Below are 230,686 nucleotides of genomic sequence, written 5' to 3'. Positions count from 1 at the left end.
CATTCTTTTTCTTAAGTCTTTCATACTAATTTTCTAACAATTTGTAATTGAATAGTAACAATCTTTAATCATCATAGCACAACATTTTACAAAATCAAACAATAAATTTAAAAATATACAATCCATTCCGTACCTTTTTCTATATAAAACAGGATACAAAATCCCGTAAAATTCCTCATGGATAAATAGCCGTACAGGAAAACCGGTACGGCCACTTTTTCTTAACCGCCTATCATAAAAATGATAAGCATTTGATTCATCGCTTGTCCCTCCCTTCTGACTTTCAAAATACAGCGGTTATATTTAAGAAAAGCACATCCTGATTTATGAATTAACATACATGCATACAAATATTGTTTTAGAATTGAATTCAATTTTGGCAAATTGGAAATATTCGTAGAGAAATCTACTTGATTTATGATCTTTGACTGCCCTGTGGGCAGGTGATTCGTGGTGTAGGATATGGTTTCTTTCCGCTTGCAGCTTATTATATCACATATTTTTCATAATTGCAATAGTTTTATTTTTATATATCTCATATTGCATATTTATTGTTTGTTCTGCGGTATGTTGCTTTAAGCAGACATATATCCGATAAATAACCATACAACAAAAAGTGGCAGACATTTACTGCGCAGCTTCATCGTATTTTTTCTTCATTTTACTGGCTTTATCTGCCGGAAAAGTCAAGATATTTTATTGACTTTTATAACTGTACATGGTAAAATTTTGTCATAATTGAATATCGACAGGTGCTGCTTTATAAGCAGAGAATAGGAAAGTCGGGTGAAATGCCCGCACGGTCGCGCCGCTGTATAGGAATAGTATTCGTTCATAATGTCACTGTTAGAGAATGGGAAGACGAACTGATATGTTAACGCCTGAGTCAGAAGACCTGCCTGCGATAAGAGATTTACACATAGTTACGAACGATGGCTAGGTGTGCCCAGATTATTTTGTCGATGTCCATAGATATCTATGCCCGTCTTCAAGATTTTCTGACCATACGCCTATCTTCTAAACTAATTTGAAGATCAGGCGATTTTTTTATGTAGGAGGAAAGAAGAATGAGTTTGAAACAAAGAAAACTGGTTGTTTTAGCCGGCGCATTTGCATTAGCTTTTGGTATTGCTCCTGTTGCTAATGCAATGCACATTATGGAGGGGTACCTCGCACCTACATACTGTATTATCTGGGGTGTGTTATGTGTTCCTTTTTTAGTAGCAGGATTTTTTTCCATTAAAAAAACCCTTGCTGAACACCGCAAAGTGTTAGTAATCCTTGCGATTGCAGGCGCATTTGCATTTGTATTATCATCTTTAAAGATTCCATCCGTAACAGGAAGCAGTTCTCATCCAACCGGAACAGGACTGGGAGCTATCTTATTTGGACCAAGCGCTATGAGTATCATTGGTATCATCGTCTTATTATTCCAGGCGATTCTGCTGGCACATGGCGGCCTTACCACATTAGGCGCCAATACTTTTTCTATGGCAATCGCAGGTCCTTTCCTGGCATTTGGTATCTACAAACTGTGCCGGAAGTTTAACGTAAATAAATTGGTATCCGTATTCCTGGCAGCATGCCTTGGAGATTTATTTACTTATATGATTACATCCTTCCAGCTGGCAATTGCGTACCCTTCGGAGGTTGGCGGATTTATGGCTTCCCTTACGAAGTTCATGGGTATTTTCGCTGTTACTCAGGTTCCACTTGCTATTATCGAAGGTATTATTACAGCTGTCGTTATGATTGGTCTGGAATCTTATGCCAAATCTGAATTAACAGATCTTGGTTATTTCAAAGGAGGTGTGGTTAATGGGCGGTAAAGGAAAAACAGTCATTATCCTGCTTTTAATCTGTGTATTGATCGCCGTAGTACCTCTGGCATTAAATAAGGACTCAGAATTCGGCGGTGCTGATGGCGCTGCTGAAGAAGCAATCACTCAGATTGACCCTAATTATCAGCCTTGGGCATCTCCTCTTTTAGAGCCACCGGGCGGAGAAACAGAAAGTCTTCTCTTCTGTCTGCAGGCTGCTCTTGGCGCAGGTGTATTCGGTTATTGCATCGGTATGCTGCGTGAACGCACAAAGCATGCCAAAAAAGAAGAAGAGAGCAAAGGAACTTTGAGTAAAGCAAAAAAGGCCAAAGCTTAAATTACTGGGTTCTCCTAAATACTACATATTGGGAAGGTTAATAAAATGATTATCATCGATAAGCTATGTTATACTTCAAAATTAAGGTACACAAATGCTTCAGTTAAAACAGCTCTTGCAATAATTACACTTCTGTTTTGTGTAATAGATCGTTCGATTGCACTTTCTGTCTGCATTTTATTTGCAATGGGATATCTCACCATACACGTTGGCGGGATATCCCCTTCCCATTATATCAGGCTGATGCGAATACCGCTTATCTTTTTATTTTTAAGCACCATCGCCATTATTATCAACTTTTCAAAAACCCCACTCTCAGCATTTGCTATTCCGGTGGGGAATATCTTTATCACAAGCAGCCGGTCTTCCCTGCTATTTGCGACACAGTTGATTCTTACTGCTTTGGCAAGTGTTTCCTGTTTGTATTTTTTATCCCTTTCCACACCCATTACAGACATTCTGACGGTTTTTCGTAAAATCCATTGTCCTGAACTATTAATAGAGCTGATGCTGCTCATTTACCGGTTTATTTTCGTATTATTAGATATCGCCGACTCCCTGACCTGTGCACAGCGCTCCCGTCTTGGAAATGTAAATTTAAAAACATCCTGCAGATCTATGGGCAACCTGATCTCAGCATTATTTATCCGTGCTTTCAAAAAATCTTCCTTTTTATTTGATGCAATGGAGTCCCGCTGTTATGACGGTACAATCCATGTACTGGAAGAAAATTATCCTGCAAAGAAAAAACATATTATTTATTTGATCGTATTTGAACTGACTTTGATTATCATATCCGTGATACTGCGTATCTGCGGATTACATATATAGAGGAGAAAACTTATGAATGATATTATCCTTAAAGCTGAAAACGTATGTTATGCCTATGAAGATGGCAATCAGGCATTGAAAGGAATCAACCTAGAAATTCGAAAAGGAAGAAAAATCGCATTTATGGGGGCAAATGGTTCCGGTAAATCCACTTTTTTTCTGTGTCTGAACGGCATACACCGCCCGCAAAGCGGAACAATGTACTTCTATGGATCGCCCTATGACTACAGCCGCAAAGGTCTGTTAAGTCTTCGAAGTAAGGTAGGCATCGTATTTCAGGATCCGGATAATCAGCTGTTCTCCGCCAGCGTATACCAGGAAATTTCTTTTGGCATCCTTAATCTAGGTGTTGATGAGCAAACCGCTAAAAAAGAAGTGGAAGAAGTTATTGACCACCTTGAGATCACCCCTTTTCGCAGCAAGCCTACCCATGCGTTAAGTGGCGGACAGAAAAAACAGGTTTCGATTGCAGACATTCTGGTTATGCACCCGGATGTTATTATATTTGACGAACCGGCTGCTGCACTTGACCCCAAACATACGACTCTGGTTAACCAGATCATCGATAAATTAACCAATCAGGGAATTACGGTCATTATTTCCACCCACGATGTGGATTTTGCACTAAAATGGGCTGATGACGTGGTGTTGTTTAAAGATGGTACTGTTTATATGGAAGGCGCTCCGGAAGAAGTCTTCGTCAATAAATCCATCCTTCACCAGACGAATCTGGAACAGCCGGCTGCAATTCAGCTATTTGAAAGCCTATGTAAGAAGGGAGTTCTTCTCCCCTCTCTCCCACTGCCAAAAAGCCTATCCACACTGGAAGGCTATATTGAAAAAATAAGTACAAAACCACACTATGGAGGAACGAAATTGGAAGACACGAACAAAAAACAGGCAATTCTGGTAGTTAGCTTCGGAACCAGCTATGATGAAACCAGGAAAGTAACCATTGATGCTATTGAAAATTCTATCCAGGCTGCTTTTCCGGAATTTAAAATTTACCGTGCCTGGACAAGTAAAATGATTTTAGCGAAGATTAAAAAAAGGGATGGCATCCACATCAACAATGTAAAAGAAGCCATGGAACAGATGAAAGCAGACGGGATTACCGATGTTGTCGTTCAGCCCACTCATGTAATCAACGGAATTGAAAATGATCTGATGCAGGAAGATGCTCTGTCTTACCAGGAATCATTTCATTCCATACGGTTTGGGAATCCGCTTCTTACTACGGAAGAAGATAATCAGACTGTGATACAGGCGATTGCAGGTGAATTCTCTTCTCTTTCCGAAGATGAAGTACTGGTTATGATGGGACACGGAACAACACATTATGCCAATGCTATCTATGCCGCTCTGGATTATGCATTTAAGGATTATGGACATCAAAATATATACCTGGGTACTGTGGAAGCCTATCCTTCCATGTCTTCTATCTTAAAAATGATTGCGGCAAAGAGACCGAAAAAAGTTGTTTTGGCACCATTCATGATCGTGGCAGGTGATCATGCAAGAAATGATATGGCAGGAGATGATCCTGAATCCTGGTACTGCCAGTTAAAAGAAGCCGGCTATACCGTTGAATGTGTATTAAAAGGCCTGGGCGAATATGCAAGTATCCGGGATTTATTTATCAATCATATTATGATGACTTTAAATGAAAAATAGACAAGGTACAATTTGGGTTTAGCTAGGAAAGGGACGCTTTGTAAATGATGGGTAGTGTACAGAAAGATGGGTGTGGGAAACTGGCATGCCACAACCCCGGGGTCCCATCATACTGAGAAAACCAGCTTTGTATCAACGAATGCTATCTCGGAAAGAGAAGGGGGCGGACCAGGACATTGGTTTGGGAGGCGTATAGCAGAGCTGAGCATTTACTTACCTTCCCGGTGTGCTTTTTGGCGGATACAATCCGATGGGAGAAGTACTGCATTGCAAAATGCAGTACTTCTCCCATCGGATTGTAAGCGGGCAGTGAGCTGCAAAATGCATCAGGATTTCGGAGCGAATGCCCGCGTGCCGCCAAAAAGTGCTCCGGGAAGGTTAGGAAATGCCAGTTCTGCGGTAAGCCTTCCAAACCAATGTCCTGGTCCGTCCCCTTCTCTTTCCGTACACTACCTACATCTACAAAGCGTCCCCTTCTCAGCTAAACCCCAACATTGCTTTCTTATCTAAAGGATGTTTTAATTCCCCAGAATTCAGGAGAATTAAAACATCCTTTGTTTATCATTTAGATAGGTACAAATAACAGGGCGGATGCTAAAATTTATATTCCAGACCCTTGTATTCATTGTGCTGCGGTGCTATAATATACATATCCCCCCATAGGGGATATGTATAGAAAGGATGTGCCGATTATGAAAAAAAAAAAATTAAAAAACATATTGCTGTATTAAGCGCAATTGCTGCGGCTGTTCTTTATTCCATAAGTTCTCCGATTTCTAAACTTCTGTTATCAGAAATACCGCCTGCACTCATGGCATCCCTGCTCTATCTGGGCGCCGGGATTGGTATGGCATCCATTAACCTGATTCAGAAAAAGGTTGTTCCCATATCGAAAGACACGCCCTTTATAAAACGGGATTTTCCTTATATTGCAGGTATGATTTTATTAGATATTGCGGCTCCATTTTTATTAATGACGGGGTTGTCGAAAGCCTCCGCCGCCAATGTATCTCTTTTAAATAATTTTGAGATTGTAGCCACTTCCCTGATCGCTTTTACCTTATTCCGGGAAAAAATCACAGGTCGCCTCTGGTTCGGTATCGGATTGATTACTCTCTCCAGCCTGATTTTATCTCTTCCTGAACCGGGAAGCCTTTCTTTCTCCTATAGCTCTCTTTTTGTACTGGGAGCGTGTGTATGCTGGGGATTTGAAAATAATTGTACCCGTATGCTTTCGAAAAACAGCCCACTGAAAGTTGTAATCCTCAAAGGTTTTGGTTCCGGTACAGGTTCGTTACTGCTTTCTTTTCTGCTTCATGAAAATGGTATCCCTGCCCTTTATATTTTCTTCACCCTAATTTTAGGTTTTGTGTCATATGGCTTAAGTATATTCTGCTATGTATATGCCCAAAGAAGCCTGGGAGCGGCAAAAACCAGCGCATATTACTCTATTTCGCCATTTATCGGAGTATTCCTTTCATTGATCATTTTCCGGGAAGTTCCCCATCTGAGCTTTGTATTGGCTTTCCTGGTTATGGCTGCCGGTACATACTATACTTCTACCGATGCAAAAGAAAGCCGTTTCCGGAAGTTCTCGCTCCACAGCATTTCTGTGAAGTAAGAACTTCGATCTGTTTTTATTCCTGTTTACCTAATACTTTATCTACTATTCCATCTAACATCAGATCCTGTCCCCTGGTATCTAAGACGTAGCTTGCCAGGTACTGGTTGTCGGTTATAATACCATCCACTCCCATATCTACATATTTTCGAATAGATTTTTCGTTATTTAGCGTCCATACATAGATTGGCTTTCCAGAGTCTTTTAAACGGTTGATCAGACTTCTTGTTACAAACGTTGCTTCCAGACTGAATACATCTGCTTCCTTTATATTTTCAATTTTTCCATAAGCAACTGCAGATATGGAACCTGTTTTTATTTCCGGTGCAATCTCTTTTACTTTTTTCAGTATTTTTCGGTCCATGGAGACTATCATACATTGCTCCTGATACTGGTATTGCCGGATGAGGTTAACCGTACTCTGTTCCAGATTTTGTTCATGTCCCGAACTTTTCAGTTCAATCATTAACTTAATTTTGGTTCCCGCTTCCTGTATCATTTCTTCTAGAGTGGGGATTTTTTCTCCTTTATAGCGGTAGGCAGTACGGATTCCTGCATCATACTGCCTGACTTCATCCAGATTGACTTCCCATACATTTTTCTTAACGCCGGTTGTACGTTCAAAATTAGAATCATGCATAATTACTAACTCTCCGTCTTTCGTTTCCTGGACATCAATCTCAGCATAATCTGCCTTACTATCGATGGATTCTCTCAGCGCAGCAAGGGTATTTTCCGGAGCAAACATAGCCCCCCCACGATGGGCAACTATGTCAACATGTGCCTTATCATCCCGGAGCATGGCAACGCTTACCGCATATGGTGTGTTATCAATGTACATTCCCAGAATCAGAAATACCATGACAAGAATGACTACCTTTTTTAACAGCCTCTGTAAAATATGTTTGTCATCTTTACTGCGCTCAACAGGCTCGCACTCACTTAGCTCATAATAATACACGGATATAAAGCCCAGATTACAGACAGCCAGGCCAATGGTGCTAAGAACAATTCCAAGTCCGCTCCAAACTGTTAAATTAAACCAGAAATAATCTCTTGCTTCTAACCCGGTGTGGAAGAACCTGGCAGCCGCCAAAAGGATTGCAATTACAGCTGCCGCTACAATAATTTCGAAGGCAATGTAAAGTATATTCCAAATAATAAACGAAAAGATTGGGCGTATAAATTTTTTCCTTGTTTTTCGAACGCTTTCTTTGCATCCGCCAAAGAAACTTTTATTTTCAAGTACAACCTCGTGCAGGCTGAATATCAGCCTAAATACAATTATCACCACAACCAGCATGACGATCAGAAATACAACATTTAATACTTTATTTTCCAAAATGAAATCCAGAATAAACCCCGGTATCTCAAATCCCTGAAAAGGCCCCGATGTAAAAGGGATTCCCGCAAGGGGCATAAACAATATTACAAATACCAGCAATGGAAGGTTGAAAGGTTTAAAGACTACAAACGCCTTTTTCATTGACTGAAAAAGCAGTCCCCGCACTTTGACCGGATCATCTCTTCTGCTGTGTTCAAAATAAATGATAATTCCTGTTATTTCCATATATATAAAGAATGCAAGTAAAAACAGCAAAAACAGAAGTCCTAATATAAGGATTGGAGCTGAAAACAGACGTCCTACATTATCCATGGTAATATAATATAAATTCGCCCGGGACATGAGTTCTTCTAACCCATCCTGGAGAATAACCAGCCCTGTCATCCAAATCATTTTATAAATCGCCTCAAATAGCAGCAATGTTGTCCAATCCCAGCGTATTAGTTGTATTATTTTTTTAAACTTTTGAATCATAAGAGCTCCTATCCACCAGAACATTTTAAAATATGTTTCCCATAATATCATAATTTGTCATTTTCGCAAAGGACATAAAAATAACTGGCATACCCGATAATCAAAGTACACCAGTTAGTATTCCATTTTTATGGACATAAACACCTGCTAAATGAAAGTTATTATATATTTTTACGCTTCACCTGATCTGTTAAACTGTATTGCATTTACTAATACTGCACCTAAGATTAAACCGCCTCTTACAATATACTGGATATATTCACTTACGTTCATAAGAGTCATTCCATTTAATAAGATTCCAAGAAAAATGATACCCACAAAGGTTCCTCTTACCTTGCCGATTCCTCCATTCATGCTGGCTCCGCCAATGATTACGGATGCAATGACATCCATCTCCCATCCTTTTCCAAAGTTATGTGCCGCTGACATTACCTGGGAAGAACACATAATTCCGCCCAGCGCCGCCAATACCTGTACTCCGACCATTACGAGAATTTTCACTTTTTTTACATTGATGCCTGAAAGTCTTGCTGATTCCGGATTCCCGCCAACCGCATATACAGACCTACCAAATGTGGTATAAGACATAATGATATGTACAACAATAAATATGAAAATCAAAATGATTGCCGGTACCGGCACAGGACCTATTGATCCGGCTCCTAAAACATTATACCACGCCGGAAGAGACGTTAATGGAAAACCTTTTGACAGAAGCGCTGCAACTCCGTACAGGACGTTCATCATCGCCAGCGTAATGATGAATGTAGGTATGTTAAATCTGGTTCTCAAATAGCCATTAAACACCCCTACCAGAGCAGCTATAATAATTGCCAGAATCATCCCTGCGATGACTCCATATGCCAGCGGCATGATCCCGAGTGCTTCCAATTTTCCTGCAGTCAGTGCCGTTATAATTCCCGACAGCGCCACCGTAGATGAAATGGACAGATCTATTTCCCCGCAGATTATAACCATCGTCATTCCAAATGCAATTACACCTTTTAAAGCTGAACTTCTCAGAATTCCAAGTAAGTTAGAACTGGTAAAAAAGCCTGTCGCTGTGAATGCAATGATGATCGTAATAATTAACAGTACTACTTCCATCACATTGGACTTTAAGATTTTTTTAATATCAACACTTTTTGTTTTCATATTGACCTCCTAGCCCATACACAACGCATATAATTCTTCCGCAGTCACGTTTTCTGGGTATACTTCATTTATGATTTTTCCCTCATACATAATTAAAATTCTGTGACAGACCTCCAGTAGTTCTTCCAGTTCTGAAGATACCATAATACTGGATACACCTTTTCGTGACTGTTCCCAGATAATCTGGAAGATCTGCTGTTTTGCATTTACGTCAATTCCTCTGGAGGGCTCATCGAAAAACATAATCTTAGGATTTGTATTCAGCCAGTTTCCCACAACAACTTTTTGCTGGTTTCCTCCGGACAGAGACAATACCGGAAGCTGTACATCGGGAACTTTAATCTGTAATCCTTCAATCTGCCTGCTGACATATTCCTTTTCTTTGTTTCTCTGGATAAATTTGTGTTTGCCCAGATAATCAATGCTGGCTACACACAGATTTCCATAAACGGACATGATCTGAACCAGTCCTTCCTTTTTCCTGTCTTCCGGAGTTAATGCAAATCCTTTATTTCTCATCTTTACCGGATTTGGATTTTTGATTTCTTCTCCATAAAACTCAATTCTGCCGGAGTCAAAAGGATCTGCCCCAAAGATTGATTTTAACAGTTCTGTCCTGCCTGCTCCCAACATCCCGGCTATTCCCAGAATTTCATTTTCTTTGACGGAAAAGGATATATCGGAAAACACATTCTTTCTTGTTAGTCCCTGGATTTTCAGAATATCTTTTTTCCCCGCTACCAGATCCTGCGGCCTTGTCTTGATTTCTACATTTCCGAACATCATCTTTACCAGTTCTTTATGGCTGGTATCTTTCATGACTGTTTTTCCGATAAATATACCATCCCGCAGAACGGTACAGGTGTCGGCTATCTGCCACAGCTCCTGGAGTCTGTGCGATATGTAAATGATAATGACATCTTTCTCTTTGAGTCTCCGTATCATATCAAATAACAGCGTGATTTCATGATTTGCCAGTGATGATGTAGGCTCGTCCAACATTAGCACTTTGGGACTCGAGCTCATTGCTTTTACAATTTCAACCATCTGGCACTGCCACAAACTCAGGTTTGCCACCATTTCTTTTGGGGATATATCTACTTTTAAATCTTCCAAAACTGCCTGGGCACGCTTATACGTTTCTTTCCAGTCGATAAACTTCCCTTTCATAGGAAGCCTTCCCATTAAAATATTTTCGGCTACCGAGAGCCCCGGGATCAGACTTAATTCCTGATAAACAGTCGCAATTCCCTTGCTGAAGGCTTCCTGCGGAGAACTGAGCTTTAGCTTCTCATCATCTAAATAAAAATTTCCCTTTGTGGGTTCTACCGCTCCTGAGAAAACTTTTACTAACGTAGACTTTCCGGATCCGTTTTTACCTATAAATGCATGAACCTTTCCGCTTTCAAAAGATACTGTCACATCGTTAAGTGCCACTGTTCCAGGGTAAACCTTTGTTATATTTTCTGCTTTCAAAACACTCATGGTTTCACCTCTCATTTTCCAGGGCTGCCATAGAGCATATCTTACAATATGCTCCAACGGCAGCCCCAAAGCCTATTTACCTGTCTTCTCAGCCAGATCTTTTTCAAAAGCCTGTACAGCAGGAATATCATCCCTGGTTAAAACAATACCCGGTACTACAACTTCTTTTCCGTAAGAAGCCTCTTCGCCCATAATGGCCTTAATCAAAACCTCCATTGTATTATATCCGATAGTATACGGATCCTGACCCGTAACACACTGCAGAATGTTATCGTCAGACTGAATAAATGCTGCCTGCTGTTCTGCCGCATCGGTACCAAAGACAACGGTAGTTCCTGCTTTTCCAGCATTTTTCACAGCCATAGTGGCCCCGATTGTGCCTCCGTCATTTGCAGCCCAGATCATATCAATTCCGCCTTTTGATTCGTTTGCAGTCAGAATATCCCCCACTACCTGGATTGCCGTGTCCTGAAGCCATGCATCCTGATCCGCTACAATTTCCACATCCAGTCCTTCTAACTGGTCAACAAATCCGGTTCTTCTAGCCGTGGACTGTTCCGGAAGTAATGATTTGTATTCTACGATGGCAATCTTGGCTTTTCCGCCCAGTTTTTCTTCAATATATTTTCTTGCTTCTTTTCCCGTTAATTCTCCTAAGTTATAATTATCCGATGTAAACCCGCCGCATACAAAGGGAGCATCTTTAAGCTGAGTATTTCCTACTGCAATTTCCAGACCTTTTTCATTTGCCATTTTAAGAGTCTGAATGGATGAAGTTTCATTCAGCGGCGAGATTGCAATACCGTCAATTCCCTGGGTTACATAGGTATTAATTAATTCTGCCTCTTTTGCCTGGTCGTTATTGGTATTACTAAGCATACAGGTTACTCCATAATGATCTGCCGCTGCCTGATACCCCATTTGCATCAGCATCATAAACTGGTCTTCCTGAAATACAACCCCCGCTACTTTAATATCTTTTGGATCTTTCTTTGCTTCTTTTGCTGCTGACTGGTCTGTTTCTTTTGCCGCTGTTTCAGCATCATTCGCTTCTGTCCCGTCTGCCTTTGATTCTGTTTTTGTTTCTGTTTTTGTTTCTGTTTTCGCTTCTGTTTCCTTAACGGATTCCTTTTGAGTTGCTGTGGTTTCAGCTGCCCCGCTTCCACATGCTGCTAATGATAATGTCATCCCCAATGCCATCATAACTGCTAATAATTTTTTTACCTTCATCCCGTATTCCTCCGCAATTTAATTTTTAATTGAATACATTTCCGTGTTCTTTCCGGTATTTCTGTGCCGCATCATATATTGCAAGTATTTTTTCAGGCGGTACATTTGCCTGCAGATTGTGCACCTGGTTAAAAACGTAGCCGTTCTTTCTTGAAAATATCTGTATTAACTTTTTCACTTCTGCCTGTATCTCTTCCACCGTTCCATAATTACACGTTACCTGGGTATTCGCTCCTCCGCCCCAAAATACCAGATCGTCGCCAAACCGGTCCACCAGAGTCTCGGGATCCATTCCTTTTGCCGCAATCTGAATAGGATTGAGTATCTGCACACCAGCATCGATTAAGTCCGGTATCAATTCTAAAATTGCACCGCAGCTATGTAGAAATACCTTAACTTCAGGATAATTCTCTCTGATATAACTAAATATTTTCTTGTGATAAGGTTTAATCATTTCCCTATAAACTTCTTTGGAAATCAAAGTGGATTCCTGTGAACCGAGATCATCCCCAAACTGTATGATCTGAATATATTTATGAACTCTGGGCATGAGTTTCTTCAGGCTCTCAATGTAAGAGTCAGATAACCTCTCTAAGTAGGTATGTACTAATTCCGGTTCTGCTAAGAGATTCATAAAGAAATTTTCAAATCCAAAATCTGTTTCTCCGGCCTCTAAGATATTTCCTCCGAATTCCATTAAAACGGCTCTGTCCGTATTCTCGAAAGCTTCTTTTGCCTTTTGTTCCATATAGCAGATCTCTTCTTCCGTAATGACTGGAAATGTATAATTTTCCAAATCTTCTACATCTTCAGCAGACTCTAACGGATGACAGGTCTGATCGAAATAAAATCCTTCTCTTGGCATTTTTGCCAATACTTTTCCTTCCCTTTGTATCGTTAGTTCTCCGTTTTCCATTGGTATCGGATGATAGTCTTCCGGTACCATACATTTGATCCCCCTTCCATTATCTCCTTCTTTCCACCTGTCAATTTTCACCCCAAATGCTGAAGCCAGGCGGTGTACCTGAACCACATCTGCTCCCAGCCTGTCCAGGATCTCTTTCTCCGGTTCTGCCAACTGTTGAAAGACATCATATAATTTTGTAGTGGTTGTATCCAGGCCCAGATGCTCTTTTAGACTTTGATATGCCCATATACTGATACCGGTAGATCTCATGGCACCAAAATCAATTGGAATAACATCTGCTTTTTGGTGGTTCAGTGCCGCAATTATTCTTTCCCGCGAATTCATTATTTTAACCTCCCTGCTTTTTCTTAATAGTATCACCGTTGTATTAATTAATCAAGTCATTTTTCTTTTATGTAATCATTTTGTATGTATTTTACAATATTATAAATCATATTATATGCAATTATCACAATTATAATTTCATGATAATATATTGGTTTTACATATATTCGAATATCTGTTAAACTCATTTTATATTAAAACAATTTTTATAGATTATGATTATTGTGAAATTTGAAAAGATTGAGGATAAACTGATGAAATTCACCATGCTTCATTGTGAATTCTATCTTTATGGACTACGAGAGCGTGTTTTAAAATTTCTTTCTGACAGCTGCGCTCACACTTTGCGGGAGATTCGTTCCAAAGGAAGAGCTCATAGGCGGGCTATTGAATTTGAAGCTAATATACCGGGAAGTGGGGCGTAGAAATGACAGGAATGAATTTTAAAACAGGCACTAATAAAAGGTATATACTGATTTACATCTTTCAGTTATAATTAGATTTATATAAATTGATTATGACCATATTAATTTTTAAGAAGGAGAATTTTATGGATACCATAGGATCTAATGCACAAGATTTGAAAGCAAGTAACCGTATGTTGGTTTTAAAAATAATAGCGACTCATTATGGACTCTCCAGAACCCAGCTTGCTTCTATCACTGGACTGTCCAAAATGTCCATCAGCAATATCGTATCGGAATTAATCTCTTCAGATTATATATCAGAATTTGAAAATCAAAAAGAGGCTACCTCTTCCGGCCGAAAACCTCTTTCCCTGAAGCTGTCCGAGCATTCCCCATGTATCTGCGGAATGCTGATCGAGCGGGATTTTCTTCAGATCGCACTGGGGGATTTAAGCGGAACCCTTATCCTGCCTCCTGTTAATGTCCCTCTGGACAGTAATGTCCTTAGCAGCGATGAGGTTATCCAATATCTCTATCAGGCATTTGTAACGTTAAAAGACAGTACCAGTCGCAATATCATTGCTATTGGCATCTCCTCTATCGGCCCTCTGGATAGTAAAAATGGCTTAATTCTAAGACCGCCGTTTTTTCACAATATTGAGATTATGCCGATTATCTCTGAGATGACTAAATTAACAGAGATCCCGACTTATCTGATGAATGAATCCAATGCAGGTGCCCTGGCTGAAAAATTATATGGAGATGCCTCCTCCGTTGCCAATTTTTTATACCTGCATATTACCAATGGAATTGGGGCGGGAGTTGTTCTGGACAATAAATTATATGATGGAGAATTTGGGCAGAATGGGGGGCTTGGACATACTTCCATTAACTTTGCAGGCCCCAGATGTGAATGCGGAAATGCCGGCTGCTTAGAGCTTTATGCTAATATAAAGCAGCTTCGTTATCGAATACAGGAGTTAAAATACTTATATCCCGGATCTCCCCTTACACCTTTAAGTGCTCCCTCCTGGATACAAATACTGGATGCAGCGAACACGAAAGATACACTTGCCATCCTGGCATTAGATCAATTCAGCACCTACATTGCCCAGGCAATCACCAATACCTTGAATATTTTAGATCTTTCTACCATTATCATCGACTATCCGTTTAACGTACCCGGCAGTATAATGGAAAACCTGTTAGCACAAAAGCTTGCTATTTTAAGACCCCAGCCTTTTTATCACAGCATAAAGGTACAAAAATCAACTTTTATTGGAAAAGCGTCTCTGATTGGGTCTATCTCAATCGTAGCAGATAAAATTTTTCATTTTGAACTGCCTCTCTGCTTTTCCTAGAACTACAGCGAACAGATTCATCTTAAATTGGGGGTTAGCTGATTATGACGCTTTATAAATGATAGGTAGTGTACAGAAAGATGGGGGTGGGAAACTGGCATGGGCTCCGTCAGCTGGCCGCAGAACTGGTATTTTCTAACCTTTCCGAAGCGCTTTTTGGCGGCACGCGGGCATTCGCTCCGAAATCCTGATGCATTTCGCAGCTCACTGCCCGCTTAGTATCCGATGGGAGAAGTACTGCATTGTGCTATGCAGTACTAGTCGAATACTATCCGCCAAAAAACACTTCGAAATTCCGTTCTCAAGTTACCTTCCCCTTTCGGCAGCACGATCATCTAACCCATTAAAAGGGGCTGTCCTGAAAACGTAACTCCTGACAGTTCCATAACAAGCATTACAATAAAGCCTACCGATTCTGGTGGGCTTTTACCTTTGTAGAGTCAAATACCTTATTCAATTACGACCTTTACTCCCAGCCGCTCTAACGAACGGACATTTCTTTGTATTATTTTCTCATGATTACAAGTGTCATAATAACCGCATCCAAGTTCCCTGTAAGGCTGTAAGTCTTTTAATATATGATAGATTGCAACGAGCATAGAATGGGCAATTGCAATTAGAGCTCTTTTTCCTCCTCGACGTGAGGCAATTCGTTGATAACGTGAGTAGAAATAACTCTTTTTATTTCGAATTGCAGATCGTGCGCATTCAACAAGTACTGATTTTACATGTTGGTTCCCCTTACGTATCCGAGTGCTCATCTTTTTTCCTGCACTTTCTTTACATTCAGGCACTAAACCCGCCCAAGAACTAAAGTTGGATTGACTTTTAAACTGATTCATTTCGATTCCTGTTTCCGCAAGCAACCGTTCCGCACTTTTTTTGCCTACTCCAGGTATCTCATCTAATAATTGAATCTGCTTATTCATTGGTTTTGTTTTTTCCTCTATGTCAGAATCTATATCTTCAATTATTTTAGACAAAGTTTCTATATGCTCTAACTGGTGTTTCAGCATCAACTGCTGGTGTGAATGGATGCTGCCACGTAGTGCCCGTTGTAGTTCTGTACATTTGTTGCGTGCCTTTCCTTCTGCTAACTGACTTAGGACATAAGGATCTGTCTCCCCAGAAACAATAGCTTTTAAGATAGCAATGCTACTTTTTCCACTGACATCCGTAAGTACAGAGCTTAACTTTAAATTACATCCTTCTAAAACGGTTTGGATTCGGTTCAGTTCTCGTGCACGCTCTTCAATCAATTCTTGACGATAGCGTGTTATTTCACGGAGTTCTCGTTGCTCCCGGTTTGGAATGAAACTTGCTTTCACTAAACCATGACGGACTAAATCAGCAATCCATTCAGCATCTTTCACATCTGTCTTGCGACCTGGAACGCCTTTTATATGCTGGGCATTCACAACAATAACTGGAATGTGCTCCTCTTCAAAGATGTTATATACAGGCTTCCAGTAACTACCTGTACTTTCCATAGCAGCCATTTCACAATCAACTTCTTTTAACCACTGCGTTAACTGTAAAATATCATCAGTCATTGTACCAAACTGACGAATTTCTTTTTTTCTGACACTTATAAAAACACAGGCTACTAACATATTTTTATGAATGTCAATTCCACAACACCGCTTATACAGTACTTCCATAAATATACCTCCTCGATATAGTATAAGCCGATGCAACCTCTTCCATAAATGTTGGCTGTCCTGCGTCCTCATCAAAAAACGATGGAAACAATAAGTGGTACACTAAGAGGTTGAAGATCAGTCTGTCGCACGGGCTTGATAGCACCAGTCCCCTTACAACTTTATCGGCACCTTTAGTATACCACGATATAGAGCAAAGCCAATATCCAGTTTTCATTTATTGTGGTGAGATTCTCTCATGATTGTCTGTCGGTTAATACTGATTTTTAAAGCCCCTACACCAAAACAAGCATATCCCGCAGATTTCCTTGCTTTTCAGCAAAGGACGTTCTGCGGGATATGCTTGTTTTTCTTTACTTCTCCTATTTTAGGGCGCAAAATCCCCTTTTACATATTTGTAGCTCCGCTCTGGCAGCTAAGCTGTCTTTTGATCAGATTTTCCTGCGTATTTCTCGATTTCATGGTAAAGAAACCGATGATATTTATTTATATTCCGGCCAATTGCATACAGCATGAATTCTTTATACACTTTTTCTGAATTGCGGTAATTGAACCGACGGAAGTTTTCGTTTTCCTTGATGTCCCCGAAGTGCCCTTCGGTCTGGATGGAACGGATCTGGCGCTTCAGGATCCCCTTCTCGCTCTGGATGTTGGCATTGGATGCTTCTTTCAGTTCCTCCCACTGCTCATTGATCTTCATGACTTTATTTCGGTCACTGTTTTTTTCCGCATTGTACTTATACAGACAACGGGATTTATGTTCACAGCCGCTGCAATCTGCACATCCATAGACTTCCCATGTCTGGCTATACCCGTCCTGCTCCTTACTTTCTGTCCGGATATGACGAAGCTCTCTTCCGTCATGACAGATATAGTAGCGCTCATCTTCAAAGATATGGGTTGTCATGTTGTAATATTTGCTGATATCTTCTTTATAGGCACGGGTTTTCCGTTTTTCGTGATCCTGGAGTTTGATATAACTGGCAATCCCATTGTGTTTCAGATACAAGAGGTTTTTCTCGCTGCAGTATCCGCTGTCTGCGGTCACTTCATCCAATACTTTACCAAAGGCTTTCTGATGCTTCTCCAAAACCGGGATCAGGGTGTTATAATCTGTACGGTCATTGCTCACGTATCCGTGAACGATGAAATAGTTCTCCACCGCGATCTGAACGTTGTAAGCTGGTTTTAACTGACCGTTGAGCATGTGGTCTTCCTTCATCCGCATAAACGTTGCTTCCAGATCCGTTTTGGAATAACTGTTGCGGTCTTTCCCCATGATTTTAAAGCATTCTTTATATCCCATCAGGCGGTTTCCGCATTCCTCCAGTTCCTCATACAGTTTTTGAAGCTCGGACTTCGTTTTTCCCTTACTGTGGACGATTGATATCCCCTCACCTTCTGTAATCTGCATCAGATTCTTCTGAAGCTTCAAAATCTCAAGAGGGGAGCAGTTATCTATTTCGATGATTGTATTGTTTGAGAGCTTCTTATGCTTTGTCAGTTTTCGTTTCCGGTTTTCATCAATCACACGTCTGACTTTTTCCATGCCTTCGATGATGAACATCTTTGCATCCCCAAGGTCATATTTCGCTGCATACTCATTTTCATGCAGAAGTGTATTGTACTTTTCATAAAGTGCATCTATCTTATCCAAGAGACCTGCAAGATGGTAATTGATGCTCCCTCTCCAGACAAAAGTATAGCGGTTTGCATTGGCTTCCAGCTTCGTACCATCAATAAAGAGTTCTTTGAGCGTGATCAGGCCCTCTTTTTTCAATCGGCGCATGAATTGGTAATTCAGCTCATCCAGAAGATTACCCGTCAGTTTTTTATTCTTGAATTCATAGAAAGCATCCCGCTTCGGTTTCTGCCCTTTTGTCAGCCAGATAAAAGCAAGGTCCCTTTCGCATAATTCAACAATACGGTCAACAGAACGCACTCCGCGCATGTTTGCGTAGGTAACGACAGCATACATCATGATTGGATTGTACCCGGTTCTTCCCTTATCTGAACAACAGGCAAGCAGGCCTGAAAAATCTAATTCCTCCATCACTTTTTTTAGGGTATAGACTGGATCGTCATCGGGTAAATGCAATTCGAAGAAACTGAAGTTAATTTTCTGTTGCCCTAAATCAAAAAATTCGTTATAATAATCTTGTTTAAGCATAGTTCTATTATAACATGGAACGGAGGAAAAGATGGTTGTCGTTAGCCATCTTTTTTTCTTTTTTAGGATATAGTTCAAGGGGAGGATGTGACCGATGATGGCCAAATCCTCCCCTGTTTTAGGCTATCTATTTCCCGACAGACAATCATGAGAGAATCTCACCACAATAAATGAAAACTGGATATTGGCTTTGCTCTATATCGTGGTATACTAAAGGTGCCGATAAAGTTGTAAGGGGACTGGTGCTATCAAGCCCGTGCGACAGACTGATCTTCAACCTCTTAGTGTACCACTTATTGTTTCCATCGTTTTTTGATGAGGACGCAGGACAGCCAACATTTATGGAAGAGGTTGCATCGGCTTATACTATATCGAGGAGGTATATTTATGGAAGTACTGTATAAGCGGTGTTGTGGAATTGACATTCATAAAAATATGTTAGTAGCCTGTGTTTTTATAAGTGTCAGAAAAAAAGAAATTCGTCAGTTTGGTACAATGACTGATGATATTTTACAGTTAACGCAGTGGTTAAAAGAAGTTGATTGTGAAATGGCTGCTATGGAAAGTACAGGTAGTTACTGGAAGCCTGTATATAACATCTTTGAAGAGGAGCACATTCCAGTTATTGTTGTGAATGCCCAGCATATAAAAGGCGTTCCAGGTCGCAAGACAGATGTGAAAGATGCTGAATGGATTGCTGATTTAGTCCGTCATGGTTTAGTGAAAGCAAGTTTCATTCCAAACCGGGAGCAACGAGAACTCCGTGAAATAACACGCTATCGTCAAGAATTGATTGAAGAGCGTGCACGAGAACTGAACCGAATCCAAACCGTTTTAGAAGGATGTAATTTAAAGTTAAGCTCTGTACTTACGGATGTCAGTGGAAAAAGTAGCATTGCTATCTTAAAAGCTATTGTTTCTGGGGAGACAGATCCTTATGTCCTAAGTCAGTTAGCAGAAGGAAAGGCACGCAACAAATGTACAGAACTACAACGGGCACTACGTGGCAGCATCCATTCACACCAGCAGTTGATGCTGAAACACCAGTTAGAGCATATAGAAACTTTGTCTAAAATAATTGAAGATATAGATTCTGACATAGAGGAAAAAACAAAACCAATGAATAAGCAGATTCAATTATTAGATGAGATACCTGGAGTAGGCAAAAAAAGTGCGGAACGGTTGCTTGCGGAAACAGGAATCGAAATGAATCAGTTTAAAAGTCAATCCAACTTTAGTTCTTGGGCGGGTTTAGTGCCTGAATGTAAAGAAAGTGCAGGAAAAAAGATGAGCACTCGGATACGTAAGGGGAACCAACATGTAAAATCAGTACTTGTTGAATGCGCACGATCTGCAATTCGAAATAAAAAGAGTTATTTCTACTCACGTTATCAACGAATTGCCTCACGTCGAGGAGGAAAAAGAGCTCTAATTGCAATTGCCCATTCTATGCTCGTTGCAATCTATCATATATTAAAAGACTTACAGCCTTACAGGGAACTTGGATGCGGTTATTATGACACTTGTAATCATGAGAAAATAATACAAAGAAATGTCCGTTCGTTAGAGCGGCTGGGAGTAAAGGTCGTAATTGAATAAGGTATTTGACTCTACAAAGGTAAAAGCCCACCAGAATCGGTAGGCTTTATTGTAATGCTTGTTATGGAACTGTCAGGAGTTACGTTTTCAGGACAGCCCCCTTTCCTTTTCTATCGAAATTTGACCTTTTCAACTTATTCTATCCTATTGCGACTTATTCTTTCTCATGCTGGCATAAGCATTGTTAATCCCGGTTATCATCAATCATGTACAACAGCGCATTACAGATACAGGCTGCTATATTGCTTCCGCCTTTTCTTCCCCGGGCAACAATATAAGGGACTTCTGTCTGCATAATCAATTCTTTGGACTGTACTACATTGACAAATCCAACCGGAACACCGATGATTAATTCGGGATCTAACTTTTTCTCTTCGATCAGTTCATAGATCCGTACTAATGCCGTAGGTGCATTTCCAATGGCAAAGATCAGCTTTTTTCCCATTGCAGCTGCTTTGTCCATGCTTGCGGTGGCCCTGGTACTTCCGTTGTCTCTGGCAGTCTGTGCCACATCTTCATCCGCCATAAAGCAGTATACCTCTCCGCCATATTTAGACAGGGCCTTTTTATTAATGCCTGCTTTTACCATCTGGGTATCGGTTACGATACATGCACCCTCTTTAATAGCCTCAATTGCCTTGGTAACTGCCCCTGTACTGAAACACAGATTGTCGGCATATTCAAAATCTGCACTGGTATGGATGCAGCGTTTGATGATCAGCTCCTGTTCTTTAGGAAGCTGTCTTGTTCCCAGCTCTTCTGTAATTATCTCAAAACTTCTTTTTTCTATATCCCTGGGTTTTACATTTTCTAATTCTACTTTCATGATGTCCTCCCATTACGCGGTCTGCGGTTTTCCAACGAGTTTCATGCTTAAATGTCTGCTGATACAGGCGATCAAAAATATTTAAATACCTGCTTCTAAAATGCGGTATATTTCCTTCATATCAAAATGCTTTCTCAGTTCGGAAGCCAGAATATCATACTGGGTCTCTTTAAATTCCTGGAAGTCTACACTGGTAATCTCTGTTGCATCAATACCTTTCATTCTTCCAAGAGACATAATTACTTCCTTAGCAACCTCTTCTTTATCGAATATGCCGTGTACATAGGAGCCATATACATGATCTCTGTACGCTCCGTCCGGTTTCTCCTTTGAATGGGTTACTCCATCGGATATGGATGTTAAAGGTACACAGCCTTCTTTTAAAGTACTGCTTCCCATATGAATCTCATAGCCTTCCAGTCTTACACCGGACAGGCTGCTTAGTGCTCCGTCTATCTCGCCAAAGGTACCGGATACCCTGGTTCTTGTCTTTTCTTTTTCAAATACAGTATCCATAGGCAAAAGTCCCATACCTTTGATCTCTCCGCCTGCTTCTACTCCACTTGGATCTGACAGCGTCTCACCCAGCATCTGGTATCCGCCGCAGACCCCAAAAATAATCTTTCCTGCAGCTGCCTGCTTAAGCACCGCTGCCTCCAGACCATTCTGACGCGTCCACAGCAGATCTTCCATGGTATTTTTAGTGCCCGGTAAGATAATCATATCCGGATTCTTCAGCTCGGAAACTGAATGTACATAGCGCAGCGAAACACCCTCCATGCTTTCGAACGGATTAAAATCTGTAAAATTGGATATTCTCGGCAAGCGGATCACTGCTATGTCAATTAATCCGACTTCCTGATTCCCGGAGAAACGCTCCGTCAGGCTGTCTTCATCTTCCACTTCAATATGCAGATAGGGCGCTACTCCTACTACAGGAATACCTGCCCTTTCTTCCAGCATTGCAACTCCCGGTTCCAGAATTGTCTTGTCTCCCCGGAATTTATTGATAATCAGGCCCTTTATCATTGCCTTTTCATCTTCTTCCAAAAGCATCACTGTACCAACCAGCTGTGCAAATACACCGCCTCTGTCAATATCTCCTACAAGAAGAACAGGCGCTTTTGCCATTTTCGCCATGCCCATATTTACAATATCTTCCTGCTTCAGATTAATTTCAGCAGGACTTCCTGCACCTTCGATTACAATAATATCGTAATCTTCTTCCAGTTTATGATATGCGCGCAGCACATCCGGAACCAGATTCTTTTTATATGCAAAATACTCTCTTGCGCTCATATTCCCCACAACTTCCCCATTTACAATCACCTGAGAACCAATATCGTTTGTGGGTTTTAAGAGAATGGGATTCATGTATACAGATGGCTTGATACCGGCAGCTTCTGCCTGCATCACCTGGGCACGGCCCATCTCAAGGCCTTCCTCCGTTATAAATGAATTTAAAGCCATATTCTGTGATTTAAAAGGTGCTACTTTGTATCCATCCTGCTTAAAAATTCTGCAAAGCCCCGCCGCTAACAGACTCTTGCCTGCATTAGACATGGTCCCTTGCACCATAATTGCTTTTGCCATATTTATACCCATTGCATATTGCAGTCCTGCCTGCAATACTGCCACAATAAAACAGGTTGAAAGAATCACACTGTGGCTTCCTTTCTATATCATAATTTTCTTTCAACCTTATCCTCCCGCATATCGCAGATCGAGCCTGCAATACTGCATTAATTTTGTGTATTTACAATCTCCTGCATGATCCCGATTAACTCTTCATTTTCCTTATGCGTTCTAACGGCAATGCGGAAATAACCCGCTTTCAGACCATAATAATTACTGCAGTCCCGAATTAAAATACCCAGCTTTTTACATTCCTGTGCCAGATTCTCCTGACCATAGAAAAACAGGAAATTGGCGCTTGAATCATAAACCTTAAATCCCAGCTCCTTCAATTTCAATGATAAATACTGACGTTCCTCCCGGATCAGCGCCTTGCTGTTTTCTACAAAACCAACTTCACGAAGTGCTGCTGTCCCCGCCATCTGTGCCGGTATGGATACATTCCAGGGCTGTACCGTTTCCGTCATTTTCTCTAATAAAGCCTGATTGCTGCAGAATCCATACCCCAGGCGTAATCCCGCCATAGCGTAGAGTTTTGTAAATGCCTTTAATATAAACAAATGATCATTGGAAGCAATTTCCTTCTTCATGGTATAAGCCGCAGCATCATCTAAAAAGTCATTAAAACATTCATCTACAATCATCCAGACTCCGCATATCCGGCATTTTTCCAGGATCTGATCCAAAAAATTCTTAGGGCAGGTCAGACCTGTGGGGTTATTTGGAACACATAAGAATAACAAATCCAAATCCGGTGTAATGGCTTCCAGGTAATCCTCCTGAAGTTCAAATCCCTGCTCCTCACTTAACAGATAATAAACCACCTCACAGCCATTGACACGAAGTGCCTGCTCATACTCAGCAAATCCCGGTGCTGCCAGTAATGCTTTTTTCGGTTTGATTGCTGCCGACAGGGAAAAAATCAACTCCGCCGCACCATTTCCACAGATGATATGATCCTTCTCAATTCCTTCCTGTGAAGACAATGCCTCCCGAAGCTTGCCACAGTGGATATCCGGATAATTTGCCGAATTTAAAATTCCTTCGTATGCCGCCTGAACCACTGCTTTTGGCATTCCCAGGGGATTGATATTCGCAGAATAATCCATTTTTACTTCCTGAGAATAGATGTCTCCACCATGTTTGTGTTTATTGATAACCATTTCCGAGGAATAGATGTCTTCACCATGTTTGTGTTTATTGATAACCATTTCCTTGTCCTCTCGGGAGCCTGTACACGCTCCACTCTTCCTGATTCTTTTCTTTATCTGATTACATAAAGATAAATCCCCATACTGCCAGTTTTACCACAGCGAATGCAAATAAAGATAGTATAGCAGTAGCATAAAGCAAAACGTTTGCACGTTTAATATCTTCAGGCTCTACCGCCCGGATCGGATCTCCAATCGTTGGCTTTTTATACAATTTTCCAAAATAACAGGCATCACCTGCCAGCTGTATCTGCAGTGCTCCTGCCATTACCGCCTCTGTCTGTGCGGAATTGGGACTTGCGTGATTATAACGGTCCCGTTTATAGATCCGGAAGGCATCTTTACTCGAAAGCCCCGCAAGAAAGGATGCCCCTATCATGAGATATGCACAAAGCCTTGCCGGAATATAATTGACCACATCATCTAACTTTGCCGCAAATCTGCCAAAGTAAAGATATTTATCATTTTTATATCCTACCATAGAATCCATAGTATTGACCGCTTTATAAAAATATCCAAATACAGCACCGCCAATTGCCATAAAAAGCATTGGGGCGATGATTCCATCTGAAGTGTTCTCTGCAACTGTTTCTACCGCTGCTTTCGTTACTCCGGTTTCATCCAGACTTTTGGTATCACGTCCCACGATCATAGACACAGCATACCGGCCGCCTTCCAGATCTTTCTCTTTTAGCTTGTCATAGACCTTCATACTCTCTGATTTTAAAGATTTCGTTGCCAAAAGCTGATAGCACATAATTGTTTGTAAAATAAAAACCAATGTACTGTTTACCAAACCTGCCAGATACAAGATCAGCCATGGTACCGCTGTCGTTACTCCTGCAACGATCACAACCAGTACAACGCCTGCTGTAAGTTCTCCTTTTTCTGTTTTCGGAAAAAGTTTTCTAAGCCCTTTTTCCGTAACTGAAATAAGATTTCCCACCAGCCGGATGGGATGATAGATAAAATGCGGATCTCCAATAAGCAGATCCAGCAGAAAACCTAATATTAATGCTAATATGGATGATAGCATCCTTCTCTTCCTCCACTCTCGCTTCGTTACTTACCCGCTGTTTACCGGCTTATGATACAACCGGTGGATCATAACGGATCTTCCTGTAATGCTCTGTACGATACACACTCTTTCAAGAACCGGTATGGCACCCCGGGATTGGAATAATAATACAAATGTGGAAAACCTGCAATCATATGATCTGTTTTGCAGATACATTCCCACTCCCGTTTGCCCACAGGTTTTCTGGCGTAAAAACTGCCGCCCGTATTTGTACTGTCAAAATAATGGAACTCATGCGCCTTTATAGTACCGATATCCATCCCCAGTAATTGATCCTCCCGTGGTGTTAAATCGATATATCCAAACCTTCCAAGCTTTTCGGTACGGTATGCCCTGCCGGAAATCACCCCTGCCATTTCATAGGTATTCCCATTCATATCTTCCATCTCTTCATGCAGATACATATATCCGCCGCATTCCGCCATACAGGGAAGTCCGGACTCTATTTTCTCCTTAATATCCTGCCGCATAATTTTATTTTGATACAGCTCATTTGCATACAGCTCCGGATAACCTCCATATAACAGCAATCCATCTGCCTGATCCGGAATCTTCGAGTCTGCCAGCGGAGAGAAATATACCAGTTTAGCTCCCATTTCTTCCAGAATACGAAGGTTGTCCTGATATATAAAACAAAAAGCTTCATCTAAAGCTACTGCAATAACCGGATTTCCCTCCACCTTTTCCATTTTCGGTGGATTGCCGCTGATGGACGGTGCCGTACCTGCCAGCTCAATCAGACCGTCTATATCCAGGCTCTTTTCCAACACGGAAGCAAGGTTTTTCAGCTTGGCTTCCAGATCTTTGACTTCATCCGGCAAAACCAGCCCCAAATGCCTGCTTTCAATGAGACAATCTGTTATCTTAGGTACATAACCGTACACCCGGATTCCAATCTCTTCCTCAATGGCTGCCTTTATTTTTGGATAGAGCATTGGCGACATCTGGTTCAGGATCACTCCTTTTAGATGGCTGTCCGGTTTGTATTCCACAAATCCTTTTATCTGTGCAAGAACCGATATACTCATTCCGCGGCAATTTACAACCATTACCGATGGAGTATCCGTCGCCACTGCAAGTTCATAAGTACTGGCGGTCACAGAAGTTCCTCCCAGTCCGTCATAGAACCCCATTACTCCTTCCATCACAGAAATATCGGTATCTTTTGCCGTTCTGGTAAACAGATATCTGGTCACCTCCGGATTGGTAAAGAACAGATCCAGATTCGCAGATTTTGCTTTAATTACTTTGCTATGAAACATGGGATCTATATAATCAGGACCGCTTTTAAAGGATGAAACTTCCATTCCCCGTTCACGCAATGCCTGCAGAATGCCGCAGGTAATCAGAGTTTTTCCACTGCCGCTTGCACCTGCGGTGATTAAAATTCTCGGTTGATGCATATTGCCTCCTTTCGAAGCAGGCTCCAGCGCATTTGAAAATTCATTCCCGCTCTATTGCCTCCCGGCATAAATACACCGGAAGGCACTAGTGATTCCCTGTACAGGAAATAATATAAACCGGATTCTGCCCCATCATCATATGATAATGTCCTACTTCTTTTGATTTCCCTACTGACACTGCAGCAATATCCGTTTCTTTAACCGGAAGTTCTTTCAGGCAGTGCAGCGCTTCTGCCACCGTCTCCAGGGCAATGGCATTGATTACAATTCTTGCTGCAGGATTCTTATCCAGAATCAATTCCATAATCTGTTTCAGATTTCCTGAGGAACCTCCAATAAACGCATGGGTCGGAGCCGGGAGATCTTCTAATGCCTCCGGTGCCAGCCCTTCTATCACTTTCAGATTTGGAACAGCAAATTTTTTCCTGTTTTCACCGATCAGATTTACTGCTTCTTTCTTCTTTTCAATCGCATAAACAAAGCCATTACATGACTGCAGCGCCATTTCAACAGAAACAGAACCTGTCCCTGCACCTACGTCATAGATCACGGAATCCTCTTTTAAACGAAGTTTTGATAATGAAATACTGCGCACTTCACTCTTTGTCATCGGCACCTTATCTCTTAAAAATGCTTCATCTTCGATACCATGAGTGACCACCATGGAAGCATCCTGATTTTCTATCAATACTACGGAAAGTTTTTCAAAGGATTCTTGTGCCATAGACTTCGCCGTACCACTTAGAATACGTTCATTGGAATAGGATAGGTTTTCTCCGGCATACACCATCACATCAGAGAACCCATAACTGCACAGGTTCCTGCACAGCTGATTTACACCATCCTGCTGCCCGATTAGTGCAAATACCTTTTTATAACGCTTCACTGCTGCAATTGCATTTGCCTCTCTGCCGTGAAGACTTATCAGATGAACATCCTCCCAGGCCGTATGCAGTTTACCGCAGAAATAGACAACGGAAGATATCCCGGAATAAACCTCCGTCCTGAAATCCTCAAATAAATCCAGCATTTTTTTTGCCCCGCTGTAGAATCCAATATCGCCCGACAACAAGACTGCGATCTTTTTATATTCGGGATGCTGTTCCACAAAGTCTTTGATTTCATTATCCCTGTAGGCTGCAAAAACGGGTTTGCCAAGCTCTACCACTGTATCCAGGATTCTCTTTGCCCCAATCAGAACATCTGCTTCCACACAGGCGCCAAATGCTTCTCTTGTCATATTTTCCGGCGTACCCATACCAATACCAATCAGAGATACCAGACGTTGTTCTTTCTTTTCTTTCTGATTTAATATACCGAATCTCCGGTTTAACAGTTCCAGTATTTCTCCCATGGAATATCCGGTTTCCTCTACCGGTCTGCCAATCAGAACCACTTGTGCTCCCGCTCGTCTGGCAGCCGTTATTTTTTCTTCAAATCCCCCTGATTTTCCGGAATCCTTTGTAACCAGATAAGAAGCTTTTATCTGCTTTAACATGGCAATATTTAATTCTTCTGAAAATGGACCCTGCATACAGATCAGGTTTTTACCCTGAAAACCTAACTTTGCACATGCTTCTGCAACTTCTGGTGTAGACAGCACCCTGGCAAAAATGCGGTTCTGGTAATCCGGGATTGCCGTATATTTTGCAAGTTCCTTACTTCCGGTTGTAACAAGCACATTCCCCTCTGTATTTTTAAGAAATTCCACTGCCTCATCTATGGAAGAAACGACAGTAATATCTTTATTCTCCCGGATATTGCTATTTCCTCTTAAAAGGCGTAAATACTCAGTGCCGCACTGTTTACAGGCATTTTGGATATTTTCGGAAACAGCTACTGCATAAGGATGGGTGGCATCGATTACCAGAGTAATCTGTTCCACTTTCATCAAATCTTCCATCTGTCCTGTGGTTAACCGCCCGGTATGCACTTTCATTCCGGGAGCTGCTTCTTTATCTGCATCAGACACAACATTTGAAGAAATCAGCTGCCCGCCATACTCTGTGGCTGTACATACATGAATTTCCACATCCTTATCCACTGTCCCGGTGCACAAATGCCCTGCAAGTTCACGGCCTTCTGTTGTCCCTGCAAATATAAGGATCTTATCCATGTCTGTATCCTCTCGGCGTAACCATTTTCCCATCTATTTCCTTTGTCTGGGAATTACCGATAAATACGGTGGTAAACATATCGACTTTTGTATCACGCAGTTCTTTTAAAGTCATTACCTGCATGGTTTCTCCTTCTCTGCCAATATTCATTACAATACCGCAGACTGTTTCCGCTGCCTTTGCCTGCATCATAAGATCACAGGCCTTTTGCAGATAATCATGACGTTTTTTACTGGACGGATTATACAAGCAAATAACAAAATCGGCTTCCGAAGCAAGGACAAGCCTTTTTTCAATTTTTTCCCAGGGTGTTAAAAGATCACTTAAGCTGATTAATGCAAAATCGTGGATCAAAGGTGCGCCAAGTACAGCCGCTCCGCCGGTAGCAGCAGTGACACCCGGGATTACTTCTACCTCAATCTCAGGATACCCGGAACCGATCTCCAGCATCAGACCGGACATACCATATACGCCGGCATCTCCGCTGCAGATCATCGCTACATTTTTTCCTTTTTTTGCTTCCTCAAATGCGAGTACACAGCGATCCACCTCTTTGGTCATAGGTGTGGTAAGGAATTCTTTTCCTGCAAAATGTTCTTTAACCAGGTCTACATAAACAGTATATCCGATAATGGTATCGCAGCTGTTCAGTGCATTAGCCGCACGCATAGTCATCTGTTCATATTCTCCCGGTCCAATTCCAACTACATATATTTTATTCAAATTCAACACTCCATTCTCTTAGGGCAATGGCTGTTGTAATGCCATGTGCCGCTTTCTTTTTTTGTATTAATCTGCCGCCTAAACTGCCAAGTTGTGCACTTCTTTCGCAGACATTAGATACCCCTGTAATTTCTTTCACAAATTCGGATTCCGTAAAAACTCCTTCTGCCTTTAAAAGTTCATCTTTGCTGTAAGTAATAAAGGGAATATTATATTTTTCGCAGAAACCCAGGATCCCCGGTTCTTCAGCCTTCAGATCGATACTTGCAATCTGTTCAATTCCATGTATGGACACCCCTGCTTCGCTAAGGGAGTCAAGCACGGCTTTCTCAATCTCTGATTCATCCGTTCCTCTCCTGCAGCCGATTCCAATGGTTACAATTTGGGGTATCAGATGCAGGGTCTGTTTAAATGGCTGGTTTTCGGTATGCAGAGACACTGATATCCCATTTGTCCCTTCGAATACCTGCTCTTTGGTTACCGGAATGATTTCATCCGGTATCTGATCCAGCACCGGGAAATCACTGTAAAATCCCACTGGCTTTTCATCCAGCACATCTGCAGAAATTTCCTTTGCATAAGTCATATTTTCAATATACAATCTGTTTTTCTTCGCAAATACATCTACGGCAAACCTGCCATTTACATCCGTAGCAGTTGTAATAACAGGAATAGCACCTGTCAGATTGGCAAGCACTCCCACCAGATCATTAGCACCGCCCAGATGCCCTGATAACAGAGAAATTGCAAAAATGCCTTTCTCATCCATGACAACTACGGCAGGGTCTTTTGTCTTATCCCTTACAAAAGGAGCAATGCTGCGAACTGCTATCCCCGACGCCCCAATAAAGCAAATGGCATCACAACTGGCAAACATCTCTCCCGTCCATTCCTGAAGCGGTTTTGTCAAAGGCATTAACTGATGCGACCCGGCGTATTTTTTAATTGCAAACGCTTCACAGCAGTACCCCTGCATTGCCAAAGCTTCCGACAGATTGCGGCAGAGCCTGCTCCCCCGTTGGGTAAAGCTTATCATTGCTAATTTCATATTAACTCCGTGGCTTCCCGAAACTCTGTTGTAAATGCCGGGTTGTATAATTCTGATCGGTCATAATGGCTGTGGCTTACCACATCGCCAATGATCATAAGCGCTGTTTTCGTAATATTATTCTCTGCTGCCGTTTTCGCCAGTGTTCCCACTGTGCAGACAAATGCTTTTTCGTCTTCCCAGGTAGCTTTGTATACGATGGCAGCAGGTGTATCTGCGGTATATCCACCGGCAATCAAACGCTCTGACAATTTTTCCAGCATCCCGGTACTTAAGAAAACAACCATGGTTGCCTGATGTGCTGCAAAAGAGGCGATTTCTTCTTTTTCCGGTACCGGTGTACGGCCTGCCATTCTGGTAATAATAACACTTTGTGATACATTTGGCAGCGTATATTCCAGATTTAGTGCAGATGCCGCACCGCTGAAGGAACTCACTCCGGGACAGTAATCATACTGGATCTTCTTTTCATCCAGGACATCCATCTGCTCACGAATTGCTCCATACAGACACGGATCACCCGTATGCAGCCTTACCGTAGTAAGACCTTTTTCCTCAGACTCAAAGAAAACGTCCAATACCTCTTCCAAAGTCATCTTCGCACTGTTATAAACTGTACAGTCCTCCTTTTTATAATCCAGAAGCTGCGGATTCACAAGAGAACCTGCATAAATGATAACATCTGCCTCTTCCAATAATTTCTTCCCGCGGACTGTAATTAAATCTGCCGCTCCCGAACCTGCTCCTACAAAATGTACCATTTTAGTTCTCCTTTACAATAATTAATGAGTAATATCCGGCATCTTCCGGTATTTCTTCCACCGTTCGGTAGATCTTTTCATTTTCCATGCCGCAGTTTTCTATCATAACTGCACTTTCATTTCTATTTCGCAGTTCTTCTTTTACCCTGGCCATCTTTTTACCTGCTTTCATCAGTACCTTCGTACCGGGAAGCTGTAAAGCATCTTCAATCTGATAAGATGCCGGTATGACGTGCAACGGCTCTGCCTTTTCTACCAGCCCCATATTTAAGCGGGCGGCAACTGCGCAAAACGAAGTAATACCGCTCACGATCTCTACTTCATATCCACGGTCCTGAATTCTTTTATGTATATATAAATAAGTGGAATACACCGTTGGATCACCCAGCGTTAAAAAGGCAACATTTTTTCCTTCTTTCAGATATTTTTCAACCTGGTCTGCACCTTCGTTATGACTGGCTTCCAGCTTTTCATGATCTTTTGTCATAGGCATATGTACGGCTATAATCTCTTTTTCATCCAGTTCCTTCACAGCCTGCTTTGTGATCTGATATGCCACACTTTCTTCTTTCACTTTTCCCGGCACTGCAATCACATCACTCTCCTGAATGATACGGACTGCTTTTAATGTCAGTAATTCCGGATCTCCCGGTCCGATTCCCAAACCAAATAATTTTCCTGTCATTTTGTCATCCTTTGCCACATGCATACCGCCGCTCTGTGGCTTCCTTTCTCCTACATAATTTTTTATGTCTGATCTCTTTTTACTGAAAATATATAATGTGGCATATCCATGCCGTAATAATGTTTAACAAACTGTCCTTTTTGTGTCATTCCATTTCTTCTGGCGACATTTTGGGAAGAAATATTTGTATCACGTATGATCGAATATACTTCTTTCACCCCTAATACTTCAAATGCATATTTTTTACATGCAGCGGCTGCTTCCGATGCATAACCCTGATGCCAGTAAGCCTTTTGAAACAGATACCCCACTTCATGAACCTCCACACCATCTATATCCTGCATGGTAATGCCGCACTGCCCAATCATTTCATTACTTTCTTTTAAGATAACGGCCCACAAACCAAACCCATACTGCCGATATCTCATGATCTGACGATCCAGCCATTCATGCGCTTCCTGATCCTCAAAGGCATGTTCATAAGCGCGCATAACTTCCTGATCTTTTAACATTTTGCAAAGAGCCGGAAAATCTTCCTGTTCCATCTCCCGCAAATATAATCTCTCTGTCTCCAATATCATTTTACTGCGGCTTCCTTTCTATTTAAAATTTACTTAACTTCCTTCTTTCATCTCAAAATGGCCCATTAATTCCGGTACACTGCCCGTTATACCCAGGGTTCCGTATTCATTGGAAAAAAGAATAACGCCTGTTTTCAGACTTCCATAAGAACGGTTATTTAAATAAAAATCAATCTTTTCCAGTACATGACTCATAGTCTCTTCCATGCAGCCATAGTCCTTTAATATGCCTAATGCTTCTTCCGTTGTAATCGTCCGCAGAATTTTCTGAACTGCTTCTATTGGCGCACCCGCCCGGACAGCATTGGCTGCCATAATCTCAGCCCTGGAATCTGCACACCTGGAGTGGGTGTTCATAATTCCGCCTGCAACCTTTATAAATTTTCCAACATGTGCTATGAACAATATGCCTTTCATTCCAAGCTCTACCGCCATATCAATTGTATCACCCACATAATTGCTGCATTTCATGGAATTGGTAAGATCAATATTCAGGTGGTCTTTGGAAAAAGCTTCTCCATAATTCCCGGGAGTAATCACCAGATATTTTGCTCCATTTGCTTTCTTCATCTCCATTTCAAGACGGATACTGGCAATTAACGCCGCTTCACTCATCGGTACTACAATGCCGCTGGTACCTAAAACGGAAATGCCTCCTTCTATGCCAAGCCTTGGATTAAATGTTTTTTTTGCAATTTCTTCCCCTTCCGGTATGGATATTTCCACTGCAATTCCCCCCGGATAATCCTGTTCTTCGCAGATTTCGGTGACGGCTTCCCGGATCATCTGGCGGGGCACTCTGTTAATGGCTGCTGCACCTACCGGCTGCTCCAGGCCTTTCTTCGTAACCCTTCCAACTCCTTTGCCACCATCAATAGTGACCCCCTTCTCTGCTGTTTTCCATACTTTTGCATAGACAAGAGCTCCTGTTGTAGCGTCCGGATCATCGCCCCCATCCTTACGCACTGCACAGGTAACCTCACCATCTCCCCGGTTAATCTCTTCCAGCGTTAAATGGAGCAAAATACCTTTTGGCGTCATTAAATCAACTTTAGCCACATCTTTTTTCATCAAAAGCATCATAACTGCCGCCTTTGCTGCTGCTGCTGCACAGGAGCCGGTGGTATATCCATATTTCAGCTTTTTATTATTTTTAATAATATAATAATCCTGTAATCCATTATCCTGATCCATAAATGATCCTTTCCATTTTGTTACAAATAAGAAGCCAGAAAATGATTGTACAACAAAAAATCCGTTGTCAAATACACTATCAGACAACGGTTTCCATACAAAAAATATACTCCCCGGTTGCCGCAGGGAAATACAATACAAACAACATAAGCAGGTATCTGACTATACAGTAACGGACTTGTGCGGGACTTTCACCCGTCTTCCCTATTATCCTGCCGGGGCAGGAACTTATATTGACTCTATTTTTCTACAAATTATTATATTATTTACGGTGGATTCTGTCAACTGAAACTGTAGGATTTACCGGGCAATTGTTTTCTCAATATAAAAAGCCTGACATTCACCCAATCCCAAAGTACATTTCACAAATGCACCTCAAAAAAGGTATGTAAACACCAAGCTTTCATTCCCTATATACCATATCACTATTCATTTTCTTCTTCATCTGCGAATTTTGTTGAAAGAACTTTCCTGGGCTTTTCCGCCTCATCTTTATCCCATGGCAGGACATCTCCGGGATCTCTTAAATAATCCAGAATCTGCCAGATTCCTTCTCCGGTATAAGAACTTACACGAAACACCGTCTCACATCCGGAAAGTCTGAGCCAGCGTTCGGCACGGTCAGGATCACCGGTCGGGGAATCAATCTGTGTTACAATTCCAATTACCGGCCTGGTCGAACACGCAGTGACACAGGGAGGAAACAAAGAATATGGTTCATCTGCATTAATTAAAAGTCCCACCACGTCTGCTTCATAGGCATAAAGTGCCAGGGCACGTCCCAGGCGGTTTGTCTCTGCGTACTCTCCGGGCGTGTCTATGACAACATCAAAGTGATTTATGTATTGTGTTTTATGGTAATGGATGGTATCACCTTTGAGTGCCTGACGAAGCGTCGTCTTACCACACTCGCTTCTTCCCATTAATATAATTTTTTTCATATTTATTCCCCTGAATAGTGCAATCTGGCTTGTGCCATTCCCAAATCAGCAGTGTGAAAACGATTTACTTTCACCTGCAAAGTTCCATCAGGTTCTGGTAATTTCACAAATCGTAAATTTTAACTTATCTTCCAGATATTTATTAATTGCCTGCATTGCAGCTTCTACTTCCGAAATTCTGCCGGTGAAAATTAGTGTTCCGCTGAATCTGTCAATAAATCCAAGATCAATATTGGCTGTCTTCACTGCCATGTCCCCAGCTATAACTGAAATCTCTGCCGGGCTCATACTTAAAATTCCAATTGCTGCACGCTGATAATCCAGCTGTGGGTCTAATCCCAGCTTGCGGTAAACAATCGGATCCGGGCTGGCGATCACGTGTGCCAGTGTTACCTGTTTGCCAGGTACCAATTCCTGTACGATACGCATTTTATGCTCACCAGGTGTATTAAAACCATCTAAATTCATCCTGTACCCCTTCTTTGCTATTTATTTTCGCACCATTTAATATCTTAATAATACAACAAAATCCCACATAATACAAGACAATTTTAAAGTTTTTCCTTTTGTTTTTAATTGTTTTTAGAATACATTTTTTGTTGCTACGATATCTGTCTGCGTACCTGCCACATTACTCAAAATCACGTCTCCAATATGCACAGGAGCCTGAACTTCGATGCCCTTAAGCGCCTTCATGCAGCTGAAAATTTTATCTTTGCTGATATCTGTTTTTGTTTTCACGGATACCCTGGCAATGCTGCCTCCCTTTACTGCTACCGTTGAAGTTACAATTCTGGTGGGATGGGTGCATTCTTTCCTGCCATATGCCTCGCCCCTCCTGCATGAATTTCCCTCCACCTGCTGCACCTGATTTCCTTCCAGTGTTACCGTCAGAGCGCATCCCAGCGGACAGCCAATACAGGTTAATTCTCTTTTTTCCATGCTCTATGCCTCCTCTATCTTCACTGTAATACACTGCAGGGCTGGAAATCTGTCCAAATCAGACTTTTTCAGCTTTAGTTCTTCCATCTCTCCCGGTACCATTATTTTTTTCTTTCTGTGAAGTATCCGTTCCTCATCAAAATACATGCTGATATAATTATTTTGATACACATTACCCACACGAAATCGCAAAATTATTTCTTCCTCAATATTAACCGGATGTATGAATCCGGGAACAGTATAGCGCACACCCTGTGTTCCGGTTACTTCTATCCCCTTCTCTTCCTGCAGTCCTCCGGCAATATACTTAGCCGCAGCCTTTCCGGCACAGGCAGCCTCCTGTGATACAAAATCCACCAGATCATGTACATGCAGGACATTTCCGCATGCAAATATTCCACTGACACTTGTCTGCATGCTTTCATCCACCTGCGGTCCGTTTGTCGCCGGAACCATATCAAGCCCCAGATTTACAGACAGTTCATTCTCCGGTATTAATCCTACCGACAATAACAGCGTATCACAGGACACATATTCTTCGGTCCCTGCAATGGGCTTTTTGTTATCTCCCACCTTTGCTGTTGTTACCCCTCTCAGGCGGTCTTTCCCATGAATTTTTACGACCGTAGTGCTCAGACGAAGGGGAATCCCAAAATCATCCAGGCACTGTACAATGTTACGTTTCAAACCTCCGGAATAAGGCATTAGTTCTGCCACGAGTTTCACCTTAGCCCCTTCAAGGGTCATTCTTCTTGCCATAATCAGACCAATATCACCGGAACCCAGAATAACTACTTCTTTTCCGGGCATCCGCCCTTCTATATTGACCAGCCGCTGGGCAGTTCCCGCTGAAAAAATTCCCGCCGGACGAAATCCCGGGATATTTAAGGCACCTCTTGGACGCTCCCTGCATCCCATTGCCAAAACGACCGCTTTCGCGCGTAACTGAAGGATACCGTCTTTCGGATTGACGGCTGTCACCTCTTTATCCTCAGAGATGCTAAGCACCATGGTTTCCAATTTATACGAAATATTATAATCCGCTGCTTTTTCGATGTATCTGGCTGCATATTCCGGTCCAGTCAATTCTTCCTGAAAAGTGTGCAGTCCAAAACCATTATGGATACATTGATTCAGAATTCCACCAAGCTCATTTTCCCGCTCCAGAATTAAAATATGCTCTATTCCATTTTCTTTTGCTGCTATTGCCGCCGCCAGTCCGGCAGGACCTCCGCCAACTACAATGATATCATATTCCATTTTACTCCTCCCTTTTGCTGTCAGCAATTACATTGGAACCTCTCCCGGACTTGCATATCTCTTCCTGAGGTATATCAAGCTCCCTTGACAGAATTTCCAATACTCTGGGAGAACAAAATCCCGCCTGGCATCTTCCCATACCTGCTCTTGTCCGGCGTTTGACTCCGTCTAAGGTTTTCGCTCCCAGCGGCCTGCGTACCGCATCCAGAATTTCTCCTTCTGTGATGGTTTCACAACGGCAGACCACTCTTCCGTAAGCTGGGTTTTCTGCAATCAGAACATTAGCCGCTTCTGCTTCCATATCCCTTAGGAAATGTATCCCTTTTCTTTTAGCCTGAAAGTCTGTCTTTTTAACTGCTTTCATTTTTTTTGCTGCTATTTCTGCAACCATAACACCAATGGCCGGCGCACTGGTAAGCCCTGGTGAATCTATTCCTGCAGCATTGATAAACCCGGGTGCATCCTCTGCCTCTCCAATGACAAAATCCCTTCCCTTTTCATGTGCCCGCAGTCCGGCAAAAGATGTAATCACCTGACGGACAGGCACTTTTTCGGAACTTTTTAACGCTTTGTCAATTACCTGGGCAATACCTTCTGCCGTTGTAGCGGTATCTTCCCGATCGGTAATATTTTCTGCTGTAGGTCCTATCATTAAATTTCCATGTACGGTAGGTGTGATTAAAACACCTTTTCCCAAATTTGTGGGAAGTTGAAACACCGTAGTATTTACAAAATTTCCTGCCTTCTTATCCAACAGGCAATACTCCCCTTTTCTCGGTACAATCGAAAGCTTTCTGCTGCTCACCATATTGTTGAACACATCTGCATTTACACCGGCAGCATTAATAACTACCTTTCCCTCAAAATCTCCTTTACTTGTTGCCACCCTATACCCGGCATCGGATTTTTCAATGCCCCTTACCTCGGTATCAAAGTAAAATGCAGTTCCATTTACAAATGCATTTTCAGCCATGGCAGCCGTTAATTCAAACGGGCAGATAATCCCGCCTGAAGGCGCATATAATAATGCCTGTACCTCATCTGATATATTTGGCTCGATTTCTTTCATTTCCGTTCCTGTTATAATGCGAAGCCCTTTTACCCCATTTTGCTCGCCTTGTGCCTTAAGCAGCTCAAGCCTGCCCGTTTCACTTTTTGAGAAACACAGCACAACAGAACCATTTCTTTTAAATGGAATATCCAATTCTCTGGCTGTATCCTCCATCATCTCATTACCCAGAACATTTAACCTGGCTTTTAGCGTGCCCGGTTTGGCATCATGTCCCGCATGGACAATTCCACTGTTTGCTTTTGATGTTCCACAGCAAACATCCGGTTCTTTTTCTAACACACAGATATCAAGCTGATATCTGGATAACTCTCTGGCAATGGACGAGCCGATTACCCCTGCCCCGATTATAATTACATCCATCATGCTTATACCCTCTGCGTATTACAGGCCCCCTGCAATACCGCCACTATTAAAATAAGTTGAAAGAATGATTATGTGGCTTCCTTTCTATTTTTTTCTTTCAGCCCTGTCTCCATACTCTTCGCTGCCCCGCTTCGTCCTCTAAATAATTATGCAGTAAAAGAAAAGACTTCTCCTGTCTGTCAGACGTCTAAAAATCTGACAACGCTCTTCGAATCACTTCTAATATCTGCTCTTTCGTTCCATTTACAGACCCCTGAACCATCACAGGCTTTCCGCCGCCTTTCCCTTCCAAATCGCGGTTCATCTGTGCGGAGATTTTCCTTACATCCAGTTTCTCACTGCCCAGTACATAGCGGTATCCATTCTGGTCATTGCCAACAAAGCATCCGCAGATCCCATCTGTTTTAGCAGAGGCAAGATTTACATATTTCCGCATCATATTGTTGTCCAGATCTTCTTCAAACAAAAGCATCCCTGCCTTCTCTTCCTCCCCGGCTGGTGCTCTGTCTACTTTATCTTCTATGTATTTACCCTGAAAATAAATCAGCCTGTCTTTTAAAAGCTGCAGTTCTTCTTTCTGCCGTACTACTGCCTCTGCTGCCAGTTCCGGTTTTGCAGACAGGAATACGGATATTTGATTTATATTCCGCTCTTTGGTCCGATAGTCGTTTAAAGCACGGAATCCACATAGCATACTGACTCTGGTCCCGCCTTTGTATTTTTGCGCGTCCACAATTTTAATGATGCCAATCTCGCCTGTATATTTCACATGAGGTGCGCAGCAGGCGCATACATCCACACCGGGAATCGTTACAATCCGAACCTGTCCTTCAATCTCAATTTTACTGCGGTATTCCATCTTTATAAGATCCGCTTTCACCGGGTAGGATATCTCCACTTTTCTGTTAGATGAAGCAATTTCATTCGCCTGAAATTCTATTTCTGATAATTCGTCCTCATTTAATCCCCCGTCAAAATCCATTGTTACAACTTCGCTTCCAAGATGAAATCCCACATTGTTATATCCAAAGCGCCTGCACACAATACCGGAAATAATATGTTCCCCTGTATGCTGCTGCATCTTGGAAAAACGCTCCTTAAAGTCAATCTCACCCGATACACGGGTTCCAGGACTGATGGGTTGATTTATGATGTGATATACGATTCCATCTCTTTCCCAGGTATCCGATACTGCAATCCCATTCAGGAAACCACGGTCTCCGCTTTGTCCGCCGCCTTCCGGGAAAAATGCCGTTTTATCTAATTCCACCTTATAATTATCATCAAAACGTTCACAAGCTAAAACATCCGCTTCAAATGTTTGCATATAGCTGTCTTCATAAAATAATTTTTCTGTCATCTTCCTATTCTCCTGCCTGCATAATCATGTCTCAAGTATAACGCAATTGAATTTCTTTTGCCAGTATGATTGTATGAAAACATTATAAATCTGCACGGGATTTATTGTCATTATAAAATAGCTTGATTTATTTGACATTACCCGATAATCCGACTATACTATTTATATTACAACTGTAGTATCTAAGGAGGATCCATGAATGAAAAAATTACCGCAAATATCCGAAGCTGAATATGAAGTGATGAAAATTGTTTGGAAATATGCACCGATCAGCACAAATGAAGTGACGGATAAACTGACTAAGACTACTACCTGGAGTCCTAAAACAATTCAGACTTTATTAAAGCGGCTGGTTCAAAAAGAAGCTTTGACCTATGAAAAAGAAAGCCGCGTTTTTGTTTATACACCATTAGTTCAGGAGGATGAATATCTGGATCATGAAAATGATTCTTTCCTGAAACGGTTTTATAATGGGAATTTAACTTCGATGATGACAAACTTCCTGGAAAAAGATAATTTATCCGATGCGGAAATCCGGGATTTGCAAAATCTGCTTTCGAAAAAATCCCAGAATGGAGGTATTCATGATTGATGCTCTTGTCATCCGTTTCTTAATTATCAGCGCAGCCATCTCGGTTTTTGTATCCGTAATCCTGCTGGTTAAGAAATTATGCAAAAAACATCTGTCCCTGCGGGTACAGTACAATATCTGGTTTTTACTGCTTATTATGCTGGCTTTGCCTTTTCTCCCTGTCAAATCAGACGGGTTCAGCGGCCTCTGGCATTGGTTCCTGCAGTTGGGTTCTTCCGGAAGCACAGCTGGAAATACAGCTATAAATGCCGGTACCGCTGCCACTGCTTCAACTGCTGCTAACTGGATGCAGGATTTTACGGTGTCGGTAAAGCATGAGACTCCTGCCATGCTGAATTACCTGCTTTGTCTTATCTGGGGAACAGGCATTTTAATCATGGCTATATTGACACTGCGCTCCCAGCTCAGGATCAGGCAGGTCATCAAATCCGCTCTTCCGGTACAGAACCCGCAGGTCAAGATTATTTATAACGAATGCAGAGGTACCATTGGAATCTCTAAAAATATTCGTCTGTACAGCAGTGCTTTTATCCAATCACCAATTTCAGTCGGATTATTAAAACCTTGTATTGTAATCCCGATCCATATGATAACCGGATCTCAGGATAAGGATATCCGTTTTATTCTGTTACACGAATTACAGCATTACAAGCACCGTGATGTTACCGTAAATTATCTGATGTGCCTAGCCCGGATTATATACTGGTTTCATCCTCTGGTCTGGCTGGCACTTAAGGAAATGCGTAATGACAGGGAAGTTGCATGCGACGCTGCGGTTCTACGAACAATTGATGAAAACAGTTACGCTGACTATGGGTATACTTTGCTAAATTTTGCCGAAAAGCTGTCTCACTCTTCTTTTTCTTCCGCAGCCGGAATGGGTGGCACCAAAAAGCAGATAAAAAAGCGTATCATTCATATTGCATCTTTTCATCCCGAAAGTAAGTGGTTAAAATTAAAAAGCTGCCTAATATTTACCATGGCTCTTTCTATTGTAATAGGAAGTGCACCACTGTTGGCGTTGGGTACATCTGCCGGCAATGCATATCATTTTAACAACACAAATGTTGAATATGAAGATCTTGGCTCCTATTTCCAGGGATATGACGGCAGTTTCGTACTATATGACCAAAATGCAGACTATTGGAGTATATATAACAAAGATGCAAGTTCTAAAAGAGTATCCCCTGATTCTACTTACAAAATATACAGCGCTTTATTTGGATTGGAATCCGGCAGCATTAATCCTGAAGATTCCTCTATCGCCTGGGATCAGACTGAATATCCTTTTGAATCATGGAATCAAAACCACGACCTGGACTCTGCTATGTCAAACTCCGTCAATTGGTACTTCCAGGCTGTCGATCAAAAAACGGGTTTGCCGGCACTGCAAAACTATATTCACGAAGTCGGTTATGGAAACCAGGATCTCTCCGGAGGTATTTCCCGTTATTGGATGGAATCTTCCCTAAAAATTTCTCCAATAGAACAAGTGGAACAATTATCCGCAATGTACCGTAATGATTTGCAATTTAAAGCCAATAATATACAGGCTGTAAAAAATGCCCTTCATATATCCGACTCCTTTGGAACCTCTTTATACGGAAAAACAGGAACCGGGGATGTGGAAGGCAAAAATGTAAATGGATGGTTTATCGGTTTTCTTGAAAAAGACGGCAATACCTTCTTCTTTGCCACAAATATCCAGGGAGCGGATTTTGCTAATGGTAGTATGGCAAGCAAAATCTCACTGGAGATCCTGCAGGCTAAGAACCTTTATATTGGGAAATAATTTTAAAAACAGGTCTGTCCCGATGTTATCAGGACAGACCTGTTTCCTCTTTTGGCAGCTTAAATTTTTCGGTAAGTTTATCTTGAGCTTCTTCTTTTGTGTCTTCTGCTACCTTCCATCCAACGGCTGACACTTTGGGCAAAAATATATATTTCCTCCCAGATATGCCTGTCTGGAAATCCAGCCGCCGCACTTTGGACATGGCTCTTCCAGTGTCTTCTTTGAGAGATAAGTCTGATAACCGCCGTAAATTCCAAAAAGATTCTTTTCCGTATCCCTGCCTCCCTTTTCTTTCATTTCCAACAAAGTCTTCTTCAGACTTTTAAAAAGAATATCCCGTTTTGTTTCATCGATATTTTCAATTTTTACCTTTGGATGAATTCCTGCATGAAAAAGAATATCCTGCAATACTCCGTTCCCCAAACCGGGGATGCGCTGTTCAGTTGCCAGGAATGCTTTCACGCTTATATTTTGCTTTACACTTTCATATAAGGTTTCAAAATATGCCCGGTTAAATTCTTCCATATAGGGAGTCGGTTTTTCTTTTGCCACCAGATAATAGGGATTATCATTCTGACCTTCCAGGAATACATGGATACCTCCATACATCTGCACTGTAGTGACCAGCGCTGTACCATCTGTAAATTCAGAATAGAACTGATGCTTCACAGGCGGTTTCTCCCCCTCTTTTAAATAGCGGATATTTGCTCCGTCTGTAAACAGCAGTCTGGCATCACCAAGTGCTATTTCCACCTGCCCCGCCAGCGCATAAGCTTCTCCCACCTGCCTGCCGGAAAGCAGGCTGTCATATTTCTGGGGATCTCCAAAATAAAAGGTGAATTTATGTGGTGATTGATTTGCAGTAACGCTTTTTATTGTTTTTCCTTTTATGGTTCTGTTTAGCTGATCTGCCATTACCTGGCTTTCCGGTAATTCCAACATTGGCCGCACACCATCCTTTCTAAAATGCATATTTACATTTATTATAAAGCATCCAATGATAAATAGCTACCATTTCATTGCTGTTTTAGCACTACAGCGAACAGTTTCATGCAAATATGAATCCATACACGATCATTATCACTGCCCATTTTAAGCGTTACACCCAGCACTTTCCTTTATCTTTTTGCCATGTGTTTCTCCAGCCTGCTTAATCCTGCATTTACAATAATTGCCAGCCCTGCCGACAGAATACTTCCCCATAAAATCTTGTTTACATTCAAGGTCCGCAGTCCGTCAAGCAGAATACTGCCCAGTCCTCCTGCATTGATCGTTGCTGCGATCGTAGCGATTCCAATGGTTGAAACAACAGCGAGATGTATCCCCGTAAACAAAGGGCGCAGGGACAGCGGTATCCGAACCTTAACCAGAATCTGCATCCGGCTCATTCCCATTCCTGTTGCAGCTTCAATTACGGATGCATCCACCTGATTCAGCCCATCTATAAAATTGCGCAGCAGCAGATACTGATTGTACATGACCAGTACTATAATTGCAGTATTCCTGCCCAGTCCCGTTACCGGTATTAAAATTGCAAACAGGGCAAGGCTTGGTATGGAATAAATCATAGAAAAAAATCCGATTAAGATTTTTGATATCCACTGGAAATACATCGATAATATTGTTAACACTGATGCCAGTATCACAGATAAAAGCAGCGTGATTATAACGATTTCAATATGTTCTGCCAATGCCTTTAATAACTTATCATGGTATTTTACCAGATATGTGATCATGTAAATGCCTCCCAGAATTGTTCCTGTTTACGTGTGGAATCGATCAGGGATTTTACAAATTCATCTGATGGATTCCTGACGATATTCTCTGGCTTATCAAACTGTCTGATCTTTCCTTCGTTCATAATAATTACCCGGCTGCCAAGTTTAAATGCCTCATTAATGTCATGTGTTACAAAGAGAAACGTCTTTTTGGATTCCCTGTGAATTTTTTGCAGTTCCTCCTGAAGATTCATACGGTTAATAGCGTCGATGGCTCCAAAAGGTTCATCCATCAGCATGATCCTTGGATCTGCGCACAGGGCTCTTGCAAGTCCTGCTCTTTGCTGCTGTCCACCCGAGAGCTGAGAAGGGTATCTTTTACCATATTCCGAATAAGACAATCCCACCATTTCCAGCAATTCCTGAACCCTTTCATTTATCTTTTCCTCCGGCCATTTCAGAAGCCTTGGAACCGTGGCAATATTTTCCCCAATGTTCATGTGTGGGAAAAGGCCAACCTGCTGGATGACATAACCGATCTCTCTTCTAAGAAGAACCGGATCTTTGGAGCTGATATCCTCTCCAAAGATTTTGACAGAACCTTTATCCGGTTCATAAAGACGGTTGACCATCTTTAATAAAGTCGTTTTCCCACAACCGGAAGAGCCCAATATCGTTATGAACTCACCCTGTCCGATTTCACAGCTTACATCATTCACTGCAAAATATCCGGTATTGTCAAATTTTTTACTTACATTTATAAATTCGATTGCTTTCTTCACTCAAATGCCTCCGCTGACTGCATTATTTTATACTGTCGTAATATTCCTTTGCCACTTCTTCATATTCCCGTTTTTCCACATCTGCTTCCGCATTTAATTTTGTAACGGTCTTCGTATCCAGAGTAGCACTGATCTTATTTAAGATGTCCGCTATTTCCGGATAAGTGTTCAACACCGTTTCCCGTACAACCGGAGCTAAGTTATATGGAGGCCAGAGCTTCTTATCATCTTCCAGAAGGGTAAATTCATCTTTTACCAGCTGGCCTTCTGTTGTATATGCCGGTGCTGCATCTGCCTCATCATTTTCCAGTACAGAATACTTCAGTCCTCCGTCATACACTTTTGATGATTTCCAATCAAATGGCCCATAGAGCTTTTCCAGGCCCAGCATCCCGTCTTCTCTCTGATCAAATTCACCCTGGGATGCAAACCGAAGCTCAGATGCATTTTTCTGAAGATCTGATATGGTTTTAATTCCATATTTTTCTGCTATATCTGTTCGGATAACCAGACCCTGTCCGTCATTTGCCTGGGAATAATCCAGCCAAATCAATTTATATTGCTTTTCGTATTCTTCTTTAACCGTGTCATACACCTGCTGTGCATCTGTCATAGGATCCATTTTTAAGATAGAGATCAAACCGGTACCTGTATATTCCGGATACAAATCAATTTCTCCATTCATGATAGATGTATGAACAACAGAACCCGCTATATCCATGACTCTCTCTACCGAAAAACCGGCATCTTCTAATGCCAGGGCATAAACTTCAGCTACGATCAGGTTCTCCGTAAGATCTTTTGACCCCACTTTAATGCTCTTTTCCTCACTTTTACTATTGCCACAGCCGGCAATCCCAACCATAAGGGATGCAGCTATAAAAATTGCTAATGCTTTCTTCAAAACTTTATTACCTTTTTTCATTTTCATTCTCCTTGACTATTCTGTTTCTGTATTGTTATTCTGTTTCTGTATTGTTATTTTGTTTCTGTATTGTTATTTTGTTTCTGTATTGTTATTTTGTTATCGTATTTAATCTGGTGATATCCACCCTTTTAGCGGTATCTGACAATCCACTTTTCTGCTGCTGACACCAGAAAACCGGAAAAAAGGGATAACAGCGCTACCGAAATTCCACCAATCAATAATAAATCAGTCCTGTTTAATCCAAGACCGGTAAAAATAATTGTCCCCAATCCGCCACCGCCAATATATGCAGCCAGTGTTGCACTGGCAATAATTTCTACTAATGCTGTCTTTGTTCCAATCAGGATATACGGCAGTGCAAGAGGTATCCGTACTTTTTTAAAAATCTGCTTGTCTGTCATGCCAAGACCCCTGGCTGTTTCCAGCATAAATTCGGGTGTGCTTTCAAATCCTGCATTGGTATTCATAAGTATAGGCGGAATTGCCAGTATTACCAGCGCCGTCATAGCAGGACGCATTCCGGTTCCCATAATGGGGATTAATAATATTAAAACGGCAAAGCTTGGTACTATACGGAGCACATTAAAAAACGCGGTAATCCACTTGCGAAATCTCTTCGTATGTGCACAATATATGCCTGCAGGTATGCCCACTGCCAGCGCGATTGACAGTGAAAGCAGGCTGATTAATACATGTTCCCCTACTGCCGTCAGATAAGTATCCATGTTATTTGTAAAATAATCTATGATTTGCTGCCACATAACAGGTGTCCCTTCTTTTTAGTCTTCAGTGCAATTTACAAACATGCTCTTAAGCATGTCTCCATTTTACCGCAGATTTCTGCATACGGCAATGACAAGAATCCCATTTATTTTCAAAAAAAGATCAATATTTACATAAAATACCGAAATCTGTGGTATGCTATATGACATTTTATTATTCATTATTTGCAATAACTTCACAAAATATTAAATTATACCCTATGTAAAGTGTTGTAGTTTTACTGGAATATAATTTATTATCTAAACTCCGGCTTGTTCTTTTGTATTTCTTAGGATAGAATAAAAGTATAATATTACAGGTTCTATTCACTATCTGCTTAATAGATTTTTAATTTTATTACAGGAAGGATTTTAAAAATGGAAATAAGAAAAAGTACACCCGGTGATTTAGATACATTACTGCAGTTATATGCAGATGCCAGAGACTTTATGGCGAAAAACGGCAACCCCTCCCAATGGGAAAATAACTATCCATCCATTGAACTTGTCAGTTCAGACATTGCAGATGGCAGCAGTTATGTGTGCATAGAAAACGGCAAAATCGCGGGAACCTTTTATTTTAAAGTAGGAGAAGATCTTTCTTACCGGGAAATCTTTGACGGCCGCTGGTTAAACGAGAAGCCTTATGGCGTTATTCACCGCATTACATCCGCAGCAGGCACAAAAGGAGTCGCTTCTTTTTGCTTTCAGTGGTGTTTTCAGCAGTGCGGCAACCTTAAAATTGATACCCACGACGATAATCTTCCCATGCAGAAAGCTTTAAAGAAAAACGGTTTTGTCCGCTGCGGGGTCATTTTTCTGGAGGACGGCTCAAAACGTATTGCTTTCCAGCGTGAGATTTAGATTGTAAAGGAGTTAATATGGAACATTTGGAACAGAATTTCATGCTTTTAGAAAAATACCTGCCCTTTTGGAATCATTTAAGCACACCACAGAAGACAACTCTTGCTCAAAATGTATTCTCTGCCAGCTATTCCAGAGACAGCCATATACACCTTGGAGAAAATGACTGTATCGGCATGCTCATCATTAAAAGCGGTGAAATGAGAACTTATTTACTTTCGGAAACCGGAAAAGAAGTGACACTATACCGGCTGGGTGCAGGTGAAGTCTGTATCTTATCCGCTTCCTGCGTTCTTCATACCATTACCTTTGATGTATATATTGACGCTGCCAGGGACTGTGAAATACTCCAGATTAACTCTTCTGCTGTCTCCAGGCTTATGGAAGAAAATATACATGTGGAAGCCTACGCATATAAACTGGCAACCGAACGTTTCTCTGATGTTATGTGGGCGATGCAGCAGATCTTATTTATGAGTTTTGACAAGCGTCTGGCAATCTTCCTGCTGGACGAATGCAGCCGTACAAAGTCAGATATAATCAAAATGACTCACGAGCAAATTGCAAAATATACAGGAAGTGCCAGAGAAGTCGTTTCCCGTATGCTAAAGTACTTTTCCTCAGAAGGATTTGTGGAATTATCAAGAGGCGGTATCCGGCTGCTGGATAAGAAAAGATTAAAAGAACTTCTGTAATTCATCTAAAAACAGGTGGACCCAAAACATTTACGTTTTGGGTCCACCTGTTTTTTACAGTGCGAATGATGCACTCAGTTCTTCATTAATTGTATAATATACCATTTTTTCTTCCGGCTTAACATATACATCCATAGTCTTCAAATCCGCAATACGATTGCCGGCATCCTTCCAGATCTTTTTCACCTGGGCAATGATATCCTGTTCATTATATTCTGCATCACGAAACTGCACGTAAAAATTCGTTTTCTTCGATGCCCGTTTTTTAGCTGCCGTGCCCGTTGTCATAGAATCAGTTTCTGCTGTTTTCTGAACAGATATTACACTTTCTTCATTTTGAACCACTTCAGCCTGCGCTGTTTGCACTGATGCTGCCTCTGGAATTACTTCTTTTGTAACTTCTTTCGCATCTTCTCTTGTTTCATTTTCAATGACATTAGCTGTCATCATCTTATTTTTCTTCTTTAAATGTCTTTTTTTAGCCATATGTTCCTCCTGTTGAATTTCCGACAGTTATTATAGTATTATTTTCGGAAAATGTCAAAATTTTTTAAAATTGCAGGAGAAACATGGAACATCATGATTACTTTAAAAGGTTATCTCTCCACATAATGCCTATATAAACAAATTCACATTAGCCTCTTCCGCGTCCCCAAGATACGACGCCACACCTGCCAGTTCCACACCGTCTATCAGCTCTTCTCTGGTTATTCCCATAACATCCATTGACATGGTGCATGCCACCAGTTTAATCCCGCTTGCCATGGCATGCTGCATTAATTCTTCCAGTGATTCTACATTTTTATCCTTCATTACTTTCTTCATCATTTTCGTTCCCATACCAGCCATATTCATCCTGGACAGTTTTAATCTCCTGGTTCCTCTTGGCATCATAGCACCGAACATTTTTTCAATGAATGGTTTCCTGACAGACTGTTTTTCTGTTTTACGCAGTGCATTCAATCCCCAGAAGGTAAAGAACATGGTCACCGGCCTGCCCATTGCTGCTGCTCCATTTGCAATGATAAAGGAAGCCAGCACTTTATCCAGATCTCCGCTGAATACAATTAAAGTCTTACCCTGTGGAAGGCTTACAGCATCTGCCTGGGAAACTCCCTGGCACACATTGGTTCCTTTTTTGATATAGACAAGGTTCTCTCTGTCTTTTCGCTCCGAATTAACAAATGTATTTCCTGTTCTTTTACACCATGCTTCAATATCTCTGACAAATCCCATATCCGTTGCAGAAACCTGCAGGATCTGATTCTCTTCCATTTCTCCCAGGGTTTCATTTACTTTCATAATAGGCCCCGGACACTGAAGCCCGCAGCAATCCAGAATTTTCATTTCTTTTTGTGCTGGAACGGATTCTGCTTTTACCTGCGCTGCTTTTATATCATCCTTTACCATTTCTTCTGAATCCTCCTCGTCTTCCCTGTCCTCATAATGCATTGATTTATAGAAACCAGTACCTCCGGACAATACCTTTACGTTTTCAAATCCATTTTGCATCAGTATCCTGGCTCCGTTGTAAGACCTGACTCCTACGGCACAGTATACGATGATCATCCGGGTTTTCTCCAGTTCTCCCATTCTTCCCCGGAGTTCTCCAAGCGGAATATGATAAGACCCGGGAATCTGATATACCAGACGTTCCATCTCCTCGGTGACATCCAGGATTGTAAAAGCCGTATTTTCTTCCCCCGGCTCCTGAAGTTCATCCATTTCATCCCATCCGATAAAGGAAACCATGTGATCCAGTACATTGTGGGCTGTAAATCCCAGCATATTAACCGGATCTTTTGCTGAGGAATAAGGCGGAGCATAAGAAAGTTCCAACTCTTCCAGATCATATATGGTTCCATTTAAACGCATGGTGACTGCTAATGTATCGATTCTTTTATCTACACCGTCCTGACCCACAATCTGCGCCCCTAAAATTTTACCTTCCATGTCAAACAGCATTTTTAATGTAAGAGGGACTGCACCGGGATAATAACCGGCATGGGACTTCTGGTTAATCAAGACCGTTTCATAATCTTCGCCCTTTACCCTGCCCATTTTCTTCAGGGTCTTTTCATTTACTCCCACTGCTGCAGCAGTCAGGTCAAAGACCTGTGCTACGGAGGTTCCCTGGGAACCATGATATTTCTTTTTATCCCCGGCTATATTATCAGCACAGATCCTTGCCTGCTTATTTGCAGGTCCTGCAAGAGGAACCATTGCAGGATTCTTTAATACGAAATTTTCAACCTGAATCACATCTCCTACCGCATAGATATCCGGATTTGAGGTTCTTAAGTATTCATCTACCACAATGCCGCCCCGTTCATTTAACTGAAGCCCGGCTTCCTTAGCCAGGATACTGTTTGGGCGTACTCCAATGGATAAAATTACAAGATCTGCCGTTACTACTTTCCCGCTTCCCAAGGTAATCTGTGTTGTACCTAACCGGTCTTCAAAGCTGGAAACCCCATCACCCAATATCACTTCCACACCATTCATCTGCATGTTTTCATGGAGCAGATGCGCCATTTCTTTGTCAATTGGCGCCATCACCTGATCCTGCATCTCAATAATGGTTACCTCAATTCCTGCCCGGTGCAAGTTTTCAGCCATCTCAAGACCGATGAATCCTCCGCCGATGACTGCTGCTCTTTGGGGATGTTTTTCCTCTGCAAATGCCTTTATTTTATCGGTATCCGGTACGGTCCACAGTGTATAGATTCCTTCTCCGTCAATCCCTTTAATCGGCGGCTTTAGCGGGGATGACCCTGTTGCTATAACCAGATTATCATATACTTCTTCATAGGTTTCGTTTGTCTCAAGATTCTGAACCGTAACACATTTGCGGTCCGGTTGTATTTTTATTACTTCGCTGTAAATACGGACATCTATATTGAATTTCTTTTTCATTCCCTGGGGTGTCTGTAAAAGCAGTGCATCGCGGCTTTTAATTACATCTCCGATATAATAAGGCAGACCGCAGTTTGCATAAGAAATATAGCCCCCTTTTTCAAATACAACTATTTCCATTGATTCGTCGCGTCTTCTAAGGCGTGCCGCAGTGGTGGCTCCACCTGCAACCCCGCCAATAATCACTGTTTTTTTACCCATATTATCATTACCTCTATTCTGATCATTTTTGACTCCGGCAAAAACTGGTTTCCATCGGTTTCGCCGCAAGATCATTATCTTAATATCATTATAATGGTTCTAATTCTCATTTACCGTGACCAAGTCACAAAACAAAAAAATGGAAGATTTTTATCTCTTCCATTTCCTGCTTATCGTATCCCGTATCCGTTTGTTTTTAAAGTCGCAACTGTTTTTTTCCAATTTTCTTCTTTTACAAAAACGTAGTCTGTATTAAAGGTGGATATTACAAAAATCCCCACTTCATGTTCCGCCAGCAGTTTCGATAGCTTGGCAATAACTCCAATCATGGAGAAATCCAGCACCCCTTCTATCCGAAATCCCCTCCATCCGTCTTCCCGCTCTAAAAATTGGTCCGGAACCATATTTTCCGGGCAGACCAGGGACAATTCTTCGTCCGTTTTCCCTGTAAATACAAATTCTTCGTCATATGGGATCTTTGCCCCTGCCTTAAGCTTGCACACACTAAATTTTGGTTCTAATAATCTTATATACATATTATTTTATCCTTCCTGAAATCAAATATTCCAATTATATGCATTTATTTTACAATGCTGCTTCATTCTTTACAAGACTTTCATAAAAAAATGAATGCCTTTTCAATGTCCAAGCTGCATTTTATATAAATTACCATATAATAAAAAAGCGATATTTAAAAAGGAGACTTCCCATGCCACATCACTATCAATACGGTTCTCAGCCTAACCGATGCAATATGGGTCAGAACCGATGCACCCAGGATTCCCATTCCCCTTCCCAAAAATGCCGGAATCATAACATGGTTGAACACGCTCAGACAGTTGGTCCAGGCGGCCCCGTACTTTTACAGGACACCATTTTGCATGAAACTCTTGAGACCTTTGTCCATGAAAAAATCATAGAAAGAGCTGTACATACGAAAGGCTATGGAGCATTTGGATACTTTACGGCCTATCAGTCTATGCGCCCTTATACCAAAGCATCCTTTTTACAGAAACCAGGTCAGGTAACCTACACCTTTTCACGGTTTTCTTTTGCCGTGAGTACAAAAGGAACCCCGGACACCGCCCGGAATGTAAGGGGATTTTCCACCAAATTCTATACAGACTGCGGCGTTTTTGATCTTCTCTGCAACCATATTCCTGTATTCTTAGTAAGAGATGCCATGAAGTTCCCGGCTGCCATCAAATCCCTGTCACCATCACCGGTAAACAACATTCCAAATGCACAGGCATTTTGGAATTTCGTGGCGGAAACTCCGGAAGCGACTCATTTTGTAACCCTTCTGTATTCAGATCTGGGGACGCTGGCAAGTTTTCGTTGTATGCGTACATACGGCGTCAATACTTACGTCTGGGAGAATGAAAAAGGAGTTCGGCGTTATGTAAAATACCATTGGATACCATCCTGTCAGGAATGTACTTTAACCCGGGAAGAAGCAGCAAAACTGGCTGGCGAAAATCCCAATATTGCCGGGGAGGAATTATACAATACCCTGGCCGGGGGTGAAACCTACCAGTATGAACTCTGCGTTCAGTTCATGAATGTGGACGAAGCCTGCAGCCTCACATTTGATCCTTTAGATGACACAAAAGTCTGGAATCAGGAACAATTTCCTCTTACAAGGGTAGGATGCCTCACCTTAGACCGCAATGTGGATAATTATCAGCAGCAGGTAGAAAAAGCTGCCTTTTCCCCTTCTAACCTGATTGATGGAATCCAGCTTTCTGCAGATAAGATGCTGCAGGGACGTTCCTTTATCTACTGGGATGCACAGCGAAGAAGAATTGGTCCGGATTTCAGGGATATTCCGGTCAATCATGAAGAAAAATGGACACCAGGACAATTGGTTTCCAGCGGCACCGGGGAATGTATCTCCGGCTCCATTGAACGCTCTGAAATTCTAAAAGAAGACAATTTCACCCAGGCTGGGGAACGTTATCTTTCTCTTTGTCAGGAAGCACGTGACCATCTGGTTGACAACATTGCTTCCGAATTGTATACCACTTCTGAAAATATCCAGAAATGCGTGCTCAGCTACCTGTTCGCAGCGAATCAGGAATATGGAACCCGAGTTCAGGAATGTATGTGCTGGTATCAAAGACAGCATTAATTCTCATAATAAGAAAGGAAACAAACTTATGTATTTTGAAGGTTTACTGATTGGTTTATTTGCATTTTTGACCATTGGCGTGTTTCATCCCATCGTCATCAAAGGAGAATACTACTTCTCCAGTAAAATCTGGCCACTCTTCCTGCTTGCCGGAGTTCTTTGCTTAGTCCTTACCGTTAATATTGAAAACACCATGTTCTCTTCCCTGTTCAGTATCTTAAGCTTCACCTGTTTTTGGAGCATCGTAGAATTAAAAGAACAGGAAGAGCGGGTTGCCAAAGGCTGGTTTCCAAAGAATCCAGACCGCCCGGAAAAATTAAAATTAAAATTTAAAATGAAAAAGCCCTGTAAGAAGTCTTCCAAAAGTGTTTCATAATAACTAATTCCCTATTTCCCCATGAAAATACCTCCTAAGTAGATTTTGGTTATTACCTTGTCTGCTTAAGAGGTATCATATCAGATAATGGGACCGCCTTTCTTAATTATTCTGTTATTTCCACCCACCTGGAAGATAACCCATCGTTGCAGCAATCATATCATTGACTAAAGAGCGAATATCATCTTCACTGCAGTTTTTACCTGTAAATGCCGGATCATTGAGAAATGCTTTTACAACAGCTTCTTTACTACAGTTCATGGCTGCCTCCATGATATATTCATGATTTTCAATATGCGGCATAATCAGGGTTTTTACGGAATCCGGTATCCCGCCTGCTACAACCGGGCGGATGGCATCCCGTTCAAACACTGCATTTGTTTCTACCACTGCACCCAGCGGAAGATTGGGAATCTGTCCAAAGCTGTTTGGAATATTCACATTACTGATAACCCGTTCAAGCCCGCATAATGCTTTTATCAAAAGAATCCCTTCTTCTCCGGTAGGCCTTAATTCTACTTCTTCTTCCTGTGTCAGCAGTTTTTTACTTTTGTCCAGACGATTTTTCAGGTCTTCTTTTCTCCACTCAACTGTTGTCAGTCCGAATTTCCATTCTTCTACTGAATCTGGATCTTTCAGGTACTCATTTCCCGGCATAAACTCTGCCAGATGACGGTCTCCTGCTGCTGCAATCAGACCATACCTTCGAAACAGGTCAAACTTCACACGGTGTGAGCATGCAAAACATACATTTGCCCAATTGGTATCTCTTTCCTCATACCCTTCTTCAAAGTGCTTCTCTATATAATCCCGATACACCGGGAACAAGTCCATTCCTTTATAAGATGCATAGTCAAACCACGTAAAATGGTTAATACCCAGAACATTCACCTGTATATCTCTGCGGTTGACCTCTTCCAATCCATAAGTATCTTCTAAAATGCCTTTTAATACTTTCTGGGTGCCAAATACTTCATGACAGCATCCAAAAGCCTTTATCCCGGGGAAGACCTTGTACAGGGTTTTTACACACAGAGACATTGGATTGGTATAGTTTATTACCCAGGCATTTGGCGCATGGTCACGGATTGCTTTTGCGATTTCAACAAACATGGGAATCGTCCGCAGTGCACGGATCATTCCTCCCGGACCTGCCGTATCACCTACTGACTGGTAAATTCCAAGCCTTTCGGGCAAATGCACATCTGCTGCCATTTCTTCAAAAGTCCCCGGTAAAATGGAAATCACAATAAAATCTGCACCTGACAGTGCTGCCTGCAGGCTGTCATAAGTTTTATATTCCCATTTTCCCACCGCTTCGCTGCGTTCACTTACATGATTTCCAATGACTTCATTTGCTTTTGCAGCCTCTTTGTCGATATCATATAAGCGGATGGTACCACTCATGCGGGGTTCCATAGCCAGATCCGTCATAAATGTCCATGCCCATCCTCTGGAACCTCCCCCGATATAAGTTATTTGTACATCTGATGCTTTGTCGTGATTATACTTCATGCGATTACCTGCTTTCTTTAAATTAATTACTGTTTTCAATGCGTACCCGATACCTGCAGCTTTATGAACTACTGGACATTACGACAAAATATAATATAATGTTTTATATATTCTATATCTAGTACATCCGGACAGTAACGATAGAGTACTAGATTATTCATACAAAGGAGACAAATATGCGCAAAGTCCTGTATAGTGAAAGTATCGACGGTATTATGATTGACCGGGTCGTACGAGATTACGAATTTACCATGCCATCCAAACACACCCATGATGAATATGAGATCTATTATCTGGTGGAAGGTGAGCGCTACTATTTTATAGAAAAACAAACTTACCACATTAAAAAGGGAAGCCTGGTCTTCATAAACCGCAACCAGATCCACAAGACCGGTCAGTACGGCGACTCCTACCATGAACGTATTGTGATCGAATTTCTGGATGAGCCTTTTTCTACATTTCTTGCTTCTACAGGGGAACTTTCTCTGGCTGAGTTTTTCCGAAAAAACCAGGGGGTACTGCAGCTGGATGTTCCCCGGCAGAAATATGTCCTATCCCTCCTGGATGGAATCGCAGACGAAATGTATACCTGTGATCCCGGATACCGGATGATGACGATGACAAAGCTTGCCAGACTTTTGTTCTTTGCCATGCGCCATTGGTCAAACAGTGTTTCATCTGCTCCAACCACTGCACTTTCCACTTCAGCTACTCATCAGAAGGTGTCGGAAGTGGCCTCCTTTATTACCGCAAATTATGATTCCGCCTGTTCACTTGCCCATATAGCCGATCATTTTTATATGAGCAAAAGCTATTTAAGCAGAATTTTCAAGGAAATAACCGGCTATACGGTCAATGAATATATCAATGTAAACCGCATACAGCAGGCGCGGATTCTGCTCGCGGAAACGGATTTAAGTATCACGGAGATTGCAGAACGGCTGGGCTATGATAGCATCACCTATTTTGAAAAGATCTTTCGTAAGCATACCGAAACTTCACCCCTGAAATACCGGAAGCAATTCAATAAAAGCATTGCACTGACCCGTCCAAAATCCTTTGGTGCGGAAATTATGGAATCCTGATACAATTTATTCCATGATTTCCCTGTTAGAACAAAAAAATTAATACGGAAAGGGATGTATATTTTCGTATTCCACTTCCCACATTCCATTCTCTGGAAATCCGGGCAATGTTTTCCTGCATCCTGCATAACCGGCAGTCATCATAGCTGCAGCCAGCAGAAGGGAACCATTTCCCGGCAGATACAGAGGAAGATCCGTCCGTCCCGCCTGATAGTTGTTTCCGCTAATTACATATGAATTCTTGGGAGAGTCTTTCAGCAGAATATCAATTGCAGTTTCCGGATCATTCAGCCTTATGGCAGTCATTGCCATCATAGCAAAGTCCCAGCCCCACATTGTGGTAAAGTCCCAGCAGTCAAAGACTTTCTTTAAAGTTTCTTTCATCCGGTTCTTAAGAATACGGTCTCCGGGAATCAGACCATATGCTCCGGTCATGGACGGATGGTCACGCCCCCACTCTTCAAAGGTGGCAGGACAGGTCTCACATGCCAGATAAGCCCCCGCTTTCACTGATGACGGTGCCATACGTTCTGCAGTATAGATCCAGTTTTCCGACTCTTTCCCCAGACGTTCTGCCCACCTGGCAGCAATATGCAGGGTAAAATGCCAGTATTCTAATTCAAAGGTGGGATTTTTCGTTGTCCCGGGATCATGTTCCTCCTGGGCAGGAATCAGCGGTGACGGCAGGTCATAATATCCGGTCATCTCGTTCCAAATGGTAAAGTCACACATAAAGTCTGCTGTTTCTTTCACCACCTCCCAGTACTCCTCCAGCAGTTTCTGCCCGCCGCCATTTTGATAAACCAGTTCCAGCATATAGATAATATGGGGCTGCTGCCAGATCAGCAGCACTGCTATAAAAGAAGGACTGTCTACCCCATCATAAGCTACCATCTTCGGCCACCTTGCCCCCCGGTAACCATTCCCAGCTGCATTCTCTTTTGCTATCTGCAGATGCTTCCGGTACCAGTCCAGGCTCTTTTCTAAACGATCTCCCTGATTCCAAAGCGGTAACCAGGCGCAATGCCAGGGGTACATTTCCAGATGGAACTTTCCGTACCAGCTGTTGCAGGTCAGCCCCGTTTCCTGGGGAGGCATGGACCCACAGGATTGCAGCTTCAGCAGATATTGGGAAAGAATGATCCTGCGCTCCAGTTCAAGGGCTCTCTTATCCTTTGACCGGTGGAGATCGATCATTCCACAAATATCCCAGAACTTCTTCCATTCCCTGCGGCTGCTGCTTTTCACCTGTTCATAAGCCGGTATCTGCACCTGTTTACCAGCCGAAAATCCTATGGTAAAAGTCAGTATCCTGCCATAATTTCTAAGGTTTATGCAATGACTGTTATCCGTTGTCAGTGCAGACTCACTCTCCCTGTTTAACATCACATGATACTGATCTCTGTCCAGGATCCGGTGAATATGTACCATTCCTTTTAAATCCGTACAATCCCCATCCGCTATCCTGGTTTGATGCCACTGCCCATGTTCCCAGTCGGATGCCGTAATATCACTGCTGCCATAAGGAAACATGATCCCCACGGTGAGCTCCCCTGTCTTCAATGCTTCTGAATCCACTTGAATTCCAAGTACATCCCATTCTCCGGCACAGATAGTCTTCACCTCTGCCGGGTATCCGCAGATGGTAAATCTGCTTGTTATAATTCCTTCATACAAGGACAAAGTCTGATCCACATTTGTAATATCCGATGAAGGTATCTCTTCCCCATTCCACAGAAACGTCAGCCTGCATAAATTAAGTCGATGGGGATTTTCACGCAGCCAATGATAGATTTCTTCATTTCCCGGCTGACAGTCAGATGCATAGCTGACTATCCTGTCTCCATTTTTGTATTTTGTTTTTACTACCTGGGAGGGCTTAAAATAAATGTCTCTGTTTTCTCCTGCCGGTGCGGTATGCCATCCCCATTGGCTCATAGTGCAAAGTGGTACATGGGCTTCCTTTTGCTCCCCGTAAAAAGTCTGCAGCCCGGTTACATCCACGGTAAACGCAAATTCTCCGTTTCCCACCGTTAACGGTGACTCTATACTGGCACAAACAAGATGGGGATTGTGCCTGCTCAGCAGCAACTGTCTGTCAATCATAGCATTCTATCCTTTCAATCCGCTGGTACTGATTCCTTCCACCAGATATTTGTTAAAAACCAGGAAAATGAAAAATACAGGAATCAGGGAACAGGTGGACATTGCGAACATCGCACCGTAATCCGTTGTAGAGGAAGCATCTGCAAACTGTTTAATTGCGATGGATGCCGTATACATCTTAGGTTTATTCAGATAAATCATAGGTGCCATAAAGTCATCCCATTTCCAGTAAAACTGAATGATTACCGTTGTTACAATAGATGGCTTTAGCAGCGGGAAAATGATCCTGGTAAAAATGGAATATTTGCTGCATCCGTCTATGGTTGCTGCTTCATCCAGTTCTCTTGGAATCCCTTTTGCAAACTGCATCATCTGATAGATGAAGAATGCCTGTCCGAAGAAATGGGGCAGAATCAGAGGTAAAAAAGTTCCCACCCAGCCAAGCCTGTTGTATATAATATACTGCGGCACCAGAATAATCTGAGCAGGCAGCATCATAGTACAAATCATGGCAGTAAACCAGATCTTGCTTCCCTTGAATTTGATTCTGGCAAATGCATAAGCGACACATGCCGAACTAAATACGGTCGCCGCCGTAGAGATACCAGCTACAATAAACGAATTTGCAAAAAATCTCCCAAAAGATATTCCTCCAAACCCGGACCATCCATTTGTAAAATTCTCAAATCTCCAGTTAGGGGGCAAAAGTTTCAGCCCGCCATTTAAAATTTCCATGTTATTCTTAAAAGCACCACTGATCATCCAGAGTACCGGATAAATCATAATCAGCCCAAATCCGCATACAAACAGATGGTAGAAGAAAGTGCCAAAGCGATGTTTTGTTTTCATTCCCATGTCAGCTTATCCTCCTTCATCCTATTGGTCTGATTCCGAGAATACCCAGAATTTTGACGATTTAAATATCACAAGTGTAACGACACTGATCAGAACCAGCATAATCCAGGACATAGCGCTGGCATAACCCATATTGGAATACTGGAACGCATGTTTATATACATATAACGCGTAGAAATTCGTTGCATCGTTTGGTCCGCCCTGGGTAATTACAAATGCCTGGGTAAAAGACATAAATGCTGATATTGTCTGCATTACCAGATTATATAAAATAATAGGGGACAGACATGGCAGGGTGATCTTGAAGAACCTCTGAAATTTATTTGCTCCGTCAATATCTGCCGCTTCGTAATAACTTCCGGGAATTTCTTTTAGCCCTGCTGCAAAAATAATCATAGAGGAACCAAACTGCCATGCAGCCATAGCAATAAGAATTCCCATTGCCGCATTTGGATCTCCAAGCCAGGAAATCTTCTTCATGCCTATTCCGGTGAGAATAGCATTGGCAAGGCCTCTGGTAGAGAAGATTGTCTTCCATACCAGGGCTACTGCAATACTGCCGCCGATCAATGAGGGAACATAATATAAAGATCGGTAAAAAGTAACGCCTTTTCTCTTCTTTGTCAACAGATATGCAACCAGAAGGGCAAATGCCAATTTTACGGGAACGGAAATCACAACGTAAATAACGGTCACTTTCATCGAATTCATAAATCGCTCGTCCGTCAGCAGACTTAAATAATTCTGCATACCAATAAAAGAAGCATCCTGCCCTAATTTGTAATCTGTTACCGAATAGTACATGGATACTAATATTGGAATCAGGGTAAATCCCAGGAATCCAACGATAAATGGCAGTGAAAACAGATAACCTGCCGTATTATTGTTATGTATAAACTTCTGGAATTTACTGCTTTGTTTCTTTTCCATATCCATTCTCCTTTTCTTCCATGGATGTCAGCAATTTTAATTAAATTTGCTTTGGGCAAATTCTACTAATTTCTGTGCCGCTTCCTCCGGTGTTAATTCTCCATACTGCACTTTTTCTACTAACAGCTTATCCTGGTCTTCAATTTCTGTCTTGGGTTCCGGACTGATTACATTACTGTCCTCCAAAGGGATTTTACCAATTTTATCAACAAAGTCATAAATCACCTTATTTGCGTCATCCGCCTGCGCTTTTACTTCCTCTCTTACCTTAGACATGATAGGAACACCGCGCTCTCCGTTTAACACTTTATTTGCCTCTAAATCATTTACAAAGTAATTTACAAATTTTGCTGCTTCTTCTTTCTGTTTGGAGTTTTTTGAAATAGAAAGCATCTGTGAGGATTGAACAATCATGCCGTAAGCGCCGTCTTTTGTAATACGGGGAACCGGTGCAATCTTGATTTCTCTTCCCGCAGCATTGATAATGGAATTGATCTGGTTGGACGCAACCCAGGTCATACCTGCATCTCCCGTAACCAGATAATCATTTTCAATATCCTTTATTTCTTTAATTGCTCCTGCATCGGGATATGATCCTGCATCGGTCAGTTCTTTTATCATAGAGAGATAATCTGCCATCGGCTTTGCGTCTGACCAGGCAAGCCCATTGCCTTCTTTATTGAAGAAATTGGCATCTTTTTCTGTCTGAGACACTCTCTGGGTCACCCCGGCAATAAAGTTATCCATTTTGGAAGTACCAAAAATCCCCAGCTTTTCTGTGATTGTAAGACAGTCCTGCTTCCACTCCTCCCAGGTCCAGTCATCGGATGGTTCTGTCAATCCGGCCTCTTCAAAAACAGCAGGATCATATGCGATTCCATATGTATTTGTTCCAATAGAGATACCTACCTGATCCCCGTTATTATTCTGGGTTGTTTTCAAAAATGACTCCGTGGTATCCTTTACATCAATTGTCCCATTATCGATATAACTGCCAAGCATCTCTATGTTATTTTCATATTTGGGGAAATTGCCTCCCAGCTGGAAAATATCCCATACATCATCAGCAGCCACTAAAGTATCCAGCTTTGTAAAATAGCTGTCAAAATCATAGAATTCCGCTTCAATTTTTACATTTGGATTCTGTTCCTCATACATTTCAATTACCTTATTGGTGGCATCATGTCGGCTTTGTGATCCCCACCATGCCATACGTAAGGTAATCTGGTCTCCGGAAGCTTCCCCGGAACCCGCCTGTGTTTCTTCCCGGGTGCCATCTTTTGACACCTCCGTACTTTTGCTGTTTGAACTGCCTCCGCACCCCGTCAAACCAGCAACCATAGTCCCCGCCAATAACCATGCTAAAGCTCTTTTCATTTTCATAATTAACCTCTCCATTTCTTCTTATTTTCTTTCGTTTGTCCTGATATGTTGACATTCTATACGAAACTTTCTTTTAAGTCAATATACATATAAAAAGTGCATAAATAAAATTGATTTTCCATCATTTTCAAACTATATTTACTTTTTTATTTGTGCAAATTGGACAAAACAAACCCTGAAATTTCTGGCATTTTTTTTGATTGACCAAGAGTTGACACACTCCCCTGCCCGCTTTATAATGGATTGTACGAACTTTTACACAAGAGAGTATTTGAAAAATGCATGAAACGTATTGGAATAATACTCCGGAAAAGGAGCCATCGAATATGATAAAAAATCTCACAAAAAATGCCCGCCGCCCGGAAGGGACATGGGGCAGTCTGATGATTCATAAAATGAATTTAGGATATGCCCGCCTGACAAAATGGGCACTTTACCAGTTGGATCCAGAGCCGGACTGCAAAGCGCTGGATATTGGATGCGGAGGCGGAAAAGCAGTACGTCGCCTTTTGAAGTTAATTCCCCAGGGAAAAGTCTACGGTGTAGACTACTCTCCTCTTTGTATCGAACGTGCACTAAAAGAAAACAGCCATTTTATTGCAAATGGAAGGGCAGATATTTTAAAAGCCAGTGTCTCCAACCTGCCATTTCGGGATCATGTTTTCGACCTGGTAACCGCTATTGAAACCATTTATTTCTGGCCGGACATTCATTCTGACTTAAAAGAAGTACTCCGGGTTTTAAAGCCCGGCGGCAGATTGGCAATTATATGTGAAATGGTACAGTCTGTAGACGATGATCCTGACAAATATTCGGAAGTGACAAAGCTTTTGAAAATGCATATTCCTTCTGCACTTGGTTTGAAAAAAGCGATGCTGGAAGCTGGTTTTTCAAAAATTCGCGTCCGTAAACATCCCAAACATGGGTGGTTATGTGTCATTGGAGAAAAATAATCAGCACTTGCCAAACTTTTAACTTTTCAACAATTCCCTCTTTAAAACAACTGGCCAAAACGTTCACGGCACCCCGGTGCAAAGGAAATATGACCGGTTTCTTCTTTTACTTCCCGGATGGCACACCCCTCTATGGATTCATGAGGCTCCACGTGCCCTCCCCAAGGAGTAAACCCACACCAGTCATACAATACCGGTAAAATTCCAGGTATTCCTTTTCAAAAATACTATCTTTTAGATATACAAAGTTAAATTCACGTGCCGCCTGGAAGTTTTGTATCGTTACCTTTTTTAATTTTCCTTCTCTGATTTCTCTTCTCACCACATATTCGTAGGCAAATGTCAATCCCAGCTTTTCCTGTACCAGATGTTTGATGACTGCAAAATTCCCCATTTCACTCAGCTTTTCAAACTGCCCGATGCTCAGATTGTGTTCAGCCAGTATATCCTCCAGAATCCATCTCGTTCCCGAACCTTTTTCCCTTATAATCAGCGGATACTTCGTGATATCATCCATCAGCATTTCTTCCTGTATGGGAAAATCAGCGGCACACACTGCAATAAATTTTTCGTTTGCCAGAAGCACGTGACTGTAGGCATTCTTGTCAAACCGTCCTTCTACAACTGCAAAATCTATTTCACCTCCATCCAGTTTTTTCAGCAGTGCCGCTGTATTTTCAACCAGCATGGACAATCTGTTTTGGGGATACTCTTTTAGATACGCGGCTAAAATAGGCGGCATCAGATACTCCCCAATACTCAGGGTAGCTCCAAACCTGAAATACCTGGCGGCTGCAACAGGCTGCTGCATTAATTCATGAATTTTCCGGCTGTTCGCCTCCATTGTCAGTGCCGACCAGTAGAATATCTGTCCTTTTGGCGTAAGTGTAAGTTCTCTTGCTTCATGGTCAAAAAAATTCATCCCGTATTCCCGTTCCAGATATTGAATATGCTGGGTAACTGCCGGCTGGGTAATATGCAGGGAATGTGCCGTCTTTGTATAATTTTTTAATCTGCATAATTCAAGAAAAGTTTTTATTCTAAAATCTAACATACGTCTCCTTAATATAAATATATATTATAGTTTTATAAAATTTAATAATTTTATTTTATAACCAAATGATGGTAAAATCAACAGGAATTGAAAAATAGTATAAAGGAGTGAATGTTTTGAAAAAATTTACGGAACCACTGAAAAATTTGATTCCAGGATTCATCGTCTGCCTGATTATCTCATGTATCGCTCAGATAATCAGTTCATTTGTACCTGCTGTGGGCTCTGCCCTGTTTGCCATCGGCATCGGCATTCTTTGCGGCAATACCTTTTTAAACAGGGAATCCCTGAATAAAGGATGTAAATTCTCTGAATCTATGCTTTTGGAGTATTCCATTGTACTCACCGGGCTGACACTTCATCTGTCCGATATCCTTGGTGTAGGTATCTCCGGCATAATTTTTATTGCACTGCAAATGTCCCTTACCATTACCGGGACCTACCTCATCGGCAAACGGCTGGGCTTTCGCAAAAAATTCTGTCTGTTGATGTGCGCCGGAAATGCAGTCTGCGGTTCCTCCGCCATTGGAACAATTTCTCCGGTGATTGACGCAGATGCCAAAGATAAAGGGATTTCCATTACGATTGTAAATATTACCGGCACTTTTCTGATGGTAATTCTTCCGGTCATCACAGGCATTTTATACCATAATGAGACAATTCATGCTTCCGGTATGATTGGCGGAGTGCTGCAATCCATTGGCCAGGTTATTGCATCCGCTAAATTTATCAATGATGACGTGGTACAGATGGCAACCATATTTAAGATTATCAGAATTGTATTCCTGGTTGTGGTGGCGTTGGTTTTTTCCAAAATGAACACTGCTGATGGGGAAAAGCTCTTTATAAAGAAACCCTGGAAGAGCACGCAAAGTACAAGAATTTCCTGTGGGATTCCCTGGTTTATCATTGGATTTTTCATTTTCAGTATTATAAGCAGTATAGGCATAGTACCCCTTCCGATGATAAAAGCTGCAAAATTGATAAGCGGACAGTTTGAAATCATAGCCCTGGCAGCTATTGGTATGCGGGTGAAATTCCAGGATCTTTTGGATGAAGGCCCAAAATCAATGCTGTATGGGGGACTGGTTGGCACCATGCAGACTGTATTGGCAATTGTCCTGCTCTTCCTGGTTTAAGTGCGCTATACTTTTTTAAGCAAATATACTCCATTTCATAAAAATACCGCACCCGGGCGGCTGCTTTCGCAATCCCCTGATGCGGTAACGGGCTTTCATTTTTCCGGAAATCCCGGATTTCTATTCCGAATATTCCACCGGAATGATGATCTCTGTGACATATTTATTTGGATTTCCCTTAAAGATCATTCCAGGTCCCTTATGATACACTTCTCTGGAAGGCGTAATACAAGTATAACCCTTCTCCCTGGCATAGTCGAGCAATGCCTTGTATGCTCTGTGAAGTCCTTCATAACTACCTGTGTGCATGGTACAGATTGCCTTATTTACAGCCGGCAGCTGTTTGGATCTGATATTCTTTCCCTCTGTCAGACCTTTTGCAGGCACACAGATCTCAATATCTGCTTCTTCTTTAAAATCATCGTCATGGTAACAGCAAAATGGTTCGCCGGCTCCTTTTCCCTTGATTTCCCTGTAAATCTCAGCCATATACTTGCCCATATCCTGATACCTTCCCTTAAATCTTATCGATGCCGCTGTGACAGCAGGGAAACTTTTGATCTCAATTTTATATTCCATAGATTCCACCTCCGCGTCTTTGGGTTTCAAATAGCGGTCCATCCGGCGGATAAGTTCCTTTTCTTTTTGAATCTGCCTGCGGATCATATCCTGCTTTTCTTCCAGATAATAGGATATATCTTCTGTACTTCTGCAATTTTCCATAATATCCTTCACTTCCGCAATACCAAAACTCAAATTTCGCAGAAACTGAATCAGTTCTGCTTTCTTAAAATCTACCTCACTGTAATAACGGTAACCGTTTTCGGCTCTGTGGGATGGTTTTAAGATACCCGCTTCGTCATAATAACGAAGCGCTTTCACCGTTAACCGGGTGATTTTAGAAAATTCACTTATCTTATACATGTTCCGCCTCCCTGTTACACTCATTGTAAACCTTCCTGCGCGGTGGAATGTCAATCCTTTTAATTCAATGAATCTTCAAATTTCTGTACATTATCTTTTTTCCCTACTACAACAATAATGTCTCCCTCCGAAAAACGGTAATTGGGGTTTATCTCAATGTCTGTTTTATTCTCTCTCTCAATTGCAATGATATTTAGCCCATATTTCTGGCGAAGATCTGCTTCAAGGATACTTTTGTCCACCAGGGAGCCGGATAATTTAATTTCTGTAATTTCCACATTATTATTTAAAGAAATGTAATCTAAAACACTGTTTGCCAGGAGCCTGTTTGCCAGACGCACAGCCATATCACTTTCCGGATATACTACCTGTGCCCCTATTTTTTCAAGGACAGCTCCCTGATCCGGGCTGATCGCCTTTGCAATGACTCTGGGTACTCCCAGGCTTACCACATTCAGGGTCGTCAGAATACTGGTATCAATTTTCTCACCTATGCAGACTACCACCGTATCACAATTTTGTATTCCGATTTCTTCCAGAACTTCTTTGGTAAGCGTCTCCGCCACAAAGGCATTTTCCGTAAATTGTCTCAGCTCTTTTACTTTACTTTCCGTATTATCAATTACGATAACCTCTTCTCCTGCCTCTGCAAGTGTTTTTGCAAGTGCCGTCCCAAATCTTCCAAGCCCAATAATACCATAGGAATATGTTTCTCTATTTTTTCTCATAATGTTAACCTTTCTGTTTTATATTGCTAACCTATAATAATTGTTTCTTCCGTATAACTTACATTCGAAGTTGCCTTAAATGCCCATAAAGATGCAATGGTCAGCGGTCCAAGCCTCCCGATAAACATGGTAATAATCAGTACCACTTTACTTGCCACACAAAGATCCGGTGTAATTCCCGTAGACAATCCCACTGTACCAAATGCAGACGTCACTTCAAAAAACAACTGAATAAAAGAACAGTCCGGCTCTAATATACATAGTGCAAATGTACCGGTACATACTACAAGCAGCGCCAGGAACGTAATGATAAAAGCCTTTGTGATTACCTCTGTGGGAATCTTACGGCGAAATGCTGCACTGTGCTGATTCGTAGCCGAGCTTTTGGTAGCCTGCATCAATGCAAAAAAAGTACTGGTTTTAATACCGCCTCCGGTAGATCCCGGTGAAGCTCCGATAAACATTAAAATAGTCAGAACAAACAACCCGGCATTTGTAAAGCTGCCGATTGGATATGTACTAAATCCTGCTGTACGTGCGGAAACACTCTGGAAAAATGCTCCCAGCCAGGTGATATCTTCTGTCAGCTTCAATAGAATCGTACCAATAGCCAGCAGGAAAATACTCATGGTAATAACTACTTTAGAATGAAGCCTTAGTTTCTTAAAAGAACGTGTCTTAATTATATCTAAAATAACCAGAAATCCCAAACCGCCAAAAATAATCAGCCCGCAGGTAGTCAGGTTTAAAAGTACGTTATTCTGATATGGTATCAGGTTTTGTAATCCTCCCAGAATATCAAATCCGGAGTTATTAAATGCTGCCACCGAATGGAATAAACTGATGCCAAGTGCATCAAGGGGTGGAAAATCCTGCACAAATACAATAAAACTTAAAATTACTCCGGCTCCTTCAAAACACAGGGTCATAAGTAACACAGCCTTAACCAGACGCACAACGCCTTTAAAACTGTTCAGGTTCATGGCTTCTTTTACTAAAAGCCTCCCCTTAATTCCCACACGTTTTCCGGCTGCAAGAATAAAAGTAACACCGACAGCCGTAACTCCTAAACCGCCTATCTGAATCAGAAGTGCCACCACCGTTCTTCCAAACACTGTAAAATGCTCTGCCGTGTCAATGGCAATTAAGCCCGTTACACAGACTGCACTGGTGGATGTAAATAAGGCATTGATAAAACTTACTTCAGCCCCATCATTTACCGATATGGGCAGCATCAAAATCAAAGCACCTGCAAAAATAACCAATGCAAATCCCAACGCAATCAACCTTCCCGGTGACTGCTTTTTAAAAAATTTCATTTCATTCCTCCTGTGATTTCATTATGCAAATACCGAACTCAAAAAACTTAAAATGCACAAAAAGACATAATCTGCGTAAAAATCAGATTATGCCTCTTTCCATTATTTTCTAAGGTTTTTGCCCTAAACGTCCCCTGCATATATCACAAATGCCATCATTATCTTCTGAACTGTCCATATTGCAAAAATCCTTTCTCTAACTTATCAGTAAATTTATTTGACTCTATTATATTTAACTGTATAGAAAACGTCAAGGTATTTTTTAATATACAATAACCGGTGTTCCAATCTCTACTGCTTCATAAATTTTTTCTGCATTATCATAGGGCGTGTTCACACATCCATGAGAACCATCTGTCTTATAGATCTCTCCGCCAAATGCAGGACGGTTCAGGTCATGGATACCCACGTCCCCATTGAATGGCAGCCAGTAATCTACGGGTGATGCATAACCTTCTCCCTTTAGAATCGCGTTACGCTTCTTGGCATCTATTGCCCAGCATCCACCCTTCGGCGTATCCCATCCTTTGGAAGAGTTTCCGGTTACAATCGGAGTGTCTACAATCAGGTCTCCGTCTTTATAACACCACATCCGCTGTTCTTCAATGCTTACCTCTACGTAAGTATCACCAATATCATTTGTGGACCGGTCCATAGCGGTATAGACATATTCCGGTTCCAGAGTCTCCACCTTGCCTGCTTTTAAAGCCTCTAATAAAATCTCGGTTGTAGCATCCACATCCGTCGCCCAGCCATAGTCTCCGCCCTCCAAAGTGATCGTATCTCCTTTTGAAGTCTTAAATTCCCTGCTGAGTCCGAACGTATCCGTTTCCGCCGCCATTTTATTGACCCACTGCCTTACTTTATCTTCATCAATGGAGTATTCTCCATTATCCCCTTCAACCAGCCATTCTCTGATCTGGCCCCTGTCTGCTACCAACTTACGGTCAACAAAATCGAAAGTAATCTCTGCCTGGGTTAAGCGGTTGAGTTCTTCCACCTGATTAACCATTTTTTCATTGTTGCTGTAGACTACAGGATTCTTGTAAAGTCCTGCTTCTTCAAAAGATAGTTCTGTTTTATGTTTGTCTACCGCATCAATAATTGCCTGTTTCACCTGCTCCTGATCCATGGTATTTCCCGCCACTTCCGGGACGATCTCAAAGCCGGTGGCCGTCTCTTCTATGTAAGCATCTTTCGGTTCCACGATATTTCCATCCTTAAAACACTTTAAATTCTTAACCAGTGAAGACACCAGCTCTTTATCATAGGAAGTATTAACCGATGTTTCGTAATTCTCTTGTTTTCCCATATGTAAAAACCATAAAAATGGCTCCTGGGCTTTTAAGAGCTTCTCTACTTCCTGTTCTTCATCTGTGTACTGAAAACCCAGCTGTTCCGCCGTAATCACTTCTTCAAAGTTATCACGTCCTTTTAAAGTAAGATTGTATACAAGGATACTCTCCTGTATCTTATCCTCTACCTGGGCAACGGTTGCATTACTGCAATCCAGACCGTTTATAACCGTGCCGCCGTAGAAATGCTTCGTAAAATAAACTGCAATTCCCAGGTAAACACCAATTATAATCACGAAAAATCCAATTACTACCCCTAAAATTATTTTTTTCTTCTTAGTATTTCCCTTCATTTTTTCACCCCTTATGTCGTACTTTTTCAGCTCACGATACACTGATTTTCTTTAGCCTGAACATGTTTGATAACTGCCTGCTGCATGATCGTTACATGACAGGCTCTCATACAGTATATCATACCAGATTAATATATAAAAGTCATGTATGAAAACTTAAGCAAAAGTTCATATTATAGATGTTGCTAATGCTTTTTTCCTTGTGTATAATGGGTTACATCTATGAATAAAATATTAACAGCAAGTGAAGGATTGAATCATGCATAAGAAATTCCAAAAATTGTGTCTCGTTTTGCTGGTACTTACCACATTCTTTTCCCTTAATATGAATGTCTCCGCAGGCAGGTTTTCCAAAGTTCCTCCTGTCTCTATCAAATTAAAGCGTCCTGCTCTTTCCGTAAAAGAAGGCCAGACAGTAAAATGTATTGCACATGTGGTACCGCAGAATGCCACCAGAAAAAAGATAAAATACCGCTCTCTTAATATGAAAGTAGCTAAAATATCTTCCAAAGGACTGATTACCGGTATAAAACCTGGCAAAGCAGTCATCGTCTGCTCCGTAAAAGGAGCTGCATCAGTGAAAACAAGATGTACGGTAATTGTGTCCCCTAAAAAATCAGAAATTACCTTTGAAAAATATGTACAGAACCTCTTTGCAGGTGAGTCAAATAAGATCACTCCTTATAAAAACGGGAAAATAATGGCAGCTGACCGGGTAACATTTGTTTCCAGCGCCCCCGCAACAGTGTCGGTTGACAGCGCCGGCAATATAAAAGCTTTGCAGTCCGGAACAGCTGTTATAACAGCTTCATCTGTGAAAAATCCGTCATCAGCCTCCTGTACCATACGTGTAAGTAATCGATCTGCACAGGGAAAAAGCTCAACTGTCTTTGTTGGAGCTTCCAGGACAAAAGGTAAAGAACAGATCCTGGATGACCATACGAAAAACATTCAATTTATTACAAAAAGCGGTGCAAGGCTTCCGTGGTTTCAAAACACCGCATTTGTAGAATTAAAAAAGTTCCTGGATAAAGATCCCGGACGAACTGCCGTCATCTGTATGGGGGTCAACGATATGCAGGATATTGAAGGATACATTGCCCTCTGTCGGGAGCTTATGAATCAGTATCCACAAACCAGAATTTATATTACTACTATTACACCTGTGGAAAGCACCTTCACTTATCATACAGATGCTCAGATCCGGACTTTTAACCGTAAATTAAAAGCGGCTTTTGGCACCAGTGTAATCAATACCTACCGCTATCTGAATAAAACCGGCTTCGAGACTATAGACGGTATTCACTATGAACGGTCTACCTGCGCCAAAGAACTGGACTATATTCTGGATGCTATCGGTAAATAGGCATCAGCCGCAGCCAATGCGGCATCTTTTTAACTACTTAATAATGCAGTATCGCAGGCGGAACCTGCGATATGCAGGGGGTATAATAATGAAAAAATCCACAGTAATTTCAACAAAAGAGTATTCCACAAAAGTACTGCCTTCTATGATGAGCAACCATCTCCTTCCGTTAGATACAGTAGAAGGATACAAGGTTCGTCCAGGATTTTATGAAATTAACGGCGCCACTGCTATACCGGGTGGAATCAGTTTTACCGTTCATTCCCATAATGCCGTCTCCTGCGAACTGCTGCTCTACCATCCCGGACAATGCTCACCCTATGCCGTCCTGAAATACCCCGATACTTATAAGATCGGGCATGTCTTTTCTATGATTGTATTTGGTCTGAATATGGCGGATTTCGAGTATGCCTTTCGTCTGGATGGCCCTTACCAGCCGGAAAAAGGGTTCATTTTCGATAAGACAAAGCCGCTGCTGGATCCCTATGCCAGAGCTGTAACCGGACAAAGTGTGTGGGGTGTGCAATCCTCATGTGATGTCCAGTACCGGGCACGGGTCGTAAAAAACAACTTTGACTGGGGCAACTTCAGTCAGCCCCTGATTACAATGGAAGATCTGGTCATCTACGAGCTTCATATCCGGGGATTTACAAAACATATCTCCTCAGGAGTTCAGCATCCGGGAACTTTTGACGGATTAAAGGAAAAAATTCCATATTTAAAAAGGCTGGGAATAAATGCGGTTGAACTGATGCCGATTTTCGAATTCGATGAAATGAGCGACCGCAGGGAAGTGAACGGAAAAGAACTTCTAAACTACTGGGGCTATAATACCGTGGGCTTTTTTTCTCCCAATACCAGCTACGCCTCCCATAACGAAGCGAACCAGGAAGGACTGGAGCTTAAAAATCTGATAAAGTCTCTCAATGAAAACGGCATAGAAGTAATTTTAGATGTAGTTTTTAATCATACGGCAGAAGGAAATGAAGCCGGACCGTATTTTTCTTTTAAAGGATTTGACAACAATATCTATTATATTCTGACGCCGGACGGAAAATATTATAACTTCAGCGGATGCGGCAACACCTTAAACTGCAATCACCCCATCGTCCAGCAGATGATACTGGAATGTCTCCGCTACTGGGTCACCAATTACCGGGTTGACGGATTTCGCTTTGACCTTGCTGCCATCCTGGGCCGTAACGAAGACGGTTCTCCAATGAGTAAACCTCCACTGCTGCAAAGTCTTGCATTTGATCCGATACTTGGCAATGTAAAACTGATTGCGGAAGCCTGGGATGCAGGTGGTCTCTATCAGGTGGGTACCTTCCCTTCCTGGCACCGCTGGGCGGAATGGAACGGAAAATACCGGGATGATCTTCGGAGCTTTTTAAAAGGGGATTACTGGCTTGCTCCTGAAGCCGTTAAACGCATTATCGGCTCTCCGGACCTCTATGACCCCAAACAGCGGGGCTATAATGCATCTGTTAATTTTCTTACCTGCCACGACGGTTTCACCTTATATGATCTCTATTCTTATAATGAGAAGCACAATGAAGCAAACGGATGGAATAATACGGATGGAACCAATGATAACCGCAGCTGGAACTGCGGCGCAGAAGGTGATACCACAGATCCGCAAGTCTTAAAATTACGTCACCGGATGATCAAAAATGCCTGTGCCGTACTGATGTGCAGCCGTGGCACCCCTATGTTCCTGGCTGGAGATGAATTTTGCAATACTCAGTTTGGGAACAATAATCCCTATTGTCAGGATAATGAAATTTCCTGGCTGGATTGGACTCTGCTGGAAAAAAACCAGGATATGTTTGACTTTTTTTCCTATATGATAACATTTCGCCGCAGCCACCCTGCGATTAGATGCAGCCTCGCACCCAGTTTCTGTAATCTGGAAGCCATCAGTATTCACCAGTTAAATCCCTATGAAAGCCATGTTACTTCCGAATCAAAAATGATCGGTATTTTGTTTTCCGGACGGCTTCCCGATGAGTCAGGGGATGATATTGTGTATCTGGCTGTCAATGTTTACTGGGAACCACTGACTATCACACTTCCTTCATTGCAGGAGCCGCTGAAATGGCAGCTTGCAGTCAATACTGCCGAAGAAAATCCGCTGAGAACATGCATCCAATCCTCTGATATGGCAGTCATGGAAGATCATGCTTTCCGGCTGGAACCACGTTCTGTTGCCGTGTTTACTGCCGCCCAAGTGAATCATCATTAAACTTTCAGGTAGAATAAATATAATGATTTCATATTACGCAATTATTATTTTCAGCCATGCAAAGAGTCAGCAGATAACCACCACCCCGGCGTATCTGCTGACTCTTTGTATTATAAAACCTTAAACAGTTTCCAATATACCCATAAAATCTTCTTTTGATAAATTAGATACGGACACGCCATCTTCCGAAATAATCTGATCTGACAGATTCTTTTTCGCTTCCTGAAGCAGAAGTATTTTTTCTTCAATGGTATTTTTTGCTATTAGTTTGTAGACACTCACCGTATTCTTCTGTCCAATCCTGTGTGCTCTGTCAGTTGCCTGATTCTGCGCCGCTACATTCCACCAGGGGTCAAAATGAATTACAATACTTGCACCGGTGAGATTGAGTCCCGTTCCTCCCGCCTTCAAAGATATCAGGAATACCGGTACATCATTTTCATTAAATTCCGCTACCAATTGCGCCCTCCTGGATTTTGCAGTAGCTCCGGTAAGTTTGTAATTTCTGATTTTTGCCTTTTCCAGCTCTTTCTCCAGAAGCACAAAGAGACTTGTAAACTGTGAAAATACCAGTATTTTGTGACCGCCTTCCACTGCATTTTTTATCAATTCCATGCAGGTATCCAGTTTTGCCGCTCCCCCCTTATAATCCTCATACACCAGTGACGGTGCACAACAGACCTGGCGAAGTCTGGTAAGCTGTGCCAGAAGCTGTATTTTGCCAGTTTGGAATTCTTCTTTGCTGGTTTGATTAAGGGTTTCCAAAAGCTTGTTTACATTGGCGCGGTAGAGCTCATTCTGCTCTCCTTCCAATTTGGAATAAATAACATTTTCTTCTTTTTCCGGAAGGTCTTTTAATACCTCAGACTTAAGCCGCCGCAGAATAAAGGGCTTAATCATTTTCTGCAGACGCCTGGTCACAATCTCATCCTTTGCCTGGACGATTGGTGTTTCATACTCTGTTTTGAATTTTTCATAGCTGTTCAGCAATCCCGGCATCAGATAATCAAAAATACTCCACAACTCACTCAACCGGTTTTCTATGGGGGTTCCGGTGAGTGCAAATTTCACTTCCGCCTGGATGAATTTAACAGCCTTTGATGCCTGGGTTGTGTGATTTTTAATATTTTGTGCTTCGTCAATTACCTGGGCAAAAAAATGTTTGCCCTCATATTCTTCGATATCACGCTTTAAAAGATCATAGGAAGTTACGATAACATCAAAATCCTTATATCCTCTTAGCAGATCTCTTCGTTCTGCCATGCCCCCGGCCAAAACTAATACATTCAGATCCGGTGCAAATTTCTCTATCTCACTTTCCCAGTTATAAACAAGAGAGGCCGGACATACAATCAGGGTGGGCTCTTTTTTCTCATTGTCTTCTTTCTTCTTCAAGAGAAAACCTATAATCTGAAGCGTCTTTCCAAGCCCCATATCATCAGCTAATATCCCGCCAAATCCCATAGCATCCAGTGTACACAGCCATCGAAATCCCGTCTTCTGGTAATTTCTCATAACCTTCTTCAAAGAAACCGGTACTTCGTAATCACTGTCTTCCACATCCTTCATATTACGGATCATAGACTTAAATGATGCATCCCGATGAACCTCCGTACCTTCACTTTTCAGAACCTGATCCAGATAAAACGCCCGATATTTTGGTATCTCAATAGATCCGCCGGAAATCTCTCCGGCTTTTAAGTTCAGTCCGTCAGCCAGCTCAGATATAACTGCCAGTCCATTATCCTCAAGTTCTATGAAATCACCATTTTTTAATCTGTGGTATTTTTTTCTCTGACGGTAACTCTGAAGCATCCCCTTCAGGTCTTCTTTCGAAAGATTCCCCGCATCTACCTGAAGATCCAGCAATCCGCCTTTTACCGAAATTCCCACTGTAATCTTGGAGGCCCCGGTAACCTTAAGCTTCTGAAAAGCTTCCGAAATATAGACTTCTCCCGCTTTTTCTATCTGGAAAATACCGGTAGTCAGAAGATGGTAAACCATATCCTCATTTTCTTCATCAATCCAAAAACGGTTATCTGTACTGATCCCTTCAAAATAAGATTCAACCGTTTTTACCGCCATCGCTTCTTTTTGAATATCCCGAAAAGCATTACTGAAATCATAATGTTCCGTAAGATCATAGACCTTTTCACCATATTCCGCTTCCATTTTTGCGGTAATAAACCCCTGGTCATAGTCAATATAAATTTTAATTAGTGCTTCATGGGGAATATATTTATCCAGATCCCCATCCACTTTAAGCTGTGTATATTTTTTTAGAACCGGCAGTAAAGAACTGCAAAAAGAACTCATATCCTTTTCTTCCACATCCAGAACCACTTCTTTATTGATCTTGCCTATTCTGCAGACAGACCCCATCTCCCGCGTGAAATCGGCATCGCACTCGTATACGGTTCTGCCGCTTCGCAGATACAGCTTCCCATTTCCCAGAAACGCTTCCTCTTCCGGAACCACAAGGGAAAATCCTCCGCCTTCGCCCAACCGTTCCAATCCAAAATACAGCGTGGGATTTTCCTTTACCACAAATAACTCCTTATCTCTGGTCAGATAATCATCCAGATTACAGGACTTATCCACCATCATGTGTAAAAAAGCCCCCCTTGCTTCATCCGATATTTTAAAATATCGCATACTGGGCATATAATAAGTGCTGTTGTGGTAGTAACGGTACTCACCTATATACTTTTTCAGATAGGAAATGATCTCCTGCGCCTGTTTTGTAAAAGCACCCATTTCATGGATAAAGCCTAACTTTTTCCCATAATCCACCTTTTCATTCCGGTCTATCGCCTCCAGAAATGAATGGATATCCTTTACAACATATTTATTTTCTGCACCGACACGAAACCCCAGTGACCAACCGGAATAGTCCCGTATCAGGGTTGGCTCAAGATCTATATTACCCGTAACATCCGGCTGCAGAAACTGTGCTTTCTTCTGCATGGTATATTCAAAGATAAGCTTGGATAATTCCGGCGCCGTATGAACTTTTTTAGACTTTAACTGCTGGATTTTGAATTTTTCAAAATCATACAGTGCCTTAGACTTGGTGGATGAGGCATACTTTAGTGCAAGGGCCACACAATGTTTGCACATACCTGGATATTTAAAAAATGCAGGACATTCACATTCATACTCCAGGAAATCTTCTGATTCCACATCATAATCAAACCAGACATGGTAATCTGTACCGGAACTTCCTTCCACATCCCCGCTGGCATGAAAAATACCGGAAGATTCATCCATATCGGAATGTACGCCGTAGACCATCCCATTTTCATTCAGCGAAACACCTTTGATATAAGATTTATTATAACAGTTATCTTTTATAGTTTTAATATCAATCTTCATCTATCCATTACCTGTATATTTCAGGCAGTTCAGTAAACCGCTCTGTCCATTGTTCTCTTTTCTCAGAAGTGAGTCCCAGCTGTTCTTCTAAAAATTTATCGGCTGATCCCCAGTTTTCGTCCATAGCCTGAAATACTGTTTCCAGGTATTCCCTGCAGACACCATTTATCTCAGCTGCTGCTTTTAAAAGCTCCGGACTATTATGGACTTTTGCCACAGCCGCTGTCAAATGCTCTGTCTCTTCCTTCAGAAACTGGTTTGTCCGCAAATAATCCTCCATAATCGTATCTCTTGGCACTCCGAGGGCAAGAAGAACCAATGCCGCTCCGACTCCGGCTCTGTCTTTACCCACGCTGCAATGCCACAGTACAGCACCTTCCTCATGGCTGGATACTGTATCAAAAAATTTACGGTACTGAGCTATGGAATATTCATTCGTTACCAGATCCCGGTAGGTCTTCTTCATAAATTCACCGGCTGCTTTGCTGCTCTTCAGAATGTAATCACTGGCTTTTAGAATCATATCTTCCAGCCCGTTCACATTCTCCCTTGTAATTCCTGCTGCCGACTCATCGATAATAGGAATCTGTACATAACGCACACCGGGAAGCTTTGGATCCGGTTTCTGGTCAGCTTCCATATGGGAACGAAAATCAATATCCGTTTTCACTTCATATTCCCTGATCAGAATCTCCTGATCCTTCTTCGTTAAATTCCACAGTGCTCCGCTACGTATAAGTCTATGGGTTTTAATCACCCTGCCGTCTTCCGTCAAATACCCGCCAAGGTCTCTTGCATTGGGTACACCTTCTAACACGATCCGCTGTCCGTTTACCATCATCCCCTGCCTCCTTTACTGCTATTCCTCTTCCAGTTTTTCCAGATACTCTTTATAATCGCTTGACAACACCCCCTGGTGAGGTGCATTCTTTTTATTGATATTAACTGCAGCGGAAGACTTAATGATTGGCTGCAATGTTCCGGCTCCTGCTACGCATCCTCCCGGACATGCCATTCCTTCCAACAGATACCCGTTGTACTTTCCTGCTTTTGCCATCATCAGCATTTTTTTGCAGTCCCGCAGGCCTTCTGCGCTCACTACTTTGACTTCCCGGTTAGGCTCTAACTCTTTTATACAGTTCACAACAGCATTCGCCACACCTCCGCTGACTGCAAATCCTCTTCCGTCACCGCTGGATTCGGACAGTTTACTTTCATTGGTAATCGCATCAAAATCCACATCCCGGGCTTCAAACATACCCATCAATTCTTCAAAAGTCAATACAAAATCAATATCACTTCGGATAGATTTACGGCTTGCTTCCAGCTTTTTCGCAGCACAAGGACCTACAAATACGACCTTGCAGCCCGGATGTTTCTTTTTGATTAAACGGCCAGTTAAAACCATAGGGGTTAATGCCATTGAAATGTATGGTGCCAGATCAGGATAGAGTTTTTTCGCCATTACAGACCATGCCGGACAACAGGATGTTGCCATAAATGGCTGTTTCTCCGGAACTTCTTCAAGGAAATCTTTGGCTTCTTCGATGGTACACAGATCCGCTCCGATTGCAACTTCCACTACATCTTCAAATCCCAGCTGTTTAAATGCATCACGCAGTTTTTCCGGCGTCAGTTTTGGACCGAACTGCCCAACAAATGCCGGTGCAATCGCAGCATATACGGGAACATCACTTTTAATTGCCTGTATGGTCTGGAAGATCTGGCCTTTATCTGCTATCGCACCAAACGGACAGTTTACCAGGCACATACCGCAGGAAACACATTTATCATAATCAATATCTGCCCGTCCAAGTTCATCAGAACCAATCGCATCCATCCCGCATACTCTTGCACAGGGGCGTTCTATTTTCATAATGGCATTATAAGGGCATACCTTAATGCACTTGCCGCATTTAATGCATTTATCCTGGTCAATAATGGATCTGCCCTCTTTTATGGAAACCGCATCTTTGGGACACACTTCCACACACGGATGAGCAAGGCACCCCTGACAGGCATCTGTTACCCGGATTACATTATCCGGACAGGAATGACAGGCAAACTTTATTATATTTACAAGGGGCGGATCGTAATACTTTTCTGCAATGGCACTTTCTTCAATTCCATCTGATATAGGTGCATGTTCTGTCATTTTACGAAGCGGCAGGCCTATGGATAGGCGAAGCCTCTCTCCTACAATAGCCCTTTCCAAAAACACACTTTCCCGGTAAGAAGCAACTTCACCCGGAATAATTTGAAACGGAACTTCTTCTATCCTGGAATAATCCCCGCCTTCATACGAAAGTCTTGCAACTTCAGTAAATACTCGTCTTCTAATATCGTTAACGGATGTATAAATCCCTCGCATCTTCATTGCGTATCCTCCATTCATTTTATTATTTATAGTAAAAAACGCAAAAAAGATCAGACATTATTTCGCTCTGACCTCCTTGCCGCTCTATTATATTAACATATTTTTATCCTCGTGACAAGTTGAAACCTGCTTTCCCTGTCAACTCTTACTCAGATACTCTTTTATTCCCTGAAACACTTCCTGACTGATGATATGCTCCATTTTACATGCATCCTTTTCCGCAATTTCCTCTGATACATCTGCAGCCTTCATCAGAAACTCCGTCAGAAGTTTATGTCGCTCATATATTGATTTCGCAAGTTTAGAACCTTCCGATGTCAGTTCTAACTCTCCGCCGCTTTCTACTGTTATGTATCCGTTTTCCTTTAAAATTCCTACTGCCCTGCTGACACTGGGCTTACTAAATTCTAATTCTCTTGCAATGTCGATTGAACGAACCGTACCGTTCTTTTCTTTCAGCATTAATATCGTCTCTAAATAATTCTCTCCGGACTCGTACATCAAGTTTCACCTCCAATAGTTATTACCTTATAATATATACGATTTGGAGGCTTTCGTCCAGCAATTTTCTTATATTCTATCTTTATTGCACTAAAACCGCCTCTATTTTATCTTCTGCTAAAAATCCTTTTTTCTTTAATCCTGTTTCCAGCACCTCTGCCCATTGTTCCCTGGACAAACGGATGGTAGCATTACTTTTTAATAAAATCGTACATCCATTATTAATACCTGCCTCCTGATCATAGGATAGTCGGTACATATTCCTTCTGTCTATTGCTCCTATTTCCTCTAAAGTTTTCACCATCCGGTATACCGTGGCGATCCCAATAGAAGAATCCTTGCCATGCGCCTGATAATATATTTCCTTACAGCAGGTACATTCTTCATCCAGTATAATATCAATGATTAATTTTCTCTGCTTCGTGATTCGAAGCCCTTTGCTGCGTAATTCATTTATGATTAGTTCTTTTTTGTTGATCAGCTTTTGAATCGGCTGACTGTCATATTCTTTTGGTTTCAACTAGATCACTCCTGTCTTTCTTTTACTTTAAAAGGTAAATGTTATCTATGCCAGCTGTTTTTCAGTTAGTTGCAACTAACCACTGCTGTAAAAATTAGCAGAATATGACATCTATTCTGCTAATTTACCATTGTTTACATAGATTCTGTATGGAAGCCGCATGGTCACAGACTATTCCACCATAATCTTCTGAGCAAGGCTGCGGTTTAATGCTATACGGGTTCCCCTTATAATTAAGGTCATTCCGCTGGCGTTCTCCCCCAGAACCTCGACTTCCTGTCCCTTGACAAATCCAAGCGATTCCAGATGGCGCTTCATTTCTTCAGAACCATAATAAGATTTTACAATTCTTCTATCACCGGACGCTGCTAACGCTAATGGCATAATACCGCTCCTTTCCAACTCTAAAGTATGTAATGGTCAATCATTTTTATATAGTTATCTTATGCTAACTTTCAGAAAAAGTCAAGTCTTTACTGATAATAAATATTATTTTGTTAGTTTTAGCTAACTCCATGAAATTGATCAACAAAATTTTTGGTGATATCTTAATACAGAAAACCCTGCCGGTCAAACAAAAAAGAGACACATGACTGCACCTCTCTTTTGTCTGAAAATTGTTTGGTTCAAAAAATTTAATTACAGCTCTATAATTTCAAATTTTAGATCAACAGCTTTTTTCTCTCCGCTTTTCAACGTCATCAGCGTATTGTTCTTTTTTTCCCAGGACTGGCCGTTAACCCGGCAGTTACAAGGTTCCAGTCCCAGAGCATAGTCCCCGGAAGCGGCTGATTTCCACTGGGTCAGGTTGGGGAGCTGGTTTTTGTTAAAATGAACTTTTAGCCCCAGCCCCATATCTTTGTTGATGACAGCTGCATATGTATCACCTTTTTCATCTGCCTGAACCTGGTGAAAAAATACTTCTTCCGGTTTTCCATCTTCCGGTTCTTCCATTTCTCTCCAGTTCAGACTGGTCTGGCTGTCTTCTCCTCTTAGAACCGTTTGATCAGTCGGTATATCAATCACAGTTCCCTTATCCAGCAACGGATAACCTGCATTACAATGGTAAAGCAGCATAAACGGTACCTCTTCATATGACTGATTCTCAAATTCATCATGTATATGAATCACATTGGAACCCAAAACAGTTTCAATTGTTCTTCTCAATACGACATTTTCACCAAAAAGCTGTGCCTGACGCATTTCTCCCGATATCCTGATATGATACTCCGTATCCGCCCAGTAAGCATCTGCGCAGACATGCTCTGCAGGTGTTGAACGAAGGCTTCCATGCATTGGCAGCGGCGGATTCGCCTCTGGCTCCGGTGTTCCTACATTATCAGTTCCACAGGTAAAGAAAAGGCCGCCCATTATACTGCGCTGCGCTTCAAAACCACTGGAATCATAATGCTGACGGTTCTGTAAACCCGGCTTACTTAAAAAGTTCAGTGTTCTTCCTTTGTAAGACAGTTCCACAATATCCAGGCATTTATCCTGGGCAGCCGTAAACTGAATATTACCGGACTTCACCTGAAATGCCTTCATGCCACAGGCACGCCCCTCTTTGAATTCTATATTCCGTACATATGCCATTTGCTGTATACTGCCCATTTTTTTTAATTCCGTTTTCTGCATATTCCCTCCTGCGCCTTATCTCCTAAGACTCCTTGATTTTTGCTAAATTAGTTTTTGTAAATTAGTTTTACTAATTCAATTGTATCGGCTTTTCAGGAATTTTCAATTGCTATTTTTACTAAAATTTTCAACTCTTCTATGTGCGTTTTTACGGATTTATTTTCTTTACCCGATAACCTGCACTTTCAATTGCTTTTATAAGCGGTTCATCCGCAATCTCCCGACTCATTGAAACAATTGCTCTTTTCTCCGCATTTAGGCTCTGTAAGTTTCTTCTTCTTTCTTTTGGAACCATCCAAAGAACCTCCGCCGCAGCAGCTCCCCTCCCCTTTCATATGTTTGATGGTGGGACGGATAGCCAAAAATACACCTGCCGCAATAATCAGGATTATAATAATATTTGCCGGATTCATGAAATTTTCTCCTCTCTTCCATTTTCAGATATGTACAGGAAATGCGGGTGCAGATGCATGGAACCAGAGCAGCTTCCTGCTTTAATCCCATACCTCCGCCCCGCAATCCAGTGTTTAACCTATCTTTTTATGCTGAGGTTTACAACTCTTGCAACTCCCGCCGCATCCGGAACAGCCGGCACACATACCACCTTTTTCTTTTTGCTTGATGATATAGCGCACATCCAGGATTACGACAAGCAGAATCGCAATTGATATACTAACGGTTGCTGCATTCGCAGTGATCCAACTTAACATAAAACCTCCTTCTTTCTACATTCATAAAGTTCGTACAACATTGCAGCGTTTACCATGTTGTACCGGATAAACAGTTACGTGCAAGTTCGAATTTATACCATGCTGTTACGCTCTCGCCATCTTGCCGGTTGCCTGTTTGTGTTTGTTCGGATTGTAAGCCGGACGGAACAGCATAAACAGGAAAATAATCAATATAATTGCTGCAACTGCAGTTCCTACTGTAAATCCACCGCCTGTGAAGGCCGTACCAAACTGAAAGATCATTAAAGTCACTGCATAAGCAAATATGTTCTGATATATGATAGCAAATGCGGTCCATTTTTTACTTCTGAATTCTTTTGCCATTGTGCTGATAGCTGCAAGGCACGGAGAATCCAACAGGTTAAATACCAGGAAGGAGAATGCAGCAATGGCACTTGGGAAGAATGTCATAACAGTCTGCCATAATGTGGCATCTGTTTCTGCCGCATCTGACATTCCGGCAATAACGCCCATGGTGCTGACAATACCTTCTTTGGCAACGAAACCGGAAAGGGAAGATGCCACTGCCTTCCAGTTGCCAAATCCGAGAGGTGCAAAGATCGGTGCAATAAATCCGCCGATAATAGCCAGTAAGCTGTCATTCTCGGATGCTGCCATTCCAAATTGTCCATTGGCAAAACCGAAAGTTCCAAGGAACCACATTACCATACAGCAGAGGAACAGAATCGTTCCGGCCTTCTTCAGGAAGCTCCATACACGTTCCCAAACATGAAGCAGCACTGTTTTCACATCCGGAATATGATACTGGGGTAATTCAATAACAAACGGAGATACTTCTCCGGCGAATAATTTTGTTTTCTTTAACATAATACAGGAAATTACAACAGCAAAGATTCCAATGAAGTACATCAGCGGAGCCATCCACCATGCACCGCCCATAATGGCACCTGCAATTAAGGCAATAACCAGCAGTTTTGCTCCACAGGGAATAAATGTGGTAGTCATAATAGTCATTTTACGGTTTTCTTCATTTTCAATCGTCTTTGTTGCCATTATTCCAGGAACGCCGCATCCGGAACCGATCAAAAGCGGAATAAAGCTCTTACCGGAAAGTCCGAATCTGCGGAATACCCGGTCCATGATAAATGCAACACGCGCCATGTAACCGCAATCTTCTAATACAGAAAGGAACAGGAATAAAATTGCCATCTGCGGTGCAAATCCAATGGGGGCTGCAAGGCCGCCGATAATACCGTCTACTACCAGAGATATCAGCCATTCTGCAGCGCCTATATTTTCAAGACCTGCCTGTACAGCCGGCTGAATCCAAGCACCAAATAAAGTATCATTTGTAAAATCTGTTACCACTGCACCAATTGTAGTTACGGAAACATAATAAACCAAAAACATAATTGCTGCGAAAATTGGCAGTGCCAGCCAGCGGTTTGTAACTATTCTATCAATTTTATCTGAAGTTGTCATCCCTTTTTGTTTTTTCTTCAGACAATTATGAATCACTTTTTCTATGTACTCATATCTTTCATTGGTAATAATACTTTCTGTATCATCATCCATCTCGTTTTCAGCCACTTCCACAACATTTTTGATAACTTTACTGCTGTCTGCAGAAAGCGAAAGTTTTTCTATGACTTTTGGATCTTTTTCAAACATTTTAATACTGTACCAGCGAACCTGTTCTGAAGGTAGATCTGAAGGAAGCTGATCTTCAATATCTGTAAGATAACTCTCTACCTTATCGGAAAATTTATGCTGGGAAGTCATTGTTTTTTGTTTAGCCGCCAGAGCAACCGCTCTGTTTGACACCTCATCTAATCCAATGCCTTTTAGTGCTGAGGTCTCCAGGACTTCACATCCCAATGCTTCTGAGAGTTTTCCGACATTGATTTTATCACCATTTTTATTAGCAAGATCAATCATATTTAGTGCTATAATCACCGGAATACCAAGCTCCAGGATTTGTGTAGTTAAATAAAGATTTCTTTCCAGGTTCGTAGCGTCCACCAGATTGATCACTACATCCGGTTTTTCATCCAGCATATAGTCCCTGCTTACTACTTCTTCCAGGGTATATGGAGATAAGGAATAAATTCCGGGTAAATCTGTGATAATCACATCTTTATGCCCTTTTAATTTACCTTCCTTTTTCTCAACAGTAACTCCGGGCCAGTTGCCAACATATTGATTGGAGCCGGTCAGGCTGTTAAACATCGTTGTTTTACCGCAGTTTGGATTACCTGCAAGTGCAATACGAATTGCCATCTTCTCTTTTTCCTCCTTTATAGTTAGTTTCACCTAACTCTGTTTCAAAAATAATAGAGTTCATGGAACTCCATATTTATAACAACTCTCTATACCACCTTATTCAACCTCAATAATTTCAGCATCCTGTTTTCTAAGGGACAGCTCATATCCACGCACAGTCACTTCCACAGGATCTCCGAGAGGGGCTACTTTTCGAACAAAAACCTTACAGCCTTTCGTAATACCCATATCCATAATGCGGCGCTTCAATGCACCTTCGCCATTTAACTTCCTTACCGTAACTGTGTTTCCACAAGCTACATCTCTTAATGTTGCCATTACATTCTCCTCCTCTTAAATCATGATTTTTTTTGCCATATCCTGATTAATTGCAACCCTGGAATCTTTGATATTCACAATCACATTTCCCTGAATCGCAGATACAACCGTAACAGCCGCTCCTGTTACAAAACCAAGATTCTCCAGAAATCTTCTGGTGTCTTCTTTTCCGCCAACTTTTTTAATAACGTTCATTTCTCCGGTACTCGCCATTGTTAAAGGCATCACTTCTCACCACCTCATCCGTAAGAATTATAATATTCCTTGCTATTTTTCTTTCAGTTAGCTTTCGCTAATCTTCTTTTCAATGGTTAGTATATACTAACTTTCAGAATAAATCAATAGTTTTTTTTGAAAAAATGAAAAAAATTATCAAAACCTATATTTACCAGTTTTGGGAATGCCTTCAAAAGATTTCTCCTTGACTTTTATTTTCACGCTTCCTATAATAAAAGGTATATCAAAAATATATTTATTAAATTATTTACAGGAGGTCACAATGAGTAAAATAGATGAAGTAAGAAGCGCTATGGTTGCTGCTATGAAAGCCGGAGAAAAAGAACGAAAAGATTCACTTTCCATGCTGTTGTCCGCTTTAAAAAATAAGGCCATCGACAAAAGAGAAGATCTGACAGAGCAGGAAGAAAATGAAGTGGTATTAAAAGAGATTAAGCAGACAAAAGAAACCTTGGAACTGACGCCTGCCGACCGTACTGATATTGTAGAAGAATGCAAGAAACGGATCGCTGTATATGAAGAATTTGCGCCGCATATGATGGACGAAGACGAGATTAAGTCTGTTATTTCAGAGGTGCTGAAAAGCCTTGGCATCGATGCTCCAACCGGTAAGGATAAAGGACGGATTATGAAAGAACTGATGCCGAAGGTTAAAGGTGTGGCTGACGGCAAACTTGTGAATCAGATATTGGGAAGTTTGATGCAGTAATTTTACCGATCATATCCAGGGATGTGGCATGCTGTATGCCGCACCCCTTCTTTATTGTATTCTAACAGATTTCACTAAGCGTCCTTAACCTGTTCCCTGTAAAGCTAGATCATGTCAGAAAATAACTTTAAATGTCTTGATTTCATAAGGTTTCATATCAAATTCTATTTTATTGCCAACAACAGCTGTTTCCACTTCATTCACTTCCATCATATTACATTCCCATGCGGATACAATATCTTTTGCAAAGGTCAGGGATGCGTGGGTTCTGCGGTTGAAGCATTCGTACAGACGCACAATTAGAGCGTCTCCCTCTTCTGCTTTTTTCACAACCTCTACAACAACGTTATCCTGATCGGAAGATACATGTGAGTAGATATCTTTTAATTCTCCGCCTTCATTCTCTTTTACTACTGCTGTAAGAGGATTATTGAGCTGGTAAGCCTGTTTTACGGTGCCTGCGCTTCTCCAGTCGCCTTCGTGAGGATAGAAGGAGTAAGTAAATTCATGGAACTCCTTGTCCGCTTCCGGATTTGGATAACATGCAGATTTCAGCATTGACATTCCAATTACACCATCATGTACACTGCAGCCGTATTTACAGTCATTGAGCATACTTACACCATAATTGTCTTCGGATACATCCAGCCATTTGTGTACACAGACTTCAAATTTAGCATAATCCCAGGATGTGTTATAGTGTGTCTGGCGTTTCACATTACCATACTGGATATCAAATGTAGCTTCGCTGGTATGAACATCTACCGGGAATAAAGTCTTCATGAAAATCTGGTGTTCCTTCCAGTCGATTTCATTTTTGATGTCAATTCTTGGAATATCCTGGTAGATGCAGATAGACTGGGTAATTGTGGAATCCAGGTATTTTCTTTGTACCTTAATACAAGCCCTTACCGGTCCGTTTTCTGCGATTTCTATTTTTTCTACCTGATCTACTTCCCAGGATTTTTCAACATAGTAATTATTTACATCCCAGGCATCGTAATTATGAGGCCTGTCTTCGTAAGTCATGATCACATTGGCTGCTTTTCCCGGCTGCAGCACTTCGCGCTTTGCTTTTTTGTCATAAATAGATGCAAACTGTCCTTTTTCATTTAATGTAATAGCAAAGAAGTCATTTTCCAGATGTGTGGAAGTAACCTGCATTGTGCCGCTTTCCTCTGACTCTTCTTCTTTCAGATAAAATGTCTTGTAACCTTTTGACGGAACACCGTCTGCCTTAAAAATAATTTCTCCGGTATGTGCTGTCTGGGATGGAATCAGCCGCTCTCCGTCGTATACGGCAGCATTTGTCATCCCCTGCTGACTCGGAAAGCTGACGATCTCATCTGCTGTCATACTGTTGGGATTATATACTACAATGGAATGCTTTGGAGCTTGCACTTTGTCTGTAATATTTTTTAATGCATTGGTTACCAGATCTTTGTTTATTGCAAATATACTTTCGTATTCTGCCTTAGAATCATCATATACTTCTTTGATGGAGGATCCAGGAAGAATATCATGGAACTGATTTCGTAAGATTACTTCCCATGCTTCGTGAAGCTTATGGTCAGGATAGGCATTTCCTGTCAGATCCTGATCCATCATTCCGTATAGTTCTGCATTTTCATATGCGAATTCTGCTTTTCGGTTATATTTCTTATTACGTGCCATGGAAGTATAAGTTCCCCTATGGTATTCCAGGTATAATTCCCCAACCCAGGATGGCAGATATTTATGATCCTTCACATTCTTTTCCAGAACTTCAAAGTAATTCTTGGCTGTACTCATAACTGTTTTCGGACAACCCGGTATTCCTTTTTCTAATCTTCTATGGTTTTCCAGCATTTTTGCAGTAGGACCGCCGCCGCCATCACCATAGCCGAAGGAATTTAAGATTTCTTCGTTTAGATATTTCTGGCTGTAACGTGCCCACCCGCCTTTGATCTGGGACGGATTAATATCTCCGTTATAGGTGGTAAAATGCTCCGTTTCGAATCCGCCTTCCACTGCGCCTTTTTTATAATCCCTGGTTGATACAAAATGAGTCAAAACCCTGCTGCCGTCAATTCCTTCCCATTCGAAGGTATCATAGGGCATTTTGTTAAATTCATTCCAGCTGATCTTCGTTGTCATAAAATATGGCAGCCCGCATTTTCTCATAATCTGGGGCAGCGCTGCCGAATATCCGAATACATCCGGAAGCCAGAGAATTGAATTATCTGCTCCAAACTCTTCCTGGAAGAACTTCTGTCCATACATAAACTGACGGACCAGTGCCTCGCCGGATGCAATATTACAATCCGCCTCTACAAACATGCCGCCTTCCGGTTCCCATCTGCCTTCTTTTACTCTTTCTTTGATCTGTTCATATACCTCTGGGGCATTCTTTTTTACATATTTATAAAGCTGGGGCTGGCTGGACATAAAAATGTATTCGGGATACTGTTTCATCAGATCCAGTACCGTTGAAAAACTTCTGACCGCCTTATCTTCTGTCACTGCCAGTGACCAGAGCCATGCCACATCAATATGGGTATGGCCTACACAATAAACAACTGCATCACTGCTCCCACACTCTTTTTCATAGAATTCTTTTGTAATGTATTCCTGTGCTTTTTCCAGTGAATCGTAATATTCTTTGGAATATTCTTTTCTTAAGTCAAGCAGATTCAAAGACTCGTTTAACCTTGTAATAATTGTTATGTATGCTTTGTCATCCGGGTTTAACAGCCTTGCAACATTTAACGGCACAGAAATATCATAAAAATATTTTTCTGTCTTCCGGTCTAATGTTTTTAACTTTGAATCCAGCTTCAGGCTGAAATTCTGGTCCCCCGTAAATGCAGATAAGACGATACGATAGCTTTCGCCTGCAGCAGCATGTTCTGTCAGAACCGTTTCCCTGTGGTTCACATCCATTCCCTGCTTCATTTCTCCATTCACATAAACAGAGAACTGTGGATTCGTTGCATCCCACTCGCTCTCTTTTCCGGTGATTAGTTCATAAACTACACACTTGCCATCAAAGCTTTCCGGTATCGTTACGGTTGTCTCAAACCAGTAATACTCCCGGTGTCCGCCCCAAATCTGTTCCCTGGAAAATTCCTGCCATGCACTGGTGTCCAAACCTATAATGTCAGTAAAACGTTCCGTGGTCTGAATCATTTTGTAATTCTGGATATTAACTGATTCCGGATAGATTAATTCATGTATGTCTTCGATCAGTTTTCCTATCCTTTCCTTAATTAAAACCATGAGTTACCTCCTCTTTATGGCAGATATTAAGATATCTGCATTATTATAACTACATCACGTGCCTTATCAGAGTCTGCTTCAAGCAGGCTCTGATGTATGGCACATGTATAATATCATCCTTTTGCTGCCCCTGCCATGGTAAATCCTTTTGACATATATTTTTGAGACAGGATATAAAGTAAAATTGAGGGTAAAGCATATACTGCGGAGTATGCTGCAAGCTGTCCGTACTGAACCATTCCATTATTTCCAAAGAACTGATATAAGAGAATTGATGCAGGCTGCTTAGCAGGTGTACTCAATAAGATATAGGGAATAAAGAAGTTCCCCCAGCTTCCTGAGAACGTATATATAAATACAACACAAATTCCCGGGAACATAAGCGGCGCCACTACTTTTCGAATTGACTGCCAGGTAGTTGCTCCATCTACCCATGCGGCTTCTTCCAGCTCTACCGGAACGCCATCCATAAAATTTTTCATCAGCCAGATTCCATAGGGCAGTGATGAAGCACTCAGGAATAGAATAACACCCCAGATGCTATCTAGCAAGCCTATTGATAAAAACATTTTGTATACAGGAACAATAACTGCCGTCATCGGAAGTGCGGTCATAAAAAGGATCACGTACATGAACCCTTTGCGGTAACTTAAGCGGTATCTTGAAAGAGCATAAGCGCCAAGCCCGGATACAATTACTACGATGGTTGCCTGGATAAAGGAGATGAAAAGCCCGATACCAAAACCTTTTAAATTCGTTTTGTTCGAAAGTACTGATTTGTAATTCTCTAATGTCCACTGCGTAGGTGCCTTAATTGCCTCACTTGCGTTCGTATCTAAGGAGGCGATAACAACCCAGAGAAGTGGAAGTATGAATACCAATGCAATACAGCTCAGGATTGCATAATGGATTCCCTTTGTTGTTTTTTCATGCATATAATTTCCCTCCTTAATCGTCTGATTTCAATATTCTTGCATAGATGATACTGCAGACAATACCAACTACTAAGATTAACATACCAATTGCTGTTCCGGCACCCATCTGTCCGCTGGTAAATGCCTGTCTGTACATATAGATTGGAAGTGTACTGGTTGAATTACCCGGTCCTCCGCCAGTCATAATGTAGATCAATCCAAATACGCCCAGTGTTGATAAGGTATTTAACATGGTATTGGTTGCAATGGTATCTTTGATACAGGGTACGATAATCCGAAGCAGTGTCTGCCTGCGGTTTGCTCCGTCCACTTTTGCAGCCTCTTCGATATCTCCGGATACATTATCCAGTGCAGACTGAAAGTTCATCATAGAGAATGCAGTTCCATGCCATATGTTTGCAGCTACAACGGCAGCCATTGGATGCTGATACAGCCAGGCGATGGGCTCAATCTGTATTGCACCCATAATCATGTTGAGTGTACCGGATTCCTGGAAGAAAGAGGAACAGCATAATGCTACAACAATCTCAGGCATAACCCAGCCTGCCAGGATGCAGGGACCTACGATACTACGAAAGGTCTTTGCTTTATTTTTCATCAAATAGGCAATCGTAAATCCTAATACGGACTGCCCAATTAAACTTCCAACTAAGAAAATCAAAGTATTTTTAATGGCGATTAAGGTATTTGGATCTGTAAGCATTTTTATGTAATTTTCCAGTCCCACTATTTGAAAATTCGCCGCATTTGAACCACTAAGTGCTAAATTTGTAAAAGAGTAATAAACAGTTAATACAATCGGAATAATAAAGAACGCGATTAACAGTACAATTGCCGGCAATAACAAAATGGATTTCTTGGCTTCATCCATTACCATTGCCTTTCTATTTGGTCTAGCCATCAGCACAGCCCCCTTTTCTTTCTTTGTGAAATGAGCGTCTCTTTCACCTTTCAATAAGACCGGGCGGGTTTCAATCTATTCTGATTAACCCCGCCCGTTGCATTTAATTACTATTTTTCAACAGTATTGTCATCCCCAACAGCACGCTTTACTTCTGTTCCATACTGTGCAATTGCATCTTCCGGGCTCGTGCCGGATACTACTGCTTCTACCATGGACTGGATACTTGTGGAAACGGTGGAGTACTGATCGTTCTGAGGTCTGAATTCAGCTGTAGCAAGGAAATCTGTTGAGATCTGTTTAAATGGTTTTGCAGAATAATCTGCATCTTTTGCTACATCAGTTCTGGTTGCAATGTTACCCTGTGCGATAACTGCTTTTGTATAAATAGACGGATCCATTAAATGTTTGATAAATTCAAAGGTAATATCTTTTGCATCTGAATTTTCAGGAATGGATAATGCCCAGCCGCCTGCTAAGGTAATTGTTCCCGGTTCCTGACCTGTGCTGGTTGGCATTGGAGCAAATCCCATTACGTCTTTTGCTTCCGGCCATGGTGAAGCGCCTGTATCTTCCCAGTTTCCTGTGATCCAGCTTCCATCCAAGGAGATTGCCAGTTTACCCTGCGGCAGGTATTCTCTTGCGGAGGTATTGGAAGCCTGCCCATTTAATACTTTCGATAAGGATGGGCCGTATCCGTTTGAGTAAATGTCATTTAAGAAGTTAAGGGAGTCTAACATACCCTGGCTCTTTACGATCCATTTTCCGCTGTCATCGATTAATCTTTCGCCTGTTCCATAAAGGAGCATTTCATATGTCTGCATGGAAGTTGCTTCACCGGTAGCTACACCTGAGTTACACCAGAAAGGAACAACATCCGGCACTTTCTCTTTGATTGTCTTGCATGCATCTAAAACATCCTGCCAGGACTTTGGTGCCCAATCTTCCGGCAGTCCTGCTTGTTTGAAGATATCTTTATTATACCAAAGTCCTCTTGTATCTGTACAATATGGAATACCATATGGTTTGCCATCCTTAGAAACACCATTCTTCATGGATTCATAGTATGTACCATCGTTCCATTCCGTATAATCTTTTACATAATCTGATAAATCAGTAAGATAACCTGCACTTACGTCATTTGGAAGCTGGAAAGTATCTTCACAAACTAAATCCGGACAAGTACTTGGATCCTGAAGCTGTAATGCTATTTTAGCGAAATAATCGCCTTCGCTTGCGACAATCGGAGAAATATTTAGTTTCACGGAATCTTTTTTATCCCAGCTGTCATATCCATCCTGAATCCACTGCCAAAGAGCACTTTTCTCACCTTGTCCGTCATCCCGGAAAGTAAAGGTAATTGTCTTAGCATCTCCGCTTGCAGCTGTGTCACCGGCTGCCTTAGTCTCATCGCCTGCAGCTGTTTCAGAACCTGCTGCTGTCTCAGCTTTCGTCTCCTTGGAAGTACCTGCTGTCGTGGAATCCGTTCCACCACCTGAACCACCGCAGGCTGTCAATCCTAATACCATTGCGGATGCCATCATAACGCTCACCAATTTTTTTCTTTTCATACTTCATCGCTCCTTTTTTTTACTTTTTCATGTCCCATTGCTTTTCTTAAGCTGTCTATATATTATCATCCCAATTTCGTTTTGAAAATTCCACATTTTTGAAAAAGGGGTACATTTTTAATCTTCGTCTATACTTTTTTGCTCATTTTTTGTCAAAAAAATGTTGTGAAGGCATTTTTCTTTATACACTTTCACAACATTTTTGCATATTATCATTTGTAAATTATCCTATTTATCAATAATAGCTACACGAACTTTATCCTGCATGGCGTCACCAATTTCCTGTACACTTACATTCCGTTCATGCAATATTTCATAAATCCCATTTGCCACGGCTGCGGATATGTCAAACCAGGAATCATATGCGCCTTTTGTGACTCCATTTTTCATATAATCCGATACAAGTTCTTTGCCAGGACCTATTTTTTTCTGTTCATATACCCCTTCAACCAGAACCGGAACGGAATCCATTTCTTTCGTAAGAAAATTGGCAACATCCAGCTCCCTGATATAGTCCAGAAATTTTTTTGCTTCTTCTACATCGGCAGATTTTGTAATTCCGATATTCTTCCCATGAAGTAAATACGCTTCCTTTTTCCCCGAGGGCATCCCGGCAACCCCCACTTCGAATCCCAGGCGGCTTGTTCTCAGTACGGAAGCCATGCTGGCATTTCCTGCCATCATTGCGATATGCCCTTTTGCAAATTCGTGTGCCAGATCTGACTGACTCCAGTTTATGGTATCCGGTGAAATCTGTTTTCTGTTTTTTAGCTGCAGCAGAAACTGAAACACCTGATTCCCTGCACTTCCATTAACTTCCCGAAGGGAGCCGCCACAGGAGTATAACATCTGCATGAAAAATGATGTCACTTCCTCCGGCTGCTTTGCCGCAAATCCAAATCCATAGTTTCCAAGCCCTTTGATATGATCACATACGTTTAATAACTCATCCCAGGTTTTTGGCACTGCCTGACTCTCTTTTTTCATCAGGTCTTTATTGTAAAACAATACATAGGGATCATTCGTAAATGGTACCCCATAGTATTTCCCGTCGCTGATGGCATTGGTCCAGAGATTCTGCTGGTATCTTAATTTTACATTACCTTCCACATAAGAAGTCAGATCCTCTAATATGCCCATATCAATTAAAGAAGGCATCATTGTATTTTCACAGATGATCAGGTCTGTATTGGTTCCCTCATCCGTTCTCATACAGATTTCTTTCTGATAATTTTCCTGGGAAATGAACTGGATTTCCACTTGCTTATTCCCTCTGATCCGGGAATAGTTCTGTGCTGTTTCTTCCAGCGCCTGTTTATGAACACTGCCTTCGTCAGGTGCCAGAATCCGGATAATCTGCTCTGTGCCCTCTTCCCCTTTTACCCCTTTATTATTTTTGGAAGAAAACCCAATATAAGTAATAACCAGCATAACGAGGACACATGCCGCCGCACCGCCCAATAGCCATCTTAGCTTCATTGGCTGTTCATCTCCTTTTTATAATCGGAAGGCGTAACACCACAAATTTTCTTAAATACTTTCACAAAATATTTCTGATCATGAAAGCCCACCGCTTCTGACACCTCTCCTATCTTACATTTTCCAAGGCTTAACAGCCTTTTCGCCATACTGATACGGAAGTTCTGTAAAAATGCCACAAAATTCACATTCATTTCCCGGTAGAATATCTTACTTAAATACTCCGGGGTTACGCCGCACATCGCCGCCGTTTCCGATAAGGTGATATCCCTGGCATAATTTTCACGGATAAATGTTATCACATTCAGAATCATTCCGTTTTCCGTAAGCCCGGACAAGTCATCTTCATTTAAAGACAGTGTCTTCATAACTTTGTCAAACTGATGTTCCAGCTCTTCCCTGGAATTACTTTTAGCCATATTTCCTACAATATACTGAATCCCATTGTCTTTTTCCAGATTCTCCTTCAGCTCATTCACAACCCGAAGCAGACCTGCGGTAAACCGAACCGTAAACTCCCTGATACATTCCGGGTGCCCCTTGCTTTGGATCACACCTTTCTTAAACTGTTCGCCCAGTTCCTGTATGCGCTCTGCTTTACCACTGCGCACCTCCCTGCACACGGCACGTTCCAGAGAATCCGGATATTCTATATTTTCATATTGAAATCCTGCCAGCAGTTCTTCATCCAAAATTGTACCGGAAGGAAAGGAAAACGCATGGCGCATCAATTCCTTTAAATCCTGAACCTTCTCATCCAGCCCGGTCACACCATATATGGTGGTATAACTGCAAAAACATTCCGATATTTTCCCTATTTTCTCCAGTACCCGCATTTGAAAAATCCGTTTTAAACTGCGGTTTCGCTCGGTATCCAGTACTATGACAAGAAATCCTACATCCTGGGACAAAAATATCACATAGTAATTTTCCATACACATGGCATCCAGCACAGAATTAGTCTCTTCCATCATTTCTGTTGTACTTTCTCTTGCCACACTGCTTCCTTTCACCAGAAAAAGAGAAATCTGCACTTTTTTATTTACCTGTAAAGACTCTTCTATTACCGGCAGAATTTTGTGTTTTTCATCCTCTGTGCCGGTCAGATAACTCCATAAAAGCTGGCTGGTTGAAACCCGTTCTATCTTCGTTTTTTCTATTTTATTTTCTACTCTTTTCAGTATTTTTAAGAATTCTTCAATATCAAGCGGTTTTAAAATATATTCTGTCACATTTAATTTCAGGGCTTTCCGTGCATACTCAAACTCTGAATAGCCGGTCAGAAGTAATGACTGAAACTCCTCTCCTTCATCATGAAGTGTCTGAAGCATCGTAAGCCCGTCCATAACCGGCATCCGGATATCCGTTACGACCAGATCCGGTTTCAGGGATCTGATATTTTCCAAACCCTCCTTCCCATTTACCGCCGTATAGATTATTTCATGCTCCGTATACCGATTGATAATCCCGATTAAACCTTCTCTTGTATTAGGTTCATCTTCCACAACTATAATACGCATACTCTCATCCTCCCTACTCATATGGAATTGTAATCGTTACCGATGTGCCGTTTTCACTGGAAACAACATGAAAATGTCCCGATTCTCCATAATAGAGTTTCACTCTGGTAATTACATTACGGACTCCTATGCTGGATTCAATCCTCTCTTTGCGATAATCAAAGTGATTAAAGAATTCTGCAAGTTCCGGTTCCATGCCTTTTCCATTGTCTTCTACTACAATTTCTATATTCGTATCATCAATCCTGTGAATCCTAAGATTGATCTCATCAAATCCCGTGTTGCCCGGGAATCCATGAACTATCGTATTTTCAATCAGCGGCTGTATTAAAAGCTTATGTATTTTACAATTCAGAACTTCTTCTTCCACATGAAGAATGCACTGAAAAGAATAATCAAAACGCTGCTGCTGTAAATAAACATATTTCTTCAGATATTCCAGCTCATTGCTCAGTTCCACGATCTCATTGCTCTTATGGACGCTGTAACGCAGTATCACTGCAAGACTTGTAAGCATACGGCTGATGGTAAACTCTTCGTGGGCAATCGCCATCCAATTGATGGTATCCAGCGTGTTATATAAGAAATGCGGATTGATCTGTGCCTCCAGTGATTTTATCTCCGCATTCTTTTCCCGGACAATCGCTTCCTTCTCCATCGCATTGGATTTCTTGATTTTCTGGATCATGTGATTAAAATGCTCGGAGATCTGGGCAAATTCATCATTTCCCTCCATCTCTATCCGGACATCATAATCCCCTTTATATGCCTTATTCATCCCATGGAGTATTTTTTTTACTGATTTATCCGTCATATCCGAAAAGGAAATGGCTATCAGCATACACAGAATTCCTACCAAAAGTCCGATTAAAATAATCAAAACGGATATATACCACACATTGGATAAGGTGTAATTCAAATCCTGCACATTGACAATATAGAATTCACCGTCCCGGATACTTTTAAAATTGACTTCCAGTTTCTTTTTGGATTCATATTTAATTTTCTGAATATACTCTTTTGACGCCTGACCGATATTGTCCTCATCCTTTTCATCCTCAAAAATATTAGCTCCCACATAAGCCTTTTCCGGATAAGAAATAATATCGCCGTTTTTATTCACTACAAAAGTAACATTTGACTCCGTATGATTTCCCTGGGCATACACCTCTCCGAAAGCTGCCTCATCCACGCAGATAATGATACTTCCAATCGGTCCTTCTCCATAACTGTTAAAATCCGTAAGCTGATGGGCAATATACAGATAGTTCTTTTCCCCATATTCCGAATCCATTTTATGATAGCTTTTCGAATAAATCGTGTGCTTTTCCTCCATGGATTCCTGAAACAGCGGACTATACCTCATTTTATCTCCTTCGAAACAGAAGTTCTCATTTCCGGAAGCCGTTACGCTGTCATAAAACACGGTATCCCCATATAATCCAACAATCGCAATTCCCAAAATATCCGGATTTACATATGAAATATTCTGCAGACGGTTTACCAGCTCATGCTTTGCAGCATAAAATTCTCCGGAATCCCATGTATTAATGGGTTTAAGATAGGTAACATAATCACTGTCCGTATAAATATTCATAATTAACTTATCATAAGTTTCCAGAAAATTTTCCACACTGTTTGCCGACTGTTCCAGATTTGCCAGTATAAGTTCACCCGTCTGCGCCTTAATGGTAGACGTACTGATTTTGTAAGAAATGAACTGTATACATAAAATTGGAATAATGGAAACTACCAAAAGAACAATGAGAATTTTCTTGGCAATCCCCTGTGATCCAAACCATTTTACCGCTTTGTGTAAGATCTTCACTTAACCTCCCCATTTCCTGTTATGAATGTTCATGGTCTTATGGGGAATATTTTACCATAAGTCTGTACCATTTGTACATAAAATATAGTGATACATTGGGATCGTGTAAAAAGGTCTGCATACTTTCCCAAAATCCAAGTAATACTATAAGGTAAATGACTGCAATAAATCAATAAAACCAAACGAGGTGTATTCATAAATGGGATTCTTATATTTCCTTGCTGCCGTTGGCGGCTCTTTTCTAATTTCCTATCTAGTTAAACGAAACAGATGCAGCTCCAGAATATTGGTTTGGTGGAATTTTATGATTACTTTTATCTATATTATCTGGAGAGTGACCGTAATTCCAACTGCAAGTATTATGGAATTGTGTTTAGGAGTGCTGCTGCTTGGCGGGGAGCTTCTGGGAATTGCCCAGTTTCTCATATCCCAGCTGCTATTAAGCAGGAAATATAAACTTAAGAAAAAGTCACTTGACGACTTTGGCGGCCATATCCCCACAGTTGATATCTTTATCTGTACTTACAATGAAGGGGAAGATCTGGTGGAAACTACGGTTTTAGCAGCCCTTAATCTGGACTATCCAAGGGATAATCTTAATATCTACATCTGCGATGACGGACAGCGCAGGTATATGAAAAGACTGGCTGCCCGCTGCGGCGTCAACTATATGACCCGGGGATCCAATGAAGGCGCTAAAGCAGGAAACCTGAATAATGCTCTTCTGCACTCTTCCGGAGAATTATTTGCGGTCCTGGATGCGGATATGATTTGCTCTAAAAACTTTCTGAAACATACGGTAGGTTATTTTTCCGATGCCGAAACAGCTTTTGTACAGACACCACAAGTCTATTACAACAAAGACATGTATCAGCGTAATCTGGGAAGAGAAATTCCCAATGAACAGGATTTTTTTATGCGTGAAATCCAGGAGTCACGTGCTGCCGTAGGTGCAGTCCTCCACGTAGGCACAAATGCTGTTTTTCGAAGGGATAGTATTATGGACATTGGTATGTATCCTACTAATACGATCACTGAAGATATGGCTGTAGGCATGCTTTTACAGGCTGCCGGTTACCAGTCTGTCTTTATTAATGAGGTGCTGGTACTGGGACTCACAGCCTCCACTTATACTGATCTTGTGATCCAGAGAGACCGGTGGTGCAGGGGAAATATCCAGACTTCCAGAGAATACCACCCTCTGCGCATGAAGGGTCTGAGCAACTGGCAGAAGCTGGCTTATCTGGGTGGAGACATTTACTGGTATACCGGATTCTCCAAATTGATCTTTACCTTTTGCCCGATATGGTTTCTTCTGACGACCAAACTGGCAATGCAGGCGGATCTTGCAGGAATCCTGACTTTCTTCCTGCCGTTTTTTATTGGTCAGATGACGTCTTTCTACGCTATGATATCCAATACCAGAAGTCTGAAGTGGGCTCATTATTATGAAATAGCAATGGCACCACACATGTGTCTCTCTGTTTTACGGGAATTCTTCAGTGCAAGTTTAAACTTTGCCGTTACGCCCAAAGAAATGAGAGATGACCGTTCCCATTTTCAGGCACAGGTAATCCTGCCTCATATGGTAATTGCGGCAATTACCCTGTTTTCCTGGATTACAGGAGGTCTATTTCTCCACCTGGGGTATATAACGCTTATTCCCTTCGTCGTTAATCTGGTATGGAGTATCTATAACTTTATGGGCATTGTAATCTGTATCCGGGTTGCATATCACATCGGAAATACTCCCCGCAGTGATTACTCCACGGTAAAAAGCGGACATAAAATAACGGTTGAAACAGAAACAGAGAGCTATCCTGGAGAGGTAATGAGTTTTTTAGAATCAGGAATGTATATCCATGTACAGGCTCCTCTATATTTCACAAAAGTCAGAATACGGATGCAGTATCAGGACCTGGATGTCTATCTGGACGGTACGCTGAAAATGTCCGGCAGTCAGGGACTTTTTAAATATGACTGGCTGAATCTGAATCAAAAAAGAGCGATTGTAGGTGTATATGTAGAGCATTTACAGCCAAGTTTTAATGTTGAAAAAACCATGATATATCTGGATTCCGCTTCATGCTAAAATTTTTGAGTAACAGATTTATTAAATTGCGGGGTTAGTTGCGCAGCTCTTTGACAGCTTTTTCAACTCATGAACTGCAAATACAGCAACGATCAATGCGGAAATAATATCCGCCATCGGGCCTGCAATTAATATGCCATCCAATCCTAAAAACAGAGGCATAATCAGGATAAACGGGATCAGGAGAATTAACTGCCGCAGCATGGACAATACAGACGCCTTCATGGGCTGCCCGGTGGATTGAAAATAACTGGTGGAAACGACCTGAAAACCGGCTGTAAAAATTCCAAGCATATAAATCCTGGTGCATTTTACTGCAAAATCCGTAAAGTTTGCATCTGACGTTCCAATAAAGCCCCGCTGCCGGGGCAACCAGGAAAGAAATTTATTTTATTTCTTCACAAACTTCTTTTTCACAATTACGCATTGCCAGAATTGTCATTTCAAATAACTTATCCAGATCCCAGCCCAGCTGTTCTGCTCCTGTTCTAATAATATCCCTGGAACAGCCTGCAGCAAATTTCTTATCCTTAAATTTCTTTTTCAGGCTGGATACTTCCATATCCATAACACTCTTAGACGGACGCATGCGCGCTGCCGCACCAATCAGTCCTGTCAGTTCATCGGCAGCAAACAGTACCTTTTCCATCTCATGCACTGGTTTTACATCCACCACAATTCCATAACCATGGCTGCAAATTGCATGAATCAGCTCTTCCTCTGCCTCAATCTCCTTTAATAAATCCGGTGCTTTTATACAATGTTCTTCCGGATATTTTTCAAAATCAATATCATGCAGCAAACCTGCCATTCCCCAAAAATCTGCCTCGTCTCCATACCCCAGTTCTTTGGCATACCATCTCATTACTCCTTCTACCGTGAGCGCGTGAACCATATGAAATGGTTCCTGATTATATTTTTTTAATAATTCCAGTGCTTCTTTCCGGGTTACCTTTGTCTGCATCTGTTTTCCCTCCTTATACAATAAAAGAATATTTAGTTGTAATTATAAGCGTATTTTAAAAAAAGTCAATAATATGTCCGGATTGTCCACCCATCAGTACCGTTTTCTCTCTTTCCATCCTTGTCTCTATGTGTTATATTAACAAAGAGCAGATTATATTTACATATTTACTATACAATTTACACAGTGAGGACACCCTTATGAAGGCCAACTTATTTTCTTCTATTAAAACCAAGATTTTTTTATCCTATGGGTCAATTATTTTATTACTGACTCTATTTACCAGCTTTCTGTATTATTTTGTTTCTTACAATACTTTTGTGAAAAACTATACGGCAACCTCCAGGCAAAGTACAAAAATTATATCCCATCAGATTGAGCAGACTTTTGACAATATAAATGTCCTCCAAAAGAAGATGCTGGAATCTGATGTAGTGCGGGAATATGTTTTTGAAAATGCTGCCCGGCGCAAACTGGCATTTGACCGGGCATTTCAGAATACCATTTACACAATATGCGGTTATGATTTTGAATTTTTCCACATGAATATCCTGAATCTGGAAGATAATCATCTGATTACATTTGGCCAGCGTTATGACTATCAGCCTTATGAACTTACTTCCAGCATAAAACAAGATTTAATACAGCCTACCATTGACTTAAATGGGGCAAAAAATATAATGCCTACCGACAGCGGTACCATTTATAAGATTGACAAGGATGTCCACACCATTTCCATGCTCCGCTGCTTTGGACGTTATGCATTGACTATCCCAAAGGCCGTCATAGAAATACAGATTAATTACAATACACTGGACCGGGTAATTTCTGACACCATTTATTCTTTTAACCGTCATGCGGAAACAGTTCTGATATTTGATAAAAACAAAAAGTTAATCTATCCCTATGACCTGGATCAGAAGCTGCTTAACCATTATATTTCACTGGATTTCAAAAATGAAACCAGCTTTATAAATCCAAATACGAAAGAACGTGAGATTGTTACTACGCATACTTCTGATTTCACGGGATTCACTACCCTTTTGATTACTCCCAATTCTTATATCCTCACCAATCAGCATTTTTACCGTAACATTGGTATCCTGATTGCAGCCGTGTCACTTTTACTGCTGACGACAATATCTTACCGGGTAGCCCAGAGTATTACCAGACCCATCATACGCTTAAAAGACAGCATCTCCCATCTGGAACTGGACTCCATTTCAGAAGAATCCGCTTATGTGCCCGACAGCAACTTAAATGAACTGGAACTGTTAAGCGATGCATATAACCGGATGCAGGTCCGTTTAAAAGAATCCCTGGACGATATTGTAAAATCCAAGACTTTATCTGTCCACGCTCAGATTATGGCACTGCAGGCACAGATGGATTCACATTTTCTATACAACTCCCTGACTATTATCTCCATTATGGCGGAAGAGCACGATGATATGCAGGTAGCTGATATGTGTATCAAGCTAACTCAGATGCTGCGTTATATAACCGAAGATTATTCCAAAAACACGACCTTTGAACAGGAATTAAAACATACGCGCAATTACACTGACCTGATGTCTATCCGGTTTGGTGACAAAATTTCCTTTGATTATCACATTGAACCGGGGCTCTGCTTTCTGCCTATCCCCCGCCTGATTATTCAGCCATTGGTAGAAAACAGTGTAAAATATTCCAGAGAGGACGGAAAAACACTGCAGATAGAGATTCATTCCTGGCTGGAAGAAAATTACTGGTATACCGAAATCAGGGATAACGGGAACGGATTTACGGATGAGGCAATCAACCAGGTAAATCAGAAAATCGAAAGCCTGAACAAAGAAGAAAATTATCCCGAACTGACAATAAACGGGATGGGTATCGCCAATATATATCTGCGGCTAAAGCTGTTTTACAGCAATCTGTTTGTATTTGAGATCAAAAATACAGACCAGGGAGCTTTCATTAAAATAGGAGGGAATATAAATGAGTACGAATGCGACAATAACCGTAATTGTAACGGAAGATGAACCGATCATTCTGAATAATATAGTCAAAAAAGTGGAAAATTCTTCTGAATCTGTTTCTGTAATCGGCAAGGCACAAAGCGGAAATGAAACATTGGCACTACTGGCAGTGTCACAGCCGGATATTTTAATTACTGATATTGAAATGCCGGGAATTAACGGTCTGGAATTAATCTGCCAGGTGCGGGAGCGCTATCCCGGAATCCATATTGTGATTTTAAGTGGTTACAGCAATTTTGAATATGCCAGAACGGCAATAAAATACAATGTGGAGGATTACATATTAAAACCGGTGTCACAGGAAGACTTAAAAGAGCTTCTGACCCGCCTGGCTCAAAAAATACAGCTGGAAAGACACTCTAAAGAACGCAATATTCTTTCAATGACCTTAAAGGGTGATGAAGAAAGTGCCTGCTGGCCTTATTATTTTCATGAAGGCCGTTTTATACTGGCACTAATCAGTCTTGGCAGCAAGCCTTCCCAGTTTACTTCACCTCAGATCAGCCGGGATTACCAGATCCTTTGGGATGATTTTGATATCCCTGGATTTTTAAAAGGCAGGCAGAAGCTGGAGCATGCCTGGCTGATCGATGAAACTTACAGCCTCCAGAAATTCGTCATTATTTATACAACAAATGCTTCCTTTACACCAGAACACTTTGCCCTGGCTCTTTACCGCTATATGGCTTCTGCTGTATCTGATGTTCCGTTTCACATAGAAGTATGCCCTACCCTGATTCCATGCAGCGAGATCTGGAATACGGCAAAGCTGATCCGCCATTTCTATGAAACTACAGTTCCCTCTTTTTCCAGGGGCTACTGCTGCATCAGTGATACGCTGCCGGATTTTTCGCAGGTACAGAACCTGCAAAAGAATTTAAGTGCATACCTGCATCAGATTAGCACTTCGACACAGCTTTTAAAATATACAAAAGACGGCATTTTTGAATACCACAAACTTCACGCTCCTGCTGCATACACAGATTCCTTTTTGTATGAAATTTATCATGCGCTTCCATCCTTATTTCACGTAGAAGAAAATATATGCCGGAATTATATGTCACAGATACTATGCAGGTTCTATACATACAAAGACCCGGAGGCTCTCTGTGCAGACGTCTCTTCATCGCTAATGGAAATCATCCGGCAACATACCCCGGGGATGAATGCAGACTCCCTTTATGAGAATCTGAAAAAATATATTGAAGATAATTTCAACTGTAAGATTTCACTAAATGACCTGTCCGAACGCTTTGGCTATACTTCTTCTTATATTAACCGTATATACAAAAAAAACAGCGGCATTTCGCCGCTGCAGTATATGACTAATCTTCGCATGGAACATGCAAAGCAGCTTTTAAAAAAAGACATCGATGCAGATATTAAATCCATAGCTGCCGCCGCAGGCTATGAGGACGCCAGGTATTTCAGCCGGGTTTTCAAAAATGAGACCGGCAAGACGCCTTCTGCTTATGCGGGCAGGCTATTATAGAAGGTCTGTACCGTATACTTCCATCTGGGTCAGCGCCGGAAATGGCGATGGCTCTTTTGATTTTATTAACTGGCTGATTTCAACCCAGTTAATCTGTTTTTTCTCGAAAGCTTTTATATGGGGCAAAGCGCTTTTTTTCATGTCTAATTCCAGAGTACTTCCATCTGAGAAAGTGAGGACTGCTTTTTTCCACCAGTTATCATGGGGGAAGTCCGCTCTGGTGTAAAGCACCACCTGATCAACCTCTACAGTACGTCCAAAATCAATTCTCATAACCGCATCATCCTGTCTGTTGATTCCCCAGGACTCATAGGGCCATTCCCCATGACTGCTGTTTACCGTCACTCCATCAATTGCGTTTCTGGCTGCAAAAACAGCCTCCCCTCTGGTCTCCACGTTAGCCGTGGCATGAGGATAACAATTGGTATCCCCATGCTGGTCATTAATATTATATGCCAGATTGCGATAAGCTTTAACCTCATAATCTTTTGCAGTTCTGGCTGTAATCAGGTGCTTTGTTCCGTAAAATGCTTTTGGTGAATAGCTGATTCTTTTTTCCCCGAACGGAATAGTGAATGCCACATTTCCCGTCACGTACACCAGGGACTTGCCGAGAGCATCATCCACCTGCAGCCACAGATATCCCTGTTCACAATCCACTTCCAGGATAATACGGTCGCCTTCCCTGTACTCTCTTGCACACACCAGGTTCACTTCCTCTTCTCCCCGGCTGACTGCTATTGTTTTATCATCCCTGTCCAATACTTTAATACTTAGCATATTGCTGCTCCTTTTGTTATGCCAGAATTGTCTTTACACAATCTGCGATTTTATCACACTTGCAGTTTGCAAAGAAATATTCCTGGAATTTATCTCCGCTTAAAGCGCCTTTTACTAACTCCTGATCCAGATTCTTAAGAATGTCTGTCATACCGGTATGAGTGACCTTTTTAACTTCGTCCAGGATTTTTTTATTCCGCTGTTCCGGTACCGCACGCTCTCTTGGGTAGCCCTGTCCGCTTTCCCCTTCGAATAATTTTTCAAAAATATACTGGAGATTTAATTCCGCCCCCCAGCCAAAACCTTTTGCAAATGGCAGCGCAATGGCATTACCGTCATTGATCTGTGCAAACATATATGCATCGGAAACATCCACGATATGTCCGCAAAGTACGCCTGGAAATGCATTGCATGCCAGCATTGCGCCTTCTCCCGTTCCACAGCCTGTAATTACATAATCTGCTGCTCCTGAATTTAACAAAACTGCTGCAAGAATACCATTCTGCACGTATGTCAGCTGATGTGGATCCTTGTCACTGTACATCCCATAATTATAAACTTCATGTCCCATAGGCTCTGTAACTTTTTTTAAGGTATCGCAAATCATGGCATTTTTTGCTGCCTGGCTGTTTTCATTGATTAATGCTATTTTCATCTAAGTTTACTCCTTATCTATTCTTATTTCGGCTGTTTTCCTATGTATGCTAAAATTCCGCCGTCAACATACAGTACATGCCCATTTACAAAATTTGATGCATCCGATGCTAAAAATACTGCCGGTCCCATTAAGTCTTCCGGGGTTCCCCAACGTGCCTGAGGTGTCTTGGAAATAATAAACTGGTCAAAAGGATGTCTGCTGCCGTCTTCGGAAAGTTCGCGAAGCGGTGCGGTCTGAGGTGTTGCAATATAACCTGGTCCTATGCCGTTACACTGAATATTATATTCACCGTATTCAGAGGCAATATTTTTAGTAAGCATCTTCAGTCCGCCTTTTGCTGCTGCATAAGCAGAGACAGTTTCCCGCCCCAGTTCACTCATCATAGAACAAATATTGATAATTTTTCCATGACCTTTTTTGATCATAGCAGGGATCACAGCTTTTGACATAATAAATGGTGCATTCAAGTCAATATCGATAACCTGTCTGAATTCATCCACACTCATATCACACATTGGAACCCGCTTAATGATGCCAGCGTTATTCACCAGAATATCAACGGTTCCCAGTTCTTCTTCAATGTCTGCTACCATCTGCTGTACCTGCTTTTCATCTGTAACATCGCAGATATAGCCATGTGCGTCAATTCCTTTTTCTTTATAATCAGCAAGAGCTTTATCCATATGCTCCTGTCCTCTGCAGTTAAATGCAATTTTTGCCCCTGACTGAGCAAAAGCCTCTGCCATTGCAAATCCGATTCCGTATGCCGCTCCTGTTACCAGCGCCACTTTACCTTCTAATGAAAATGTATTTAAAATATTCATTTGATTCTCCTCTATTCTAATGGGAAACGCTTCCCACGTTCTCTGTTAAATATACTGCACGAAACAGGACTCCACGTTACCGGATATCTCTGTTGGCCACGCCGTCCATATCATCAAAGTCCTGATTCTCTCCAACCATTCCCCAGATAAAGGTATAGGCTCTGGAACCACATCCGGAATGAATGGACCAGCTTGGAGAAATAACTGCTTCTTCACTGCGCATTACGATATGTCTTGTCTCCGTTGGCTCTCCCATGTAATGCATTACAAATGCATCTTCCGGCATATCAAAATACAGATACACTTCCATACGTCTGTCATGGGTATGGCAGGGCATGGTATTCCACACACTGCCCGGTTCCAGTTTTGTCATTCCCATTACCAACTGGCAGCTTTCTACCTGCCCCGGCAGAATATACTTACAGATCGTGCGGTGGTTTGCCTCTTCAAGAGACCCCAGCTCCACTTTATTTTCATTTTTTACAATTACAACACCTTCACTGGCTTCTCCCTCAGGCTTAATATGTACTGTGGGATATGCAGTGTGTGCCGGTGCACTGTTAAAATAAAACTTAGCCGGTACGTCTGCATCGTCACTCTCAAAAGTGATATCCTTTGCACCCATACCGATATACATTCCTTCTTTTTCCATGATATGAAATACTTTGCCGTCTACCGTTATCTTTCCCGGCGCTCCAATGTTAATCACACCCATTTCTCTTCGCTGTAAAAAATAATCGGCTCTTAATTCCTCTCCCGCTGTGAGCATAACCGGTTCCACCGGAACTGCCGCTCCTGTAATAATACGGTCAATATGGCTGTATACCATTTTCATTTTTCCGGGAACAAATAAATCCTGAATTAAAAATTCCTCTCTTAAACGGTCTGTTGTATAATGTTTTACATCTCTTGGGGATGCTGCTGTTCTAAGTTCCATGTCAACTATCCTTTCTTTTACCTTACCGGAATTATAAATTTCTCTTATGAAACAATCATAACATATCATTATTACTCTTTCCTGTTGTTTTTTGATCTAAATATTGCAAATTTTGAACTTTTCCTGTATAGTAAGGAAAAAGAGGTACTCTATTTTAAGGGAGGTTTTGAAATGAAAGAATACAGTTCCTGCAAAGCAGCCATTGAATCCTGTCTGGAGAGGCAGTATTTCTCCATAGCCCATCTATATAACGAAGAAAAACCGATGAAGATGCATATTCATAACTGTTATGAGATCTATTTCTCAGTTTCCGGAGGCAAACAGTTTTTAATCGATAACCGTTTCTACTCCATTCAGCCGGGAGATATTTTTTTCATTAACCAATACGAAAGCCATCATCTGACCCAGATTGATTCTGAGGTCCACGAACGGGTTGTCCTTTCCATTTATCCGGATTTTCTAAAAAGGCTCTCTTCTGACCAGACCGATTTAAATCATTGTTTTTCCTGCCGCAATCCGGGTACGGATCATAAACTCAGCCTGAACGAAGAAGAACAAAAACGATTTTTATATTTTATCCATAAAATCTGCCAGACAGATGGTTTTGGCTCTGATCTGACCGAACGCTGTGCTTTTATTGAACTGATGGTATTTTTGAACAAGGTATTTTACAAGAACCAGAGAAAAGAATTATCCGACGAGACGCCTACCTATCATCAGCAGGTAGACCAGATTTTAACCTACATTAACCAGAATATAAAAAACCCTCTCACAATTGATGAATTGTCAGAGCAGTTTTTTTTAAGTCCTTCTTATATCTGCCGCATTTTTAAATCGGCAACGGGAACTACCATAAATAAATATATTACGGCGAAGCGGATCACCATTGCCAAGGCTCTGCTGACTGACGGCTGTACCGTCAGTGAGGCTTGTGAGCAATGTGGTTTTAACGATTACAGTAATTTTTTAAAATCATTTACAAAAGCAGTGGGCATATCACCAAAAAAATATGCCCAGTTTTCAACCTGATTACAATTTTGCAAGCTTTTCACCTAACTTGCGGCAGTCTTCTAATACCTGGTCATCCGGCTCTTCACAGCACATCAGCCCTTTGCCCTCAACCAGCTTTCCGCCTTTTTCGGTAACACGTTCTTCCCAGTCACGCATCCACTGGCCGTCGCCCCATCCGTAAGAACCAAAGAGAGCAACCTGTTTACCGGACAAATTGCTCTCCAGTTCTTCCATAAAAGGCTCCATGCTTCCTTCTTCCAGCACTTCATCCCCCATTGCCGGGCAGCCCATTGCAAATATGCTGTCATCCTTCAGATCATCTGCCTTAATTGTATCCACATCCAGAAGATCCGCTTTTGCTTCTCCCTTTTCAACACCTTCTGCAATCGCCTGTGCCATTGCCTGTGTATTGCCTGTTCCGCTCCAATATACCACTTTAATTGTCTTCATTATATTCTCCTTCTTTCTGTCTGCATTTTCCAAACACGTATCTGTGCTAGCATACCACCTGTCGTATACTTTTATGCTTCATAAATTCGCTTGCAGCATGATCCCGCACCTCATCGTAAGTCCGAAATACCTGTGCTGCCTGCATTGGATTATGGTAAACTTTCCAATAACCGGACAATAAGCTGTTCTTTCCGCCATTTTGAATAAATGCCTTTACATCTTCAATGGGATATTGCAGGAAGATACCAAGCTCATGCGGAAAATCCCCGGTCCTGCGCATAAATAATTCATATCTGCTGCGCAGTCTTTTTAAAATTTCCGGCATACCCATATCTGCATATCCGTAGCTTTGTACAAAATCCCAGGCTTTTTTATCCTCTAAAATTGTGTTAAGCCTGTCTTCGCGGTATAGAAAGATTACCTCGTTTTTACTTCCTGTATATAAAATCTTACAGGAAATGTCAGTATCCTTTAATATGTTAAAAAGATGCAGCCACATTCCTTTGGGAAGCGTAATCAGATTAGATGCTTTAACACCCTTTAAAACCGGTGCACATTGAAATACCACCTGAAAACAAAGCTGCTCCCATGCACTGCTGCTGGATAAATAGTCAAGAATTAATTCTGCTGGCATGTAAACCCTCCTAATATTTCCTTCAATGCACTGGCACTGCTGGAATGAGAACGCTCCACAGCGATATTGTTTCTGTTTGCTTCCTGTATGGCACAATGTACCATCTTATGCGAAACAGTCGATGTGAAGAGGATAATCAGATCCGGCTTTCCAATCTTGCTTTTTAAATCAGCTGCCATCTTTGCAAATACCTTTGCTTTAAAATTATGGGCTTTACAAATTTCTTTATACTGACAGACCATTCTTTCATTTCCACCAATTATTACAACACTCATTGTGAACCTCCTCATATTTGTATTTTTCGGGTTAGTCGTTGCTAACTACAGGTATCATAATCTATTTTACATAAATATACAATACCCCTTATTGAGAAAAATCCGCATTAGAGCTTTACTGATAGGATTTCTCAATTTTCACTTTTTATGTATGGTTACTTTTTAAAAAGCAGCTTTCCGGGTCCAATATCCGGAAAGCTGCTTTTTTAAAAATGAAATCTATTTCTGATTTGACTTTCTCCTGTGTACAGCCGGCGATCTACTTCCTGTGTCTCATAATCAGACAGAATTTCTCTAAACGCCTGATACTCATCATAGATTCCGGCTCCATGAGATACCATATAAGCACCTGCGTCACTGCCAAGCGCCAGAAAAGCTCCCTTTAAAAATGCAGACTTCACATTTTGCGCTGACAGATCATAGATTTTCTTTACAGTGACATCTTCATACCTTTTGCATCCCAGTAGATTTCTAATGGTTACTAAGGTAGGCACCCACACGGATTTATTTTCCAAAAGGGCATCGATACATTCCCCATCAATAAAATTCCCATGCTCCACACTGTCCGCCCCGCACTCTACGGAATCCAGAAATGCCTGTCTGCCATTTACATGTACCATGACTGCAAAGCCTTCTTCATGAGCAATATGTATCATTTCCCGTATTTCATGCCGTTTCAGGCAGGAGCCGGTAATCACACCGAACTTCTTGAAATCCACGATTCCGGAAACCATTATTTTAATAAAATCCCCGCCTGATGCCTTTACCTCCTGCACCAGCCCCCGGTATTCTGTCATGGTATCAAATCCCCTGCCTACAATGCCGCCATAATATCCATTCTTATGAATCGCAAAAACAGGAGTCCGGTAATCCACCCCGTATTCACCGGAGATTTCTTTTGCGTAGCGGGACACACCCAGAGCATCTCCGCCGTCCCGGATAAACGTTACATCCCGTCTTACATATTCCTGAAAATAACTGCGAACAAGCTCCTTACATACGCACTTGCTGTGACAATTTACTGCTTCTTTATAATTATACCCATTCATCAGCATATGGGCATGACATTCACCAAACATATCTATATCCTTCTATCACTTGGATGAAATTGTCTTAGAGGGGTTAACCAGATCTTTTACGACTTCCCCTGCCAGGATCAACCCTGCCACTGAAGGTACGAAGGCAATACTCCCAGGAATCGCCCTGCGGTTGCCTTCTGCAATGGTTTGCGCAGGTTTACTGGCTTCTTCTCTGGAATACACCACTTTTAAAGACTTAACGCCTCTTGCCTTTAATTCCTTGCGCATCACCTTTGCAAGGGGGCATACACTTGTTTTATATATATCCGCTACTTCAAAACGTGCCGGGTCCAGTTTGTTGCCTGCACCCATGCAGCTTATGATTGGCGTGCCTGCCGCCTGCGCCTGCATTACCAGCTGTATTTTTCCGGTTACGGTATCAATTGCATCTATGATATAGTCATATAAGGTAAAATCAAAGCTGTCAGCATTTTCCGGCAGGTAAAAGCAGCGATGTACATTCACCCGGATTTCAGGATTAATATCCGCAATCCGCTCTTTCATCACATCTACTTTATTCATACCGATAGTACTGTGCAGTGCGATAATCTGACGGTTTAGATTGGATTCACACACCTGGTCATTGTCGATAATGTCCAGGGTACCCACGCCGCTTCTGGCAAGTGCTTCAATAGCAAATCCACCCACTCCGCCCACTCCAAATACTGCTACCCGGCTGTTTAAAAGACGGTCTGCCCCTTCTTTTCCAAGAAGCAGTTCTGTTCTGACTAATTGTTCCGACATCTGCTCTCTCCTATAGTCCTAACACTTTTTCTGCAATTCTGGCTGCATCTTCGATACAGCCGTCACAGGAACGCAGAACCTTTTTCGTTTCCAGGCCTTTTAGATCCTTACAGACTACAGAACCATTTTTAGCTTCAAATTCTTTTACGATTGCTTTGGAAAAGCCATAGGTTTTTCCCTTGGTAGTGGGATTGGACATGTCACCCCCGCTGTTTTTCATTCCAGCCAGCATAACCGCTGCGGATACGGCTCCGCAGGTACATTCCATACCACCCATACCGGCTCCGAATCCTTCTCCTGCCATAAACAGTAATTTTTCGTCTGTATCTACTGCATCTGCAAATGCACAAACAACTGCCTGACAGCAATTCATCCCTTTTTTATGGTTTTCTAAAGCTTTTTCTACTCTGTTTGACATCCTTGTTCCTCCTGCTTTTTACATACTCTTTCTTTCTGCAATTTCCGCCATCTTAGCTTCATTCAGCCTGGTATCACCATGTACACGGCTGTAGGACAGATAGCCATTCATTCTGTCTATTTTCGTCAGATTAGTACTTCCGCAGATAGGACAGATATCCATTTCTAACTCCTGATGGCCACAGTCATCACAATATGCCAGAGATAAATTGACACCCTCGTAATATCCCAGATCCATTGCTCTTCTGATCAGGCTTTTAATAGCATCCCTGTTGTAATCAATCGGATAACGGACATACTGTATTTTACCGCCATTGCATAGCTCCCAGAACCGTCCTTCCAGATCCTGCTTTTCAATCGGTGTCAGATCCTCTGTTACGTGACAATGGAAACTGTTGCTTACATAAGGGCGGTCAGATACATTTTCCACAATCCCAAACTGTTTGCGGAACTGCTCTACCTGAAGTCCGCAGAGGCTCTCAGCAGGAGTACCGTAGATTGCATACAGATAACCGTCTGCTTCTTTAAATTCCGTAACTTTTTTATTAATATACTCTAAGACTTCCAATGCAAATGCACCGTCTTCGGCGATGGATTTTCCATTGTAAAGCTGCTGAAGTTCGTTTAATGCCGTAATGCCAAAGGATGCGGTCATCGGTTTTAAAATCTTCTTAATCTTATCTGTTGGCTTTAAGCTTCCCCCATAAAATCCGCCTTCACAATAACCCAGCGGGTTCGTAGAAGCTTTCATTTCTCCCAGATACTCATAGGTCCGGATATGAAGGCTTCGGATCATTTCCAGATAATAATTCAGAACCTCATAGAAATCCCTGCTTTCTGCTCTTGATTTTGCAAGAATCATAGGCAAATGGAGGCTGACTGCACCTACATTAAAACGTCCCGTAAATACAGGTTTGTCCTGTTCCGAAGCAGGATACATCCCGCCTTTTTCATACCAGGGGCTTAAAAATGCCCTGCACCCCATAGGGCTGATAACTCTGCCATACTGTTTGTACATACTGGATATATAACCTTTTCCGGTCATGGAAAGCCAGTCGGGATACATTGTTTTAGCAGAACATTCAATTCCGGATTCGAATACTTCTTCACAGACTTTCCCTGGCCCGTGAAGATTTTCATCATAGAGGAAAACAATTTTCGGGAATAATACCGGTTTTTTGTTTCCAGGTTTTCCCTGTCCTTCTTTGTGTACGTTAAGCAGCGATATATTGCACATTTGTTCAAAACGCCCCTCGCCAAGTCCCATGGTAACGGTAACAAACGGATAGTCTCCACGTGAAGATCCCACTGTGTTCAGCTTATATTCTATTCCCTGCCATCCCTGGTCAAAATCACGCTTTACCTTGTCTGCAGCATAAACTTCTGCTTTTTCCTCATATCCCTGCCAAGACGGATCTGCGTAACTTAAAAACTCTTTTTTATATTTCTCATAGCTTTTATTTGCATAAGGGCCCAGCACTTTATCTACTTCCGGAACGGTAAATCCGCCATACTGCTGCGCAGCGGTACTCAGAATAATATCGCCCATAACATCGAATGCAGTATCCAGGGTCTTTGGCTCATTATACCAAACGTTTCCCATTTCAAACCCGTCTTTTAACACCGTTGCCACATCAAACAGACAGCAGTTCATGGTGTCTAACCTTGCTGACTGATCGTGGATATAGATGTATCCGTCCTTGCATGCCTGCAATTCACTTCTTGTCATAAAAAATTTGCGGTATAGATTTTTGTTCAATTCATTAAAGATCAGACTTCTCTTGGTAGCTACCAATGCGCTGTCCGTATTGGCATTGCTCTTATCACCGATATAACGGATTGACTGGCTCTTGGTATAGACATCATCCATCATATGTATGAAGTCCAGTTTGTAATTACGGTAATCCCGGTAGCTTTTGGCAACACTTGGGTTCACCTGTTCCAGTGCTCCTTCAACTATATTGTGCATTTCCTGGATAGTAATTCCATCCCTGTTCATTTTATTGGCACGCTCTTTTGCAAATTTACAGATAAACTGAATCTCTTCATCATCAAAATTATACAAGATACGTTCTGCAGACTTATTGACAGCTGCTATAATCTTATTTACATTAAATTCTTCCTGTGTACCATCTTTTTTAATTACAAACATAATGATTCCCCTTTACTATATATGGTATTCTAATATTGTTTTCATCATTCGCATCACAAGATGTTGATCTTAAACAGTATATACTAAATTACCATGATAGTAAAGGGGAAAAATATAGTTTCTCAGGATAAACTTAAACCCCAATTAAAATCTATCCCTTCCCCTTTAAAGAGACACATTTACCTCTTCGCCAGTATAAAGGACCTTCTTATGTTCCCCGCAGCAAATAATTTCGAATTCACGCTGCTCCTGCATACCCGGATAAGAACCTTCCCGTTCTGATATGCACAGTGTTTTCTCTGCGTCACAGTAAGTAAATTGGATTCTGGAATATTCTCCTGTTTCATAACCATAATCGTCTCCCGCATCTTCATAAAGCCGGAAACTTCCATCTGCACCAGGATAAATTTTGATTGCCACCGGCTTTTGCAATTCCTGCTGGGCATATTGCAGTTCTTCCTGCGCAAGGGGAAGAATACTGCCTGCTTTAACATATACCGGAATCCTGTCCATGGTAATATCTGTCTCAATCTCCTGTCCGCCTTCTGTCTTGCTCTCTGTCCACAGGTCATACCAGCTGCAGCCTTTTGGAAGATATACCTTCTGTTTCTTTTCTTCCTGAAGCAAAACACTGCCAACTCCGTAGAACACCGGTTTTATAACAGGGCAGATTAACAGATTCGGGCCAAACATATATTCATCTGCCCTGTTTCTTACCTTATCATCAGCAGCAAAATCAAACATCAGACTTCTCATAATTGTGCTGTTATCCAGATAGACATTTCCGGCAAGTGAATAGATATACGGCATCAGACGGTAACGCAGGCGAATAAATTTTTCAATTGCATCATAAAACTCACTGCCTTTCTCCCCGAAATTCCAGATTTCTCTTGGAGTATCCGTCCCGTGAGAGCGATGCATGGGAAGGAAGGTGCCAAACTGGAACCATCTGGTATAGAGCTCACAATAGCCCTTATCAGCTACCCCTTCATTATATCCTCCCTTCCAGAACCACAATGGATTAGGATTATCGCTGTTATTGCATCCCCGGTTCCACCATGCCGTTCCTACAACAAAGAATCCACCGATATCCAGTGTCCAATAGGGCATTCCGCTCATTGCCATATTAAGTCCCTCGGCAATCTGCTGACGCAATACCTCCCAGGTTGCCGAAATATCTCCGGACCAGAGAACAACACCATATTTCTGCTGGGATGCATAGCCTGAACGGGTCAGGTTCAATACTCGTTTGTCCGGTTTTTCTTCTCTCTGGTTTTCAAAAATCCCTTTTGCATGCATCAGGGCAAATGCATTTGTTTTGGTGGCATCCAGATATTTCTTATGTTCCTTTCCTACCAGATCATAGCGCTCCCATGGCTCACGCTTTACTTCCCCGCTCCAGTCCGGTCCGCTGAAAGGCTCGGTAGAATCACACCACCAGGAATCAAAACCACTGGAAAACAATTCTTCACTTGCCTGTTTCCAATAGATCTTTCTGGCATTTTCATCAAATGCATCATAAGTGGAATAATCTCCCAGAATGTACCCGGCATCTGCGAACTCCTGATGGTTTACTCCTCCTTCAGCCATGTTCGGCCAAACGGAAACCATCGTATGAATATTCATCTCATGCAGTTTCCGGTTAACTTCCTTCATATTAGAGTAACGGGACGGGTCCAGTTTCTTTTCCCCCCAGAGCCCGGGAACCCAGGTATTCCAATCCTGTACAATGCAGTCCAGCGGGATTCCCCTTCTGCGGTATTCTTCTGCGACTTCCAGAATTTCCTGGTCTGTATGGTATGCTTCCTTAGACTGCACATACCCAAATGCCCATTTTGGCAGCATTGCAGCCTTTCCCGTCAGATAACGGTATCCATCTATCATGCCATCCATTGTTTTTCCGGCGATAAAGTAATAATCCAGCTGATCCACCGTATCCATAAAGAGATAAGAACCGTTAATAACATCCTGAAATGTCATAATAGAACAACAATCTGACAGAACACCGTATCCGTTACTGGATACGAACATTGGCATAGGGATTCTCATATTATGCTGGTAGAGGTACTGATTCTGCCCTCTGTGATTGTAAATCCCCTCTTCTCCCTGTCCCAAACCGTAAATAGCCTCTTCCTCTTCCCAATGGAATCCCAGTTTTGCACGATATGCCACCCGGTCTTTGACCTGTTTCAGATTCTCTATAAAACTCCGCTCGCCATCTACTGTTTTTACTCTTTTTACAACCGGTTTCTCTCCCTGGGTCGTATATCGGATTACATCCGTCTGAGTTAGCTGCTTTAATGTCTCCGCCACATAAACTCTGCCTGTCTGTGTATCTTCCCAAATACAGGTGCCGGTTTCTTTCTGCCATCTTGCCCTTAATTTTGTGGTATATACTACGATGTCCGTTTCACTTTCTAAAAATTCCGGTTTTACCGACTTCTGATATACCACAGGTTCTATCAGCAGTGACTGATTTTCCACATTTTCCTTCTTTGTATACACTACGCGGATAATATCTTCTCTGATTCCATAAAATCCATAGTTTCCCTGATCTGTTTTAATTATAATTCCATCTGTATTTTTTATAATTTCCGATACTTTCATAGACCCTCCTGCAACACTTTGTATTTTTCTTTATAATTATAGTATATAGAAGAAAGTCTATTTTGTATAGTAGATAAACAATATCAGTCATGGACTTTCTGCGCTTAAATTTGGACGGATTTGACCACTATAAAAAGAAGCACCTACACGCATAATACTGATGCATTTGCATGTAAGTGCTTCTTTCATTATATAATTCTATTTTTAAGCCTGATACCCCGCCGCGAGCGGAGGAACCGTATCTTGCAGCACCACCCCCGGCTCTTTAATGGCGAATATAAATCAGCCTCTACCGCGTGACATTTTTTACCCACTTGTAGGTTCGATACCTCCAGGTCGTCGCCGGAAGCTTTACGATCTCGTCACTTAACAGTATGATATATACTACAATAACCGGTGCCTTAAATACAAATGCTGCAATCGCGCCTAAGAAGATGGCAAATCCCCAAAGAGTAGCCAAATCCAGAATCAGCCCGAATTTGGTATCGCCGCCTGCACGGAAAACCCCTACAACCATGGTTGTATTATATGCCTGCGCTATTACAAAGTAAGACATTACAAACATCATCGCCCTTAAATATCCCTGTGCCTGTTCGCTCAAAGTCAGATTGGCTCTTACAATCGGGGATATGGTTAAAATGACGCCGGCGCCAACCAGCCCCAAAGCCAATGACAGCTTTACAAATCGTTTGCCATAAAGTTTGGCAAGATCTTCCCTGCCCTCTCCAATCACCTTACCTATCATAATAGCCGTAGCATTGGAAAGTCCGAAAGTTACTACCATTGCCAGCTGTTTTACCACCTGTGCAACCGAATTAGCCGCAACTGCCGGGCTTCCCAGATGTCCGATTACCGCTGTCAGCATAGAGACGCCCAGTCCCCAGAACATTTCATTGAGGATTACAGGCACTGCATAAACCAGGAAATCTTTCATTAAAAGCTTATCTTTCACAAAGAAATCCTTAATTCGGAAACGTACGGTATGGTTCATCTTCCTGGAATAGAACATTACAATCACAAACTCTGTTATCCTTGCAATTAAAGTGGCAAGTGCCGCACCCTTTATTCCCATTGCAGGAAATCCCAGCAATCCAAAAATGAAAACGGCATTAAGAGCCACATTGACCAGCAGCGAAACCATGTAGACAATCGTAGAAATAATAACCCGCTCGATACTTCGCATAATATTCAGATAAACCAGTGTTGTGGCTGCAAATAAATAAGAAAATACGGTAATTCTTAAATATTCCACACCCCCCTGGATAACATCAGGCTCTGAACTGAAAATGTGCATAATCTGATACGGAAACACCAATACCACAATCATAAACCCTGCCGCTACACAAAGTGCAATGCGCATGGAAATTCCCAGTATCTTTTCGATAGACCGGATATCCTTTTTTCCCCAGTACTGAGCTGTCAGAACTGCAGCCCCTGAAGTCAGTCCAAAAAATATCAGGGTCATAATAAAATATACCTGGCCTGCCAGAGAAGATGCTGAAAGTGCAGTCTCTCCGACCTTTCCAAGCATGATAACGTCGGCAGAGGTTACACCGACATTAATCAAATTCTGTAATGCCATAGGCAAAACCAGTGTGGCAACTAATTTGTAAAACTGTTTTTTTTCTTCTTTACTGTTAATTTGATACATAGCCCCTCCCTCGCATTTGTTCAGTCATTAAATTACGCGTGTATAAGCTATTATATCAGTGTTCTGACAAATTACAAGTTTTTTTTAAAGTGGATTTTCACTTAATATTTCCTTTAAAATTTTGTTCACCGTCCCGGGATCTGCCTTTCCTTTCATTGCTTTCATCGTCTGCCCTACCAGAAATCCAATTGCTTTTTCTTTTCCATTTTTATAATCGGTAACTGACTGCGGATTTGCGGCTACGATATCGGTAATGGCACTTCTCAATGCTCCCTCATCATTTACTGTCTTTAATCCATGTGCTTCTACATATTGCACCGGATCGGCATCTTCTTCGAATACATGCTCAAACACCTCTTTGGCAACACTGCTGTTAATCGTTCCGGCATCTGCAAGCTCTACCAGCTTTGCCAGATTTTCCGGCGAGAAGGTAAGATCTTCCGGCTCCCTATTCTTTTCTTTCAGAAGTCTCAGCGTCTCCACCATGAGCCAGTTGGATACCTTCTTTGGCTTATTGCAGATTGCGGTAGCCGCTTCAAAGAGATCTGCCAGTTTTTTGGATGAAGTTAAAATGCCCGCATCATAATCCGGAATATTAAATTCTTTTTTATAACGAAGCAGTTTTTCCGTACGAAGTTCCGGCTGGGCTTCTTTTATTTTTTGTATCCACTCATCACTGATCACAATAGGCATAAGATCGGGATCCGGAAAGTAGCGGTAATCCCGGGCATCTTCTTTTGACCGCATTGGATAGGAATATTCTTTATTGTCATCCCATCTTCTGGTTTCCTGAATGACTTTTTTCCCTTCCTCTAACAATTCAATCTGCCGGGCACGTTCACCCTCAATCGCCCGTGCAATCGCTTTAAATGAATTCAGGTTTTTCATCTCTGTACGCGTACCAAGTTTTGCTGTCCCTGCCTCTCTTACAGACAGATTGACATCCGCTCTCATGGAACCCTCCTGCAGCTTGCAATCCGACGCTCCAAGGTATTGGATAATCAGGCGCAGCTTTTCCAGATAAGCAATTACTTCTTCTGCACTTCGCATATCCGGTTCCGAAACAATTTCTATCAATGGCACCCCGCTTCTGTTATAATCCACCAGTGAACAGTCTTCCCATTCGTCGTGAATCAGTTTTCCCGCATCCTCTTCCATATGGATTTCATGAATCCCAATGGTTTTCTTTCCGTTTTCTGTCTCTATTTCAATTCCACCATCATAACAGATTGGCAGATACAACTGAGAGATCTGATAGTTTTGCGGATTATCCGGATAAAAATAATTTTTGCGGTCAAATTTACAATACTGGTGGATCTTACAGTTTGCAGCAAGCCCTACCGCCAGTGCGTACTCCACAACCTGTTTGTTAAGAACCGGCAGACTTCCAGGCATCCCAGCGCAGACCGGGCAGGTATGGGTATTGGGTGCACCGCCAAATGTGGTCTGGCAGGAACAGAAAATTTTCGTTTTCGTAGCTAATTCTACATGAACTTCCAGTCCGATTACTGTTTCATATTGTTTATTCATGAACACTTTCCTCCCCTTTTCCAGCTATAAGAGGCGCTTCATACGTTCTGCTCTGCTCAAAACTGTAGGCAGCCCGAATGATTTTCTTCTCCTCAAAACAATCGCCGATAAACTGAACTCCAATGGGCAATCCTTTTTTATCTTTGCCGCAGGGTACTGAAATGCCTGGAAGTCCCGCCAGGTTTACTGAAATTGTATAAATATCACCCAGATACATCTTCAGAGGATCAGAGAGGCTTTCCCCAAGCTTAGGTGCGGCAGAAGGAGCAGTAGGTCCCAGGATAACGTCAAATTTCTGAAATGCCTGATCAAATGCCTGTTTGATTAAAGCCTTCGTACGAAGTGCCTTCAGATAATAAGCATCATAATATCCGGAACTTAATACAAAGGATCCCAGCATGATACGCCGTTTTACTTCTGCCCCAAAGCCCTGGGAACGGCTTTTCTTATACATATTATGCAGACCCTGATATTCCTCGGCACGATACCCGTATTTTACACCATCAAATCTGGAGAGGTTTGAGCTTGCCTCTGCCGAAGCAATAACATAATAGGCCGGAATCGCATACTCTGCCAGACTTAAGTCAAATTCCTCCACCACTGCACCTTTTTCCTGAAGCACTTTTGCTGCTCCAAGAACAGCTTCCTTTACCCGGACGTCCAGTCCTTCTCCAAAATAATCTCTTGGAATTCCAATCCGCATTCCTTTTACATCATCTTTTAATGCTGTCGTAAAGTCATAACTTTCTCTCAAAATGGAAGTACTGTCCTTTCTGTCATAGGAAGAAATGGTTTCCAGAATTGCTGCACAGTCAGAAACATCCTTTGCCACCGGACCGATTTGATCCAGGGATGATCCATAGGCAATCAAACCATATCTGGAGACCGTTCCATAAGTGGGCTTCAAGCCCGTAACCCCACAATACGAACTGGGCTGGCGGATAGATCCTCCGGTATCAGAACCTAGTGCGAAAAAGCATTCTTCGGCAGATACGGCTGCACAGGATCCGCCTGAAGATCCCCCCGGAACATGCCCGGTATTCCAGGGATTTCTGGTAACGCCAAATGCTGAAGTCTCTGTGGTACTCCCCATGGCGAATTCATCCATATTTGTTTTTCCTAAAATAATCACTCCTGCTTCTGCCATGTTCGAAATGACCTGTGCGGAGTATCCCGGCACAAAATTATGCAGAATCTTAGAACTGCAGGTCGTGGGGATTCCCTGGGTACATATATTATCCTTTACGGCTGCCGGTACTCCCGCCAGAGGTGATGTCAGCCTTCCCTCACTGATCTCTCTTTGTACCTCTTCTGCTCTTTTTAACGCACCTTCTTTATCCACGGTAACAAATGCATGCACCTTATCTTCTACTTCACCGATTTGCGCCAGGGATGCACAAACGGCTTCTTTTACGGATATTTCCTTTTGCTTTATCTTCTTAGCCAGTTCCAGTGCCGTCAGACTTTTTAAACTCATCATCTGAATCTCCTCTCTTTATGAACTATCACAATATGCAGCCTGTCTAATCTACTGTTTTCGGTACTTTAAACATACTATCTTTCTGTTCCGGAGCATTTGCCAGTATCATTTCTCTTTCGTCCCCGTTATCTACCTGATCCTCACGGAAAACGTTATGGTTGGAAAATAAATGGGACATCGGTTCTACATTGTCCGTATCCAGTTCATTCAATTTATCTATATAATCCAGCATACTGTTCATATCTTTTTTAGCCTGCTCTTTTTCTTCGTCAGACAGCTCAAGCTTTGCCAGAATTCCAACGTATTCGATTGTTTCATCATTGATCTCATTTGCCATAATCCTTTTCCTGCTTTCTATTCAATTATATTATTATTGCGTAATGCTGTACTAAAGTGTGTCTTAAGGCTCAAGTCTTGATAAATCCCTTGGAAATAAAGTTGTTTCCCTCACATTTTCCTCATCCAAAAGCTTCATCGTAAGTCTTTCAAGCCCGATCCCAAGTCCCCCATGTGGCGGCATACCGTGTTTGAAGGTATCCAGATATTGTTCTAAACCTTCCGCAGACATCCCTTTTGCTGCAATTTTCTCCATCAGCATCTGGTATTCATGGATACGCTGACCCCCTGTTGTAATTTCCATTCCTTTGAACAATAAGTCAAAGCTTAAAGTAAACTTCGCATCCGCCGGATCGTCCATCGCATAAAAAGGACGCTTTTTAGAAGGATAATGGGTTACAAATACAAAGTCTGCATCAAACTCTTCTTTGAAATATCTCCCGATCAAAATCTCCTCTTCCGGCTCCAGGTCAAAGGGATTCTTGATCTTTCGATCATATTTTTCAGAAACCAGCCTTTTTGCCTCATCAAATCGAACTGCCGGAATCTTATCCACATTTGGAAGCACTACCCCCAGAATTTTCAGTTCCCTGTCATAATCCTTTTCCAAAAGCCTCATGGTATACTGTAAAAATCCTGTTTCCATTCCCATAATATCCTGGAAACTGTCAATATAGCCCATTTCAAAATCCAGACTGGTATACTCATTCAGATGGCGTTTCGTGTTATGCTTTTCGGCACGGAACACAGGCGCTGTCTCGAAGACCCGGTCAAACACCCCCACCATCATCTGTTTATACAGCTGTGGGCTTTGTGCCAGAACTGCCGGCCGGTGGAAATAATCCAGTTTAAAAATATTGGAACCGCCCTCTGCACCTTTTGCCCCGATCTTCGGCGTTCTGATTTCGGTAAATCCTTCTTCATAGAGAAAATCCCGGAATCCTCTGACAATCCCCTCCTGAATTTTAAATTTAGCCCGTTCCCGTACATTTCGAAGAGAAATCGGACGCATATTCAGTTTTGCTTCCAGAGAAGCATTCATTTTCCATTTTGAAATTGCCAGCGGAAGTGCTTCTGCAGGTTCGCTTAAAATCCGGAAGCTGATGATTCTGATCTCAAATCCCCACGGAGCCCGTTCTTCTGACCGGACCACTCCGGCAACTTCAATTGTTTCTGCTTCCCTCAAATCCTTAAGCCTCCCTGCCGACACTCCTTCTTCAAAAACACATTGCAGCAAGCCTTCTCTTTTTCGCAATACCACAAATGCAACCTCTCCCATATCGCGAATGGAATGAATGGCACCATTTACCTTCACCTCTTTGCCAATATAATCCTCCGATGACAATTTGCTGATCTCCAGCACTTCTTTTTTCATGACTCCACTTAAGAATTCCATCATGTTCCCCTTTCTTTCCATAAACGTTATACTGTCGAATAAACATTTATTCCCGCGGTGCTGCAAATTTGATGCCTTCTTGCTTGCGGCGGGGTATTTGACTGAAAAACTGCCGCAAGGGGTCAAGAAACACAGACTCAGCCTGTAATTCCCATTCGCACCTTTACGACAGTTTTTTTAATTGTTATTCGACGTCAGTTGTAGTTCGAAAGCTTTCCCGGAACTGTTATCCTTTGCAGCCACGCAAAAAGTCCCGGAATACTTTCGTATTCCGGGACGGGATTATCATAATTCCCGCGGTACCACCCGCGTTACAGATACAGCAATTGCAATACCTGTCTCTCTCATACACTTAACGCGTGCTACGTACTGACCTACTGTGATAAGCTGTAAAATACTACTTATCCTTCAACCAGTCTGCTCCAGAGTGTTCCCTATTTGTTCTTTCCCTTAAACAGCGCTCTCAGTCGGTGACGCCGTATTCCTGTCAAGTTTCAGTAACAAGAGTCTCTTTCAATGCATTTGCTTTATTAATGACAGATTCTATCACAGATTATTTGGGATTGCAAGGGGTTTTTAAAAAATATTTTATTTATCGTCTTTTATCAACAACCTCCAAAATCTATTTACAAACACCCACGTTTTATGATAACATGAAACCATTGTTTTAACATCTGTCAACAGTTCATCCTTCTTTTGTCTGGCGGCATACCAGTCCGTCTTCGGAAGAAACACAATATTATCTTTAAAGGAGATGTCACAAATGGAACAATTAATGATACCAGAAGGTTACAAATCCCAGTTGAACCTGCACGATACACAGATCGGGATCAAAACAGTTAAAGATTTCTTTCAGCAGTCTCTTGCACAACGCCTGAATCTGCTGCGTGTGTCCGCACCTCTTTTTGTTACTCCGGATTCCGGTCTGAATGATAATTTAAACGGTGTAGAGCGTCCGGTCAGCTTTGGCATTAAAGAACAGGGCGATGCCCCAGCTGAAATTGTACACTCTCTCGCTAAATGGAAACGATATGCATTGAAAAAATACGGTTTTTCTCATGGAGAAGGCCTGTATACGGATATGAGTGCTATCCGTCGTGATGAAGATACCGATAACATCCATTCCATCTATGTTGATCAATGGGATTGGGAGAAAATCATTACAAAAGAAGAACGAAATGAGGAGACTCTGAAAGAAGTTGTGCGCACTGTTTATAAGTCTCTTAAAAAAACAGAGAAATATATGGCAATTCAGTATGATTACATCGAAGAAATCCTCCCAAAAGAAATTTTCTTCATTACTTCCCAGGAATTAGAGGATATGTATCCGGACTGTGTTCCAAAGGAACGTGAATACAATATTGCTAAATTAAAAGGTGCCGTATTTATTATGCAGATCGGCGGTATTCTTGCTTCCGGTGAAAAACATGACGGCCGAGCACCGGATTATGACGACTGGTCCTTAAACGGTGATATCATTGTCTACTATCCGGTACTTGATATTGCTCTTGAACTGTCTTCCATGGGTATCCGCGTGGACGAAGATGCTTTACAAAAACAGCTGGAAATTGCCGGCTGCCCGGATCGTGCAGAAATGCCTTTCCAAAAAGCAATTATGAATCAGGAACTTCCATACACAATCGGCGGCGGTATCGGGCAGTCCCGCATCTGTATGTTCTATCTCAGAAAAGCACATATCGGTGAAGTGCAGGCTTCCCTGTGGCCTGAAAGCGTAATGCAGAAAGCCCGGGATAATGACATAGACCTGCTGTAATATTCCGGTTTTCCATACGAAAGGCAAATGCAAAAAAGGAACGTCAGCAAGAGGGTATCACTACTCCCCTGCTGACGTTCCTTTTCTATCTTTACTCTATTATTTTCTCTTTAAAACTTCCACCAGATACTCCCAGACTCTCCTGGTAGAGGAGATGCTGAGTTTCTCATCCGTAGTATGAACATGTACCATATCCGGTCCAATGGACACACAATCCAGACCTTCGATTTTACCGGATAAAAGTCCGCATTCCAGCCCGGCATGAATCGCCTGCGGAATCATATCTTTGCCATACATATCCTGATAAACGGAAAGCATCTTATCTCTTAAAGGAGATTCTAATTTATATTCCCATGCAGGGTAGTCTCCCTCCTGTGAATAAGATCCGCCCGCCATTGCACAGAGCCCGGTTATCCTGTCAATCAGATAATCTTTAGATGTCTGCACGGAACTTCTGACTGCTCCTGCTGCTTTAAATTCATTTTCTTCCAGCTTCATAACACCCAGATTCACTGAAGTTTCTACCAGACCTTTAATTGATGCACTCATAGCCTGTACACCATTTGGAACTGCAATCAGATATGTGGCTATCCGGTCAAATGCATCTTTGGTAAGGCAGTCCTTTACCGCGGATTCCTTCTTCTCCATCTTCACTTTCGCATCCGGATCTTTTACAGCCAGTTCATGCTGCATTGCCCCTTCAAATTTTTTAACTGCTGCTTCAAAGTTCGCTGCATCTGCTTCACTTATCAATACTACTGCTTTCGCTGCTTTAGGAATTGCATTATCCTTTTCTCCGCCTTCCAGAGAAACCAGGGAAACCGGCACTTCTTTCGCTGTCTGATATAAGAGTCTTCCCATCAGACAGTTTGCATTTCCTCTTTCTTTATGAATCTCAATTCCGGAATGCCCTCCAAGAAGTCCGGTCATCGAAATTTCATAAGTGATTCCTTCCCGCTTTTCTCTTGCAACAGGTATGGTGCATCTTAAACTGCAGCCGCCTGCACAACTGGTAAGCAGAAAACCTTCCTCTTCAGAATCAATATTGATCAGCTGCTTTCCTTTCAGCATAGATAAATCAATGCCCTTTGCACCATCCAGGCCAACTTCCTCATCCACGGTGAGTATAGCCTCTAATCTGGGGTGCTCTAACGAATCAGAATCCATCAGTGCCAGCGCAAATGCAACAGCAATTCCATCATCACCACCAAGAGACGTATTCTTAGCATAAATAAAATCTCCATCTATGCCTAAGGATAAACCGTCTTTTTCCATATCAATATCACTGTCTGGTGTTTTTACGGCAACCATATCCATATGTCCCTGAATAATTACTGGTTTTTCCTGCTCATAACCTTTCGCAGCTTCCTTAATAATGATTACATTCTTAAGTTCATCCTGGTAATATTCCAGGTTTCTATCTTTTGCAAATTTTACAAGGTATGCGCTGATTTGCTCCACATTTCCTGATCCATGAGGGATACTGCAGATCTCCTCAAAAAATTTAAAAACTGAATTTGGTTCCAGATTACTTAATACACCCATTGTTCTGCTCCTTTTTCTCTATATATTTTTTATGTTATCCACATGTAAATTGAATTTATAGATTGGCTTTATTAGAAAAATCAAAAACGTAACGCCAATAATATGATTATAACTTTTTAATGAGAGATTTTCAAGAATAAATATCTTCCACGTTTGGTTTCATTTAGTTGACACACCATTTGTCCTGTCATTTATGCACAGTAATAAATTGCATAAAAATCATTGACATTTTGATCAAAATATTTATAGACTCATACAAAGTAACTATGTATCCATAGGATACACAACCCCCCACGGAATGGTGCTCCCGCGGGGGTTTTTTGTTTAGCTGTCTTTCTTGTCTTTACTTAGCCACCTGCAAATATAATAAGCGGCTATACTTGCAATTATTGAAATCACAAATGTAACTGTCAGCAAGTATTACTATTCACAACTACTTTGTAATCGCCTTATAACGTTTAAGATTTCTGAATAATTGCCTTATAAAAGTCAACGCCTTTTGGCAGAACATTCATACTAATGTTTTCATTCAGCCCATGAATACTTTCATATTGCTGTTTGGTAATGGACAGGGGTGCAAACCGAATACAATCGGCACAGATATCTTTATAATATTTTGCATCTGTACCACCTGTCATAATATACGGGCTGACGCCGATACCCGGGAACAGTTCGTGTATGGTCTGTTCTACTTTTGCAAACTGTTCTCCTTTATAGTTTACTACCGGGCAGGGGTAGTCTTTATAGATGACACTGGTCTCCAGATTATATGCTTTTGCCTTCTCTGAAATTAATGCGATACTCTCATCTGTTGGCTGATGAGGAATAAAGCGAAGATTAGCTGTTACATATGCTTCCTGAGGAAGAACATTTAAGCCCTCGGAACCTTTTCCGGTAGTAAATGCTATCGTTGTCTGGAGCATTGCCGCGCCTGCCGGGCTGATCACGGGCATGACTTTTTTTAATACCGGTTTGAATAGCCAGAGATTTGCAAATATCACTTTCATTCCAAAGCTCATATTAGGGGTCAGCCTGCGAAACATTTCAAGTACTGTCTGGCTAAATTCCACACGGAACGGATGATGTTTTTCCACATCATTAATAAATGCCGCAAGTCTCGCCCACGGTGAATTTTTGCCGGGTGCACTTGCGTGCCCTCCGGTTCCTTTCGCCGTAAACTTAACATCCCCGTATCCTTTTTCTAAAACACCTACCATTGCGTAAGTGCCCTTCACTCCGGGTATGGGCTCTGACATGATCATTCCGCCTTCATCGATCAGAAGTCCAAGTTTTACTCCTTTTTCTTTTAAGTATTTCACAGTTAACGGGGCACCTTCTCCGCTGAATTCTTCTGTACAGCTGCTGGCAAGATATACATCACATTGAGGCTTGTATCCCTCTTTGAGCAATTCCTCTACTGCTGTTAACAGACAAAACAGGCTGCCTTTTGTGTCTACCGTCCCTCTGCCCCATATATTTTCACCTACAATTTCACCGCTAAAAGGAGGATGTTCCCATGTTCCGTTTGCCTCCACTACGTCCTGATGGCTCATCAGTAAAATTGGATCCCCTTTACCTTTTCCACTCCATTTAAATAACAGGCTTCCGTTAAAAACATGTTTTTCACAGTCTTTATTAATATTCGGAAATAACTCTTCCAATACTTTATGAAAATCATAAAATTTTGTTTTATCATCCTCAAATCTGCTGGACACCGTTTCACATTGAATCATTCTGGATAACCGCTCTCCATATTGTCTGGAACGTTTTGGATCTCCTTTTTCGATTGTTGCGTTCAAAGCTTCCGTAGGTTTCATCATACATGCCCTGATTAAGACGATTGCTGCCAGCAAAACAATAATCAGCACAATTGCTAATACGATCCATTTCAACATTATTAAATCCTTCTTTCCTTTTTCGTTCTTTGTTTTTTGTTCTTTCCGGTTTACAACATATTTTTACGATAAAGCAAATATCCGATGCCAAGTGCCATACCGCCTGCAGGAATTAACAGAAGACTGGTCTGGGGAATCGCAGCCGGAACAATTACGCACAACAGTGTCATTGTAAGCAGAGGTATAAATGCGATTTTCAAGCTCTTAATAAAATACTTCAAACCAAGTGCGCCGAACAATGCCGGAACTACCGTGTCAAATGCAGGTGTCAGCACCGGATTCTGCAATACCGGAGTTAACGGTACCAGTAAAAGTACACCTATAAATATAACCAGCATGGTCACCAATGCACTCACAGAAATACTGATAGTAGAAATAATTTCGTTTTCCACTGTCCCAACTTCTGTCTTTGCAATATCCCTGCTGTTCATGGCGCAGGGAATTTTCAAATTCGTAACATTTCCCGTAAGGAATGTCAGATAACTGCCGCCGGTTCCAAGCATGGGAGCATATACCAGAAATTCCACGATAGCTACAGGAATGTAAATAATCCCAACCTTAATGATGCCTTTTAAAAATCCGGACATATCCGGCATTACCCCATAGAGCAGACCCATTAAAAGGGGTGCTCCTATCAGTAAAACGATTGCCACTCCCAGCGTAATTCTGCCTAACATATGCAATTGCTGATTAAATTTTTGTAAATATACTTCTTTTGCATTCTGATCCATAACTCTGCCTCCTTATGCCAATTTCATTAATACAGCTGCAATCATGCCCACCAGCATACTGGTAGCCACACTGAAATTATCCAGCCATGCCATTTGTTTCTTCTGGGTAAAATACTCAAATATTGCCATTACCACAGCAGATATTCCGGCCACTGCTAACGGCAGATAATTCCCTGAGGATGTAAAAGTTCCCACATAGGATCCTATGTATGCACTGCATAGCCCAATAAACATCGCTATTGTGGCATATGCCCCAAATCCAGGCTTACCGGTCTTTTTCTGTGTCGTAGTTTTTTGTACCTTTCCCAGATATTTCTTCAGTCCAAAGATACAGCAGATTACTCCACCCAGAATTCCCACCGTCATAACCAGTGCGATGGTGCTAAAAGCCTGCACCGACATCTCGCTTACTTTAAGTCCTGTAAGACCGATACTGGTGGCTGAAATCTCCGCAACGTTCAATTCATACTGCAGGGCACCGATTACGGATAGCCTAAGCCAGGAAAACGGAACTCCCAGTGTTCCGCTAAGTGCAATTACACCTAATAATATGCTGATACTTGGCAGTACGGTAAACGTGGCACTGGATGTAATTGCTCTTTTTAATACTTTTTTATCCATACCTATGGCAATGCCTGCACGGTAGCTTTTTACCAAAAATACCACACACATTACTACGATAAACAAAAGTACCCCGCCTACGATCAAATAGAACGGTAATGCATTAACTTGTGACAAATACTCTCCCATAAATAAATCTCCTCTCTTTTTTCGGGTTTATACAGAAAACTTAATACCATTTTACTTCATATTCAGTAAAAAAGGAAGTAAAATTGCTTGTTTGAATAGTTCCTATTTCCCCGAATATTGCTTGTTCTATTCCTTGAGTTATACTATAATACCAGAGTGAACAATTTCTTGAATTTGGGTTTAAGTGATTATGGGACGCTTTGTAGATAGTACGATGTACTGAAAGATGGGAGTGGAAACTTGTATGAACTCCGTCAGCTGGCCACAGAACTGGTTTTCTCAGCAGGGTGTTGACCCCTGGCTGTGTCCGGCGGTTCGTTTTAGGAGGCAGCAGAGCGTAATTAATTGCAAATAACTGAAAATGTTTTAAATTCTGAAACAGAAAATCGAAAGGAAAAAAAATGAGTCTGAAAATTAAAGTATTTTTTGATTTTGTATGCCCATTCTGTTACCTGGAATTTTTTTCTCTGAAACAGGCTGCAAATGGACTGGATGTAACATTTGAAAGGATTCCTCATGAACTGCGCCGTCCGCCATCTCCAATGGCTGACCCCATGCATGATGAAGCCCGCTTAAAAAGATTTGATGAAGTTTTGCTCCCGGCGGCCAGGGAACTTGGGTTGCCAATGCAGCTTCCCAGACTTTCTCCGCATCCTTATTCTACAAATACGTTTTTAGGTCTGCTTTACTGCGAATATCATGGTGTTGGACAGGAATATACGGAAAAAGTATTTACAACCTTTTATGAAGATGAAAAAGATATCGGCGACCTGAACGTATTAGGCGCCATCGCAAAAGAGCTGGAACTAAACGAAAAAGAATTCCTGGAAGAGATCACTTCTAAATCGCAGCTTGCACGGCTCGATGAGCTCAATGCCCTATCAGAAGAATATGACATAACCAGTATTCCGGTAATTTATATAGGGGATACACGTCTGCCTGGTTACCATACACCGGAGGTATACGCACAGGCAATTGCAGATGCTTTATTACAGCAGGAAACTACATCTGTTTCCGGAATGAGCTGCGGTATAGACGGGCACTGCGGATTTTAAAAACAGCCCGGAATCCTTGATGTGGACCCATAAAAGCAGAAGCGTCTGATATTCATCAGTCTGCTTTGGAGATCCTATCAGGATTTCGGACTGTTTTTTAATTGTTATTACATTTTCTTAATTCTATCAATAGCAGCAACCGTATTTTCGTAACTGCCAAATGCAGTAAGACGAAAATATCCTTCACCGCTTGGTCCAAATCCGGAACCCGGTGTTCCAACCACATTTGCCTTTTCAAGCAGATAATCAAAGAATTCCCAGGAAGTCATACCCTTAGGAGTCTGCAGCCAGATATATGGTGCATTTACACCGCCGGATACGGTATAACCGGCATCCTTCAGGCCATCAAAGATTACTTTTGCATTGTTCATATAATAGGATACCTGTTGCTTTAACTGCTCCTTCCCCTGAGGCGTATACACAGCTTCTCCGGCTTTTTGAATAATATAAGGTGCACCATTATATTTTGTGCCGTGGCGCCTTGCCCATAGTGAATGAAGGGATACATCTCCGGCTTTTAATTCTTTTGGAATAACCGTGAATCCAAGCCGTGTCCCGGTAAATCCCGCATTTTTCGAAAAGCTGCGAAGTTCAATTGCGCAGGTTCTGGCTCCAACACATTCGTAAATGGAATGTGGTACATTTTCTTCAGATATATATGCTTCATAAGCCGCATCGTAGATAATTACGGCGCCTTCTTTATTGGCATAATCTACCCAGACCTGTAATTGATCCTTTGTAATCGTAGAACCCGTTGGATTATTTGGGAAACAAAGATAGATAATATCCGGTCTCTCCTTTGGAAGTTCGGGTGCGAAATTATTTTCAGCTGTACATGGCATATAGATTACATCACTCCATGTCTCGGTTCCGGTATTATACGTTCCGGTTCTTCCAGCCATTACATTTGTGTCCACATAAACCGGATAGACCGGGTCACATACAGCAATTTTATTATCAACACTAAATATTTCCTGAATATTACCTGAATCACACTTTGCACCGTCAGAGATGAAGATTTCATCGGCTGCAATGCTGCATCCTCTGTCTTCATAATCATTTCTGGCAATGGCACTTCTTAAAAATTCATATCCAAGATCCGGAGCATAGCCGTGAAACGTTCTTGCATCGGACATTTCATCCACTGCATCATGCAGGGCTGTAATGATCGCCGGCGCCAGTGGCTGAGTAACATCTCCAATTCCAAGTCGTATAATATTTTTATCCGGATTTGCTTCTGTAAATGCAGCAACTTTTTTGCCTATCGTCGAAAACAAATAACTTCCCGGTAATTTTAAATAATTATCATTGATTTTAAACATAGCGGCCTCCTCGCTTATAACATGCTTGTTTTGTGCTTGTTTCGTGTTTGTTTCGTGTTTATCTTATACCTATGCTTCGTCTATTTTTCCAGAGCATGTTTGAAAATTGCTTACTGACAGCTCTGCGACTCATCCGGCAAAGTTATCTCGCCGTCGAATACTACGGTAGCAGAACCAGTCATATATACACGGTCTGCTTTTCGGTCCCACTCAATTTTTAAGTCTCCGCCTAACAGTTTTACAGTTACCTCATCCTCTGTATAACCATTTAAAATAGATGCCACTGCTACGGCACAGGCACCCGTACCACAGGCAAGCGTTTCTCCCGAACCTCTTTCCCATACACGCATTTCGGCGGTATGTCTGTCTATAATCCGAACAAATTCCGTATTTACACGATCCGGAAAACAGGGATGATTTTCAAAGCCCGGACCGATTTCTTCTATCTTCAGTCCCTGCACATCGTCTACATAGACAATCGTATGTGGATTTCCCATAGAAACCGCTGTCATATGATATGTTTTTCCATCTACGGTAACAGGCTCGTCCACTACTTTATCCTTCTGGGAAATAACAGGTATTTTACCGGATTCCAGTATTGGCGCACCCATGTCTACTTTTACATAAGCCACCTTACCCTGTTCTACCGTAAGATGCAGATATTTAATTCCGCTTTTTGTTTCTATACTGATCTCTGTCTGATCGGTCAAACCATAATCATACACATATTTCGCCACACACCGGATTCCATTTCCGCACATTGCACCCTGGGAGCCGTCTGCGTTATACATGTCCATCATAAAGTCTGCCCTCTTAGAAGGTTTGATTAATATTAACCCGTCTGAGCCAATTCCAAAGTGTCTGTCACTAACAAATACCGCTGTCCTTCCCGGGTCTGCAACTTGTTCCTCAAAGCAGTTTACATACACATAATCATTGCCGATTCCGTGCATCTTTGTAAATTTCATCATATCCCTCCTCGCTTAAATATGGTATTTACGGTGATAAGTATAGCATGATATATTTGAAACCTCAATATTTTTATTCCATTTTAATCTCCCTGCTGCCATTTATGGCACCTGAAAAGTATGCAGATTCAGCTATATGACAATACCTGTGATAGTCATGATTTAACCGGCAGCAAGCCGGACAGCCTCAATACATCTGAGACTGCCCGGCTTACGGTTTCTGATCACTGCCCGCTGCTGGTCTGGGTTTTGGAATTGTTCTGAATATCATCACTGATCTGCTTTCCTGCCTGATCCATATGGTATTTATCCTGATAAATCAACTGGGATATCGGTACGATCTCGTATCCCTTATCCTGAAGACCGGTAATGACGGTATCCAGAGCCTGTGCTGTATATTTTGCGCCATTATGCATAAGAATAATAGCACCCTTATCCAATGCTTTATTCTGGGTGACAGTCTGGATGATATTTTCCACACCGTAATCTTTCCAATCTAAGCTGTCCACGCTCCATTGTATCGGGAAATAACCACAGGCATAAGCATCTTTTATAACATGATTATCGTAGTCTCCATACGGCGGACGAAACAGATTCATTTCAATTCCGGTCAGAGCTTTCACCTTGTCATGTACCTTCATAATTTCCTGTTTGCACTGTTCATCACTCAGCTGGCTCATATTTTTGTGGTTTTCACTGTGATTTCCAAGATCATGGCCCGCTGCTGCAATTCGTTTTACGTCATCCGGGAAAGCCTCAACCCATCCACCGGTCATGAAAAATGTAACATGTACGTTATGTTTTGCCAGAATATCCAGTATCTCCTGTGTATCTTCATTTCCCCAGGCCGCATCAAAAGACAGTGCCACCTGGTTCTTCTGGGTATCTACACAGTAAATCGGAAGTTCCCTGTTTCCTACCGTACTGCTCCCTGCCGTCTGAAGGGTAATTCCCCCAAAGCTGTAAATTCCCCCCATTACCAGAACAGCGCACAAGAGCAGAATGCCGATTCCTCTGTATTGATGGAACTTAGTCTCTTTATCCGGGCCCGGCTCTGATTCTCTGACAACATTCTGGTTTGATTGTTTCTCACTCATATGCCACTCCTAAATATCGGTTCTGGTTATAGTATATGAGACACAATTTAAGAATATAATGAGAATTTCGACATACAAGCTATCTGTTTTTGCCAGTTTGAATTTTCGTGGATAGTCATCTACACATAAATAGACTATTCCCATCGGAATTTCTTTATGGAAATGATAATTCCTGCCGCCGCTACCGTTATCATTATAATACTGGGAACTAAAATTTCTGTTTTCCCGGTCCCCATTGAGAACCCTTTCAGTAATTTAATCCCCTGGGTCAAAGGTAGAATGTTTGCCGCTTTCTGCAATGCCTGGGGCAGTATCTCATAAGGAATTGTAGCTCCTGAGAGAAACAGCATAGGGAAATAAATCAGTGTACATACCAGATTTGCCACCTTAAGGGTCCGGCAAAGACTGGCCAGCATCATTCCCAGGGCATACATGGAAATCAGAACCAGAATATAGGCAAATAGAAAACCTATCTTTGACCCCCTCATCCGATATCCGAACACAAACTTCATCACCAGTAAAATAGCCGTGGCTGAAACAAGTGAATTAAGGAAATTAATAGCTACCTGTACCATTAAAAGCAGCATCGGGCTGACCGGTGTGACAAAAAAATGTTTCAATATCTTCTTGTCACGGTAATCCGAAAGCCCAAGCGGAATTCCCATAAATGCAGTTGCGCAGATTCCTACCGTAATAAGTGCCGGAAAGGATGCCTCCAGGAAAGTATACGCAGCCCCTTCATAAGCAGGCTTATCCCCACAGATAAAACCAATTAGTATCGCAATTCCAACCGGCATAAAGACGCCAAAGAAGATTCCGTCTATTCCCCTGACTGCAATCTTCCCCTCAATTTTCAGCAGTGTTAAAAATCGTTTCATTTAACTACCTCCTCTCCCATATACCAAAGATAAGCATCCTCCAGTGAATCATAAGGACTTTTTTCAATCACTGTTTTCACAGGACCGCACTCCACTTTTTTTCCTTCTTTTATGATGCAGATATTGTCGCAAAGCGCTTCTACCTCATCCATGTAGTGGGAAGTCAGAAATATCGTCACTCCCACTTTCTTCAGTTTCACCAGCTGATTCCAGACTTCTCTTCTTGCCAGGGTATCCAATCCGGTTGTCAGTTCATCTAAAAAGATCACATCCGGCTTGGGGAGCAGAGCTAATAAAACTGACAGCTTCTGTTTTTCCCCTCCGGACAACGTGGATACATACTGGGCTTTGCATTTTGAAAGTCCAAACTGTTCCAGAAGTTCATGATAATTACCAGGATTCTTATATAACACTGCATTCTCCTCACATAGCTCACCAACCTTAATCTTATCCTGATATGAGGTATGCTGCAGCTGTACACCCACCCGTTCGAATAATACTTTCCGCTTCTTTACCGGATCCATTCCCAAAATATGAACCTCACCTTTTGAATAAGATTTCAGTCCCAGCATACAATCTATGGTGGTACTTTTCCCTGCTCCATTGTGTCCCAGCAATCCGAAGACCTCACCTTTGCTTACTGAAAATGAAAGATCTTTCACAGCAGTTTTTCCTCCAAAGTGTTTCTCTAAATGCCTTACTTCAATTACATTTCCCATCGTTTCTCCTTTCTGTTGCACCACTTTTCCCTATTGCAAATACCATACTTTTACAATAGTTTTCCTGTTGCAAAGGTAAGGATATATGCTCCTGTAAGGGGAGAGTCAAGTCTTATTTACAACTGAACCGTAACCGTTTTTCTACTTTCGTACAGCCTTTGTCTGTGCTATACTATTGCTATCAGACAGTTACCTGTCCCAAATAAACTACAACGGAGAAAACTATGGAAAACACAACCAAAAATTTGTATCATGATAATTCTGATACAGACTACACCAATGATGAGTGGAACGAATTCGTTGATCTGGCTGTATCCGGTGACAGATCCGCTATGGAAACCCTCCTTGTTTCTATACAGGATTTAATCTTTAATCTGTCTTTGAGAATGCTTGGAACAATACCGGATGCTGAAGATGCCGTTCAGGAAATTACCATCCGGATCATGACCCACTTAGAGACTTTTCGCAAAGAAAGCTCCTTTACCACCTGGGCTTTTCGCATTGCTGTAAACCATTTAAAAAACTACAAAAAAAGTATGTTTGCAAAGAGACCTCTCAGCTTTGAATTCTATGGATATGATATTAAAAACGGTGCAGCAAACGATATCCCTGACCCGGCTCAAAATGTTGAGCAGCCATTGTTAGAGCAGGAACTAAAATTGTCCTGTACCAATGTCATGCTGCAGTGCCTGGATCCGGACAGCCGCTGCATATTCATTCTGGGAACCATGTTTAAAGCGGACAGCAAAATAGCAGGCGAAATACTGAATATCACCCCTGAGGCATATCGCCAGAGACTCTCCCGCATCCGGAAAAAGATGGCTGCATTTCTGGATGAGTATTGTGAACTTGGGAAACAGGGCTTTTGCCGCTGCCGCAAACGTATCCCTTACGCAATGGAAACCCACCGTCTGAATCCGCAAAACCTGGAATACTCATCACTGGAAGTTCTCCCTGAAGAACTCCTGATCAGCTGTAAAAATGCAATGGAACAAATAGACGATCTCTCTCTTGCATTTTCCAGCATGCCCCAATACCGGACACCGGAAAATGCGAGAACATTTTTTATGAATCTGCTAAAGACGGATTGTTATGCAAAAATAGAGAAGGTGAACTAATATAAAATTACTTTTTTTCGAATAAATAAATTTCCTGGAGATTAGATGTGAATACACTTTATAAAATAAGAAATGCAGAAAGAAAATCTCACGAATGTACAGAAGCTTTAGTTGCTATTTCATGCATGATAATAATTATGATAAATTTCCGTTTGCATAGCTCTGTGCATTTTCCACACATCACAATTTTGATTCGATAGTATACTTAGAGTAAGATCTGCTTTCGGGTAATAGGAAAACATCGCCGATACACCTTCATTGATTCCTTCTTTATAAATGCAGAAAATATCATCCTTAATTTCAAGAAACTCGAAAGCATACCCCATTCTAACTCTTGCATCTGCCACTTCATTCCACTGGGACTTTCTTGTGAAATCACAGTGGGGTTCCAACAACATTTTTGAAAATTCATGGGACATAAGGGTATTTGCTTTGATACTTCTTATAAATCGGTCCAGGTCTTCTACTGTTGTATATGCCCCGCTGTCAGCAGCTCCAATGGGCGGATAGCTGTAAATATTTTTTCTAAATCCACTCCATATCTCATCACCTGATTCTGTTTTCCGAAACACATCCCCATAACCTTCCGCTGTGTTTTCACATATTTCATCCATTGCACAGAACCTTGTATTCTTCATCCCTGCTTTCTCAAAAATGTTCTTCTCTACATATTCCCTATAATTCATATGGGTAATATTCTCAATTGCAAGACCTAACAAAATGAATGCACAATTATTGTATCTCACATTTGTACCTGCTTTGAAAAAGGGGTCTTTAAAAGCAAAATTCTTAAGGAAATCACGGCAATTGCGGATAGCGTAATTGGGACTTTCTATAAATAACAGGGAATAATCTTCTCCTGCCTCCTCATCTGCATCGTCTGCGATTCCCGAAGTATGGTTTAACAGATGTTCAATGCGGACATCTTCAGGGATTTTAGTTCCTGTCAGATCTACGAGATCGCGAATCCTGCTGTCTAACATCAGGAATCCCTTATCAGCCAGCTGCAGAATTGCTGCAGCTGTAAATGTCTTCGTCACAGATGCCGTATCAAATCTGGTATCTAATCTGTTCTTTATTTTATAAGCCTGATTGGCACACCCATATGCAGCGGAAAATAATACTTCATCTGAGGATTTCAGCATACAGGCCCCACTAAAGTGGTATTTTTCTGCATATTCATCGGTAAGTTTTTGAAATATTTCTTTCATGAGTAATCCCCTTCTTTTTATTAGTAAGTTACAGTATTTCATTATACTTGAAATTCTACCTGCCTTCTATTGTTTTTTACAAAATAGGATACAATAACTTATATTGTTGGGAAATGTCTACCTTTTATCCATTGACATATGGGAAGTTTCGCGCTATGATATAATTAATAACAATAATTATTACTATTTTTAGAAAGGGGATTTTATATGAAACGTTTAGAAAATAAAACCGCTATCATTACAGGCGGTAATTCAGGAATTGGGGAAACTGCGGCTCTGCTTTTTGCTGCTGAAGGAGCAAATGTTGTAATCACTGCCCGAAGGAAAGAGCAATTAGACGCTGTAGCAGAAAAAATCAGACAGGCAGGAGGTTCTGTACTTTCTATTCCCAGCGATATCTCGAACCCGGAAAGTTTCCTTGCCTTAGTCCGGGAAACTCTGGATAAATTCGGTAATATCGACATTCTTGTCAATAATGCTGGCGTCTTAGATTCTGGTCTGCTTCCGGTAGACCGGGTTCAGGATGATGAGCTGGACCGTGTCATCAATATTAATGCCAAAGGTACCATCCAATGCATTCGAACTGTATTAAATGTTATGTTGAAACATAAATCCGGTTCTATTGTGAATGTCGCTTCCATTGCAGGCGTTAATGGCGGAGGCGGTGCTGCCTATGTTGCTTCAAAAGCTGCTATCCTGGGCATCACCAGACATACTGCTCTTCGGTGTGCATCAGAAGGTATCCGATGCAATGCTCTTTGTCCCGGGTCTGTAGCCACACCTATGGGTGCCAGTGCCGCAAATTCCACCTTAGACATGGATATGCTCGGCGCTATGGCAAAACATACAGATATGAAGCTTCCTGTCTGCCAGCCACAGGACGTAGCGAATGCAATTCTTTTTCTAGCCAGCGACGAGTCAAGGGCTATTACCGGACAGGAAATTGTGATCGATTTCGGCACCAGCCTTTAAATTTATCAGATATACGTTTTACCTTATGGACTACTAGAGCGTATCGTAATGAATGATCAATAAATTTTTAAACAGATGCTGACAAAAACCTCAGGGAACATAGTAGATATGCTTCCTGAGGTTTTCTTATTAAACAGTATTTATCTTATTAAACAGCATGAAGATTTTTTAATGACACATCCAGAATAGGCGCTGAATGGGTCAGGGCGCCGCTTGATACATAGTCAACACCAACATCAATGATGTTTTTAATATTTTCTTTGGTGACATTTCCGGAACATTCAGTTTCTGCTCGGCCGTCTACCATTTCCACTGCTTTTTTCATGGTTTCCGGAGTCATGTTATCCAGCATAATAATGTCAGCACCTGCTTCCAGCGCTTCTTTTAACATCTCCAGATTTTCCACTTCCACTTCGATCTTTCTTACAAACGGTGCGTATTCTTTTGCCATTTGAATTGCTTCTTTTACTCCGCCCGCTGCTCCGATATGATTATCTTTGATCAGGATTCCATCCGAGAGATTATAACGATGATTATATCCTCCGCCTACCTTTACCGCATATTTTTCAAAAATACGCATATTTGGAGTTGTCTTGCGGGTATCCAGTAATTTTGTCTTACTGCCATTTAGCAGATCTGCAACATTTCTTGTATACGTGGCAATCCCACTCATGCGCTGTAAATAATTTAAAGCTGTTCTCTCCCCTGATAGCAACACCCGGATATCTCCGGTAACGACTGCTAAAAGATCCCCATTTTTAACCTTGTCACCATCTTTAAAAAACTTTTCTACCGTAACCTTATCATCTAATAACTCAAATACTCTGGTGAACACATCCAGACCTGCAATTACTCCATCCTGTTTACAGATAAGATCTGCTCTCCCTGGTTTACTCTCACGCATAACAGCATTTGTGGTGATATCTTCGCTGGTAATATCTTCACGCAATGCCTGCATGATAAGATTGTCTACATTTAATTTGGTTGTAATCTGATTCATGATATCATTTTCTCCTTTGATCGATTGCTCAATATATCCTTTGCAGCACGTTTTGCGAAAACAAGGCTTTCTAAAAGTGAATTACTGGCAAGGCGGTTCTTCCCGTGGACTCCGTTACAGCTGGTTTCTCCTACGGCATATAAATGCTCCATTGAAGTACGGCTATCCAGATCCACATCAATTCCTCCCATAAAATAATGCTGTGCCGGTACAACCGGTATACATTCTTTTGTAACATCAAAGCCTTCATCCAGACAGTGCTGGTAAATATTTGGAAAACGCCTGGTAACATCTATTCCCTGTATGGTCTGCATTGATAACAATACATAAGGTGTCTCATCCTTTTCCATCTGCTTATAGATTTCCTTTGTAAGCAAATCTCTGGGCAGCAGTTCATTAACAAAACGCTCACCTGCTTTATTATACAATACTGCCCCCTCACCCCTGACAGATTCTGAAATTAAAAATCTTCTGCCTGGTTTGGTAGAATACAGTGTTGTAGGGTGAATCTGTATGTAATCTAAATTCTTAAGACGAATATCATGCTTTCTTGCAATGGTAAGTGCATCTCCCGTTAGATGGGGATAATTTGTTGAATGCTGATAGCGTCCCCCGATTCCTCCGCAGGCAAGTACAATATCATGTGCCATAACCGTGGTTTCCTGCCCGTTTTCCAATTTTATTATAACACCATAACAATCATTATTGTGACTTAAAATATCTGTCATGGCTGTATGTTCCATAATGGTAATGTTCTCTTTATCCAGAACCTGTTTTAACAGCTTTCCGGTAATTTCTTTTCCGGTTACATCTTCATGGTACAAAATCCTTGGAGTGGAATGGGCACCTTCGCGGGTATAGCGAAGCTCTCCCTCTTCTGATTCAAATTCCACGCCATACCGCAGTAAATCGGATATGATTTCCCTGGAAGAACGGATCATGACTTCTACCGATTCTTTGGTATTTTCATAATGACCAGCTTTCATGGTGTCTTCAAAATAACTCTCAAAATCATTTTCATTTTTCAGAACACAGATTCCGCCCTGTGCCAAATAAGAATCGCTCTCTTCTAATCCGGCCTTTGTAATCATCAGAATCTCCAGATATTCCGGCAGATTCAATGCATTAAATAATCCGGCTACTCCGGTTCCAATAATGATTACATCATAATTTTTTTTCATAATACTCCATCTTCTTCCTTACTTCGCAAGCTCCAGCATCTTCTTCAATGGTGCATGCGCCTGGTTTATAAATGTTTCTTCTAACTCAATTAAAGGGGCTCCGTTTTCCATTGCCTGGATCATATTATCTAATGTTATTTTTTTCATATCCGGGCAGCACTGTGTTTCATTTACAAGATAAAACTTCTTTTCCGGATTCCTGTGCTGCAGTTCATATAACACACCCTTTTCTGTTACAATGATAAATTCTGATGCATCATCTTTGGAAGCGTATTCGATAATACCGGATGTACTTCCTGCATAATCAGCCATCGCGGTAACCAAAGCCTGACACTCAGGATGAACCAGAATTTTTGCTTTTGGGTGGGCTGCTTTTGCTTCCTTGATTTCCTCTTCGGTGATTCTTGCATGAACCGGACAATAACCATCGTTTAATATTATATTCTTTTCGGGCACCTGAGAGGCTACATAAGTTCCAAGATGCTGATCCGGTATAAAGAAAATATTCTTATTTGGCAATGCTCTGACAATTTTTAATGCATTGGATGAAGTTACACATACATCGGAATGAACCTTAAGTTCCGCCGTAGAATTCACATAACAGACAACTGCCACATCCTCGTATTTTCTGCGGATTTCTTCTATTTTACGGGCATCAGCCATATGTGCCATGGGACAGTCAGCCTGCATATCCGGCATTAAAACTTTTTTATCCGGATTTAAAATCTTTGCGCTCTCTCCCATAAAGCGGACACCGCAAAGTACCAGCACTTTTTCTTTTATCTTGGTGGCAATTTCACTCAGATAATAAGAATCTCCTACATAGTCTGCAATTTCCTGAACCTCATCATTTACATAATAGTGTGCGAGGATCACAGCATCTTTTTCCTTTTTTAATTCCTGGATTCTTAATTGCTTCTCGTTCATCTTGACCTCCCTTTTGTATATGTTTCGATGAATTAGTATACCACAAAACTTTACAGGTGACAAGACAGTTGTCATAACTTTTTGGGGCAGCCTGTAAAAGAGGATATAATACAAGTAATACCTACCTCCCTTAAACAAAAGATTTTTGAATATTATAATTGACTTTAAACCGTGTCTATGGTATAGTCACAGTAAGAACGGAGGCGATTACGATTGAATATTATGATCTCACCTATTTCTGAAATTCCGATTTATGAGCAGATAAGGGAACAGGTAACGGAGCAGATCTTAAGTGGTAGAATTCCACCAGGTACCCAGCTTCCCTCCATCCGTATGCTGGCAAAGGAATGCAAAATCGGAATCATTACGGTGAAACGGGCTTATGAAGAGCTTTGTAAATCTGGAATAGCCGTCAGTATTAATGGAAAAGGCGTCTACGCCGCAGAACTGGATGCCTCTTTCATTAAAAATTCCTATCGTATGCAGCTGAAAGAGCAGCTGAAAGACGTTTATCACTACGCAAAAACAATCAGTTTTAGTAACGAAGATTTTATGAATCTGGTTCGGGAACTTGTAGAGGAGGAATCTATATGACATCATCCGCACTTATTTTAAATGACCTTGAAGTTCGCTTTTATGAAAATGATTTTAAATTATCGGACATCAATCTGGAGATAAAAACTGGTACTATTACCGGCCTGATCGGCAGGAATGGTGCCGGTAAAACTACTTTACTGAAAGCAATCATGGGACTTCAAAAATACCAAAAAGGGACCATCACTTATTTTGAAACTGACAAAAGCCTTAAGAATCCCCTAATCAAGGAGCGGCTTAGCTTTACCTCAAATGCCCTCGCTTATAACCCGCGGTTTTCTCCGGATCAGATCGCAAATGCAGTTGCACCCTTTTATAAGAATTTCAAATATGATTTGTTAGAAAAATATTTAGACTTGTTTCATTTGAATGAGGATCAGAGACTGGCAAACTTCTCCACAGGTATGCAGCGGAAATTTCAGGTCTTGCTGACTATTAGCTGTAATCCTGATTTACTGATACTGGATGAACCTACAGCAAACCTGGATACCGTGTCTAAGGATGATATTTTAGATATGGTGATGGATTTTATGCAGGATGAAGAGAAATCCATTCTTTTCTCCACCAATCTGACTGTGGATGTGGAACGGATTGCAGACTATGTTGTTTTTATGGAAAAAGGCAGAATTATATTTGCAGAGGAAAAAGATACACTACTGGAACAATACCAGCTATTCCACTGTCCAACGGAATGTATGACACCGGAATTCAAAAAAAATATTGTGGGTATGAAAGAAACCGCTTTTGGATATGAAGGTTTGATATCATCCAGCCATTCCGATATTGCCGGAACGAATACAGATGAAATACGATTTGTAAGAGCGGGATTCGATGATTTTATGAGATATTTTTCAGAGGAGGGTGCGTAATGGTAAAGGATATTTTAGCCTATCAGAAAATGGAGCGGGTTGCAGATGTGGGGCATACGCAAATTTTATCCTATATTTTGGTATGTTTTCTACTGGCGCAGACATTTTTCTTTGGAAATGGAGTTTTCTCCCTTACTTTATGGGTATTTATATATACAATACAGAAACTGAGAAGAGTTTACTTCGAGGAGCATTCCATTATGCGGTACGCTCCGCTGCATCAAAAAAGTATTGTACAAAACTTGCTGATTAAGGGCTATTTGTATATTTTACTTACATGTATATTTGACCAAACAGTTTTTACATTTGATTATCTAATATACATGTATTCACAGAGTTCACTGCCCGGTTTGATCAGTTCCTTACTCTTTTATTACTTTTCCTTTATTTTTGCCTGGTATGTTGCACTGATGATACTAACGATAGATAATAAGATTGTTCGCTACACACTTTTTATTGGTGAGGTAATATGTCTAATCATTGCCGTTACAGTAATTTATCCTACCCTTCACCAAAAATCCGGAGACTTAATTCTATTAATAGCCCAGTCTCCTTACTTTTACATTTACCCAATTATTACAGGCATTCTGGCGATTGGTACATCGGCTGCTGCCATCTGGCTTTTTACTTCAAAAATATATCAGACGTAAGTTATGTCTGACAGACCCTTTATCGTAGAGGTCCACAAGCAAATACACCCAGCTTGTGGACCATTTTAATTTCTATGCTTTTACTTAATATACTTTTTGGCAAATTTATCAACTGCATCCCAATAAGTCTTGCTGTCGGTTTTTCTGGCTTCACCGTGAGCTGCTCCGGGTATCACAAGCTTTTCTTTTTCACATACTGCTGCTTCATAAAGCTTATCCAGCATTGCAAAGGGTACAAAGGTATCCTGATCACCATGAATAAACATCGTTGGGGTATGGCTCTTTGCTACCTGCTTTACTGCACTTGCTTCTCCTAAAAAATATCCGGCACGGATTTTAACTACCAGAGAGGACACATTCAGTACCGGGAATGGAGGCAGCCCAAACATTTCATTTAGCTGGTGATCAAACTCATCCCAGACGGAAGTGTAACCACAGTCTTCCACCACTGCTTTTACCTGGGCGGGAAGATCTTCTTCTCCGGATGTCATCATCACCGTTGCCGCTCCCATAGAAACTCCCATCAGAAGTATCTGTGCATCTTCCTCTTCCGATATGATGGTATTCATCCATTTAATGATATCTCTTCTCTCCGGCCAGCCCATACCGATTAATTTTCCTTCACTCTGTCCATGGGCTCTGGCATCCGGTATTAAGACATTATAATTATTTTCATAGAAATGTTTTCCATAAATGGCCATATCAGCTGCTTCGCCCTTGTAGCCATGGCAGAGAACGACGTATTTGTTGGAAGGCTTTTTTGCATCTACTTTATATGCATGAAGCTTTAAGGAATCATCACTGGTCATCCAGACATCCTCGGCTTCCCCGGAAAGCCAGGATCCGGCAGCATCCTTTTCATCATCATCCGGCGTTTTTTCCATCTCATCATCAGATTCAACTCCATTGGTAACGCTGGGATTTAAGGCATAATCGCAAAAATAATTGCCTATGAATCCAAGAACCACTACTATCACCAGTACAAGAACCGTAACAATCCCAATGATCAGTTTCTTTTTTTTGTTTTTCATTCTGTTTCTCCCCGGTCTGTGGTTGCCGCTACTTCGTTTTCCTGATATTCTTTCGTTTCTATTTCTGTCCGGACTTGTGACCTCATTTCCACATCTACTTGTGGTTTTATTTCCGGTTTTATTTCCAGTTTCATTTGCTGTTCCATCTCAGGTTTTATTTCCGGTTTTTTCGCTGTCACGTTGATTGTCTCACGGACGACATATTGGGGGGTTTTATTCAGATTCAGCATAATTTTCCCAATATACTCTCCCACGATCCCCAGCATAAACAGTACGATGCCAAAGAACAGGAACATGGCGCACATAAGGGAAGACCAGCCCAGAACCATCGTTGGATCTAAGATCCGGCGCACAAACACAACCAATGCCCCGATTACACCGATAACTGCAAAGATGCCTCCCAGCAACATGGAAATCCGCAAGGGGATTACCGTATAATTAATACAGGATAAGAATAACCGGAATAACTTTTTGAAGGTGTAGTTGGAAGTACCCACCTCACGGCTGAAATGTTCGATATCCACATTTGCAATGTGGTTTGTGGTACGGTAAAACAATACCTGCAGGTATAAATTATAGTTGTCATATTTGATAATTTCATCTCTGACATATTTCTTGGCAAGCCAAAAACTGCATGCCGTAATGCCCTTTGGTCTTTCGATCATATGCCATACAATAAAATCACTGATTTTGCTGGTCAGATTTTTAAGCCAGGAAAATTTCCGGGTCTGATATCTGCCATAGACCAGATCATAGCCTTCATTCATTTTCTCGATAAACTTATGGATCTGGGACGGATGCGTCTGCATATCATCGTCCATTCCCATTATCAGTTCGCCGTTTGTATGCTGAAGGCCAGCCATGATCGCATTATGCTGTCCAAAATTCTTAGCCAGATCAATTCCTTTCACAAAAGAATATTTATCGGCACAGCGTTTAATGGATTCATAAGTTTTGTCTTTTGAATAATCATTAACCAGTACGAATTCACACTCGTAACCATCTATTTTTTTAAATTCCTCTACGCATAAATCCACTACCTTCTCAATGGTATCCTGGGAATTATAGCAGGGAATCACAATCGATATTAACATTTAAGTACTCCTTTATTTCTGCTTGCAGAGAGCCAAACAGGCATGCCTGCATTTGCTTTTTGCGGCTGCAGCGAGGGACTTTTCCCAACCGCCTGCGGCTGCATATTTAACGTCCCGCCAGCTTACTGCGGGTATATGACCTGTGTCAGCTACATAGAAAATACTAATATTCCCACGAGTATGACCAGTATTCCGATTAATTTTTTCTTTGGAAAGCGCTCTTTCAAAAAGAAATAACCCATTACGGATACAAATATGTAACTGGTAGATTCTAAAATGGGTGCCATGGAAAGCGGTACATAGCGCAGTGCGAACATGGTCAGCAGCGTTGATAAAAAGAACAGCCCGTATGCAAAGATAACCAGGGGATTCAAATATTCAAATAACATGCTCTTATACTTCTTCATCGTAGCCTTCTTCAACATAATCTGGGAGATTGCAGAAATCAGAACCGATGATAATAAAATACAGATGGAAATATTGAGCTTACTCATCAGAAGTCACCACCAGATATATTCCAAAAAAGATAATCCCTGCTCCCAGCAGCATGTTCCATGTGATTACCTCCCCAAATATTATTTTACCGAAAATCATTCCCCAGATCAGAGTTACCGGCTTGTTTGCAAAAGCTACCGTCAGCGGGATACGCTTTAATATCTGCTGCCAGATAAATGCATAAACGAACATAATCACCAGTACAAGACTATAGTAACCGCAAAATTCCAGAGATAAAAACTTCTGATTTGCAGCCATCTTAGATGCCACTCCGCTTAAAGAACTAAACAGCAGACTGATATGCAGAACCGTAAATAATTTTATATAGAACCATTTGTTTTTTGTCTTATCTGCCATATTCGTTATCCACTTCTATGGTGATTTTGGACATCACTTCTTCTAAACGCTCCCTGCATGCCTGCAAGGTATCACCTTTTATAATAATCTGACCGATTCTGTCCCTGCCATTGTTATATTTATTCACCTGATCCCCTTCCCGGATGTTAAAGGACAAATCTATAATATCCTGGGAAGGCTCATTTTCGTTTACAAGTCTGGTAACCGTTCCGGTCTTATCGGAAATTAATATCTTTGAAAGATTCGGCACCGGACGAATCATGGAAGCACGAATAAACAGAGCCCGGACATCCAGTCCCATTGCCAGCATGGCAATGATTTCATAATAGTGTATCCCATAGTATATACTCACTAATTCCGGCAGGCAGGTAGCTCCTGCTCTTGCAGTGATTTCAATTACGTATACTTTTCCATCCTTCAATATAAGATCACAGTTAACCGGGCAATTGTCAATTCCCAGTGCACGGACAGCTTTTCCTACTTCCTTTGAAATCTGGGGTGAAAGCTGGTTAATATTCTCAAGGGGTACATAATGTCCAACAGGGGTAGGCGTAAAACCCTGATAGGCATCAATTCCGTTTGGAAGCATAAATACAAGTTCTCCGTCCTGAATCATCGCCTCAGTACCGAAAATTGTACCTTCAATAAACTCTTCCACCAGACAGTAATCCTTCCCGGTTGCTTCCATTGTTTTACCGTAATTTGCAATGGCTTCCTCTTTTGTATTACTTCTAAAGATTCCTCTGCTGCCCATCAGGTCAACTGCTTTCACAATAACAGGAAAGCTAAGTTCCTCTAATGCCCTTTCCAGTTCCTCCTGATTTTTCACCAGTCGGAACCGGGCGGTACTTACAGCTTCTTTCTCGAAAGCTTTTTTCATTTTCCATTTATTTACAGAGCAGCATGCCGTTTCGTATCCCGGTCCCTTAAGTCCCATCTTGTCACATACATAACCAATAGCCGGCACCCCGGTATCCAGGCAGCAGGTGGTAATTCCATCTATCTGTAACTTCCTGGCATATTCCAAAACCTCCTCCGGCTTTGAAATATCGGCATAGCAGAACTCGTCTGCCTCTTCAAAACCAGGAAAATCACCTGGTATGCTTGCGGCGATTGTATAAAATCCCAGTTTTTTTGCCGCCCTGATTAGCGGTACCTGAGAATAGCTTGCGCCTAATATCATTAATTTTTTCATATTCTTTTCCTCGGTTTCCTGTCTGTATTAATCCCCTGGAGCATGTTTGCAAATACTTCCTTCTAATAATGAAGAATCCAGTTTTTATAGGAGCGCTTCAATCTCCTGCATATGGGAAAAGTCCCCGGTTTTTATAATGTAAAAGCCAAATCGGCTTCCACTGTCAACCACCTTATGAGAACCAATTTCCCCGATCTCGCTGGTAAATACTATATTTTCTGGATATTTTGCTTTTATATGCCTGTATTTCTCCATATCACCGGTTCCTAAAATAAACTGGATTCTGGCAAAGTGATTAAGCGGCTCTTCCAGCAGCCCTGGTCTCTCACCCAAAGCAGTCTGAATTACCATTTTCAGATAATCCTGTCCGGTGGAAAGTGGAACGAGATGGGAACCGATACAATCTCCGCCCATACGTGACCCTATTTCAATGATTTTCACTTCCTGCCTGCTGTTAATTCGAAATTCCGAGTGGGATGCCCCATTTCGGATTTCAAGGGCATCCAGAGCCTTTCCAAGCTCCCGGAATACCTTCGCTTCTGTCTCAGGGGGCAGACCGGAGGGTTCCAGGTGACCTGTTTCAATAAAATGAGGTGCCCCGGTAGTATACTTTCTGGTAATTGCCAAAAAGGTATGCTGTCCTTCATAGCTGATTCCTTCACAACTGAATTCTTCTCCGTCAATATACTCTTCTAAAATCGCCTTCTTTTCAAAAGAATTAGAGATGGCTGCCGTAATTGCCCCTTCTAGCTCTTCTTCCCGGAAAACCTTGGTAATCGCCCTGCTGCCGGACCGGTCCGTGGGTTTGACGATAATTGGAAATGTCATTCCCTGGGGCAGTTCCACATTTCGTTTCTCATCCACCACCGTAAATAACGGCGCCGAAATATGATTTTTTACAAATGCCCTGCGCATTTCATATTTATTAGTGGAATACAAGATACATCTGTCGCTGTTTGCACAAAGTCCCAGGCGTACCGCAAGATACTGTACGGTAATATTCGCCAGGTCAGAACCGATACTGGCTACCGCATCCGGTCTGATCTTTTTGCATTCCTTCAGTATTACATCTTTTTCCACAATACTTACCGGATAGAAATAATCTGCTGTCTGTTCTCCGACAGCCCCTTCCTTCCATGCAAACACATGGGTCTGGTATCCCATCTCTTTCGCTTTTAATATCAGAGGGTTTTGAAAATCATTTGCTCCGATAATGACAATTTTTTTCATAATAACCTTTCCTATGATTATTCATCCACACATTATAACCAATGACAAACCGTATCAGTACAACAAAAGCGGGACCAGGGAGCTTCTGTAATGAGGCTCCCGAATCCCGTTATCTTGCTCAAAAGTGTATTTGAAATTCATTACACCAGCCTGCACGCCCAAATGCTGTCTAATCTTTAAATAAGAAAATCTTTAAGTCTTTTACTACGAGACGGATGACGCAGCTTGCGCAGTGCTTTCGCCTCTATCTGCCTGATACGTTCTCTGGTAACGTTAAATTCTTTACCGACTTCTTCCAGTGTTCTTGCTCTTCCATCTTCCAGTCCAAAACGCAGTTTAACTACCTGACGCTCTCTGTCCGTAAGGGATTCCAGTGCAGTGCCAAGCTCTTCTCTAAGCATGGAGAACGCTGCAGAGTCTGCAGGTGAAAGTGCTGAATCATCTTCTATAAAGTCACCTAAATGACTATCATCCTCTTCACCTATGGGTGTATCAAGAGAAACCGGATCTCTGGAAATTTTCAGAACTTCTCTTACTCTTCCAACCGGAACATTCAATCTCTCCGCTACTTCCTCAGCGGTTGGTTCTCTTCCTAATTCCTGTAACAGGGTTCTGGTCATACGAAGGGTCTTGTTGATCGTCTCTACCATATGTACCGGAACACGAATGGTTCTTCCGGTATCGGCAATACCACGTGTAATCGCCTGACGTATCCACCAGGTAGCATAAGTACTGAACTTATATCCTTTGGTATAATCGAACTTGTCCACAGCCTTCATAAGCCCCATATTTCCTTCCTGAATCAAATCCAGGAAAGGCATACCGCGGCCAACATATTTTTTAGCAATACTGACTACCAGACGCAGATTTGCCTCTGTCAGTGATTTTTTAGCTTCTTCATCGCCATTTTCCACACGTTTTGCCAGTTCTACTTCTTCTTCTGTACTAAGCAGAGGCACATTACCGATTTCCTTCAGATACATACGTACCGGATCTTCTGTACTGACGCCTTCCAGGACATCAACATCATCGATAATTTCAACTTCCTCTTCTTCACCTAACAGCAGATCATCATCATTTTCAATCAGTAATTCTTCTGCTTCATCTTCTGCAGAACCATGTAATACATCAATATTGCTCTTTTCCAAGTATTCTAATATTGCATCCATCTTGTCTTCACTGAGCTCAATTCCTGCAAAAGCATCATTGATTTCTTTGTATTCAATTACATTTTTTTTACCTTTTGCTTTTTCGACAAGTCCCTTTAATGCTTTTGAAAATTGTTCTTGTAATTCATCCATAAACTTTCTTTTCTCCTCTATGGTATTCCTACAGATTACCATAACATTTTTGACATATCCTGTCAACTTTTGTTCCTGAGATTCCACAAAATAAATAAAAAAGATCCCGCAAAAATGCATATATCCGATATATTAAACACAATTTGGCGAAACTTTTTCCATTTTGTCTGAAAGCTGAAGTAGTCTACTACGTATCCACGCTTTATCCTGTCGTAAATATTGCTTGCTGCACCTCCGAGCACCAGGGCGAATCCGGTTTTTAATAACCCCATTCCTTTTTTACCCAGAAGCCAGAGATAAGCGAACAGGACTCCCACCGTCATCCCGGTGGAAAGCCCGGCTACAAACTCCTGCTTTTTATCCAGAAAATTCAACATAGCGCCTTTGTTATGGTATTTGTGAAGAATGATTTTACCGCCCAGTATTTCTTCATCTTCTCCAATTTCTCTGGTTTTCTCAATTTTGTCTTTTATTAAAAAATCAGTGATAAATATAATTACCGGTATCAGAATGTATATCATAAGCTTATCCCTCCAGAGCAGGCACTCCGCGCATGGTGATCAGCGGTCCTCCCGTATGTTCAATATAAGCTTTCGTAATTGTTACATTGCCTATATTATCGTCTTTTGGAATCTCATACATAATATCCAGCATAAACTCTTCAATAATAGCCCGAAGCGCCCTGGCTCCTGTCTTCTTTTCCAATGCTTTTTTAGCGATGGATGCCAGTGCTTCATCATCAAAATCCAATTTCACTTCGTCTAATGCAAGCAGCTTCTGATATTGTTTTAAAATAGCATTTTTAGGCTCTTTTAAAATTTGTACAAGCATCTCCTCTGTCAATCCCTGTAAGGTATATACAATAGGGAGACGCCCGATAAATTCAGGGATCATACCAAATGTTCTGATATCATCCAGTGTCACTTTTTCCAGGATGTTGGGATCCTCATCATATTTGTCTTTCAGGTCCGCACGGAAACCAACCGATGCCTGCTTGTTTAACCGTTCTTTGATAATGTCTTCCAGTCCCGGGAAAGCTCCGCCGCAGATAAACAGAATATTTCTGGTGTTTACCGTTGTAAGAGGTACCATGGCATTTTTACTGTTTGCCCCTACCGGAACTTCTACATCCGCACCTTCTAACAGTTTTAACATTCCCTGCTGTACGGATTCTCCGCTGACATCTCTCTGATTGGTATTCTTCTTCTTGGCAATCTTATCAATTTCATCTATAAATACGATTCCTCTTTCCGCTTTCTCCACATCATTGCCGGCAGCTGCCAGAAGTTTGGAAATTACGCTTTCGATATCATCGCCAATATAACCCGCTTCCGTCAGGGATGTGGCATCTGCAATGGCAAGGGGAACATCCAAAAGCCTTGCAAGGGTTTTGACAAGATATGTTTTACCACTGCCGGTAGGTCCGATCATAAGCATATTGGACTTCTCAATTTCAATGTCATCCATATTTCCGGTTGCCACTCTCTTGTAATGGTTGTATACCGCAACGGATATTACTTTCTTTGCCTTTTCCTGACCAATAACATATTCGTCCAGACTGGCTTTGATCCTGTGAGGTGCGGGAATTGATTTTACATCAAATTCCTTCTTAGGCTCCTCCTTGGGCTTTTTCTTCTTGACCTTCTGCTGGTTTGGTATTTTATTCGTAAGCTCTGACAGATTTACCATATTAATGTTTGACATATTCATCAGATCATTATATGGAATATTTCCATTGTTCATGGTATCAAATGCCTTCTGCATACATTCCGAACAGATATGAATACTGTTGGGAAGATTTACCATTTTTCCGGCTTTGCTTTCCGGCCGTCTGCATATAAAACAGACCTCTTCATATTCATCGTCATCCGGTTTTTCTTTATTTTTTTCTGTCTTTGCTTTTTCCTCAGTCTCTGTAATATCTGCTGTTATATCTTCATCATCAGAGTCAACAGCATCCACTACATCTTTATCATATATTTCATCTTTTTTATCTGACATATTATTTCCTCTCTTTTGCACAAACTACTACAAGTAACTATATCATAGACAAAAAGCTCGCACAAGTGAAGATTTTATAAAATCTATAAAAAACCGTTCCAGGATCTCCAAATCCTGGAACGGTTATACTATTCTGCTAATGACACTTAATTATTAAAGTTGAAGAACTGCTCCATTCCATTACCGCCCTGATTTGGAATCATTGGGGTCATCTGATCCTGCTGTGACTGCCCGTTTGAGGAATCTTCACTCTGGGGATTTGTATTATTGCTGGTTGTATCAGCACTCTGCTTATCTAATGTGATGCTGACTGTTCTGGCTTTGTATTCACCGCCATCGGCTGCCTGAACCTCTAAATCAATTGTTTCCCCTGCTTTGTAATAATTCATTCTGTCATATAAATCATTCGCAGATGTTATGGAAATACCGTCAATCTTTGTAACAATATCCCCTTTTATCAGACCAGCTTTTTCTGCTGCTGAACCTTCTACTACTTCATATAAAAAGGCACCGGACGGCATATTATATACCTGTTTTGCTTCTTCAGAAACATCCACCGGTTTCACACCCATATAACCTTTTTCGCTACTTTCCACTTTTGATCTGGTAGTACGGTTCATTAAATCATCTAAGATCGGTTTTGCAGTATTAATCGGTATCGCATATCCCATCCCCTCTACTCCTGAAGATGCTGCTTTTACAGAATTGATTCCGATTAACTGACCGTTGATATTCAATAAAGCACCACCGCTGTTACCGAAGTTAATCGCTGCATCTGTCTGGATCAGACTGTTGGTAACTGTTCCGGATGTAGTCTCAACACTGACTTCACGGTTTAATGCGCTGATAATACCGGATGTAACGGACTGTCCATAGCCAAGTGCATTACCAATTGCAATTGCCTGCTGTCCAACCTGTAAGTTATCAGAATCACCGATTTCAGCTATTTTAACCTGATTTAATACATCTGCCGGAATATCACTTAACTGTACTGCTACCATTGCCAGATCATGTTCCGGATCCGTTCCTTTTACCTGTGCCTGAACTACTTTATCTTCCTGATTTTCCACATTTACGGTAAAACATACGGTCAGGTTTTCGGAACCTTCTACTACGTGGTTATTTGTTGCAATCAGTAACTCCTTGTCATTTTTACCAATGATAATACCTGAGCCGCTGCTCTCTTCTTCCTGTGCCTGAGTTCCATAAAAATATGTCTGTACTTCTTTTACCGTTTTACTGGTAATTGCTACAATGGAAGGCATTGCATTTTCGGCAACCTTTGCCACATCAGTGGATGATGTACTGACTGTGCTGCCTTCTGCAGTCTTATTCAGCTCATTCACTGTTCCTGTTGAACTGATTTTCGCTTCTGTTTGCTTTGTCTGCGGGAATACTTTTCCACCTACATAATCTGTAATCTGGAAGGATGCGCTTGCCACTACACCGAATACAACTGCTACCGATGCTGCCACTGCAATTTTGGACATCATGGATTTTTTCTTTTTCGGTTTTTCATAGCGGGGCGGATTCGGGTTCTGGCCGCCTGTCTGATAGGAGCCATAAGAGTGCTGCTGTTGTCCCTGCTGATCCTGCTGCTGTTCTTCTTCCTGTCTGTTATCCCGGTCATAAGCGTAATGATAAAATGAATTATTCTGAGCCTGCCCGTTTTGATTCTGGGAACTTGTCATTTGATTATCTGGCTGTGCATATGCCTGTTCCTCAGCTGTGTCAGCAGTTTCTGATGTTTCCTGCGACTCTATGGTATCTGCAGTCTCATCTGCATCGTAAACCATATTCTCGTTTGACGGCTGTGCATCACTTTGTTCATACACTTCGTCCTGTCTGTATCCTTCTCCTGAATTAGAAGGAGTACCTCCTGTTACATTGTTTTGTTCTTTATCGTTAAATTCATCATACATTTGAATTACCTCCTCGTATTTTTCCTCTTTGTTATTTTCTGGTATCAGTTTAACAACCAAATGTGTTCAATCTGTGATAAATGTTTTAAAAAAATTTGAAACGACAAAAATATCAAAAAATGTTGAAAATAAATATGGACGCAGTACTTTAGGAGTTACGGACTGCATTTAAAATCCTGTATTTCCTATTGTACTGCGCCCGTACTGATTCTATACAGAAACAATATACGTATGCATATACTTACATTTATTCCACTATTCTACGGTAACAGACTTTGCCAGATTTCTCGGCTTATCTACATCACAGCCTTTGCCCAGAGCTACATAATAGCCGAACAGCTGCAGCGGAATAATCGCCAGTGAATTGGCAAAATACTGGTTTGTCTTCGGTATGTAGATTACATAATCAGCCGTTTTCTCCACATCAGTGTGGTCTGCATTTGTAACTGCCAGAAGGAATGCCCCTCTTGTCTTTACTTCCTGCATGTTACTGATCATTTTTTTGTAAAGGTCTTCCTGGGTAAGCACTGCTGCTACCAGCGTTCCCTCTTCAATCAGGGATATTGTGCCATGCTTTAACTCACCTGCTGCATAAGCCTCAGAATGGATATAGGAGATTTCTTTTAACTTTAAAGAGCCTTCCAGGGAAATGGAATAATCAATTCCTCTTCCGATAAAAAATACGTCTTTTGCGGCAATATAACGATTGGCAAAACGCTGAATCTTTTCTTTGTTATTTAAAAGCATTTCAATCTGCTGAGGCAGCCTTTTCAGTTCCCTGATGTACTCTTCCATCTGGCTATCTGTCACCTTACCTCTTACATGGGCAAATTTTAATGCCAGTAAATACTGGGCAATCAGCTGGGTGCTGTATGCTTTCGTGGTTGCTACTGCTATTTCCGGACCAGCCCAGGTATACATTACATTGTCCGCTTCCCGTGCTATGGAACTTCCCACTACATTTACAATTCCCAATACCTTAATGCCATGCGCCTTAGCCTCACGGAGTGCAGCCAGAGAATCTGCAGTCTCACCGGACTGGCTAACGATAATTGCCATGGTATCCGGCTCAAAAATCGGATTGCGGTAACGGAATTCGCTGGCCAGATCTACTTCTACCGGAATTCTAGCCAGACCTTCAAATACATATTTTGCAGTGACACCGGTGTGATAAGCGGAACCGCAGGCAATAATATAAATTTTACGAATTGCCTTAATTTCTTCTTCGGTCATTCCCAGTTCTTCAATTACAATTTCATTTCCTTTAATTCTTGGATTCAATGTATCGGTAACCGCTTTTGGCTGTTCATACATTTCTTTTAACATGAAATGCTCATATCCGCCTTTTTCCGCAGCACTGATATCCCATTGTATTTCTGTTGATTCTTTATCGATCTCTTCTTCATCAATATTATAGAAGGTCATGCCATCTTTCGTCAGCATAGCTATTTCTTCATTTTGGATAAAATAAACGTTTCTGGTGTACTTTAACACTGCGGGAACATCGGATGCAATCAGGTTGCCATCTTTGCTGTGTCCCACGATTAAGGGGCTGTCTTTACGAACGGCATAGATTTCGCCCGGATGTTCTTTAAACATGATTCCAAGGGCATAAGAACCTTCTACACGGTGCATAATCTTAGTAATCGCCTCTAACGGGTCACCTTTGTAGTAATAGTCCAGAAGATGGGCAATCACTTCGGTATCTGTCTCAGATAAAAATTCATACCCTTTAGACTGGAGCTTTTTCTTTAACTTTAAATAATTCTCGATAATTCCATTGTGTACAACTACGATGGAAGCATCTTTATTAAAATGTGGATGTGCATTCACATCAGACGGTGAGCCATGTGTTGCCCATCTCGTATGTCCGATTCCTGCCATCCCCGGCATAGTTGCGCCGCCGTGTGTCAGTTCATCCAGAATCTTCAGACGCCCGGTGGATTTCTTCATTTCAATTGAGGTACCGTCATAAACTGCTATTCCAGCAGAATCATAACCACGATATTCCAGTTTTGACAAGCCATCCAATAAAATTGGTGCTGCCTGACTCTCTCCTATATAACCAACAATTCCACACATAGTTGTTCCTCCTCATAATTCATTTAGCGGTTGCTTTGTTGTTGTTTCCAGTAATTAGGACTCATAGTGCATTTCAAAACCAGCCATTTCGGCAATCTCCTGTATCGTTTTCCTAAAAAGTATCCCAGGTATTTAAACCCGCTTTTCATTACCAGATCAGCGATCAGCCAGGGTTTATGGATTTTCATAAGATATGCAGCGGTCTGCTTCACCATTCGCATTCCCTCGCTCTCGGAACTTGCCATAGAAAATATCTGTGGATGGTCAGCCTGGGAGACAGCCAGATCAAAATTACGCTTAAACTGCATCATATTCCCATAGTTATGAGAGTGATATACCATAGCTTCTGCCACATATGCAATCTCTCTGCCGGATTTTATCATCTTTCCTGCCATAATCATATCTTCATTAAAGATTGTATGCTTTTCAAAACCTCCAAGTGCAGCGTACAGCTCCCTTCGGTATGCGGCACACACATTGGAACAAAAAAAGGTTTTTATTCCCAGAACGGGAAGATCCTCTTTTGATTTTACAACACTTTTATCTCCATAGTTAAAGGATCTTGTATAACGTTCAATAATCTTACAGTCATCGTTTGGAAGCTGCCTGGCATAGGCCGCACCCACAGATTCACGCTCGAACGCTTTTACCAGGGACGAAACCAGAAATTCATCTTTTGGCATGGCATCCTGAGTCATGAACAATAAAATGTCCGTATCAGACATCGTGGCGGCTCTATTTCTAGTGCCGCCATGATTAAATTCTTCTGCAGATAAATGGTGGATTTCCACCCCCGGCATTTTCTCATAAATCCCTGCTTTCGGGAAATACTTTTTCTCTGTATTCATAATACGAATACAATGTATGGGATAATCCTGCCTGGTTAATATCTGCATCAGCATATGAAATTGTTTTCCCGGCTTATAAGTCGGGATGATAACATCAACTGTATAATTTTTCATAGGTTTATTGAATTCCTGTTTCGTTAATGATCTTGTTACTGATTTCCTGTACCGTATTGGAAGGTGTATAGCCATCGCTGCCGAATAGATACGTATGAAGTTCTTTTACATTCTGAGCCAGATTAACAGGTACTACACAGTCGCCTGCGGCAATATTAGCCGGCATCTGCTCGAACGGGAAACCGGTCGTATCACTCATGTTATAAGAAGCGATGTCTTTTGCAAGACTAGCCATCTCGGTAACACTTAAACTTGTGGAAATATTATCAAACACACTGTCTATAATTTTATTTAATTCCAAAAGATTTGCTGTTTTTGCCTTTTTAAAGATCTGCTCTAATACAGTTCTCTGACGTTCTGTACGCTTAAAGTCATCTCCGGCTGTATAACGGATTCTGCAGTAAGATAATGCCTGTAAACCATTTAATGTCTGAAGGCCTGTTGTTTCCACGGGGACAATTTCCAATCCCGTTACTTCGGATCCTTCTACCTGATAATTATTCAGGTGAACAATCTCATCTTCCTGTATATCGATTTCCACACCGCCCAGTGCATTTACCACTTCTGCAACTGCATTGAAGTTAACCGTAACATAATCGGTGATATCCATGTCCAGATTTTTATTAATCATATTCATAGAACGTTTCGGTCCGCCAAACTGATAACACTCTGTTGCTTTCCGATATTCACCGTTCGTGTTGTCTAAGTAAGTATCGCGGTAAATAGAAACCAGTTTAATGTCCTTTGTTTCGTTGTTAATACTTGCCACCATAATCGTATCACTACGGGAGTCTGTTGTAGACGCATCCCTGGAATCCACGCCAAATAGAGCTATGTTCCGGTAACCCTTCATGACCGCTGCCTGCTCAGAAGGAATCTCTGAGTTAATAATAATATCGCCTTCTGCAATATCTTCTGTTTTTAATTTACTGAATTTAGCAGCAACAAATAATCCTACTGCAAGTACCAGCAGAACAAGTATTTCAATTACAAAAATGATTCTTCTTCTGGTTTTTCTCTTGGATGACTTCTTATCCTTTCCTCCCGGATATCCACCGGCAGGGGCTGCATTGCTGTTTTTCGGTTTTCTGCCCTTTGGCGCACCATTACCAGGCCCATTGTAAGGTCCGTTCTGATAAGGTCCATTCTGATATTGTCCGTTATAAGATCCATTCTGCTGGTACTGTCCATTGTTATACGGACCGTTTCCAGGACCATTGTACGGACCATTCTGGTATCCGTTATTCGGACCATTGTATGGGCCATTTTGATACTGCCCGTTGTTCGGACCGTTGTAAGGTCCATTTTGATAGGGACCATTATAAGGTCCGTTCTGGTATGGGCCATTATTTGGGCCGCTCTGATACGGACCATTATTCGGACGGCCCTGGTTTCTATTCTGGCTTTCGCGGTTTTTCTTTCGATCTGACATTTCATTCCCCTTCTCTAATTAATCTTTAATATGCATTTTTATTAACAAATCCTTTGAAAATCGTCAAAAAAAGGATTTTAATATCCAATCCCAAAGTCCAGTTCTCAATGTAGTACAAGTCATAATCTATACGGCGTCTGATAGAGGTATCTCCACGGTAACCATTAATCTGTGCCCATCCGGTCATCCCGGGCCGTACCTGATGCTTTATCATATAACGAGGTATTTCTTCTCTGAACTTTTCTACGAATTGCGGCCGCTCCGGCCTTGGTCCCACCAGGCTCATATCTCCTTTCAGGACATTAAAAAGCTGCGGAAGTTCATCAATACTGGTTTTCCGCATAAATTTTCCGATACCGGTAACACGCGGATCATTTTTAACCGTCCATGCGCGCTGTTCTGTGTTTGGCTTTTGTACCTCCATGGACCGGAACTTGTACATCATAAAAGGCTTGTTATGAAGCCCTACCCTCTCCTGCTTAAAGATAAGGGGACCCGGAGAAGTCAGCTTGATTACCCCGGTAACGATTAACATGACTGGAGAAAACAAAATAATTGCACAGGTTCCTCCCAGAATGTCAACTGCTCTTTTTACCATCATGTTAAATGTATTCGTAAGCGGGACGTGGCGGATATTAACAACCGGAAGTCCCAGAAGATCTTCTGTATATGGCTTTGTCGGAATTATATTATTATAATCCGGAATAAACTTTGTATGGACACCTGACTTTTCACATAAGGAAACAATACGTTCCAATTTGTAATATTCATTCAATCCCAGAGTAATCGCTATCTCATCCAGCCTGTTTTGCGGAAGTATTACCAGCAGATTATCTATTCGCCCAATAACCTTAATACCTTTATACATGGTTCCGCTTTCCACATTATCATCCAGGATACCGCGAATCAGATAACCCCATTGCGGATTTTCCTTCACCCGGTCTACAAACTCCTCTGCCGCCCGGCTGTATCCGACCAGAATAATATGCTTAAGATTCATTCCCTTTGCCCGCATATTCATCAATACTTTACGTATAAAATAACGGACCAGAATTTCCATGCCTATATTTAAGCCATAGAAAATGAAAAGCATCTTTCGCGAAAAGTTGTTTTCATGTATCATATATAAAATAAGTATAAACAGCAACAGTGCAATACTGTTTGCTTTCATGATATTACCAAATTCTAACCGCCTGCCCTGCACTCTTTTCGGAGTATAAAGGCTGAAAGCATAATAAAGCAGCAGCAGTCCTGGTATTAATGGAATTAATGCGGACATATAAGTTTGCACCGGAAGCTTACCTATATCCGGATCCTCCAGCAGCCAAAACTGGATAAACCATGCCGCTACGTAACTGACCGCAATAACACAGCCATCAATTACAACATGAAAGCGATTTAAATACTTTTGATTATCTTTAATCACTAATCTTCACTCCTCGCTTTATCCATACGTTCTATAATACAATATCTCCCTAAAAAGGGCAACTGTCATTTTTCGATTTGATATCTAACTTTTTTAGAACTTATCTCGTATTTTTCAGACGTTTTATGATATTAATCCACAATTCAAATTGTATTTTAACATAATTCTTGAAATTTTTCTTTTTAAATTTAACTTTACTTCCTTTTTCCGCCAATGCGAAACCTTTTCTAATTCCCTGTATATACTCTTTAAAATATCCTTTACTGCCAAAAAATACTGTTTTCACCAGAATTCCCGTTATTAAGAATGGTATATTTAATAGTATTTGCAGAAAAGGCATGTTTTTATAAATTAAATAAATATTATTTCTGGCTGAGTAGCCGATTTTAAATTCATTGTATCTGGAACCGGTGGTTCCGCTTCCTACATGATGCACAACTGCCCCAGGTGCATAGCGGTTCTCATATCCTTCAATCCTTGCCCGGTATCCGATATCGATATCTTCCAGATATGCGTAATGCCGTTCATCGAAATATCCAATCACCGAGAAAATACTTTTTCGGTAAATTGCAGCACATGCACAGGATGCAAATATTCTGCGGGGTTCATCATACAGATTTGCGGGCATGTCTTTTCCCCAGGCGAATGCCCAGCCTAAAGAACAGTAATAATTTCCACCATCGTCCATCAGAGCGGGATTATGCATCTGCAGTATTTTCGCCTGGCTGGAAAAACAGTTTGGATGCATTTCTATATCTGCAAGCAGGGCCCTGACGAAATCCTCTTCTGCTTTTGTATCATTATTTAACAGGATCACGTAAGGTGCCTTTGCTTTCTGAATCCCGATATTAACCGCCCGGCAAAACCCATAATTTCGTTTTAATGCTATACATCTTACTTCCGGATATTTCTCTTTTACAAATGAAATGCTCCCGTCACCGGATCCGTTATCCACCAGCAGGATCTCAAAGTCTTTCTCCGTCTGCCTGCGCAGTGCGCTCAGGCAGTCATCCAGATAAATCATTCCATTATAATTTGGTATCACAACTGATACTTTACACATAAACTATTCCTCTTGCGACATTTCCGGCCAGTACAGCGCTGCATCAGTTTTTGCCATTCAATACCAGTCTGTGGAAATTGCGCGGTTGCTGTATTAAAGCCTGTTTGAAAATTCATTTTTCAGTTCATAATTCCAGGTTTTCAAAGAAAAATTAGGGTTATAATAAGGATCACCCTGTTTCAGGAGGGAAATCCAATGACTTCTCATATATTCTATCTCTGATTGAAAACGTCTTACTTTCTCTTTTGTATCTTCCGGTCCGCGGGTCTTTGACTCGTGATGGTACATTTCCACAAAGGGGTCATAAACCACAAGATAGCCTGCTTTCCCAACCTTCAGACAAAAATCCACATCGTTAAAGGCAACTGCCAGTTTCTCTTCAAATCCACCCACTTCTTCATAGACACTGCGGCTGACCATCATACATGCAGCTGTCACTGCGCTCATATCCTGCTGCAGCCTGGCTTTATGCAGATAACCGCTATGGCTTCTGGGCAGTCCCACAAACATACTGCCTGCTATTCCGCCGATCCCCAGTACAATACCCGCATGCTGAATGGTATCATCCGGGTAATAAAGCCTTGCACCGACAATGCCGACTTCTTCTCTTATTGCATGGCCTAAAAATTCTTCAATCCATCCCGGTGTTATTACTGTTATATCATTATTCAGGCAGATGATATATTCCCCTGAAGATTTTGCTATTCCAAAATTGTTAATAGCCGAATAATTAAATCTGGAAGTATTGCTACCTTCCGAGGAAGGGCTACATTCCGAGGAAAGTCTACATTCCTTGTCCCAATATACTACTTGAATCCGATTTTGTCCATCCAAATTTTTATAAAATGCAAAAGTTTCTTCCTCTTTACTATTATTTTCTACAATAATAACCTCATAATTCGGATAAGTTGTCTTTTCTTTGATGGAATTTAGACAGCTCTGCAAGATATCTGCATGATCTTTATTGGGAATGATAATCGAGACAAGCGGTTTATGAGTCACTTCATAAGAAACCCGGTAAAATCCCATATCTTTTGTCTGGCTAACACTTCCTTTTACTTTGCATCGGTTCAGATGTGCTTCAATTGCCCGTTTTCCTGCCTCAAAAGCATAGGCTTTACTAGCGGGATTGTCAGCTGTGGAAGCTTTGTGAATTCTCCAGTGATAGAGTACCTTCGGGACATGTATTACTTTTGACCCTCTGCATATTGCAAGGCGGCCTGCGATACTTCCGGAACCAGCTGTATCAACATGGTTTTTGTTCACACTCTGGCCATGCATTTCCCCTTTACTTGCCTCTTCGATGCACCGGAAAACAAAATCATAATCCTGGGCGCCTTCAAATTCCCTGCGAAGCCCTCCTGCTTTTTCTACCAGACTTCTCTTTACCACAAACAGATGACAGATATAATTGTTCGATCTCAACAGATCCAGGTTAAAGTCCGGCTTAAAATGCGGCTGGAAATGTTCCGAAAGATCCGATGTCACTTTATCTTCATCTGTATAAATAACTTCTGCTTCCTGATTTTCCTCTATCGCCTTCGCCACTTCGTACAGCGCATTTGGTGCCAGCAGGTCATCATGATCAAACAAAACAATGAACTCTCCTTTAGCCATCGTAAATGCCGCATTTGTATTATCTGCAATCCCCAGATTTTCTTCCAGTTTCTGATACCGGATTCTGGCATCACTTTTCACATATTCTTTTATAATCTTACCCGTCTGCGTGTCGTCTCCACTGCCATCAGCAAGACACAGCTCCCAATGAGGATAACTCTGTTCGCAGACCGATTCGATCATCTGGCGCAGAAATTCTTCCGGCGTCCGGTAAACAGGAACTACCACGCTGAATTTCACCGGATTCTTCCAGTTTTGTTCTCTCTGCCGTTCCAGTTCCTCTGCCGATGCTTTGTGCCTGTCAAACCAGACAGGATAGTCCACATCCGAATGTTCAAAACGCTCTGTAAGTTTTACCGTAAACTCCTTGAAGCCATAGTGCTTCAGATACAGACACGCTTTTTTAATATTATATGGAGAAAGTCGTTTTACCAGCTTTCCCCAGGAAATCTTTGCATGTTTACTCATTTTTTTCCCCTTGAATAGCACAAGCAGGCTGACCTGCAAAACTGCTGTCTCCTGTGAAGAAACTTTTTATTGTTTTTACCACATGTTCCAAATCCTTTTCCTCCAGACCATAATACATGGGAAGCCGCAAAAGGCGTTCACTCTCCAAAGTGGTATAGCGGTCTTCTCCGCAGAAACGTCCGAATTTCAGACCTGCCGGAGCAGTATGCAGAGGAATATAATGAAACACACTATGTATGCCATTATCATGAAGATAGGCGATTAATCTGCTTCTCACTTTAAGATTCTCCACTTTAATATAGTACATGTGGGCATTGTGCACCGCATATTCCGGCACCGATGGCTGACTTAAATATCCCTGATCCGCCAATCCCTTCAGGCCCTCCTGATAGTATGCATAGCTTCTCATTCTATCCTTTGTAATTTTATCTGCGATTTCCAGCTGGGCATAGAGATAAGCCGCATTCATATCGCTAGGCAGGTATGAGGAACCATAATTCACCCAGGTATATTTATCTATCTGTCCCCGGAAAAACTTACTCCGGTTGGTTCCCTTTTCTCTTAGTATTTCCGCTTTTTCACGATATTCATCCCCCTGGAATAATATCGCTCCGCCTTCACCCATAGAATAATTCTTGGTCTCATGAAAACTGTAACATCCAAAATCCCCGATTGTACCAAGGGCTTTGCCTTTGTAGTAAGCATCCACACCCTGCGCCGCATCTTCAATAACAGCCAAATGATGTCTCCCGGCAATTGCCATAATCTCATCCATGGCACATGCCACCCCGGCATAGTGAACCGGTACAATGGCTTTTGTCTTCTCCGTTACCGCCTGTTCAATCAGACGTTCATCTATATTCATGGTGTCCGGCCGGATATCTACAAATACCAGCTTTGCGCCCTGGAGTACGAATGCATCCGCAGTGGAAACAAATGTATATGCCGGCATAATCACTTCATCCCCCGGCCGGATCTCTGCCAGAAAGGCCGCCATTTCCAGGGCATGGGTGCAGGATGTGGTAAGCAGAGCATGTTTTACATGGAAACGATCTTCCATCCATTGGGAACACCGCTTTGTAAACTTTCCGTCACCACTGATTTTCCTTGCGTCAATCGCCTCTTTTATATAGTCCAGTTCTTTTCCTGTAAATGGTGGTACATTAAAATCGATCATTTTACTACTCTTCTTTCCTATTTCTGCTTATCCTTATGTTCCATACCAGCATTGATATAAATATGATACTGCTTATGATGCTTACAATGACTCCTTCTTTAAATAAAGGGGGATCAAATACTATTTTCACCTCATGGCTTCCCGCTGGAGTTTCAAAGGCAATAAAGCCATAATCCGCCCTTTTTATTTCCTGCCTGTTTCCGTCCAGATAAACGGACCACCCTTTTTCAAAAGGAATTGCCAGCATCACCATACCATCTACCGGTGCTTCAATTTTACCTGTAATCATACTGTCCCGCTTCGGATCTGTAATTTCAATATTTGCTTCTTCATCGTATACAATAGAGTCTTTATATCCGTAAGCGTTCAAATTTGTCAGCTTTGCATTTACTTTTCCTTCATTGATCTGTATCGTAATATTTTCCGTATCCGGCAAAATGTTTAATGCTATATTCTTCGGTTCGTCTTTTCTCACATACACTCTGTAAGGGCGGTCATCGTTTGTACTTATTTCCACATAGGTCGGGAAATCTACCTCGATTGTAAATTCAAGCTTTGCTCTCTGGTATTTTTGTAATGATTTCTGATTAACCGGAAGATGAATAAAGTGCTGGTCATAGGTTGTAATTTCATGATTACCTGCCTGGCATACGGACGTATCTATTTTATCATACGCAATCAAATCTGCTGCTTTTTTCTTCTGATATTCCTTTAATTGTTTGTCAGAAATCCGAAAAGCGCTCTTCTTTTGGCTTTCCGATTCATCCAGTACCAGAACATCCGACAATAAACCTTCTACATCAAACTGGCTTCGCTTTGCGGTAAATGCATCTTCGTCCATGGTCTTTGTAAAGAATTTACCAAGGGAGGAGGTTTTCTGATTTCTATAAATATAAATATCTCCCACTTCACGCAAAAACTGATAGCCGTCCACATTTAAATCCTTCGTCTTAGTCAAAATGTATTTCACATTACAAAGAGCTGCCAGATCACTGTCATGAACCGCATTTTTAAACTGGTAATGATTGATATCCCCCAAACTGTACAACTGAGGCCATACACGGTCTACAAATGCTGCTATATTTCCATTCTGGGTAGAATTATAAGTACTGACCCCATGATAATACTGCGCCAGCGAATCCATACTGTGGGAAGCAGAGATAAAATCCTTTTCTACTCTGTAAAAAGAAGAATCAATAGATTTTAAATATGCCAGCGCTTCCTCCACGGAAGAATGATATGTGCCTTCAAAATAAGAAGTATCATCTTTCTTTACCGTATCCCTGTTCTTATAATTTAATGCCGTATCACTGGTGACATTAAAAAATAACAGAACCACCAGCATTAAATAGAGATTACTGAAAGGTATCTTCCATTTTTTCTGAACAAACAGCCACAGGACAACTGCCATGCCTATTCCTGTCACAAGCATAAAAAAGGCATTTTCACCATATCCTGCTTCTTTCAGATATGTATAGGCCTTCCCATATACCGCAATAATTCCAATACATGCTGCAGCCAGCCCCAAAATATTTAATTTTCTTTCTTTTATTATCCGGTCCAGCATCATCCCGCTGACCAGTGCGAAAAGCGGCATAAATAAAAAGCTGTGCCTTGAGAATTCATAAGAAAATCCATTGAATATAATACTTCCGCATTTCAGACCAATGCTGACTGCAATCAGTATAACTGCCGCATATTGGATTATTTTATGCTTTTTATCTGTATTCTGCCTGTGAATAGTAAACAAATACTGAAATAACAATATTACAAACAAGGCAGATAAAAACAGATGGATATCTTCATAATAATTTGAAAATCCACTGTAAGAATATGTGGATCCCGACTGCAGGTTACTGGAAAACAGATTGTATAATGCTGTCTTATAGTAATCTTTAGGCCAAAGACTGAAAGAAGCCAGCAACCGCTGTGAAAGGCTCGTGGTGGAGGCCAGCCTTGCACTTGTTCCAAACAAAAGTGCGGCAACCGGAAAAAGATTAATGGCTCCCATTCCCACGCCTAACAGCATAAAGCATCCATCACTGAATAAAAGCATGATTTTTTCTTTAAGCTTCCATCCATTCAGCTGAATCAGCCGGAAACATAAATATATGCCGCCTCCAAGCAGACACATATATCCCCAATATAAGCTTCCAAATACAATAATACCGGAGACTGCGGCAAGAATCAGTTTGTATTTTTTACATACCAGTGTTTTTTCTATGCAGAGTAAGAGCAGGGGAAAGAAGACAACTACCGTAGCAAATTGATAATGCTGCCCCCAGACCACCATGAAGCCGCTGAATGCATACATAAATCCTGCAATAAGCTTTGCATATTCTGAAAGTGAAAAGCAGGATAAATAATAATAGACTGCAATACCTGCAAGAAGTATCTTAAAAATCTGGAAATATACCAGATAAGAAGCCAGATGCTCCGGTCCAAACACGACACCCAACAGGTAAAGCACCATCAAAAAGGGATCTGTCAGGTTCAGTCCAAACATATTTACCCCAAAACCATTGTTGAAATCCCACAGAGAAAAACTTCCGTTTCGCAAATGATTCACAATAGTATTATACTGCATCAGATACTGCTGCTTTGTATCAGAACCTATGTCTCCAAAGACAAAGGTTTCATTTCCAAATATATAACTCTGAAAAATAAGAAGACAGGCACCTAAAATGATCAGGCTTAGAATCCCTGCCGTCTTAAAACTGCTTGTATTTTTTTCCTGTATCATACGTTACTCCCCTTGCTGAAATTCTCCCTAATTAAATCTTCAACGAGAAATCCGCCTTGTCTAACGATAAATTCACATTATAATAAGGATCCCCTTTTTCCAGGATATCCGGCCACTTAGCAAGAAACCTGTTGGCTTCCCTGTTAAACCTCTGGACTTTATCGGGGGTATCCTCATATCCTCTGGACTTGGACTCATAGTGGTAAAGTTCTGCATACGGGTTATACACCACTAACTTACCAAGTGCCCTGACTTTCAGACAAAAATCTATATCATTAAATGCAACCTGAAGGTTCTCGTCAAACCCTCCGGCTTCTTCAAATACACTTCTTTTTACCATCATGCATGCCGCTGTTACTGCGCTTAAATCAGCCGCACAGATAATTCTGGAAAAATATCCATTATCATCACGTCTGCTCCCGATAAATGCATGCCCTGCAATCCCGCCAAATCCAATGATAACGCCTGCATGCTGAATGGTATTATCCTCAAAATACAGTCTGGCTCCTACGGCTCCCACATCATCCCGCATACAGTAGCCCAGCATTTCTTCCAGACAATCTTCATTAATAATCTCCGTATCATTATTTAAAAACAGTAAGTAGCTTCCTTTTGCATGTCTCACACCAAAATTATTGATGCTGGAGTAGTTAAATACATCTTTCCAGCAGACAACATGCGCACATGCAAGCTCTGCTTCCAGTTTTCGGTAATAATCAAATGTTTCTTTTTCACTGCTGTTATTTTCCACAATAATAAATTCTATATTAGGATAAGCCGATTTGGTTAAAATGGAACGGACACATTTTTCTAAATCAGCAGAATGGTCTTTATTCGGTATGATTACTGAGATCAGAGGTTTCTCCTCCGGCATTACAAACCGGGTCTTATAAAGCCCCAGATATGCTCCACTTGAAACAACTGCTTCGATGCCAAGCCTGTCGTAATGCGCCTGCACTGCCCGTGTTCCCGCCTCAAAAGCATAAAGCTTGCTCTCGGGATTCTCAGCAGTGGAATCCTTATGGGCACGCCAATGATAAAGTACTTTCGGTATATGCCAGATCTCTTTTGCCTGCTCTGCACATCTTAAAATAAAGTCGTAATCCTGTGCTCCGTCAAACTCCTGACGCAGGCATCCCACCTGTTTTAAAAGTTCTTTTTTTACAACAAATAAATGACTGATATAATTCATACTGCATAGTAAATCAATATTGAAATCTGATTTGAAATGAGGCTGGAAATATTCTTTTCCATTCATAGTAATTTTATCTTCATCCGAATAAAGCACGTCAATACGGGGATTTTTATTGATTGCTTTCACACACTCAAACAGCGCCTCCGGCGCCAGTAAATCGTCATGATCTGCAAACGCAATATAATTTCCCGTAGCAATCTGAATTGCATAATTAGTATTTTCTGAAATCTGCATTTGCTTTTTCGGATAAATGACCTTGATTCTGGAATCCTTTTTCTGCATTTCATTTAATGTTTCAGCGAGAGGCGAATCCTCCCCGCTTCCATCTGAGAGACATAGTTCAAAGTTCTCGTAAGTCTGGTTTTGTACGGATTCCACAAATTCCTTTAAATAAGGAAGGGGTGTCTTATATAATGGTACTACGATACTGATCAGGGGTCTGAGCCCGAACTTGGTGCGCCTTTGTTCTTCCAGTTCTTCTCTGGAAATCAAATGTTTCCTGCGCCATTTTCCATAGTTCTCTTCAATATTCATATCCACACGCATTACTTTTTCAATCGTACGTTTCATGGCACGCTCCAGACCGTTTCGTTTCAGATAGGCGATACCTTTTGTTAAATACGATGGCTGTCCTGATTTTCCGGCAGCAGAAGAACCCACCGTATAGCCGGAACTAAGCCCACATGCTGTAACGGTAATCTTCACCTTCGAAGCCGGTTTCCTATATTCCAGCTGGAACCCGGCCTGATTGCAGAGATGCCCCTCAGGAAAATTACCAGCCAGATCCACACGCTCGTGGAATTTTATTTCTGCATCTATTTCACAGCCTTTACTGTCCTTAAGTCCAACTTGATAAGGTTCTATCGACGCTGCCCAGCCACTTACGGACATTTTCCCATCCGCTCCTGCACGAATAGCATCAACACAGAAATTCACTTCTTTTTGCTGCTTTAAAAGGTTGGAAACAGGAAGCCTGTAAATCCGCTTCTGTTCCTCCTCTGTCTTTTGGAAAACGGATAACTTTTTGTGGGAGCCCATTTCTTTCGGAAGTTTAATCCATATAAAATATTCCCGGTCTATTTCCAGCCCCTTTGCCAGATATTTTTTCCGTACCTCTATCCCCGATAAGTTCGTAACTTTCACAGGAAGCCGCTTCCGGTCCATAAATGCAGAAATATTTTTATCGGTGATTTCATCTCCTTCACAAATTCCCTGCAATACATAGCAGTCCCTGTGTTCCAGATGAAATCTGGCTATCTGTACATTAAACAATCTGTCCATCCGTATCCTCCTAAATTCGTCACCCCATACTGCCAGATTACCAAAGGGTAAATGGCGCACGGTTTACTGAGAAATTCTGATTGTAATAAGGATCACCCGCATCTACAACCGGGCCCCAAACAGAACGGAACTTCTCTACTTCTTTCTGGAAACGCGCCTGTTTTTCCGGCGTATCCTCGTAGCCTCTGGACTTGGATTCATAATGGTGCCACAGTGAAAAAGCATTATAAACAATCAGATACTTTTTCTCGCGCACTTTCATACAGAATTCCACGTCATTTAATGCTACTGCAAAATCTTCATTAAAACATCCAACTTCTTCAAAAACCTCACGGCGCACCATCATACATGCAGCCGTAACGGCACTATAATTACAGTTAATTACAGGGCGGAGCATAAAACCTAAGTCATCCTTCCCGATACCGGAAAAGACGTGTCCTGCAAATCCGCCAAATCCCAGTACAATACCGGCATGTTGAACCGTATCATCTGCGAACAGCAATTTCGCTCCTACGCATCCAACTTCTTCTCTCATACAGCAGCCCAGCATTTCACGAATGCCATCCGGACTGATTAATTCCGTATCGTTGTTTAAAAACAGCAGATAATCTCCTTTTGCATGCTTCACACCAAAGTTATTGATGGCGGAATAATTAAATCCGCTCTCCCAGGTAATCACATGAACATTTTTAAATTCCTGGGAAAGCTTCTCGTAATAGGAGAAAGTATCTTTCTTCTGACTGTTATTTTCCACAACAATAAATTCTATATTTTTATAATTACTTTTCTCCAGAATAGAGCGCACGCAAAGATCCAGATCTTGTGTATGATCTTTATTTGGTATAATAATGGAAACAAGGGGATCACCCGGCGTATGATATTTTACATGATTCATTCCCCAGAGATCCATTCTTTCCACATCCGCTTTAACTCCCACCCGTTTCAGGTGCTCTTCGATCGCTTTTCTTCCGGCTTCATATGCATACATTTTGCTTTCCGGATTCTCAGCAGTAGAATTGCTGTGCATTCTCCAATAATAAAGAATTTTAGGAACATGCTTGATCACTTTTGCCTTTTCGATGCACCGGAACATCAGATCATAATCCTGTGCTCCGTCAAATTCTTTACGGAATCCTCCCACTTCATGGAATATAGAACTTTTCACTACAAAGAGGTGGGTGATATAATTATGGGAGCGCAAAAGGTCAAGGCTAAAGTCCGGCTTCAGATTGGGATCCATATGTTCGGTCAAATCTGCATTTACCTTATCTTCATCCGAATATACAATATCTGTCTTCTTATCCTGCAGTGCCTGCACCATTTCACTGAGCGCATTGGGTGCCAAAACATCATCATGATCTAAAAGTGCTATATAATCACCGGTTGCCAAAGGGATTGCCCCATTGGTATTCTCAGATATTCCTTTATTACTGTCCAGCAAAACATATTTGATTCTGGCATCCTTTTTCGCATATGACTCAAATGCCTCTTCCAGTTCTTTATTTCCACAGCTGCCGTCTGCAATACATAACTCCCACTTTCCATAGGTCTGTGACTGTACGGATTCTATCATCTCATGAAGATATTTCAGCGGTGTATTATAAGTGGGAACCAAAATACTGATCACTGGTTTATAAAGAAACTGATGCTTTCTCTGGCTTTCTAACTGAGCCTGCGTTGGAAGCTGAGCCTCAAACCAGTTCTGGTAAGGCGTTTTCGGTTTAACAGCTTCTGTATCCGGCTTTTGCGGCATCATCTGCTTTGCCTTAAACTTGGCATAATTTCGTGCCGTACGCATTTTTTCCATAGCCTGAAAGCCTTTTGTCTGTCTCAGGGCATGCAGCTGATCCTGCAGCTCTTTTCCCTTGTCATGATAGCGATGGGCCTTTTCACGCAGCTCTGTCAGCTCTTTTCTCTGTGCTTTCAGATTTTTAACCATTTCTCTTTCATCCAGGATATCGATATGTCCCTGAATGGTAATGGAATGCAATTCTTTAAAGTTGCCTTGGATGATATAAGCCGGATCATAATCCCAGAAAACATCTCCATCTCCCTGATGGAATCCGTTCATAGGTTCTATCTGTGTCATACACTCAGAAATGATGTTATCTATTCTGCAGCAGCAGATTTCCCGCTCCAGAGGGTCCCACCTGAGCATACCGATATCTCCCGGATTCTCAATTTCAAAGGTAACCGAAAAACTGCCTTCTTTATCTAAATATAATTTCTGATGTAAGGACCGCTCCTCTGAAAAGACTTCTCCCCCGGAATAATACAAGGTGCTTACAAACTTTGTCTTTGGATGATAGTTAACTCCCAGACCGTCACCTCTCAGGTCAATAAACCCCTGAGAAATAGAGCTGTACATCTCACGAATTGGTACATGTCCGCGAACTACATAATCCTGAAAAGATTTCTCCATCTCCAGATAAACCGGAATTTGGTCCGGACAGATACCTTCCTGCCGGTAATATTGTGTCAGATCATTCTTCGATATATCTTCATTTCCGTGTAAAAAATAATGAAGAACACGGAAAATCACAAAGTCTACCGGAATCGGAAAAGCAAAGGTCCATTCATAATCAATCAGATTCCAGCCTTTGCCCACCAGAATATTACCCAGTACCATATCGATATTGGATACCGGCATAGAATACTGATTCTCCGGAAGACAAGGATTGCCGAATATTTCTCTGAATTCTTCCGTCATCCGAAAGGGCTCTGTAGCACTTTCACGTATGATCTCAATATAGATATTCAGATACTTCATCGCTTTATCTTTTTTACCGGACTGCCAAAGTTGATGCAGCCCCTCTTCTAAAGTATACATCCCCTCCAGATATTCCAGTTCGACACCTTCTTCAGTCAATGCACAATGATTAACCGAAATCTTCGTACCATGAAACATCTGTGACAGTTCATCGTACCACCTCTTTATATTATTCACATGAGGAATTCCCTCCTCATAGCAGGGTACCTTACGGACCGTTTTTTTCTTATGTTCGTCAATCAGGATATCTGTACGAATATCAAATGCTTTACTTCTTTCATTTGAGAATTTGGAATATACCACTTTCTTCATAATAATTATTTGTTCCTTTCTGATTTGGCAAATTCAGACCGCAAAGCGGGGCATGCAGATGACGGGAATGAATTTTCAAACACGCTCTAAGATAGCCAGGTATGAATTGGAATACAACGGAAACAAGCGGCTGTCTATCAAAGAATCAAAAACTTTTTCTTCATCGAATAAAAGGAGCCGTTCTCTGTCAAAATTCCAGATATTTGTATTCAATTCTCCTTTTTTCGGGAGATATTCATCTGAATATATTGTCATCGGAAGCTTGTAGTCCGGATATGGATAATAGAAATCCGCCTCAGCAAAACCAGCCTCTTTAAATATATCTTCCAGTTCCGGTTTGGAAAAAGTATGCACTCCGCTGGTATTGGGATAGTTTTCCAAGCCTTCAAAATAAGTTCCTACATGGTCTTCTCTACAGCCTGCCCAGTATTTCAGCCCCAAACGGTTTTCAATAGCAATAATCACTTTCCCACCTGGTTTTAAATGGCTTCCGATCAAACGCAAAAACTCTGTGTATGGTTCATCCGTTCCAATATAGCCTTCCGCATACTCAAATACACCAATCAAAGTTATATAATCAAATTTCTTTTCCAGACTTTTTTCTATATCCTGAAAATTTCCAACACATATATTAATATTGTCATAATGCCTGTTACGGTTAGCATTGATCAGGCTTCTCTTTTTGGACAGTTCTATGCAGGTAACTTCTTTTGCCCTGCGTGCCAATGCCCCCGTAATCGCTCCGCATCCGGAGCCGATTTCCAGAACCTCTCCCTGTTTATGAAACGGAAACCAGTCAATGATATTTTGTCTGATATGAGACATATGGTATAACACCGACCAATCCCTGCTGTCTGCAATTACCTGATTTAATTCCTCTTCTTCATAACGGCTTGCAATTTCCAGAAGCATATCTTCAATTTTGCCGTCGCTGTACAAATCTTCACCCGGATAATATTTATAATCCAGACGAACTTTTCCCACCTGTTCCTGCATTGTCAATCCTTTCCCCTTCCCGTATCGGATGTATCGTTATTCGAAGCACACATCCAGAGCATAAAGCCTGGATCTTCCACGCTCTAATTCAATAACGCAACTTTTGAATTCGCATCATAGAAACCAACTGTGTTCTTGGTCGATACGATTGTCAGATTGCATACCTCATACAGCCTGTGATGTACAACAAAATCTACCTGGTCATATCCCGTGCATCCAAGGGAAAGCATATATTCCCCGCCCTGCATATCCATACGCTGGGTAAATGCAATTTCCTGATACTCTCCCGGTCCTTTACTCTGTACATTTACTTTTTCAAATAAGCTGTTGGTTCCGGTAATATCTGTCCCTTTCAGATCGGTAATGGTAAATGCATAAATCGGATCATGAATCTTATCATGAAATTTCACACGCATCTGAATCGTGCACAAACTTCCTTTTTCAATGGTGTTGCTGGACATTCCTTTTTCATCTAATATATTAAATCCGATTATTTCGGCCTTCTTATCCCCATATTCATTAATATGCGGATTCACATCAAAGGACGGATTCCATTCTTCCTGATTCTCTATATCCGCTGCTAAAACAGGTTTTTTCTCCGGCACAACTTCCGTCAGCTTCCCTTGTGCATCCAGATCCAGTTGGTTTACCAGAACCTTCTTATACATGTCCACCATCTGTTTTGGCACGCCTTCTGCAAGCTTCTTGCCTTTGTTTAAAAGAATAACCCGGTCACAGTATTTGCTGATGCTGCTCAGATCGTGGCTTACCAGAAGAATCGTCTTCCCCATCTTCTTGAAGTCTTCAAACTTACGATAACACTTCGTCTGGAAAAATACATCTCCAACGGAAAGCGCCTCATCTACAATCAAAATCTCAGGTTCTATATTAATCGCTACTGCAAATGCCAGACGGACAAACATACCGCTGGAATAGGTTTTAACCGGCTGATGAATAAATTCACCAATATCCGCAAACTCCAGGATATCATCCATCTTTTTTTCAATCTCTTCTCTTGTGAAACCGATCATGGTTCCATTCAGATATATATTTTCAATACCGGTGTATTCCATATTAAATCCGGCACCCAGCTCCAACAAAGCCGAAATTCTGCCGTTTACTGTCAGGTTTCCGCCGCTTGGATTTAACACACCTGTGATAATCTTTAAAATCGTAGACTTACCGGAGCCATTAGTTCCGATAATACCTATCGTCTCACCTTTTATTACATCAAAACTGACATGCTGCAGTGCATAATGGTCTCTGGAAAGGACTTTTTTCTTGCTAAGGCCCAGTGATTCCTTCAACCGGTCGGAAGGCTTGTCATACAACTTATATATTTTCGTAAGGTCTTCTACCTTAATCGCTATTTCATCCATTTATTCTACCTCTTCCTACAAAACATCTGCAAAATGTACCTTTAATTTTCTAAAAAGCTTGGCACCTATTAAGAATATTACTGCTGTAAAAACCCAGAAATAAAGTGTCTGCCAGGGATGATTCCAAAAGCCTACTTTATCAATTAAAGCTTCGCGGTAGCCAAACACAATATAATACATTGGATTCAGTTTAAAGATCACTGCCAGTATCCCTGTTATGCGCAAATCCTCAAAATTCCACATAATCGGTGTCATCCAGACTCCTACCTGTAAAACAATATTGATAATCTGGGTTAAATCCCTGAAAAAAATAACAATTGCACTGGTTACATAAGACAGTGCCAATACCATTACAAACATACAGAAAGTATAATAAATAATCTGCAGAGCATAAAGGGTTGGATAGTGTCCCGACACCGTATACATAAAAAGAACCACTAAAATAAAGAACAAATGTACAAACAATGCAGATATTACTTTTACAACGGGAAGAATACTAATCTTAAAAACTACTTTCTTAACCAGATAGCTGTACTCAATAAATGCATTCGTCCCATTGTTTAGTCCGTCCGAAAAGAAAAACCATGGCACCAGACCAGCAACCAGCCATAAAACAAATGGCACGTCCCGCACCGGTCCGGATCTTAATTTGGAAAATACAAACGCATATACAAGAACTGTTACAATGGGCTGGACAAATGCCCAGATAATCCCAAGATAAGATCCTGCATATTTCGTTTTAAAATCATTTTTTGCCAGCTGCATTACCAGTTTACGATTCTGGTAAAGCTCCGCCGGCAGGGAAAATATTCTACTTAACATTTAACTACCTCTATTATTTCTTCAGTGTCGCAATGCCGCCCCACTTCTGATCTTTGTCAGAAATAATGAGCTGCATATCAGCAGGAATCGGCCATTCAACCCCAATTTCAGGATCGTTCCATGCCAGTCCGCCTTCATCATTCGGATGATAAAAATCCGTACATTTATAAGCAAACTCTGCAGTGTCAGACAATACAACAAAGCCATGTGCAAAATTCTTCGGTATAAAAAACTGCTTTCTATTTTCTGCCGAAAGCACTACACCAAACCATTTTCCATAAGTTTTAGATCCTTCCCTTAAGTCCACGGCAACATCAAATACTTCGCCGGAAACAACACGAACTAATTTGTCCTGAGGAAAATTAATCTGAAAATGTAAACCACGCAGTACACCTTTTTTAGACATTGACTGATTGTCCTGAACAAATTGCATGTCAATCCCTGCTTCTTTATAGTCATTATAATTGTATGTCTCCATAAAATAACCACGTTCATCGCCAAAAACTGCAGGTGTAATCACTTTTAAACCTTCTATATCACATGTCTCTACTGTAATCTTACCCATTTTTTTACCCATTTTATATTGCAGGCAAGCCTGCAATACTGCCACAATAATACACTGAAAGAATTACATCGTGGCTTCCTTTCTGTATCATAATTTTCTTTCAGCCTTTACCTCTTTCAACTACATAAAAATCTTAATTTAAAAATATATGGACTGCCGGGAATTTTACAGACCGTTTGCAATCTCCATAAGATACTGGCCATATTCCGTCTTAAGAAGCGGCTGAGCGAGTTCAATCAACTGCTCTTTGTTTATAAATCCTCTGCGGTAAGCAATTTCCTCAATGCAGGAAATATAAAGGCCTTGACGTTTCTGGAATGCCGCAACGAAATCTGCTGCATCTAACAGTGAATCATGGTTACCGGTATCCAGCCACGCAAATCCTCTCCCAAGGGTCTCTACATGAAGGGTACCTCTCCTTAAATATTCATTGTTGACACTGGTGATTTCTATTTCCCCTCTGGCTGACGGTTTTACGTTTTTCGCAATTTCCACTACATCATTGTCATAAAAATACAATCCGGGAACTGCATAGTTCGACTTTGGATGTTCCGGTTTTTCTTCAATAGATAAAGCTTTCCCATCTTCATCAAATTCTACCACACCATATTCTCTTGGATCTCTGACATAGTATCCGAAAATAGTAGCACCTTTTTCTCTTGATGCTACATCTCTTAAAATTTTAGAGAAACTCTGACCATAAAATATATTATCTCCCAAAATCAGCGCAACACTATCTTTTCCGATAAATTCTTCACCAACAATAAAAGCATCTGCCAATCCTCTGGGCTCCGTCTGTACAGCATAGGACATCTGGAGTCCCAATTGTGAACCATCTCCCAGCAAATCTTCGAAAACCGTAATATCCCTTGGTGTAGATATGATTAAAATTTCTTTGATTCCGGCCAGCATCAAAATGGACAACGGATAGTAAATCATCGGTTTATCATAAACCGGCATAATCTGTTTTGAAATTGACTTTGTAAGCGGGTACAATCTTGTTCCGGAACCGCCTGCTAATATAATACCCTTCATTCTATAATCCTCCTATTTAACGCAAACGAGCAGTGCCTTGGTACGGGCACTGCTATATGCTTTCTTATTTGTACATTTCTTGGTAATATTTCTGATAATCACCACTGGTCACATTTTTCATCCAATCTTCATTTTCAAAGAACCATTTGATTGTCAGCTTAATGCCATCTTCAAATTTCGTCTCCGGATACCAGCCGATTTCAGCTTTAATTTTATCCGGTGCGATTGCATATCGTCTGTCATGTCCTTTACGGTCTTCCACGTAAGTAATCAGATTTTCACTGACTAATTCTTTTCTTGGATCCCCTTCGGGCAGCATTTCCTGCAGCGTGTTCAGGATAATATGAATAATCTCTATATTCTGTTTTTCGTTGTGTCCGCCTATATTATAGGTTTCAAAAAGTCTTCCCTGTTCCTGAACCATATCGATTCCCTTTGCATGGTCTTCTACATATAACCAGTCTCTTACGTTCTTGCCGTCACCATACACAGGAAGTTTCTTGCCCTGCAGGGCATTGTTGATAATCAGCGGAATGAGTTTTTCCGGGAACTGGTAAGGTCCATAGTTATTACTGCAGTTCGTAATATTTGCCGGGAACTTATAAGTATCCATATAAGATTTTACAAGCATATCGGAAGAAGCTTTACTTGCGGAATATGGGCTGTGCGGATCATAAGGAGTTGTCTCATAGAAGAACTCATCCTCTTTTTCCAAGGAGCCGTATACCTCATCCGTAGATACATGCAGGAATTTTTTGCCTTCCTTAAAAGTTCCGTCCGGGAGCTCCCAGGCTGCCTTCGCCGCATTTAACATCACCAGAGTTCCTAACACATTTGTTTTAACAAATACTTCCGGGTTCTTAATACTTCTGTCTACATGGCTCTCCGCCGCAAAATGAACCACACGGTCAATATCATTTTCTGCAAAAATCTTCATAATGGCATCACTGTCACAGATATCAGCCTTTACAAAGGTATAATTATCACGGTTTTCTACACTTCTTAAATTCTCAAGATTTCCTGCATAGGTCAGACAGTCCACATTGATGATACGAATTTCGCTGTCATATTTCTTAAACATATAATGAATATAATTAGAGCCTATAAAGCCTGCCCCTCCTGTTACCAGATATGTTCTCACTTTTTATTCCTCCAAATTTTGTTTATAAAGCGCCAAAATGCGCTGTTTTGAATTGCGCTACGGGTATTATATCAAATATTGCAGGTTACAGCAAGGAATATTTGTTTTCGGCAATTTTTCACACAGTCTGCCATTATCTATCCCATTTCTGTTTTCCGTTTTTGATAAGATTCTCATACTTTTGATAAGAAGTTTCCCAGGATTCATAGATCTTATCACCGCGTTTATCTTTTATATCATAATGTTCTAAAAGATATTCTGCCAAGTATCTTGTATACTTTTCACTACCGTAAATATTTACATGCTCCTTATTATAAAAATCCATAGAAAAATCAATACCTACTTCGTCATATATCTGATTAAAGTCTATATACGGATAGCCATATTGCGAAACCAGATCCATCGTATAATTAAACTCTTCTCGTGCTTTTTGCTCCAAATTAAAAGGTGATGCTACAAATAATATCTTGAGCTTGTTTTCATTACAATATTCCAACAGATCTCTCAAAACAAGCTCTACTTTTTCCTGGATAGGAGTGCGAATCTGGGTAGGCTCTGAAATGAATTCCATTGGTTTACGCATATAAGACGCTTTTTTTCCAATCCAAGTGCCTTTCAGATCACTATATTTTTTAACAAAATCATACTTCTCTAAATTTACCCACCTGGAATGAAACTTGATGAGCGGAATATAAAACTCCATACTTTTACCTAAACCATATCCTCTAAAATCCATAATTTCCTTAGTAGTTTTAATCCGGTTAAAAGATGGTTTCATAAATCCCACGGCCTGATGCAGTGTTGAGTCTGTTATTTGATCAACTTCTTTTCTTACGCTTCTGATTTCAATTATAAAAACTTTCGGATTCTGTGTTTTCAAAACTTCCCTGATACACCCTTTAATAGCCGCAACTGGCTGTGAATTTGTAGTTAAAGGATACACCGCCATACCATAATCATGATAAGCCAAAGGCCCATTCCAGTATCGATCCGTCCCACTGGATCCTATATAGACAGCATCCAGACTATTCTTCTCCTCCTCATAAAATGTATTAAATCGTTCAGCACTATCTGAATTTTTTTTCTTTAACACAGAAGCTAACCCCAAAAAAACACAAATGGCAACTATGCAAAAGATAAAAGATCTAATAAACTGCTTCTTTGTCATTCTTTCTTCCTCTTTATATTATAAATAAAAATGCCTGCTAAAAAAACCACTCCCATTAACGTACATAGGAGCCCTGCCTTAAGCCCTGGTGTAAAGTATTTTAATTCCACTAAGTGATTCCCCTTATTCAGCACAATGCCGCTATACATTGTATTTGTACGCAATATCTCTGCTTTCTTGCCATCCACATAAGCTGTCCAGCCTTTTGAATATGGTATCGTCAGACAAAGGAGCTTTGAGGAATCCAGGTCAATGGTACCAGAAATTTTATTTGCGGCAAATTCTGTATTTTCCAGATGGTCTGCTTTCAGATCTTCTACCTGGGCAGGGTAATTTTCCATTGACTGGCTGATTACTTTCATATCTTTAAATGAATATTTGCCTTTTCCAATTAATTTTATTTTAATTTTATTTAAAGGTTTACTACTGTACATTAGATTGATCGCGTAATCTTTTTTCCCTTCATATAGGTGGCTTTCAGGTGTAATAACTTTCATATTTTTTTTAACATCTCCAGCAGTCACTTCTACCAGTGCTTTTCGTGCTTGAGATCCAGAATCTTTTTTTGCCTTATAAGCTAGACTATCAAACAGAAGATAGGTTTCTGCATCTTTTTTTCCGTTAAATATAAGCGTAACTGTTCCAGCTCCTTTAGTTACATGAAATACACCATTCTTTAATTCTACCCCTTTACCACACTTAATAGTATAAGATAAATCAGAAGATGTAATATTCGGTTCTATCTCCTTCATATCATCAACTTTTTCATTGATCACTGCAGCCTGCAGCATAGCTTCCTGCTTTTCAATCGGTGTCAATTTATTATATTTATCTGATGATAGATAATTGGAATATGTATATCCAAATGGTAATGCATATTGATTTTCATAAATCTGAACCGGCAAATCTATCTCTTTATCAGAATATGGCTGATATCCATAAAAAGGATTATATGCTAAATTATTTTGTGCAACCTGATATTTCACATTGGCAAGCGTACTCAAACTCAATCGATTATCCAGCCCTTTATAACAAAAGCTGAGATAAATTCTATTGGCTGTCTCATCAAAAAACTTAGAAATATAATTATTTGACAGGCTAAAATAAAAACTCAGCCCATTTACATCGTTTAAAACTGCTGTATTATGAGGCGTTGCATACTGAGCTTTACTATAAGTTTCAAATCTGCTAAATTCTGTATCCCCCACCCGACTTATTGCGGTAGCCGAAGTACTCATCATTTTTTTATAGGCAGTTCCACTGTCAACAAAATCGTATATATATCCAGCTGCTTTTCCATATCTATTATCAGCCTGAATGAAAATACCTGCCGCCATTACTCCAAATACTATAACATAGCTAATACTCTTTTTTAATGTATCACTCTTGTGAAGATATTTTCTGATTATTGAACAGGTACCAAAAACTATCACAGCTGCTAATAAAATATACCACGCTGTCAGAAACCTGCCATCCGGATTCTTTTTAAAAATATAATAAGATATCAAATAAACAAAAGTCAATCCCAATATGGTTACCAACTGTTTTTTTGTTATTTTCATTAATTCAGGCAGCATAGTAACTAGTATAAACGAGAGTAAAAATGCATACCCCCATTCCCAACGATTACTTGAATAGGAAAAACCATTCATTACATGACCTGCAAAAGGAATAAGCAGCATGAGTGTCAATATCACAAACCCTAATTTCAAATCTCTGTTTTGTTTCCTTTTCATAAATAATAAAACTATTGCCGGTAATACAACAGCCGAACATCCAACTATAGTCCAACTACCAACCAAATCACCTGTAATGAGACTAGTTGACAGTTTCTGATAGTAAAAATTCTTATAAAACAAATTAATATTATTGCTTAAACTGATACGATCACCCGAAATTAATGCAAGTGCACTTGGGATAAACAATACACCAGCCAAAAGTACCCCAACCACATAGAAACCACAAAAATTCCTTAAACAAATGCAGAATTTCTGCATTCTGTGTTGTTGATACATAGAAAAAAACCTGATCAATGCATATATAAAACATAAAATAGACAGCATATAGAAAAAATAAAAGTTGCTGGCCGCAGAAATAAAAATCATTCCTATAAATAAGTATGGTTTTTTGCTTTTAAAGATTTTTTCTATTCCTATCAGTAATAGCGGAAAATAAATCATAGGATTTATAAAAAAAGGATGTCTGGCTGATGCAAATAATGCATACGCACAAAATACATACGTTAATGTCCCGCACAAAGTTGTAAAACAACCTTTTTTCATATATCTACAGTACATTGAAAAACTAATTCCTGCCAGGTATAGACGCAGTAATACTAAAAAGCTATATAAGTATTCTGTTTTTGAAGCCGGAACAAATGCAGATAATAGGTTCAGCGGATCTCCTATAACATAATAGTTAAATGTAGTTAATATATCGCCACCATACCCAATGCTAAAATCCCATAAAGGAAGTGTCAGATTACCATTTGTAAATAATTCTTTAATAATTCCTCGTAAATATTTACCATAATATGTCAGCGCAATATAATGCTGACCCAATCCATCTCCATTCCATATTAAAGCCTTATTTAATGTCAAAAATGGCCAGTAGCAAATAATTGCGAATACAATAAAAGCTGTTGTATATATTCCATAATATTTTCCCATGCTTTGGTGTTTTACACAAAAATTCATTCTTTTTTCGTTCGTACATGTTTGTTTCATATTTTTCCTTTCCCACACAAAGTACTAAATTCCCTCTTTAGATTTTTAATCATACAAAGTATTAAAATATAGGTATTGTCTATCTTTCACAATTCTATCAAATTCCAACCCTACATGCAACCTTAAAAATTCTTAAAATTACTTAAAACGCTATGACAATATCCCATATATCAGGAATAACTGCCATAGCGTCTTTTATAGTTTGCCATCAGCTTTTACTTTAGCCCAACCATTTTCATAATAATCCTCATACAATTCATAAGCTTCATCCCAACTCTTATACTCGTCTAGTCCTCTCTTGTCTTTAAAATCACAATTTTCGGCTATATAATTACCCAAATATTCTGTGACTTTTCGTGCTCCTTTTGAATTTAAATGCATAGAATTGTAGTAATCTGAATCAAACTCCATTCCCAATTCATTATACAACTTTTCATCATTAAAATTCAGAACATCCTGTCCATATGTACGTGCCATTTCAAACGCTGCATTTATCTGCCCCTGGGCATTGATACTCATGGGCGCCGGCATTAACATAAACAAGAAATGAAGATCATTTTTTTTACCATATTCTAAAATCTCTGTCATTATATCTTTTTGCAATTGATTTAACTCACCAACTTTATCTGATACAACTGGTCTTTTTATTTTCCGTATACCAAATGCAGCTTCTTCATAAACACCCTTCATTTTAGTTTCGGGCACTATAAAATCTTCCTGTGCTAACTCATTCCATCTTGAGTGATATTTTATAAAAGGAATATAAAAAGATAATTTATCATCTAAAAACGATTTATCTTTATTATATTTTTGTGCATAATCAAACGACTTATTTAACACATCAATTTTATTTTTAGAAAATCTCATATTATCTGTTAAGCGCCTGATCTTAAATTCCTGTAACTCCAACTTGGATGTTCTCAAACCTCTGAGATCTATAATGAAATATTTCACATCCTGCTTTTTACGAATTTCTTCAATTACATTTGTAACAAATGGTAAAGGGAGGCTATCCGTTGACATTGCATACAACGCTAAACCATGTTCATGCCAGGCAAGAGGAGCTGCCCACCCCCTATCTACAACACTACTCCCTAACAAAACCCCATCCCATGTATTCTCGGGCTCTTCCTCATAAAAAGCTCTATATCTGGAATTCGTGCCAACAGTAGCTGGCTGTACCACTACACTGTTTATTTTCCAGAGCACAAAGCTTAATATGATAAGAAACCCTGCTACTTTAAAAATTTGTTTTTTTCTCATAGCCTAAGTTTTCTCCTTCTAGAACTGTTGATAAATAAATTCTGTAGCGGAATATCCAGGTCCGTAAATTCCCACAACTAATAATAGCACAATTGCACCTAGATAAATCAACCATCTAAAATAGAGATTCTGTTTTGCCAACGTTTCTCTGATGCGTACACCTCGTTCCTGTAAGATTCCAACAACCAGCATTACAACAACCATAAAAATTATTACAAGAATATTATAGATATCCAATCCCAAATTCAACAGCGAACCATCAAACAACACCCATGGATTAAATTTCGAAAATGTTCTTTTCATCATATCTATAGCTACTAAAAATGAAAGCCCTCTGGAAAAGAAGCGCCCTAAACTGCACAATATAAATGTTCGAACCATCTGAAAAAACATCCAACTAAATGATTCTGTATTTACCTTAAACTTTTGAGCCACTTTTATATATATTGGCTCGAGTAGAATACTGGATACGATAATAATTCCATTCCACAAACCATAACCAATGTATTTCCAGCTGGAGCCATGCCAAACACCAACCAGTAAAAATACAATAAACATTGATAAAAATGTCGGAAGTTTCTTACCAATATAATTACCAAGAATCTTTCTAGTCTTTTTTCCCAATTTAGAAAATTGTTTTGATAAAGATAAAGGATAGAAAATATAATCTTTCATCCACGATCCTAAAGTAATATGCCACCTACGCCAGAACTCAGAAATAGATCGAGCAAAATATGGACGCTCAAAATTAAGAACCAGATCAATTCCTAAAATCTGGGATACACCTCTTGCTATATCCATTCCTCCCGAAAAATCTGCATATACTTGAAAACCATATCCTGCTCCTGCGATAAAAAGCATAATCCCCTCATAAGACTGATAATTGTTAAAAATCTGATCTACAATAATTGCAAGTCTATCAGCAATAACCAATTTCTTAATAAACCCCCACAAGATTAGCTGAATTCCTTGTGTAACACGGTTATAATCAAAATGATGCTGTTCATATAGCTGATGAGCTAATTGATCGTATCGCGCAATTGGTCCTTGAACAATCTGGGGGAAAAAAGACATAAATAAAGCAAATTTAGCTATATTAGAATCAGGCTCGTATTTGCCACGATATACGTCAACTACATATCCTACCGATTGTAAAGTGTAAAAAGATATACCTAATGGCAGTAATAAATTTAAAAGAGGAATTTGTGCCTTTGTAGTAAATATACCTATTACAGCATTTATATTATCCGCCATAAAGTTAAAGTACTTCAAGAAAATCAATATTCCAAAATTAATCAAAATAGCATACAATAATATTTTTCTTTTTCTAGATACCTGCCTATTTTTATAGGCTTTTTTTTCTTCTCTGGTAAGATTCTTTTTCTCAGCATCCAAAAAAACAGACGTCTGCTCATTTACCCTGCCCAGCCATCGACCTGTATAATATGTAACTAATGTAGTTAAAAGCAAAAATATTATCAGTTTAATTCCCGAAAAAGCATAAAAAATGTAGCTTGCCACTAATAAGACAAGCCATTGCATTTTTTTAGGAACCAAGAAGTATACTATGCACACTAATAAGATAAAAATTAAAAATGAGCCAGATACAAAAGCCATGATTTATTCCTCTTCCTGTAGTTTTTTTACGAGCTGAAGCATCGCTTCCACTGAATTGAAGTTTTCAGGCTGCAAATGTTCAACATTAATTTCTATATCAAATGCATCATTTAATTCTCCAACTAAAGAAACAATATCAAATGAATCCAATATGCCATCATCAATTAATTTCGTTTCTGTTTCAAATTCCACATCCGGTCTTAATTCTTCTAAAATCTCCATTAATTCATCTTTCATTATAAATCTCCTTTTCTTCATTCATCTTATATATAAATTGTTTTGAAACCATACCATCTTCTTTATAGCCGCATTTTCTATAAAGATTAATTGCTGGAGTATTCTCAACATCCACCCAAAGATTACATACTTTTGCGCCTTTCTCAAACGCTGTATCGATAGCGTACGTAAATAATGATTTCCCTAAACCTTTTCTTTTAAATGTCTCAGATACTGCTAAATGTTGAAGGAGGCACGTTGCCCCATTAAATAAAAACTGTATCGCAGCACATAACTCACCTGTATCAGATGTAATGCAAAAAACTTCACCACGCGTTATCTTAGCGATTAGCTCCATTTTGTCCGGTAACGGTGTACTTCGTTCATCTAAACCCGTTTTCCATAACTCTAATATATCGTTAGCCAGATTTAAATCTCCCATTTGAAAAGTAAATTTCTCCTCAGACAAATTAATTCCCCTATAATTTTCATTTAAATCTGCCTTTCTTAATGCCATCCTCTGATATAAATGATAATCCATGTATCCAACAGTTCTCCATTTATTTAGTAATTCTTGCAAATTAGCTGGTTTTCTCTCGTTTCTATACACGAAGTCTAGGATACATATCTTTTCATGTATAATATTTTCAGGCAAAGCGCTTTTTTCTAAAAAAAAGTATAATCTGATATACTCCTCTTCCTTCACAAAAAAATATAGTCCACCAACACTTTCAGCATAACTTAATTTTTCTTTCCCAATATATTCATCAATTTCTTTAGCCAAAAAAAAACAATTAGTATCAGATTTTCCGTACCGCCTTTGAAATTCTTTTATCAAATGACTATATTGACAAAAACTCTCAACTTTCACCATTTGTAAGAAACCTTCCTTTCAAAAACGTCCTGTCTATCTTACCATTCTTATTCAATGGGAGAACTTCTAAATATACTAATTTATTCGGAAACATATATTTAGGAAGACTTTTACCCATACTTTTTAGAATTTCCTTGTCACATTGTTCTTTCGCTTGATAGAACATCACGATTTTTTCTTTTTGGTCATCATAGATGCAACATGCTGCCCCTATGATTGGCAGTGCATTTGCTATAACTTCAATTTCACCAAGCTCAATACGGTGTCCCATATGTTTGATCTGATAATCTTTGCGTGATACAAACATCAGATTTCCATCTTCTGCATAATATCCCAGATCCCCTGTTCTATAAATCAGCTCGGGATACATATTATTCAAAGGATTTTGACAAAAAACCTCTTTCGTTTTTTCAGGATTATTATAATAGCCTAATGCCAATGAACTTCCCCTGACGCATATCTCTCCGGTGGCCCCTGCATTTACGCTCTTATTATTTTCATCTAAAAGTAAAATATCAGTATTTTCAAAAGTAACACCTATTGGCAATTGCTCCTCATCCAAAAAAGATCTGGATACTTTATAGTATGTACAATTACATGTGATTTCAGTAGGACCGTATAAGTTAACATATTGTACATCCGGTAAATAATTACGCCAATAATTTAATACTTTGTTTGGCATAACTTCTCCCGAAAACATAATAGTATGTAAGTATTGCGGTAACTCTTTCTCTAAAGCTTTTAAATTTTCTACAATTCTTAATGCTGATGCTGCCCAAATCACTGTGTTTATTTTCTTCTCATTTAAATACGCTATTAGTTTCCCGGGAAACGAAAACATTACTTTAGGTATAATATGCATTGTTGCACCATTTTTAATTGTCGAATAAATATCCTTAACCGAAACATCAAAGTCAAACGGTGCCTGATTACCAAATACATTTTTATGGGAAAACTCAAATTCTTTCGCAAAGTTATCCGTAAGATCTATTACAGAATGATGCCCTACAAGAACACCTTTAGGCACTCCGGTTGAGCCGGATGTAAAAATTGCATACAATGGATCAGAATCCAGATATCCTGAGTAGATATCATCCAATTTTTGTTTATCAATTTCGAATTCCTCTAACGTTTGCAGTGCCGTGATGCTTTTTTCAAATCCACATTTAGTTAAAACCTTATTAAGCTTTTGTGGTGAGATTATCACTTCCGGATCTAATGTATTGATAATTAATTCGATTCGTTTTGCAGGCATCTGACTGTCAACCGGAACATAAAAATTACCACTGTAAACAACTGCCATAAAAGAAACGATGCTGTCTATATTCCTGTCAATCATCACAACAACCGGCTTATGTCTCTTATTTTTCATTAAAGCAGTAAGACCGCAGCCAGCCCTTTTAGCCCTATAACCAAATTCTTGATAGGTTATACTTTCTTTGTCATCTGAAAAAGCTATTTTATCCGGATAGTTCACTATAGACTTTTCCAGATACTCCAAAATATTTCTCTGCATATTTATCCCTCTTCACACCTAAATTTTAGCTACTTTATTTGATATTTCTACTGCTCTGACCAGCCAATATTATAAAAGTTATTATACACTTCCCATGCCTGATCCCAACTGGCATATTCTTCTCTTCCCCGCTTATCTGCAAAATCATAATTTTGATCTATATAATTTCCTAAATACTCTGATATTTTTCTGGCTCCTTTTGCATTTACATGAGCCGGGTCGTAAAAATCTGTAGAAAAATCAACTCCTACCTCCTGATACATTGCTTCTTGATTAAAATTAATTCCACGATAACCATTTTCATTAATAATTTGAAAAGCCTGATTTATCTCTTTTTGTTCCTTCTTACTCATTTCACCTGGCAGCATAGTAAACAATAGTTCAACATTGTGTTCTTTCCCAAAACGTATCACATCTTCCAGAAGTTTAATCTGATCATCAGATAAACCGCCTGCCTTCGTTGTAGTTTCAGGTTTTGCCTGCACAACCGTCTTAAACGCTGATCCCTCATATACACCTTTCATCTCAGATGTTGGTTTCACAAAGTTTGTTTCCTGCAGTCCATTCCAGTTCATATGATATTTTATAAATGGTATATAATAAGATAATTTATTATCAAGCATCTGGTCTTTGTCTTTTGCAATATCCTTATCTTCTATATATCGAAATACTTTATTCAATGCTGCAGTGCGGGTCCTGGAATATACCATATTATCTGTTAATCTCCTAACCTTCACTTCTGAAACTCCCGTTTTACTTTCTCTCAAACCTCTCAAATCAATGATAAACATAGGTACATTTTGCTTTTTTAAAACCTCTTCCATTAGATCTGTTGTCATGAGAAACAGCTGACTGTCAGTAGCCATAGAGTATATAGCTAAACCATGTTCATGCCATACTACCGGAGGCGCCCAAGCCCTGCTTACAACGCTGCTTCCCAGGAATGCAGCGTCCCACGTATTTTCTTTTTCCTTTTTATAGAAATCATGGAATCGGGACGACATTCCACTTCCCTCAGGGCTGACAAAAATATAACTCAACCATAAAAACAGCATTATGGTACAAAGTACAAATAAAATTGCTCTGATTCCCTGTTTCTTACTCATCAATCCACCTTCTTAAACATAACACTAAAACAATTATTGCTAAGATAACACATTTTTAACATTTTTGCAATATTTCTTTATGATTTTCTTAATCTTTTTTAATTTTTTTTCGTTTCCTGCCCCTAAAAATTCTACGCTTTCTTCTTTTAATTGTCAATATTATATAACCCGTCAGTAATATAACGATGACAATCACCACAATTATGCATAGTGGTATAAAATCAGCAACATAGATGACATGGATGGAATGATTGCCCTGTATATTCTGAAATTCGTAACTGGTCTTATTTTGATCTTTGCTGATAAATTTACCATCAACTAAAATTCCCAGCAAAAAGGCGCTATCTTTATCAGCTTCGTACGATATCTTATATTTTTCTCCCCGGTAAATTTTCTTAGTACCTTCACTGATTTTTCCGCCATGGATCTTTGTTGTAATTTCATAGGTAGGAACCTCCTTGAATATAACATCGACAGCATGTTCTCCTTGTACGTTATTCAAGATATATTCCGTTTCATCCCCTTCAACTGTGACTGGATTTCCATCCAGCAAAACAGCGTCTAATTCATAATGCAGATCTGGTTTAAAAGTAATTTTAAAATTGTTGCCTCGATATACTGATTTAGACTTACTAACTGTTCCATTTTCAGCAGAAGTCACTATTTTATATTTTGGAATCTTCTTATATTTTATTGAAATTTTATGGTCTTTATCTACATTAGAAAACGTGTATTCCGATGGATACTTTGTTACATCAATTTCTTCACCATCTATAGTGATACTCTCCAGTTCATAATGCTTATCGGGGTTATATGTAATCTTACATTCTCCTTGTGGATCAACTTCTATATTGCTTCCATTAACGGTACCATTTACCACCTCAGTCTGGATATTGTAAACAATCGGTACGGTAACAGAATAAAACCTTATACGACGGGGCGATGTAACACCAGTACTGATGATAAACTTTCCCGGTTCAATCTGGCATATTCCTTCTGCTTCCCTTTTTTCTTCATAATCGGCAAAATTCAGATAATAACGACCTACTCTTTTCTTTTCAGAAATGGAGTAAATCTGTATGTAATTATCTACTCCCGAACTTAAGCCATATGATATACTTATAATATAATCTCCATAAACACAAAAGTCCTGAAACGTAGTTCCTTTTACTCTCTTAACACCATCTATGATATATAAGATATTAAAATCAGCATCCGTAACCGCAAATGAATAACCTCCAGACCTGCCCATTTGCAGTACATATTGATTTGTTTGACTATTGTAATCTACACCGGAAAAGAAAACATCCATATCAGTTACCTTAATGGTTCTTTTATATTCCAGAGTATCTGCATCTGCTATCATCAAGCTGCCCCTGTTATCCGGATTACTAGGTCCGCCAGTCGCTATTATCAATTCATTTGTATTAGGGTTAAAAGTCATTCCATTTCCATGTTCATAGTCCGTTTCACGAACGTGTCTCGCATAGCTGAACTGCGGTACGGTATACCCATCTTCATCTTTATCTGTTTTATAAAATGCAATCAGCGTATCCGGTTCTCCCTGAACCCCATTTTCTAAACAAACCAGGTATTTATCTGTAGCACACATCGCCTGTGTCCAACCATTTTCATCAATTACAGATGCTTCATGATCATATGCCCATTTTACATCTTTAAAAACACTCGGACTTTTTAAAGTTTCTGCAAAAACGTGTTTCATTGGAAACAACAAAAAAACTACAAATGCTATACTCAGCATCATTCCCAATATCATCAGGTTTTTGTTCCTTATAATCATCTTATCCCCTTTATTAATTGTACTAAAACCTCTACTTTTCTGTTGTATTTTCATTTCCACCCACTTTTTTAGATATCAAATACCGTGGACGGCCCTTTACTTCCTCATAAATTTTAGATATATAATATCCGATAATTCCCAAACTCATCATAATAATACTCCCAATTAGCAATATTAAAAGTATTACTGTTGTAAATCCTTCTACTGCATGTCCAGAAAAATATTTACACAAAGATTGTATCCCCAGAACAATCCCCATAACAAACACAAATACACCAGCTACAGTAACAAATTGCATTGGTGCTGTAGAAAAAGAAACAATATTTGTAATAGCATACTTAACAAGTGACCAGGTTGACCACTTGGATTCTCCATCTGTTCGTTCCTGCACATCAAATTCAACAGTAGTTCCCTTAAATCCTACCCAGGATGATAATGCTCTAAAAAAAGCATTTTTCTCCGGCATATTCAGCAACGCATTAACAGCTTTACGATCCATCAGCTTGTAATCAGATGCTCTGGACATATCTATTTTTACAGCTTTGGACATAATTTTATAGAACATCCCCGCACTTGCCTTATGGATAACACTTTCTTTTCCCCTGCTTTTCTTAATACCTTCAACGATCTCATACCCTTCTTCCCATAACCGATACATGTCAATCAGCGTCTCTGGCGGATGTTGTAAATCACAATCCATTACGACGCAGCAATCACCATTTGCATTGGCTAATCCTGCGAAAACAGCTGATTCCTTTCCAAAATTTCTGGAAAAATGTACCCCGATTATATTTTTCTTTATCTGGCAGACTTTTTCAATCTGAGTCCATGTATCATCTTTTGAACCATCATTTACAAAGATAATTTCATAACATATATTTTCTTGCTCTAATACTTTACCTATTGCCTCCGCCGCCTTTGGAACCATACGCTCCTCATTGTACGCCGGAATAACTATGGATAACAACGACATATCTTTTATTTCCTTTCATTATATAAATAGCATTTGGATTAATATTACACCAAAAAATTCTCATCGTCAAAGAATTTTGCATTAATTTTTCTTAAGTTACCATTTATCATGTTCATTTAACCTGATCTATGATATACTATTTTTATTATGAAAAAAACAATATCAAGGAGAAGAATTATGAAAGACACAACACTGGTAATCATGGCTGCCGGTATCGGCAGCCGATTTGGAGGTGGAATCAAACAACTGGAACCTGTTGGACCAGCCGGAGAGATCATCATGGATTACTCCATACACGATGCACTGGAAGCCGGATTTAATAAAATCGTATTTATTATCCGCAAAGATCTGGAGAAAGACTTTAAGGAAATCATTGGAAAGCGTATCGAAAAAATTGCAGACGTGTCCTATGCATTTCAGGAATTAGACGACCTTCCGGAAGGATTTCACAAACCTGAAGACCGGACGAAACCCTGGGGTACCGGACAGGCAATCCTCTGCTGCAAAGGCCTGCTGAATGAACCATTTATCGTAATCAATGCAGACGACTATTATGGTAAAGAAGCATTTGTAAAAATTCATGACTATCTTGTAAACTGGTCTCCTGTGGAAGGTAAATTTAATTTCTGCATGGGAGGTTTTATCCTAGGAAATACCTTGAGCGATAATGGTGGAGTAACCAGGGGGGTTTGTAATATTGATGAAAATTACCATCTTGTTGATGTAGACGAAACCTCTGATATTGTCAAAACAAAAGATGGCGCTGCTGTTCTTTTAGCAGATGGCAGCATGAAACCTATAGATGCAAAAAGTTATGTCTCTATGAATATGTGGGGCTTTACACCTGATTTACTGGATGAGCTGGAAACCGGGTTTGTAAAATTCCTTTCTGAAATCAAAGAAGGGGATCTAAAGAAAGAATATCTGCTACCCATCATTGTTGATAAACTGATTAAAGCCGGCAAAGCTCAGGTCACATTATTAGAGACAAATGATAAATGGTTTGGAGTTACATATAAAGAAGACAAGGCTACCGTAGTAGAATCTTTCAAGAAACTTATTGCTGACGGCGTGTATTCAAACCCTTTATTACCGTAAGTAACGAGCCAAATGGACGCCCTTACGGGCTTATTTAGTAATTACGGTGTGGATTAGAATCCCGCAGCAGTGGAACAAATTAATGCCCCGTTGCCTGAGGCGGGGTATTTGACTTAGGAGTGTTTAAATGAAAAAATCAAGATTAGCTTTATCTCTTATTTTGAGTATTTCACTTACCACCATTGCCCCGGCAGACGTTTTATTGGCTGCCGGCTCTCCAGATGGTTCTAATATTCAAAATCAAAAAGCTTCTGCTGTGCAGACAGCTGAAATCGAACCTGAAACATCAACAACAACCGACACAACAAAAAAATCAAATGTATTTAATACCTCTGAAACCGATATACCGATAGAAATTACAACTGAGTCACCGTCCATACTTACTGAGGCTCCAGAAACGGATCTGTCGGCTTCACCAGACTCTTCCATTCAGACCGAACCTCAGATAATTACTGAGGGGGAATCGGATATGGTAACAGAACCCCAAACGAAGGAAACCGGATCTTTAAAGAAAGAAATCAATCGTGCTGGTAACACGGAACCTGAAACAGAGGAAATTCCAGATCTGGATTACGTGCTGGGAAGACCTATGACCCAGGAGGAGTTGGATCAGCAGCATTCCATGGCTCCCCAACTGATAACGCTTCCTTCTTTTGGAATGCCTGTCTTAAATGCAAATGGAGGCACTGCTCCCCGCGCCAGGGCATCCTTTCCTTCTTATTACAGCAGCCGGGATCTGGGATTTGTAACGGGTGTACGAGACCAACGGCCATGGGATACCTGTTGGGCATTTTCTTCCCTCGCCTGCGGTGAAACATCCTTACTAAAAAAAAGGCTTGCTACATCATCCCTGGATCTTTCGGAACGACATTTGGCTTATTTTTTCTATAATACTCCTATTGATCCTCTTCAGCTTACATTAAAGGACATGAACCTTCCGATTACCACCAAAAACTATTTGGAAACAGGAGGAAACAATCTATTTACCATATTTACACTGGCAAAATGGGTAGGTGCCGCCGATGAATCAGTTGCACCTTACAGTAACGATCCAGTTAAGTTTCCCGGAGGCCTAGATTCCAAATTTGCTTATTCTGATACCGCACATTTACAAAATGCATATATCATCCCATCCGCTTCCATGAATGATATGAAATCACTGATTTTATCACAGGGAGCAATTGCGGCAAATTTGTACATTGACTCTAGCAACTATTATAACTATTATAACCCAAATACTGCTTCGTATTGCTATTTAGCAAATGGAACTATAAAAAGCCAAAATCATACAGTAGAAATTGTTGGCTGGGATGATAATTATAAAAGAACGAATTTTCTCTCAGGAAAGCAGCCGTCCCGCAATGGTGCATGGCTTGCAAAAAACAGCTGGGGAAGCAATTGGGGAAAAGATGGTTATTTCTGGATCTCTTATGAAGATGCTTTTATAAGCAGCGGAGATGGTGATGCAACGGGTGTTGCATTTGATTTTGAATCAGCTGATAACTATGATCACAATTATCAGTACGATGGATCCAGCGGTAATTCCTATAACATGTATCAGGGAAGTACGTCCATTGCCAATGTTTATACTGCCAAAGGAAATGCTACGGGCGCTGATGAGCTCTTAGAAGCCGTATCCTTTGCCCATTATACACCTGGAGTAAATTATTCTATCCAGATATATAAAAACCTCAAGGATTTAACCAATCCTACAAGCGGCACAAAAATGTTAGTAAAACCACAAAAAGGTATAAGCCAGTACGCGGGTTATCAAACAATTAAACTGAAACAACCCGTTACTTTGGCCAAGGGAGAAACCTTTGCTATAGTAATTAAATTAACACCTCCCAAAGATTCACCGCTGTATATATTTATGGATCGGACATATACCAATGGTTCCTGGATAAAATTCATTTCCACTTCCGCTAAATATCAAAGCTTTATTAAAAAGACTTCCGACAAAACCTGGCAGGATGCACACAGTATGACTGGTTCCAAAGGCGATACGGTACGTATCAAAGCTTTTACTTCTGATTTAAAAACCTTTTCTCCCAGAAAATTATCAATAAAAGCAAGTAAAACCTCTACTTATGTGGGCAGAAATATCAGCCTAAATGTTGCATTTTCCCCGAAGAAAAGCACAGTATCTTCTATCACCTGGAAGTCATCCAATTCAAAAGTAGTCAAAATTACTTCTTCCAGTGGTAAAAAAGCGACTGCTGCTGCCGTAGGCTATGGAAGCGCTACAATAACAGCTACTACAACAAACGGCCTGACTAAAGATATTACCATCAAAGTTACCAGACCCAGTTTTGAAAAAGTAACAGTCCGAGGTTATAGAAGCGTTAATTTGAGCTGGTATAAAGTATATGGGGCAAAAGGATATGCGATATACCGCAGTACAAGTAAAAATGGAACCTATAGTAAAATTGCTACCATTAAAAATGGCAGTACTACATCTTTTGTAGACAAGGGGCTGACAACAGGGCGTACTTATTACTATCAGCTCCGCTCTTATAAGAAATCCGGCGGTAAGTACGTTTACAGTAACCGATCATATATTAAATCTGCTATACCAGCTCCACAAGCTCCAAGATTAAATGAACTTTCCTTATCAGGCAGTTCTAAAGTCAATGTTTCCTGGAAATCAGTCTCCGGTGCAAGTGGCTACCAGGTCTACCGCAGTAATGCTAAAAATGGTGAATATAAACGGGTTCGAACTACTAGCGGCAAAAACAGTACTACTTATTATAATAGGCTGAGAGAAAATGGAACATATTATTATAAAGTGAGGGCTTACCGGGTTGTGAAGGGAAAGAAAGTTTACGGGGTTTATTCTGAGGTGAAGAGTGTTTCTAAATAATGATAAGTAGAAATCATAGGCATTCTATAGTAAAAATTATTAAGACCTTGGGTAAGAATAATGGGTTGGAGGATAAGATTAACATTTATCCTCCAACCCATTTACTTTGTAAGCGCAAAATAATTCCACGGATTGTTTTGTCCTAAAACCCAGTCCATAATTATAGTTAGAGAATGCAAGCATTTTACTTCATTTTTCTATTGATAGAAATGATAGATGCGAGCATTTTACTCTACTTACATTTATGGAGGATTGCTCATGAGAAGTACCAGAATACCAGCACACGAACAATATCGCTTAATTATGGAATGCCGCAGCAGTGGTCTCACTGATCACCAATGGTGTGTGGAACATGATATTAAACCAGGGACATTTTACAACTGGGTGAAAAGACTTCGCCAAAAAGGCTGCTCTGATCTTCCACCAGCTACCGGACGCAGCTGTAACGCTCCTGAAAAACAGGAAGTAGTAAAAGTCGATTTTAAAAATCAAGCTTCATGTAGCCAGAATGATCTTATGCTTGATACTTCATGCACCCGCGTATCAGTTCCAGATATACCATCCATGAATCTTTCGATAGGCAGATGCACTTTATCCATCCCCAATGGAGCCGATCCGCTTCTTCTCGCACAGGTATTCAACGTACTGAAGGAGTTTGAATGCTAGGGGATATCACAGCTGCCGATGAAATCTTTATTGTTACCGGCCGTACGGACATGAGAAAATCCATCGATGGTCTGTGTGCAATCGTGGAACAACAGCTGCATATGGATCCCAGACGGAGTGCACTTTATCTTTTCTGTGGCAAACGCTGTGATAGAATCAAAGCATTACTGTGGGAAACTGACGGTTTTGTACTTCTTTACAAAAGAATGGAAGTACAGGGCAGGTTCCGCTGGCCAAGAAATCAGCTTGAAGTAAGACAGCTTACCTGGCAGCAATTCGACTGGCTCATGTCTGGTCTTGAAATCGAACAGCCCAAAGCATTCAAACCTACTGACTAACGGTGGAAAATATCCACATTTTTTTGTCGGGAAGTGGATCATTTTCCACTACTCGGGATAGGCTTCAAACCCTTGTAAATACTGGATTTTCCGCTTCTTTTTCTATGCTTTTTATGGTAAAATAAAAGCATAGAAAAAGGAGCAGAAAACCTATGGCTGGCAATTCAAAAGATTCAAAAATCCTTGCATATAAGGATACCATCAGTCAATTGAATACAACTCTTGCTGCACAGACAGAACTCATCAAGTCTTTGCAAAAGACCTTAGAGGCAGACCGTCTTGAGAAAGAAAATCTTCGTCAGCAGATTGAATATCTAACGAAGAAACTCTTTGGCACTTCCAGTGAAAAACGCAAGGATGTGGAGGGTCAGCTGAATCTTTTTGATGAAGCTGAGCAGGAAGCTGACAATAACTGGAATCCCGAACTGCCAGATGATATCACTGTTCCAACGCATAAACGTAAAGCAAAACGCACGCATGCAGAGCTCTTTAAAAATATCCCATCCTGTGATGAGATTATCCCTCTGCCAGAGGAAGAGAAAAACTGTCCTTCCTGCGGTGCACAGATGGAATATATCGGCAAAGAATTCGTTCGTCACGAATTTCGTTTTTCACCTGCAAAGGGTAAAGTTGTAAATATTTACCGGGAGACCTACAAATGTCCAGAGTGTGTTATATCAGAGGAAAATCCGGATGAACAGGTCTTTGTGAAAGCGCCTGTCGCAGATGCATTGATTCCTGGAAGCTATGCATCGGAATCTGTAGTTGCCTGGGTAATGAACCAGAAATACCAGAATGGTATGCCGCTGAAAAGGCAGGAGCAGGACTGGGCGCAGCTTGGGGTTGCCTTAAATCGTACAACACTTGCGAACTGGGTCATTTACTGTGCGGAGCACTATTTTAGCCCTGTATATGATTACTTTCATCGCCAGTTGCTTAAGAGACAGTATCTTATGGCAGATGAAACTCGGGTGCAGGTATTAAGAGAGCCGGAACGGAATCCAGAAACAGACTCCTGGATGTGGCTGTTCCGCAGTGGGGAAGATGAACTGCCGCCGATTGTGCTCTATCATTATACAGAAACAAGAGCCAAGTATAATGCTGAGAGATTCCTGAATGGTTTTGCCGGGTATCTGGAAACGGATGGATATCAGGGATATAATAATCTTCCCGGTATCAAGCGATGCTCCTGTTGGTCTCATACGAGACGCTACTTTATAGATGCTGTACCAAAAGGCAAGGAATATGATTACAGCAATCCTGCAGTACAGGGCGTCCAATTCTGCTCGAAACTTTTTGAATGCGAACGGTATTCAAAAGCCAAAAACCATTCAGCTGAGCAGCGAAAAGAATTCCGGCTCGCAAAAGAAAAGCCAGTACTGGAAGCATTCTGGAAATGGCTGGATCAGCAGAAACCAAACAAGGGTACCCGCCTTGATAGAGCGGTGAACTATGCCCAAAACCGGAAAGATACGCTTATTACCTATCTTGAAGATGGACACTGCAGTCTTTCTAATAATCTCAGCGAAAATGCCATCCGCCCATTCACAGTGGGGCGCCGGAACTGGCTGTTCAGTACCAGTCCCAAAGGTGCAGCCGCCAGTTCTATGGTATATACCATGGTTGAGATGGCGAAAGCGAATGATCTGAACATCTATAAATATCTGACTTATCTATTGGCCGGGCGGCCAACTGAAACCATGTCAGATGAGCAGTTAGAGCAACTTGCTCCATGGAGCGAAGCTGCCAAAGCTAGCTGTCAAAACTAAAATAGAGTAAAATGCTTGCATCTATCTTTGGTGCAAGCGATATTTATTAATAGCGTAAGACTATTTTGCGCTTACTTTACTTTAGCTAAATTATTTACTTTTTCCAATATTTCTGTATGTCATCCATCCATTCACCCTTGGCATAGACAAATTCATTTTTATCCAACGGTATACACTGATAACCCATTTGATACAGTTTTTTCACTTCCGAACTATTACTAAAGATAATTGCCTGGTCGTCTTCCTTTTCAGGGAGCTCCGGTATTATATTATATCGGTTTAACATAAACTGATAAAGATAGAAGATCTGGTGATCTGTTTTTTCCGTTGCATCATAGACATATAATTCCTTTGGAAGAACTACTTTATTTTCCATCTTCTGTACTAAAGCATATCCTGCATTCGCTTTCTTCATATTCTTTTTAGACGCATATTGATCAAAATAAACGCTGGTATATATATATTGGAACATACAAAGAAAACTCACAATCATTACGGGGATAATAGCTTTATTCTTCTTATATAGATAAATAATCACCAAAAAAACAATAATGGTAATTATTACGCCCGGCAAATACGTCATCATGTCTACTTTTTGTCCCGGTTTTGAGAGAGATAAAGCAACAAATACTTCTTTAGTTACTCCATTATTCTTTATAAAAGGCAAAATTGCTGCGGTCCAAAATACCTGCAGTGCGAAAAAGATTATCAGTGCCGGCTTAAAATAACGTTTAAACCAGTCTCTATTTTTATAACCGCATACAAAGCCAGCCATAATACCCGGTCCCAGATATGGCCCAAAATATCGAATATATGTAATTGCTTTCATTGCATATATTTCTGTACCAAAACCATCTTTAACCCCTTCAATTACACCGGGAAGCCAACTAATTGTCTGAGCCACAATTGTCATTCCAACACAGGATAATAAATAGACTGAAATTATAAAATAGAGTTCTTTATCCTCCAGAATCATAAGATTCTTATTTTTTAATTTATCGCGAAGCATACCAAAAAATAGCCAGGTCATAAAGACAAAGCACAAAATCATGAAGCCCCCGGTAAACACGGATATGGTGTTAAGTTGGCCCAAAATCACAGATAATGCTGAAAACCAGGTAGTTGGATCCAGTATTTTAAAGTTGATTGAAACATTTATAACACCATTACGGACCGTCTCACCATTTTCAGCCGCCCATACGGTCCTTTGTATCAATGTTACGAACTGAGTTCCTGCAATATAGCTGATAATGCCGCCGAAAAGTACTACCCGTCTTGATATCAGCCATTTTTTATACAGATAAAAATATAATAGAACTACAAATGCACAGGCAATCCATAAGGTTAAAGCTCGTGTATGAACAGTCAATCCATATGCCAAAATCAGCATTAAAATTCCTGTTAATATACCCGTTTTAACTTTGTACCCAATGGACTTTTTCAATTCTAAAAAGAGTAAAGTTACAATCCATGTCAGTAAGATCAATATATGTTCATTATAAGTTCTGTTTGGAAACGTAACCGCCATATAAGAACATGCTACTGAAAAGATACATAAAACTTTTCCATCTCTAATTTCAAAATGACGCTGCATAATAACAAAAGAAACCACTGTCACAAATGCCTGTGCTAAAGCTGCCCCCATCAACATGCATTTATATATTATGAAAGGATTATCTGTAATATTAAACAACCAAAAAAACAATCCATAAAATCCACTTCCATAATATCCCGCTTTGGAAATCACAGCTGACCAGTCTAATCCTGCAAAATGCGCTGCCCCTGACAATGTCGCTATCTCATCTGATATCATACGTACCGGATATTCCTGTAAGCACAAATAGATCCTTGGTAAAAAAGCAATTAAAAAGGCTATGATCAGATATATATAGTTTTGTTTAAAAATTGTTTTTTTCACTATTATTTCCTTTCATCTCAAATCATCTTTTCCACACACTCCATTGCCTGTTGAATGACATTATGCATATCATAGTATTTATATTCCGCCAAACGTCCACCAAATATTACCTTATCTTCTCTTTCTGCTAACTCTTTATATTTAGCAAACAAAACTCCATTTTTATCATCATTGATCGGATAATATGGTTCAACCCCATTTTCCCATTGTTTTGGATATTCTTTTGTAATAACTGTTTTCTTCTGCTCGCCAAATTCGAAATGCTTATGCTCAATTATTCTGGTATATGGAACATCGAATTCCGTATAATTCACAACGGCATTCCCCTGATAATTTTCCTCTTCTAATAACTGTGTTTCAAAATGCAGACTTCTATATTCCAGAGTACCGAAACAATGATTATAGAATTCGTCAATCATTCCAGTAAAAACTGTTTTCTCTGCCAGAGAATCCAGTTCTACCCGATCAGCAAAATAATCTGTGTTTAATCGAACATCGCTTCCTTTTAACATATTTGAAATGATCTGGGTATATCCCCCAACTGGAACACCCTGATACAAATCATTAAAATAATTATTATCATATGTAAAACGAACCGGAAGTCGTTTAATGATAAAACTTGGAAGTTCCGTACACAATTTACCCCATTGCTTCTGTGTATAGCCCTTTACTAATTTTTCATAGATATCTTTTCCAACCAGCGAAATTGCCTGCTCCTCTAAGTTCTGCGGATCTGTAATCCCACTCTCTGCAATCTGCTCTGAAATTTTTTTCTTTGCCTGATCAGGTGTAATTACTCCCCACATTTTATTGAATGTGTTCATATTAAAAGGCATATTAAATATCTCACCTTTATAATATGCTACTGGGGAATTTGTATATCGGTTAAATTCTGCAAATTGATTGATATAATCCCATACCTTTTTATTACTTGTATGGAAAATATGGGCACCATACTTATGTACTTGAATACCCTCAACTTCTTCTGTATAGATATTGCCGCCAATGTGATCTCTCTTGTCAATCACAAGACAAGTCTTTCCTTTTTTTGTAGCCTCATGAGCAAATATGGATCCAAAAAGGCCTGCTCCGACTATTAAATAATTATACATATTTTCTCCTTTTTCTATACATCTATAACAATTGATTCTATTTCCTTTTTCATTAATTCACATTTCTCATTAGATTCCTGTAAATTCCTTGCTTTTACTCCCATATAAAACTTAATCTTAGGTTCTGTCCCGGAAGGTCTGACGCAGCACCATGCATCCTCTTCCAAATCAAAATACAGTACATTTGATACGGGGAGTCCGGTTGATTTTACTTCGCCACTCATTTGATTTTTAATTTGACCTTTTTGATAATCCCGTATCCTTAATACTTTTAATCCCCCAATTGTTCTCAGTGGCTTTTCTCTGAAATTCTGCATGATCCTATGTATTCGCTCAACACCATCTATTCCCTTTAAAGTAAAGGATAACAGATCCTCTTTAAAATAACCATATTGATCGTAAAGCTTCAGCATATAGTCCCATAGCGTCATATGATTACATTTACAATAGGCTGCAACTTCACACAGCATCATCACAGCTGATACAGCATCTTTGTCCCTTGCATAAGTACCTGCTAGACAGCCATAACTTTCTTCTAATCCAAACAAATATTGAAAGGTATCATTTTCTTCAAAAAACTTTATTTGTTCTCCAATATATTTAAATCCTGTTAATACCTCAATTAAATGTATTCCATAATTATTTGAAAGGACATTAGCCATATTAGTGGTAACAATCGTCTTTATTAAAGCTCCATTTTGTGGAAGCGTACCTTTTTCTTTTCTTTGAGAAATCATATAGTCTGCAATAACCATGCCTGACATATTCCCGGTAAAACTTTTATATTCTCCCGATTTTAGATCCTTTGCATATACCCCTAATCTGTCTGCATCAGGGTCAGTGGCTAAAACAATATCCGCTCCTACCTTCTTGGCAAGTTCAAGGGCCATAGTAAATGCCTTAGCATCTTCTGGATTTGGTGAAACAACCGTTGAAAATTTTCCATCTGGCTCTTCCTGTTCTGACACTACAAAAACATTTTTAAAACCCAATTCATTTAATATTCTCTGAACGGGTACATTCCCTGTTCCATGAAGCGGTGTATATACGATAGTCATACTATCAGACACATCATCAATTACTTTACGATTTATCGTTAGTTTATGAAGTTCCTCATTATATCTATCATCTATTTCTTTTCCAATAATTTTATATAATCCCAATTCACACGCTTGTTCTTTCGAAATCGTTTTAACAGAGCAAAAATCTTTTACTTTTTTTACTTCTGCAATTATCTCTTTGTCTTTTGGAGCTGTTATCTGCGCGCCATCTTCCCAATAAACCTTATATCCATTATACTCTGATGGATTATGACTTGCTGTAATTACAATTCCTGCTATACATCCTAATTCTCTGACCGCAAAAGAAAGCTCTGGAGTAGGACGCAATGCTTCGAATATATAAGTCTCCACCCCATTTGCATTCAAGCACAAAGCTGCCTCATCTGCAAATTCGGGGGACATAATTCTAGAATCATATGCGATTGCTACACCTTTCGATTCTCCCCCCTGCTGAACAATATAATTCGCTAATCCTTGTGTTGCTTTACGCACAGTATAAATATTCATTCTATTTGTACCCGCACCAATAATTCCACGTAAACCACCTGTCCCAAATTCCAGGTCTTTGTAAAATCTCTCTTTTATCTCTACTTCATTATCGATTATTGACTTCAGCTCTTTTTTTGTTTTTTCGTCGAAATAGTTGTCATTTAACCAGTAATCAAACATATCTTTAAAGTCCATTTTTATCTCCTCTCAGCTAATAGTATTAATATTTACACATGCGTTAATATAAATTCACATTTACCTTTCACACATACCTCCTTTTTTCCGGCATGAATAAAAAAGGTATCCCCTGTTATAAACTTCAGGATCGTCCCTAACACAGTAATAGTTCCCTCACCGTTTATAATAACAACTGCTGTAAAAGAAGTATCATCTACTTGAAAAACAGCTTCATCGCTCACTATATATTTCTTACTCACAAAATACTTACACTGTCCTAATTCTTGTTCTTGATATCCCTTTTTTTGAATGATTTCTATATTAGATTTTTGTAGTTCATTATCTACATTTAACGTCGATACCTCTAGCGCTTTATCAATATGAAGTTCCCGCGTCCTTCCATACTTATCTTTTCGGGAATAATCATATAATCTATAAGTACAATTGGAACTTTGTTGAATTTCACAGAGTACAATTCCTGCGCCTATTGCATGAATTGTACCTGCATTAACAAAAAATGTATCTCCTTTTTTTACATCTATTTTTTTAAGTACCTGTAAAACAGTATTATCTTCTATTCTTTCTTTCAGTTCCTGTTTGCTAATGTTCCTGTTAACTCCAAAATATATGGAAGCACCTGGTTCACAATCCATTATATACCACATCTCATTTTTTCCATATTCATTTTCTTCCCTTAAAGCAAAAGCATCATTCGGATGAACCTGTATGGATAATTGTTGTTTAGCATCAATGAATTTAATTAATAGCGGAAATCGTTCAAAAGCCTTACATTTCCATCCCAGTGCTTCACTCCCGATAACTTGTAAGTAATCATCAAATAACATGCCTTGATATTTTCCTTCGGCAACTGAGCTTTGACCATCGCCGTGAGCTGATAACTCCCAACTCTCTGCTATAATATCATACTCACATTTTTTACCATATATCTCCCTAAGCTTTCTTCCACCCCATAGATAATCTTTGAATATCGGTTCACATTTAATGATCTCATCATGAACAACGTTCAAAGTTTTTCCTTCGCTGATATACTCCATATCTTTATCAGCTACTACCTGACCAGTCGCCACTTCTATGATCACCACATTTTGGTTTGTATTATTTGATAACATATGAGGTTTACCACTAGGAAAAAACACATTTTCGTTAATATGATAATCTCGTGTGATCTTATCAATTGTTATTGTAGCTATTCCTTCCACAACAGACCATTGTTCACTCCTATGTTCATGTCTATGATAAGTGGTGGCTTTTCCGGGAAATAACGTAACTTTTTTAACTTTATAATTTTTAGTCTGATTTAATATTTCGACTGTTCCCCATGAATTATAAATAACTGTATTATTTTCAAAATAATTGCTATATTTCTTTTGATTACTCTTTATTATATTTTTAATATTATTTGTTTTATATTTTGATGTAACATACGTAACGTCTTCCGTGTTAACTATAATGGTATCCTCTAAATCATTTACAACGACTAATTTTTTATCAGTATGATTTATAACCATAACATCTTTACATTCAGCTTCGATTACCCTTTCTTCATTCTTCTCGGACATATAAGAAGCTAATACAGCCATATCGCTGATATCCTGCCAATAGAAATCAGATTTTACAACTTTCACATTATGTGAACGTTCAAATACCGCATTTTCTACACTAACCGCCGGAATAGTTTTCATTTCTTCTTTCGTAAAGAATAATTCCTTCTTACTTAAGCTTTTGTGAATTAGAATATTCTTACAAGATTTATAAATCTTTGTATCTGTCTGATATAATTCCTCTAAAAAATCTCCAGCAACAAACAAAAAATTTCCACTGTTCCAATAATAATCACCGGATTGTAAATACTCAACAGCAGTATCATAATTAGGCTTTTCATGAAAAGAGCATACCGTTTCACCAAGAAACCTTATATAACCATATCCCGTATGCGGTGAAACTGCCTCCAACCCAAATGTAACAAGCGCTCCTAGTCTTGCTAAATGCTCAGCATATACAATAGTATCTTTATAGGTATTTCCCTCGATTATGTGATCAGCTGAAACCACATAAACTAAATCAGATGGATTGCAGCAAAAACAAGCTATTGCTATGGCTGGAGCGGTCTTACGTCCTTCTTCCTCCAATATACAACGGTATTTCAGCCCTTGAAAAGCTTTCATCTGACCTTCCACAATAAAATAATAATTTGAATTAGTAACTATAATATATTCATCACAAAAAGGCATATTTCTGGCTATTGTTTCCTGGAAGATTGAACGATTATCTTTAATTTGCATAAACTGTTTTGGATAATTTTCCCTTGACAATGGCCATAAACTGTTACCTTTACCTCCTGCCAATACAATGCATTTCATATATCTGCTTCTCCTCTTTATCAAAACTATAGTTATTTTAACATACTAGCTCTAAAAAGTCTACAAAAGCACTTGTATAACTCTGCTGCGTATAGTAGAATTAACTGATATATGTATTAATAATTATTTAGGAGATAATCTAATGAAAAAAACAGTACTTATAATGGCTGGTGGCGTTGGAGAGCGCTTTTGGCCAAAAAGCCGGACAAATTTACCCAAGCAGTTCTTATCTTTAACATCTGATGGCAAAACCATGATCCAAAAAACAGTAGAGCGCCTATTACCATTGATTCCTGTTGATGATATATTTATATCTACAAATGAGCAATACAGAGAGTTAATCAAAAAACAACTGCCAGATATTCCTGTAGATAATATTATTTGTGAACCTATTAAAAGAAATACAGCTCCCTGTATAGGCCTAAGCGCTATTTATATGCAGAAAAAATATTCTGATGCCATTATGATCGTATTACCTTCTGATCATTTAGTGAAAAATAATGATCTTTTTATTCAATCTCTATCAGAAGCTTGTGATATCGCAGAAGCGGATCATAATATTGTTACTATAGGAATACTACCTAATTATCCTGAAACCGGTTATGGATATATACATTTCGATTCTATGAAAAAAAAGGCAAATAGCTTTTCTGTTAAATCATTTGTAGAAAAACCCGATTTGGAGATTGCAAAAAAATATTTAGAAAATGGTAATTATTATTGGAATAGCGGAATGTTTATATGGAAATTATCAACGATAATGAATTCTTTGAAAGAACATATGCCTGCTCTTTATTCTGGATTACAAAATATAAGCTCTAAAATAGGAGCTAAGAATGAATTATATACTTTAGAAAATGAATTCAAAAAATTTGAGTCTATTTCTATCGATTATGGTATTTTAGAAAAAGAGAAATCTATTTTTGTAATTCCTGGTAGTTTTGGTTGGGATGATGTTGGTTCATGGCTTGCCGTGGAGCGGTTAAAAAAATCAGATGAACACGGTAATGTATTATCTAATAATGTAATATGTCTGGAAACAAAAAATTGCTTATTCGAATCTAATTCTAGGTTAATAGCAGCAATAGGAATCGAAAATTTAGTTGTGATAGATAGTGAAGATGCATTATTAATATGTTCGAAAGAAAAAACGAATGATATTAAAATTATGTTAGAGAAAATAAGAACTGAAAAACCTTCTTACATATAGAATCAAAACTTAATTATCAAGAAATAATATCTATAATAATATTATTCTATATGATGCCGAAACTAAAAAGGTATACGAAAGGGGAATAATGACGAAAGACGTTATAATAAAATACAAAAAAGCAATAAATATTATGCTTCATATCTATAATCATTTGAATATTTACAATCAATTTAGAGTACGAAACTCTAAATTTAAATATGGATGCTCAAAAATTTCTAAAACGAAACTGAATATAAATGGTAATAATAACAAAATTATTATCCATGATTTTTGTAGCTTATATGATTGTGAAATATATATAAATGGTGATGATAACTTAATAGAAATTGAAGACTCTTGTAACCTAAAACAAACGCAATTATATATAGAAGATAATAGAAATGTTATTAGAATAGGTAAAGATACTTCCATACATGGAAAAACACATTTAGCCGCTATCGAATCTACAGAGATTAATATAGGCCATGATTGTATGTTTGCAAATGAAATTCATATGAGAACAGGGGATAGTCATAGTATAATAGATAGTAACGGTCATAGAATTAACTATTCACAAAATATTTCTATCGGTAATCATGTTTGGATTGGAACAAAAGTCTCCTGCCTAAAAGGTATTAGTATTCCAGATAATTGTGTTATAGGAGCTAACACACTTATAAGTAAAAAATTTAAAAAAACAAATTGTGTTATAGCCGGGAATCCAGCTTCAATTATTAAATCTGAGATCAACTGGAAAAGAGAACGAATATAATATTTTTTAATTTACTATTGGGGCTGAAAAATCTAGTATTCAGCCCTTTATTGAAATCATATTCATAATATATTTGAAATTTGAAACTTTTATTATCTACCAAAAACAAAAAAATATAAATTCTTTTTTTTACATAATAATTTTATAACTACAAATATAATTAATAGTATTAAGATAGAAAATATAGGTGAGATTACAATGTTATAAATCAATTCATTATTCGATAGATTCAAATCAATTTGCTTTAAATATTTGGCACCAATATTTTCTAGAAATAAATACTGAATAACATACACTTCTAACGAAATTTTTCCTAACTCAGATAAGACTTTAATAATTTTTTTACAACTAAATATATCTACTATATATTTAATTATAGTTATAACAACCACAATGCCAGCCCCACCAATAAACCAACGATATAAATCAATTGCAATTTGATTAGTAAAACCCATATTTGACGTAAATGGATTTATTTTAGTGGTATAAATAAAATCCTCTTTACCATAGAAAAACAATAATAAAGGAAATAATATAAATGAAGCAATTTGAATAGACTTTACTATATTAATTATTTTTTGATTTTTATTAAAATAAAAACCCAACAAAAAATATGGATATAAGAATAATATTAACCATCTATTAGGGAATAATATAATTATAAAGCTATATAATAACAGACTTAATAATTTAAATCTAAAATTGTATTTGTAAATAATTAAAACTCCAAAAGAACATATTACTACAGCCCATAAAAACCAAAGTCCAAATAAAGAATTAATATAATTGCTTATTATAGAATACATATTCATTTCTATTTTTTCAATAATCAAAGAATACAATAATTTTAGTATATAAGTTATTGTATTCCAAATTATAATCGTTTGCAAAATACTAAAAATTCTATTTTTTAATATGTATTTGGTATCTCTATTATTAATAGTATAATAAAATAAATAACCACTAAGTATCATAAATAGTGGCATATGAAAAGAATAAATTATTTGAAATAATTTATTCTCAAAAAAATCATATTTATTTGCCGAAAAATATTGAATGACATGACCTAAAATAACCAGAAAGACACAAAAACCTTTCGTAACATCCAATACATCATTGCGTTTTTTATTCTCGATCATATGCCCCCCTATTTCACCTTCTTATTTTTGAGATATCGTGTAAGCATAATCGGCTGTGCAATAGTCAACGGTATTAAAACAATTGCTGTAGATAAAACAATCATACTCCAATCACCTGTTAATTTTACTAAAATAAAAGATACTGGTATTTTTAAAACTGCAGCAAGAGTTAAAAAAATAAATTGCGGTTTCAAATAGCCCAAACCATTTGCCATTGTACTATTAAAATTATGCCAAATTAAAACGCAATTACTTATCGCAAATATAAATGCAATTTTATAAGAAACATTAATAATATCTTTACCTAACCAGATATTAAATACAAATTGTAGCATAGGTAAAAACAGTAACTGTAGCAGGCTAATAAAGATTGCTAACGTTGCAAAAAGTCTATAAGTTTTAATCACCCACGTAAAATTATTCTGTGCCTGTGCTTTTGTCACTGAAGACCATAATGGTGTTAATGCTAATAAAAATACAGAACTTATCGTACTAAATAATTTATAATAAGCCTGATATTCTGTAACATTTATTGGAGTAGTCATATAAGAAATTAAAAATTCATTTAATGCACCTACAAACATATATGCAATTTGTAAAACAAAAAAAGCAACACCGATACTTAATATTTTTTTAGCATATTTATTACTATAATATTTTATATTGGGTTTACATTCTTTTAACTTCTTACTAAAGATCACAATGGTTACAATAAGTAAAGGTAAATCTGCTGCTAAAACGTGAACTAATGATAACGTAATTAAATTAGTTGCAATATCCCTTGACGGAGCAATTAATATATAACATAAGATAAATAAATTAGTGATAAAAGTCAAGAAGTTTACTAAAGCTGATTTTTGTAATGCATATAAAACAGAAGAAATTAATTGAAATATAAATCTTAATGATATTCCAATAAAAATTATTCTAACAGATACTAATAAAGTTGCGTGATTAATAACTTCCGTACTTATATTAAATAAGCTATTTAAATTAACATATGGTAAATAAAACCACAACAAAACAGCTAAAAAGGATATAAAAAAGGTTATTGCTACATAAGAAGACGATATTAATTTTTTTGCTTCTTCATTATCACCTGTTGCCAAAGCAACCGTTAATTGATTTCTTAATCCATTACCTATACCAAGATCAAATGTTAAAACCCAATTAATAATAGATAATAGAGTAAACCAACATCCTAAAATTAATTCATTATTGAAATATCGCATGTATGATGGCATTGTAAAAAGTGCCATCAACATACTACCACCTTGTATAAGAAAAACGCAAAAAACATTTATCATTACATCTACCGATTGCTTATTGAGACTTCCCAACTTTGTTTTTAATTTAATAAAAATATTATTCATTATAATACCCTTCATTCAACCTTATTTTTATTAGTTAGTACAACGTAACTCATATTTCTTCCAATTGCATTAAAATTTTCCTGTATTTGTCTTAGATATTCTGAAGTTTGACTAACTAATAATATTGAATTATTAGGAACGCTGTCTATATTATTATAATCAATTAAATGAATCGTTTCTTTTGGTAACATATATTGCAATATTGCACTATCAACCCAAAAATTACTTTTTAAATCTGTTGCCCCAATACAATAAATACCATTATTATCATCTAGTTGTTCAATAATTTCCGCTGTTTTATAATTTTCGGCATATTGTACTTGTCGCTGTACGTTTCTTATTTGTAAATCATTTCCCATATATACAAAAATTATTAAAAGTAACATATTTGCTAGTAATATGAGTTTCTTAAACTTATTATGGTAAAGAAATAACAATATTCCAAAAATTGCAATTGTAAATAAAACATTTTGAGCAATAAATGAATATGTGCTATTTCCACTCATCCAAAAATAACTTAATGCTGGTACGCAATTGTAATAGAATGTATCAACCTTATAATTATTCATATTAAAAGTAGTATATATAGCTGATACACATGCAAATATAATCATAGATAATATCGATTTAATATTTAGATTTTCCTTTATTTTAAATAATAAAACTAAACCAAAAGCTAAAAAAGGAATCATTAAACCATCAGTATATCTACCATATATGAGAGTATCTACTCTACTTGGATACATCATTGATATTGATGCTATCATTAAAGTACCTGCAAAACTTAAAAACAAAAATATATTTGTTACACAAAAATCATCATAATTATATTCTTTTTTACAAAAAATATTTAATATAACATAAATTGAATTTTTAAATGTTATACATACAATAGAAATAAAAGCAATCAAAAACAAGAAATAAGATGAAGTAATATGATAAAATATTTTTCCAATTAATGAGTTAATTGCTAGTTTTATACCATCAAATGTGAACAAACTATTTAGTTTATCTATTTGACCAGTATAATCATTTAAAGAAGTACTTTCATTAATAGAAGCAAGCCATAAATTATCCATAAACCAATTTTTTAGAATGAAATGTATTATAAACATCATTGAGATTACAACCACAAAACTCAAGAAATACTTTAACCTAATTTTTTTAGTTAAAAGCAGAATACTAACGCATAACACCCCTGCAATTACAATGGCTATATTTCGCTGATGTATTTGATAACTAAAACACAGTGCAATAGCTAATATTATAGTAATCAAATAATTAGGCTTAACCTCTAATTGAATAAACATTCTTAATAAAAGTAAATAAGTAAAAGTTATCAGTACTTCAGACCATGCAATATTACTATGCAACATATAACTCGGAAAGCAGCATGAAACAAAGGATATAATTATTAAGTATTTATAATCAATTTTGTTAAATATAATTTTCAAACTTGAATAGATCAAGCTCATGCACCCAACCATAAGTATTCCATTCATAAGAATAGCTGATTTATATAATAAAATAGGATTTTTAAATATAAATATTAAAGGTGCCAGAATCAAACCATAACCATAAGAATAGTATGGCGTAACACTTGATATACCTGTCCAATTCTCCCCAGCTAAAGCTGCTCCTGTAGCCCAATATCCAAATTCATCACCAACTATAGTTATTGTACTATATTCATTTAAATATCTCATGTGAATAAATAAAAGCAAGCCAATACATATAATAAATAATAAGGCACTATTAAGTTCTACTTTTTTCTTTTCTCTAATCATTAACATTTCCTTATCTTATTAATTTTAATATTTTTCTTAAAATCGATATAACAGGATAGTAGTGTTTAAGAATTAACTCACGTTCTTTATCTACTTGATTTTTAGAAGATTCTAGCGAACTAACCCCTGTTGTATCATAATAAACTATATTTACAGGACAATATAAAAATTTATAATTATTCTTATATGCACGATAGATCCATTCTCTATCTGCACACAATTTGTATGTTTCATTAAATTCATTTTCTTTTAACCTTGATGATTTGAAAAAAATTGTTTGATGACAAATTGTAGCTGCACGAAATAATAATAAAAGATTCATTTTTTCTATCAAAATTTTATCTTTTTTTGATACTTTTTCAATTATGTTACCATATACTAAATCATATTTTTTTGTGCTTAAATATTTTAAAATATCTTTTATTATATTTTCATTACAGAATATATCACCAGAGTTTAAAAAAATAGTATAATCGCCAGTCAAATAATTAATACTTTTATTCATTGCATTATAGATGCCTTTATCTGGCTCAGAAAGAAAAAATATCCTTGAGTCTTTTTTTTGAAACTTATTAATTATACTCTTAGTATTGTCTATTGAATCTCCATCAATAATAATATATTCTATATTTTTATATGATTGTGATAAAACTGATTCTATAGTGTTAGTAATTGAGTTCTCACAATTATAAGTAACCGTTACTATAGATATTTTCATATTATCTCCATTTTCTATTTTCATTAAATTCATATAAAGGGAACAAAATTATAGCGCATACATTAGGCAATAAAAAAAATAATCTAAATAAAATTTTATCTTGTATAGAAATTTCATTTTGCTTTATAGCATTATAGTTTGCTTTATATTTTTTAAATAGACTATATCTCTCTTTTTTATAGCTCTTTAAGTACTTTCTGCATTTACAATAATTTGCTATTCTATTTCTCTGTACTGAAATTAACAGTTTATCATATAATTCTTGATCACCTATATTTCTAAAAAAAACTAATCTTTCTTCTTGCGCCAAATTTTCAGAATTAAAGTTCAAAATAGAATATTGCTTCCTCATAACACTGTCTGGCGACATAAAATAATAATACATTTGTTGTTTAGAAATAACAACTTTATTGGCTCGATATAAGATTTTATGTGTAGTTGCTAGATCTTCATATGTTCTTCCAATTGGATATCTAATATCGTCAAACAAACTCTTCTTTACCAATTTTGCACAAGGTGTAGTTACAGTAGTTTTATTTCTCTTGCAACAATCATATAATATTTCAATATTTGATTTAACTTGTATACTATTATAATCTTCTCTTAAAGGTAATATTTTATTATCTTTAGTTATATAAATATCGCACATACTTACATCACAAGAAAATTCTTTAGCATTATTATATAATATTTTTAAATATTGAGGATGTATAAAATCATCAGCATCGATAAAACAAATATATTCCCCAACCGCATTATCAATCCCAAAATTTCGTGCAGATGCTGCACCCCCATTTTTTTTATGGTATATTTCGATTTGTTTGTACTTTTCTGCATAATTATTACAAATATCTCTAGAATTATCAATTGAACCATCATCTATTAAATATATCTTATATTCTTTAAATTCTTGTTTTAGTATGGATTGTAAACATCTGCTAATATATTTATCAGCATTATAAACAGGAATAATAATACTAATTATTTCATTCATACATACACCACCCTTAAACTATTGATAAAAAGAAGTTATAATAGTCGTTACTTATTTTTATATAATTATATTCATTATAAATATCTTCACTAATTTTATCCATATTTTTATTAACATATTCTCTATTTAAGCACTTTATTATCTCTTCTGCTAACATTTTTTCATCTTCTGGTGGATAATAATAATTACAAAGTCCCTTAGTAACCTCATAATTTGTTGGTATTTTGGAAACTAAAGTAGGTATTTTTAAAATCATAGCTTCAATAGCCGTCATACCAAAACCTTCATATAAAGTTGGATTAATATATAGTGAGCTTCCAATAAAGATTTCCTGCATTTTTTTATCATCAATAAAGCCTGTAAATTTAATCCGATTTGACAGATTATGTGTTTCAACATATTCCTTCAAATAATTTACTCTCTTTGGAACACTGCCTATTAAAATAAGGTCATGATCTATTTTATCCTTAATTCTCTCATATGCTTTAATCAGAGTAATAATATTTTTATGATGAAATTGTAAATTAAGAGCACAAATATATTTATCAGTTTTATCTATTATATTATTAGATCTGCCAATGTTTATCGGATTATATATACATCTTATTTTATCACTATATTGAGAATAATACTTTTCCATCTCTGATTTATCTGTTTTACTTATCGCAATAATATAATCAGCATGTCTAAAGTCTAAACTATACATTATATAATATAGAATATATTTGTAAAAAGGTACTTTTACCTTTCCAATTACTCGATGAGCAACTGCTTTTATATCGTGTGGAATTACTATAGATTTAATTTTAAATTTTTTAAGGCCGTTATTACAACTCAGATGATATATCATTGAAATATTATTATCTTTTATAATTTTAGGTAACTTAACTGTATTAATGTAACATAGCATTAACATACGACCTAACTCCGATTTTATATCTTTCCCTTTTAATTCAATAATATCAATTCCAGGAGCTATCTCCGAAATAATATTACTTGAATAATCAAAACAGATCACTACCATATTAGTAATTAAATTATTTTCATAAAATCCTCTAAGTAAATTTAATCCAACTTGATCTTTTCCACCGGCGTGATTTTTACTTAGATAAATATAATTCAATGCTATTTTCTTCATAATATCTCCTACAATTTATTTAAAATTTCAGCATACTTAGCAGCTATAATTTTGTAATCATATTCTTCTGCTGTTTTGCGTGCCTTATCTCCTAATTCTTTACTATATGAATCATTAGTTAATAACTTATTAATTTTTTCAGACAAAGAAGAAACATTTTTTTCTTCAGCCAAAAGACCATTTTGGCCATCTTTAATTAAATCAGTAATACCACCAGAATTATTTGCTACTATTGGTAATGATGAGGCCATTGCTTCCAATATTACCAGTCCAAATCCTTCTTGATCCCCATCTGAAGCAGTCACTGATGGTGCAACAAATACATCAGCAGATGCATAAATAACTTTTAATTCTTCATGGGTCTTAGAACCAAGAAATAATATCTTATCACTGTAAATATTAGCTCGCTCTTTTAACTGCTGTTCAAGGGGACCACCGCCTACTATAACAAGAAGAGCATCAATATCTTTCATTGCATCAATCAAATACTTAACACCTTTTTTTTCTGCAAGCCGGCCAACAAACAAGATGACTTTTTTACTTCCTTGATTAAACATATTTTCTACTCTTAAATGTTTGTCGAAATTATCTGTTTTACATCCCATTGAAATTATATCTATATTTCTTAGTGATGAAATCTTAGTAACTTCATTTTTTAGATGTTTTGATACTACTGTAATATGGCTTGCCTTTTCCAATGTCCTTCTCTTTAACTTTTTTATAATTCCACTATTCAAGGAAGTAATATCACCACCATGTCCTGTAACGATATAAGGCTTTTTAAAAAATGACTGCATTATACCTTGTGGAATCAACCAATGAGCATGTATAATATCAAATGCTTTAACTCTTTTCCTCAATTGAAAATACAATGCTGCTAAAAGGAAAGGAACCAATAAAATTCTAATTTTCTTTTCACGAATTCTTGGAACTATAGCCCCAGGATAACATAACGTTTCAAATTTATAGATTGGAAAATAATGATATCTAATAACTTTTACATCGTTAATATCTTCTTCATCTTTTGCACCTTGAGAAGCAGGAACTAATACAGTAACATCAAAATATTTAGTCAATGCCTCTGATAAATCCAAGACAAACCTAGGCTCGGTATCATTCTCCCATCTTGGAAAGGTAGATCCTGTAACTAATAATTTTCTTTTCATAACCTTTTCCTTCTAATCCATTTTTTCTATCCATAATATTTCAGCATGAATGTTATTACTTTTATAATTTAGAATATTTAAATCTAATTTTTCTAGATTTTTAGTGACATTTAGATTAATAGTTATAATAGTGCTATCTTCCGAATCGAACATATCATTTGTAATATCTTTATCTGCACAACTTATATAAGTGCTAATATTTTTTAACACTTTATCTCTAACATCTTGTGATATTAGAGCTTCTTCTTTGAGTTCACCACTTTCTATTTTATTATTAATTTCTTGATCTATAGATTTTTCTATTTCTTTTTCTGTCAATCTTCCTGTTAATTCCAGAAATCCATCAAATAATTCATCTTTATAATCTTTATTAATTTTAATATATAATTTATACTTACCTGATTTTATATTATCTAGTGATTTTATATCCATATCTGTTTTATTAGCGAGTAGTGATGCTGGAACCTTTCTATCTACAGTTAATACAGCTCCACCGTTACTTATATAATCGTTTAAGTATTCTCCATCATTTTTTACCCATAATGAATAATCACCTTCTAAACCTATCAAAGTAAATCTTTCAGCTAAGTTAAAAATGTTACCATTAAATTTCTTGGTAATGATATAACAATCTGATTTTAACTTATTTAACTCATGTAGAGTCATAGCCTCTAGCTGTTTTGCACTAAATAGTTGATTCAAATAATCTAAAGAGAAAATACCATTTAATTTGTTGGACTTACTAGTTAAATAAACTAATTTATAATTATCATCATTTGAAATAATATTAGATAATTTTGTTAGATCATCACTAGATTCGCTACCTACTTTGTATTTATCACTTATCATCTTGATATAAACAGGATGAATAGAATAATTATTCAAATCTAATTTGACACTGTAAGTTAGAGATATTAATTTTGTACTTGATATAATCGGTACTTTTATCAAAGCCTTATTATTAATAAAGTCATTTGAATAGATTTTTTTCTCAGCTATACTCTCACCTGACTCCTCAATAATAATTTTACCAATACTCTCTTCTATTTGAGGTACATTATCTATTTCTACTTCAAAAATATATTCATAATTACCACTACTCAATTTAATTGGTTCATCGAAATTATATTGACCTGTTTTTTTATCTATAGAAAAATAATTATCTAATTTTAAATTATACCCATCTGATAAAGGTTCTATATTTAAACTTTTACAATCCCTAATTTTTTCACTAGTATTTTGTACCATGAGTATATAAAAAGAATTCTGCTTAATTATAACATAGTTTTCCATAAAATTGTAAAACGACTTATCACTTTCTTTAAATATTAAATAATCAGTATCACAATTCTTAACATCGTTTATTTTTTCTATACTATAATCTATCAGTTTGTTGCGAACATAACTTAGTGTCTCATCTGTATTGGATTCCAGATCAACAATTCCTATAGTTCCCTTTGTATTAGCATTATTATCAATTTTGATTATAGTATCAGTAATACCATTAAATGAATTTATATTCTCTAGACCAAAAGTTTTCTCAGAAGATATTTTTCTATATATTATTTTAGATAGCTCAATTTGAGATTGTGAATTCTCAATTAGATTGAATTTTAAATTTTTTATTATATCATAAGATGTAAATGTTATATATAAATTTAATTTATCATCGCTAATTTTTTCTCCTAAATCTAATGAACTATTATACAAAATCTTATTACCACTCATTACTTTTAATTTTCCTAAGTCAGTTGAATTATTTGTATTGACTGTCACAGTGCATTCATAGGTTCCAGGCGGTAGATATACTTCACCATTTTTATTTAATGGTATATTATATATCCTATTCATCTGATCCGATGAAACTTTTTTATCAACGTTACTATTCTTGATAGTAAAGAGTGCATAGTTAGATGTCAATTCTAATAATTTATACTTTCTTGCATAAAAATCTAAATCATATGAATCTGATGAAGTTATTATATACATTTCTTTTGAATCATATAAATCTTCCAAACTATAAGATGAATCATCATTTGTTAATTCATTTTTATCTCTAGATCTTAAATCTATCATTTTCATTTGATTTTCACCTAATAAAAACTGTAATTGAAAAGAATCAAAATCATCAATTTTATCATTTGAAATATAATATATCGGATCATCACTTTCATTATTTAATATCAAAGAGGGAATTTCACCACACTTCAACGAAGTTTCATTGTTGACCTCTATAATATTCTTGTTTACTAGATCAAAATTTAATCCCAGAAAAAGTGATACGCAAAATATAAATCCGATTATATTAAATAACTTATTTGATTTAAATATTATACCAATAAAAATAAAAATTATAAAAAATAATATAATGCTTAAGGATACATAAAAAACATTAGGTATTTCATTAATTCCGTTATTATATAGAGATAAAACCCCTATATTATACTCTCCCATATCTTCGAAATTATATACCCTAAAAATATTGTACACACTAAAGCTTATTAATATTATAACTGATGTTATTAATAATAATTTTTTATAATATTTACTATTTTTTATATTTTCCAGTAAATCAACTATACCTAATATCGTAATTGGGTAACATACAATTTGAAGTACTCTTACATCTACTTGACTACCCATTATTCTATTATTATCATAGTATAAAGAGCTGCATATCAGAACTAATAAAAAAGATATAAAAATAAAAGTAAATGTTAATGTATATTCAGACAAAACAAAAAATTTTTTTCTTATATTCTCAACAACTTTAGAGATAATAAAATACAAACCTATAAATACAAATAATACATTTCCAATCCCTATAGAATATAATTTTACAATTATATTATCTATCAATCCCCAAATACCTAAATTACTCCACCCCAAGCAAATACCTTGTATAAAATTTTCTAAACTCGGTGTTAATATATTCGAATTATTCATTTTAGATAAAATTATAGTCTCTGAGATATAACCTAATATTATAATACAGCTAATCATAATTATAGTTAAAAATAAATTTCTTCTACTTATCTTATTTTTACTCATTAAAATATACATTACTATTATCCCAGCTAATAAAACACATAACATTTCGGCACGAAAAAGCACCCCTAAGCATAACAATAACCCAAAACCAAATAATTTTATATTATTTGGCTTTTCATATAAAAATATTAAAACAGCAATTTGCATAATGAATACTAATAACAAAACTATATCTGGTACAACAAGTAATTTTACAAATGCGAATCCTGGAGCTAATGTAGCTAATGTACATCCAAATATTAACACAAAAATATTTTTTTTAATAAATATTTTCTTAAATACCATTACAGATAATAAGTATATTAGACTTATAGAAAAAGCATTAATTAAAATAGATATTTTATATGCCGCTGTAGGATTCTTTAGAATACTGTAAATAGGTAAAAGCAAAATACTATATCCGATTGAATATAATGAGTTTTCTTCCAAAAATGAAGACCAGTCCACTCCGAGCATGCTATAAACCTGACCTAAAATCCTTTTTTCATCACTAATAAAGAGTATTTGTCCCAAATCAAATATACAATAAACAGAACTGACAAAAATAATAACTGTAGTAATGATAATCGCAATTTTAGCTAGTGATATTTTATTCTTGTACGTCTTCACTATCGTTTTTTTCCCCTTCATAGTCCAACTTTCTTACATGATACTGAATATCTTCTAATAACTTTCGATTACCTGATATTATATCTGCCTGTAATCCGACTATACCTGTCATCACACCTAAGATAATCATCATGCTTGCCAATATTAGTGACTGCGTATGACCATTACCTTGCCCTATAGCTAAAAAATATAAAAATCTAACGCCAATAGCAATTCCTATGAAAGATAGAATGCTCCCAATCACCGAAAAGAAATACAACGGCCGATACATCATAAACGCCCGCACAATCGTCAGCATAGACTTCTTCACATACCCAAACATACTGCTAAACAATCTCGACGGTCTGAGTTCTCCATTCGTTCTAATTGGTACAGAAGTACAAGCCATCTTATTTCTCCCAGCCTGTACAATCGTTTCCAATGTATACGTATACTCATTAATAACGTTCATCCGCAGCGCAGCTTCCCTGCTATATGCACGAAATCCACTTGGTGCGTCCGGAATATCCGTCTTAGAAGCCTTACGAACAACCCAGCTTCCAAAATGCTGCAGTCTTTTCTTTAACGGCGAAAAATGTTCCGTATTATCAATCGGTCTTTCCCCAATAACAATATCCGATTCCCCATCCAATATCGGTCTTACCAGTTTTTCAATATCTTCCCCGCAATACTGATTATCAGCATCTGTATTAACAATTATGTCCGCACCATGTCTAAGACAGGCATCCAGGCCTGCCATAAAGCCTTTTGCAAGTCCTTTGTTTCTTTTGAAATTCACTACATAGTGAACCCCCCAGTTTTTTGCAACTTCTACCGTATTGTCCTTGCTTCCATCGTTTATAATTAAATATTCAATCTCATCGATGCCGTCAATCTGTTTCGGCAAGTCATTCAGTGCAATTTCTAAGGTCTGTGCTTCGTTATAACATGGAATCTGAATAATCAATTTCATAATTATTTATCAACCCTTCCTTTGTTCTCTTTTTTCTTTCAACCACCCAAAAAACGGATATCTGCAAAAACGGATATCCGTAATTTCTTGTCCTACATTAACTCACTATTCACTGTTTTACGGCCGATCGAATTATATACTATTTTTGTATCTGCAAACGCATCTAAGGAATAACAATTTCTTCCATCTAATACGATAGGTTTTCTCATGAGTTGTTCGTACTTCTTTATATCAAATTTCTTTACTTCATCCCACTCGGTAAAGATAAAGCAGATATCCGCATCTTTTAAAGTCTCTTCGATGCTTGAACAATAATCAACTTTCTTTGGATAGAGCTTTTTAAAATTCTCAGCTCCTACCGGATCCCAGGCTTTCACATGGGCACCGTCTTCCAGAAGGATAGGAACATTCACAAGTGAAGCTGCTTCCCTCAGATCATCGGTTCCAGGCTTAAAGGTAAGACCCAATACTGCCACATTAAGATCTGTGAAGTCTTCATAATATTTTTTTGCTTTTTTCACCAGTTTTAATTTCTGGTTTTCATTTACATCAATGGCCGCTCTGATTGTCTTTATTTCGTTGTCATTAAAACTTGCCAGCCAGCTTAAGGCTTTTGTATCTTTTGGGAAACAAGAACCTCCATAGCCGATTCCTGAGTTTAAGAACCGTTTTCCTATACGGGCATCATATCCCATTCCTTTTGTAACATCTTCAATATCTGCACCTACGATTTCGCAGAGGTTAGCGATCTCATTTACATATGAGATCTTCAATGCAAGGAAATCATTGGATGCATATTTTATCATCTCTGCACTTCTTCTGTCTGTAACAATAATCGGTGCATCGAATCTTTCATAAACATTCTTTAAAACCTCACCGGCTTTTTCATCTTCCACACCGATGACAATACGGGATGCATGAAGTGTATCCAAAACTGCGGTTCCCTGAGATAGGAATTCAGGATTAGACGCTATATCTACTTTGACATCATGTACCAAACGCTCCCGAAGATAGGATTCCACCTTGTCGTTGGTACCAATCGGAACAGTAGATTTTACTACAACTACACAATCCCGTTCTACGGATTGCGCGATCTGTTTTACTACTTTAAAGACATAAGCCAGATTTGCGGAACCATCCTGTTTTTCCGGAGTTCCCACGCCAATAAAAATGGCCTCCGCATCCTTATATGCAGCGCCATAGTCCGTTGTAAACTGCAGATGATCCATGCTTTGCTGCATTAATTCATCCAGTCCAGGCTCATAGATAGGGGATATCCCCTTTTTCATTTTTTCAACTTTTTCTTCATCAATATCAACACAAGTTACATCATGTCCTTTACTCGCCAGGCACACACCTGTGACAAGGCCGACATAACCGGTTCCTGCAACTGCAATTTTCATTTTATCTTCTCCGCATAATATTCACAATATAGTGTTTAAATTATATCATATGTTTTAAAATTTTACCACCCTATATAAGGTTATTTTTTACATATTTTTTGCTAATATTGACATTCTGAGGCATTTTAGTTCATACTTTTATAATATTTGCTTCATATTTCACGCTAAAGGCAGATCAAAAAAGTACTGTTTCTATTTAAATAGGACACGCTCCAAGGCCCATCTACCTGATTCAGAACAAGCCGTTCTCCGGGCATATCTCTTCTCATTGAAAGAGCTATCAGGTCAAATCACCGATAGCTCTTACCTGCATTTTATAACTTTTTCTAATTTCAATAAAATATGTTGTATCAAAATATTCAAAATGCCATTTCGAAAAGAAATTTCTGCACGTTTTTTGTAAAATGATAATTCTATTTCTCATAGAATGTATCTGTTATAAATTCCACAGAGATATGATCATTCATCTTTTTCAGGCAGTCAATCACATACTGGTTCATACTATTTGACTTCTCTTTTTCAATCCTGTATTCCATGCTGGAATTGTAGTAATTATCTTCAATCGGTGAATAGCCATCAAAGCCGGCACATGCCACATGATCTACTTTTACTTTCATCAATGTTTTCAGGAGCATGATAAATGCATTATCAATAATCTCAGCATCTTCATCTACCAGTGAACTATAGTTTAAGGTGTAGTCAAAGCTCCCTTTTGTGTTCGTTACGTTTGATGTGGCAATTACCTTGGTATCACGGTTCTTATACTCTGTGATCACGCTGTTCAGCTGAACATACCTTCTTGAATTGCTTAGGAATACGTAATCAACCATAAGGGCTCCCGGTATATAATTTGTAGAGATGACAACCGGATGATTTGCTTCAATATAAGCTTTGATTTTTTCTTCCTGAGCCTGGACATTTTTACCTGGTCCAACTAACAGAATTTTCTTTCCTGCAAACTGTTCTTCCAGTTTTACCAGATCATCCAGATCATTACATTCTGAATTCTGATACTGATTATACAGATGTTCGATATGCTTCTGATCGTATAATAATTTCTTTTCAAATTCAATGCTGTCCAGTATTTCATTTAAGGACTTCAGGGATAATGTATGCTTGTCCATTAAATATTTTACATAACTTGGATGGCAGTTATTGGATGCCGACAGATAGAAGAAAAGATTATACCCCCATGGACTCTTTTCATAAATATTCATGATGTTGATATCGATTGCTTCTAACATCTGGCTGATATCATAGTTTTTTCCACAATTGGTATTCAAATACATTGACAGCAATTCCATCGGCGCATTACCAGCACTTTTGCCCATTCCATAAAGAGTTGCATCCACTACTACCATACGGTCTGTGTGAGCTTTCAAAACTTCCATACAGTTGGAATACGCCAGCTGGAAGTTGTTATGGGAATGATATCCTACACCAATTTCCGGAATGAGGTTATGGTCTAATAATTCAAAATAGTGCATCAGATGTTCCTGATGAAGTAATCCATAGGTATCTACAATGGATACTGCGTAAGGTTTTAACTCATTTACGAGATCGATAAGATCCAGCATTTCTCTGTCTGAGTAACTTGTAATCGAAACTGCCTGGGTAAATACCTGATAGCCCAATTCTTTTACCTGACGGCAGAACGCAATTGCTTCATGCATCAGATGTTTTTTAAAGATTACCCGGATACCATCCAGATAACTGTCCTTGCAGGGAGACAGATTTTCTATTCCGCAGGTTCCGAAATCGATCATTCCAACAACCATTGCCTGTCTTCTGTCAAGCCCGCCATAGATTTTTTCTACGCAGTCCGTGTTCGGCATGATGGTACGGTCGATATCAAACTCGTGTCTTTCATCCAGGAATCCGACTTCGATCATGTCTACATTTGTGCTGACCAGTCTTTCAAATAAACTCACAATGTTGTCATGTCCAAATCTCCAGTCATTAACATAACCACCGTCACGTAAAGTACAATCTAATAATTTTATATTATTCATTTTATTCTCCTGTTCTTAAAATATATTGACTCTTCAATATATTGTTTTACAAAAACTGATATAGGTTACTGTAATACAGAACCTATTATACAGGTAAATTAGTATTTTGTGAAGTATTTTCCTATTTATGGTCAGCATTCAGACTTTTGATATATTATATTCTGTGCTTTATTCTTTTGCAATGCTGCAAATTTCTACTGATCTATTCTATCTGCTTCCCAAAATCTTCAGACACACGCGCATAATCAATCTTCCAAATCCATTCTTTTTCAACGCATTGCCTACACGGTATTCATCTGTATTCTTTATCTCTTTTAATTCAGCTGTACATTTCTTATATTTTTTCTTAAGCTCATCACACTGCTTTTTTGTTTCTCCATATTTAAACTTCCAATTCTTAATCTGAGTACCCTGCCACGGCACCGGATAATTTGCAATTCCGGCAAGGATTGATTTTGGAATTGTAAATAATTCTTTCGGATTCATGTCAAACTGCGTACATTGACTCAGATCTAATATGGTTCCTTTGACCGGCGTCATTGTTGCCAGTGGTGATAATAATACAAATGGATGTTTTGAATAAGTGGTTCTTCCATTCATCTCTACAGCATACTTCCCTTTAAGCACACTCTCTATCTGTCTTTCCGGATCTGCCTCTGTCTGGGTTTTACAATTGACCAACCCGTTAATTATCTCTTTTATAACAGGGTTGCCCTTTGCTGCGCCAAATACCTTATCTGTAAAATGTTCTTCATCAAAAAAGCTAAAGAATGCCGGATAACAGCGCATACAATCAAATGGTCCATTTATTTTCATGTTGGAGCCAAGATAAAATCCGCCTTCTGCATAAATTTTCTTTAACGCAAAATATCCGACTACCAATTTAAAATTCTTTTGAAGAAATGCCTGCTCTATCATCTGGTTTTCATGCACATCGCAGTTTTGCGGACTTAACACCACTGCCTCCCCCTCTTCACGAAAGGCCTGCTGTGCTGCTTCTGACGCCTGTTCGGATGTGATTTCCTGTGAAAATCCATCCAGATAAATTCTCTTAGGCATTGCCTGCTCTGTTAAGCTCAGATAATAGGTGATTTCCTTATACTTCTCCGGCTTAGCCAGATAGCATGGATTCTTTTCAATCAAAGATGTAAGTGACTTGAAATACGAAAAGAACTCATCCCCAAAATACCACATTGCTTTCGATTTATCAATGGTCTTTTCTGCCATATTCATTACGATTTCATTACGATATTTTGCATCAATATTCTCAATTGCCATTTTTGCAGCTTTTACAAAATCTAAAATTTTCTTTTCTTTTGTGCGGTGTACTGTGGAGTCTTCCCGATCCATCCAGTAATAAACCGGAGCCGGCTCATATCCGACTTTTACAGCCGCTGCGATCAAGATTGGAATATAGGCTACATCCTGGTAAATCATGTCTGCTGTTCCGCCCGTTTTTTCCCAGAGTTCTTTTTTTACCAGAAGGCTCCATAATGTAAATGGTGTAATATCCAGAAGCATACTTTCTTTGGTAACCGGTCCCGGCAGCAATCCCAACAGATATTTTCCGTTACCCCTTACCCGGTAGGAAGCGCCATAGATCAAATCACAATTTTCTTTTTGGGCACGTGCATACATGCGCTCTAAGGAATTCTCGATCATGTAGTCATCTGCATCACAGAACGCAAGATATGTACCTTTTGCTTCTTTAATTGCCAGGTTTCTTGCAATTCCCTGCCCATGGTTTTCCGTATGCAGAACCTGCATGATCTCCGGATATTTCTTTTTGTATTCATCCAGAATCACACCTGAACTATCTGTCGATCCATCATCGATGGCCACTACCTCTATTTCTTTCATGGTCTGGTTTACAGCAGAATCCAGACATCTTCTCAAATATTTTTCCACATTATATACCGGTATAATTACCGAAATCAGTACTTTTTTATCCATTCTTTTATCCATCCTCTTATCTCCCTGACTCATTTATATTTTTCTGTTCCGGAGCCTGTTTGAAAATCGCTTAATTCCATTCATTCATTCCGCAAACCGCAGCAGATTGTTGCTAATACTTTCCAAACTGGTTCTAACACAAAACCCCGCGAACAGACATCCTTTCGAAAAAGCATGTCTGTCTGCGAGGTTCTATACCCCAAAAAATCCCCTGATGTCCCCAACCGTATCAGCAGAAAACACATACGGATACTCTTTAACATCATCTTCAGTTCTAAATCCAAAACCAAAAGTGACCGCCATAAAATCAACCCCGGCTTCAAAAGCTCCCACTGCATCAGAAGTAGTATCCCCGATCAGGATTCCTTCTTTTGAAAATGCAAGCCCCATGAGGGATTCACAGCGTTGAAGTACATCTTTTTTTGTCATTTTGCTGGCAAAATCTGATCCGCAAATTATGTCACAGTGTTTGCTTATTTGAAAATGTTCTAGTATTTCGATTGCATAGTCTTCTCTTTTCAAGGTAGCAACCCCGATTTTGTAACCATTTAAATGCAGGGCAGTCAGCAAATCATAGATACCCTCATAGGCTTCAGCCAAAAACAGATCATGGTTTTTATACCGATCCCGGAAAATTTCCGTTGCCTGATCGGCTTCTTCTTCTGATAATCCATACTGCTTCATCAATGATTTTTTAATTGGCGGGCCAATAAAAGTGCGCTTTACTTCTTCAGCGAGAGGCTGATAACCCATCTTTTCGATCGTATAGTCCACACTTTTCAGTACGCCTGCTGAAGTGTCCAGCAGGGTGCCGTCCAGGTCAAATATTACAGCTTTATACATAAAAACTCCTATCCTACAATTCCTTCAGCAACCATTAGGTCCTTTACCATTTCCAGATCCTTAGGTGTATCTACAGACACTGTTCTGCAGTCTACATCCACAAATTTCACTTTTTTATGATGTTCGATGTAGCGGATCAGGTCGCACTCCTCTACCTTCTCCAGCAAGCTCTGTGGAGTGGTGACGAAGAAATCCAATGCTTCTTTTGTAAATGCGCAGATTCCAACGAATTTCTTATAATCGAACTCCAGACTCCCCTTTGGATAGGGAAGCGGGCTTCTGGATGTATAAAGGCCGTCTCCTGCTTCGTTTGCAATCATTTTAATATTTGTAAAATCAATAACTTCCGGTCCTGTCTTAATCGTGGTCATTGCATTTGCCACAAAGAATTCCGGTGTGTTTTTCGCTGTTTCCACTACTTTCTCAATTGCCTGGGCTTCGATTAACGGCTCGTCTCCACCGATAAACACGTAGATATCTGCGGGAATCTTATCGGATACTTCGTGCGTCCGCTCTGTAGGATTGGTGTGCTTTTCACTTGTCATTAGCACCTTGAATCCATATCCCGTGCAGACATCGTAAATTTCCTGATTATCCGTTGCTACATACACTTCATCAAAGTTTCTTACCTTGCTTACCTGCTGATATACCCACCAGATCATTGGTTTGCCATGAAGATCCGCCAATGGTTTTCCCGGAAATCTGCTTGATTTGTATCTTGATGGTATTACTCCTACTACTTTCATGCGTTCACGCCTCCTAGTATGTCACTCAGGTTTACTCTTTCAAACGACTCCAGAGCGCCTCCTCTGGTTGCATTGTAAATCTTGACATCTCTCTCATTTGCAAAATCATTTAATTTATTATAAGCAAAAATCGCTTTCTGCCTGTAATATTCAGATACCTCTTCTTTTGTCAGATCCTGAGCTTTTAATCGGTTCTCAATCCGTTTTACGTCCATCTGTTTCATATCATCACTCAGATAATCTTTGATAAAATGGCTGTCTTTTGCTAAGCTGGATGTACAGTCCACACCAATCAGATAGATTTCTTTAAATCCCATGTAAATGGCAAGTTCTATCATAAATGACATAACCGTAGCACCCGACGGAACATAATATGACAGAAAATTGTTACTGATCTTATAGGGTTCTTTTGCCACATTGTAGACATAGGTGCTGTCCTTCGGCCTTTTTTTCATATAGTGATAAGCAGTAAGATTTACAAAGAAAGGCGCCTCTACATTGTCTGCAATTTCCTCTGACAGATTTTTTGCAAACATCACATCAATAAGGCAATGGTAAGTGGGCCTCCACTCTGTCTGGTCAAATATTTTATAAACCATATTGCAGCCAATCGTTGTCTCATCTTTAATCAGGTCCAGATCGCTGCTTGTTAAGCTCGGACCATTTCCCACCAGAAAGCACCGTTCACCCTGATGCTTATCCTTATAAGACTTTAATCGTTTACTGTTTGCCAACAGACAGATACCTCTGCCGCGAAATACACCTGATAATCGAAAGTAACCTTCTTTTGTTTTCTTAAAAACCAGTTTTATCAGCTTCTTAATACGTCGAAAACCTTTTTTTATGAATCGAATTATCTTTTTCACGCGCCAGCCAATGCCGACTTTCAGTTTTTCTGCGAATCCCATTATTACACCTCTGACTTCTATAATTTCGTAAATGATATCTTCCCTGCATTTCGGATCTGTAAAAATTTATTTTACTTCGCCGGAATACAGATATCCAAAACTTTCTTACTGGTATCAGGTCCATCCAGATAATTAAATTTCTGATTGAATGACTGATATTTTTCATCTACCGTAAAGTTAGCAAACAGATCCGTGATGGCATCCGCAAGCTTGCTTTCTTCCTGAATAATTGGTCCTGGAAGTTCTTCCAGCTCCAGATAGAAGCCGCGGATCTGGTTCATATATTCATCCAGATCATACATATAGAACAATACCGGTCTTTTCAAATTTGCAAAATCAAAAAATGCACTGGAATAATCGGTTATCAGCATATCGCTGACAACATACAGTTCATTGATATCATTATGTTCCGATACGTCCACGATTCTTTCCGGATAGCGGTATTCACCCGTGAATTTATTCAGGTGATGGGTACGGAATAAAATTACGTATTCATCTCCCAGTTTCTCCGCCAGGGCATCCAGATCCACATGCTGCTGATAGAGATATCCCTGTCCTTCCACATACTGATTATCTCTCCAGGTTGGAACGTATAAGATCGCCTTTTTATCCTTCCCGATATGAAGCTGTTCTTTTAAACGCTCCACATCCTGACTGGTGTGTGTGAAAAGAAAATCATTTCTGGGATATCCGGTTTCCAGGAGAATCCCTTCTTTACCGAACCGGGAAATTCCAAAAGAAGTATCAAATTTTTCACTTGCAAACTTAGAAGGAGACAGGAAATAATCCAGCTTCTTCACATGCTGTTTGTATTTATGATAGTTTTCCTTTAGGGAACGTTTTTTATCACTGTCAAATTCAATATCCAGTCCAAGCCTTTTTAAAGGGGTACCATGCCATGTCTGTATGACTACCTGGTCCCTCTTCGGATAAAGATAGTTGGTCACAGATGCATTGCATACCCAGTATTTCGCTTTCGCATGATATTCATAATACTTTTTGGAACGCACTTTTGTAATAAAAGTATTTTTGTTTTCTTTTAAAAACTCAAAATTCTTTGTATTCTTAAACACCCATACAAATTGAAAATCTTTATAAGCTTCATCTGCCAGCATCGCCTCATACAATGCCCTTGGGCTGTCACCATACTGTGAGCCGAAAAAGCCCGTAAAGATAACCATATGGCTGTCTGTTGGTGTCTTAATACCATACCAGGTACATTTCAGTCTACGCATCAAATACACATATTTCCGGTAGAATTTTAATACTGCAGGATGATTGCTGCTGCATTTTTTCAGAGTTCTTTTTATTTTACCATGCAGTCTCCCTGCTAAACTTTTGTTCTTTGACATGCCTAATGCCTCCTTACTGCATAAATTCTTCATATACCGGCAAAACTTCTTCTGCAGTTCCAAGCATCTTAACTTCCCCGTCATGGAGCCACAGGATCCGGTCACACAGTGATCTGAGGGTATCGTTATTATGGGATACAATGACTACGGTACGATCCTTTTCACTGATCAGTTCTTTCATCTTGCGGTAACTCTTCTTTTTGAATTTTGCATCACCAACACTTAATACTTCGTCAATGAGCATTATGTCGGTCTTTAAAATAGCGGTAATGGAAAATGCCAGCTTGGAATACATACCGCTGGAATAGGTCTTCACGGGCATGTTAATAAATTTACCAAGTCCTGCAAATTCTATAATCTCAGGCATCTGTCTGCGAACCTCTTCTTCCGTAAATCCAAGGAGCATACCGGAAAGCATAATATTTTCCTTACCGGACAGGCTTTTCTGAAAACCAACTCCAATGGACAGGAGTGATACGGTATGTCCAAAGAGGTCAATGGTTCCGGAATCCGGTGAGAAAATCCCCGCAATAGCCCGGAGCATTGTGGATTTTCCACTGCCGTTCTTTCCAACAATACCGAGAATTTCTCCTTCCCTCACCTGAAAAGAAACATTTTTTACCGCCTCATGGACTTCCGTCTTTGTCTTCTTTAATTTAAAAAAGTTCTTTTTGATGGAATATGCATTTAAGCATTTATAAGAAATATTCAGGTCTTCCACCTTAATCGCATTTTCAACACTCATCTATATCACCTTCACGTAACTGTTCTCATATTTGTAAATCACCCGCACACCTATGC

The 230,686-nt window shown here is 39.7% G+C and carries 190 protein-coding genes, 4 pseudogenes and 2 riboswitches (1 of these 196 running past the window's edge); of the genes and pseudogenes, 41 read left to right on the top strand and 153 right to left on the bottom strand.

All coding sequences use genetic code 11. The features are described from left to right. The first annotated feature begins 732 nt into the window (after positions 1 to 732). A riboswitch (cobalamin riboswitch) is annotated at positions 733 to 917 on the top strand. Between the two features lie 150 nt (positions 918 to 1,067). The 6 genes and pseudogenes from CD03_RS0131005 to CD03_RS35430 all read left to right on the top strand — a co-directional run bounded on the left by CD03_RS0131005 (position 1,068) and on the right by CD03_RS35430 (position 6,283). After that, positions 1,068 to 1,829: an energy-coupling factor ABC transporter permease gene (locus tag CD03_RS0131005; RefSeq protein WP_027296940.1), complete on the top strand. Its 762-nt coding sequence runs from the start codon at positions 1,068 to 1,070 to the stop codon at positions 1,827 to 1,829. Beyond that, positions 1,819 to 2,157 carry an energy-coupling factor ABC transporter substrate-binding protein gene (locus CD03_RS35445; protein ID WP_044289789.1) on the top strand — a complete coding sequence of 113 codons (339 nt, stop codon included), beginning with the start codon at positions 1,819 to 1,821 and terminating at the stop codon, positions 2,155 to 2,157. The genes CD03_RS0131005 and CD03_RS35445 overlap by 11 nt, the downstream gene beginning before the upstream one ends. 45 nt (positions 2,158 to 2,202) lie before the next feature. After that, positions 2,203 to 2,988 (top strand): cobalt ECF transporter T component CbiQ, encoded by a 786-nt coding sequence (cbiQ, locus tag CD03_RS0130995; RefSeq protein WP_027296939.1) that lies wholly within the window; start codon positions 2,203 to 2,205, stop codon positions 2,986 to 2,988. 12 nt (positions 2,989 to 3,000) lie between these two features. Then, positions 3,001 to 3,600 (top strand): annotated as a pseudogene (locus tag CD03_RS39705) (energy-coupling factor ABC transporter ATP-binding protein); the annotation flags it as partial. 264 nt (positions 3,601 to 3,864) lie between these two features. Beyond that, the gene (locus tag CD03_RS39700; RefSeq protein WP_044290518.1) at positions 3,865 to 4,662 is read left to right on the top strand and encodes a sirohydrochlorin cobaltochelatase; all 798 of its coding nucleotides are present in this window, start codon (positions 3,865 to 3,867) and stop codon (positions 4,660 to 4,662) included. Between the two features lie 706 nt (positions 4,663 to 5,368). Next, positions 5,369 to 6,283 (top strand): DMT family transporter, encoded by a 915-nt coding sequence (locus tag CD03_RS35430; protein ID WP_044289788.1) that lies wholly within the window; start codon positions 5,369 to 5,371, stop codon positions 6,281 to 6,283. Between the two features lie 16 nt (positions 6,284 to 6,299). On the opposite strand, the gene CD03_RS0130980 is transcribed toward CD03_RS35430, so the two are convergent. From CD03_RS0130980 to CD03_RS0130960, 5 genes are all read right to left on the bottom strand, one after another. Further along, positions 6,300 to 8,102: a glycerophosphodiester phosphodiesterase gene (locus CD03_RS0130980; protein ID WP_138001429.1), complete on the bottom strand. Its 1,803-nt coding sequence runs from the start codon at positions 8,100 to 8,102 to the stop codon at positions 6,300 to 6,302. Positions 8,103 to 8,273: 171 nt separating this feature from the next. Beyond that, positions 8,274 to 9,257, bottom strand: a complete 984-nt coding sequence (locus tag CD03_RS0130975; protein WP_027296936.1) for an ABC transporter permease — start codon at positions 9,255 to 9,257, stop codon at positions 8,274 to 8,276. Between the two features lie 9 nt (positions 9,258 to 9,266). Next, positions 9,267 to 10,742: a sugar ABC transporter ATP-binding protein gene (locus tag CD03_RS0130970; RefSeq protein ID WP_027296935.1), complete on the bottom strand. Its 1,476-nt coding sequence runs from the start codon at positions 10,740 to 10,742 to the stop codon at positions 9,267 to 9,269. Between the two features lie 72 nt (positions 10,743 to 10,814). Then, positions 10,815 to 11,972 (bottom strand): substrate-binding domain-containing protein, encoded by a 1,158-nt coding sequence (locus tag CD03_RS35425; RefSeq protein WP_044289787.1) that lies wholly within the window; start codon positions 11,970 to 11,972, stop codon positions 10,815 to 10,817. 25 nt (positions 11,973 to 11,997) lie between these two features. Next, positions 11,998 to 13,224 carry a uroporphyrinogen decarboxylase family protein gene (locus tag CD03_RS0130960; protein ID WP_197041712.1) on the bottom strand — a complete coding sequence of 409 codons (1,227 nt, stop codon included), beginning with the start codon at positions 13,222 to 13,224 and terminating at the stop codon, positions 11,998 to 12,000. Between the two features lie 403 nt (positions 13,225 to 13,627). Here CD03_RS0130960 and CD03_RS40265 point away from each other — a divergent pair. The 3 genes and pseudogenes from CD03_RS40265 to CD03_RS39100 all read left to right on the top strand — a co-directional run. Next, positions 13,628 to 13,720 (top strand): annotated as a pseudogene (locus CD03_RS40265) (DUF6783 domain-containing protein); the annotation flags it as partial. A gap of 54 nt (positions 13,721 to 13,774) precedes the next feature. Next, positions 13,775 to 14,992, top strand: coding sequence for an ROK family protein (locus tag CD03_RS0130955; RefSeq protein ID WP_044289786.1), 1,218 nt, complete (start codon positions 13,775 to 13,777; stop codon positions 14,990 to 14,992). 68 nt (positions 14,993 to 15,060) lie between these two features. Next, complete coding sequence (locus tag CD03_RS39100; RefSeq protein ID WP_255348053.1) at positions 15,061 to 15,183, top strand: hypothetical protein; 123 nt, start codon at positions 15,061 to 15,063, stop codon at positions 15,181 to 15,183. Positions 15,184 to 15,441: 258 nt separating this feature from the next. Here CD03_RS39100 and CD03_RS0130945 read toward each other — a convergent pair whose 3' ends face one another. Both CD03_RS0130945 and CD03_RS0130940 read right to left on the bottom strand, forming a co-directional pair. Then, entirely contained in the window at positions 15,442 to 16,653 is a 1,212-nt protein-coding gene (locus CD03_RS0130945; protein WP_027296931.1) for an IS110 family transposase, read from the bottom strand. A gap of 415 nt (positions 16,654 to 17,068) precedes the next feature. Next, entirely contained in the window at positions 17,069 to 18,823 is a 1,755-nt protein-coding gene (locus CD03_RS0130940) for an IS1182 family transposase (RefSeq protein WP_027296932.1), read from the bottom strand. A gap of 387 nt (positions 18,824 to 19,210) precedes the next feature. On the opposite strand from CD03_RS0130940, the gene CD03_RS0130935 reads away from it, so the two are divergent. Further along, the gene (locus CD03_RS0130935) at positions 19,211 to 20,422 is read left to right on the top strand and encodes an IS110 family transposase (RefSeq protein ID WP_027296931.1); all 1,212 of its coding nucleotides are present in this window, start codon (positions 19,211 to 19,213) and stop codon (positions 20,420 to 20,422) included. 184 nt (positions 20,423 to 20,606) lie between these two features. On the opposite strand, the gene CD03_RS0130930 is transcribed toward CD03_RS0130935, so the two are convergent. The 18 genes from CD03_RS0130930 to CD03_RS0130845 form a co-directional block, all read right to left on the bottom strand. Then, a complete protein-coding gene (locus CD03_RS0130930) occupies positions 20,607 to 21,248 on the bottom strand; it encodes a precorrin-8X methylmutase (RefSeq protein WP_027296930.1) in 642 nt (213 codons plus the stop codon). Positions 21,249 to 21,329: 81 nt separating this feature from the next. Beyond that, a complete protein-coding gene (locus CD03_RS0130925; RefSeq protein ID WP_027296929.1) occupies positions 21,330 to 22,841 on the bottom strand; it encodes a cobyric acid synthase in 1,512 nt (503 codons plus the stop codon). A gap of 149 nt (positions 22,842 to 22,990) precedes the next feature. Further along, entirely contained in the window at positions 22,991 to 24,094 is a 1,104-nt protein-coding gene (locus tag CD03_RS0130920) for a pyridoxal phosphate-dependent aminotransferase (protein ID WP_242849174.1), read from the bottom strand. A gap of 61 nt (positions 24,095 to 24,155) precedes the next feature. Next, complete coding sequence (cbiB, locus tag CD03_RS0130915; protein ID WP_027296927.1) at positions 24,156 to 25,130, bottom strand: adenosylcobinamide-phosphate synthase CbiB; 975 nt, start codon at positions 25,128 to 25,130, stop codon at positions 24,156 to 24,158. 68 nt (positions 25,131 to 25,198) lie between these two features. Then, entirely contained in the window at positions 25,199 to 26,575 is a 1,377-nt protein-coding gene (locus CD03_RS0130910; RefSeq protein WP_027296926.1) for a cobyrinate a,c-diamide synthase, read from the bottom strand. A gap of 85 nt (positions 26,576 to 26,660) precedes the next feature. Then, on the bottom strand, positions 26,661 to 28,691 hold the full coding sequence (locus tag CD03_RS0130905) for a bifunctional cobalt-precorrin-7 (C(5))-methyltransferase/cobalt-precorrin-6B (C(15))-methyltransferase (RefSeq protein ID WP_027296925.1): 2,031 nt from the start codon (positions 28,689 to 28,691) through the stop codon (positions 26,661 to 26,663). Beyond that, positions 28,684 to 29,415 (bottom strand): precorrin-3B C(17)-methyltransferase, encoded by a 732-nt coding sequence (gene cobJ / locus CD03_RS0130900; protein ID WP_027296924.1) that lies wholly within the window; start codon positions 29,413 to 29,415, stop codon positions 28,684 to 28,686. The genes CD03_RS0130905 and cobJ overlap by 8 nt, the downstream gene beginning before the upstream one ends. Continuing rightward, positions 29,408 to 30,463 carry a cobalt-precorrin 5A hydrolase gene (locus tag CD03_RS0130895; RefSeq protein WP_027296923.1) on the bottom strand — a complete coding sequence of 352 codons (1,056 nt, stop codon included), beginning with the start codon at positions 30,461 to 30,463 and terminating at the stop codon, positions 29,408 to 29,410. Before CD03_RS0130895 ends, cobJ begins: the two co-directional genes overlap by 8 nt. Beyond that, a complete protein-coding gene (gene cobM / locus CD03_RS0130890) occupies positions 30,460 to 31,224 on the bottom strand; it encodes a precorrin-4 C(11)-methyltransferase (RefSeq protein WP_027296922.1) in 765 nt (254 codons plus the stop codon). Before cobM ends, CD03_RS0130895 begins: the two co-directional genes overlap by 4 nt. A gap of 1 nt (position 31,225) precedes the next feature. After that, positions 31,226 to 31,909 (bottom strand): precorrin-2 C(20)-methyltransferase, encoded by a 684-nt coding sequence (gene cobI / locus CD03_RS0130885; RefSeq protein WP_027296921.1) that lies wholly within the window; start codon positions 31,907 to 31,909, stop codon positions 31,226 to 31,228. Positions 31,910 to 31,971: 62 nt separating this feature from the next. Continuing rightward, on the bottom strand, positions 31,972 to 32,490 hold the full coding sequence (locus CD03_RS0130880) for a GNAT family N-acetyltransferase (protein ID WP_027296920.1): 519 nt from the start codon (positions 32,488 to 32,490) through the stop codon (positions 31,972 to 31,974). 33 nt (positions 32,491 to 32,523) lie between these two features. Next, complete coding sequence (gene cbiD / locus CD03_RS0130875) at positions 32,524 to 33,684, bottom strand: cobalt-precorrin-5B (C(1))-methyltransferase CbiD (protein WP_027296919.1); 1,161 nt, start codon at positions 33,682 to 33,684, stop codon at positions 32,524 to 32,526. A 132-nt stretch (positions 33,685 to 33,816) separates the two neighbouring features. Continuing rightward, a riboswitch (cobalamin riboswitch) is annotated at positions 33,817 to 33,931 on the bottom strand. Positions 33,932 to 34,109: 178 nt separating this feature from the next. Continuing rightward, a complete protein-coding gene (locus tag CD03_RS0130870; RefSeq protein WP_027296918.1) occupies positions 34,110 to 34,625 on the bottom strand; it encodes a EutP/PduV family microcompartment system protein in 516 nt (171 codons plus the stop codon). 87 nt (positions 34,626 to 34,712) lie between these two features. Continuing rightward, positions 34,713 to 35,093 carry a BMC domain-containing protein gene (locus CD03_RS0130865; protein WP_027296917.1) on the bottom strand — a complete coding sequence of 127 codons (381 nt, stop codon included), beginning with the start codon at positions 35,091 to 35,093 and terminating at the stop codon, positions 34,713 to 34,715. A gap of 114 nt (positions 35,094 to 35,207) precedes the next feature. Then, positions 35,208 to 35,567 (bottom strand): DUF1667 domain-containing protein, encoded by a 360-nt coding sequence (locus CD03_RS0130860; RefSeq protein ID WP_027296916.1) that lies wholly within the window; start codon positions 35,565 to 35,567, stop codon positions 35,208 to 35,210. A 3-nt stretch (positions 35,568 to 35,570) separates the two neighbouring features. Continuing rightward, positions 35,571 to 36,827 (bottom strand): NAD(P)/FAD-dependent oxidoreductase, encoded by a 1,257-nt coding sequence (locus CD03_RS0130855; RefSeq protein ID WP_044289785.1) that lies wholly within the window; start codon positions 36,825 to 36,827, stop codon positions 35,571 to 35,573. A 1-nt stretch (position 36,828) separates the two neighbouring features. Next, positions 36,829 to 38,262 carry an NAD(P)/FAD-dependent oxidoreductase gene (locus CD03_RS0130850; RefSeq protein ID WP_027296914.1) on the bottom strand — a complete coding sequence of 478 codons (1,434 nt, stop codon included), beginning with the start codon at positions 38,260 to 38,262 and terminating at the stop codon, positions 36,829 to 36,831. A gap of 187 nt (positions 38,263 to 38,449) precedes the next feature. Beyond that, positions 38,450 to 39,622 carry an alanyl-tRNA editing protein gene (locus CD03_RS0130845; RefSeq protein ID WP_027296913.1) on the bottom strand — a complete coding sequence of 391 codons (1,173 nt, stop codon included), beginning with the start codon at positions 39,620 to 39,622 and terminating at the stop codon, positions 38,450 to 38,452. Positions 39,623 to 39,821: 199 nt separating this feature from the next. On the opposite strand from CD03_RS0130845, the gene CD03_RS0130840 reads away from it, so the two are divergent. Next, complete coding sequence (locus tag CD03_RS0130840; RefSeq protein WP_027296912.1) at positions 39,822 to 40,214, top strand: BlaI/MecI/CopY family transcriptional regulator; 393 nt, start codon at positions 39,822 to 39,824, stop codon at positions 40,212 to 40,214. Then, complete coding sequence (locus CD03_RS0130835) at positions 40,207 to 42,006, top strand: BlaR1 family beta-lactam sensor/signal transducer (RefSeq protein ID WP_027296911.1); 1,800 nt, start codon at positions 40,207 to 40,209, stop codon at positions 42,004 to 42,006. The genes CD03_RS0130840 and CD03_RS0130835 overlap by 8 nt, the downstream gene beginning before the upstream one ends. A 108-nt stretch (positions 42,007 to 42,114) precedes the next feature. On the opposite strand, the gene CD03_RS0130825 is transcribed toward CD03_RS0130835, so the two are convergent. From CD03_RS0130825 to CD03_RS0130805, 5 genes are all read right to left on the bottom strand, one after another. Further along, on the bottom strand, positions 42,115 to 42,948 hold the full coding sequence (locus CD03_RS0130825; protein ID WP_027296910.1) for a DNA-formamidopyrimidine glycosylase family protein: 834 nt from the start codon (positions 42,946 to 42,948) through the stop codon (positions 42,115 to 42,117). A gap of 176 nt (positions 42,949 to 43,124) precedes the next feature. After that, positions 43,125 to 43,742, bottom strand: coding sequence for an ABC transporter permease (locus CD03_RS0130820; RefSeq protein ID WP_027296909.1), 618 nt, complete (start codon positions 43,740 to 43,742; stop codon positions 43,125 to 43,127). Beyond that, entirely contained in the window at positions 43,739 to 44,506 is a 768-nt protein-coding gene (locus tag CD03_RS0130815; protein WP_027296908.1) for an ABC transporter ATP-binding protein, read from the bottom strand. Before CD03_RS0130815 ends, CD03_RS0130820 begins: the two co-directional genes overlap by 4 nt. 22 nt (positions 44,507 to 44,528) lie before the next feature. After that, positions 44,529 to 45,431: a glycine betaine ABC transporter substrate-binding protein gene (locus CD03_RS0130810; RefSeq protein WP_027296907.1), complete on the bottom strand. Its 903-nt coding sequence runs from the start codon at positions 45,429 to 45,431 to the stop codon at positions 44,529 to 44,531. Between the two features lie 131 nt (positions 45,432 to 45,562). Beyond that, a complete protein-coding gene (locus tag CD03_RS0130805) occupies positions 45,563 to 46,195 on the bottom strand; it encodes an ABC transporter permease (protein ID WP_027296906.1) in 633 nt (210 codons plus the stop codon). Between the two features lie 378 nt (positions 46,196 to 46,573). Here CD03_RS0130805 and CD03_RS0130800 point away from each other — a divergent pair, with 378 nt between their 5' ends. After that, the gene (locus CD03_RS0130800; protein WP_027296905.1) at positions 46,574 to 47,059 is read left to right on the top strand and encodes a GNAT family N-acetyltransferase; all 486 of its coding nucleotides are present in this window, start codon (positions 46,574 to 46,576) and stop codon (positions 47,057 to 47,059) included. A 17-nt stretch (positions 47,060 to 47,076) separates the two neighbouring features. After that, positions 47,077 to 47,754, top strand: a complete 678-nt coding sequence (locus tag CD03_RS0130795; protein WP_027296904.1) for a Crp/Fnr family transcriptional regulator — start codon at positions 47,077 to 47,079, stop codon at positions 47,752 to 47,754. 54 nt (positions 47,755 to 47,808) lie between these two features. Here the strand turns inward: CD03_RS0130795 and CD03_RS0130790 are convergent, their stop codons facing one another. From CD03_RS0130790 to CD03_RS0130780, 3 genes are all read right to left on the bottom strand, one after another. Next, on the bottom strand, positions 47,809 to 48,240 hold the full coding sequence (locus CD03_RS0130790) for a DUF6465 family protein (protein ID WP_027296903.1): 432 nt from the start codon (positions 48,238 to 48,240) through the stop codon (positions 47,809 to 47,811). A 129-nt stretch (positions 48,241 to 48,369) separates the two neighbouring features. Next, on the bottom strand, positions 48,370 to 50,871 hold the full coding sequence (locus tag CD03_RS0130785; RefSeq protein ID WP_027296902.1) for a CoA-disulfide reductase: 2,502 nt from the start codon (positions 50,869 to 50,871) through the stop codon (positions 48,370 to 48,372). Positions 50,872 to 51,041: 170 nt separating this feature from the next. Further along, positions 51,042 to 51,407 (bottom strand): ACT domain-containing protein, encoded by a 366-nt coding sequence (locus tag CD03_RS0130780; RefSeq protein WP_027296901.1) that lies wholly within the window; start codon positions 51,405 to 51,407, stop codon positions 51,042 to 51,044. Between the two features lie 173 nt (positions 51,408 to 51,580). Here CD03_RS0130780 and CD03_RS35420 point away from each other — a divergent pair, with 173 nt between their 5' ends. Next, complete coding sequence (locus tag CD03_RS35420; protein ID WP_197041711.1) at positions 51,581 to 53,002, top strand: catalase; 1,422 nt, start codon at positions 51,581 to 51,583, stop codon at positions 53,000 to 53,002. 28 nt (positions 53,003 to 53,030) lie between these two features. Continuing rightward, positions 53,031 to 53,378 (top strand): DUF4491 family protein, encoded by a 348-nt coding sequence (locus CD03_RS35415; protein ID WP_044289784.1) that lies wholly within the window; start codon positions 53,031 to 53,033, stop codon positions 53,376 to 53,378. Between the two features lie 114 nt (positions 53,379 to 53,492). Here the strand turns inward: CD03_RS35415 and CD03_RS0130765 are convergent, their stop codons facing one another. Then, on the bottom strand, positions 53,493 to 54,893 hold the full coding sequence (locus CD03_RS0130765; protein ID WP_027296900.1) for a family 4 glycosyl hydrolase: 1,401 nt from the start codon (positions 54,891 to 54,893) through the stop codon (positions 53,493 to 53,495). A 176-nt stretch (positions 54,894 to 55,069) separates the two neighbouring features. On the opposite strand from CD03_RS0130765, the gene CD03_RS0130760 reads away from it, so the two are divergent. Further along, on the top strand, positions 55,070 to 55,978 hold the full coding sequence (locus tag CD03_RS0130760; RefSeq protein WP_027296899.1) for an AraC family transcriptional regulator: 909 nt from the start codon (positions 55,070 to 55,072) through the stop codon (positions 55,976 to 55,978). Positions 55,979 to 56,017: 39 nt separating this feature from the next. Here the strand turns inward: CD03_RS0130760 and CD03_RS0130755 are convergent, their stop codons facing one another. From CD03_RS0130755 to CD03_RS0130740, 4 genes are read right to left on the bottom strand one after another with little or no spacing between them, the layout of a single operon-like run. Continuing rightward, on the bottom strand, positions 56,018 to 58,084 hold the full coding sequence (locus CD03_RS0130755; RefSeq protein WP_044289783.1) for a hypothetical protein: 2,067 nt from the start codon (positions 58,082 to 58,084) through the stop codon (positions 56,018 to 56,020). A 6-nt stretch (positions 58,085 to 58,090) separates the two neighbouring features. Beyond that, positions 58,091 to 58,939 carry a carbohydrate ABC transporter permease gene (locus CD03_RS0130750; RefSeq protein WP_330373838.1) on the bottom strand — a complete coding sequence of 283 codons (849 nt, stop codon included), beginning with the start codon at positions 58,937 to 58,939 and terminating at the stop codon, positions 58,091 to 58,093. Between the two features lie 21 nt (positions 58,940 to 58,960). Next, the gene (locus tag CD03_RS0130745) at positions 58,961 to 59,869 is read right to left on the bottom strand and encodes a carbohydrate ABC transporter permease (RefSeq protein WP_027296896.1); all 909 of its coding nucleotides are present in this window, start codon (positions 59,867 to 59,869) and stop codon (positions 58,961 to 58,963) included. 36 nt (positions 59,870 to 59,905) lie between these two features. Beyond that, positions 59,906 to 61,252 carry an ABC transporter substrate-binding protein gene (locus CD03_RS0130740; RefSeq protein ID WP_052378062.1) on the bottom strand — a complete coding sequence of 449 codons (1,347 nt, stop codon included), beginning with the start codon at positions 61,250 to 61,252 and terminating at the stop codon, positions 59,906 to 59,908. Between the two features lie 326 nt (positions 61,253 to 61,578). Here CD03_RS0130740 and CD03_RS0130735 point away from each other — a divergent pair, with 326 nt between their 5' ends. Further along, positions 61,579 to 62,205 carry a class I SAM-dependent methyltransferase gene (locus CD03_RS0130735; protein WP_027296894.1) on the top strand — a complete coding sequence of 209 codons (627 nt, stop codon included), beginning with the start codon at positions 61,579 to 61,581 and terminating at the stop codon, positions 62,203 to 62,205. Positions 62,206 to 62,246: 41 nt separating this feature from the next. Here the strand turns inward: CD03_RS0130735 and CD03_RS38670 are convergent, their stop codons facing one another. Together CD03_RS38670 and CD03_RS35410 are read right to left on the bottom strand one after the other, a co-directional pair. Next, a complete protein-coding gene (locus tag CD03_RS38670; RefSeq protein ID WP_242849173.1) occupies positions 62,247 to 62,357 on the bottom strand; it encodes an NUDIX domain-containing protein in 111 nt (36 codons plus the stop codon). Beyond that, a complete protein-coding gene (locus CD03_RS35410; protein WP_044289780.1) occupies positions 62,336 to 63,259 on the bottom strand; it encodes a LysR family transcriptional regulator in 924 nt (307 codons plus the stop codon). The genes CD03_RS38670 and CD03_RS35410 overlap by 22 nt, the downstream gene beginning before the upstream one ends. A gap of 116 nt (positions 63,260 to 63,375) precedes the next feature. Between CD03_RS35410 and CD03_RS0130720 the strand changes: the two genes are divergently transcribed. Next, complete coding sequence (locus CD03_RS0130720; protein WP_027296893.1) at positions 63,376 to 64,398, top strand: YeiH family protein; 1,023 nt, start codon at positions 63,376 to 63,378, stop codon at positions 64,396 to 64,398. A 120-nt stretch (positions 64,399 to 64,518) separates the two neighbouring features. On the opposite strand, the gene CD03_RS0130715 is transcribed toward CD03_RS0130720, so the two are convergent. The 4 genes from CD03_RS0130715 to CD03_RS0130700 form a co-directional block, all read right to left on the bottom strand. Then, positions 64,519 to 65,322, bottom strand: coding sequence for a MerR family transcriptional regulator (locus CD03_RS0130715; protein WP_027296892.1), 804 nt, complete (start codon positions 65,320 to 65,322; stop codon positions 64,519 to 64,521). A 59-nt stretch (positions 65,323 to 65,381) separates the two neighbouring features. Continuing rightward, a complete protein-coding gene (locus CD03_RS0130710) occupies positions 65,382 to 66,050 on the bottom strand; it encodes a potassium channel family protein (protein WP_027296891.1) in 669 nt (222 codons plus the stop codon). Between the two features lie 26 nt (positions 66,051 to 66,076). Continuing rightward, on the bottom strand, positions 66,077 to 67,369 hold the full coding sequence (locus tag CD03_RS0130705) for a TrkH family potassium uptake protein (protein ID WP_027296890.1): 1,293 nt from the start codon (positions 67,367 to 67,369) through the stop codon (positions 66,077 to 66,079). Between the two features lie 262 nt (positions 67,370 to 67,631). Beyond that, on the bottom strand, positions 67,632 to 69,017 hold the full coding sequence (locus CD03_RS0130700; protein ID WP_027296889.1) for a L,D-transpeptidase family protein: 1,386 nt from the start codon (positions 69,015 to 69,017) through the stop codon (positions 67,632 to 67,634). 259 nt (positions 69,018 to 69,276) lie between these two features. Here CD03_RS0130700 and CD03_RS0130695 point away from each other — a divergent pair, with 259 nt between their 5' ends. Continuing rightward, positions 69,277 to 70,383, top strand: a complete 1,107-nt coding sequence (locus CD03_RS0130695; protein ID WP_027296888.1) for an Ig-like domain-containing protein — start codon at positions 69,277 to 69,279, stop codon at positions 70,381 to 70,383. 88 nt (positions 70,384 to 70,471) lie between these two features. Then, positions 70,472 to 72,628: an alpha-amylase family glycosyl hydrolase gene (locus CD03_RS0130690; protein WP_052378060.1), complete on the top strand. Its 2,157-nt coding sequence runs from the start codon at positions 70,472 to 70,474 to the stop codon at positions 72,626 to 72,628. Between the two features lie 120 nt (positions 72,629 to 72,748). Here the strand turns inward: CD03_RS0130690 and CD03_RS0130685 are convergent, their stop codons facing one another. The 12 genes from CD03_RS0130685 to CD03_RS0130630 all read right to left on the bottom strand — a co-directional run bounded on the left by CD03_RS0130685 (position 72,749) and on the right by CD03_RS0130630 (position 84,554). Beyond that, positions 72,749 to 76,003, bottom strand: a complete 3,255-nt coding sequence (locus tag CD03_RS0130685) for a DEAD/DEAH box helicase (RefSeq protein WP_044289778.1) — start codon at positions 76,001 to 76,003, stop codon at positions 72,749 to 72,751. A 7-nt stretch (positions 76,004 to 76,010) separates the two neighbouring features. Further along, complete coding sequence (locus CD03_RS35405) at positions 76,011 to 76,844, bottom strand: tyrosine-protein phosphatase (RefSeq protein WP_052378059.1); 834 nt, start codon at positions 76,842 to 76,844, stop codon at positions 76,011 to 76,013. An 18-nt stretch (positions 76,845 to 76,862) separates the two neighbouring features. Next, complete coding sequence (locus tag CD03_RS0130675; protein ID WP_027296885.1) at positions 76,863 to 78,374, bottom strand: 4Fe-4S dicluster domain-containing protein; 1,512 nt, start codon at positions 78,372 to 78,374, stop codon at positions 76,863 to 76,865. 144 nt (positions 78,375 to 78,518) lie between these two features. Next, entirely contained in the window at positions 78,519 to 78,881 is a 363-nt protein-coding gene (locus tag CD03_RS0130670; RefSeq protein ID WP_027296884.1) for a metal-dependent transcriptional regulator, read from the bottom strand. Positions 78,882 to 78,963: 82 nt separating this feature from the next. Continuing rightward, on the bottom strand, positions 78,964 to 79,401 hold the full coding sequence (locus CD03_RS0130665) for a transcriptional repressor (protein WP_027296883.1): 438 nt from the start codon (positions 79,399 to 79,401) through the stop codon (positions 78,964 to 78,966). Between the two features lie 171 nt (positions 79,402 to 79,572). Further along, positions 79,573 to 79,785 (bottom strand): FeoA family protein, encoded by a 213-nt coding sequence (locus tag CD03_RS0130660; protein WP_027296882.1) that lies wholly within the window; start codon positions 79,783 to 79,785, stop codon positions 79,573 to 79,575. A gap of 255 nt (positions 79,786 to 80,040) precedes the next feature. After that, positions 80,041 to 81,036 (bottom strand): aldose 1-epimerase family protein, encoded by a 996-nt coding sequence (locus tag CD03_RS35400; protein ID WP_044289776.1) that lies wholly within the window; start codon positions 81,034 to 81,036, stop codon positions 80,041 to 80,043. A 206-nt stretch (positions 81,037 to 81,242) separates the two neighbouring features. Further along, positions 81,243 to 81,449, bottom strand: a complete 207-nt coding sequence (locus tag CD03_RS35395) for a FeoB-associated Cys-rich membrane protein (RefSeq protein ID WP_044289775.1) — start codon at positions 81,447 to 81,449, stop codon at positions 81,243 to 81,245. A 114-nt stretch (positions 81,450 to 81,563) separates the two neighbouring features. After that, positions 81,564 to 81,746: a FeoB-associated Cys-rich membrane protein gene (locus tag CD03_RS35390; RefSeq protein WP_044289774.1), complete on the bottom strand. Its 183-nt coding sequence runs from the start codon at positions 81,744 to 81,746 to the stop codon at positions 81,564 to 81,566. 105 nt (positions 81,747 to 81,851) lie between these two features. Beyond that, positions 81,852 to 84,008 carry a ferrous iron transport protein B gene (gene feoB / locus CD03_RS0130640; protein ID WP_027296881.1) on the bottom strand — a complete coding sequence of 719 codons (2,157 nt, stop codon included), beginning with the start codon at positions 84,006 to 84,008 and terminating at the stop codon, positions 81,852 to 81,854. Between the two features lie 99 nt (positions 84,009 to 84,107). Next, positions 84,108 to 84,329, bottom strand: coding sequence for a FeoA family protein (locus CD03_RS0130635; RefSeq protein WP_027296880.1), 222 nt, complete (start codon positions 84,327 to 84,329; stop codon positions 84,108 to 84,110). 15 nt (positions 84,330 to 84,344) lie between these two features. Beyond that, the gene (locus tag CD03_RS0130630) at positions 84,345 to 84,554 is read right to left on the bottom strand and encodes a FeoA family protein (RefSeq protein ID WP_044289772.1); all 210 of its coding nucleotides are present in this window, start codon (positions 84,552 to 84,554) and stop codon (positions 84,345 to 84,347) included. 274 nt (positions 84,555 to 84,828) lie between these two features. On the opposite strand from CD03_RS0130630, the gene CD03_RS0130625 reads away from it, so the two are divergent. Beyond that, positions 84,829 to 85,275 (top strand): GatB/YqeY domain-containing protein, encoded by a 447-nt coding sequence (locus CD03_RS0130625; RefSeq protein WP_027296878.1) that lies wholly within the window; start codon positions 84,829 to 84,831, stop codon positions 85,273 to 85,275. A gap of 114 nt (positions 85,276 to 85,389) precedes the next feature. Here CD03_RS0130625 and CD03_RS0130620 read toward each other — a convergent pair whose 3' ends face one another. From CD03_RS0130620 to CD03_RS0130590, 7 genes are all read right to left on the bottom strand, one after another. After that, entirely contained in the window at positions 85,390 to 88,533 is a 3,144-nt protein-coding gene (locus tag CD03_RS0130620) for an alpha-mannosidase (RefSeq protein WP_027296877.1), read from the bottom strand. A gap of 113 nt (positions 88,534 to 88,646) precedes the next feature. Next, on the bottom strand, positions 88,647 to 89,468 hold the full coding sequence (locus CD03_RS0130615) for a carbohydrate ABC transporter permease (protein WP_027296876.1): 822 nt from the start codon (positions 89,466 to 89,468) through the stop codon (positions 88,647 to 88,649). 13 nt (positions 89,469 to 89,481) lie between these two features. Continuing rightward, positions 89,482 to 90,369, bottom strand: a complete 888-nt coding sequence (locus CD03_RS0130610) for a carbohydrate ABC transporter permease (RefSeq protein WP_027296875.1) — start codon at positions 90,367 to 90,369, stop codon at positions 89,482 to 89,484. A gap of 110 nt (positions 90,370 to 90,479) precedes the next feature. Continuing rightward, positions 90,480 to 91,940: an extracellular solute-binding protein gene (locus CD03_RS0130605; RefSeq protein WP_027296874.1), complete on the bottom strand. Its 1,461-nt coding sequence runs from the start codon at positions 91,938 to 91,940 to the stop codon at positions 90,480 to 90,482. 228 nt (positions 91,941 to 92,168) lie between these two features. After that, on the bottom strand, positions 92,169 to 93,419 hold the full coding sequence (locus CD03_RS0130600) for an ABC transporter substrate-binding protein (RefSeq protein ID WP_027296873.1): 1,251 nt from the start codon (positions 93,417 to 93,419) through the stop codon (positions 92,169 to 92,171). Continuing rightward, the gene (locus CD03_RS0130595; RefSeq protein WP_027296872.1) at positions 93,416 to 94,939 is read right to left on the bottom strand and encodes a response regulator transcription factor; all 1,524 of its coding nucleotides are present in this window, start codon (positions 94,937 to 94,939) and stop codon (positions 93,416 to 93,418) included. The genes CD03_RS0130600 and CD03_RS0130595 overlap by 4 nt, the downstream gene beginning before the upstream one ends. 13 nt (positions 94,940 to 94,952) lie before the next feature. After that, positions 94,953 to 96,767, bottom strand: coding sequence for a cache domain-containing sensor histidine kinase (locus CD03_RS0130590; RefSeq protein WP_027296871.1), 1,815 nt, complete (start codon positions 96,765 to 96,767; stop codon positions 94,953 to 94,955). 304 nt (positions 96,768 to 97,071) lie between these two features. Between CD03_RS0130590 and CD03_RS35385 the strand changes: the two genes are divergently transcribed. Continuing rightward, positions 97,072 to 98,859, top strand: coding sequence for a glycosyltransferase family 2 protein (locus tag CD03_RS35385; protein ID WP_052378058.1), 1,788 nt, complete (start codon positions 97,072 to 97,074; stop codon positions 98,857 to 98,859). 21 nt (positions 98,860 to 98,880) lie between these two features. Here the strand turns inward: CD03_RS35385 and CD03_RS0130580 are convergent. Both CD03_RS0130580 and CD03_RS0130575 read right to left on the bottom strand, forming a co-directional pair. Further along, positions 98,881 to 99,192, bottom strand: a pseudogene (locus CD03_RS0130580) (MATE family efflux transporter); the annotation flags it as partial. A 52-nt stretch (positions 99,193 to 99,244) separates the two neighbouring features. Next, positions 99,245 to 99,823 (bottom strand): HD domain-containing protein, encoded by a 579-nt coding sequence (locus CD03_RS0130575; protein WP_027296869.1) that lies wholly within the window; start codon positions 99,821 to 99,823, stop codon positions 99,245 to 99,247. A gap of 200 nt (positions 99,824 to 100,023) precedes the next feature. Between CD03_RS0130575 and CD03_RS0130570 the strand changes: the two genes are divergently transcribed. Both CD03_RS0130570 and CD03_RS0130565 read left to right on the top strand, forming a co-directional pair. Continuing rightward, positions 100,024 to 101,847, top strand: coding sequence for a sensor histidine kinase (locus tag CD03_RS0130570; protein ID WP_027296868.1), 1,824 nt, complete (start codon positions 100,024 to 100,026; stop codon positions 101,845 to 101,847). Next, positions 101,804 to 103,336: a response regulator gene (locus CD03_RS0130565; RefSeq protein WP_027296867.1), complete on the top strand. Its 1,533-nt coding sequence runs from the start codon at positions 101,804 to 101,806 to the stop codon at positions 103,334 to 103,336. Before CD03_RS0130570 ends, CD03_RS0130565 begins: the two co-directional genes overlap by 44 nt. Here the strand turns inward: CD03_RS0130565 and CD03_RS0130560 are convergent. From CD03_RS0130560 to kduI, 4 genes are all read right to left on the bottom strand, one after another. Beyond that, positions 103,331 to 104,116 carry a DUF7402 domain-containing protein gene (locus tag CD03_RS0130560; RefSeq protein WP_027296866.1) on the bottom strand — a complete coding sequence of 262 codons (786 nt, stop codon included), beginning with the start codon at positions 104,114 to 104,116 and terminating at the stop codon, positions 103,331 to 103,333. The genes CD03_RS0130565 and CD03_RS0130560 overlap by 6 nt on opposite strands. A gap of 16 nt (positions 104,117 to 104,132) precedes the next feature. Then, on the bottom strand, positions 104,133 to 104,771 hold the full coding sequence (locus tag CD03_RS0130555) for an RpiB/LacA/LacB family sugar-phosphate isomerase (RefSeq protein WP_027296865.1): 639 nt from the start codon (positions 104,769 to 104,771) through the stop codon (positions 104,133 to 104,135). Positions 104,772 to 104,794: 23 nt separating this feature from the next. Then, positions 104,795 to 105,598, bottom strand: a complete 804-nt coding sequence (locus CD03_RS0130550) for a gluconate 5-dehydrogenase (RefSeq protein ID WP_027296864.1) — start codon at positions 105,596 to 105,598, stop codon at positions 104,795 to 104,797. Positions 105,599 to 105,674: 76 nt separating this feature from the next. Then, the gene (gene kduI / locus CD03_RS0130545; RefSeq protein WP_027296863.1) at positions 105,675 to 106,535 is read right to left on the bottom strand and encodes a 5-dehydro-4-deoxy-D-glucuronate isomerase; all 861 of its coding nucleotides are present in this window, start codon (positions 106,533 to 106,535) and stop codon (positions 105,675 to 105,677) included. Positions 106,536 to 106,706: 171 nt separating this feature from the next. Here kduI and CD03_RS0130540 point away from each other — a divergent pair, with 171 nt between their 5' ends. Further along, positions 106,707 to 107,564 carry an AraC family transcriptional regulator gene (locus tag CD03_RS0130540; RefSeq protein WP_027296862.1) on the top strand — a complete coding sequence of 286 codons (858 nt, stop codon included), beginning with the start codon at positions 106,707 to 106,709 and terminating at the stop codon, positions 107,562 to 107,564. On the opposite strand, the gene CD03_RS0130535 is transcribed toward CD03_RS0130540, so the two are convergent. The 13 genes from CD03_RS0130535 to aspS form a co-directional block, all read right to left on the bottom strand. Beyond that, positions 107,565 to 107,996, bottom strand: coding sequence for a flavodoxin (locus tag CD03_RS0130535; protein ID WP_027296861.1), 432 nt, complete (start codon positions 107,994 to 107,996; stop codon positions 107,565 to 107,567). It abuts the gene before it with no gap. A gap of 46 nt (positions 107,997 to 108,042) precedes the next feature. After that, positions 108,043 to 108,630, bottom strand: a complete 588-nt coding sequence (locus CD03_RS0130530) for a DUF3793 family protein (protein WP_027296860.1) — start codon at positions 108,628 to 108,630, stop codon at positions 108,043 to 108,045. Beyond that, positions 108,615 to 108,905 (bottom strand): DUF2325 domain-containing protein, encoded by a 291-nt coding sequence (locus CD03_RS0130525; RefSeq protein ID WP_027296859.1) that lies wholly within the window; start codon positions 108,903 to 108,905, stop codon positions 108,615 to 108,617. The genes CD03_RS0130530 and CD03_RS0130525 overlap by 16 nt, the downstream gene beginning before the upstream one ends. A gap of 206 nt (positions 108,906 to 109,111) precedes the next feature. Further along, on the bottom strand, positions 109,112 to 109,984 hold the full coding sequence (locus CD03_RS0130520; RefSeq protein WP_027296858.1) for a Xaa-Pro dipeptidase: 873 nt from the start codon (positions 109,982 to 109,984) through the stop codon (positions 109,112 to 109,114). 15 nt (positions 109,985 to 109,999) lie between these two features. Next, on the bottom strand, positions 110,000 to 110,728 hold the full coding sequence (locus tag CD03_RS0130515; RefSeq protein ID WP_027296857.1) for a tRNA threonylcarbamoyladenosine dehydratase: 729 nt from the start codon (positions 110,726 to 110,728) through the stop codon (positions 110,000 to 110,002). Between the two features lie 10 nt (positions 110,729 to 110,738). Then, complete coding sequence (locus CD03_RS0130510) at positions 110,739 to 111,146, bottom strand: C-GCAxxG-C-C family protein (protein ID WP_027296856.1); 408 nt, start codon at positions 111,144 to 111,146, stop codon at positions 110,739 to 110,741. Positions 111,147 to 111,164: 18 nt separating this feature from the next. Continuing rightward, positions 111,165 to 113,297 carry an anaerobic ribonucleoside-triphosphate reductase gene (gene nrdD / locus CD03_RS0130505; protein ID WP_330373840.1) on the bottom strand — a complete coding sequence of 711 codons (2,133 nt, stop codon included), beginning with the start codon at positions 113,295 to 113,297 and terminating at the stop codon, positions 111,165 to 111,167. A 165-nt stretch (positions 113,298 to 113,462) separates the two neighbouring features. Then, positions 113,463 to 115,904, bottom strand: a complete 2,442-nt coding sequence (locus tag CD03_RS0130500) for a glycoside hydrolase family 31 protein (protein WP_027296854.1) — start codon at positions 115,902 to 115,904, stop codon at positions 113,463 to 113,465. Positions 115,905 to 116,193: 289 nt separating this feature from the next. Next, positions 116,194 to 117,555 (bottom strand): MATE family efflux transporter, encoded by a 1,362-nt coding sequence (locus tag CD03_RS0130495; protein ID WP_044289770.1) that lies wholly within the window; start codon positions 117,553 to 117,555, stop codon positions 116,194 to 116,196. Positions 117,556 to 117,639: 84 nt separating this feature from the next. Continuing rightward, complete coding sequence (gene gatB / locus CD03_RS0130490) at positions 117,640 to 119,085, bottom strand: Asp-tRNA(Asn)/Glu-tRNA(Gln) amidotransferase subunit GatB (RefSeq protein ID WP_027296852.1); 1,446 nt, start codon at positions 119,083 to 119,085, stop codon at positions 117,640 to 117,642. Beyond that, the gene (gene gatA, locus CD03_RS0130485; RefSeq protein WP_027296851.1) at positions 119,078 to 120,562 is read right to left on the bottom strand and encodes an Asp-tRNA(Asn)/Glu-tRNA(Gln) amidotransferase subunit GatA; all 1,485 of its coding nucleotides are present in this window, start codon (positions 120,560 to 120,562) and stop codon (positions 119,078 to 119,080) included. The genes gatB and gatA overlap by 8 nt, the downstream gene beginning before the upstream one ends. A gap of 46 nt (positions 120,563 to 120,608) precedes the next feature. Next, positions 120,609 to 120,902: an Asp-tRNA(Asn)/Glu-tRNA(Gln) amidotransferase subunit GatC gene (gene gatC / locus CD03_RS0130480; protein ID WP_027296850.1), complete on the bottom strand. Its 294-nt coding sequence runs from the start codon at positions 120,900 to 120,902 to the stop codon at positions 120,609 to 120,611. 63 nt (positions 120,903 to 120,965) lie between these two features. Next, positions 120,966 to 122,297: an aspartate--tRNA(Asn) ligase gene (aspS, locus tag CD03_RS0130475; RefSeq protein ID WP_027296849.1), complete on the bottom strand. Its 1,332-nt coding sequence runs from the start codon at positions 122,295 to 122,297 to the stop codon at positions 120,966 to 120,968. 763 nt (positions 122,298 to 123,060) lie between these two features. Here aspS and asnA point away from each other — a divergent pair. Continuing rightward, positions 123,061 to 124,071: an aspartate--ammonia ligase gene (gene asnA, locus CD03_RS0130470; RefSeq protein WP_027296848.1), complete on the top strand. Its 1,011-nt coding sequence runs from the start codon at positions 123,061 to 123,063 to the stop codon at positions 124,069 to 124,071. A 99-nt stretch (positions 124,072 to 124,170) separates the two neighbouring features. On the opposite strand, the gene CD03_RS0130465 is transcribed toward asnA, so the two are convergent. From CD03_RS0130465 to CD03_RS0130450, 4 genes are all read right to left on the bottom strand, one after another. After that, a complete protein-coding gene (locus CD03_RS0130465) occupies positions 124,171 to 125,616 on the bottom strand; it encodes an aminoacyl-histidine dipeptidase (RefSeq protein WP_027296847.1) in 1,446 nt (481 codons plus the stop codon). 458 nt (positions 125,617 to 126,074) lie between these two features. Next, positions 126,075 to 127,511 carry a M20/M25/M40 family metallo-hydrolase gene (locus CD03_RS0130460; RefSeq protein ID WP_027296846.1) on the bottom strand — a complete coding sequence of 479 codons (1,437 nt, stop codon included), beginning with the start codon at positions 127,509 to 127,511 and terminating at the stop codon, positions 126,075 to 126,077. Between the two features lie 50 nt (positions 127,512 to 127,561). After that, positions 127,562 to 128,242: a hypothetical protein gene (locus CD03_RS0130455; protein WP_044289769.1), complete on the bottom strand. Its 681-nt coding sequence runs from the start codon at positions 128,240 to 128,242 to the stop codon at positions 127,562 to 127,564. A 12-nt stretch (positions 128,243 to 128,254) separates the two neighbouring features. After that, entirely contained in the window at positions 128,255 to 128,992 is a 738-nt protein-coding gene (locus tag CD03_RS0130450) for a DUF5058 family protein (protein ID WP_027296844.1), read from the bottom strand. 401 nt (positions 128,993 to 129,393) lie between these two features. Between CD03_RS0130450 and CD03_RS0130445 the strand changes: the two genes are divergently transcribed. After that, positions 129,394 to 130,047, top strand: coding sequence for a DsbA family oxidoreductase (locus tag CD03_RS0130445; RefSeq protein ID WP_027296843.1), 654 nt, complete (start codon positions 129,394 to 129,396; stop codon positions 130,045 to 130,047). A 107-nt stretch (positions 130,048 to 130,154) separates the two neighbouring features. Here the strand turns inward: CD03_RS0130445 and CD03_RS0130440 are convergent, their stop codons facing one another. The 5 genes from CD03_RS0130440 to CD03_RS0130420 all read right to left on the bottom strand — a co-directional run bounded on the left by CD03_RS0130440 (position 130,155) and on the right by CD03_RS0130420 (position 135,031). Further along, on the bottom strand, positions 130,155 to 131,369 hold the full coding sequence (locus CD03_RS0130440; protein ID WP_027296842.1) for an LL-diaminopimelate aminotransferase: 1,215 nt from the start codon (positions 131,367 to 131,369) through the stop codon (positions 130,155 to 130,157). Between the two features lie 110 nt (positions 131,370 to 131,479). After that, positions 131,480 to 132,337, bottom strand: coding sequence for a diaminopimelate epimerase (gene dapF / locus CD03_RS0130435; RefSeq protein WP_027296841.1), 858 nt, complete (start codon positions 132,335 to 132,337; stop codon positions 131,480 to 131,482). Positions 132,338 to 132,561: 224 nt separating this feature from the next. Continuing rightward, positions 132,562 to 133,434, bottom strand: a complete 873-nt coding sequence (locus tag CD03_RS35380; RefSeq protein ID WP_081820433.1) for a polysaccharide deacetylase family protein — start codon at positions 133,432 to 133,434, stop codon at positions 132,562 to 132,564. Positions 133,435 to 133,568: 134 nt separating this feature from the next. Further along, positions 133,569 to 134,312, bottom strand: coding sequence for an ABC transporter permease (locus CD03_RS0130425; RefSeq protein WP_027296840.1), 744 nt, complete (start codon positions 134,310 to 134,312; stop codon positions 133,569 to 133,571). Beyond that, positions 134,309 to 135,031 (bottom strand): ABC transporter ATP-binding protein, encoded by a 723-nt coding sequence (locus CD03_RS0130420; protein WP_027296839.1) that lies wholly within the window; start codon positions 135,029 to 135,031, stop codon positions 134,309 to 134,311. Before CD03_RS0130420 ends, CD03_RS0130425 begins: the two co-directional genes overlap by 4 nt. Positions 135,032 to 135,255: 224 nt before the next feature. Between CD03_RS0130420 and CD03_RS35375 the strand changes: the two genes are divergently transcribed. Next, complete coding sequence (locus CD03_RS35375; RefSeq protein ID WP_081820432.1) at positions 135,256 to 136,149, top strand: RNA polymerase sigma factor; 894 nt, start codon at positions 135,256 to 135,258, stop codon at positions 136,147 to 136,149. A gap of 119 nt (positions 136,150 to 136,268) precedes the next feature. Here CD03_RS35375 and CD03_RS0130410 read toward each other — a convergent pair whose 3' ends face one another. Next, positions 136,269 to 137,360 carry a serine hydrolase domain-containing protein gene (locus CD03_RS0130410; protein ID WP_027296838.1) on the bottom strand — a complete coding sequence of 364 codons (1,092 nt, stop codon included), beginning with the start codon at positions 137,358 to 137,360 and terminating at the stop codon, positions 136,269 to 136,271. Between the two features lie 207 nt (positions 137,361 to 137,567). Between CD03_RS0130410 and CD03_RS0130405 the strand changes: the two genes are divergently transcribed. Further along, on the top strand, positions 137,568 to 138,332 hold the full coding sequence (locus CD03_RS0130405) for an SDR family NAD(P)-dependent oxidoreductase (RefSeq protein ID WP_027296837.1): 765 nt from the start codon (positions 137,568 to 137,570) through the stop codon (positions 138,330 to 138,332). 148 nt (positions 138,333 to 138,480) lie between these two features. Here CD03_RS0130405 and nadC read toward each other — a convergent pair whose 3' ends face one another. Genes nadC through nadA form a run of 3 tightly spaced genes read right to left on the bottom strand, consistent with a single transcriptional unit; the run spans position 138,481 to position 141,440 of the window. Further along, the gene (gene nadC, locus CD03_RS0130400) at positions 138,481 to 139,332 is read right to left on the bottom strand and encodes a carboxylating nicotinate-nucleotide diphosphorylase (protein WP_027296836.1); all 852 of its coding nucleotides are present in this window, start codon (positions 139,330 to 139,332) and stop codon (positions 138,481 to 138,483) included. Beyond that, positions 139,329 to 140,513, bottom strand: coding sequence for an L-aspartate oxidase (locus CD03_RS35370; RefSeq protein WP_044289768.1), 1,185 nt, complete (start codon positions 140,511 to 140,513; stop codon positions 139,329 to 139,331). The genes nadC and CD03_RS35370 overlap by 4 nt, the downstream gene beginning before the upstream one ends. A gap of 18 nt (positions 140,514 to 140,531) precedes the next feature. Then, on the bottom strand, positions 140,532 to 141,440 hold the full coding sequence (nadA, locus tag CD03_RS0130390; RefSeq protein WP_027296835.1) for a quinolinate synthase NadA: 909 nt from the start codon (positions 141,438 to 141,440) through the stop codon (positions 140,532 to 140,534). A 222-nt stretch (positions 141,441 to 141,662) separates the two neighbouring features. On the opposite strand from nadA, the gene CD03_RS0130385 reads away from it, so the two are divergent. Genes CD03_RS0130385 through CD03_RS0130375 form a run of 3 tightly spaced genes read left to right on the top strand, consistent with a single transcriptional unit; the run spans position 141,663 to position 143,553 of the window. Continuing rightward, positions 141,663 to 142,034: a GntR family transcriptional regulator gene (locus CD03_RS0130385; protein WP_242849195.1), complete on the top strand. Its 372-nt coding sequence runs from the start codon at positions 141,663 to 141,665 to the stop codon at positions 142,032 to 142,034. Further along, positions 142,031 to 142,903, top strand: a complete 873-nt coding sequence (locus CD03_RS35365; RefSeq protein ID WP_052378057.1) for an ATP-binding cassette domain-containing protein — start codon at positions 142,031 to 142,033, stop codon at positions 142,901 to 142,903. The genes CD03_RS0130385 and CD03_RS35365 overlap by 4 nt, the downstream gene beginning before the upstream one ends. Next, positions 142,903 to 143,553: a hypothetical protein gene (locus CD03_RS0130375; RefSeq protein ID WP_027296833.1), complete on the top strand. Its 651-nt coding sequence runs from the start codon at positions 142,903 to 142,905 to the stop codon at positions 143,551 to 143,553. Before CD03_RS35365 ends, CD03_RS0130375 begins: the two co-directional genes overlap by 1 nt. A gap of 80 nt (positions 143,554 to 143,633) precedes the next feature. On the opposite strand, the gene CD03_RS0130370 is transcribed toward CD03_RS0130375, so the two are convergent. The 20 genes from CD03_RS0130370 to CD03_RS36655 form a co-directional block, all read right to left on the bottom strand. Beyond that, positions 143,634 to 144,584: an alpha/beta hydrolase gene (locus CD03_RS0130370; RefSeq protein WP_027296832.1), complete on the bottom strand. Its 951-nt coding sequence runs from the start codon at positions 144,582 to 144,584 to the stop codon at positions 143,634 to 143,636. Beyond that, the gene (locus CD03_RS35360; RefSeq protein WP_063837266.1) at positions 144,581 to 145,678 is read right to left on the bottom strand and encodes a glycosyltransferase family 2 protein; all 1,098 of its coding nucleotides are present in this window, start codon (positions 145,676 to 145,678) and stop codon (positions 144,581 to 144,583) included. The genes CD03_RS0130370 and CD03_RS35360 overlap by 4 nt, the downstream gene beginning before the upstream one ends. Positions 145,679 to 145,827: 149 nt before the next feature. Continuing rightward, on the bottom strand, positions 145,828 to 146,172 hold the full coding sequence (locus CD03_RS0130355; protein ID WP_027296831.1) for an EamA family transporter: 345 nt from the start codon (positions 146,170 to 146,172) through the stop codon (positions 145,828 to 145,830). After that, the gene (locus CD03_RS0130350; RefSeq protein WP_044289767.1) at positions 146,165 to 146,530 is read right to left on the bottom strand and encodes a transporter; all 366 of its coding nucleotides are present in this window, start codon (positions 146,528 to 146,530) and stop codon (positions 146,165 to 146,167) included. The genes CD03_RS0130355 and CD03_RS0130350 overlap by 8 nt, the downstream gene beginning before the upstream one ends. Then, positions 146,520 to 147,725, bottom strand: coding sequence for an ATP-grasp domain-containing protein (locus CD03_RS0130345; RefSeq protein WP_027296829.1), 1,206 nt, complete (start codon positions 147,723 to 147,725; stop codon positions 146,520 to 146,522). The genes CD03_RS0130350 and CD03_RS0130345 overlap by 11 nt, the downstream gene beginning before the upstream one ends. A gap of 84 nt (positions 147,726 to 147,809) precedes the next feature. Further along, positions 147,810 to 148,955: an ATP-grasp domain-containing protein gene (locus CD03_RS0130340; RefSeq protein ID WP_027296828.1), complete on the bottom strand. Its 1,146-nt coding sequence runs from the start codon at positions 148,953 to 148,955 to the stop codon at positions 147,810 to 147,812. Positions 148,956 to 149,131: 176 nt separating this feature from the next. Next, the gene (gene rpoD, locus CD03_RS0130335) at positions 149,132 to 150,256 is read right to left on the bottom strand and encodes an RNA polymerase sigma factor RpoD (protein WP_027296827.1); all 1,125 of its coding nucleotides are present in this window, start codon (positions 150,254 to 150,256) and stop codon (positions 149,132 to 149,134) included. Between the two features lie 62 nt (positions 150,257 to 150,318). Beyond that, entirely contained in the window at positions 150,319 to 150,777 is a 459-nt protein-coding gene (locus tag CD03_RS0130330; RefSeq protein WP_027296826.1) for a signal peptidase II, read from the bottom strand. 4 nt (positions 150,778 to 150,781) lie between these two features. Beyond that, positions 150,782 to 152,257: an ATP-dependent Clp protease ATP-binding subunit ClpX gene (gene clpX, locus CD03_RS0130325; RefSeq protein WP_081820431.1), complete on the bottom strand. Its 1,476-nt coding sequence runs from the start codon at positions 152,255 to 152,257 to the stop codon at positions 150,782 to 150,784. 146 nt (positions 152,258 to 152,403) lie between these two features. Further along, positions 152,404 to 154,179, bottom strand: coding sequence for a S1C family serine protease (locus CD03_RS35355; RefSeq protein WP_052378056.1), 1,776 nt, complete (start codon positions 154,177 to 154,179; stop codon positions 152,404 to 152,406). Positions 154,180 to 154,434: 255 nt separating this feature from the next. Further along, positions 154,435 to 156,261, bottom strand: coding sequence for a glutamine--fructose-6-phosphate transaminase (isomerizing) (glmS, locus tag CD03_RS0130315; RefSeq protein ID WP_027296824.1), 1,827 nt, complete (start codon positions 156,259 to 156,261; stop codon positions 154,435 to 154,437). A gap of 23 nt (positions 156,262 to 156,284) precedes the next feature. Continuing rightward, positions 156,285 to 157,223 carry a glycosyltransferase gene (locus tag CD03_RS0130310; RefSeq protein WP_027296823.1) on the bottom strand — a complete coding sequence of 313 codons (939 nt, stop codon included), beginning with the start codon at positions 157,221 to 157,223 and terminating at the stop codon, positions 156,285 to 156,287. 4 nt (positions 157,224 to 157,227) lie between these two features. Continuing rightward, complete coding sequence (locus tag CD03_RS35350; protein WP_052378055.1) at positions 157,228 to 158,655, bottom strand: LCP family protein; 1,428 nt, start codon at positions 158,653 to 158,655, stop codon at positions 157,228 to 157,230. A gap of 25 nt (positions 158,656 to 158,680) precedes the next feature. Continuing rightward, positions 158,681 to 160,081 carry an undecaprenyl-phosphate glucose phosphotransferase gene (locus CD03_RS0130300; RefSeq protein ID WP_027296822.1) on the bottom strand — a complete coding sequence of 467 codons (1,401 nt, stop codon included), beginning with the start codon at positions 160,079 to 160,081 and terminating at the stop codon, positions 158,681 to 158,683. 100 nt (positions 160,082 to 160,181) lie between these two features. Beyond that, positions 160,182 to 161,144 carry a glycosyltransferase family 2 protein gene (locus tag CD03_RS0130295; RefSeq protein WP_027296821.1) on the bottom strand — a complete coding sequence of 321 codons (963 nt, stop codon included), beginning with the start codon at positions 161,142 to 161,144 and terminating at the stop codon, positions 160,182 to 160,184. 93 nt (positions 161,145 to 161,237) lie between these two features. Beyond that, a complete protein-coding gene (locus CD03_RS0130290; protein WP_027296820.1) occupies positions 161,238 to 163,229 on the bottom strand; it encodes a glycosyltransferase family 2 protein in 1,992 nt (663 codons plus the stop codon). After that, positions 163,222 to 164,406: a dTDP-4-amino-4,6-dideoxygalactose transaminase gene (rffA, locus tag CD03_RS35345; RefSeq protein ID WP_044289766.1), complete on the bottom strand. Its 1,185-nt coding sequence runs from the start codon at positions 164,404 to 164,406 to the stop codon at positions 163,222 to 163,224. The genes CD03_RS0130290 and rffA overlap by 8 nt, the downstream gene beginning before the upstream one ends. 4 nt (positions 164,407 to 164,410) lie before the next feature. Next, positions 164,411 to 167,149 carry a YfhO family protein gene (locus CD03_RS0130280; protein WP_027296819.1) on the bottom strand — a complete coding sequence of 913 codons (2,739 nt, stop codon included), beginning with the start codon at positions 167,147 to 167,149 and terminating at the stop codon, positions 164,411 to 164,413. Positions 167,150 to 167,180: 31 nt separating this feature from the next. Continuing rightward, complete coding sequence (locus CD03_RS0130275) at positions 167,181 to 169,625, bottom strand: glycosyltransferase family 2 protein (protein ID WP_027296818.1); 2,445 nt, start codon at positions 169,623 to 169,625, stop codon at positions 167,181 to 167,183. 37 nt (positions 169,626 to 169,662) lie between these two features. After that, positions 169,663 to 172,707 (bottom strand): glycosyltransferase family 2 protein, encoded by a 3,045-nt coding sequence (locus CD03_RS36655; protein ID WP_052378054.1) that lies wholly within the window; start codon positions 172,705 to 172,707, stop codon positions 169,663 to 169,665. Between CD03_RS36655 and CD03_RS40260 the strand changes: the two are divergent. Beyond that, positions 172,685 to 172,756, top strand: a pseudogene (locus CD03_RS40260) (hypothetical protein); the annotation flags it as partial. The gene CD03_RS36655 and the pseudogene CD03_RS40260 sit on opposite strands and share 23 nt — an antisense overlap. 26 nt (positions 172,757 to 172,782) lie before the next feature. On the opposite strand, the gene CD03_RS0130265 reads toward CD03_RS40260, so the two are convergent. The 16 genes from CD03_RS0130265 to CD03_RS0130190 form a co-directional block, all read right to left on the bottom strand. Further along, positions 172,783 to 173,703, bottom strand: coding sequence for a class I SAM-dependent methyltransferase (locus CD03_RS0130265; RefSeq protein WP_027296817.1), 921 nt, complete (start codon positions 173,701 to 173,703; stop codon positions 172,783 to 172,785). 83 nt (positions 173,704 to 173,786) lie between these two features. Next, complete coding sequence (locus tag CD03_RS0130260; RefSeq protein WP_027296816.1) at positions 173,787 to 175,082, bottom strand: ABC transporter ATP-binding protein; 1,296 nt, start codon at positions 175,080 to 175,082, stop codon at positions 173,787 to 173,789. 15 nt (positions 175,083 to 175,097) lie between these two features. Beyond that, positions 175,098 to 175,904 carry an ABC transporter permease gene (locus CD03_RS0130255; protein ID WP_027296815.1) on the bottom strand — a complete coding sequence of 269 codons (807 nt, stop codon included), beginning with the start codon at positions 175,902 to 175,904 and terminating at the stop codon, positions 175,098 to 175,100. Positions 175,905 to 175,917: 13 nt separating this feature from the next. Further along, entirely contained in the window at positions 175,918 to 176,469 is a 552-nt protein-coding gene (gene rfbC / locus CD03_RS0130250; protein WP_027296814.1) for a dTDP-4-dehydrorhamnose 3,5-epimerase, read from the bottom strand. A gap of 165 nt (positions 176,470 to 176,634) precedes the next feature. After that, the gene (gene rfbA / locus CD03_RS0130245) at positions 176,635 to 177,504 is read right to left on the bottom strand and encodes a glucose-1-phosphate thymidylyltransferase RfbA (RefSeq protein WP_027296813.1); all 870 of its coding nucleotides are present in this window, start codon (positions 177,502 to 177,504) and stop codon (positions 176,635 to 176,637) included. A 64-nt stretch (positions 177,505 to 177,568) separates the two neighbouring features. After that, positions 177,569 to 178,645, bottom strand: coding sequence for a dTDP-glucose 4,6-dehydratase (rfbB, locus tag CD03_RS0130240; RefSeq protein WP_027296812.1), 1,077 nt, complete (start codon positions 178,643 to 178,645; stop codon positions 177,569 to 177,571). Between the two features lie 133 nt (positions 178,646 to 178,778). After that, complete coding sequence (locus CD03_RS0130235; protein ID WP_027296811.1) at positions 178,779 to 179,813, bottom strand: hypothetical protein; 1,035 nt, start codon at positions 179,811 to 179,813, stop codon at positions 178,779 to 178,781. After that, entirely contained in the window at positions 179,810 to 182,482 is a 2,673-nt protein-coding gene (locus CD03_RS0130230; protein ID WP_197041710.1) for a YfhO family protein, read from the bottom strand. Before CD03_RS0130230 ends, CD03_RS0130235 begins: the two co-directional genes overlap by 4 nt. 252 nt (positions 182,483 to 182,734) lie before the next feature. Next, positions 182,735 to 183,802 carry a hypothetical protein gene (locus tag CD03_RS0130225; protein ID WP_027296809.1) on the bottom strand — a complete coding sequence of 356 codons (1,068 nt, stop codon included), beginning with the start codon at positions 183,800 to 183,802 and terminating at the stop codon, positions 182,735 to 182,737. 18 nt (positions 183,803 to 183,820) lie between these two features. Further along, the gene (locus CD03_RS0130220; protein ID WP_027296808.1) at positions 183,821 to 185,419 is read right to left on the bottom strand and encodes an MBOAT family O-acyltransferase; all 1,599 of its coding nucleotides are present in this window, start codon (positions 185,417 to 185,419) and stop codon (positions 183,821 to 183,823) included. A 3-nt stretch (positions 185,420 to 185,422) separates the two neighbouring features. Then, positions 185,423 to 185,656 carry an acyl carrier protein gene (locus tag CD03_RS0130215; protein ID WP_027296807.1) on the bottom strand — a complete coding sequence of 78 codons (234 nt, stop codon included), beginning with the start codon at positions 185,654 to 185,656 and terminating at the stop codon, positions 185,423 to 185,425. Next, complete coding sequence (locus tag CD03_RS36650; protein ID WP_027296806.1) at positions 185,646 to 186,509, bottom strand: GNAT family N-acetyltransferase; 864 nt, start codon at positions 186,507 to 186,509, stop codon at positions 185,646 to 185,648. Before CD03_RS36650 ends, CD03_RS0130215 begins: the two co-directional genes overlap by 11 nt. After that, positions 186,496 to 187,986, bottom strand: a complete 1,491-nt coding sequence (locus CD03_RS0130205; RefSeq protein ID WP_330377448.1) for an amino acid adenylation domain-containing protein — start codon at positions 187,984 to 187,986, stop codon at positions 186,496 to 186,498. The genes CD03_RS36650 and CD03_RS0130205 overlap by 14 nt, the downstream gene beginning before the upstream one ends. An 86-nt stretch (positions 187,987 to 188,072) precedes the next feature. After that, on the bottom strand, positions 188,073 to 189,131 hold the full coding sequence (locus tag CD03_RS0130200; protein WP_027296804.1) for a hypothetical protein: 1,059 nt from the start codon (positions 189,129 to 189,131) through the stop codon (positions 188,073 to 188,075). A gap of 88 nt (positions 189,132 to 189,219) precedes the next feature. Then, on the bottom strand, positions 189,220 to 190,932 hold the full coding sequence (locus tag CD03_RS36645; RefSeq protein ID WP_156043066.1) for a hypothetical protein: 1,713 nt from the start codon (positions 190,930 to 190,932) through the stop codon (positions 189,220 to 189,222). 31 nt (positions 190,933 to 190,963) lie between these two features. Further along, positions 190,964 to 191,905: a glycosyltransferase family 2 protein gene (locus CD03_RS0130190; protein ID WP_027296803.1), complete on the bottom strand. Its 942-nt coding sequence runs from the start codon at positions 191,903 to 191,905 to the stop codon at positions 190,964 to 190,966. A 177-nt stretch (positions 191,906 to 192,082) separates the two neighbouring features. Here CD03_RS0130190 and CD03_RS0130185 point away from each other — a divergent pair, with 177 nt between their 5' ends. From CD03_RS0130185 to tnpC, 5 genes are all read left to right on the top strand, one after another. After that, positions 192,083 to 193,003, top strand: coding sequence for a nucleotidyltransferase family protein (locus CD03_RS0130185; protein ID WP_027296802.1), 921 nt, complete (start codon positions 192,083 to 192,085; stop codon positions 193,001 to 193,003). A gap of 127 nt (positions 193,004 to 193,130) precedes the next feature. Continuing rightward, on the top strand, positions 193,131 to 195,866 hold the full coding sequence (locus CD03_RS0130180; protein ID WP_027296801.1) for a lectin like domain-containing protein: 2,736 nt from the start codon (positions 193,131 to 193,133) through the stop codon (positions 195,864 to 195,866). Between the two features lie 258 nt (positions 195,867 to 196,124). Beyond that, entirely contained in the window at positions 196,125 to 196,532 is a 408-nt protein-coding gene (gene tnpA, locus CD03_RS0130175) for an IS66 family insertion sequence element accessory protein TnpA (protein ID WP_027292108.1), read from the top strand. Continuing rightward, positions 196,526 to 196,870 (top strand): IS66 family insertion sequence element accessory protein TnpB, encoded by a 345-nt coding sequence (tnpB, locus tag CD03_RS0130170; RefSeq protein ID WP_027292109.1) that lies wholly within the window; start codon positions 196,526 to 196,528, stop codon positions 196,868 to 196,870. The genes tnpA and tnpB overlap by 7 nt, the downstream gene beginning before the upstream one ends. 152 nt (positions 196,871 to 197,022) lie before the next feature. Then, entirely contained in the window at positions 197,023 to 198,639 is a 1,617-nt protein-coding gene (tnpC, locus tag CD03_RS0130165; RefSeq protein WP_027292110.1) for an IS66 family transposase, read from the top strand. Positions 198,640 to 198,733: 94 nt separating this feature from the next. Here the strand turns inward: tnpC and CD03_RS0130160 are convergent, their stop codons facing one another. From CD03_RS0130160 to CD03_RS37525, 4 genes are read right to left on the bottom strand one after another with little or no spacing between them, the layout of a single operon-like run. After that, positions 198,734 to 200,557, bottom strand: coding sequence for a hypothetical protein (locus CD03_RS0130160; protein ID WP_027296800.1), 1,824 nt, complete (start codon positions 200,555 to 200,557; stop codon positions 198,734 to 198,736). 17 nt (positions 200,558 to 200,574) lie between these two features. Beyond that, positions 200,575 to 201,669: a UDP-galactopyranose mutase gene (glf, locus tag CD03_RS0130155; RefSeq protein ID WP_027296799.1), complete on the bottom strand. Its 1,095-nt coding sequence runs from the start codon at positions 201,667 to 201,669 to the stop codon at positions 200,575 to 200,577. 14 nt (positions 201,670 to 201,683) lie between these two features. Beyond that, the gene (locus CD03_RS0130150; RefSeq protein WP_027296798.1) at positions 201,684 to 203,414 is read right to left on the bottom strand and encodes a phospho-sugar mutase; all 1,731 of its coding nucleotides are present in this window, start codon (positions 203,412 to 203,414) and stop codon (positions 201,684 to 201,686) included. A 32-nt stretch (positions 203,415 to 203,446) separates the two neighbouring features. Continuing rightward, on the bottom strand, positions 203,447 to 205,777 hold the full coding sequence (locus CD03_RS37525; protein WP_081820430.1) for a type I phosphomannose isomerase catalytic subunit: 2,331 nt from the start codon (positions 205,775 to 205,777) through the stop codon (positions 203,447 to 203,449). A gap of 142 nt (positions 205,778 to 205,919) precedes the next feature. Between CD03_RS37525 and CD03_RS0130140 the strand changes: the two genes are divergently transcribed. Together CD03_RS0130140 and CD03_RS35325 are read left to right on the top strand one after the other, a co-directional pair. Beyond that, positions 205,920 to 206,987, top strand: a complete 1,068-nt coding sequence (locus CD03_RS0130140; RefSeq protein WP_027296796.1) for a mannose-1-phosphate guanylyltransferase — start codon at positions 205,920 to 205,922, stop codon at positions 206,985 to 206,987. Positions 206,988 to 207,075: 88 nt separating this feature from the next. Continuing rightward, the gene (locus tag CD03_RS35325) at positions 207,076 to 207,741 is read left to right on the top strand and encodes an acyltransferase (protein WP_052378052.1); all 666 of its coding nucleotides are present in this window, start codon (positions 207,076 to 207,078) and stop codon (positions 207,739 to 207,741) included. A gap of 92 nt (positions 207,742 to 207,833) precedes the next feature. Here CD03_RS35325 and CD03_RS0130130 read toward each other — a convergent pair whose 3' ends face one another. The 18 genes from CD03_RS0130130 to CD03_RS0130040 form a co-directional block, all read right to left on the bottom strand. After that, positions 207,834 to 208,880, bottom strand: a complete 1,047-nt coding sequence (locus CD03_RS0130130) for an acyltransferase family protein (RefSeq protein ID WP_027296795.1) — start codon at positions 208,878 to 208,880, stop codon at positions 207,834 to 207,836. An 8-nt stretch (positions 208,881 to 208,888) separates the two neighbouring features. After that, positions 208,889 to 210,253 (bottom strand): oligosaccharide flippase family protein, encoded by a 1,365-nt coding sequence (locus tag CD03_RS0130125; RefSeq protein ID WP_027296794.1) that lies wholly within the window; start codon positions 210,251 to 210,253, stop codon positions 208,889 to 208,891. 11 nt (positions 210,254 to 210,264) lie between these two features. After that, positions 210,265 to 212,040 (bottom strand): hypothetical protein, encoded by a 1,776-nt coding sequence (locus CD03_RS0130120; protein ID WP_027296793.1) that lies wholly within the window; start codon positions 212,038 to 212,040, stop codon positions 210,265 to 210,267. A 10-nt stretch (positions 212,041 to 212,050) separates the two neighbouring features. Then, the gene (locus tag CD03_RS35320; protein WP_197041709.1) at positions 212,051 to 212,782 is read right to left on the bottom strand and encodes a glycosyltransferase family 2 protein; all 732 of its coding nucleotides are present in this window, start codon (positions 212,780 to 212,782) and stop codon (positions 212,051 to 212,053) included. Further along, positions 212,760 to 213,752 (bottom strand): glycosyltransferase family 2 protein, encoded by a 993-nt coding sequence (locus CD03_RS35315; protein WP_052378050.1) that lies wholly within the window; start codon positions 213,750 to 213,752, stop codon positions 212,760 to 212,762. The genes CD03_RS35320 and CD03_RS35315 overlap by 23 nt, the downstream gene beginning before the upstream one ends. A 13-nt stretch (positions 213,753 to 213,765) precedes the next feature. Next, positions 213,766 to 214,890, bottom strand: a complete 1,125-nt coding sequence (locus tag CD03_RS0130105) for a glycosyltransferase (RefSeq protein WP_027296792.1) — start codon at positions 214,888 to 214,890, stop codon at positions 213,766 to 213,768. 8 nt (positions 214,891 to 214,898) lie between these two features. After that, positions 214,899 to 216,056: a glycosyltransferase family 4 protein gene (locus CD03_RS0130100; protein ID WP_027296791.1), complete on the bottom strand. Its 1,158-nt coding sequence runs from the start codon at positions 216,054 to 216,056 to the stop codon at positions 214,899 to 214,901. Positions 216,057 to 216,068: 12 nt separating this feature from the next. Then, positions 216,069 to 219,737, bottom strand: a complete 3,669-nt coding sequence (locus CD03_RS0130095) for a hypothetical protein (protein WP_027296790.1) — start codon at positions 219,735 to 219,737, stop codon at positions 216,069 to 216,071. Continuing rightward, positions 219,697 to 220,668 (bottom strand): glycosyltransferase family 2 protein, encoded by a 972-nt coding sequence (locus CD03_RS0130090; RefSeq protein WP_027296789.1) that lies wholly within the window; start codon positions 220,666 to 220,668, stop codon positions 219,697 to 219,699. Before CD03_RS0130090 ends, CD03_RS0130095 begins: the two co-directional genes overlap by 41 nt. A 92-nt stretch (positions 220,669 to 220,760) precedes the next feature. Next, positions 220,761 to 222,071, bottom strand: coding sequence for a UDP-glucose dehydrogenase family protein (locus tag CD03_RS0130085; RefSeq protein WP_027296788.1), 1,311 nt, complete (start codon positions 222,069 to 222,071; stop codon positions 220,761 to 220,763). A 413-nt stretch (positions 222,072 to 222,484) separates the two neighbouring features. Then, on the bottom strand, positions 222,485 to 224,083 hold the full coding sequence (locus CD03_RS0130075) for an aldolase catalytic domain-containing protein (protein WP_027296787.1): 1,599 nt from the start codon (positions 224,081 to 224,083) through the stop codon (positions 222,485 to 222,487). 207 nt (positions 224,084 to 224,290) lie between these two features. Continuing rightward, the gene (locus tag CD03_RS36640) at positions 224,291 to 226,048 is read right to left on the bottom strand and encodes a glycosyltransferase family 2 protein (protein WP_027296786.1); all 1,758 of its coding nucleotides are present in this window, start codon (positions 226,046 to 226,048) and stop codon (positions 224,291 to 224,293) included. Positions 226,049 to 226,228: 180 nt separating this feature from the next. Beyond that, positions 226,229 to 226,879, bottom strand: a complete 651-nt coding sequence (locus tag CD03_RS0130065; protein ID WP_027296785.1) for an HAD hydrolase-like protein — start codon at positions 226,877 to 226,879, stop codon at positions 226,229 to 226,231. A gap of 8 nt (positions 226,880 to 226,887) precedes the next feature. Further along, a complete protein-coding gene (locus CD03_RS0130060; protein WP_027296784.1) occupies positions 226,888 to 227,625 on the bottom strand; it encodes a 3-deoxy-manno-octulosonate cytidylyltransferase in 738 nt (245 codons plus the stop codon). Continuing rightward, complete coding sequence (locus CD03_RS0130055) at positions 227,622 to 228,533, bottom strand: 6-hydroxymethylpterin diphosphokinase MptE-like protein (RefSeq protein WP_027296783.1); 912 nt, start codon at positions 228,531 to 228,533, stop codon at positions 227,622 to 227,624. Before CD03_RS0130055 ends, CD03_RS0130060 begins: the two co-directional genes overlap by 4 nt. Positions 228,534 to 228,604: 71 nt before the next feature. Further along, complete coding sequence (locus CD03_RS0130050; protein WP_052378049.1) at positions 228,605 to 229,885, bottom strand: CDP-glycerol glycerophosphotransferase family protein; 1,281 nt, start codon at positions 229,883 to 229,885, stop codon at positions 228,605 to 228,607. Between the two features lie 13 nt (positions 229,886 to 229,898). Further along, positions 229,899 to 230,630, bottom strand: a complete 732-nt coding sequence (locus CD03_RS0130045) for an ABC transporter ATP-binding protein (RefSeq protein ID WP_027296781.1) — start codon at positions 230,628 to 230,630, stop codon at positions 229,899 to 229,901. Continuing rightward, positions 230,631 to 230,686, bottom strand: the 3' end of a protein-coding gene (locus CD03_RS0130040) for an ABC transporter permease (protein ID WP_027296780.1). It continues 736 nt past the right edge of the window; the window shows 56 of its 792 coding nt (coding positions 737–792); the start codon falls outside the window, past its right edge; it ends in the stop codon at positions 230,631 to 230,633.

This window comes from Robinsoniella sp. KNHs210 (assembly GCF_000686105.1).
GTDB classification, from domain to species: domain Bacteria; phylum Bacillota; class Clostridia; order Lachnospirales; family Lachnospiraceae; genus Robinsoniella; species Robinsoniella peoriensis.
This window is presented reverse-complemented; position numbering and strand designations above follow the sequence as displayed.

Coding starts and splice junctions, on each gene's coding strand:
- dapF (WP_027296841.1), bottom strand. CDS start 132,337: ATGAAATTTACAAAGATGCACGGAATCGGCAATGATTATGTGTATGTA.
- cobM (WP_027296922.1), bottom strand. CDS start 31,224: ATGGTACATTTTGTAGGAGCAGGTTCGGGAGCGGCAGATTTAATTACA.
- CD03_RS0130780 (WP_027296901.1), bottom strand. CDS start 51,407: ATGTATATAAGATTATTAGAACCAAAATTTAGTGTGTGCAAGCTTAAG.
- CD03_RS0130600 (WP_027296873.1), bottom strand. CDS start 93,419: ATGAAGCTAAGATGGCTATTGGGCGGTGCGGCGGCATGTGTCCTCGTT.
- CD03_RS0130865 (WP_027296917.1), bottom strand. CDS start 35,093: ATGAATTTAGATGGTTTTAATACACCTGGTGAGCATAAAATGCGTATC.
- CD03_RS0130555 (WP_027296865.1), bottom strand. CDS start 104,771: ATGAAAATAGCATTAATCAATGAAAACAGCCAGGCAGCAAAAAATGCC.
- CD03_RS0130675 (WP_027296885.1), bottom strand. CDS start 78,374: ATGCGAGGGATTTATACATCCGTTAACGATATTAGAAGACGAGTATTT.
- CD03_RS0130060 (WP_027296784.1), bottom strand. CDS start 227,625: ATGAAAGTAGTAGGAGTAATACCATCAAGATACAAATCAAGCAGATTT.
- CD03_RS0130905 (WP_027296925.1), bottom strand. CDS start 28,691: ATGGATAAGATCCTTATATTTGCAGGGACAACAGAAGGCCGTGAACTT.
- CD03_RS0130565 (WP_027296867.1), top strand. CDS start 101,804: ATGAGTACGAATGCGACAATAACCGTAATTGTAACGGAAGATGAACCG.
- CD03_RS0130930 (WP_027296930.1), bottom strand. CDS start 21,248: ATGAAAGTAGAATTAGAAAATGTAAAACCCAGGGATATAGAAAAAAGA.
- CD03_RS0130880 (WP_027296920.1), bottom strand. CDS start 32,490: ATGATATTGGAGACAGAGAGATTATATTTGCGGGAGATGGAACAGGAA.
- CD03_RS0130860 (WP_027296916.1), bottom strand. CDS start 35,567: ATGGAAAAAAGAGAATTAACCTGTATTGGCTGTCCGCTGGGATGCGCT.
- CD03_RS0130605 (WP_027296874.1), bottom strand. CDS start 91,940: ATGAAAAGAAAAAAATTGGTGAGCGTTATGATGGCATCCGCAATGGTA.
- CD03_RS0130735 (WP_027296894.1), top strand. CDS start 61,579: ATGATAAAAAATCTCACAAAAAATGCCCGCCGCCCGGAAGGGACATGG.
- CD03_RS35315 (WP_052378050.1), bottom strand. CDS start 213,752: ATGAATGAAATAATTAGTATTATTATTCCTGTTTATAATGCTGATAAA.
- CD03_RS0130970 (WP_027296935.1), bottom strand. CDS start 10,742: ATGAGTGTTTTGAAAGCAGAAAATATAACAAAGGTTTACCCTGGAACA.
- glmS (WP_027296824.1), bottom strand. CDS start 156,261: ATGTGTGGAATTGTTGGTTATATAGGAGAGAGTCAGGCAGCACCAATT.
- CD03_RS0130920 (WP_242849174.1), bottom strand. CDS start 24,094: ATGGTTATCAATAAACACAAACATGGTGAAGACATCTATTCCTCGGAA.
- CD03_RS0130625 (WP_027296878.1), top strand. CDS start 84,829: ATGAGTAAAATAGATGAAGTAAGAAGCGCTATGGTTGCTGCTATGAAA.
- CD03_RS35325 (WP_052378052.1), top strand. CDS start 207,076: ATGACGAAAGACGTTATAATAAAATACAAAAAAGCAATAAATATTATG.
- tnpA (WP_027292108.1), top strand. CDS start 196,125: ATGAGAAGTACCAGAATACCAGCACACGAACAATATCGCTTAATTATG.
- CD03_RS0130385 (WP_242849195.1), top strand. CDS start 141,663: ATGATCTCACCTATTTCTGAAATTCCGATTTATGAGCAGATAAGGGAA.
- CD03_RS0130260 (WP_027296816.1), bottom strand. CDS start 175,082: ATGGATGAAATAGCGATTAAGGTAGAAGACCTTACGAAAATATATAAG.
- CD03_RS0130455 (WP_044289769.1), bottom strand. CDS start 128,242: ATGGATCAGAATGCAAAAGAAGTATATTTACAAAAATTTAATCAGCAA.
- CD03_RS0130945 (WP_027296931.1), bottom strand. CDS start 16,653: ATGGAAGTACTGTATAAGCGGTGTTGTGGAATTGACATTCATAAAAAT.
- CD03_RS0130975 (WP_027296936.1), bottom strand. CDS start 9,257: ATGAAAACAAAAAGTGTTGATATTAAAAAAATCTTAAAGTCCAATGTG.
- nadC (WP_027296836.1), bottom strand. CDS start 139,332: ATGAATCAGATTACAACCAAATTAAATGTAGACAATCTTATCATGCAG.
- CD03_RS0130215 (WP_027296807.1), bottom strand. CDS start 185,656: ATGAAAGATGAATTAATGGAGATTTTAGAAGAATTAAGACCGGATGTG.
- CD03_RS0130710 (WP_027296891.1), bottom strand. CDS start 66,050: ATGAGAAAAAATAGAGAAACATATTCCTATGGTATTATTGGGCTTGGA.
- CD03_RS35380 (WP_081820433.1), bottom strand. CDS start 133,434: ATGAGTGAGAAACAATCAAACCAGAATGTTGTCAGAGAATCAGAGCCG.
- CD03_RS0130785 (WP_027296902.1), bottom strand. CDS start 50,871: ATGGGTAAAAAAACAGTGATTATTGGCGGGGTTGCAGGTGGAGCCACC.
- CD03_RS0130090 (WP_027296789.1), bottom strand. CDS start 220,668: ATGAAATTGATTATTCAGATTCCATGTTATAACGAAGCACAGACCTTA.
- CD03_RS35375 (WP_081820432.1), top strand. CDS start 135,256: ATGGAAAACACAACCAAAAATTTGTATCATGATAATTCTGATACAGAC.
- CD03_RS0130570 (WP_027296868.1), top strand. CDS start 100,024: ATGAAGGCCAACTTATTTTCTTCTATTAAAACCAAGATTTTTTTATCC.
- CD03_RS0130055 (WP_027296783.1), bottom strand. CDS start 228,533: ATGGGATTCGCAGAAAAACTGAAAGTCGGCATTGGCTGGCGCGTGAAA.
- CD03_RS0130330 (WP_027296826.1), bottom strand. CDS start 150,777: ATGATATACATTCTGATACCGGTAATTATATTTATCACTGATTTTTTA.
- CD03_RS0130960 (WP_197041712.1), bottom strand. CDS start 13,224: ATGAATTCGCGGGAAAGAATAATTGCGGCACTGAACCACCAAAAAGCA.
- CD03_RS35355 (WP_052378056.1), bottom strand. CDS start 154,179: ATGTATGATGAATTTAACGATAAAGAACAAAACAATGTAACAGGAGGT.
- rpoD (WP_027296827.1), bottom strand. CDS start 150,256: ATGGATGAATTACAAGAACAATTTTCAAAAGCATTAAAGGGACTTGTC.
- CD03_RS0130575 (WP_027296869.1), bottom strand. CDS start 99,823: ATGCAGACAAAGGTAACCCGGAAAGAAGCACTGGAATTATTAAAAAAA.
- CD03_RS0130355 (WP_027296831.1), bottom strand. CDS start 146,172: ATGAGTAAGCTCAATATTTCCATCTGTATTTTATTATCATCGGTTCTG.
- CD03_RS35420 (WP_197041711.1), top strand. CDS start 51,581: ATGCCACATCACTATCAATACGGTTCTCAGCCTAACCGATGCAATATG.
- CD03_RS0130685 (WP_044289778.1), bottom strand. CDS start 76,003: ATGAAGATTGATATTAAAACTATAAAAGATAACTGTTATAATAAATCT.
- nrdD (WP_330373840.1), bottom strand. CDS start 113,297: ATGTTTGTAATTAAAAAAGATGGTACACAGGAAGAATTTAATGTAAAT.
- rfbC (WP_027296814.1), bottom strand. CDS start 176,469: ATGGGTAAGATTACAGTAGAGACATGTGATATAGAAGGTTTAAAAGTG.
- CD03_RS0130935 (WP_027296931.1), top strand. CDS start 19,211: ATGGAAGTACTGTATAAGCGGTGTTGTGGAATTGACATTCATAAAAAT.
- gatC (WP_027296850.1), bottom strand. CDS start 120,902: ATGGCAAATGAGATCAATGATGAAACAATCGAATACGTTGGAATTCTG.
- CD03_RS0130795 (WP_027296904.1), top strand. CDS start 47,077: ATGGAACATTTGGAACAGAATTTCATGCTTTTAGAAAAATACCTGCCC.
- CD03_RS0130500 (WP_027296854.1), bottom strand. CDS start 115,904: ATGAAAGTATCGGAAATTATAAAAAATACAGATGGAATTATAATTAAA.
- CD03_RS0130980 (WP_138001429.1), bottom strand. CDS start 8,102: ATGATTCAAAAGTTTAAAAAAATAATACAACTAATACGCTGGGATTGG.
- tnpC (WP_027292110.1), top strand. CDS start 197,023: ATGGCTGGCAATTCAAAAGATTCAAAAATCCTTGCATATAAGGATACC.
- CD03_RS36655 (WP_052378054.1), bottom strand. CDS start 172,707: ATGAAGAAAGTGGTATATTCCAAATTCTCAAATGAAAGAAGTAAAGCA.
- CD03_RS0130405 (WP_027296837.1), top strand. CDS start 137,568: ATGAAACGTTTAGAAAATAAAACCGCTATCATTACAGGCGGTAATTCA.
- CD03_RS0130295 (WP_027296821.1), bottom strand. CDS start 161,144: ATGTGTAAAGTATCAGTTGTGATACCAAATTATAATGGAATGATTTAT.
- CD03_RS0130855 (WP_044289785.1), bottom strand. CDS start 36,827: ATGGAATATGATATCATTGTAGTTGGCGGAGGTCCTGCCGGACTGGCG.
- CD03_RS0130120 (WP_027296793.1), bottom strand. CDS start 212,040: ATGATTAGAGAAAAGAAAAAAGTAGAACTTAATAGTGCCTTATTATTT.
- CD03_RS0130620 (WP_027296877.1), bottom strand. CDS start 88,533: ATGGTTTTAATTAAGGAAAGGATAGGAAAACTGATCGAAGACATACAT.
- CD03_RS35350 (WP_052378055.1), bottom strand. CDS start 158,655: ATGTCAGATCGAAAGAAAAACCGCGAAAGCCAGAATAGAAACCAGGGC.
- CD03_RS0130345 (WP_027296829.1), bottom strand. CDS start 147,725: ATGAAAAAATTAATGATATTAGGCGCAAGCTATTCTCAGGTACCGCTA.
- CD03_RS36645 (WP_156043066.1), bottom strand. CDS start 190,932: ATGATTATAAGGAACAAAAACCTGATGATATTGGGAATGATGCTGAGT.
- CD03_RS0130280 (WP_027296819.1), bottom strand. CDS start 167,149: ATGATACAGGAAAAAAATACAAGCAGTTTTAAGACGGCAGGGATTCTA.
- CD03_RS0130225 (WP_027296809.1), bottom strand. CDS start 183,802: ATGAGAAAAAAACAAATTTTTAAAGTAGCAGGGTTTCTTATCATATTA.
- CD03_RS0130220 (WP_027296808.1), bottom strand. CDS start 185,419: ATGGCTTTTGTATCTGGCTCATTTTTAATTTTTATCTTATTAGTGTGC.
- CD03_RS0130700 (WP_027296889.1), bottom strand. CDS start 69,017: ATGAAGGGAAATACTAAGAAGAAAAAAATAATTTTAGGGGTAGTAATT.
- CD03_RS0130690 (WP_052378060.1), top strand. CDS start 70,472: ATGAAAAAATCCACAGTAATTTCAACAAAAGAGTATTCCACAAAAGTA.
- CD03_RS0130845 (WP_027296913.1), bottom strand. CDS start 39,622: ATGACAGAAAAATTATTTTATGAAGACAGCTATATGCAAACATTTGAA.
- CD03_RS0130100 (WP_027296791.1), bottom strand. CDS start 216,056: ATGAAAAGAAAATTATTAGTTACAGGATCTACCTTTCCAAGATGGGAG.
- CD03_RS0130310 (WP_027296823.1), bottom strand. CDS start 157,223: ATGAAAAATTATACAGTTGATGTTATCATCCCGACTTATAAGCCGGGA.
- CD03_RS0130835 (WP_027296911.1), top strand. CDS start 40,207: ATGATTGATGCTCTTGTCATCCGTTTCTTAATTATCAGCGCAGCCATC.
- CD03_RS35385 (WP_052378058.1), top strand. CDS start 97,072: ATGATTACTTTTATCTATATTATCTGGAGAGTGACCGTAATTCCAACT.
- cbiD (WP_027296919.1), bottom strand. CDS start 33,684: ATGGATCAGGATAATGGATTACAGGATTATTATATTATTAAAAATAAT.
- cobI (WP_027296921.1), bottom strand. CDS start 31,909: ATGACAGGAAAATTATTTGGTTTGGGAATCGGACCGGGAGATCCGGAA.
- CD03_RS35405 (WP_052378059.1), bottom strand. CDS start 76,844: ATGATGGTAAACGGACAGCGGATCGTGTTAGAAGGTGTACCCAATGCA.
- CD03_RS0130340 (WP_027296828.1), bottom strand. CDS start 148,955: ATGAAAAAAATTGTCATTATCGGAGCAAATGATTTTCAAAACCCTCTG.
- CD03_RS35425 (WP_044289787.1), bottom strand. CDS start 11,972: ATGAAGGTAAAAAAATTATTAGCAGTTATGATGGCATTGGGGATGACA.
- CD03_RS0130095 (WP_027296790.1), bottom strand. CDS start 219,737: ATGAAGGGGAAAAAAACGATAGTGAAGACGTACAAGAATAAAATATCA.
- CD03_RS35320 (WP_197041709.1), bottom strand. CDS start 212,782: ATGAAAATAGAAAATGGAGATAATATGAAAATATCTATAGTAACGGTT.
- CD03_RS0130050 (WP_052378049.1), bottom strand. CDS start 229,885: ATGTCAAAGAACAAAAGTTTAGCAGGGAGACTGCATGGTAAAATAAAA.
- CD03_RS0130510 (WP_027296856.1), bottom strand. CDS start 111,146: ATGTCAAACAGAGTAGAAAAAGCTTTAGAAAACCATAAAAAAGGGATG.
- CD03_RS0130125 (WP_027296794.1), bottom strand. CDS start 210,253: ATGAATAATATTTTTATTAAATTAAAAACAAAGTTGGGAAGTCTCAAT.
- CD03_RS0130535 (WP_027296861.1), bottom strand. CDS start 107,996: ATGAAGACAATTAAAGTGGTATATTGGAGCGGAACAGGCAATACACAG.
- CD03_RS0130255 (WP_027296815.1), bottom strand. CDS start 175,904: ATGTTAAGTAGAATATTTTCCCTGCCGGCGGAGCTTTACCAGAATCGT.
- tnpB (WP_027292109.1), top strand. CDS start 196,526: ATGCTAGGGGATATCACAGCTGCCGATGAAATCTTTATTGTTACCGGC.
- CD03_RS0130840 (WP_027296912.1), top strand. CDS start 39,822: ATGAAAAAATTACCGCAAATATCCGAAGCTGAATATGAAGTGATGAAA.
- CD03_RS36650 (WP_027296806.1), bottom strand. CDS start 186,509: ATGGTGAAAGTTGAGAGTTTTTGTCAATATAGTCATTTGATAAAAGAA.
- CD03_RS0130265 (WP_027296817.1), bottom strand. CDS start 173,703: ATGCAGGAACAGGTGGGAAAAGTTCGTCTGGATTATAAATATTATCCG.
- CD03_RS0130465 (WP_027296847.1), bottom strand. CDS start 125,616: ATGGGTGTATTAAGTAATCTGGAACCAAATTCAGTTTTTAAATTTTTT.
- CD03_RS0130595 (WP_027296872.1), bottom strand. CDS start 94,939: ATGCGTATTATAGTTGTGGAAGATGAACCTAATACAAGAGAAGGTTTA.
- CD03_RS0130105 (WP_027296792.1), bottom strand. CDS start 214,890: ATGAAGAAAATAGCATTGAATTATATTTATCTAAGTAAAAATCACGCC.
- CD03_RS0130850 (WP_027296914.1), bottom strand. CDS start 38,262: ATGATGGATGTAATTATAATCGGGGCAGGGGTAATCGGCTCGTCCATT.
- CD03_RS0130045 (WP_027296781.1), bottom strand. CDS start 230,630: ATGAGTGTTGAAAATGCGATTAAGGTGGAAGACCTGAATATTTCTTAT.
- CD03_RS35370 (WP_044289768.1), bottom strand. CDS start 140,513: ATGAAAAAAAATTATGATGTAATCATTATTGGAACCGGAGTAGCCGGA.
- CD03_RS0130200 (WP_027296804.1), bottom strand. CDS start 189,131: ATGAGTAAGAAACAGGGAATCAGAGCAATTTTATTTGTACTTTGTACC.
- CD03_RS0130765 (WP_027296900.1), bottom strand. CDS start 54,893: ATGAAGTATAATCACGACAAAGCATCAGATGTACAAATAACTTATATC.
- feoB (WP_027296881.1), bottom strand. CDS start 84,008: ATGGCAATTCGTATTGCACTTGCAGGTAATCCAAACTGCGGTAAAACA.
- CD03_RS35410 (WP_044289780.1), bottom strand. CDS start 63,259: ATGTTAGATTTTAGAATAAAAACTTTTCTTGAATTATGCAGATTAAAA.
- CD03_RS0130610 (WP_027296875.1), bottom strand. CDS start 90,369: ATGGCTAGACCAAATAGAAAGGCAATGGTAATGGATGAAGCCAAGAAA.
- CD03_RS0130375 (WP_027296833.1), top strand. CDS start 142,903: ATGGTAAAGGATATTTTAGCCTATCAGAAAATGGAGCGGGTTGCAGAT.
- CD03_RS35365 (WP_052378057.1), top strand. CDS start 142,031: ATGACATCATCCGCACTTATTTTAAATGACCTTGAAGTTCGCTTTTAT.
- CD03_RS0130820 (WP_027296909.1), bottom strand. CDS start 43,742: ATGATCACATATCTGGTAAAATACCATGATAAGTTATTAAAGGCATTG.
- CD03_RS0130755 (WP_044289783.1), bottom strand. CDS start 58,084: ATGATTGACAGACAGTTGCTGCTGAGCAGGCACAATCCCCATCTTGTT.
- CD03_RS0130290 (WP_027296820.1), bottom strand. CDS start 163,229: ATGAGTAAACATGCAAAGATTTCCTGGGGAAAGCTGGTAAAACGACTT.
- CD03_RS0130065 (WP_027296785.1), bottom strand. CDS start 226,879: ATGTATAAAGCTGTAATATTTGACCTGGACGGCACCCTGCTGGACACT.
- clpX (WP_081820431.1), bottom strand. CDS start 152,257: ATGTCAGATAAAAAAGATGAAATATATGATAAAGATGTAGTGGATGCT.
- CD03_RS0130800 (WP_027296905.1), top strand. CDS start 46,574: ATGGAAATAAGAAAAAGTACACCCGGTGATTTAGATACATTACTGCAG.
- CD03_RS0130515 (WP_027296857.1), bottom strand. CDS start 110,728: ATGTCGGAACAATTAGTCAGAACAGAACTGCTTCTTGGAAAAGAAGGG.
- CD03_RS0130540 (WP_027296862.1), top strand. CDS start 106,707: ATGAAAGAATACAGTTCCTGCAAAGCAGCCATTGAATCCTGTCTGGAG.
- CD03_RS0130695 (WP_027296888.1), top strand. CDS start 69,277: ATGCATAAGAAATTCCAAAAATTGTGTCTCGTTTTGCTGGTACTTACC.
- CD03_RS0130180 (WP_027296801.1), top strand. CDS start 193,131: ATGAAAAAATCAAGATTAGCTTTATCTCTTATTTTGAGTATTTCACTT.
- CD03_RS0130750 (WP_330373838.1), bottom strand. CDS start 58,939: ATGGGAATGAAAACAAAACATCGCTTTGGCACTTTCTTCTACCATCTG.
- CD03_RS0130075 (WP_027296787.1), bottom strand. CDS start 224,083: ATGAATAATATAAAATTATTAGATTGTACTTTACGTGACGGTGGTTAT.
- CD03_RS0130140 (WP_027296796.1), top strand. CDS start 205,920: ATGAAAAAAACAGTACTTATAATGGCTGGTGGCGTTGGAGAGCGCTTT.
- glf (WP_027296799.1), bottom strand. CDS start 201,669: ATGTATAATTATTTAATAGTCGGAGCAGGCCTTTTTGGATCCATATTT.
- CD03_RS0130495 (WP_044289770.1), bottom strand. CDS start 117,555: ATGTATCAAATTAACAGTAAAGAAGAAAAAAAACAGTTTTACAAATTA.
- CD03_RS0130955 (WP_044289786.1), top strand. CDS start 13,775: ATGGATACCATAGGATCTAATGCACAAGATTTGAAAGCAAGTAACCGT.
- CD03_RS0130670 (WP_027296884.1), bottom strand. CDS start 78,881: ATGTACGAGTCCGGAGAGAATTATTTAGAGACGATATTAATGCTGAAA.
- CD03_RS0130450 (WP_027296844.1), bottom strand. CDS start 128,992: ATGGGAGAGTATTTGTCACAAGTTAATGCATTACCGTTCTATTTGATC.
- CD03_RS0130925 (WP_027296929.1), bottom strand. CDS start 22,841: ATGGCAAAAGCAATTATGGTGCAAGGGACCATGTCTAATGCAGGCAAG.
- CD03_RS0130560 (WP_027296866.1), bottom strand. CDS start 104,116: ATGCTAAGTATTAAAGTATTGGACAGGGATGATAAAACAATAGCAGTC.
- kduI (WP_027296863.1), bottom strand. CDS start 106,535: ATGGAACTTAGAACAGCAGCATCCCCAAGAGATGTAAAACATTATACA.
- CD03_RS0130745 (WP_027296896.1), bottom strand. CDS start 59,869: ATGGAAAAGAAACAAAGCAGTAAATTCCAGAAGTTTATACATAACAAT.
- CD03_RS0130805 (WP_027296906.1), bottom strand. CDS start 46,195: ATGTGGCAGCAAATCATAGATTATTTTACAAATAACATGGATACTTAT.
- CD03_RS0130350 (WP_044289767.1), bottom strand. CDS start 146,530: ATGGCAGATAAGACAAAAAACAAATGGTTCTATATAAAATTATTTACG.
- CD03_RS0130940 (WP_027296932.1), bottom strand. CDS start 18,823: ATGCTTAAACAAGATTATTATAACGAATTTTTTGATTTAGGGCAACAG.
- CD03_RS0130085 (WP_027296788.1), bottom strand. CDS start 222,071: ATGAAAATTGCAGTTGCAGGAACCGGTTATGTCGGCCTTGTCACAGGT.
- CD03_RS0130895 (WP_027296923.1), bottom strand. CDS start 30,463: ATGAAATTAGCAATGATAAGCTTTACCCAACGGGGGAGCAGGCTCTGC.
- CD03_RS0130235 (WP_027296811.1), bottom strand. CDS start 179,813: ATGACAAAGAAGCAGTTTATTAGATCTTTTATCTTTTGCATAGTTGCC.
- CD03_RS0130530 (WP_027296860.1), bottom strand. CDS start 108,630: ATGCCAGCAGAATTAATTCTTGACTATTTATCCAGCAGCAGTGCATGG.
- CD03_RS0130150 (WP_027296798.1), bottom strand. CDS start 203,414: ATGGACTTTAAAGATATGTTTGATTACTGGTTAAATGACAACTATTTC.
- CD03_RS35415 (WP_044289784.1), top strand. CDS start 53,031: ATGTATTTTGAAGGTTTACTGATTGGTTTATTTGCATTTTTGACCATT.
- CD03_RS0130615 (WP_027296876.1), bottom strand. CDS start 89,468: ATGCATGAAAAAACAACAAAGGGAATCCATTATGCAATCCTGAGCTGT.
- CD03_RS35360 (WP_063837266.1), bottom strand. CDS start 145,678: ATGTTAATATCGATTGTGATTCCCTGCTATAATTCCCAGGATACCATT.
- CD03_RS0130715 (WP_027296892.1), bottom strand. CDS start 65,322: ATGTATAAGATAAGTGAATTTTCTAAAATCACCCGGTTAACGGTGAAA.
- CD03_RS0130130 (WP_027296795.1), bottom strand. CDS start 208,880: ATGATCGAGAATAAAAAACGCAATGATGTATTGGATGTTACGAAAGGT.
- CD03_RS0130185 (WP_027296802.1), top strand. CDS start 192,083: ATGAAAGACACAACACTGGTAATCATGGCTGCCGGTATCGGCAGCCGA.
- CD03_RS0130190 (WP_027296803.1), bottom strand. CDS start 191,905: ATGTCGTTGTTATCCATAGTTATTCCGGCGTACAATGAGGAGCGTATG.
- CD03_RS0130410 (WP_027296838.1), bottom strand. CDS start 137,360: ATGAAAGAAATATTTCAAAAACTTACCGATGAATATGCAGAAAAATAC.
- rffA (WP_044289766.1), bottom strand. CDS start 164,406: ATGATCGATTTTAATGTACCACCATTTACAGGAAAAGAACTGGACTAT.
- CD03_RS0130870 (WP_027296918.1), bottom strand. CDS start 34,625: ATGAAAAAAATTATATTAATGGGAAGAAGCGAGTGTGGTAAGACGACG.
- CD03_RS0130370 (WP_027296832.1), bottom strand. CDS start 144,584: ATGAAAAACAAAAAAAAGAAACTGATCATTGGGATTGTTACGGTTCTT.
- gatA (WP_027296851.1), bottom strand. CDS start 120,562: ATGAGTTTAAAAAGTCTGACGGCACTGGAACTGGCTAAGAAGATAAAG.
- CD03_RS35445 (WP_044289789.1), top strand. CDS start 1,819: ATGGGCGGTAAAGGAAAAACAGTCATTATCCTGCTTTTAATCTGTGTA.
- CD03_RS37525 (WP_081820430.1), bottom strand. CDS start 205,777: ATGAAATGCATTGTATTGGCAGGAGGTAAAGGTAACAGTTTATGGCCA.
- cbiB (WP_027296927.1), bottom strand. CDS start 25,130: ATGCTATCATCCATATTAGCATTAATATTAGGTTTTCTGCTGGATCTG.
- CD03_RS0130445 (WP_027296843.1), top strand. CDS start 129,394: ATGAGTCTGAAAATTAAAGTATTTTTTGATTTTGTATGCCCATTCTGT.
- rfbA (WP_027296813.1), bottom strand. CDS start 177,504: ATGAAGGGTATTATATTAGCAGGCGGTTCCGGAACAAGATTGTACCCG.
- aspS (WP_027296849.1), bottom strand. CDS start 122,297: ATGGAATTCTTAAGTGGAGTCATGAAAAAAGAAGTGCTGGAGATCAGC.
- CD03_RS0130660 (WP_027296882.1), bottom strand. CDS start 79,785: ATGCCATTAGCGTTAGCAGCGTCCGGTGATAGAAGAATTGTAAAATCT.
- nadA (WP_027296835.1), bottom strand. CDS start 141,440: ATGAACGAGAAGCAATTAAGAATCCAGGAATTAAAAAAGGAAAAAGAT.
- CD03_RS0130275 (WP_027296818.1), bottom strand. CDS start 169,625: ATGGACAGATTGTTTAATGTACAGATAGCCAGATTTCATCTGGAACAC.
- cbiQ (WP_027296939.1), top strand. CDS start 2,203: ATGATTATCATCGATAAGCTATGTTATACTTCAAAATTAAGGTACACA.
- gatB (WP_027296852.1), bottom strand. CDS start 119,085: ATGAATAAACAATATGAAACAGTAATCGGACTGGAAGTTCATGTAGAA.
- CD03_RS36640 (WP_027296786.1), bottom strand. CDS start 226,048: ATGGATAAAAGAATGGATAAAAAAGTACTGATTTCGGTAATTATACCG.
- CD03_RS0130760 (WP_027296899.1), top strand. CDS start 55,070: ATGCGCAAAGTCCTGTATAGTGAAAGTATCGACGGTATTATGATTGAC.
- CD03_RS35390 (WP_044289774.1), bottom strand. CDS start 81,746: ATGTTAAGTTGGATCACTGCGAATGCAGCAACCGTTAGTATATCAATT.
- CD03_RS0130460 (WP_027296846.1), bottom strand. CDS start 127,511: ATGTTGAAATGGATCGTATTAGCAATTGTGCTGATTATTGTTTTGCTG.
- CD03_RS0130520 (WP_027296858.1), bottom strand. CDS start 109,984: ATGTTTGGTGAATGTCATGCCCATATGCTGATGAATGGGTATAATTAT.
- CD03_RS0130790 (WP_027296903.1), bottom strand. CDS start 48,240: ATGGCTAAAAAAAGACATTTAAAGAAGAAAAATAAGATGATGACAGCT.
- CD03_RS0130230 (WP_197041710.1), bottom strand. CDS start 182,482: ATGGGAAAATATTATGGAATATATACAACAGCTTTTATTGTATTCGCA.
- CD03_RS0130740 (WP_052378062.1), bottom strand. CDS start 61,252: ATGAAAATGAAAAGAGCTTTAGCATGGTTATTGGCGGGGACTATGGTT.
- CD03_RS0130420 (WP_027296839.1), bottom strand. CDS start 135,031: ATGGGAAATGTAATTGAAGTAAGGCATTTAGAGAAACACTTTGGAGGA.
- CD03_RS0130550 (WP_027296864.1), bottom strand. CDS start 105,598: ATGAATATTTTAAATACATTTTCATTAGAAGGTAAAGTGGCGCTGGTA.
- CD03_RS0130440 (WP_027296842.1), bottom strand. CDS start 131,369: ATGTTTAAAATCAATGATAATTATTTAAAATTACCGGGAAGTTATTTG.
- CD03_RS0131005 (WP_027296940.1), top strand. CDS start 1,068: ATGAGTTTGAAACAAAGAAAACTGGTTGTTTTAGCCGGCGCATTTGCA.
- CD03_RS0130910 (WP_027296926.1), bottom strand. CDS start 26,575: ATGCATCAACCGAGAATTTTAATCACCGCAGGTGCAAGCGGCAGTGGA.
- asnA (WP_027296848.1), top strand. CDS start 123,061: ATGGAACAATTAATGATACCAGAAGGTTACAAATCCCAGTTGAACCTG.
- CD03_RS0130810 (WP_027296907.1), bottom strand. CDS start 45,431: ATGAAAAAAGGTAATAAAGTTTTGAAGAAAGCATTAGCAATTTTTATA.
- CD03_RS0130525 (WP_027296859.1), bottom strand. CDS start 108,905: ATGAGTGTTGTAATAATTGGTGGAAATGAAAGAATGGTCTGTCAGTAT.
- CD03_RS0130825 (WP_027296910.1), bottom strand. CDS start 42,948: ATGTTGGAATTACCGGAAAGCCAGGTAATGGCAGATCAGCTAAACAGA.
- CD03_RS0130425 (WP_027296840.1), bottom strand. CDS start 134,312: ATGAAACGATTTTTAACACTGCTGAAAATTGAGGGGAAGATTGCAGTC.
- CD03_RS0130630 (WP_044289772.1), bottom strand. CDS start 84,554: ATGCCTTTAACAATGGCGAGTACCGGAGAAATGAACGTTATTAAAAAA.
- CD03_RS0130635 (WP_027296880.1), bottom strand. CDS start 84,329: ATGGCAACATTAAGAGATGTAGCTTGTGGAAACACAGTTACGGTAAGG.
- CD03_RS0130705 (WP_027296890.1), bottom strand. CDS start 67,369: ATGAAATTTTTTAAAAAGCAGTCACCGGGAAGGTTGATTGCGTTGGGA.
- CD03_RS35395 (WP_044289775.1), bottom strand. CDS start 81,449: ATGAATCCGGCAAATATTATTATAATCCTGATTATTGCGGCAGGTGTA.
- CD03_RS35400 (WP_044289776.1), bottom strand. CDS start 81,036: ATGCAGAAAACGGAATTAAAAAAAATGGGCAGTATACAGCAAATGGCA.